This is a genomic window from Brevundimonas sp. (assembly GCF_030704825.1).
Lineage (GTDB): Bacteria > Pseudomonadota > Alphaproteobacteria > Caulobacterales > Caulobacteraceae > Brevundimonas.
Window position 1 is genome coordinate 55,186 of sequence record NZ_JAUYNX010000016.1, and the last position, 205,121, is coordinate 260,306.

The following is a 205,121-nucleotide window of genomic DNA, read 5'->3' on the forward strand; positions in this document are numbered from 1 at the left end:
CCGCCTCTTCCGCATCGAGTCCATGGAAGGACGGTTCCGGGGCCATGTTCACTCCGCTGGCGCCCGGCCGGACGCGGACGGGATGGCTCCAGTCTGGGCGAATCCTCCCGTGGGGCCTTGACGCGGGTCAAGGCGGTCCGGAGCCGGCACCGCCCCCGGGCAGGGTCGCCCGCTCGGGGACGGCGCGGTCAGTCCGGGCCCCGGGCCGCGATCCGGCGAGCGGTCGCATTCCCGAAGAGCAGAAGCGCCAGGCCGCTGCTGATCAGGGCGGTCCCGACCAGGGGGCCCCAGCCCGGAGCCGTGCCGGTGAAGGCCCCGCCGGACAGCGCGATCGCGGCGATCACGGAGGCCAGGGCCGAGGCGAACAGCCACCTCCAGACTCCCGCCGGACGAAGCTTCAGGGCCAGCGCCAGCTGAACGCCGCCGTCCATCACCAGGGTCGAGATCGCCAGAATGGCGACCGCGAGCCCCCCGGTGCGGGGATTGTAGAAGAGATAGATCCCGGAGGCGGTCGCGACCGCGCCGGCGATCAGGACGCCGGCGAGCGGCCTGCCGCCCAGCAGCAGGATCAGCCAGACGGCGAGGAGGGTCACGCCCCCGAACCAGAGGAGCCAGCCCGACGTCCCCCCCACGACGCCGACCGGAACGGCCCCCGCGAAGACGACGGCGCCGACCAGGACGAAGGCCAGGGCGGCCACGAACATGAGCCGGGGTCGGACGCGCAGGTTCTGCACAAGGCCGTCGGACCAGTGCGGCAGGGCGCCTGTCGTCATCGTCGCCTCCCAAGGATCACTCCTCATCGTTCTCCACCGCGATCCCCGCCTTGATGTCGATCAAGGCGGGGATCGCGGCCTCCTGAATTCTGGGCGAGGCGTCGTTCAGGCGCGCCGTCGCAGGAACCGTCCGATGACCGCCCGTCCCACTCCCGCCGCGACCCGAAGGGCCGCGACTCCGGTCAAGAGCTGAAAGAGGACCCTATGGATATCGCTGGACCAGGCCTGATCGTGGTCGCCGACGGACGGCAGGCCCGGTTGTTCGAGGAGCGACGCCGTGGAGGACCGCTGATCGACATCACCGCTCGCCTTGGCGATCTGTCGCTCCATGGGCCCGAGGCTTCCGGCTCCCGAGGCGGCGCCCATGATCGTCTCGGTCCCGCCTCTCACACGGGCGACGGAGCGACGCCGCAGGATCGGCGGGAGGCCGACTTCATCGGCCTCGTGGGCGTCCGGGCGGCGGAGATCATGCGTCGGGGCGGCTATCAGGATCTGGCCATGATCGCCGCGCCGCGCGCGCTCGGCCAGCTGCGGCGGGTGATGGCGCAGGCCGGCGTCGAGGTGGCCCACAGCGAGTCGCATGACCGTGTGTCCGAGAGCCCGGCGTCGCTTCGAACGCGCCTTCGCGAGCTCCGCCGCGGGTCCTGAGACCCCGGCGACGGCCGGTGCAAACCGGCGGACCCCGGCGCCCCGGGGCCGATGTCCGTCATCCGGACGAAGGGCGCGAGACCTCGTCGGCGTGCGCCGCGCCACGATCCCCGTCGATCGTCCTGCGCAGGTCGTGGGGCAGGTGCGAGAGCAGGAGGGGCCGGGTGACGGCCCCGAGCAGCGATCGCGTGACGCCGCCGAACACCTTCTCGACCGTGGGGGAGCGGCTGTAGCCCCCGAGGACAATGAGGTCGGCGGCCCATTCATCCGCCGCCTCGATGATCGTTCCGGCCACGGAGGCGGCGCCCGAATCCAGCGTCTTCACGGCGGCGTCGACGCCCCTGACCCGCAAGCTCGCCGCCAGCTCCGCCGCGGTTTCGGCGGGCGCGGCCTGATCGACGAGGAGGATCGTCGCCCGGGCGTCAGCCGCGATCAGGGGCAGGGCGTCTTCGGCGGCCTGCCGCGCCGCCCGGCTGCCGTTCCACCCGATCAGCACGCGGTTGCCGATACTCCGGGTCCAGTCGGTCGGGACGATGAGCACGGGCCGGGCGCAACGCAGGAGAAGACGATCCGCCGACAGGGCTTCCGACAACCCCGGCAGGCGGGGGTGGCCGACGACGATCAGATCGCCGGCGGTCGCGAATCCGGTGACGTCGGGATCGTCGTCCCAGGCAGGACGGAAATCCGCGGGCGCCCCGTAGGGCTGGACGAGGGCGTCGAACGCCCGGCGCGCGGCGGCGACGAGGGCCTGCTCCTGCTGCGCCTGATGCTCCAGCACCTCATGGATCGCTCCGGCGCCGCGCGCGAAGGTCTCGGGCGGGGACGGGAAGGGGCGATGCAGGCCCCGGAGCCCGATGAGCCGGGCGCCGAGCCGCCGCGCAAGGGCGGCGGCCTGCCGGCCCAGTTGGTCGCTCCGGGACGAGCCGTCCAGACAGACGACGATCCGACGCTCGGGATTCTCCATGGCGACCTCCGATTTCCCGTCAGTCTGCCATCCGGGCGGGCGCCGGACGTTGATCGAGCGCAAGGTGACGCGGCGTCGGTCCGCCGTGTCGCCGCCGGGCGGCCAACCCCATGCTCGCGCCCTCCGTAGCGGTACTTAGTGTCAATCCCCTACGCACCGCTCCCGAATAAACAGCGGACCCCTTGTCGGACTACTCATCGTCATCCGCCTGAAGTTGAGGGATCGAGCCATGTCGCAGCTAACGTCCGCCATTCCCGCCGCCGCCGCCCTCGCTGAAGACTGGGCAGGCGCCGTCCGGCTGGTCTTCCGTCAGGGCGAGGAGATCTACGCCCAGGACGAGGACGCGGACCTGATCTACCGCGTGATGCGCGGGTCCGTCAGGACCACCCATCTGCAGGCGGATGGCCGCCGACAGGTCGGGGATTTCTACTATGAAGGCGACATCATCGGCGTCGAAGTCGGCCAGGCCCATCGCTTCTCGGCGGAGGCGCTGACCGGTTGCGAGGTTCTGGCGCTCCGGCGCGCCGGTTCGGCCGCCTATGAGTCCGGCCGCGTCGAACGCATGATCTGGGCCGCCACCGCCAGCGAACTGCAACGGGCCCAGTCCCACATGCTGCTGCTGGGCCGCGCGACGGCCAGCGAGAAAGTGGCCCGGTTCCTGATGGAAATCGCCAACCGGTTCAGGGGCGAGTTCGTCATCCTGCCGATGAGCCGGCAGGACATGGCGGACTATCTCGGCCTCACCATCGAGACGATCTCGCGCATGCTCGGCCGTCTGCAGGCTGATGGCGTGATCGAATTCTCGGGCTCGCGCAGATACCGGGTGCGTCGCCCCGGCTGTCTGTCGGACCTGGCCGCCGCCTGACCTGTGGCCGACGCGGGCAGCCATGCTAGGCTTCGCTGATGGTCGCGTCACCCGCGACCGGCGCGGAGTGGCCAGTGCAACCTCGATCCGCCGTCCTGCGACTCATGTCCCGTCGCAACGGGTATATCGCCGCGGTCGCCGGGGCGGTCGTCGGTCTCGGCGCCCGGCTGACTCTCAACCCCATATTTGGCGATCGAACCTCCCTCATTCTCTACGTGCCCGTCGTTCTCGTGGCGGCGGGCCTTGGCGGAGGCGGGCCGGCGCTTCTGGCGACGGCGATCTGCCTGGGCATCAGCGCGACCCTTCTGGGAGACAGTCTCTGGACGGACCCGGGCAATATCACCGAAGCGCTGGCCTTCGCCTCGCTGGGCCCGATCATCGCGCTGGTCGGAGAACGCCTCTGGCGCGACAGCCGCGAAGCGGCGACCCGGCAGGTTCACCTGCGATCGATCCTCGAGACCGTGCCCGAGGCGATGATCGTGATCGATGCCGCCGGCAAGATGCAGTCGTTCAGCACCACCGCCGTCCGCCTGTTCGGATGGACGCCCGAGGAGGCGATCGGCCGAAACGTCAAGATCCTCATGCCCGAGCCTGCTCGCTCCGAGCACGATCGCTACCTCGAACGCTACCTCGACACGGGCGAGCGGCGGATCATCGGTATCGGACGCATCGTGGTGGGACAGCGTAAGGACGGTTCGACCTTCCCGATGGAACTGGCCGTCGGCGAGGCCCGGGTCGGGAGTGAACGGTTTTTCACCGGTTTCGTCCGCGACCTGACGGAACGGCGCAACCAGGAGCGCCGGTTTCAGGAACTTCAGTCAGAACTGACGCATGTGTCGCGCCTGACGGCGATGGGCGAGATGGCGTCGTCGCTGGCGCATGAACTGAACCAGCCGCTGTCGGCTATCGCCAGCTATATGAAGGGGTCCGTCACCTTGCTGGACGCCGGCCAGCCGGATTTGCCGAAACTCCGCGCCGCGCTCGACCGCGCCGGGGACCAGGCGCTGCGCGCCGGAGACATCATCAAACATCTGCGTGAATTCGTCGCAAAGGGCGAGACCCAACAGTCCCTCGAGAATCCGGCCAGGCTGATGGAGGAGGCGAGCGCCCTCGCCCTGGTGGGCGTCAAGGACATGGATGTCCGGGTCGATCTCCGGCTTGCCCGAAACCTCGGCGAGGTCGTGGTCGACAAGATCCAGATTCAGCAGGTCGCGCTGAACCTGATCCGCAACGCCATCGACGCGATGGCGGACGCTCCCCGCCGGGATCTCGAAATCACGGTCCGACAGGAGGACGCGAGCACCATACGGGTCAGCGTCGCCGATAGCGGCCCCGGCCTGGACCCCGTGGTGCGGGAGCGATTGTTTCAACCGTTCGTTACGACGAAGGTCCAGGGAATGGGCATCGGTCTTTCGATTTGCCGCACTATCATCGAGGCCCATGGGGGGCGTATATGGGCGGAGGACAACCCCGGCGGAGGGGCGGTCTTCGTCTTCACCTTGCCGCTGGCGGACGGAGAGAGCGCCAATGGCTGAACTGCTTCATGTCATCGACGACGACGCCGGACTGCGCGACGCGCTCGCCTTTCTCCTCGAGGTCAACGGCGTCAACGCGCGGTTCTACGAGTCCGGCGACGCCTTTCTCGCCGCCCTGCCGGTCGAGGAGGGGTGCCTGCTGACGGACGTCCGCATGCCGGGCCTCACCGGGCTTGAGCTCGTCCGTGAGTTGAAGCGCCGCGGTATCGACCTGCCGGTCATCGTCATGACGGGTCACGGGGACATTCCCCTGGCCGTGGAGTCCATGAAGGCCGGGGTGATCGATTTCATCGAGAAACCCTTCGGCGACGACGTCCTGCTCGCCGCGATTCGGGCGGCCTTCGAACGGTTGAAGGGCGATGTCGAGCCTGACGCCGCGCGGCTCGCGGCGGAGGAACGGCTGGCCCAGCTGTCCCCCCGGGAACGCGACGTTCTGGCCGGGGTCGTCGAAGGCAAGCTCAACAAGGTGATCGCCTACGAACTGGAGATCAGTCCGCGCACCGTCGAGATCTACCGCGCCAACCTGATGTCGAAGACGGGTGCGCGAAACGTCGCCGACCTGATGCGGATCGCCCTCGCGGCCGGGCTGTAAATTGTTCTGAATCAAGACGTCATTCCCCGGAAGGGTCAGGCTTGGATGCTGGTCGAAATCCAGCGCGTCAGGTTGGCTTCCCGTGACCCCGTCATCGAACACCCGTCCGGTTCTGCTGATCGTCGATGACGACGCGGAAGTCGTCCGCGCCCTCGCCTTCATGGCGGGAACCCGGGGTTATGAGGTGCGGGGTTGCGCGACCGCGGCCGAAGCGCTGGCCGGACTCGACGGATCGGTTTCCTGCCTCGTTCTCGACCAGCACCTGTCAGACCTCGAGGGCCTCCAGCTTCTGAGGCGAATCCGCGCGTCCGGAATCCGGACCCCGGCGCTGCTGATGACGACCGGCCCTTCCGCGGCGCTGCGGAGTCAGGCGGCTGCGGCCGGCGCGCCCATCGTGGAAAAGCCCCTCCTCGACGAGAGTCTGTTCCAGCAGATCGAAAATCTTCTCGCCGGCGCTTGATCCCGGTCAAGGCGTCGGAGTCCGGGCGGGTTCAAATGGCTCCGAACCGGAGGCCTTCATGTCGAGACAAGCCCGTCCCCGCCTCGCCGCCGCCGCGTTCGGACTCCTCATCCTGGGCGGCTGTGCGACGGCCACGACCTACCACCCGGCGGGCGCCGGGGATTGGGCCGACGGCTATCATGAGACGCGTATCGAGGCCCGGCGGTGGCGCGTCGTGTTTCGCGGCAACGTTCTGACCTCCCGGGAGACCGTCGAAGCCGCGCTCCTTTACCGGTCCGCCGAGCTCACGAGAGCGGAAGGCTATGACTGGTTTCTGGCTGTCAGCCGCGACACGGAGACCCACGCTGATCTGGTGGTTCGCGATGCCCCCGGCGGCTGGGGCCCCGCCTGGTCTCCACGCTGGCGGGTGGTCCACGACGGCGCCTGGAAAGCCTGGGAGCCGGCCCGGCCCGACCGCGCCTTTGCGGTTTCCGAGGTCACCGCCTACGAGGCTGTCGCGGAGATCGTGATGGGGCAGGGCGCCAAACCCGAAGACCCGAGAGCCTACGACGCCGCCTCGGTCATCGACGCCCTTCAGCCCCGTATCATCCGCCCCGGAGCAGACCGATGAACAGATTGATTTCCAGGGTCGCCGTCATCACCGGGGGCGCTGTCGGCCTCGGTCGGGCGACCGCCCTGCGCATGGCCGGGGAAGGCGCCGCCGTGGCCATACTCGACGTGCGCGACGCGGAGGGGACGGCTCTCGCCGACGAGATCACGGGGCAGGGGCTGTCGGCCGCGTACTGGCGCTGCGACGTCGCGAGCGAGACCCAGGTGCAGGCGACGCTGGATGCGGTCGCCAAACGCTTCGGGAAGCTGAACATTCTCGTCAACAACGCCGGCGTCGCAGGGGTCAACAAACCCACCCACGAGGTGACCGAAGCCGAGTGGGACTGGGTCCAGTCGATCAACGTCAAGGGCGTGTTCTTCTGCACCAAACACGCCATTCCCCACCTCAAGGCCGCCGGCGGCGGATCGATCATCAACCTGTCGTCCATCTACGGCCTGGTCGGCGGGCCGGACGTGCCGCCGTATCATGCGTCCAAGGGGGCCGTCCGGCTGATGACGAAGACGGACGCCCTGCTCTATGCGGCCGACCGGATCCGGGTGAATTCGATCCATCCGGGATTCATCTGGACGCCCATGGTCGAGGTCCATCTGGCCGGACAGGGGGATGTCGACGAGGGCCGCAGGGCCGCTGACGCGCTCCACCCGCTCGGCCATATCGGCGATCCCGACGACATCGCCTGGGGCGCCGTCTATCTGGCCTCGGACGAAGCCAAATTCGTCACTGGCGCCGAGCTCGTCATCGACGGCGGCTACACGGCCAGATAGGCCTCAGTCCCGGCGATAGACCTGCACGACGCGGCGGGCCCGGTCCTGAACCTCGGCGCGGCAGCGATCGACCGCGTCCTTGCGCATCCCCTGGCCCACGCTTCCGAAATTGTGATGGCCGATGATCTCCATGCCGGTCATCGCGGCGAAATGCGCATCGAAATGCTTTTGCATCGCCGACCAGGCCCCGCTGCTTTCGACCCAGTCCTGGGGCGCGCCCGACGAGGTGAAGGTGATCATCTTGCGACCGCCGAGCAGGGGCTGGTTGCCGCCCGCGCGGATGGCCGAATAGCCGAAATCCATCCCGAACACGCGCTCGACATAGCCCTTCATCATCGCCGGCGTGGCGTTGAACCAGAGAGGGTAGAAGAAGGCGAAGATATCCGCCCCCGCGATGGCCGCCCGCTCCCGCGCCACGTCCGGCCTCACCGCGGCCCCCAGATGATCGGGCATCTCCTCGGCGCGAAGCCGGGGATCGAACCGAAGACGGTAGAGGTCGCGCAGATCCACCTCGCAGCCGGCGGCGCGCGCGGTGTCGGCGAAGGCGGCGGCCATGGCCAGCGTGAAGCTGCGCTTGCGCGGGTGGGCGGCGATGACGGCGACGCGGGGGGCTGAGGTTTGCATGATCCAAGTATCTGCCTTCCGCCGCGGGGCGGATTGATCTGGCTCAAGCCCGCGCATGATCTGGATCAACGACGGGAGGAGGCGCGCACCTAACGTCGGTCTCCTGCCGAAGGGAAATCGCATGCCCCAGTTGACACATGAAGGCCAGGACGCCGTGCGGGCCATGCATCACCAGATCGGCAACAGCCTGCAGTCGGTCGCCAGCCTGCTGATTCTCGAAAGTCGTTCCGCGCCCCCAGGAGCGGCGACCGTGCTGAGCGAGGCGGGACGCCGGATAGGGACGGTGATGCGTCTGCACCAACGACTGCAGGAGACGGACGGCGACGTCGTCCGGCTCGAGGATCTGCTGGCTGACGTGTGCCGCGACGTCGCCCAACTGGACGCGGTGGACCGTGACGCCGAGGTCCGCGTCGATATCCAGCCGTTTTGGGCCCGGCCGCAAACAGCATCCGCGCTGGCGATGATCACGGCCGAACTCCTTGGCAACGCCCTCGAGCACGGCCTCGCCAAGCGCCCGGGCGTCGTCGAGGTCAGCCTGCGAGACGCGCCGGACGGCGCGCGCCTGACCGTCCGCGACAGCGGGGCCGGAGTCCCGGACGGCGAGCTGAAAGCGGGATTCGGCCTGTCGCTGGCATCGCGCCTGGCGCGCCAGCTCGGCGGGCAGCTGAAACACACCTCCGGCGTCGGAGGCACGCAGTTCGAATTGATCTGCCGGGACGTGTGGCGCGACCAGTCAGGCGTCTGAAGTCCGCTGGCCGGTCGCTCCAACGCCGAAATCGCCGCCCCCCTCGCGAGGGCCGCCGGTCCACAGGGAAGCGCTCACCGCCCGCCGCCGCCCGAAGGTCGGCTGATCGCCGCTTCCAGACTGCGGATCAGGGCCTGTCGTCCGGCGTCGTCGGGCAACTGCTGCAGGACGGTGTTCAACTCGGCCAGGAAGGCGGCGCGGTCATTGTGCCAGTCCGGCCGGGTCGCCTGTCCCGGGGCGAGCCGCGCCCGCCCCCGGCCGATCGGCTCCGCCTTGTCGCGGGTCAGGGCGTAGGTCTGGTCGAGGCCCGCCGTGATCGCGCGATAGCCCAGCCCGGACAGACGGGCGCCGAGCGTGGCGACGGCGGCGGGTTCGCCGTGGTCGAGAAGCACATTGCCCGCGACGGAGCCCCGGGCCTTCAGCCAGTCGACCAGTTCGGTCGCGTCCCCGTGGCCGGAGTAGTTGTCCAGGTTGCGGACACGAGCGCCGACCTGGATGTCCTCGCCCTGGATCCGCACCGCCGTCCTGCCTTCGACCAGCAACCGTCCGAGCGTGCCAGCGGCCTGGAAGCCGGTGATCAGCACCGTGACCTGCTTGCGCCACAGCAGCCGCTTCAGATGGCGCCGGATGCGGCCGGCGTCGCACATGCCGCTGCCCGCCAGGATCACATGCCAGCCGGTCAGCCGCTCCAGCCGGTCGCTCTCCTGCGGTCGCAACAGGTGATGGAGCCTGGTCGCATGACGCAGGGGTTCGAACGGATTTTCGCCGGAGTCCCCATTCCAGCCCCGCCGAAGAAACACCTCCGTCGCCTCGATGGCCAGGGGCGAGTCGAGGAAGATCTCCGCCGCCAGATCCGGCTCGGCGTCCATCACCGCCAGCAGGTCGAGGATCAGCTCCTGGGCCCGGCCGATGGCGAAGGTCGGCATGAGAAGGGGGCCGCCCGCGGCCTTGGCGGCGCGCAGCTCTCCGGCCAGCGCCCGACGCCGCGCGGACAACTCCAGATCGATGCGCTCCCGGTCTCCATAGGTGCTTTCCAGGACGATGTGGTCCACATCCGTCGGGCCCGAAGGCGCGGGCAGGAACGGCTGACGGCCGGAGCCGACGTCGCCCGAGAAGAGAAGGGTCAGCGGGTCTTCGCCACGACCGATCCGGACCTCGATCGAGGCCGCGCCGAGCAGATGGCCGGCCGGCCACCAGACCGCCTCGACGCCATTCACCACATCATGCGGAGCGTTGAATTTCACCGTCTCGAAAAGGCGCAGGGTCGGTTCGACGTCGGAGGTCGTATAGATCGGCTCGACCCGCTTCAGGCCGCGCTGCTCGTTGCGGCGATTGAGATGGCGGACCTCGCTTTCCTGGATGCCGGCGGCGTCGGCCAGCATGACCTCGCACAGGTCGCGGGTGCCTCTCGTGGCGAGAATCGGGCCCCGGAATCCCGCGCGGACAAGCTTCGGCAACAGGCCGGAATGGTCGATGTGGGCATGGGTCAACAGCACCGCGTCGATCTTGCCGGCGTCGAACGGAAACGGCTCGTAGTTGAGCGCCTTGAGCGTCTTCGGGCCCTGAAACATACCGCAATCGACCAGCAGGCGGGCGCCGCCGGTGTCCAGCAGCATGCACGAGCCGGTGACGCACTCGGCGGCGCCGTGGAAGGTCAGATTCACCGTCATCTCGCGGGCCCCCGGAAGATCGGAATGGCGGTTGCGCCCATCTCAGTGGGCCAGCAGCAGGTTGGGGCCGTCCTTGCAGCCGAGGAAGGCGCGCGTGGCTCCGCCGAACACCGCCTCGCGGAGACGGGACCGCCCCCAGGCGCCGGCGATCAGGAGGGTGGCCGCCTTGCCTTTCGCCGCCGCGATCAGTGCGGCGCCCTCATCTCTCCCTTCGACCAGGACGGCCGCGCCCTCTCCGACGCCATGGAGCCGGAGGTAGGCGTTCAGGGCGTCGATGTCGGGGTCGGTCGCGTCCTGATCGAGGCCGGTCACGCACTGCACGATGTGAATCTCGCTGGCCATGGCCAGCAGGGGAAGGGCGGCCTTGACCGCCCGTCCCGCCTGAGGACTGCCGTCCCAGGCGATCGCCGCCGGCCCCGAGAGCGAATCCACGTCATGACGCGCGACCAGCACCGGCGCGCGGTCGGCGAGAAGACATTGGCCGAACACATCGCGCCCGGGGCCGCGATCCAGATGCCCCTGACCGAAGACGACGAGATCGGCCAGCGGAGCCTGGCGGCTCACGGCCAGCGCCGGCCTCAGACCGCGGCCCAGGACCGACATCCGCGGCGCGCCTTCGCCGGGACCGAACACGACATCGGCCTCGTTGGCGGCGGCCCGCGCCGACGCCTCGATCCGGCCCTGAAGTTCGCGCTCCGCGGCGGCCAGCTCCTCGACCGCCTCCGGCGACAGGTGGGCGCCGAGGGTCATGCCCAGGGCGATCATGTCGGCGGCGCTGTCCGGATAGACGGGCAGGACCTCGACTACGCCGTCGTGCTGGCTGGCGAGGCCGCTCGCCAGGCCGAGGGCCTGGCCGTCGCCGTCCCCGCCCGCCGCGATGGCTATGATGTGTTTCAGGCTCATGTCGACCTCCGTTCGGGGGGACACTGCACCGCGCGTTGCGGCCGGCCCTTGATCGACATCAAGCGGCCGGGAGGTCGCCGATCGAGAAGACCTGCGCCTCGCTACGTCCGTCGACGACCCCGACGCTGGACACGATCTCCGGGACGAAATGCATGACGGCCACGGCGTGTCCGCCGGGGCAGTAGACGTGCACGTCCGGATAGCGGGCGGCGACCTGACGGTTCAGCCGTTCGATCATCGAAGGATCGACGACCTCCCTGACCCGACCCGACATGGAGACGCCGACGGCGTCGCCGCGCGGGCTGCTTTCCGAACGGATGGCCACGGCCGCGCGGGGGTCGTGTTCGGCGTTGGCGAATTTCTGGCTCGAGCGGGAGACGATGAAATAGAGATTGAGCCCCTCGTTCAGATAGCCGACCGTCGTCACATGGGGCCAGCCGTCGGGCCGGTTGAGCGCCACGCTCATCAGCCTCTCGCGATCCAGCAGGCCGGCGATGGCCTCGACGGCCCGCCCGTGGATGGGCGCCGGGGCCGGACCGCTCATTGCTCCGCCTCCAGGGTTTCCAGCCAGGCGACGATGTCGTCGATCTCGCTGGCGCGGAATATGTACCCGGGCATCGCGGGGTGGGTGGTCACCAGTCCTTCGGCGAAGGCTTCCTCCAGGCGGTTCATCGGGTAGCGGCGGACAATTTCGCGCAGCGGCGTCGCGTCCGGCAGCGGACTGTCCCCCGTCGAACCGGTCGCATGGCAGCCGGCGCAGGCGGTCGAGGTCAGCAGGCGGCCGCGCTCGATCGCCCCGGCGGAGACGCCGGCGGGCTCCGCGGGCCCCGTCTGCTGGAGACTCCGGACGCCGGGCGAAGAACATCCGCCCGCGACGAGGATACAGGCGACGACGATGGCTCGGACGGTGGCTGACATGGTTTGACCATGCCGGTTCGATCGGCTCCCGGCCTTGATCCGGATCAAGGCGGGCGAGGCGCTTCCGCGGCCTGTTGTGGCCAAGGAGATCGCCCATGACCTACGCCAGCATACTCGTCGCCGTCGAAGATGGAGAGGAAAGCGACAGCCGACTTGAACTCGCCTGCGATCTCGCCATCGCCTTCGATTCCCTGCTCATCGGCCTGTCGGTCGGCTCGATCGCCCCGCCCCTGTACGACCCGCTGGCGGGCGGAGCGATGGTCGGGGAATTGCTGACCCTCTATCGCGACATGGCTGAGGCCGACGTTGAACGGGCGCGCCTTCGCTTCGCGGAGATCGCGGCCGACCGCGCCGTCGAGACCGAATGGCGGGGCGGCGTCGGCTATCCGGCGGAGTTCCTTTCGCGGGCCGCCCGGGCGGCGGACCTGGTGATCGTCGGCGGACGGAACCGGCACGCTCCCGATCACGCGCCGGGCGTCGCGGACGTGCTGATGGGATGCGGTCGTCCGGTGCTGGTGACCCCTCCGACCCGGGTGCGCTCGCCGATCGGAAATCCGGCCCTCGTCGCCTGGAAGGACTGTCGCGAGGCGCGCCACGCGCTCGCCGGCGCCCTTCCCCTTCTCCAGCGCGCCTCCGGCGTCACGCTCTTCAGCGTCCGCGCCGCGGAGGAACAGGAGAGCGCCGACGGCGAGATGGCCGAGGTGGTCCGCTATCTCGCGCGCCATGACATTCACGCCGAGCCCGTCCTCGCTCTCGCCGGCCAGGAGCCCGCCGGCCGCCAGATCCTGGATGAGGCCGTGGCGCGCGAGGCCGGTCTGATCGTCGCCGGCGCCTACGGCCATGCCCGGCTGCGGGAATGGGCCCTCGGAGGCGTGACCCGCAGCCTGATCGCCGACAGCACCGTCTGTCTGGCGCTCGCGCACTGAAGGGGCCCCTGGTGGCCTCCGCTGTGTCCATCGCCGCCAGCGCCGGCGCCGCCCATGCCTGTGGCGTGGAAGGCGCGAGGGAGTCCGTAACGTGACCCGCATCCTCATCCTCGACGGCCACCCCGATCCGGATCCCGCGCGCTATTGTCACGCCCTGGCCGCCAGCTATGCGCAGGGCGCCGCCGGGACCGGGCATGTGATCCACCGCACGAACCTGTCGGATCTCGACTTTCCGGACCTTCGGTCCAGAAGCGACTGGGAGGAGGGCCCGACGCCGGCCGCGATCCTCGCCCTGCAGGATCAGCTGGCCTGGGCCGAGCATATCGTGATCGTCTATCCGCTCTGGCTGGGCGGCATGCCGGCGCGACTGAAGGCCCTGCTCGAACAGGCCTTCCGTCCCGCCTTCGCCTTCGGCGGCAAGGCGGTCTCGCCGGGCGGCGGCAAGCTGAAGGGGCGTTCCGCGCGGATCGTGGTCACGATGGGGATGCCGGCCGCCGCCTACCGGGTCTTCTACTTCGCCCACTCGCTGCGCAGCCTGAAGCGCAACATCCTCGCCCTCGTCGGCATCGGACCGGTCCGGGACACCATCATCGGCGCGGTCGAGACCCGGTCGGACGAGAGCCGCAAGCGGTGTCTGCAGCGCCTGCGCCGGATGGGCGAACAGGCCGCCTGACACCGGCGGCCTGTCAGGTCACGGCGCGACGTCCAGGGTCAGCACCTCGTAGATCACCAGATCTCCGCCCGTGGCCCGCAGGGTGACGACGGCGGCCGCCTCGTCCGGGGGCAGGGGCAGGTCGAGCGACAGGAAGGCGTCCCGCCGTCGGCCATGCCGACCTTCACCCCCAGGGCGCCCGGCGTCCCGGCCAGATCGTGGGCGGCCAGCAGGCCGGCGTGGACCTTGTGCCAGGCGTAGATCGGAACCCAGCCGTCGTTGAGGCCGAAGGGGGTGACCCGGATTTCGCCGCGACGCAGTTGCTCGAAGACCCGCTTGCCGTCGACCGCGCCGGTCTGCCCCCACAGGGTCGCGCCGCCCACATAGCCGTCGCCGTGGGCGGCCTGGATTCGCGTCATCTCAGCGACCGTGTCGGCGAGGCGCCGGCGCAGGAGAGGATCGTCGGTGTTGGCGACCAGAAGCGCGCAACCGCTGAGATAGTGCCCAGGCTGTGGCCCGCGATGCTCTGGGCCTCCCATCCGCCATAGATGTCTCCCCGGGGCGGCAGGTTGGCCGCCTTGTGGAAATTATGCAGCAGGCGATCAGGCGACAGCGAGGCCAGCCAGGCGCGATTGGCGGCCTGGGCGTCGGCGAAAATGGACGGCTTCAGGGTCACGTGGCGCGCCGGAACCGGCTTGACGGATTGGCGCCGGGCGCCGGCGAATGCGGGACGGGCGAAGGCAAGGCCGGCCGCCGCGGTCGCCGTGCTCATCAACCGGCGTCGGGTCATGCGACCCGCCTGGATGGCGTCCATGCTTTCCTCGCGCGGGCCCGCGCCGCCTTGCCGCGACGGTCCCGGCCGGCGCCTTGGCAATGGTATCACCAGTCAAAATGCAATCATCTGTGAGAACAGATATGGCGGACCCCGACGTCTCAGCGCTTCTTGCCCAGCTCGGCGGCGATGTCCTTGACGTTGCGGCCCGCCTTGCGATGGGCGGCGGTCAGCTGCTCGCGGGTCACGCCCCAGCGCTTCATCCAGTGTTCGACGGCCTGGCGCTCGGACAGGTCCAGCCGGTCCTTGTCGATGAAACCGCGCTTGTCCTTCAGGCCCGCCATCGCTCGCTCCTCTCGTCAGCCGCCCCGACACCTAGCGCATAACTTCGTGTTTCGCGCCCCGAACCGGCCTTAAACCCGCGCGCTTTCATGGCAGAAGGGGGGAATCGCCCCTCAAGGCCTATGGACATTCTATGAAAAGAGCCCGGCGCGCCCGCATCGTCGCGACCCTGGGACCCGCCAGCCGGGCCCCCGGCATGGTCAAGGCCCTGGCCCAGGCCGGGGTCGACGTCTTCCGTCTGAACTTCAGCCACGGCTCGCACGACGATCATGCGGCGGCGCTGAAGGCCGTCCGCGGGGCGGAGCTGGCGCTGAAACGGCCGCTGGGCGTGCTGGCCGACCTGCAGGGCCCCAAGCTGCGGCTGGGCCGGTTCGCCGACGTCGAGATCGACGTGAAGCCGGGTCACAAGATGCGGTTCGACCTCGATCCCACGCCCGGCGACGAGACGCGGGTGCAGATGCCGCATCCGGAAATCTTCAGGGCCCTGCGCACCGGCATGCTGCTGCTGCTCGACGACGGGCGCGTGCGGCTGCGGGTCGGCGAGCGGACTGACGAATGGGCGGATGTGACCGTCGAGAGCGGCTCCAAACTGTCCGACCGCAAGGGCGTGGCCGTGCCCGAGGCGGTGGTGCCGGTCTCGGCCCTGACCCCCAAGGACCGCGAGGACCTGGCCTTCGCCCTGCGCATCGGCGTCGACTGGGTGGCGCTGAGCTTCGTCCAGAAGGCCGAGGACATGGCCGAGCTGAAGCAGATCGTGAAGGGCCGCGCCGCCTGCCTCGCCAAGATCGAAAAGCCCCAGGCCCTGCTCGAGCTGGAGAGCATCCTCGACTACTGCGACGGGGTGATGGTCGCGCGCGGCGACCTGGGCGTCGAGCTGGACCCGGAAGAGGTGCCGGTGGCCCAGAAGCAGATCATCCGCGCCGCCCGCCAGCGTGGCGTGCCGGTGATCGTGGCCACCCAGATGCTGGAATCCATGACCTCGGCGCCGGCGCCGACCCGGGCCGAGGCCTCCGACGTGGCCAACGCCGTCTACGAGGGCGCGGACGCCCTGATGCTGTCGGCCGAGACGGCGTCCGGCGACTATCCGCTGGAATCGGTCGGCATCATGAACCGGATCATCGAGCGGGTGGAGCGAGACCCCATCTGGCCCAGCCTGATGGACGCCGAACACGCCGGCATGGACGACATCGACGCCGACGCCCTGGTGGCCGCCGCCCGCAAGGCGGCCGAGGCCCAGTCCACCGCCTGTATCGTGGTCTTCACCACCCTGGGCGGGACGGCGCGGCGGATGGCGCGCGAGCGGCCGCTGCAGCCGATTCTGGCCCTGACTCCCAATCCGGACACCGCCCGGCGGCTGTCGCTGGTGTGGGGGCTTGAAAACCGGCTGGGCCGCGAACCGGCGTCCCTGGAGGACGTCACCGACGACGCGGTCAGCAGCGCCGTGGCCTACGGCCTCGCCGAGCCCGGCCAGCGGGTCCTGATCCTGGCCGGAACCCCCTTCGGCGCGCCGGGGGCTGCGAATCTGCTGAGACTGGCCCATGCTCCGACCAAGGGCGGCAAGGCGCGCGCCTGATCCCCAGGGGTCGGCATGATCAAATACATCGGCTCCAAGCGGGCGTTGCTGGCGCAGATCGCGACCGCGATCCGCGGACAGCTGCCCGGCGGCGGGACCGTATGCGACCTGTTCTCCGGCTCGGCGAGGGTCGGCCACGCCCTCAAGCGCGAGGGGTTCCGGGTCTGGTCGAACGACCACAACGCCTATGCCCATGTGTTGGCGACCGCCTATGTGCAGGCGGATCGGGAGCGGTGGCTGGAGCGGGCCGAAGAGGTGCTCGCCGAACTGCGCGCGGTGACGCCGCAGGCCGGCTGGTTCACCCGGGCCTTCTGCGAGGACGCCCGTTATTTCACGCCCGCGAACGGCGCCGTCATCGACGCCATGCGCGACCGGATCGCCGCCATGGCCCTGGAGCCGGAGCTGGAGGCCATCGCCCTGGTCAGTTTGATGGAAGCCGCCGACCGGGTGGATTCCACGGCCGGCCTGCAGATGGCCTATATGAAACAGTGGGCGGCGCGGGCGCTGAAGCCGCTGGAGCTGCGCATGCCCGACATCCTGCCGGGCGTGGCGGGCGGGCCGTGCCGGGCGACCCGCCGGGACGCGGTCGAACTGGCGCCCGAGGTCGAGGCCGACCTCGTCTACCTGGACCCGCCCTACAACCAGCATTCCTACCTCGGCAACTACCACTGCTGGGAGAGTCTGGTGCTGTGGGACAAGCCCGAGACCTATGGCGTCGCCAACAAGCGGATCGACGTCCGCACCCGCAAGAGCGCCTTCAACAGCCGACCCGGCATCGCCCCGGCGCTGCAGGCGGTGATCGGGGGGCTCAAGGCGCCGAACCTGATCGTCTCGTTCAACGACGAGGGCTATCTGGGCCGCGACCAGCTGGTCGGCATGCTGTCCGGCCGGGGCGAGGTGCAGGTCATCGAGATCGCCCGCCCGCGCTACGTCGGCGCCCGCATCGGCATCCACAATCCGCAAGGTGAGAAGGTCGGGGCCGTGGGCCGTCTGCGGAACGTGGAATATCTGTTCGTGGTCAGCGAGCGGCCGGTCCGCCTCGCCGACGCAGCGTGAGCGCCAGCGTACGGAACGCGACCGACTCTCCGTCCGTTACGGCGCCATGGATACGATGCCCCTCACCCCTTCGCGTCGCCTCTATGCCCGCCAGACCTACGGCCGGGCGGCCGACGCCTTCGATGCGGTGGCCTGGCGCCCGCCTGAGCCGCGCCGGTTCGACTCCCGCGTGGCCAACGATCCGGTGGTCCCGGAGCCCACGCTGAAGGAACTGGCCGCCGACCTGCCCGGCTGGGTGACGGTGGTCGCCGGCGGCGCGGTCGCGGCCCTGATGGGCGCCCTGCTCGGCGGGGCGCTGGCCCTCTAGGTTTCCAGCAACGCCCGGATCGGGGCCCAGCCGCGCCGGTGGGCCGGGCAGGGGCCGAGGGTCCGCAGCGCCGACTGATGCACGGGCGCATTGTACCCCTTGTGCCCGGCGAAGCCGTAGCCGGGGTATTCGGCGTCCAGCTCGACCATCAGCCGGTCCCGCGCCGTCTTGGCCAGGATCGAGGCCGCCGCGATCGACAGCGACAGGCCGTCGCCGCCCACCACCGTCTGGACGTCGCACGGCAGTCTGAAGCGGTAGTTGCCGTCCACCAGCGCCGCGACCGGCTGGACCGACATCGCCTCGACCGCGCGGCACATGGCCAGGCCGGTGGCGTGCAGGATGTTGAGCTCGGCGATCTCCTCGACCGAGGCGAAGCCGACGCCCCAGGCGACGGCCCGGGCCTTGATCTCGATCTCCAGCGCCTCGCGCCGGGCGTGGGTCAGGGCCTTGGAGTCGTCGATGCCCTCCGGCAGATCGTCGGGGTTCAGGATCACCGCCCCGGCCGAGACCGGCCCCGCCCACGGACCACGCCCCGCCTCGTCCACGCCGCACACCGGTCCGCCGCTGGACTGGATCAGCAACAGTTCGAGGCCCAGGGTCGGAAACACGCGCGCGACCTTGGGCCCGGCGTTAAGCTTTGCCTTTGCAGGGGATTTCGACGGAGTCTTCACCGCCCGGCCATCGCACGAACCTGCCGGTGACGGAAGCATTCGACACCGTGATCGTTGACCATGCCCACAGCCTGCATGAAGGCGTAGACGATCACCGGGCCGCAGAAGGTGAAGCCTCGCTTCTTCAGCGCCTTCGCCATGGCCTCGGACTCCGGCGTGGCGACGGGCCGTCCCGCACTGTCGGGCCACTGGTTCTGGATCGGCGCCCTGCCGACGAACGACCATAGCCATTCGGAAAAGTCCTCGCCGCCGTCGCGCATCTCCAGCCAGATCTTCGCGCCCTTGATCGCGCTGTTGATCTTGGCCCGCGAGCGGATGATCCGCGCGTCGCCCAGCAGCCGCCCGATATCGGCCTCGCCGTAGCCGGCGACGATCTCCGGGTCGAAGCCGTCGAAGGCCTCGCGCATCCCCTCGCGCTTCCTCAGGATGGTGATCCAGGCCAGCCCCGCCTGGAAGCCGTCCAGCACCAGCTTCTCCCACAGGGCCCGGGCGTCATACTCGGGCACGCCCCATTCCTCGTCGTGATAGGCGACGTACAGCGGATCGATCCCGCACCAGGCGCAGCGGTGGAGTGAGTCGGCCATGGGGGCAGGGTAGCGGATCGAGGTCGTTCACCCCACCTCCGCGAACGCCCGCACGGGAAACGTCCCGAAGGCCTTCACCTTCGGCGGGGCGGCGGTGAAGCGGAAGCCCTCGTCGGGCAGCAGCTCCAGCCCGCGCATGTGTTCGCAGATCGGTATGCCCGCCCCCAGCAGCCGGGTGTGGACCGGCCGGACCCGGGTGCGGGTGTCGTCGATGTTATGGGAATCGACGCCGACCAGGGCCGCGCCCGCCTCGACCAGGAAGGCGGCGGCGGCCTCGGTCAGGAAGGGGTGGTCCTCGAAATAGGCGTCGGTGCGCCAGTGGCGGGCCCAGCCGGTGTGGACCAGCACGGCCTTGCCGCGCAGGTCGAGGCCGGCGAACCGGTCGGCGTCGACGGCCTGCAGGCCCTGCGCCCGCACCACCAGCCCCGGCAGGCCGGCGACCCGTTCGAGGCCGACCTCGCTCAGATCCTCGCCGTCGGCGTAGCGGTGAAACGGGCTGTCCAGATAGGTGCCGGTGTTGCCGACCATCTCGATCCGCCCGATCTGGAATTCGGTCCCGGGATCGTAGTTCGCCCACGACGCCTCGCGGCTCAGATGGTCGCAGATCAGCGGCGCGGGCAGGCCCTTGTAGGTGATCATGCCCGCTTCGATGGTGTGGCTGAGGTCGATCAGGCGAGGGCGGGTATCGGTCATGCGGGCATCCATCCGGGCCGGCGCACTTCGACCGGCCGGCCGTCGACGGTCAAGGCGCCCTCCAGCCGGTCCAGCCGCAACAGGGCCATGGCTGCGCCGTCGCGGCCGCCAAGCACCTCGCCGGCCCGAAGCTCGCCGTTCAGCACCTCGGCTCCGAAGGCCGGGGCCGGGCCCTCGAAGGCGAGGGGCAGCATGCGGGTCTTGATGCTTCCCCGCCGCTTCATGCGCGAGGTCGTCTCCTGGCCGACGAAACAGCCCTTCTGGAAGTCGATGCCGTTCAGCAGGTCGAAATCGGCTTCGATCGGATACATCCTGTCCGACGGAGCGTCGGCGGCCGGGTCGGGAACGCCGACCGCGAGACGGTGGGCCTGCCAGTCGTCCTCGCCCGCATCGGTCAACGGATCGCCGCCGAGGCGGCGGCCGCCGAGCGCGCGCGCGCGCGGGTCCGCGACGAAGCCCTCGGGCAGATCGCCGCCCCAGGCCGCGAACACCGGGCGTTCGTCCGCCTCGACCGTGACCTGCGCCCGCAGGCGGTACATGGCCAGCCGCTGCATCAGGGCCTCCCGACGGTCGGCGGCGACGTCGAGCGTCACCGCGCCCGCCTCGCCCCACAGGAACAGGTCGAACAGCAGCCGGCCCGGCGGCGACAGCAGGGCGCCGAAGCGCAGGTCGCCGTCGGCCAGGGTCTCGACGTCCTGCGTCAGCAGATTGTGCAGGAACGGGCGGGCGTCGGGCCCCGAGACCCGGACAAGGGCGCGGCTGTCGAGGCGGGCGATTCTCGTCATGCCCCGAAGATAGGGCTTCGCGCCCGCCGATGCATCGGTAGGCGCCGCCTAGATGCAGGAGCCCCAGGTCGGCGTGCCGGGACGCGCCACCAGTTCATCCACGGTCGTCCGCATGGCCTCCGGGTCGGCAGTCAATACCTCCTCCAGTCCCTCCTCCCTGTAGGCGGCGCACATCGACGGATCGCCCAGGCCCGCGAGGTTCTGGCTCTTGAATCCCGCGAGTCCCTCCGTCGTCATGCCATTGGCCAGGGCATAGGCGTCCAGCCGTTCGACCTGGCGACGCAGTTCCGCCTGAAACTCCGGAGCTGTCTCCGGGGTGCAGGTTCGGGCCGCCTCGGCGATCCCGGAATAGAGGGCGATGGCGCACAGGACGCCCTCGCCGGCCGCCTTTTCCCGCGGCGCGGATTGCGGGGCCGCGCTCGCCGCCGGAACCCCCGCCGCCAGAACGACGGCGACGACGGCAGCCCATTTCGATCGCATCATCAGTCTTGTCCCGTTGCCACAGCAACCTAGGCCATGGCGCCGCCTTTGCGAACCTCGGCGGCGCTGACCGAAATCCGAGAATCCGTATACGGTGCATCCATGACGGGACGGTTCCCCATCCTCTACATCGCCGAGGCGGACGCGAGCGACGCCATCCTGTCGTCGGGGGTGCTCGCCTATATGGTCGAGGCCATGCCGCAGGCGAGCTTCACCGTGGTCGGATCGGCGAAGAGCGCGCCCCTGTTCGCCGACACGCCGCGGCTGGACCGGTTGATCGTGCTGGAGCGGGACAGCCGGCTGGACTGGCTCGGCCTGTGGGGCAAGGTGCGCGAGACGCGCTGGGGGCTGGTGGTCGACATGCGCGGCTCGACCCTGTCGGGCAAGCTGAAGCGGCAAAAGCGGGCCGTGCGCGGGGCCTGGGAGGCGGGCGTCCACGCCGTGGAGCAGGCGGCGCGGGTGCTGCAGCTGGAGGAGGTTCCGGCGCCGAAGCTGTTCGTCTCGGAGGCGACCCGGGCCAAGGCGGACGCCCTGATCCCGGCTGAAGAGGTTCCCCTGCTGGCCCTCGGCCCCGGCGCCGGCTGGATGGGCAAGGTCTGGCCGTCCGAGCGCTACGCCAAGGTCGCCGTCGCCCTGGTCGGCGAGGGCGGTCCGCTGGAGGGCGGCCGGGTGATCGTGGTCGGCGACGACAACGCCCGCGAGGCGGCCCACGTCGTCCGCCTGTCGCTGCCGCGCAACCGGGTCACCGAACTGCAGGGGCGGCTGAGCCGGCTGGAGGCGGTCGCGGCCCTGGGACGGTCGGCGCTCTATATCGGGGCCGACACCCTCTGGACCGATCTGGCCGTGGCTTCCGGCGTCCCGGTGGTGGCGGCCTTCGGGCCATCGGACGAGGCCGAGCACGGACCGTGGGGCGGCATCGCGGTGCGGGGGCCGCGCTCGGTCGAGGAGTTCCGCAAGATCGACCCCAATCTGAACCAGGCCATCCAGCACATGAACGACCTGCCGGCCGATCGCGTGCTGAAGGCGGCGCGGACGCTGCTCGACCGGCGCGCGACGGCCTAGAACCTTCGGCCGCGCGGGGCTAAGGGACGGGGCATGACCCAGACATATGACCTGATCGTCCGCGGCGGCGAAGTCGCGAACCACGCGGGGCGCGGCCGCGCCGACGTCGGGGTGATCGACGGCCGCATCGCCTTCGTCGGCGACCTGTCGCGGGCCAGCGCGGGCGAGACGGTCGACGCCGCCGGCCTGACCGTCCTGCCTGGCGTCATCGACACCCAGGTCCATTTCCGCGAGCCGGGGCTGGAGTGGAAGGAAGACCTCGAGAGCGGCAGCCGCGCGGCGGCCCTGGGCGGAGTGACGGCCGTGTTCGAGATGCCGAACACCGAGCCCAACACCACCGACCCGGACACCCTCGCCGACAAGCTGGACCGCGCCCGCGACCGGATGTGGACCGACCACGCCTTCTACATCGGCGGCACCCACGAGAACGCCCGCCACCTCGCCGAGCTGGAGCGCCTGCCGGGATGCTGCGGCGTCAAGGTGTTCATGGGGGCCTCGACCGGCACCCTGCTGGTCGCCGACGACGACGGGGTGCGCGAGGTGCTGCGCCATGTGAAGCGCCGCGCCACCTTCCACTCCGAGGACGAATACCGGCTGGTCGAGCGCCGCCCGCTGGCCCGCCCGGGCGACTGGACCAGCCACCCCGAGGTGCGCGACGCCGAAAGCGCCATCCGCTCCACTCGCCGGCTGGTGGGTCTGGCCCGCGAGGTCGGCGCCCGCATCCATGTGCTGCACGTCTCGACCGCCGAGGAGGTCCGCTTCCTGGCCGACCACAAGGACGTCGCCACCGCCGAGGTGACGCCCCAACACCTGACCCTGGACGGCGACGAGGCCTACGCCCGGCTCAAGGGCTACGCCCAGATGAACCCGCCGATCCGCAACGCCGCCCACATCGCGGGGCTGTGGACCGGGATCGAGCAGGGGGTGTTCGACGTGCTGGGTTCGGACCACGCCCCGCACACGATCGAGGAGAAGGCCCGGCCCTATCCGGCCTCGCCCTCGGGCATGCCGGGGGTGCAGACCCTGGTGCCGGTGATGTTGACCCATGTGGCCCATGGGCGGCTGTCGCTGGACCGGTTCATCGACCTGACCTCGCACGGCGCCAACCGGGTGTTCGGCATCGCCGGCAAGGGCCGGATGGCCGAGGGGTATGACGCGGATCTGACCCTCGTCGACCTGAAGGCGAAGCACGTCATCCGCCACGCCGACATGGCCACCCGCGCCGGCTGGACGCCGTTCGACGGCTTCGAGGCGACCGGCAAGGCCACGGCCACCATCGTGCGCGGTCGGGTGGTGATGAAGGACGGCGAACTGATCGGCGCCGCCCACGGCCGGCCGGTGCGGTTCCAGGAGACCCTGGGGGCGTGAAGACGCAGCGCCTGGGTCTGATCGGCTTCGGCGCCTTCGGCCGGTTGACGGCCCGACACCTGGCTCCGCATTTCGAAATCCTCGCCCACGATCCGGCCGCGACCGACGATCTGGACGGCCTTGTCCGGCTGGCGGACCTGGCGGAGACCGCCGCCTGTCCCGTGGTCGTCCTCGCCGTGCCGGTCGAGGCGCTGGAAGCGACGGTGGCGGCCATCGCGCCCCATGTCGCGCCCGGCGCCCTGGTGCTGGATGTCGGTTCGGTGAAGGTGAAGCCGGCCGGGATCATGGCGGCCGGCCTGCCGCCGTCGGCGCAGATCGTCGGGACCCACCCCCTGTTCGGGCCGCAGAGCGGCAAGGACGGCATCGCCGGCCTGAACATCGCGGTCTGTCCGGTCCGGGGCGGGCCCGCCGCCCGCCGGGTCGCCGCCTTCTGCCGCGCGGCCCTCGGCCTGAAGGTGTTCCTCGTCTCGCCCGAGGATCACGACCGCGAGGCGGCGACGGTGCAGGGCCTGACCCATCTGATCGCCCGCGTCCTGATGGCCATGGAGCCCCTGCCGACGCGCATGACCACCGTCAGCTTCGAGCGGCTGATGCAGGCGGTCGAGCTGGTGCGCCACGATTCCCCGGCGGTGTTCAGGGCCATCGAGCGCGACAATCCCTTCGTCTCCGCCGTGCGCGAGCGCTTCTTCGACCTCGCCGGACAGGCCCGCGCCGACCTGGAGGACTAGCGTCCGCATCTTCGGTATGCTGCTCCTTCCAGCCATGCGGAAACGACCCCGCGCCGGACGGCGGGAGGGACGGGAAGGCGGCGGAGCGCCGGGCCGGAGCCCGGAGACAATTTGACTAACCGTTTCGACTCCAGACCGACGCTCCGCGCGGAGATTGTTCGGAAGCTTGCGTCCGGTGGCGGTCTTATCGCCTTACCGCAGCGCCTCCGGCGGGCGGGCCGTGCTTGCGACACGGTCCCGGACCGGACGAGTATCCCCCTCGCCCCTGACGTCCGACATCCATCGAACCCCGGGCGAACGCCTGCCTTCAGTTGGCAGGCCGGAACCGGGCCCCGCTTCTCCACATCCCGCCGCCAGATCACGCAAGGCCTCTGCGCCTCCCCCGCGACGGAACGGGGCAGAGTCTCGCACGGGTCCCACATGCGGCTACGAAATGACGCTGCTTTTCCGGAAAGACATGGAAAAACAACGGGCGGATCGCGAAAATTGCTGCGTCTGAAAATGAAATTGCAGCAGGCGTTCCGGTTCCTCCGGTCCGAAGGCGCGCGGGAATTCGGCGTCGTTGTCATCGCCCGATAGACCTTCGCTTCGACTGGTAGGGGCCATCCGCGCGCGGTGTTATCGTGGCGACATGTTCATGATCGCGATGATTGCCGCTCTGGCCGCCAGTCAGCCATCCACACAGGATCCGCCAACCCCGGATATTGTCGGCCCGAGGCAGCTTTGCTTCAAATACAGCAGCTTCCTGCTCAATGAGGGCGAGCGGGTGGTCGATGTCCGCATGGGCCTGGAGGGCATGGGCATCGAAGTGGCCGGACCCCGAGGCAGCTACAGCATCCGTGAAAGCGAAATATTCGCACCAGCCAGTCTCGGCCGACGGACGCAAAGGATGGGCGGCACCTCGTACTATCGTCTTCGCGGGCCCTTACGGTACGCAGTGACGGGCCGCACCGACTACTCGCCAGCCAGAGACACTCTGGTGCTCTGGCTGTCCGGGTCCGCGTTCACAGGTCAACCAGACGACGCATCCATCTACACCCGCGTCACCATAGCCGATCCCGCGCCGCTGCATTGCGATCACCGCTACCTGTATGGGTGGGATGTGGCGCTCGACAACGACGAGTGAGAAAGGCCGCCGCCTTCCGCCGGCCGCTCAGATCGAGAAGCTGACGCCGCAGCCGCAGCTGGAGGCCGCGTTCGGATTGCGCACCACGAACTGGGCCCCCGCCAGATCGTCGACGAAGGCGATCTCGGAGCCCTTGAGGAAGGGCAGGGAGACGGCGTCCACCAACGCCGCCTGGCCGTCGGCCTCGATGCGCAGGTCGTCGGCCTCGGCGGCCTCGACCAGCTCGAAGCGGTACTGGAAGCCCGAGCAGCCGCCGCCGTCGACCGCGACGCGCAGCAGGACCGGATGGCCCTCGGCCGCGCCCAGCTGGGCCAGCCGCTTCGCGGCGCTGTCGGACAGAGTCAGGCCGTGACCGCCGGCGGACGGCGATATCTGGAAGGCGGGGGCGGATTGGACGCTGCTCACAGGGGCCTATATGAGGCGCGGGCGGGCGATCGCAAAGCCCCGACCCTGAAAGAGCGGCACACCTTGATCCCCGAGCGCGCACCCTGGGCCGAATATCCCGAGCACAGCCGCGGCCGGCTGACGCCCGAGCCGATCAGCCGCACGCGCAACGCCTACGCCCGCGACCGCGACCGGATCATCCACTGCACCGCCTTCCGGCGCCTGAAGGAGAAGACCCAGGTCTTCGTGGCGCACGAGGGCGACCACTATCGCACCCGCCTGACCCATTCGCTGGAGGTGGCCCAGATCGCCCGGTCGCTGGCCCACGCCCTGCGGCTGGACAGCGACCTGGCCGAGACCGTGGCCCTGGCCCACGACCTGGGCCATCCGCCGTTCGGCCACGCCGGGGAGGACGAGCTGCAGGCGCAGATGCAGCCGTGGGGCGGGTTCGACCACAACGTCCAGACCTTCCGGGTGGTGACCCGGCTGGAGCATCGCTATCCCCAGTTCGAGGGGCTGAACCTGAGCTGGGAGACGGTCGAGGGGGTGGTCAAGCACAACGGCCCGGTCTCGCACCGGCTGGACGAGCCGGCGTGGCGGGCCATCGCCGACTATGCGCCGGGCTGGGACCTGCGGCTGGGCACCTTCGCCTCGCTGGAGGCCCAGGCGGCGGCCATCGCCGACGACATCGCCTACAACAACCACGACGTCGACGACGGAGTGCAGGCCGGGCTGTTCACCCTCGACGACCTGGCGCAGGTGCCGCTGATCGGGCCGGTGCTGCACGGGGTGCGCAAGGACTGGCCAGACATCGACGAGCGGATGATCCGCATCGAGGCCGTCCGGCGCCTGATCGGGACCATGGTCGAGGACGTGCTGGCCGAGACCGAGCGGCGGATCGAGGCCGCGAACATCCGCTCGTCCGAGGACGTCCGAACCGCCGATCGCATGCTGGTGGCGTTCTCGCCGGCCATGCTGGCCGACCTGGGCGTGCTGAGACAGTTCCTGTTCGAGCGGATGTACCGCCACTACCGCGTCAACCGCACCCGCAGCCAGGCGCGGCGCATCCTGGCTGAGATGTTCCAGCTGTTCATGGCTGATCCGGGCACCCTGCCGCCGGAATGGTCGGGCAAGGCCGGGACGACGGACGAGGCCCGCCGGGCCCGGGCTGTGTGCGACTACATCGCCGGCATGACCGACCGCTACGCCATCGAGGAGCACAGGAAGCTGTTCAGCCTCGACCTCGCCCTCGATCTGTGATTCGAAAGCCGGGCTGGGCGGGTTAGGATGAGCGGTCGCGCGCCGATTCGCGCGGACCGACCGGAAGGCGCGGCCATGTCCAACGAAGATCCCTATCGTCCGAACCAGGGCCGCGACCGGGGCGCCTATACGCCGCCGACCGACGACGACCTGCCGTTCAACCGCGGCGGCTACGACCCGCGCCGGGGCGGCGGCGGGGGCGGGGCCAAGGCGCCGCCGATGACGCTGATCATCTCGGGCGTGGTGCTGCTGCTTCTGATCATCGCCGTGGTGGTCTATTACCGCGCCGGCCCCCGCTCCTCCAACGACGCTCCGCCCGCGGTGGGCGCGCCGGTCGGGCAGATGAAGGCCGACGCCCCCGTGGACGCCCAGCCGATCGATCCGGAAGCGGGCATCGACGTCTATTCCGAGGCCGAGGCCCCGACCACCGCCCCGACCTTCACGCCGCCGCCGGAAGCCGTGCAGCCGCGCCCGGCGCCCCGGCCCGTCGAGACGGCCCCGAGGCCCGACCCGGTCGCGCCGACCCGCGGCGGGCCCGCCGTCGTGCCCGCGCCCAAGGCCGAGCCGCGGCCCGCGACCCCGGTCGGCGGAAGCTCCGGCGTGCAGATCGGCGCCTTCTCGACGCCCAGTCTGGCCGACCGCGAATTCGCCGCTGTCACGGCCCGCTATCCCCAGTTCACGGCCGGCGCCGACAAGCGGGTGCAGGAGGTCACCGCCTCCAACGGCTCGACCGTCTATCGCACCACCGTCACCGGCCTGAGCCGCGAACAGGCCACCGGCCTGTGCAACGCCATCAAGGCGGGCGGCGGCGACTGTTTCGTGCGTTGACCCATCGGTGACCTCGGCGGCGATCTACGGCTGTAGCGGCCATCGGCTGACGGAGGCGGAACGCGCCTTCTTCGCCGAGGCGGGGCCGTGGGGCTTCATCCTGTTCCGCCGCAATATCGACAGCCCGGACCAGGTGCGGGCCCTGACCGACGACCTGCGCGACTGCATCGGCGACGCGGAGGCTCCGATCCTGATCGACCAGGAAGGCGGCCGGGTGCAGCGGATGGGACCGCCGCACTGGCCGAAATACCCGCCGGGCGAAGCGTATCTGAAGGCGACGAACGATCCGCTTGCGGCGCGCGAACTGGTGCGGCTGGGCGCGCGGCTGATGGCGCATGACCTGAAGGCCGTGGGGATCACCGTCGACTGCCTGCCCGTGCTCGACGTCCCGGTGCCCGGCGCCCACGACATCATCGGCGACCGGGCCTACGCCCGTGATCCCGCCACGGTGGCGCAGCTGGGCCGGGCGGCGGCGGAAGGCCTGCTGGCGGGAGGCGTCCTGCCGGTGATCAAGCACATGCCGGGCCATGGCCGGGCCTTCGCCGACAGCCACCACGACCTGCCGGTGGTGCATGCCGATCTGGCGACCCTGGACGGCTGGGATTTCGCGCCGTTCAAGGCCCTGTCGGACATGCCGCTGGCCATGACCGCCCATGTGGTGTTCGACGCCATCGATCCGAAACGCCCGGCGACGACCTCGAGGAAGGCGATCCGGCTGATGCGGGATCATCTCGGCTTCGGCGGGCTGATCATGACCGATGACCTGTCGATGAAGGCGCTGTCGGGCTCCCTGGAGGAAAGGGCCGAGGCCTCGCTGGCCGCCGGGTGCGACGTCGTCCTGCACTGCAACGGCGACCTCGACGAGATGCGGCAGGTGGCTGGGGGCGTCGGCAAGCTGAAGGGCAAGGCGGGCAAGCGGGCCGCGGCGGCGCTGGCGCGGATCGTCGGGGAACCGGAGCCGCTGGACGAGCGCGAGGCGCGCGACCGGTTCGCCGCCCTGCTGGCGGGACGGATGGACGCCGCGAAGGGCCCGGACGTCGGGGAAGCGCAGGCTTGATCCCATGACCGACGCCTTCCAGCCCAATCTGGACTTCACCGCCGCCGAACAGGTCGACGCGCGGGAGGCCTTCGTCGTCGATCTGGAGGGCTACGAGGGGCCTCTGCATGTGCTGCTGGCGCTGGCGCGGACGCAGAAGGTCGATCTGCTCAAGCTGTCGATCACCCGGCTGGCGGAACAGTATCTGGCCTTCGTGCACGAGGCGCGGCGGCGGAATTTCTCGCTCGCGGCCGACTATCTCGTGATGGCCTCGTGGCTGGCCTATCTGAAGTCGCGCCTGCTGCTGCCGCGCACCGACAAGGGCAAGGGCGACGAAATGCCCGCCGAGGAGATGGCCGCGGCCCTGGCCTTCCGGCTGCAGAAGCTGGAGGCGATGCGCAAGGCGGTCGAGGCCATCACCGCCCGGCCCCAGCTGAAGCGCGACGTCTTCACCCGCGGCGATCCCGAGGCGACGGTGATCGTGCCGTCCGATCGCGTCGACGCCAGCCTGTACGAACTGATGGCGGCCTATGTGACCCAGCGCCGGCGCGAGGAGCAGCGCCACTACAACCCCGGCCAGCGGGTCGAGGCCTTCGGCCTGGAGGCGGCGCGCGACTGGCTGCGCGATATCCTGCCCCGGCTTGAGGAGTGGACGCCGCTGGAACGGGTGGCCCCGGAACGGCGCGCCGACGACGGCCCGACCCAGGCCAGCTTTACCGCCTCGACCCTGTCGGCCAGTCTGGAGCTGGTCAAGGAGGGAGCGATGGACGTGAAACAGGCCGAGGCCTTCGCCGACCTGTATCTGAAGCGGCGCGGGCGGGGTCAGCCGCTGGAGCTTGTGCCATGATCCAGTTCGCACCCGACCACGGAGAGATCGAGCGCCGCGTCGAGGCCCTGCTGTTCGCCGCGGCGGGCCCGCTGTCGGCGGCCGAGATCGCGCGCCGCCTGCCCGAGGGCGCGGACGTGGGCGGGGCCATCTCGGCCCTGCGCGAGCGCTATCAGGGGCGGGGCGTCGAGCTGGAATGCGTCGCCGACCGCTGGCGCTTCCGCACCGCCCCGGACCTGTCCTTCCTGATGACCGAGGAGCGCGAGGAGCCGCGGCGGCTGTCGAAGGCCGCGCTGGAGACCCTGGCCATCATCGCCTACCATCAGCCCTGCACCCGGGCCGAGATCGAGAGCGTGCGCGGGGTCTCCCTGTCCAAGGGCACCCTGGACCTGCTGCTGGAGATGGGTTTCGTGCGGTTGCGCGGTCGGCGGCGGACGCCGGGGCGGCCGGTGACCTACGGCACCGCCGACCGGTTCCTGGAGCATTTCGGCCTGTCCAACCTGTACGACCTGCCGGGCGTGCAGGAGATGAAGGCGGCCGGCCTGCTGGACCTGTCGATCCCGGTCGGCTTCGAGGTGCCGGATCCGTCGCGGGCCACGGACGGCGACGACGAGCCCCTGCTGCCCGGCGAGGAGGACGCTCCCGAGTTCGCCCGGGATTTCGTGGCCGAGGATTGACTGGTCCTTCTCCCCTTGCGGGAGAAGGTGGCAGCCCGAAGGGCTGAGGATGAGGGGTCGGGCGGTGTCCGACGATTGGCTTCAGGGTCGCGCGAAGTCCACGCGCATCAGTCCGACGCTGGTGTGATCCCTCATCCGACCCGCTGCGCGGGCCACCTTCTCCCGCAAGGGGAGAAGGATCAACTTGCGCCGCCGCACCCGTTTGCTAAGGCGCTTGGATGATCGCTCGCCTTCGCCCCGTACCCTTCGACCTCGGCCCCGTCCATTTCGTGGGCATAGGCGGCATCGGCATGAGCGGCATCGCCGAGATCATGCTCAAGATCGGCTATTCGGTGCAGGGCTCGGACGCGAAGGCCAGCGCCAACACCGAGCGGCTGGAGAAGCTGGGCGCGAAAATCTTCATCGGCCACGACGCGGCCCACGTCGGCGACAGCGTTTCGGCCGTGGTCTATTCGACCGCGGTCAAGGCGGCCAATCCCGAGATGGTCGCCGCCCGCGAACGCCGCATCCCGCTGGTGCGCCGGGCCGAGATGCTGGCCGAGCTGATGCGGCTGCAGTTCTCGATCGCGGTCGGGGGCACCCACGGCAAGACCACGACGACCTCGATGGTGGCGGCGATCCTCGACGCCGGCGGACTGGATCCGACGGTGGTCAACGGCGGCATCATCAACGCCTATGGCACCAACGCCAAGGTCGGCGACGGCGACTGGATCGTGGTCGAGGCCGACGAGAGCGACGGCAGCTTCCTGCGCCTCAAGTCGACCGTGGCCATCGTCACCAACATCGACCCCGAGCACCTCGACCACTACGGCGACTTCGACGGGGTGAGGAAGGCGTTCGTCGACTTCGTCGAGAACATCCCCTTCTACGGCTTCGCCGCCGTCTGTCTGGATCATCCCGAGGTGCAGCGGCTGGTGGCCTCGATCGATAACCGCCGGCTGGTGACCTACGGGGTCAATCCGCAGGCCATGGTCCGGGCCGACAATGTCGAGATGAAGCCCGACGGCTGCCGCTTCGACGTGGTGATCCAGAAGCAGGGCCTCGCCGCCCTCGACGAACCGACCCGGATCGAGGGCCTGCACCTGCCCATGGCCGGCTGGCACAATGTCTCCAACGCCCTGGCCGCCATCGCCGTGGCGCGCGAGCTGGACGTCTCGGACGAGGCCATCAAGGCGGGTCTCGCCGGCTTCGGCGGCGTGCGGCGGCGCTTCACCACCACGGGTGTCGTAGGTGGCGTGCGCATCGTCGATGACTACGGCCACCACCCGGTCGAGATCGCCGCCGTGCTCAAGGCCGCGCGTCAGGTCGCCGAGGGTCGCGTCATCGCCGTGGTCCAGCCGCACCGCTTCACCCGGCTGGAATCCCTGATGGAGGAGTTCTCGACGTGTTTTTCGGACGCCGATGCGGTGTTCGTGGCCGACGTCTACGCCGCCGGCGAGACGCTGATCGAGGGCGTGGACAAGAACGCCCTGGTCGAGGGCATCCGGCGGTTTGGGCACCGGTCGGTGCAGGCCCTGGACAGCGTCGAGGCCCTGCCCGGCGTGATCGCCGCCGAGGCGAAGCCCGGCGATCTGGTGGTGCTGCTGGGGGCCGGGGACATCACCCAGTGGGCCTACGCCCTGCCGGGGCAGCTGGAGGCGCTCGCTTGATCGCCCTGCCGGAAGTGCGCGGAAAGCTGCTGCGCGACGAACCGTTGGGGCCGTTCACCTGGTTTCGGGTCGGCGGTAACGCGGACGTCCTGTTCATTCCGGCCGACGGCGACGATCTGGCCGACTTCCTCAAGGTGCTGGACCCGGCCGTGCCGGTGACGGTGCTGGGCGTGGGCTCCAACGTCATCGTCCGCGACGGCGGCGTCGAGGGCGTGGTCGTGCGGCTGGCTGGACGACCCTTCGCCGGGATCACGACGGAGGGTGATATGATCACCGCCGGCGCGGGCGCGCTGGACTCCCTGGTCGCCCGGGCTTCGGCGAAAGCCGGGCTGGGCGGGCTGGAATTCTACGCCGGCATCCCCGGCACGATCGGCGGCGCGCTGACCATGAACGCCGGCTGCTATGGCGCCGAGACGAAGGACATTCTGGTCTCGGCCCGAGGCCTCACGCGGTCGGGCGAGCGGGTCGACTATGCGCTGGCCGACTTCGGTTACACCTATCGCCACTCCGAGGCGCCGGCCGACATCATCTGGATCGAGGCGACCTTCCGCGGGACGCCCGACGATCCCGAGACCGTGGCGGCGAAGATCGCCGAAATCACTTCGCGCCGCGAACTGACCCAGCCGATCCGCGAGAAAACCGGCGGCTCGACCTTCAAGAACCCGCCCGGCCATTCGTCATGGAAGCTGGTCGACGAGGCCGGCTGGCGCGGCAAGCTGTTCAAGGCCACCGGAGGCGGGGCCATGTTCAGCGAGCTGCATTCCAACTTCATGATCAACCCCGGGGAGGCGACCGCCGCCGACATCGAGGGACTGGGCGACGCCGTGCGGGCCGACGTGCTGGCGAAGACGGGCGTCCAGCTGGACTGGGAGATCAGGCGCATTGGCCGGCCCGGCTGACATCGCCGTCTGCCCGGGCTGCGGCTCGCGCCTGCCGGCCGTCGAGGGGCCGGTCCACGCCTATATGACGTCGTCGCCGGCCTGCTGGGCGGCGTTCAACACGGTGATGGCGCGGGAATATTCGGATCCCGGCCTGATGGCGGTGCACCGGCTCAGCGTCGACGCCTGGGCCGTGCAGCATCCCGGCGACGGCTCGCGCCGGGCGATCCAGTCGGTCGGCCTGCATCTGGCGAGGCTCATGGTCCAGCTCGACCAGGGCCTGGAAGGGGAGGCCGCCAACGCCGCCATGCTGGCCTTCGCCGCCCGCAAGGCGGAGCTGCCCGAACTGCCGCCGCGCCCCGTCTATGCCCTGACCGTGGCGGATGTCGTGGGCGCCGAAGCCCCTGAAGCGCACGCCGCCGCCGTGCGTCGCTGGGCCGAGGCGGTATGGGCCGACTGGTCTGACTGCCACGACTTTATCCGGCGGTGGGCGCATCAAGGTTGAGGCGTTGTTAAGGACATTCGCCGCAACAGATCGGTTGATCCGGAGTCCGTCATGAGCCGCCCCTTTTCCGAGTTGCACGTCGCCGTCCTGATGGGCGGGCTGTCGTCCGAACGGGAGGTGTCCCTGAGCTCGGGAAAGATGTGCGCCGACGCCCTGGAAGGGCAGGTCCGCAAGGTCAGCCGCGTCGACGCCGGGCGCGATCTGGCCCAGGTGCTGGCCGATCTGAAACCCGACGTCGTCTTCAACGCCCTGCACGGCGAATGGGGCGAGGACGGCTGCGTCCAGGGCGTGCTGGAGACGCTGGGCCTTCCCTACACCCACTCCGGCGTCCTGGCCTCGGCCCTGGCCATGGACAAGGAGAAGTCCAAGGCCGTGCTCGCGGCGGCGGGGGTCGTGGTGCCGGGCGGCGGCCTGTTCGACCGGCATGAGGTGGCCCGGAGCCATGTGCTTCCGCCGCCCTATGTGATCAAGCCGAACGCCGAGGGCTCCTCGGTCGGGGTCTATCTGGTTCGCGAGGGCGAGCCGCCGTGCCCGGCGCCGGGCGAGGCCGGCTGGACCTGGGGCGAGCAGGTCATGGTCGAGCCCTTCATCGCCGGCAAGGAGCTGGCCGTCACCGTGCTCGGTGAAAAGTCCGGGCCGCGCGCCCTGACCATCACCGACATCACGCCGGCCAAGGGCTTCTACGACTATGAGGCCAAATACGCGCCGGGCGGCTCCAGCCACGTGCTGCCGGCCGTCCTGCCGCCCCATGTGTTCGAGCGGGCGCTGCGCGAATCGGAGCTGGCGCACACGGCCATGGGCTGCCGCGGCGTGTCGCGATCGGACTTTCGTTATGACGATATTAAGGACGAACTGGTCCTTCTGGAGGTCAATACCCAGCCCGGCATGACGCCGACCTCGCTCAGTCCCGAGCAGGCCGCCCACGTCGGGATGGACTACAAGGCCTTGGTGCGGTGGATGGTGGAGGACGCCTCATGCCCGCGGTAGTTCGCGGCGGTCGGCGACAGGGTTCGAACCAGCCTGCAAAACGCGGCGCGGCTCCCAAATCCGGAGGACGCGGGCGTTCGCCCCGCAACGCCCAGGCCACGCCCGGGAAGATGGCGGCGCTCGGGCGGCTGGACCTGTCTCCCCGCGCAGTGATGATCTCGATCGCGGCCGGCGCCGTCGTGCTGGCCGGGGTGCTGGCCACCGGGGCGCGCGCCGAGCGTATCGGCGCCTCGATCGGCCATGGCGTCGACGGCGTGGCCGCGGGCCTCGGGCTGAAGCTGGAACGGGTCTTCATCGAGGGCGAGAGCCCCGAGGCCACCGCCGCGATCCAGCGGGCGGTGCAACTGGCCGCCGACCAGCCCATGACCTCGATCGATCTGGATGCGGTGCGCGAACGTGTCGAGGCGATCGGCTGGGTGGAGTCCGCCCGGGTGGTGCGCCTGCTGCCCGACACCCTGATCGTCCACGTCATCGAACACGACCGGCTCGCCGTCTGGCAGGCCGGCGGCCGCAATGTGGTGATCGACCGCCACGGCTCGGTCATCGCCGGGGCCGACGCCGGCCGCTATCCGAATCTGCCGCTGGTGGTCGGCAAGGGCGCCGAACAGGCCGCCTCCGAGGTCCTGCCCCTGATCGCCCAGCGCCCGCGGCTGCAAAGCCGGGTCGAGGCGCTGGTGCGGGTCGACGAGCGCCGCTGGGATCTGCGCCTGAAGGACGGCAGCCTGATCCAGCTGCCCGCCTCCAACCAGGAGGCGGCGCTGATCCAGCTGGACGCCCTGGACCAGCGCGAGCGGCTGCTGGAGCTGGGCTTCGCCCGCATCGATCTGAGAACGCCCGAGGAGGTCGCCGTCCGGCCCTCCGCTGGCGAGGCGTAGAGTGAGGATCCCGGCATGAGCGGACGGTCTGTGGACAAGGCTGTGGACGGCGCGGGACGCGCGGCGGGCCGGGCGCCCGTGGTGGCGGCCCTCGACCTGGGCCAGTCCAAGGTCGCCTGTTTCATCATGAAGGCCGACGGCGTGCGCCACGCCGACCGCACGATCCGGGTCGCGGGCGCGGGCCACGTCCAGTCGCGGGGAGTCCGCGGCGGCGGCATCGTCAACATGGACGAGGCGGCCCAGGCCATCGGCCATGCGGTCGAGCGGGCCGAGCGCGCGGCCGGCTGCCCGGTATCCGGCGTGGTCGTCACCACCGCCATCGGCCAGATGGCCAGTCACCGGGTTCAGGCCCGGGTCTCGCTGGGAGCCAATCCGGTCGGCGACGCCGACCTGGCCAGGGCCATCGGCATGGCCCTGGCCCAGATTCGTTTGCCGAACCGGCGGCCGATCCACGTCCTGCCGATCGCCTGGTCGGTCGACGGCGCGCGCGGCGTGCACGATCCGCGCTCGATGAAGGGTCATTCGCTGGGGCTGGACCTGCTGGTCGTGTCCATGGCCGAGAGCGCCTTCAACGGCCTGAGCCATTGCCTCGAACTGGCGCACCTCGACCTTCAGGGCGTGGCGGCGGCGCCGGTGGTGTCGTCGCTGGCGGCGTTGGAAGACGACGAGATGGATCTGGGCTGCGTCTGCATCGACATGGGCGGCGGTTCGACCTCGGCCGCCGTGTGGGGCGGGCGCTCGCTGCTGCATATCGAGAGCCTCAACGTCGGCGGCGATCACGTGACCGCCGACATCGCCCGCGGCCTGTCGACCTCGCGGGCCGGGGCGGAGCGTCTGAAGACCCTGCACGGCTCGGCGATGGCCGACGCCCATGAGGACCGCGAGATGCTGGAGGCCCCGCCGCGCGGCGAGGATGCTTCGGCCGGCCCCATCTTCGTCCAGCGCGCCATGCTCAAGACCGTCATCGCCCCGCGGGTGGAAGAAACCCTCGAATTGCTGCGCGACCGGCTGCGCAGCGCGGGCGTAGGCCTGGAACCCGGGGCCGGTCTGGTGCTGACCGGCGGGGCCAGCCAGCTGAACGGCGTGCGTGAACTGGCGATCCGGGTGTTCGACCGGCCGGTGCGGCTGGGCAAGCCGCAGCGCGCCCCCCACCTGGCCGACGCCGCCTCCGGCCCGGCCTTCTGTTCGGCGGCCGGGGTGTTGCTGCGCGCCGCCTATGGCCCGCGCGAGGCCGTGTCGGCGCGCAAGCTGATGTCCCGCCAGATTTCCGCCGCCGACGCGCCCCGCGTCCATCGCGGCGGGATCGTGGCGCGCGCCGCCGGCTGGCTCCGGGAAAATCTCTGAACCCGACGTCTGGCCGGCGCCAGGCGGAGGCCGCCGCTCGCCGCGGCCGACCCGGCTTGCCCGCCATCCGGCCTGCCGGCGCGGGAACCTGAGGCCCCGGTGACCGGACAAGCAAAAGGGCGGCGGGTTTCCCCGCCGCCCTTTCGCCGTGTGGCGATGTTTCGAGGCCCCTAGAAGGTCCGCGAGACGTTCACGAAGGCGGTCCGGCCGTTCCAGTCGTACTGGCTGGCCAGCGGCGTGTTGCCGATCACCGTCGCACCGCTGCCGATACCCAGGTAGGGAGGGTTCTCGTCGAAGATGTTCTGGATGCCGGCCTGGAAGGTCCACTTGTCGAACCGCTTCCGGATCGAGACGGCGTGGTTCAGATATTCGTCGACACCCCGTTCGACATAGGCCGCCTGGCCCAGGAAGACGGTCGCGCCTCCTTCCTGGCCCGGGGTGGTGTTGAACGGCTGGTTGTCGGCGGGACCGACGTAGTCGATACCATAGAAGACGGTCCAGTCGCCGCGGTCGAAGCGGAACGACAGTTCGCCCACCGTTTCCGGGCTGCCGATCCGGCTGTTCAGGATCGTCGGCGCCGAGGCGGTGAAGACCTGCTGGGTCCAGTCCAGGATATGGCTGACCCGGGCCGCGATCGTCAGGTCCATGAAGGAGAACTCCCTCGTGTAGCGGACGTTCAGGTCCAGACCCTTGTTCGACTGACGCGAGATGTTCACGTAGCTGTCGTTGACCGAGAGGATCTGGTTGTTGCGGGGACCGCCGGTCTTGTCGCGCACGAACAGGGTGCACAGCGGGTCGGTCGGATAGTCGTCCGAGTTGTAGCAGGCCGAGACGATATTGCCGGCGCCGAACTGGGCCACCTGGTTGTCAACGTCGATCTGGAAGTAGTCCAGGGCGATGTTCAGGTCGGCGAAGGTCGGGGTCCAGATCAGGCCGACCGAGACGGCTTCGGCGGTTTCCGGCTCCAGGATGCCGACGCCGCCGCCCGTGGTGATCAGCGCGGACGAACCCGGATCATTGTAGTTGTCCGGCACGCCGTCGGCGGCGCAGTTGTCTCTCAGTCTCTGATTGGTGCTGGTGCCCCAGTTGCGGCAGGGATCGACGTTCGCCTGGCCCAGGAAGCTGGTCTGGTTGGCCAGGAACAGTTCGTACAGCGCCGGGGCGCGGAACGAGGTGCCCTGCGAGGCCCGGATGCGGAACTCGGGGGTGATGCGCCAGTTGAGGCCCACCTTGTAGGTCGAGTTCTCGCCGTAGGAGTCATAGTCCGACAGCCGGCCCGACAGGTTGACCGACAGGGATTCGAACATCGGCACATCCCGCAGCAGCGGCAGCTCCACCTCGGCGAACAGCTCCTTCACCGTGTCCGAACCGCGGGTCCGGCCGGCGGCCGTCTGGCCCCACAGGTTGCCGGCCTGCTGTTGCTCGCCGGGCTGGTCGTCGATCTCTTCCTTGCGCATGTGGAAGCCGAGGGCCGCGCCGACGGGACCGGCGGGCAGGTCGAACAGGTCGCCCGAGATCACGCCTTCCACATACTGGTGGACGTAGGTGGTGCTGCCTTCCTCATAGCCGTTGATGAAGGCGGCTTCTTCCGCCGTCAGCTGGCCGTTCGAAATGAAGGCGTCGGTGAACCAGTTGACCCCGCCGGTGGGGCAGGCCGTGGCCGAGGTCAGGCGCGCCACGTCGCAGTTGGCGGCTTCAGGCGTGCCGGGGACGGCGCTGGCGCCGAAGGGCCGGCCGGCGAACAATGCGTCCAGTCCGGCGGTGGCGGCGACGCGGTCATTGTAGAAGAAGTTGCCGCCGTAGGTGCCGTCCGACTTGCTGTATTGAGCCGCCAGCTCCCAGTCCCAGCCCCGACCGAACAGATCGATGTCGCCGCGCAGACCGACGACGGCGCGGCCGTAGTCAACCTGCTGGCGGCTGAAGGTGTCCACCAGGGCGACGGGCGTGACGTAGTAGCCGCCGTTGAAGGTGTTGGTCATGCCGTTGAACGGCCCGCCGAACGGGTTGTTCGTGTGATACGGCGAGACGGTCGGGAACAGCTGGCGCCAGCTGAACTGTTCCGACTCGCGCCGGTTCAGCAGCAGTTCGCCGAACAGCTCGATGTTCGGCGTCAGGTCGTAGCCGCCGAAGGCCGTGAAGCTGGTGCGGGTGACCGGCGAGATCGCGGTCCGCGAGGCGTAGCGGTCGTTGTACAGCGGATAGACCGAATAGGCCGCGCGGCGCACGGCGGTGGGCGATGCGGTGATCGAGCAGTCGGGCCCGGGGGTCGCGCCGCTGTTGAAGCCGCCGGCGACGTGCTGGAAGCCCGGGGCGTCGCAGCCCGTGAAGCCGCCGCCCTGGACCGCGGCGCTGTTGAAGACGAAGTCGCCGTCGCGGCGGTTGGCCGCCAGCACCGGGCCGATGCTGCCCGCCAACTGGGTGCGCATGATGCTGTTCAGGACGAAGTCGCACTTGTACTCGCCGTCCTCCAGCACGTCGATGCGGTGCATCAGCTGCGGATCCGAATAGACGCGATCCTGCGGGCAGTCGAAGTGCTCGCGGTCGCCGAACAGCAGCTCCGAACGCTCATAGTAGTCGGCGCCGACCGACAGATAGCCGCGGTCGAAGGTGTTGCCGTAGCTGGCGCTGACCTGGACCTCTTCGCCGCCGCCCTCGAGCGGCATGCTGGCGTAGGCGCCGATGAAGCCGCCGTCGAGGTTGGTCTTGGTGATGATGTTGATGACGCCGGCGACGGCGTCCGAACCGTAGATGGACGAGGCGCCGTCCGTCAGGATTTCGGCGCGCTCGATCAGCGAGCTGGGGATGGTGTTCAGGTCAGTGGGGCCGACCGTGCCGCGGACGCCGGCGGGACCGACGCGGCGGCCGTTGATCAGGACCAGGGTCCGCTGGGCGCCGAGGCCGCGCAGCGACACCGTGTTCACGCCCGGGCCGCCGGTGGTGACGAAGCCGGTGAAGAAGTTGTTGATCTGGGTGGCCGTGTTGGCCGCGGTCGAGGACTGCAGGATTTCCGAGGTGTCGGCCAGGCCTTCAAGCGTCGCCTGTTCCGAGGTGATCACCTGGATGGGCTGCGAGCTGGTGAACTCGTTGCGCCGGATCCGCGAACCCGTGACGACGACTTCGTCGATTTCAGCGGCTTCTTCGTCCTCTTGCTGCTGCGTTTGAGCCGGCTGGGTCTGGGCCATGACCATGGTGGGGGCGAACACCGCCAGCCCCGCGATAATGGTAGAGGCCAAAAGAGTCTTTCTATCGAAAGCCATAGGTCGGTTTCCCCCAAAAGAGATGTCTAGAAGCGATGTGAATTCCGGATGCCTCCTCCGGTCGGAGAAAGCGCCATGCTTCGACCGTAACAGGATTGTTGCCGCGGCCAAGCGACTAGAGGCCATATTGTGGCAGTCAGCGCCGCGAACGTAACGTAAACGACACACTTCGGGCCGTTCGCGACCACGATTTGCCCGGCGACTTTTCGTCGCGGCCCCGCAGTCATTGAGGATGTCAGTCCGGGCGACGAAGCGCGTGCGTTCCGCAATTCAGACGATATAGTGGCCGCAACGGGGCCTTTGAGGCGCTGTCGACAAGAACCAGCAGCGACCGTCGTCGTGGGGAGAGTTAAGTCTATGAACCGGATTCTGATCGGGGCGCTGGCCTCGGTGTTGATCGCCCTTGGCGCGCCCGCGGGCTCGGCCGCCGCCCAGACCATGCCGCCGGCGACCGCCTGGGCCCGCGAGCCCGCGATCGCGTCGGTGGATGTCTCGCCGGACGGCCGGCATGTGGTCGCCGTCATCTCGCCGGACGGCCGGCAGCGCGTCGTGGCCATCTGGAGAACGGCCGCGATGGACGAGGCCCCGTTCATCATCGGCTCCGACGACGAACGGTCCGAGGTCGTCGGGGCCCAGTTCATCAAGAACGACCGGATTTTCGTCACCACCCAGCAATTGAGGGATTTCAATCCCTTCTCGGGCCGGCGTGAGCGCAGCTTCCTTCAGCGCACCCAGGTTCTGACGCTGGAAGGCGTCCCGGCGCGGACGTCCCTGTCATTCGACGGCCTCGATGAAACCCAGCAGGCCATCATCGGCGTGGGCGAGCTGATCAGCGACCTGCCCCGGGACCCCCAGAACATCATCGTCAGCGACCCCCTCCGGGGCGACAAATACAGGCTGAACCTCTACACGGGCCGGGCCGAGCGGATCGAGCGGGGCTCCGACCGTTTCAGCGGCGAGCAGGCCGATCTCAACGGCGAGATCCGGGCCAAGTCGGAATTCGATTTCGACAATGGCGCGGCCTTTATCGCCCAGTGGATCAAGCACCCTGACACTGGCGAATGGGCCGAGCATTTCCGCTACTACGCCCGGGACCGGCAGCCCATCTCCATCGTGGGCTTCTCCAACGATCCCAACGTGATCTTCGTCAGCAAGGTCGAGGGACGCGACCGCTCCGCCATCTATGAGTACATGATCCGCGAACGCCAGTTCGGCGAGATCGCCTTCGCCCACCCGCTGTTTGACGCCGGCGGCGTGGTCCGGTCCCGCTCGCCGGAGAATTTCGGCGAGGTCGTCGGCTTCACCTATGACGGCGAGCGTAGTCGAACCTACTTCGCCGATCCGGTGCTGGCGCAGGCCTTCACCGACCTGCGCCGTGCGGCGAACATCACGACGGTGCCCGTCAACTGGGTCGACATCGAATCCGGAGAGCGCAGCCGCTTTTCCGTCGGCGACGGCGCGGACATCTCATTGGTGGCGACCTCGGACGACCGGTCCGAAATCATCATCAGCAAGTCCGGTCCGACGACCCCGACCGAATATTACATCCTGATCGACGGCCGCCTCCGGCTGCTGGGCCGGGCCTATCCCGAGCTGGCCGGCGCCTCCCTGGGCGAGACCACCCTGATCCAGTATCCGGCCCGCGACGGCCTGATGATTCCCGCTTTTCTGACCAAGCCCGATCCGGCGGTCTATGGACCGGGACCGTATCCGACCATCATCACCCCGCACGGCGGTCCCTGGTCGCGCGACAACCTGACCTGGGATGTGACCGGCTGGACGCAGTACTTCGCCACCCGCGGCTTCGCGGTCCTGCAGCCGCAGTTCCGGGGGTCCGAGGGCTGGGGTCAGCGTCTGTGGCGCGCCGGCGACCGCGAGTGGGGCCGCAAGATGCAGGACGACAATGACGACGGTGTTCGTTACCTCATCGCCGAAGGCGTCGCCGATCCCGGCCGGGTGGCCATGCACGGCTATTCCTATGGCGGCTATGCCTCGATGATGGCGGCGGTCCGTCCGAACGGCCTGTATCAATGCGCCGCCGCCGGCGCCGGCCCGGCGACCATCGCCCTGTTCAAGAAGGGGACCTACAACAGCCGCTTCCTGCGCGAGTTCCAGCATCCCACCGCGGATGGCGAGGATCCCCTGCGTCGGGTCAGCGAGGTCTCGATCCCGCTCTATCTCTACACGGGTGACCGCGACACGCGCGTCCTGCCGTCGGAATCCGAGACGATGGCGGCGGCCCTGCGCAACGCCGGCAAGCCGGTCAAGCTGACCATCCTGCCGGATATGGAACACACGATTAACACCTGGAACCCGACGAACTTCGCCAACGTCCTCACCAGTGTCGAGGAGTTCCTGCGCAACGACTGCGGACCCGGCGGCATCTGACCGGCGGGCCTGACCGGACGGGGGCGGCTCGCAAGGGCCGCCCCTTTTTCGTCCGCCGCCGGATTTCTGCAGTCAAGGTTAACGAAATCCGTGGCGCGACGCCCGACTCGCCCTATCCGGTAACACTCCCTTAAGCAGATGGGGTGTTTCCTTAACGCGCTCATAACCAATGCGAATCGGCGGGGTTTTCGTGTTGGAGCGTCAAGGGCAGGGTCGGATAAGGTCGGAATAGAATGTCTCTCTCGCTGGTGCGTCCGCAAGCCACGGACTTGAAGCCCCGGATCGTCGTCTTCGGCGTCGGCGGCGCGGGCGGCAACGCCGTCAACAACATGATCGATGCGGGTCTGGAGGGCGTCGAGTTCGTCGTCGCCAACACCGACGCGCAGCATCTGTCGTTCGCCAAGACCGACCGCCGCGTCCAGCTGGGCGAGACCATCACCCAGGGCCTGGGCGCGGGCGCCCACCCCGAGGTCGGCATGAACGCCGCCGAGGAAAGCGCCGAGGAAATCTACGGGCACCTGGACGGCGCCCATATGGTCTTCATCACCGCCGGCATGGGCGGCGGCACCGGCACCGGGGCGGCCCCCGTCATCGCCAAATGCGCGCGTGATCGCGGCATCCTGACGGTTGGCGTGGTGACCAAGCCCTTCACCTTCGAAGGGCGCCACCGCATGCGTCTGGCCGATGCGGGCATCGCCGAGCTGCAGCGCTATGTCGACACCCTGATCGTCATTCCGAACCAGAACCTGTTCCGCGTCGCCAACGAACGCACCACCTTCGCCGACGCCTTCGGCATGGCCGACCAGGTGCTGCACTCGGGCGTGCGTTCGATCACCGACCTGATGATCCTGCCCGGCCTGATCAACCTCGACTTCGCCGACGTCCGGGCCGTCATGTCCGAAATGGGCAAGGCGATGATGGGCACGGGCGAGGCCTCGGGCGAGGACCGCGCCCTGCAGGCCGCCCAGAACGCCATCGCCAACCCGCTGCTGGACGAGACCTCGCTGAAGGGGGCCAAGGCCGTGCTGGTGAACATCACCGGCGGCATGGACATGACCCTGCTCGAAGTCGACGAAGCCGCCAACGCCATCGCCGGCGAGGTGGACGCCGACGCCAACATCATCTTCGGGGCCGCCTTCGACCCGGCCCTCGACGGCAAGATCCGCGTCTCGGTCGTGGCCACCGGCATGGAAGACCTGGCCGCGGCCCGGACCACGCCGAACGCCGCCTCGACCTTCGATGCGCGCCGTCCGACTCCGGCCCATGCCGCCTCGCGCGCCGAGCCGGTGCGACATGACCCGATCCGCGAGCCGGCTCGCGCCGAAACCCCGCGCCAGCCCGAACCCGCCCCCATCGTTCCGACGTTCCAGCCGAGCCAGCCGGTCTATGGCGCCGCCGCCCGCGCGCCCGAACCGAGGCTCGATCCGCGCCCCGAACCGGTGATCCACGCCGCCGAGGACCGGACCCTGGAGCCGATCGTCGATCCGTGGGTCGAGGAGTATGAATCCTCTCCGCGCGCCCGCACGACGGCCGAGACGACCGCTCCGGTCGCCCAGGGCGACCTGTACATGGACCGCTCGGCCGATCGCGCCGCTCCGCAGCCGGAAACGCGCCGGGAGGAGCCGGCCTATGACGACTACGACGATCGCGATCATCGCAAGTCGGGCTGGAGCCTGTTCGGTCGCGGCAAGCGCCAGCCGGCGCAGCCGACCTATCCGGCTCCCTCGCGCACGACCGAGATGCGATCGACGACCCAGGTCCAGCCCATGCCCGAGCCCGAGCAGGGCCAGGCCGAGGACGATCTGGAAATCCCGTCCTTCCTGAGACGACTGGCCAACTGATCCGGCCGAAAGCCTGATGGACCGCCCCGGAGCCCGCGCTCCGGGGCGGTTTGCGTTTTCGCCCGATTCACCACGACCGAAACAATCCGAAACCCGACTTTCATTTCGCGCTTGCGAGGGGGCGGCTAGACGGTTCGTGGGGCGAAATCCGCACACAGGGGCGGAGCGCAAGAACTGCAGCGAGTATGAGTTTGTCGGTCAGAAACGACCATCGCCAGAAGACGACCGTCGCGCCCGCCATCATCGCGGGCGTGGGCGTGCACACGGGCGACCGGGTGCGTCTGGCCGTGCGTCCGGCCCCGGCCGGCACGGGCATCGTCTTCGTGCGGACGGACATCAAGGACCGCGACAACCGCATTCCGGTTTCGGGCGAGGCCGTCGTCGACGCCCGCCTGAACACCATGATCGAGAACGCCGCCGGCGTGCGTCTGTCGACCATCGAGCACCTGATGGCCGCCTTCGCCGCCCTGGGCGTATCCAACGCCGTGGTCGAGGTCGACGGCCCCGAGCTGCCGATCCTGGACGGCTCGGCCCTGCAATTCGTCCAGCTGCTGGACCGCGCGGGCTTCCGCCGTCAGGAAGCGCCGGTCCGCTATATCGAGATCCTCGAGCCGATCCGGGTGCGGGAAGGCGACAAGACCGCCGCCCTGCTGCCCTGCGACCGCTACGAGATGCGGTTCGAGATCGACTTCGACACGCCGGTGATCGGCAACCAGGTGGTGGACTTCGTCGTCGACGAGGAAACCTTCCGCAACGAGATCATGGCCGCCCGCACCTTCGGCTTCGCCCATGAGGTCGAGGCCCTGCGCCGCGCCGGCCTGGCCCGCGGCGGTTCGCTGGAGAACGCCGTGGTCATCGACGGCGACCAGATCCTCAACCCCGGCGGGCTGCGGATGGAGCGCGAGTTCGTCAAGCACAAGGCGCTGGACGCGATCGGCGACCTGTACGTTCTCGGCGCGCCCCTGCTGGGCCGCTACGAGGGCGTCAAGGCGGGGCACGCCATCAACAACCTGCTGGTCCGCGAACTGCTGGCCAATCCGCAGGCCTGGCGCGAAGTGACGCGCGTACCGGAAATGGCGATGGCGGGCTAAAGGCAACCGCCGAACGCCGGGGAATTCGAATACGGATTCCGCGGGATTTCGAATACCGAATTCGACAATCGGGAGACGACGGCTACGGTTCTCGTCAACCCGGACTGATGGCGCTCATCAGTCGGCCGAAGTCCGGTTCTCCATTCAGATACGCCCGCCGGTTCGAGTAGAACCGCGCCGCGTCGACGCGCGTGTCGTCGCCGGTCCAGGCGGCGTCGGCGACCCCGGCCTGCTCCAGCCGCCACAGGACGAAGGCCGGAAGGTCGAACAGGCGTTTGTCGGCGGTTTCGCCGGGGGCGAAGAAGCGGACGCTGCCGGGGTCGTGGTGGTCGAACCGGTCCTGGAAGTCGGCTCCGACTTCATAGGAGTCCCGGGCGATGCAGGGACCGACGACGGCGACCATCCGGCGGGGCTCGGCGCCGAGGGCCTGCATGGCCGCGACCGTGGAGTGGACGATGCCCTCCAGCGCTCCCTTCCAGCCCGCATGGGCGGCGCCGACGACGCCGGCCTCGGGGTCGGCGAGCAGCACCGGGGCGCAGTCGGCGGTCAGGACCGCGCAGATGACGCCGGGCGTGGCGGTGACCGTCGCATCGCCCTCGGGACGTTCCCCCTTCCAGCCCGCCTCGGCGACGCGGGCGACGGCGGAATGGATCTGATAGCAGGCGGCCAGGTCGTCGGGGACGCCGCCCAGATGGTTCGCCGCGCGGCGCCGGTTCTCGGCCACGGCGGCGGGATCGTCCTGCGAGCCGATGCCGGTGTTCAGGCCCTCATAGAGGCCGGTCGAGACGCCGCCCTGCCGGGTGAAGAAGCCGTGGCGAACGCCGGCGCGGTCGAGGAGGGGGTGGGTGATGGGGGCGAGCGCCATGGTCAGATCTCGAAGCCCGGGACCACCAGCGTCCGCGGAGAGAAGATCGCGCAGGCCTTGAACAGCGTCCCCATCTGGTCGTCGGCGGTCAGCCGGGCCAGCTGGCGGTCGATCACAGACGCGGCGTCCGGCCGTCCCGCCTTCAACCGGTCGGCGCGCGCTTCGATCCCCAGCAGGTTCAGAAATTCGCCCTGTCCCATGGTCCCGGTGACGTCCGCCCCGGCGTGGACGGCGGCCTCGAGCACCGTGGGGAAGTCGGCCCACTGGGTCAGGTCGGTTTCACCGGGGCCGTCCAGCGGATCGACCTTCCGGTGGCGGCGGAGGCCCTGCAGGGTGTCTCCGGGCCCGGGGCGGGCGCGGCCGTAGTCGATCAGCAGGGCGGCCCCGGAGGTGGCCCGGACCAATGTCGCCAGGTCGCGCCCGAACGCGGCCTGCCGCTCCGAGATCTCGACCGTCTGGCCCGGTTCGACGGCGAAGTCCGGGCGCCTGAAACCGCCGGTGATCTTCACCAGGCCGAAGGTCAGGGCGCCGTCGTCGGTCACCCCCACGCGCCGCTCGGCCCAGCCGTCTTCGGTTTTCACGAACTGCCGCGCGGGCAGGCAGTCCAGCACCTCATTGGCGATCAGGATCACCGGGGCGTCGGTCTCGATCCGGTCCAGCGACGCGACCCAGCGGGGATGGATGTCGCTGTCGGACAGCATTCGCGCCTGGGCCTCGCGCAGCGGCGGGCTGGGTTCGATCAGGACCAGGTCCACGGCGGAGAGGAACTCCGGGTCCAGCCGCGCGGCCCTCAGGGCGTCGGCCATCAGGGTTCCGTCGCCGGGCCCGACCTCGACCAGTCGCACCCGTTCGGGCGCGCCCAGACGGCGCCACAGCTCGACCGCCCACAGGCCGACCAGTTCGCCGAACATCTGGCTGATCATCGGCGCGGTGATGAAATCGCCCGACGCGCCGATGGCCGGACGGGTGGCGTAGTAGCCGCCTTCGGGATCGTGCAGGCATCGGGCGACATAGTCGGCGACCGTCATCGGCCCGGTCAGGGCGATCTCGCGGGCGAGGCGGTCCCGCAGGGACATCAGGCGTCGGCGGCGACCGGCGGCCGGCTCCAGGCGCGCCAGATCAACCACGCCCCGATCAGCATCATCGGGACCGACAGGATCATGCCCATGGTCAGGCCCAGCGGCAGCTCGGAGAGTTTCCCGGCGTCCGGCTGACGAACGTTCTCCAGCGAGGCCCGGGCGAGGCCGTAGCCGAACAGGAAGACGCCCGTGACATAGCCGGGCTTGGCCAGAAGCCTGGCCCGGTGCACCGCGAACCAGAGCACGGCGAACAGGACGAGGCCCTCAAGACCGGCCTCGTACAGCTGGCTGGGATGTCGCGGTTCGTTTCCGGCGGGGCAGCTTCCGTACATCTGATAGATGCGGTCGTTGCAGAAGCGGACGGCCCACGGAACGGTCGTCTCGCGGCCCCACAGTTCGCCGTTGATGAAATTGGCCATGCGGCCGAAGAACAGGCCGATCGGCACGGCCGGCGCCACGAGGTCGCCGAGACTGAGCAGGCGCACCTTGTTTCGCCAGGCGAACCAGAGGATCGCCAGCGACACGCCGATCAGGCCGCCGTGGAAGGACATGCCGCCGTCCCACAGCCGGAACAGCGCCAGCCGCTCGCCCCAGTCGGCGCCCGCGAACAGGTTCCCGTACAGGGATGGCTGGTAGAACAGGGCGAAACCGAAACGGCCGCCCAGGATGATGCCGAGCGTGATCCACAGGATCAGATCGTCCAGCTGGACCGTCGAAACCGGCGCCCCGCCGGGCCGCCACAGGGCGTTGTCCTTCGCCAGGCGGGCGGCGTACCACCAGCCGACCACGATGCCGGCCACATAGGCGAGGGCGTACCAGCGGATATCCAGCGGGCCGATGCTGAACAGCACCGGGTCGAACTCGGGGAATTGCACGGGCTCTCCTAAGACGGTTCGTCGCCAGCGGTTTAGCAAGCGTCGCCGCGCGCGTCCCTGAAATTTCCGCAACGGTCGCGGCGCCCAAATCAGGCCACAGGTCGCATCGACAGCAAGGTTTCGTTCACCATATCCGGTGAACCTTCATTAACGACATTCGCTTGGTCGAGTCGGAGAGTTCCCATGCAGACCCGCAATCCCATTCTCGACGAGTTCGCCAGGCTGACGACGGGCGCCATGGGCCTGGCCCAGGCGGCGGGCGAGGAGGCGAAGACGGCGTTCCGGGCCCAGACGGATCGCTTCGTCGCCGAGATGGATCTGGTCCGGCGGGACGAGTTCGACGCCCTCAAGGCCGAGATCGCGGCGCTGCGAGCCGAGCTCATGGCGGCGAAATCGCCTGCCAGGACGGCAAAGAAGCCTGCCACGGGAACGTCCACAGGGCGCGTTCCCCCGCAGGACGCAGCCGGTTGAGCCGAATCTGCGAACCCGCCTACCGTTCCCTGACGGGGCGTGAGTCGCGCCCGGAGAGTGCCTGATGGACGTTGTACGGCCCGAAGAAGTCGATGTTCCCTACGACCCGCTGGATGTCGTGGAGCACGTCCTTGTGGCCGAGAACCTGCCGTTCGACCGGACGGATGAAGGCGATCTGGCCTTCGCCCTGGCCGGGGACTGGAAGGACTATGAGCTGTGGTTCGCCTGGCGGCCCGAGGGCGACTGCCTCCAGCTCTGCTGCGCGCTGGACCTGCAGGCGTCGAAACAGCGCCGCGGCGCGGCCTATGAGCTGGTCGGCCTGATCAATCAGCGCACCTGGATGGGGCATTTCGAGGTCTGGGCCGAGGACGGCGAGATCGTCTTCCGCCATTCGCTGGCCTTGCCGATGGGCGAGCGCCCCACCCTGGCCCAGGCGGCCTCGATGATCGACGCGGCGGTCGAGGCGGCGGATCGCTACTATCCCGCCTTCGACTTCATGATCCGCGGCAACAAGAAGCCGCAGGAGGCGATCGACTCCTGCCTGTTCGAGACCGTCGGCACGGCCTGAGGCCATGAATACAAACGCCAGAGCCGCACCCGTCGCCCTCGTAGGCTGCGGCCGGCTGGGCTCCGCCATCCTCGAGGGCTGGCTGAAGACCGGCGCGGTCGAACCGCGCGACCTGATCGTTTTGACTCCGTCGGAAAAGCCGGCCGCGGAGGCTGCGCGGGCCAGGGGCGCGCGGGTCAATCCGCCGCCGGCCGCCATGGCCGAAGCCCGGACCGTGGTGCTGGCGGTGAAGCCGGCGATGTGGCGAGCGGCCGCCGAACCGCTGAGGGGCAGCCTGAATCCGGACGCCGTGGTGGTCTCGGTGATGGCGGGCGTCTCCGCCGCGGACATCGCCGCGGTCCTGGCCCGACCCGTCGCCCGGGTCATCCCGACTACGGCCGTCGCCCAGGCCGAGGGCGTGGCCGCCCTGTGGTCGGACGACGCCCGCGCCCGCGAGATGGCGCGGGACCTGTTCGCCAGCGTGTCCGATGTGGTGGAACTGGATGGCGAGCGCCTGATGGATGCGGCGACCGCCGTGGCGGGCTCGGCTCCAGCCTTCATCTACGCCTTCGTTGAAGCGATGGCGCGCGCCGGCGAGGCCGAGGGCCTGCCGTCCGGCGCGGCCGAGCGACTGGCGCGGGGAGCCCTGCGCTCGGCCGGGGCCGGCGTCGGGACCGGGGAGACGCTGGAGGCCCTGATCGCCCGCATCGCCTCACCCGGCGGGACGACCCGGGCGGGGCTGGAGGCCATGGCGGCGACCGGCGATCTGGCGCGGGCGGCCGAGGCCGCGGTCAAGGCCGCCGTCGCGCGCGCCAAAGCCCTCAGCGGCTGACGTAGCGTCCGTCGGCGAGGTTGACGGCCAGCCGCCGGTAGGCCCGGTTCGCGTCCTGCCAGGTGCTGGAACCCCATACGTCGGCCAGGCTGGTGGAAAACCAGTCGTAGCTGACCGGCACGGTCCGGCCGTCGGCCATCGTGACCTGACCCTCAATGGCCGCGCCGCCGATCGAAAGGCTGCGAAGACCGTCGAGACCCGGCCGGTCGGCCATCTGCTGGAAGGTCGGGCGATTGGGCCGGAGGTCGGTCAACACCAGGTCGACCCGGGCCCCGTCCAGGGCCCCCTCCCGGGCCAGGGCGCGCTGGACGACCTCGGCCAGCCGATCGGCCTGTTCCCGGACCTCGCGTTCGCCCAGGTCGTCGACCTTGTCCTGGAGATCGCCGCCGAGAGTGACGGTGACGGCCGCCGGCTCGGCCATGGCGGGCGCGGCGGCGACGGCGAGCGCCGCGGCGAGAGGTGCGAAGAAAGCGAGTTTGCGCATGATGTCCTCCAAGGGCCCTGTCGAACGAAAGATGCGCCCTGCGGCCCCGCTTCGCCAGTGGCCATCGTCAAATGTGATCAGCCCGGCAGGCGGATGAGCGCCTTGAGGCCGCCCATGTCGCTGCGCTCCAGGGTGATGTCGCCGCCATGGCCCCGGGCCACGTCGCGGGCGATGGCCAGACCAAGGCCGACGCCCTTGCGGTTCTGGTTGCGCGAGTCGTCGAGGCGGGAGAAGGGCCGAAACGCTTCCTCGTGCATCTCTTCGGGGATGCCCGGCCCATCGTCCTCAATCGTCACTTCCAGGCCGCCGGAGGGCAGGGGGCGGGCGCCCAGCCGGATGTGCTCCCCATGGGCGGCGGCGTTCCCGGCCAGATTGGTGAGGGCCCGCTTGAACGCCAGGGGGCGCAAGGAGGCGGTCAGGTCCGCGGGCGCGCTGACCTCGACCTCGGCGCCGGAACGGCGGGCGTCGGCGGCGGCGGCGGCCAGCAGATCCGCGATCGACACGGCCTGGGCCGCTTCGCCGGCCTCGCCGCGGGCGAAGGCCAGGTATTCGTCGATCATATGCTCCATCTCGTCCAGGTCGCCGCGCATGGCGTCGGCGCGCTTGAACGCCGGCGCCAGCGCCAGCTCGAGCCGCAACCGGGTCAGGGGGGTGCGAAGGTCGTGGCTGACCGAGGCCAGCAGGGCGGTGCGCTGGTCGATATGGCGCTGAATCCGCTCCCGCATGGCCAGGAAGGCGTTGGCGGCGGCGCGAACTTCGCGGGCGCCGTGAGGCTTGAACCGCTCCTGGGTCTCGCCTCGTCCGAAGGCTTCGGCGGCTTCGGCCAGACGTTCGATGGCGCGGACCTGGTTGCGGATGAACAGGATCGCGACGCTCATCAGCAGCACCGTGGCGATAGTCAGCCACAGGACGAAGATGTGGGCCTGGGTCGCCACCGCCCGCTCGCGCGGGGCGATGATGCGCAGCACGCCCTCGGGCTGCTGCACGCGGATGTCGACATAGGCCGGGTACTGGGTCGTCGAGAACCAGAACGGCTGGTCCAGCCTGGTGGCCAGGGCCCGCTCCAGGGTCCGGTCGACGACTCCGATAGGGCCGCGTTCCTGCTCCCGGGGGAGGACGGCGTCCTCCTGCAGGGCGACCGACAGCGACATCGACCGCTGGGCCCGCTCCGAGATGATGGCCAGATTCTCCGGCGTCGGATCGTCCCGCCAGCTCTCGGCCGCCCAGGCGATGTCGCCCGCCAGGCCGTCGGACAGGCGGGCGGTCACCGTCTGCCAGTGCATGTCGAAGAAGGCCCAGGTGACGGCGACCTGCATGACCAGCACCGGCAGGACGATGATCAGCAGCGACCGGCCCCACAGGGAGGTCGGCAGACGCCGCTTCAGGAACCGCGGCCAGAGGCTGGCGGGAAGCAGCCTCATGGCCCGGTCAGTCCGGGGCCAGCATATAGCCGACGCCGCGCACGGTCTGGAGATAGCGCGGGTTCTTGGGGTCCGCCTCCAGCTTGCGGCGCAGGCGGGTGACCTGGACATCGACGGCGCGGCCGGTGATGTCGGCGGTGTCGGGCGACAGGCTCATGCGCTCGACCGCGGAATGGGCGTGGATGGCCAGGGTCTTGAGCAGCTGGGCCTCGGCCTCGGTCAGGCGCTGGGGCTTGCCGTCGCGCATCAGCTCCAGCCGCTCCATGTCGAACACCGCCGGTCCGAGCTTGATCTCGCGCGGCGTCAGCGGCTTGCCGCCGGTGCGGCGCAGGATGGCGTCGACGCGCAGGGCCAGTTCGCGCGGGTCGAAAGGCTTGGACATATAGTCGTCCGCGCCCCGGGACAGGCCCTCGATCCGGTCGTCGGGATCGCCGCGGGCGGTCAGCAGCAGGACGGGCGTCCTGGACGTCTCGGCCTTGGAACGGACCCAGGTGGTCAGGTCGAATCCGCTCTCGCCGGGCATCATCACGTCCAGCACAATCAGGTCGAATTCGATCAACTCCATCAGCCGCCTGGCCGCCGCCGCGTGGGCGGCGCCGGTGACGCGATAGCCCTCGCGGGCGAGGAATTCCTTCAGCAATTCGCGGATGCGGTCGTCGTCGTCGACGACCAGCAGATGCCGGCCGACTCCCGCGCCGGCGATGGGGCCGGAACGGCCATGGGAGCGCACATCGCTCATGCCGACGCGACCGGACGGTGTTTCCAGGCGTTGACCTGAGCGATTCCGGCGGCTCTAACCCGGAGACTGACGCGGGAGACGTTATTCAATGGCCTTCGTTCCTTTCGACGATCGTGACGGCTGGATCTGGATGGACGGCGATTTCGTGCCCTGGAGGGACGCGAAAACGCACGTTTTGACCCATGCCCTTCACTACGGCTCGTCGGTGTTCGAGGGTGAGCGTATGTACGGCGGCGAAATCTTCAAGCTGACCCCGCATAGCGAACGCCTGAAGCGTTCTGCAAACCTGCTGGATTTCGACCTTCCGTACAGCGTGGCCGAGATCGACGCCGCCTGCAAGGCGACCTGCGAGAAGATGGGGCTGGAGGACTGCTACGTTCGCCCGGTCGCCTATCGCGGACCGGAACAGGTCAGCGTTTCGACCCTCAACAACAAGACCCACGTGGCCATCGCCGTGTGGGAGTGGCCCAGCTATTTCGATGCCGCGACGAAGGCGAAGGGTATCCGGATGGAATGGGCCAGATGGCGCCGGCCCGATCCGGCCACGGCTCCGTCGGCGGCCAAGGCGGCGGGCCTGTACATGATCTGCACCATGTCCAAGACCGCGGCCGAGAAGCGCGGCTACGCCGACGCCATGATGCTGGATTGGCGTGGTTATGTCGCCGAGGCCACCGGCGCCAACGTCTTCTTCGTGCAGGACGGGGTTCTGCACACGCCCCCGATCGACGCCATCCTGGACGGCATCACCCGCCAGACCATCATCGAGATGGCGGCCGCCAGAGGCATCGAAGTCGTCGTGCGGCATATCCGGCCCGAGGAGTTGGCGACGTTCAGCGAGTGTTTCGTCACGGGCACCGCGGCCGAGGTGACGCCGGTGAGCGAGATCGGCGAATACCGATTCACCCCCGGCGCCCTCAGCCTCGGCCTGATGGAAGACTACGGCCGGCTGGTGCGGCGGCTCTAGGCCGCCGGCGCGGGTCTGCGCCGGCGCAGGGCCCACCAGACGGCCACGCCGATGACGACGACCGGCAACAGCACCGAACCGGCGGTGATCAGTACGGCCAGCATGCCCATGGAGAGGCCGAAGGCGTCGCCGAGCGCCCGGGCCACGGGCCGCGTCGGGCTGTCGGCGGCCATGACTCCGCCCTGGCGGTAGTCGAGCGTCAGCCGGGCCGACTGGACCCGGTCGTTGAGGGCCCGGAGTTCGATCTGCTGCGCGTCGTACAGCTGTTGCAGCTCGGCCAGCTGGCGTTCGATTTCCAGCCGTTGGGCAAGGGTTCCGCCGGAACGCGCCTGGAGCTGGCGGATGCGATCGGCCAGGGAGGCGGTGGTCTTCGCCCCCGTCGAGGCCTCGTCGATGCCTCGCGTGACGTCCTCGCCCTCGGTGACGGCTTCGTCGAGGCGGCCGCCGGCGTTCTGCGCATCAAGGGCCAGGCCGCTGCGGAAGCGGTTGATCCATTCGGGCTGGCCGCGCAGCTCCAGCCGCCCGCCGGGCTCGCGCGCTGTCCAGTCGGCCTGGGCCGAGATCACCTGGCAATAGCCAGGGCCGGCCGAGACGCAGGCCAATTCGTGCCGGCTCATCATCTCCGCGCCCCGGTCGCGGGGCAGGGACAGGGCGTAACGATAGGCGTAGGCGATCCGCGCCACGGGGGCGAGCGGAGCGGGGCGCGGCGCCAACGCTTCGGTCGGCGCCGGGGCGCCCTGGGCCGTCGTGGTTCCGACATCGGCCGAAGCCTCGGCGGCGGCTTCCTCCGAATATGCCTGGCCGTCCTCAGCCGTCCGCGAACAGCCGGCCAATATGATCAGGCCGGCCGAGGCCAGCATCAGAGCCTTGCGCATCGTCATTACTCCCTGTCCCGTGCCGATCACGGTTTCGTGATGACGCGCGCGGATCGCGACGGATTCAGGGCTGAAGCGCGGCTTTTGCGGACGGATTCACCAGCGCAGGACGAACCGGCCGACGACGGCGCCGAGACCCGCGGCGGCGGCCATGCCCAGGGTGTACCAGGTGGCCACGAAGGCGGCGGTGGCCTCGGGGCAGTGCAGGCCGTAGGCGGTGGCGGCGACCGCTCCGGTCAGCAGGCCGGCGGCGGCGCCCGCCTGCATCGGCCGGGTCGGGGCCAGCCGGCGGGCGGCGAGGAAGACCAGCGGCGCGGTGAAGGCCGAGACCTTCAGGATGTTGAGGGCGCATATCTTCCAGGTGAAGCCCAGCCAGTCGTCCATCCGCGCCCCCGCAGGCAACAGGACCAATTCGAGCCCGGCGACCACGCCTGCGAGGCCGATGATGGCCACAATCATCCAGCCCGCCAGGCCGACCGACGCGCCGGGCCGGCCCAGCCGGGTGACCAGCCAGACCGAGGCGAGGGCGATCGAGCCGGTATAGGCCGCCTTGGCCCAGAAGACCGGGCCGCGCACGACCTCCGCGAGGTCAGGCAGGACGCCCAGCATCGCCACCACCGTGATCATGGCGATCCCGAGCGCCCCGCCGATCAACAGGGGCGAAAGGCGGGCGGGTCCCACCGGCTCGAGACCGGCGGCCAGGACTTCGATCAGCTCGTCAGTCTTCATGGCCGGTCACGCTGGCGGTCAGCGTCTTCATGCTGCGGTGAACGCTCACCTTGGCGGCCCCCTCGGTGAATCCGTTGCGTGCGGCGGCCTCGGCGACGCTGAAGCCGCCGATCCGCACGTCCTCGACCAGGCGGCGCTGGCGCGCGGGCAGAATCGCCAGGACCCGCGACAGGTCGCGGCGCACCACGCCGTCCTCGACGGTGTGTCCGGCCAGCAGGATGGAGGCGTCCTCCAGCGGCACGGTCGCCCGGCGGCCCTGCCGGCGCAGATGGTCGATCAGCTTGTAGCGCGCGATCGCATAGGCCCATGCGGAAAAGGTCAGCCCCCGGTCGAATGTCGCGCGCTTTGCGTGAATGGCGATCATGCATTCCTGCACAAGGTCCTCCGCATCCGCCCGCTCGGTCAGGCGACGGCTGAAATAGGCCGAGAGCGAGCCGCGCACTTCCGAAAGGAGCACGCGCCAGGCGCCCGCGTCGCCGTCAAGGCCGCGCAGCATCAAGGCCTTCAGATGGGCTTCCCTGTCGATCACGCCCCGGTTCATTCGTCATACCGTCCCGGAAGGTTACCCGGCCGGTGAAACATAAATTCCGCGTCCGAGCGTAACCGGTTCGCCCGCCGGCGCGAACTCCCGATGGCAGCCCCCCAAACGGGACGGCGCCCCTCAGGAGACAGAAACCCATGAAAACACAGGCTCTCATCAGCGCCGGCGCCGTGCTGGCGTTCGGCGCGACCGCCGCCATGGCCCAGCCGCAGCAGCCCGACCAGACGCCGGCCGCCGGCGGCGAAAAGGAACGCTGCTATGGCGTGTCGCGCGCCGGTCAGAACGACTGCGCCGCCGGTCCCGGCACCTCTTGCCAGGGCACCTCGACCCGCGACTGGCAGGGCAATGCCTGGAAATACGTCGCCAGGGGCACCTGTGTCGCGATCCAGACTCCGGCGGGCCCCGGCTCGTTGACGCCGATCGCCAACCGCTGATCCCGCGATGAGCGAGCCGACCGCCGGACTGGGCCTGAAGCCCCAGCACTACAGCGAGGCGCTGTCCTGTCCGGCGGTCGGGGCCCAGGCCGGCCTGTGGTTCGAGGTTCACCCCGAGAACTACATGGTCGAAGGCGGGCCGCGGCTGGCGTGGCTCGAGGCTGTTCGCGCCGGGCGCCCCCTGTCGTTGCACGGGGTCGGGCTTTCGCTGGCGGGCGACGAGCGGCCGGACCGGGAGCATCTGTCCCGCTTTCGCGCTCTCATTGACCGCTATCAACCCTTCCTGGTGTCGGAACACCTTGCCTGGTCCCGACGCGGCGGCGTCTACCATCCCGATCTGCTGCCCGTGCCGCGCAGTCGGGAGATGCTCAACCTCGTCTGCGCCCACGTCGATGAGGCGCAGTCGGCGCTGGGGCGGTCGATGCTGATCGAAAACCCGACGGCCTACCTCGATCTCGCGGGTCACGCGTGGGACGAGGTCGAATTCCTGGTGGAGATCGCGCGACGGACCGGGTGCCGCCTGCTGATCGACGTCAACAATGTCTTCGTCGGTTCGGCCAATCTGGGCTTTGACGCCGAGGCCTGGCTGGACGCGGTCCCGTCGGAGCTTGTCGGCGAGGTCCATCTGGCCGGCCACCGGCCCGATCCCGTCCTGGGCGAGACGCTGCTGATCGACAGTCACGACGCTCCGGTCGCCGAGCCGGTGTGGACGCTGTACCGGCGTCTGATCGACCGGATCGGTCCGCGGCCGACCCTGATCGAGCGGGACGGCGAGATTCCGGCGTTCGAATTTCTGTTGGGCGAGCAGGGCCGGGCCGCCGGGCTGCTTGCGTGCATACGAGCGGAGCGCGCGGCATGACCGCGTTTCACGAGGCCTTCGAGGCCGCGCTGTCGGGCGGCGATTTCTCGCTCCTGTGGCCGCACCTGAAGCCGGGCGACCGCACGGCCGGAGCCCTGGCGGTCTATCGGAACACCTCGATGAAGGCGCGGATCGACGCCCTGGCGGCCAACTATCCCACCATCCTGAAGATGGTCGGGCTGGACTGGTTTCAGGGCTGCGCCCGCGCCTTCGTGGCCGATCACCCGGGCGACGATCCGGTTCTGGTCGCCTTCGGCGCCGCCTTTCCGCGATGGCTGGCACGCTTCGAACCGGCCGGGACGATGCCCTACCTCGCGCCATGCGCCCGGCTGGACAGGGCCTGGACCGAGGCGCATGTCGCCGGCGCGGCCCGACGCCTCGATCCGGAGCGCGCGGCGGCGCTTGGTCCCGGTCTCGCCGGCCTGACGGCGTCGCTGCATCCCGCGGCGCGGCTGTTCTGGTTCGACTGGACCGCGCCGTCCCTGTGGTTGGCGCATCGCTACCCGGAGACGGAGCCCGCCGACATGAGCTGGCGACCGGAGCCGGAGGGCCTCCTGATTCATCGTCCGGGCGACGAGGTTCTCGCGCGCCGCCTGAGCCGAGCCGAATGGACCTTCCTGGACGCCTGCCGCAACGGCCGTCCGCTGGGCGCCGCCGCGATGGCCGCCGGCGGAGCGCCCTGCGAGGCCTCGGCCCTGTTCGGCCGCCTGCTCGGACTGGGCGTCCTTACCCACAGCCAGCCGGAGATCGCCCCTTGAGACCCATTGCGACCGAACACCCGGCTCGCCCCCGCGGCCTTCCGGAACCGATCCGCGCCGTTCTGGACGCCGCCCTGCCGCCACCGTTGGTGGCCCTGGCGCTGCGGCTCGGCATCGCCGCGCCGTTCTTCATGTCCGGTCGCGCCAAGGTGGACGGGCTGCTGACCCTGAACGAGACGACCTTCTTCCTGTTCCGGGAGGACTTTCGCCTGCCGCTGCTGCCGCCCGACCTGGTCGCCTATATGGCCACCTATGCGGAACATCTGTTTCCCCTGCTGATCGTGCTGGGGCTCGGCACCCGCGTCTCGGCCCTGGCGCTGCTGACCATGACGCTGGTTATCCAGATATTCGTCGTGCCCACCGGCTGGCCCACCCATCTGCTGTGGCTGGGACCGTTGCTGTATCTGCTGGCGAACGGCCCCGGCCGGTTCAGTCTGGATCGCCTTTTCCGGCTGGATTGAACCCCGGCCCTCCCCGGGGGGGCGGATGCGGCTCCGCGCGGACCCGCTTGCCAGAACGCCCGCCGTGGCGTTCAACCGGCCATGACCGGCGGGGAGTCGGCGGGGAAAGCGTCCATGTTCAGCGTCCTGAACCTTCAGAGCCTGCTGGGTCTGGTCGTCATCGTCGCCGCCTGCTGGGGCCTGTCAGAAAACCGGCGGGCCTTCCCGTGGCGGCTGACGTTGGGGGCGATCGCGGTTCAGGCAGCGCTTGTGCTGGCGCTGTTCGCCATTCCAGGCTCGCAGAACGTGCTGGCGGCGGTCACCGGGGCGGTGGACGGTCTGGCCGTGGCCACCAACCGGGGGACGCAATTCGTGTTCGGCTACCTCGCCGGCGGCGACCAGCCCTATCCCGTGTCCAACCAGCCCGCGCTGTTCACCTTCGCCTTCCAGGTCCTGCCGCTGATTCTGGTGATCTCGGCCCTGTCGGCCCTGCTGTGGCACTGGAAGATCCTGAAGTGGATCACCCACGGCTTCGGCATCGTGTTCCAGCGCACCATGGGGCTGGGCGGGGCCTCGGCCCTGGCGGTGGCGGCCAACATCTTCCTCGGCATGATCGAAAGCCCGATCGTGATCCGCGCCTATCTGGACAAGCTGACCCGTTCGGAGCTGTTCCTGATGATGGTGGTCGGCCTGGCCACGGTCGCCGGCTCGACCATGGTGGCCTATGCGGCGATCCTCGGGCCGGTGATGTCCAATGCGGCCGGCCATGTGCTGGTCGCCTCGATCGTCTCGGCCCCGGCGGGCGTGCTGCTGGCCCGGATCATCATCCCCGAAACCGCGGGCGAAGGCGGCGTCGCCGCCGACTATGAGTCGGCCCTGAAGTACGACAGCGCCATCGACGCCATCGTCAAGGGGACGGCCGACGGGCTGATGGTGGTGCTGAACATCTCGGCGGTGCTGATCGTGTTCGTGGCCCTGGTCGCCCTGGTCAACGTCATGCTGGGCGGATTCTGGCTGTTCGGCGATCACGTCACCGTCGAGCGGCTGCTGGGCTGGCTGTTCATGCCCGTGGCCTGGCTGACCGGGGTGGAGTGGTCCGAGGCGGGCAAGGCCGGCTGGCTGCTGGGGGTCAAGCTGACCCTGACCGAGTTCGTCGCCTTCATCGAACTGGGCAAGGTTCCGGCGGGAGAGATGAGCGAGCGGACGCGGATGCTGATGACCTACGCCCTGTGCGGCTTCGCCAACATCGGCTCGGTCGGCATCACGGTGACGGGGCTCAGCGTGCTGATGCCCGAGCGCCGCGAGGAGGTGCTCGGTCTGGTGTGGAAGGGGCTGTTCGCCGGCTTTCTGGCCACGCTGATGACGGCGGCGGTTGTGGGCGCGATGCCGGCCGCCATATTCCGCTGACGCCGGAGACCTGATCGATGAAACTCTACACTTCCCACCGCGCGCCCAATCCGCGCCGGGTTCGCTGGGTCATGGCCGAGAAGGGCATCGAGGACGTCGAACTGATCGAGATCGACATCCTGACCGGCGAGCACAAGACGGCGGAATACCGGGCGCGCGTCGGCGTGCCTCATGTCCCCGCCCTGGAGCTGGACGACGGCACGACGATCTCGGAGTCGGTGGCCATCGGGCGTTATCTGGAAGCCCTGCATCCCGAACCCAACCTGTTCGGCCGCGACGCGCGCGAACAGGCGGTGATCGAGATGTGGACCCGCCGGTGCGAATTCTACCTGGCCAATCCGATCATGCTCAGCGTGCGCCATTCGCATCCGGCGCTGGCCGCGCTGGAGGCGGTCCAGATGCCCCAGTTGGCCGACTACAACCGGCTGGCGGCCGAGAAATTCATGAAGACGCTGGACCGCCGGCTGGCCGAGCACGAGTTCATCGCCGCCGACCGCTTCACCATCGCCGACATCGTCGCCGTGGTCGGGCTGGATTTCGCCCGGCTGATCAAATACCGCCCGCCCGAGGAATTGACCCATCTGACCCGCTGGCTGGAGGCGGGGCGGGCGCGGCCGGCGGCCAGGGCCGGGGCCTAGGCGACGTCGAATTTGTCCTTGCGGCGCCGGCCCATCAGCAGTCGGGATTCCAGCCGCCCGCGGATGGCGTGATAGTAGGCCCGCAGGAACTCCAGATCGGTCGCGGCTCCGCGGTCATAGCCGATCTTGGCGGCGATGCGGTCGGCCACGGCGCGCACCGTGGGGCGGTCGCCGTTGCGCAGCACCTGTTCCAGCACCTGCAGTTCCTTGACCCCGTAGGCGTCGAGCTGGACCGGGGTGAAGGCGAAATGCGGCTGATGCGCCGCGCCGTCGTCGGCCATGTCGCGCAGCAGCTTCTGTTTCGGCGCGCGCAACACCCAGGTGCCCGCGACCAGGTCGCCGGCCCTCAGCTTGTCGGCGTTGAACAGCGGCAGGAGCACGAAGACAGCGCACCAGATCAGGCCGAGCACGTAGATCCAGCCATCCACATTGCCACCGCCGCCCGCGAGCGGCGCGGCCAGCATGGCCGACAGGGGCAGGAACAGCTCCAGCTCGCGCAGCACGTTTCGGGTGAAGATGGCCTCGAAGCGGAGGCGGCCCCCGTCGCGGGAGGCGACCCGCAGGCCCATGGCGCGCTTGCCCGGCGTCGCGGCCCGGGCCGACATTTCGAAGGCGAGGAAATAGCCGTTGCGGAGCAGGAACAGGCCCAGCAGCCAGATCACGGCGACCATCTCGCCCGAGCCGCGCCCCATGGAGCCCATCACGACCGCCGCCGCTATGGTGAAGGCGATAATGACGGCGAAGATGATCATCAGGTCGATGATCAGGGCGCCGAGCCGTTGGCCCACGCTGGCGATCTCAAGACGCAGGTCGATGCCCTCGGGCGTGACGAGGGTGCGCTGCCGCTTGCGGGCTTCCCTGGTCAGGTCCACGGCGGTCACCGGATCGCCCTCGCCGGCCGGGGCGCGTAGAAATACAGGCCCCAGACCAGGGCCGTGCCGCCGGCTATGGCGTAGCGGAGGAGGTCGCTGGTGATCAGCTGCCGGCCGAAGCCCTCAAGCAGGCCGGCCAGCATGAGCATGACGACCACGCCCATCATCGCGGCCCCGGCGCCGCGGCCCGCGCCCGACATCGCCGCCAGCCGGCTCTGGTCGCCCGGGAAGGCGACGGCCCAGCCGATGCGCAGGCCCGCCGCGCCGGCCAGGACGATGGCGAGCAGTTCGGTGACCCCGTGGATCAGCAGCCAGCCGCCGAATTCGAAGCCCACGCCCTTGGAAATGAAGACGTGCAGCATGGCCCCCAGCATGGCGCCGTTCATCAGCAGGATGACGATGGTCGGCACGCCGAGGGCGAAGCCGAGCGCGAAGGCGGTCAGGGCGACGCTGGCGTTGTTGACGAACAGATAGGTGGAGAAGAAGGAGAGGCCCTCCGATCCACTGCTTTCGTCCGACCCGTAGAGGGTCGCTCTCAACGCCGCCGCCGAGGCGGTCGGATCGCGTTCGCCCGCCAGGGCCGGATTGACGAAGGCGTAGAACCAGTCGGCGTCCGAGGCGATCAGCCCCCAGGCGACGCTGGCGCCCAGCAGGGTGATGGCCAGGGCGATCAGGGTTTCGCGCCACATCGACCGCACGCCCGCCGGCCAGTCACGGGCGAAGAAGGCGGTCAGTTGCTCCTGCGGCGTCGACCGCGCGCCATAGACGAAGAAATAGGCCCGGGCGGCCAGGCTCTCCAGATAGCCGATCAGCGCCTGGTCCAGCGAGGTGGCGCGTGCGACCGACAGGGCGGACAGGGTCGAGCGATACAGCACGGGCATGGCCAGGATTTCGGTATCCGACAGGGCCCCGGCTGAACGCTTCTCGGCCTTGGTGACCAAGGTCTCGAGGCGCTTCCAGTCGGCCTCGCGCTCGCGGCGGAAACGCTGGCTCTTGAGTTGCAGCTCGCTCACAGCAGGTCCCGGCGTTTGAGATCCAGATAGACGTTCAACACGTCCGGCCCGATGCGGTCGGCCCGCGTCTCGACGATATGGGCTCCGAGACGGCGCAGGCGGGCGAGAACCAGATCGCGCTCGCGCAGCAGGGTGGCGGCGACCACGGCGCGAGCTACGGCCTCGGGACTGTCGGGCTGCGCGGTGACCAGGGCTTCCAGCTCCTCGTCGTGCATGACCACGAACAGGACCAGGTGGCGCTTGATCAGCCGGCCGGTGGTCTCGATCATCAGCTCGGCCGAGGTCGAGTCCGCGAACTCCGTGAAGATCACTACCAGCGAACGGCGCTTGAGCCCGGCCGAGAGCGTGGTCAGGCCGAGGGCGTAGTTGGTCTCCTCGGCGCCATAGTCGATGGCCGCGGCCTGATGGACCAGCAGGGGGAAGCCGGCGACGCTGGACAGGGCTCCGGTCGACAGGCGCGGCCGGTCGTCGAAGGCGAAGAGGCCGGCGCGGTCGCCGCTGCGCAGGGCGGCATAGGCCAGGATCAGGGCGCCGTGGATGGCGCGATCGATGCGCGGCGCGCCGCCGATCGGCTCGCTCATCACCCGGCCGCAGTCGAGCGCCATGACGATCTGGTGGTTGCGCTCGGTGCGGAATTCCTTGGCCAGCAGGGTCTGGTGCCGGGCCGACTGCTTCCAGTCGACCGTGCGGCGGTCCATGCCCGAGTGGAATTCGCTGAGGGCGTGGAACTCCGCGCCTTCGCCGAGATCCAGCTGCACCTTGGCCCCGTGCATGGCGTCGCGGCTGAACATCCGCACCGCCTCGTCCTCGATTCGACGGATGTCGGCGCCTATGGGGGTCGTGACGGCCAGCTTCTGGCGCGCCTGGCGCCAGATCAGGCCGAGCGGCCCCCGCCAGCGAACGACGGCCTCGGTGAAGACCGCCTGGCCGCGGCGTTCGGGCTGCAGGTCGAAGATGAAGACGCCGGGCTCCCCGGGGCGGCCCCGCAGGTTCAGCAGGCCGACGCGGGGTTCGGCGTCCAGCGCCGCCTCAAGCGCGCGCGGCGTCCGGCCTTGCTTGCCCAGGGTCACCTCCAGCCGCGCCGTCGCCGGCGCGGCGACGGCCAGATAACCGGGCGCCTCGAATGTGATCCGGGCCGACCGGGGCCAGGGCGCCATCAGGGCGTCGAGCAGCATCAGGGTCGCGATCGTCAGCAGCCAGGCCGGCGCGGCCAGCCACAGGCCGGGCTGAATCAGCCCGGCCACGAGGGCGATCGGCGCCCCGGCCAGCGCCGCCACCACACACCGGCGCGTGGGATAGATCATCGCGGGGCGGGAACCTGGTCGATCAGGGAGCGGATCACCTGTTCGACCCGGCGGCCCTCGATCTCGGCGGCGGGCGACAGCACCACCTTGTGGCGCAGGGCCGGCAGGGCCAGGCCCTTGACGTCGTCGGGGATGACATAGTCGCGGCCGTCCAGCACGGCGCGGGCGCGGGCGGCCACCGCCAGCATGGCCCCGGCGCGCGGCGACGCCCCCGTCTGCAGATCGGCGCTCTCGCGGGTGGCCCGGATCAGGTCGACGACATAGGCGGTGATCTCGGGCGACAGGCGCACGCGCGCCACCATCTCGATGGCGGCGGCGACCGTCGCGGCGTCGGCCACCGGCTGGACGCCGAGGGTGACGGGATCGGGCATGCCGGCGTGGCTTCCGTGGGCGTGGACCACCTTCAGCTCGTCGTCGCGCGAGAGATAGTCGAGCGTCTGTTTGAACAGGAACCGGTCCAGCTGGGCCTCGGGCAGGGGATAGACGCCCTGTTGTTCGATCGGGTTCTGGGTGGCGATGACGGTGAAGCGGTCGCTCAGCACATGGGTGTCGCCGTCGACGGTGACCGACCGCTCCTGCATGGCTTCAAGCAGGGCCGCCTGGGTCTTGGGCGGGGTGCGGTTGATCTCGTCCGCCAGCAAGAGGTCGCAGAACACCGGCCCCCGCGTCAGGGTGAAGGTAGAGGTCTGGAAGTTGAAGATGTTGGACCCCAGGATGTCGCCGGGCATCAGGTCCGGCGTGAACTGGATGCGGCCGAACTGGAGGCTGAGGGTGCGAGCGAAGGTCTGGGCCAGCAGGGTCTTGGCCGTTCCGGGCGGGCCTTCCAGCAGGATGTGGCCGCCGCAGAACAGGGCGGTCAGCATCAGGTCGACGGTCTCCGTCTGGCCGATGACGGCCTTGCCGACCTCGCCACGTATGCGGGCTGCGATGGCCCCGACTTCAGTCACGTCCACGGGTCATCTCCAGCTTCCAGCGTATCAGGGATCGGGCGACGTTCATCAGGTCGCCGGCGTTGCGGGCGCGGTCCGCCTGGGCGGACAGGTCTGCGAAGGTGGTTTCGGCGCCCTGCCTTTTCGCCAGCCGGTCCAGCAGGGCGGTGGTCGCGTCGCGCGACAGCGAGGGCGGCGCGGCGACCGCCCGGGCGGCCTGGGCCCGGATCAGTTCGGCATAGGGCGCGGCCATGCGGTGCTCGCGACGGGCCAGCCGCACCAGGGCGGCGGTGTTGTCGGCCAGCGCCTTCTTGCCCAAGGCGACCGCGCGGCGGCCGTGGCGGTGCGGCTGGAACCGGATCATGGCCTGCCAGCCGACCAGCGCGGCCGCGAACAGCAAACAGAGCGTGAAGCCCAGCAGGGGCGGTTCCAGCAGCAGGCGAAGCACGCTGCGCGGCCGGGTGAAGCCATGCAGCGACAGGTCGAAGGCGACGGCCTGACCCGACGGCCCCAGGGTGTCGAGCAGGGCCAGGGCGGCGCGGGCCTTGGCCGGCTCGTCCATGCCCTGGGTGTTGAGCAGATCGGGATCGGAGAGGACATAGAGCCCGGTGTCGTCGTGGGTCAGCACAAGAGCCCGTCCGGCGCCGTCGAGAATCACGGGGGTCCAGCCCGGGCCGGAGAGGGTGCGCAGGGCCCGCACCGGCGCGCCCGTCGCGATCAGTCGATCGCCGCCGCCGACCAGGCGCGGCGCGGTCACGGCCGTATCTTCGGACAGGACCAGGCCCTGTCGCACGTCCTCGGGCAGGACGGACAGGGCGTTGGCGGCGGACAGGGTGCCCGCCTCCCGCACCCAGCCCTTGCGCGCGATCTCCTGCGTGACCTGCCATTTGGGCAGGACGACCAGCACGGATCCGGCTTCCCAGCGGAGCGTCTCGAAGGCCTCCTCCTCACGCCCCAGCGGCGGGGTCAGGATGAGCAGACCATCGCGGACGCCGCCGCGCAGCGGCCCCCGGCTGAGCAGGACCGGCCGGCCCATCCCCTTGAGCAGCTTGACCAGCCCGCCATAGCCGATGGCCGAGCGGGACAGGGCGTGGCCGCGCCCGTCGTCGCCATTGCTGATCTCGGGCGCATAGGCGCTGAGCGCGCCGAGCGCCGACAGGGAGAAGACCGCGACCAGCACCAGCGCGAGCACCATGCCGGGCCGGAACGGATGCCGGATCTTGTCGGGAGAATCGGACAGCGTCGCGTCGGTCATGCAGCCCAGGCCTGCGGAAAGGCGAACGCCTCATAGGCGGCGCGGCAGGCGGTGAAGGCGGCGCGATCGACAGGACGGCCGCCGAACAGGCTGCTTTCCACCACGCGGGCGATCTTGTCGAAGGCCGGGCGGGCCGCCGCCGGCAGGCGGCTGAGGCCGGCGATGTCGCGCGCGGTCAGGGCGGGGCGCACCGTATTCGGCAGGCGGCCGTCGATGTCGTTGATGCTGCGCAGCAGCAGCAGGTGCACGGCCTCGGCGAACCGCCCTTCGGCGGCCAGGGCGTCGGCGTCGGACAGCAGGGCGAGGGCGGCGGCGGGCGCGGGACGCCAGGCGTCGTCGTGAATGTTCAGCTTGTCCGTCTTCCCGGGCAGGCGGATGCGGATGACCTCGCGGGCGATGAACCACAGTATGGCCACGACGATGGCGGCCAGGCCCAGCCAGAAGACGAGTTTGAACACCGGTCCCATGGCGGACAGGAATTCGATCAGGGGCTGCAGCCAGCCTGGCGGCGGCGGCGGCGGCTCGATCCCCTTCATCTCGAACTGCAGCGCCTTGTCGGCCGCCAGCGCCCGATGCGCGGCGTCGAAACCGGCGCTGGACGCGGCGGTCTGGTCCGCTCCGGCGGTCGGAATGTTCGCCTCGGTACGCCCCATACGCCGCCACGATGCCGACTGGAGGCCGGGAAGTCGATACCGGTGTGGTCAGAATGCGCGCAACCGATGGTTCGGGCGCGCGGAGGAGGCTAAAGCCTGTGGTCGAACGGGCCCTCCACCGCGGGCTCCAGCCGTTCGCCGTGATACAGGCGCACCACCCGTGCGCCGAGCAGGTCGCCCGGCCCCTGGAGGAAGCGCGGCGCGCCGAACCGCTCCAGATTGTCCAGTTGGCGCGACAGGGCGTGGCGATCCTGAAGCACGACCGGTTCGAGGAACAGGCGGATCGCCGCCTCCTTGAGCCAGCCCGGACCGCGGCCTTTCGGCGTGGTGAAACAGGCGAAGGGCATGAGGGTGGTCGCCGTCACCGGGGTGAAGAAGACGGTGACGCACAGGGTCAGTCCCCTGGGCCCCTCCCAGCGCGCCTGGACCAGGGTTGGCGCATACAGGCGGGTGACGCTGCGGTCGCGGGGCGGCTCCAGCAGGCGCGACATCCAGCCGAGGTCCGGCCGGGGCTGTTCGATGATCGACTCGATCCAGTCTGTCCCAACGCGAACCGACAGCCGCACCGGCAGGCGACGGGTGCTGCGGCGGATGATGCCGTCGTGGATGAAGTTGGTATGGAAGGGATCGAGCACATTCTCGAGGGCGTCCAGGGTCCGGCCCCGCCACACGCCCTGCGACCACCAGAAATGGTCGTGATCCGGCGCACCCCACGGGCCCAGATCGGGCAGGTCCGCGCCGGCGCCAGCCAGCCGGACCAGCACCGCCCCGTTCCGCTCCATCACCTCGACCGGCGTGGCGGCGAGCCGGCGTTCGTCCCCGGACGCCAGGGCGCAGCCAGGAACCTCGCGGCAGGCGCCGTCCGGTCCAAACCGCCAGCCATGGTAGGGGCAGCGCAGGCCGCCGTCGTCGATCCGGCCGTCCGAGAGCGGATAGTTGCGGTGCGGACAGCGGTCGATCAGGGCGCCTACGCCCCGCGCGGTCCGGAACAGGACCAGCGGCGTATCGGCCACGGTCCGGGCAAGCGGCTTTTTGCCCAGGTCCCGGGACAGGGCCGCCATCTGCCAACTGCTGCCGAGGCTGGCGGGAAGGGGCGTCAAGTGCGGCTCCAGGCGTTGATGTCGAACGGCCGGCCGTTCCATTCGATGTCGGCGGTCATGGCTTCGGTCAGGGGACGGCCGCTGCGCAAGGCGCGCAACCCGAAGAACGCAGCGTCCGCCATGGCCGCCAGCGCGGGCAGGCCGTCGCCCGGCGCGGCCACGACGTCCAAGCCCTGCCGCCGCTGGTCGCGCCAGGCGGCCATCCGCCGTTGGTTGAGGGCCGCGGGCAGGCCGTCGAGCCAGAGGGCTGGAGCAACGTGGCGCAGGCCGGCGACGGGTTCGGCGACGCCCCGCCCCATCAGGGCCTGACCGAAGGCGGCGCTGCGGCCGAACAAGTGGACGCCGCTGGTCGCCCGCGGATTGCATTCGATCAGCCACGGCTGGCCCGCGGCGTCGACGATGGCGTCGCAGGCGATCTGGCCCGTCCCCGCGAAGGCGGCGAGGGCGTCAGCCATCGGCCGCAGCCTGGCCGCCACCTCGTTCGATGCCGAATGGAAGGCGTAGGCGGCGCCGCCGCCCAGCCGCCAGCCGGACCCATAGGCGCTGAAGGCGAGGACCCGACCCGCATGGCATACTGCGTAGAAGCTGACCTCCTCGCCGAGGATACGGCGCTGGACGAGCCATGGCGCCTCGGGAGATGGCGCGACGGCGGCGACGCCGGCGGGATCCGGAGCGATCAGGGTCCGGGCGCCGAAGCGCGACCAGACCGCCTTGACCACCACATCCTGCGCGGCGTCGGCCAAGGCCGTAAGCGTCGCCCGGTCCGTCACCGTGACGCCGTCGGGCGCGGGCAGCGACAGGCGCCGACACAGATCGATGAACCGGTCCTTGGCGTGAAGGGTCGCCAGCCGATCCGGCGCCGGCGCCAACACCCGGCTGGCGAAGCCGTCGGCCTCGGCCAAGGCTGCGAGGTGAAAAATTTCCTCGCAGGCGGGAATAATCAGGGCCGGATCGAGCCGGGCGGTCAGGTCGCGAATGTCGCGGGCGAAGGCAGCCGGTCGATGCACCGGCGAAGCGTAGCGATGCACCGGGCCGGCGGTGCCCGAGGCGCGCGCGGTCAGGGCCGGGCTGCAATCGGCCAGGTGCGGCTCGAAACCGGCGGCGCGCAGACTGCGGGCCATGTCCAGCGCCGCCGCCGCCCGGGCTCCGGTGATCAGGACGCGCTCAGCCATCGGACCAGCGCACCCGCCGCCGCTTGACGTCCTCCCGTGCGGGCGGTCCGCCGGGGATCACGGGAACGCCCACGCCGTGCCTCGCCAGCAGACCCTCGACCGCGGTCATCGCCTCGGTCGCGCGGTCCGGGTCGGTCTCAAGGACAACGCCTTGCGGCGCGGCCGTCGCCCGCCAGTCGTGCTCCGGGCCGATCGCCGCGCTGACGGTCGCCTCGACCTCGCGCGGGCAGATTGTTGCTTCGGGCCAGCGCCACAGATCCTCCAGCCGGCCCTCGACCGGATGGATCGCGGTCAGCGGCGAGCCGCAGGGGCAGGGTTCGGCCAGGGGCTCCAGCAGATCGGGCAGGCGGACCCGGATCATGGGCTGGGAGTTCCGGCGAAGGTCGGTCACGATCGGCAGGAAGCGGCTGGTTCCCGGCACGGCCTCGCGCTCGACGATCAGCACGTCCTCGTTCAGGTGCAGGGTTCCGAAGCGGCAGGCGGCGCCGAGGAAGCCCTCGGTGGCCTGGTAGACGGGATCGGGCCGGAGGCCGAGCGCTGCGCCGATCCAGCCGCGCTCGGCGTCGCCCATCGGCTCGGCGCCGTAGAACAGGCGGCGCAGCGGCCATGGGCCTTCCGTCCGGCGGGCGAGGTCGGCCAGCACGTGGCCGGGCGCGATCAGGACGTCTGGTCTGAAGTCACGCAGACGGGCGCAGCGGTCGGCGCCATCCGCGTCCAGGCCGACGAACAGAAGACGAATGCGGCCGACCGACGCGACATCGCCGTACAGCCGGTTGTCGGCCCGCAGACACAGGGCGATGCGGGCGGGCCTCAACAGGAGGCCGAAAGGCAGCAGACGCGCGAGGATATGCCCAAGATAACCGGCCCGTTCGGCGGCGCTGGTCACGAACAGGCCGGGGCGACCTGAGGAGCCGGAGGAGAAGCCTGCGGAAACCCCGGCGCGGACCTCGCCCGGGCCGCCGCTTTCGCTGGCCCGCGCCGCCGCCTCGGTTTCCTCGCGACCGAGGCCCAGGGTGTTCCAGTCGGCGAAGGCTTCGCGCAGGATTTGCGGCGTCACGACCGGGAACTGGTCCAGCGGCTGCCCGGCGAGCGCGGCGATGGCCGGCGTCCGGGCGATGACCGGCGCCAGCCGCCGCCACATCCGGGCCTGACGCGCCGCGACATCGCCGGGCGTGCGCAGCCGGGCGGCGGACCAGCGGGCATCCAGCCAGGCCGTCGCGACGGGGGCCCGGTCAATCCCCACGACGGGGCCTCTCGATCTCGACCTCGCCACAGTGGGACGGGGTGATGAGGACATCGGGATTGCGCTGTCCCAGCCGGTGCAGACTGTTCAACGTCCGGCGGTAGGTCGCCGTCTCGCCCAGCAGGGCGGTGGTCAGACACGGCGGAGGCATGTCGTCGCGCACCGCCCCGCTGGACCAGGCCGCGTCGGCGATCAGGAACCGCGTCCGGTCGTCGGTCTGTCGCACCAGCAGGCCCCAATGGCCGGGACAGTGGCCGGGAAGGTTCACCGCCAGCAGGGAGCCGTCCCCCAGCAGGTCCGCGCCGACGTCGAACGGGGCGAGGTCGGGACCGAGGGCGACCCGCGGCCGGTCCTCGAAGAAGATGGCGCGGGCGTCGATGTCGGCGGGCGCGAGGGCGGCCAGAATACCCTGTCGAAGGCGGGCGAACCGGCCCCTGCGCCATACCTGATCCAGTGCGGCGCGGGCGCAGTAGATGCGGGCATTGGGAAAGCGGGCCAGGCCGGCGACATGGTCGCCGTGGAAATGGGAGACCACGACCGCCCGAATGTCCTCCGGCGCCAGGCCGAAGCGCGGCAACTGGTCGGCGACGGCGTCTCCCGGCTCCAGACTCACCGGAGTGGTCCAGCGGTAGAGGCGTTCGGGAAACGGATCGGTAGCGGCGAAGAAGGCGGGATCGTAGCCGGTGTCGAACAGCATCGGCCCCTCGTCCGGATGGACGATCAGGGCCGCCAGCGCCGGAAAGACGGTCGGCGCCAGACCGGCGTCACGACGGGTCATGACGGCCGGATGTGAGCATTCGCCGGCGCGCAGGATGTGGACGCTGCAACGCTTCATGACCCCGCCAGCCGGGGAGCGACCGCCATGGCCGTCTCGACGGCGTCGTACTCGGGAACATAGTCGAGCAGGCGGCGGGCCCGGGTCAGGTCGAAGGTCTGGGACCAGGCCAGGGTGGACAGGGTGTAGGGCGTCAGCACGGGTTCGGGCCGGCCGGGCAGGACCCGGCACAAGGTGTCCGCGCCCACCGACAAGACCTGGCCGAGAACGAGCGGGACGGACAGGGTTCGAACCTCCGTTCCCAGCGCCTGGGCGAGCCTGCCGACCAGACCGGCGACGGGCGTCGATCGCCCGCCCGCGATATTGACCGCCTGTCCGCCGGCCGCCTCCCGGTGGATATCGGCCAGCACGAGGGCGCGGGCGGCGTCGCGCACGTCGGTCATTTCCACCAGGGCCCGCCCCTCCCGGAACAGCGGAAACCGCCCGCGTCGCACCAGCCGCAGGATGCGCGGGAGAAGGACGGCGTCATCGGGACCGACCAGGGCGCGCGGACGGATGGCGACGGTGCGGAATCCCGGCGCGTCCGCGGCGAGCACGAGGGCCTCGGCCTCGCCCTTGGTCCGGGCGTAGGCGTTGAGCGGGCGCGCGGGCCAGGGCGTGTCTTCGGTGATGTCGGTCTGGTCGGCCCAGCGGGCGTAGACCGAGGGCGAGGAGACGAAGACGAAGGCCTCCGCCCTCGCCTTTCGCGCGGCCCGGAGCAGGGCCGCGGTCAGATCGACGTTGGCCCGCTGAAAGGCCAGGTCCGGTCCCCAGGGGCTGGACAGGGCCGCAGCGTGGAAGACGACATCAATATCCTGGCAAACCGCGTCGGGTCCAAGATCGAACAGGTCGCCCGCGACGGCCTCGGCCCCCAGGGCGGCCAGCCGGTCGATCGCCGCCGGGCTCCGGCCGGTCGCGCGGACCGTATAGCCGGCGTCCAGCAGGGCCTGCGTCAGCGCCAGGCCCAGGCCGCCGGTCGCGCCGGTGACCAGCGCCCGGCGGCTCACGTCCGCAGCACCATGGCGGCCGCGCTGACGCCCGCCGCCGTTCCCAGCAGGAGGACGGTCCTGCCAGGAGCGAGCAGTCCGCGAACCCGCGCCTCGGCCAGCACAGTCGGCAGCGAGGCCGCGATCTGGTTGCCGTGGGTGGCGAAGATGTCGATCACCCGGGCCGGATCGCCGCCCATCAGCCGCCGCACATGCTCCAGACCGGGGGCGCTGGCCTGGTGGCCGACGATGACGTCGACCGTCTCGCGGGTCAGGCCCGCCTCGCCCAGCACCCGGTCGATCAGGGCCGGCAGGGCGCGGGCGGCGGCCTTGAAGATGCCGAAGGCGTCCATGTGGAAGCGCGCGCCCTCGGTCAGGGCCTCCAGTCCATGCTCCACCCGGATGCGCGTCCCGCCGCTGCGCAGGGTGGCCAGGTCCTTGCCCTCGCCATAGGTTTCGAAGCCGCGCGCCAGCAGGCCGGGACCGTCAGGGTCCGTTCCGGCCTCGAGGCAGACCGCCGCGGCCCCGTCGCCGAAGATAGCCGCCGAGGCCGGCGTGTCCCAGTCCAGCCCCGCCGAGGCGATGTCGCTGGATACGATCAGGGCGCGGCGGAAGCGGCGGGTCTCAAAGCCCATGGCGGCGACGTCCAGCGCCGTCACGAATGACAGGCAGGTCTGGTTGACGTCGAAGGCCCAGATACCGGACTTGCCGAGGCCCAGGGCCTGCTGGATCAGCACCGAGGCCCCGGGAATGGGCTGTTCCATCACCGCGCAGGCGCCGATCAGAACGTCGAATTCGCCCTCGGCCCAGCCGGCCATCGCCAGGGCCCGGCGCGCGGCCTCGGCGCCCATCATGGAGGTGGTTTCGTCGGGAGCGGCGACGCCGCGGGCGGCGATGCCGAACTGCGTCTCGGTCCAGCCGGCGGGCTGGCCGAACACGGCGTCCAGCGCCTGCGACGGCCGGTGTTCGCGCGGAGCATAGGCCCCCAGGCCGGCCAGGATCATTGGCGTCATGGCATGAGGTTAGTCGCGCCGCGGACCCTCGTCCATGAGGACGCTGGTTCAGTCCTGGTGTTCGACCACATGCCGGCCGCGCACCATGCGGACGAAGGGCAGCGGCCGGGTCGGATGAGAGAGCCGTTCGGACACCTCGCCGAGCACGAAGCGGGTGATGGCCGGGAGATCCAGGGTGCGGGCTTCCGCAAGCGGAAGCCAGGCGATCTCGTCGAGCTCGCCCGAACCGGCGGTCGGTTCCGGATGCAGCAGGGCGCGGGCGTTCGCCATGAAGAAGCGGGCGTCGAAGCGGCGCGTCCGCCCCGGCGGGGTGATGGCGCGCGCGACATAGGACAGGGCGGCGAGGTCGGGCAGGGCGCCGACGGCCCGGAATTCGCGCCAGGAACCGGCGACGGAAGCGACGGGCGCCGGGGCGGCCAGCAGCAGGCCGGTCTCCTCGAAGGTCTCCCGCACGGCGGCCAGGGCCAGGGCGCGGGCGCGGCGGACGGGAACCTCGCGGATCAGACGTGACAGGTCCGCGGCCGCCAGATCATTGGCCGAGGCGGCGTTGAAGTCCGAGCGATCGACCCGTCCGCCGGGAAAGACCCATTTGGCGGCCATGAAGACATGACCCGGAGCGCGGCGGCCCATCAGGACCTCGGCCTCCCCCTTGCGGACGCGGGTCAGGATCAGGGTGGCGGCGTCCTTCGGCGGCTGGCGGCCGCCGACGCGGGGGGCGTCGGTCAGGTCGCGGTCGGAATCGAAGGGGGCGCTCATTTCGGGGCCATAGCACGACCGCGGCTCACCCGGCCCGACGATTCCCGGATCGAGGCGGACGCTTCAGTCGTCGATGCGGGTTCCGGTCAGGATCAGCACGGACAGGTCGCTCGTCGGCGTGTAGTTCCGCCGCCGGATCTCGAACCGGGTCGGGCTGATCTTGCGCACGCCCTCGCCGCAGAAGCTGACCAGATTGCGCGAGGAGCCCTTGTCGACGACCAGGCGGAAGTCGCCGATGGGTTCGGCCCAGTTGGCGCCGGTGGTCAGGATGTAGTCGACCCAGGTCTCGGTGAGATACAGGCCGCGCGACCGCATGCGCCGGGCGCCCGCCTCGAAGGCGTCGTCGGTGCAGTACTGCGTCGCCTGTTCGTTGAGATATTCGCTGTCCGCCATGGCGGGATCGCCGAAGCCGCTGCCGGCCGAGCCGCCGACGGCGGGGGCGTATTTGTGACGCACATCCAGCTCGCGCCCGGCGGGGAAGACCTGGGTCCAGTAGTGGGTGGTCTTCAGCGTCCACAGGGGAGTCAGTTCCGGATGTCGGACGCCGGCGTCGGTCCAGGAGCGGTCCTCGACCAGCCCCATCTCGATCAGCATGTCGATCTGGGGCCGGGGCAGGGCGGCGAGCGCCTGCAGGGTGGCGTCGCCACGGGGCGAGAACGGCACGCCGAGTCCGCGCATCATGTCGGAGTGATCGACGCCGTTCAGCATCGCCTTCTGTTCGACATTGGTCGCCACGCGGCGGCCGTTCACCGTCGTGGTGAAGGGCATCCGCAGGGGATCCTCAAGCGCGACATCGCTTTCGATCCCGCCGTGCAGGTCCGGCATGGGAAAGGCGACCAGGGTGGCGATGTCCCGGTCGGTTCGGTTGAAGAAGCGGTAGTGGACCCGGATTTCCTCCGCCGAGACGTAGAGATCCTCGGACCGCATCTCGATGCCGTCGGTGCGCTGCAGAACCAGACCGCCGGCCCCCATGGAGGCGACGCTGTCATTCGCCGCCGCCGGGGCGGCGAGCATGAAGGCGGCCAGCAAGGCGGCGGTCGTCTTCCTGTTCAGTCTGATCATGACGTCCTCCCGGACTGACGTTAGCCGAACCCTTGGGTCGAAGTCGTGACGAATCCCGACGTCAGCGCCGTTTGCCTTTGCGCACGCCCTTCAGCCCGCCGGACGGTCGCCCGCCCTTGGGCGGTTTGGGCCCGCCGGGACGACCGCCTCCGCGCTTGGGAAAGCCGCCGCCGCCGGGGCCGCGGGCGCGCTGGCCCAGCCGGGGCGCGGGCGCGTTGGGATCGCGCGGCGCCGGGTCGGACAGCATCTCGAAGACCAGGCCGCCGGTGATGGGCGTCGCCTCCTTGAGCCGGACCTCGACGGTCCGGCCCAGGGTCCAGCGCGCGCCGGTGCGCTCGCCGACCAGGGCGTGGGACTTGTCGTCATGGCTGAAGTACTCGGTACCCAGCGAGGACACCGGAACCAGCCCGTCGGCGCCGGTTTCCTCCAGCCGGACGAACAGGCCGAATCGGGTCACGCCGGTGATACGGCCGGGGAAGGTCGCGCCGACCCGCTCCTGCAGGAAGGCGGCCATGTAGCGGTCCATGGCGGCGCGCTCGGCGGCCATGGAGCGGCGCTCGGTCATAGTCACCTGTTCCGCGATGGCGGGCAGTTCGACGACCTCACGCTCGGTCAGGCCGTCCTTGCCCAGGCCCAGGGCGCGGATCAGGCCGCGGTGGACGATCAGGTCGGAATAGCGCCGGATCGGCGAGGTGAAGTGGGCGTAGCGGTCGAGGTTCAGGCCGAAGTGGCCGACGTTCTCGGCCGAATAGATGGCCTGCATCTGGGTGCGCAGGACCACCTCGTTGACGACCTCGGCGTGGTCGCCGCCGCGCGTTTCGTCCAGCAACTTGTTGAACCGCTTGGTCGTGGCGGGTTCGCCTCTGGTCCACGGCTTGCCGATGGTCTGGAGGAAGTCGCCGAGGTTGAACAGCTTCTCCTGGCTGGGCGCGTCGTGGACGCGGTACAGCAGGGGCGTCTTCTTCTGCTCCAGCGTCTCGGCGGCGCAGACATTGGCCTGGATCATCATCTCCTCGATCAGCCGGTGGGCCTCGAGGCTGACGCGCGGCTCGATCGAGATGATCTGGCCCTGGTCGTTCATACGGATGCGGCGTTCCGGGCTTTCGATCGCCAGAGGGCTGCGCTTCAGCCGGCCCTTGAGCATGGTCCGGTAGGCGTTCCACAGCGGGTAGAGGACGGCCTCCATGATCGGGCCGGTCGCGTCATCCGGCTGGCCGTCGACGGCGGCCTGGGCCTGTTCGTAGGACAGCTTGGCCTGCGATCGCATCAGGCCGCGCACGAACTTGTGGCCGGTCTTTTTGCCGTCCTTGTCGAAGACCATGCGCACGGCCAGGCAGGCGCGGTTCTCGCCCTCCCTGAGGCTGCACAGGCCGTTGGACAGGCGTTCGGGCAGCATCGGCTCGACGCGGTCCGGGAAGTAGGTGGAGTTGCCCTTGTCGCGCGCCTCGCGGTCCAGGTGGGTGTTGGGCCGGACGTAGGCGGCGACGTCGGCGATGGCGACCCAGACGACCCAGCCGTCCGGGTTCTTCGGATCGTCGTCCCGCATGGCGTAGACGGCGTCGTCGTGGTCGCGGGCGTCGGCGGGGTCGATGGTGATCAGCGGCAGGTCGCGCAGGTCCTCGCGGCCCTTGAGCGAGGGCAGTTCCTGATCCCCGGCCTCCTTTTCGACGGCCTCGGAGAAGCCCATCGGTACATTGTGGGCGGCGATGGCGATCAGCGAGGCGGCACGGGCGTCGCCCTCGTGGCCGATCTTCTCGAGGATCTTGCCGCGTTTGGGACCGTAGCGCTGGTCGCCCTTTTCGATGGCGGCCAGAACCAGATCGCCGTCGCGCAGGCCCTCGGCCTGGGCGTGGGGGACCAGCAGCACATCCTTCGAGCGGCGGTCGACGGGTTCGACCCGGACCTCCTTGTTGGACTTGCGGATGACGCCCAGCACCTTGTTGGCGCCGGCGTCCAGCTTCTTGATCAGCCGGGCTTCCCAGCCGTCCTCGCCGCGGGCGAACTTGACCAGGACGCGGTCGCCCATGCCAGGCGCGGGGCCGGGCTTGTCGTTGTCGGGGACCAGCAGGGCGCGCGGGGCGTCGGCCGAGGCCTCGACCAGACGGACGTAGAGTTCGCCGTCCACGTCGCGCTCGACCACGTCGGCGACGCCGACGGCGGGCATGGCGCCGACCTCGGCGAAGCCCTTGCGGCCGCGCTTGCCCAGTTTTCCGGCTTCCTCGAGGGCCCGGATCATTTCGCGCAGCGCGCGGCGCTCGCCGCCCTTCAGGCCGAAGTGGCGGGCGATGTCGGTTTTCTCGGCCGATCCGGCTTCGCGGAGGAAGGCGATCAGGGTTTTTTCGTCGGGGAGTCCGGCGACGGGCCGGCGGGGTGATTTGCTCATTTGTATCCTTGATAACGCACGACTGGCCTCTTCGGAGGCGAAATCTTGCGCGGCTTGTGATGGAGGGGGGCTGCGCCTAGCTTCCGGCGCGAACCCTCTGGAGTGTCTGAATGTCTTTGGCTGCCACGCCCGTCCTGTCCGGTCCGACCGGCTCGTTGCTGGACCTGATCGGCAAGACGCCGATGGTGGAGGTGACGAAGATCGACACCGGCCCGTGCCGTCTGTTCCTGAAGCTGGAGGCGCAGAACCCGGGCGGGTCGATCAAGGACCGCATCGCCCTGTCGATGATCGCGGCGGCCGAAGCGGAAGGGTTTCTGAAGCCCGGCGGGACCATCGTCGAGGCGACGGCCGGGAATACGGGGCTGGCGCTTACGCTCGTGGGCCAAGCCAAGGGCTATAAGGTGCTTCTGGTCATCCCGGACAAGATGTCCAAGGAAAAAATCCAGCATTTGAGGGCGATGGGGGCGGATGTTCGCCTGACGCGTTCGGACGTGCCGCACGGGCATCCGGAATATTACACCGACATGGCCGAGCGGCTGGCGCAGCAGATCCCGGGCGGATTCTACGTCAACCAGTTCGCCAACGACGCCAACTCCCTGGCCCATTTCCAGACCACGGGTCCGGAAATCTGGGAGCAGATGGGCGGGGACATCGACGCCTTCGTCGCCGGGATCGGTTCCGGCGGCACCATCACCGGCATCGCCCGCTTCCTGAAGAGCGTGGGATCGAAGGCGCAGATCATCCTCGCCGATCCGGTTGGTTCGACCCTGGCCGGCATCGTCAACGAGGGCGTGCCGGGCCCGGAGGGCAGCTACACGGTCGAGGGCATCGGCCAGAATTTCGTGCCGGACACGGCCGACATGAGCCTGATCGACAAGGCCTATTCGATCCCGGACGCGGAGGCGATCGCGACGGTGCGCGAACTGTTGCTCAAGGAAGGCGTGCTGGCCGGGTCGTCGTCGGGCACCCTGATCGCCGCCGCGCTGCGCTGGTGCCGGGAGCAGACGGAGCCGAAGCGGGTCGTGACCTTCGTCTGCGACACCGGGGCCAAATACCTGTCCAAGGTCTACAATGACGCCTGGCTGGCGGATCAGGGTCTGGGCGACCAGCCGCTGCACGGCGACCTGTCGGACCTGATCTCGCGCAAATACGAGAAGGGCGACGTGGTTGTGGCCGGGCCGGACGACACCCTGGACACCGCCTTCAAGCGGATGCGGGGCGCGGACGTGTCCCAGCTGCCGATCATCCAGGACGGCCGGCTGGTGGGTATTCTGGACGAGAGCGACATCGTCCATGTGATGAATACCGACGAAATCACCCGCCAGGAGCGCTTCAGGAAGCCGGTCGGCACGGTGATGACCCGCGATCTCGACACGGTGCAGGTGTCGGAGCCGCTGGACGCCCTGATTCCGCTATTCGACCGCGACCGCGTGGCCATCGTGCTGGAAGGCGAAAAGTTCGTCGGCCTGATCACGCGCACCGACCTGATCAACCACCTCAGCCTGAACCGCTAAAGCCATGGCCAACCTCAAGAACAGCCAGGGCTTCTCGACCCGCGCCATCCACGCCGGGCAGCGGCCCGACCCGACGACGGGCGCGGTGATGACGCCGATCTACGCCACCTCGACCTATGCCCAGGAAAGCCCGGGCGTGAACAAGGGCTATGAATACGCCCGCGGCAAGAACCCGACGCGCGAGGCCTTCGAGGCCTGTCTGGCCGATCTCGAGGGCGGGACCCACGGCTTCGGCTTCGCCAGCGGCATGGCGGCGACCTCGACGGCGCTGGAGTTGCTGGACGCCGGGTCGCACATCGTCACGGGCGACGACCTGTACGGCGGCTCGTGGCGGCTGTTCGAGCGGGTGCGGCGCCGGTCAATGGGGCTGGATTTCGCCTATGTCGACCTGAGCGACCTGGCGAAGGTCGAGGCGGCGATCACGCCGAAGACGAAGCTGATCTGGGCCGAGACCCCGACCAATCCGCTGATGAAGCTGGCCGACATCGAAGGCCTTTCGAGGATCGCGAAGGCGCATGGCCTGCTGCTGATCGTCGACAACACCTTCGCCACGCCCTGGAGCCAGCAGCCGCTGGCGCTGGGCGCCGACGTGGTCATGCATTCGGCGACCAAATATCTGAACGGCCACTCCGACATTATCGGCGGGGCGCTGGTCACCGCGAACCCCGACCTGGCGAAGGAGATCAAATTCCTCCAGAATTCGGTCGGCGGGGTGATGGGGCCGTTCGACGCCTTCCTGGCCAACCGGGGCCTGAAGACCCTCGGCCTGCGCATGAAGGCGCACAACGAGAACGCCCTGGCCGTGGCGCGCTGGCTCGAAGAGCGGAAGGGGATCGCGAAGGTGATCTATCCGGGTCTGGTCAGCCATCCGCAGCATGAGCTGGCGTCACGCCAGATGAACGGCCGCTACGGCGGCATGGTCACGGTCCTGATCGACGGCGATCTGGAGCGGACCAAACGGGTGCTGGAGCGGGTTCAGGTCTTCACCCTGGCGGAGTCGCTGGGCGGGGTCGAAAGCCTGGTCAACCACCCGGCCATCATGACCCACGCCTCGGTGCCGAAAGAGGTGCGCGAGGCGGGCGGGGTGACGGAAAACCTGATCCGGTTGTCTGTCGGCGTAGAGGAGGTCGAGGACCTGATCGCGGATCTGGATCAGGCGCTGGGCTAGGCGCGCAAGGCGGCTTTCCCGGAAGCGGGAGGCTCGTCATCAGGCGGCCATGCGATGGCGTCGCTCAGGGCGAGCTTGTCCACGGCGCCTCGCGCAGCCGCTACAAAGGCTGAGTGGCTTGAATCCACATCGTGGTAGGCGCCGCCTTCCAATGTGACGACCGCGCCGACCAAAGGGCAGGAAGCAAACGCTGCTGCGGAAAGGCGCTCGCGGACTGCGCCCTCAATCCCCGACCTGTACTCGTCCGGAATCGTATCCGACGAACTTTGGTCCACGAAATCGATGTGATCCCCGTGGGCCCTCGGCGCGAAGGCGATCCTGATACGAGCAAACTCTCCCTTGGGACCAATGATCCGGGAAAGGGTATGGTCGATCGAGACGGCCCGGGTGAGACGCGCGACGGGCGGGGAGAACGAGCGGTCGGTCACACGCCAAACTCCGGTGAAGTCCGGAGACACGATAGCAGACCGAGCTGTGAAAGATCAGGCGGCCTTGGTGTCCGGCAGGGCGGTCTGGTGGCCGCTGGCGGGGACGACCTTCTTCTTGGCCGGGGCGCGGGGCTTCTTGACCACGATCGTCGTCTTGTCGGCGGCGCGGCGGGCGGCCTCGGCGTCGATCAGGGGCACCAGTTCGGCGGCGGTGGCCATCTTGGTCGGGGAGCCGCTTTCCGACAGACGGACCGCATTGAGGCGCAGGGCCTTCAGATCGGCGTCGCTCATGGTCGGGAGCTTTTCGGCCAGCGGGGTCATCGGCATCTCCAGGAGTTGAAAACAGTCGGGCCGGCGCCTGTTCGGCGGCCGGCCCTTCCGTCAGCCGGAGTGATCTCCAGCAGGGTCGTTCGTCGGAACTATTCGGCGGCCTTCAGGCGACCGGCCGATTCCTTGCCCGAACGCGAGTCGCGTTCGACTTCGTAGGAAATCTTCTGGTTTTCGTTCAGCGTGCCCAGATCGGACGTTTCGACGGCCGAGGCGTGGACGAAAACGTCCTTGCCGCCGTCATCGGGGGCGATGAAGCCGTAACCCTTGGTGGAATTGTACCATTTCACAGTGCCGGTAGCCATTTTGAGACCTCCGTTAGGCGTTGACCGCCGGAAGAGGTTCCGGATCGGCCTGTCGGGTCTGAATGGGATCGGCTTTGGACCTCGGTGCGCGATGCAAAGGGGCAGCAGCGTTTCGCAGTGAGATCGACGAGGCCTCAGATGGGCGCTTTGCCGCCCAATAGCAAGCGGCGCCGTTCGGACAGCAAAACGGCGGCGCCGGCTTTCGCCCGCGCCGCCGTCGAAATCACGCGTAGGAGACCGACGCCTGAACTCAGCCTTCGGTCTTCAGCTGACCAGCCGATTCCTTGCCCGAACGCTTGTCGCGCTCGATTTCGTAGGAAACCTTCTGGTTTTCATCCAGGCCGCGCAGGCCGGCCGCTTCGACGGCCGAGATGTGGACGAACACGTCCTTGCCGCCGTCATCGGGCTGGATGAAGCCGTAGCCCTTGGTGGAGTTGAACCATTTCACAGTGCCGGTAGCCATTTGAGACCTCCGTTAGGCGTTGACCTCAGGGAAGAGCCCCTGGAGCCTGTCGGGTCTGAATGGAGCGGCTAGACCTCAGTGCGAAAGCAGAGGGTGGCGTTTCGCAGAGAGCTCGACGGGAGGAGTTGTGGCGCGTCGGCGCGGCGAAATCAAGCCGTGACGCTATTCGGCGGCCTCGCCTTCGGGGTCGGCGACATAGTGTTCCTGGCACAGCTTGCGCAGGGCGGCCGTAAGGGTCGGGCCGTACAGGGAATCCTGGATCCGCTCGAAGCCTTCGGCCTGCAGCGCCTGTTTGATCTCGCCGACGGTGCGGCAGCCTCCGCCGCGCGCCAGTTCATAGGCGCGTTCGAGGGTCGTGGGACGATGGGTGCTCATCTTCCCTAGATAGGAACACGGGCGGGAAAAGCGAGCCCGGTTCGCGGGTTCAGAAGGCGACGCTGATCCCGGCGACCAGGGCGTCGGCGTACTGCTCGCCGGGCACGTTCGCATCGGTTGCGTGATAGCGCAGCTCGGCCTCGAGGTTGCGGGTCAGGGCGTAGGTGAGGCCGGCGTTCCAGCCGGTGTAGTCGACGCTGTTGTCCTGTTCGCGGCGGCCGAGGGAGGCGGAGGCGGACAGCTTGTCGGTGAAGTCCCAGCCGAGGCGGGCCTCGACCCAGGTCCAGGCCTCGGTCGAGCCCGTGCCGTCGGGCGAGTGCTGCAGGCGGAGGCGGCCGCTGGCCGGTCCGATCGAGCGCTTGACGTCGGCGGTGACCTCCCAGGCCCCGTCGTCGTAGCCGGGCGCGGCGTCCACCTGGTATTTGTGGGTGAGGTTGAGGTCGAGGTCGAAGCCGGCGACCTCGGGACGGAGTCCGGCGCCGACGGCCAGCTCCAGCTCGGAGCCGCTGGAGCTCTTGATGGTCTGGAGGCCGGGGCCGGCGTAGAACAGGCCGGAGGCGCTCTCCCATTCGGCCTCGCCCCAGACATAGGCGTCGCCGTCGGACTTGGAGGCGTCCTTGGAGCGGTTGTCGGTGCCCGCGCCAAAGGCGAAGGACCAGCTGCCGGACGGCGGCGCGGGGTCCTGGGCGGCGGCGGGCGCGGCGCAGGCGAGCAGGGCGGTCGCCGCGGCGGCGGCGGCGGTCAGGGTGCGGAGCATTGAGTCGCCTCGGTTGAACGAGGCGGGGTCTTAGAGACGCTTCTTGTCGAATTTGTCACAGGCCTGCGTAAATTCGTCCGTCAGCCGACGGACAAGCTGGGCCGTGGCCGGGACGTCGTGGACCGCGCCCGCGCCCTGGCCGGCCGACCAGACCGTCTTCCACGCCCGCGCCTCCTCGCCCATGTCCAGCTTGTGCTCGGGCAGGGATTTCGGATCGATGCCGTTGGCGATCAGCGACGGCGTCAGGAAATTGGCCGGGATGCCCGAGACGGCGGGGGTGTAGGTGATGTCGGACGCCCCGGCGTCGACGATCATCTGCTTGTACTCGGCCTGGGCCGTCGACTCCGTCGTCGAGATGAAGCGGGTGCCCATATAGGCGAAGTCGGCGCCCATCATCAGGGCCGCGGCCACGTCGCCGCCGGTCGACAGGCAGCCCGACAGGATGATGGTTCCGTCGAAGAAGGACCGCACCTCGTCCACCAGGGCGAAGGGATTGACCACCCCGGCGTGGCCGCCGGCGCCGTTGGCCACCAGGATCAGCCCGTCGACCCCCGCCTGGGCCGCCTTGCGGGCGTGGCGGATGTTGGCGATGTCGTGGAACACCACCCCGCCGTAGCCGTGCACCGCCTCGACCACGTCGCGTACGGCCCCCAGCGAGGTGATGACCAGCGGGACCTTCTCCTCGACGGTCACCATCATGTCGGCCATCAGGCGTGGATTGGTCGGGTGGACGATGTGGTTGACGCCGAAGGCGGCGGCGTCGGGATTCAGCCGCGCCTTGATGTCGTGCAGCCACTCCCGATAGCCCTCGGTGGTGCGCTGGTTCAGCGACGGGAAGGTCCCGATCACCCCGGCGTTGCAGCACTCCACCACCAGATCCGGTCCGGAGACCAGGAACATGGGCGCCGCGATGACCGGCAGCTTCAGACCCTTTTGCAGCGATGCCGGAATGGCCATGCGGAGCTCCCCGAGTTGTCTTTGGCTACGGATAGCGGGGCGCCCCGGGGGAAGGCAAATCGCGACGACGCGGGATCGACGGATTTGTCCCCGCCCGGTTTGTCCCCGTGGCGGGGACAGGTCGGGGACAAGGGGGGACGAAACCGGGACATCGTCCGGCATGGACTCCCGCTTGGACTTCCACATGGGCGGATGACGCCGGGGCCCCGACCGGCTAGATCGCCTGCATGACCACAGACACCTCGGGCCTGCACCAGCTCGGCCAGCACACCGTCCAGCCCACGTCGCCGGAAACGGCCGAGCTGGAACGCGTTCCGAACCCGCACGCGGGGACGCTGTACCTGACCCGCTTCACGGCGCCGGAGTTCACCAGCCTGTGCCCGGTGACGGGCCAGCCGGACTTCGCCCACATCGTCATCGACTATGCGCCGGGCGACTGGCTGGTCGAGAGCAAGAGCCTGAAACTCTACCTGACCGCCTTCCGCAACCACGGCGCCTTCCACGAGGACTGCACTGTGGCCATCGGCAAGAAGATCGCCGATCTGCTGCAGCCGAAATGGCTGCGCATCGGCGGCTACTGGTACCCGCGCGGCGGCATACCGATCGACGTCTTCTGGCAGACGGGGCCGGCGCCCGAGGGGCTGTGGCTGCCCGATCAGGGCGTGCCGACGTATCGCGGGCGGGGATAAGGCGGGGCTGCTTCTGACTCAATGCGAACCTTCAGAGCGTCCGCTTCCCGGCAATATCGACCTAGAACCGAGCGCCTATGATAAACAGTGTAAGGATTACAATCAGACCCAAAAACGCCACACAGAGGATAGGCCAGAGTCCCTCGCCCTCCGCTTCGAAGAAGAACGGGATGCGGATTTTCAGGCGGGGATGATGCGGCGGCGGCTTTGCCATCAGTGGAACTCCAGCCCTTCGCGGCGGCTTCGCTCGATGTTGCGCTCGGCATCTCGACGCACATTGTCGTAGAGCTCCCACGCGGCCGAGCTCCGGGTCATGACCTTCAGGGCCTCCATAGCGCCGTCGCGCATTCGCAGGTCCTGGGGCGTCGGCTCGCCGACGACACCGCCGCGCATGCCAGACACGGCCGAGCTCCACAGGCGCTCGGACGCCAGTTCGTAGGTGTCGCGATCGACGGCGCGGCACCGCTCAAGGAAGCGGATCACGAATGCGCGGTGCGTAAAGATGAAGGTCTGGCTGGCCTCCTTCAGGAGCCCGGAAATCGTTGTCAGTTCGCTCGCCGACGCGCTCTCGATCAGCGGCTCAAAAAACTGAACCACGTCGTCGGCGCTGCCGAGGAAGAAGGCGTCATGAAGGTTCGCGGCGTGGTGCTCGAAATAGAAGTTCTTCTTGTCACAGTGCGCGCGCAGCCATTCCCACACCCGCCGTTGCAGGGCGATGCCCTGACCGCTTTCAGAGAAGCGGAGCGGCACATGCACGTAGGGCCCGTAGTTGATCGGCCGCATGTCAAACGACTGCATTTCAGCCGCGTGTTCGACCCGGTCAAAGAACCACTCGACCAGCAGGAACGGGTGCCGGACGGAAAACTCCGACAGCAGGGTTTCGAGCCAGTGCCCATTCAGTTCGGGCAGGCGTCGCGCCCGTTCAAGGAAGTGCTCGGCATCTTCACGCGTCGAAGCATCGAGGATCGTCTCACGATGGAAGCCCGTCCACAAACGCGCCACCTGTTCGGCCATCGACGCGTCGGTGAACTGCACGAGGCGCGTCAGGTCGAGCAAGGCACGTTCGGACAGCTCACGCCATGAAGACAGGGTGTTGACCGCCCATGAAGCGACCCGCGCATCGGCGGAGGCCAGCCCGATGCTCAGCAGCGCGATGTCCTCGGCTTCCGGGTCGCGGAAATAGCTTAGGGATGCGGCGGCCGCGGCGGCCAGGTCCGTGTCGCCCGACGTCAGGAACTTGCGGATGAGCCCGCGCGCGCCTTGCCGGTCAGCGCGCAGCCAGACCCCGAGCGCATTGCTGACGAAGTCGCGCATCGGCGACTGACGCCGCGTCTGCGCATCTGCGAGCAGCGCTTTCGCCAACGGCAGATTGTCGGCCAACACCTCATTGATGAGAACGAAGGCGCTACTGGCGTCCGCGCGTACGGCGCGAACGTCGAGAAGCGCCCGCTCCATGTGGGCAAGCAACGCTTCGGGGTCCGGGAACGCGGCGCGCAGATCGTCCGTGATGCAGCGCATCCACTTCTTCGTTTCCGTGTCCCACTGGTCAACGTCCTTCAGGCCAATGAAGGTATGGCCCCAGCCATCCATCAGGCCGGCGCGCGTGCGGAACTCGAGGTCCGACGGCAGAGCGGCGAAGATCGCCTTCGCCTCGTCCGCCTCCGCACCCGTTGCGTGCTGGACATGCCAGGACACCCCGCCAGCGATGCCAATGGCGGTCATCGCGTCCAGACCGCCAGCTTCCACCACGGCGCGGACACGCCGAAGCGTGTCGACAAACTCCGCCTTGTACTTCTTCCGCAGCGAGCTCTCGGGCGACGATCCCAGCATTCCATGCGGGGAGCGAAGGGCGTTTGAAAGGAACATGCCCAGGCGATGGCCCCGTTTGCCCTCAGCGGTGGGAAGGCGATCGATCACGTGATCGATCAGCTTCGCCCGCAGCGGACGGACGACATCAAACGACACGAAGAACGGCGTCATGGTGAACTGACGACGGTCTGACGTCGTCGTCATCCCCTCGCCGCTCAGGATCGGCGCGAGAACTTCCAGCGGAGTGTGGGCGCCTTTCCACGCCTCAGGCTGGTCCAGCAGCCCAAGCGCGAAATCGAGAACCTTTTCATTGTAGAGGACCGGCTTCTGCACCTGATAGCCGGCCAGATCGGTAAGGACGCGCAGCGCGTGTTGGGGGTGCGGACCCGTCTCGCGCGGGTCGTCCCGGCCGAGCTCCCACAACAGCGCGCAGGTTTCCTCGACATAGTCATAGGCGAACGCGACGTTGCGCAGGATGGTGGGCAGCGCCTCGATCAGCCGCTTCTCAGCCATCGCCGCGCGCACGAAGTCCAGCGCCTGGCGCGGTTGGAAGATCGCAACCTCCGCAATCGCGTCAAATCGACCGTCATAGGTCGTGTCGATCGAACGAAGCTTCTGCCACATGCCATCCAGCAGGCGGCTGTTGGACGGATCGCCACTCGTCAACCGCCAATCCAGCCGCCCGAGGTTGACCAAGGCGTTGCCCAGCAGCGACGCGGGCACTGCATCCAGAATGGCGTGCGCGAATAGAGAGAGTTTCCCCGACGGCGCGATGCAGCTCTTCTCGATGTAGTAGTCCGCAATCAGGTCCGGCATCAGCCGGTATTCCTGACTGCGCTGATAGATGACGCCCCCTTCGAGCAACATCCGCAGGAAGCGAGAGGCGTCGATGGCCGGGATCGCCGTGACGGTGGCGATGAGGTCGAACAGCTGCAGGTCTTCAATGTGGAACGGTTGAACGACAGACAGGACGTCCACGATGGAGCGAAGCTGACGCTTGTCGCTCTCGGTCCCGATATCCGTCGCCGCGTCCCCAAACTTCGCGAGCACCTGATTGCGCAACGCCTCGGCGTTTTTCGCGAGCTCGAGGCTCAAGCTTTCCTTGGCGATGACCTTGGTCATCATCAGGGCGACGAGCGGCAGATTGCTAGACGCGCGCGCGATGGGCTCTGCCCAGCTTTCGTCGAGGTCGTAGTCCGCCAGCGCGCGGCCTGTCAGAGCCACGGCTTCTGCTTTGGGCAACGCGCCGAGTTCGATCACCGGCGGCGGGTCGACCTTGTAGGCCGAGGTTTCCCGCAGGATGCGAGATAGCGCGTAGGGCCGCGTCGAAATGAGGAGCTTGGCTTGATTGGCCTCGACCGCCACGTAGTCCAACACGGTGGTCAGCGTGTCGCGCGTATGGGCGTCGTCCACGACAAGCAGCTTCGGTCCGCCACCCAGATCGTCGAGGTTCTTGCGGGTCGGCTGGTCGGCCAGCGACAGCACACGAATGCGGGTTGTTCGATGGGCCGTGTGGTAGCGATCGAGAAATTCGCGCAGCAGCCGGGACTTTCCGACGCCGCCCGCCCCGTTGAGGATGACGACGTTGGCCCCGTCTTGCGCAAACTCCTGATCGAGCTTTGCCAGATCGGCTTCGCGCCCCTCGAAATGCGTCGCGAGATCGAAGACCGCGCCTTGGCTTTCGAACGGTTCGAAATACTGTTCGGGCGTGAGCCACGCCCCCGGTTCAGGCTCGCCCAGGAGGGCCTCGCGTTGGCCCCGGAAGAATATGTCGACCAAGCGGATCTGATCGTCCTTCGGCAGATCCCGGATGACGCTGGTCAGGCTTTCCATGTCCCACAGTTCCCAACCCGGGAAGGCGCGGATTGCCTCCACGGCCTGCGGGCTGGCGGTGCGGCTGAGCACAAGCACCTTCTTGGACGCCTTGCCGGTGTAGGCATCGACCGCCGCCTTCACCTTCCCCGGACCAAATTGGTCGTGACGCTTGCACTGATAGGAATGCAGCTCGCCGTCCGGGAACAGCACGGACACGTCTTCGCCGTCCTGCTTGTGGCCGGTCTTGCCGGCGCGGCGCACCTCGGCCTCGGGGTGGCGCGCACGCAATATCCACTCGACGATACGCTCGAATTTTTCCGGATCGAGGCGATCAACCGGGAACGGAACCGCGTAGGTGAGCGGGGTGGCGTTGCCGTACCCCGCTAGTTCGCGCAGCTGCGCCGGGTCCACCAGCAACGCCTTCGCCAGATCATCCAACTGCGCTTCGCGCGGGCGGGACATTCCCGCCTCCCATCGACTGATCGACTGCTGCGTAGTCTTCACACGGCGCGCCAAGTCGGCTTGCGTCGCCATCCCCGCCATCAGGCGGAGCTGCGCTATTCTAATGCCGAGCTTGGAGTGACGAGGCGCATTCATTTCGCACACATATGTGTACGTTGGAAAGAAGTCAATGTCCCGGTTAGTGTGCGGAAAAAGCGCGCGTCCCGAAGCGCGCGCCCAGCAACTTGGCCGCCCTGTGCCGACCGCTGATGGGGCCGGGGCACCAACTCCAGCGGCGTAGCCGGTGTCGACGACCTGCGGGGACCCACCATTCTTCGGCCTTGGCCAAGACGAATGTCCGCTTGCTGGTACGGCTTCAATGTCTGTTGCTGGCGCGGAACGGCCCCTGCACCGAACCTCCTCGCCCGGCGCGTCTCCGACCCGCTAACCTCCGCGCATGACCGATTCCGCCCGCCTGCCGCTCGAAACCCGGGGCCGCCACTGGCTGGGGCGGCTGCAGACCTGGGCCGACCGGGCCGCATGGTCCCGCCACGGCTTCGAATTCCTGATGTTCGGCATCAAGCAGGGCTGGGCCTGTCTGTTCGGGGGGGCGATGCTGGCCCTGCTGCTGGCGACCCATCTGTGGTGGCCGGACGCGGCGCCGGTCAGCCGGTACGACTTCCTCGTGGTCGGGGCGCTGGCCATCCAGGCGGCGATGCTGGCGCTGAAGCTGGAGAGCTGGGAGGAGGCGAGGGTGATCTTCGTCTTCCACGTGGTCGGCACGATCATGGAGCTGTTCAAGACGCAGCACGGCTCGTGGATCTATCCGGAGGACAGCGTGCTGCGGATCGGCATGGTGCCGCTGTTCTCGGGCTTCATGTATGCGGCGGTCGGCAGTTACATCGCCCGCATCCAGCGCATCTTCGACATCCGCTTCCGCCACTATCCGCCGCTGTGGACGACGTGGGTGCTGGCGGCGGCGATCTACGTCAACTTCTTCGCCCATCACTGGCTGCCGGATGTGCGGCTGGGGTTGTTCGCGGCGACGGCGGTTCTGTTCGGGCGGGGCTGGTTCTATTTCACCCCGGACCGAAAGCGGCGCGCGATGCCGTTCCTGCTGGGGTTCTTCCTCGTCGCGACCTTCATCTGGCTGGCCGAGAACATCGCGACCTTCGCCAACGCCTGGGTCTATCCGTCCCAGAGCGACGGCTGGCATCCGGTGTCGGTCGAGAAGCTGGGCAGCTGGTTCCTGCTGATGATGATCAGCGTCGTGCTGGTGTCGCTGGTGCGCCGGCCGGAGGAAGAGCCGGCGCGGGAGGGCTAGGTCGCCGTCTCCTCCGCCAGCGGGAGGGCCAGTTCGAAGACGGCGCCCTCCGCCGACGGGACCAGCTCCAGCGTCGCCTGGCTGGCGGCCAGCAGGGCGCGGGCGATGGACAGGCCCAGACCGGCCCCGCCCTCGCCCCGCCGGGTGGTGAAGAAGGGCTCGAAGACGCGGCCGGCGTCGGCCGGGGCGACGCCGGGGCCGTCGTCCGAGACGGTCAGCACCAGCCGGTCGCCGACGGGCCTCGCCTCGACGGTCACCGCGGCCGCGCCGGCCTGGCGGCTGTTCTCCAGCAGGGTCGACAGAACCATCTCCACCGTCGAGGCGGGGACGGCGACGCGCGGCGCATCCGCCGGCAGGCGGACGGTGATGGCCAGCCGGTCCGAGCGGGCGTCCACCGCCTTCATCACCGGCGGGCGGGGGTCGACCGACAGGCCCGCCTCGGGCCGGGCCATGTCGGCGCGGGCGAGGTCGAGCAGGCGGGTGACCAGGGCCGACAGGCGGCGGCCGTCGGCGGCGATGTTGTTGAGGAAGCGCCGGCGCTGGTCCGGCTCCATGTCGTCGTGGTCCTGCAGCAGTTCGACCGCGCCCTGGATGCCGGCCAGCGGGGTCTTGAACTCGTGGCTGACGGCGGCGGCGAAGTCGCGCAGATAGCGGGAGCGGCGGTCGACGGCCTGGGCCATGCGGCCGAAATCCTCGTAGAGGGCGCGGATCTCGACGGCGGCGGTGGCGGGCGTGGGCGGCAGGGGGCCGCCGCCCGTGGCGACGTCGCGGGCGGCGCGGCTGAGCGCCTCGATGGGGCCGGCGATGCCGCGGGCGACCAGCACGGCGAGAAAGGCGATCAGGCCGAGGGTGCCGACGATGCCGAGGCCGATCTTGATCCGGTCCTGGTAGATGCCGCGGAACAGGGCGCGGGGCGAGCGCGAGGTCAGGATCACGCCCCGGACCTGGCCGTCCACGACCACCGGCCGGGCGTGGTGGATGCGCAGGCCGGAGGCGCGGCTGAGCCACTCCATCGAATAGCGCGGGCGATAGGCGTCGTTGCGGCGCAGGACGGTGCGGGCCTGGCCGGACAGGGCGGCGCGCACCTCGACCAGGTCGCCCAGTCCGCCGCCCCGGCCATGGCCGCGGATCACCACCCCCCGGCGGTCGAGGAAGAGGATGGAGGCCAGGGTCGTGCGGCTGGTGCGCTCCATGACCGGATCGAGCCGGGCCGCGACGGCGACGGCGTCCGGGTCTGGCGGGGCGGTCGGGACGCGCGCCGGCGGCCGGGCCGGCAGGATCGGCGTCGAGCCCAGGTCGATGGTCGCGGCCTCGGGCTGATAATAGCCGGGGGCGAGGCGGGCGGCGGGGTCGAAGGGGAGGACGACCGCTCCCGGCCAGCCGGTTTCGGCCATGGCGGAAAGGGCCGCGGCCTGGGCGATCAGCTCGGCCTCGGTCTGGCGCACCAGGGTGTTCTCGTAGACGCGCAGGAAGATGGCGCTGAGCCCCGGCAGGATGGCGGCGAACATCAGCACCGAGAGCAGGATGGTCCGCAGCCTGAGCGCCGGCCAGTGCGATCGGACGAAGGCCCGGAACCGCGCGATCACACCGCCGCGCCGAGGCAGGGGCCGAGCTGGTAACCGACGCCGGCCCGGGTCTCGATCACGTCCGCCCCGCCGACCGAGGCGAATTTGGCGCGCAGGTTGCGGACGTGGCTGTCGATGGTGCGGTCGGTCATGGCGAAGCCGGGGCCGTGGACGCGGTCGATGATGGCGTCGCGGGTGAAGACCCGGCGCGGGGCGTCGGCCAGCACCCGGACGATGCTGAATTCGGTCACCGTCAGCGGCACCTCGACCTCCTGCCAGCGCGCGCGCCAGCCGTCGGCGTCGAGGCTGAGGCGGCCCCAGGCGAAATGGCCGGCGGTTGGCGGCGGCGGGGTGCGGGCCGCCCGGCGCAGGATGGCTGCGACCCGGGCCACCACCTCGCGCGGGCTGAAGGGTTTGACGACATAGTCGTCGGCCCCCAGCTCCATGCCCAGCACCCGGTCGATCTCGTCGTCGCGCGACGACAGGAACAGGATCGGCAGGTCGCCCCGGGCGCGGATGCGGCGGCAGGTTTCGATCCCGTCCATGCGCGGCATGTTGATGTCCAGCACCACCAGATCGGGCGCGCGCAGGGCGATCTCGGCCAGGGCGGCCTCGCCGTCCGCCGCCTCGCGGGTGGCCAGGCCGGCCTTCTGCAGGGCGAAGGTCAGGAGGTCGCGGATGTGCGGGTCGTCGTCGACCACCAGGACGGTGCATTGCATGATCGCCATGTTCAGCCTCCCGCCGGCGAGGTCAACGGTTCAGGCGCGGGCCAGGCCGCCGGCGGCGGGACCGCGACCACCGGCGCGGGCGGCGGCGGGGGCGGGATCAGGCGACCGTCCAGGCGTCGCGGGCCCGGCTTCGGCGGCGACAGGGGCCGGTCCCGCGTCAGGGCCTCGACCCGGTCGAGACGGCGCTGGTCGCGCCAGGTCCAGCCGCGCCATTCGCCCAGGCCGCGGCGGACATCGGCGAGGACCTCGCGGCGGACGGCGGCCGCGCGGTCGCGCAGGTCGGGGTCGTCGGTGGTCTGCTCCAGCTCGACGAGGGAGACCAGAGCCGGAGCGCCGAGGCCGCGCAGATAGCCGAGGTCCAGCTCGACCCCGCGGCCCCCGACCTCGCGGGCATGGCGCACGTTCCAGGCGGCGGCGACGGCGCCCAGGTCGATCACGCTGACCATGGCCAGGACGGCCAGGACGACGCGGACATTGGCGTCGATCAGCCAGTGGGCCGGGCGGTCGCGCAGCATGCGCCAGCAGATCAGCAGCAGGCCGATCCCGACCAGGATCATCCAGAGCATGGCGGCGATGCGGAAACGGGTCAGGGCGTAGGATTCGATGTAGTCGGCGGTGCGCAGCAGGCTGGAGGCGACCAGCACGAGGTTCTGGCCGACCCAGACCACCACCAGCCCGCGCACCAGCGGGCGCCGGGCCGTGTCCGAGCCCGGCTGCAGGGCGATCAGCACGAACAGCCCGGCCAGCAGGGCGGTGACGATCAGCGGATACGCCCCGCGGTGGGCGTAGTCGGCCAGGCCCATGTCGCCGGGCAAGGGAGCGCCGCTCCACAGGAAGGCGATGTCGAGGCCGTTCTGCAGGGTGAAGACGGCGTTGAAGACGATCAGCGACCAGGTGATGGAGGTGGTCAGGGCGGCCGACGGTCGGGCCGGGCCGCGCGTCGGCAGGGCGATCAGCCCGCGCCGCCAGCGGGGGCGGAGCGCGCCCAGCGTCATGACGGCCACGACGGACCACAGGATGACGCGCGCGACGCTGTCTTCCGGCAGGGCCGGCGCGGCCAGGCCGGCGAGGAAGTCAGAAATCAGCGGATTGGCCGCCGCGAACAGGGCCAGGAAGACCGCGCCGCCGACCACCGGCATGACCAGCAGGCCCAGGACCGCGACCGCGGACGGCCCCGTGCGGCGGCGCTTCAGCCGGGACAGGCGGAACAGGTCGATCGCCGGGCCGGCCAGTCCGACCGCGCCGAGGACCACGAACCGCTGCGCCCAGGCCCAGGCCGGCTCGCCGGCGCGGACCCGGGCCGACAGTACGGCCACGGCCGTCGCCAGGCCGAACAGGATCCAGGCCAGCGGGCCGGGCCGGTCCATCATGATCAGGGCAAGGGCGGCGGCGGCGGCGACGGCGGCGAGGGCGCGCCGCTCGCGCAGCAGTCCGGGGCGCGCCACGATGAGCGCCCCGAGCCAGGCCAGGGCGAACAGACCGACGGTGGAGCCGGGCTCGTGCCAGACGAAGAAGGCGTCGGCCAGGGCCACGAGGGCGGCGGCGAGGCCGGCCTTCAGCCAGAAGGACGAGCGGGACAGTATGGATGGGCGATGCATGCGGGCCTCCCTTGCGGTTCCGCTTGTCGCCGCGCCGCGTCCACCCGGGTTGCGCCCGCCGGGGATTATCGGCGCAGAGGCCGTGCAGGACCGGTGCAGGGGCGGGCGGATGCTTGCCGGGGGGCGGCGAAAACTCCTAGGAGGGAGGGCGGAGCGGAGCGCCCATGACCACCACCACAACCGACGTCGTCATCCTCGGCGGGGGCCACAACGGACTGGTGTGCGCCTTCTATCTGGCGCGGGCCGGGCTGAAGGTGACGGTTCTGGAGCGGCGACATGTGGTCGGCGGGGCGGCGGTGACCGAGGAATTCCATCCCGGCTTCCGCAACTCCACCGCCAGCTACACCGTCAGCCTGCTGAACCCGAAGATCATCGCCGATCTGGAACTGGCGCGGCACGGCCTGCGGGTGGTGGAGCGCAAGGTCTCCAACTTCCTGCCCTTCGAAGACGGGCGGCATTTCCTCGCGGGCGAGGGACGGACGCAGGGGGAACTGGCGAAATTCTCCGCGCGGGATGCGGAGCGGCTGCCCGATTACGAGGCGCGGCTGGAGGTCGTGGCCTCGGTGCTGCGCGACTGGATCCTGAAGGCGCCGCCCAACATGGTCGAGGGCGGCTGGATGGCCATGCTGCCCGAACTGCTCAAGGGCGCGTCCCTGGGCAAGCAGGCGGCGGGGCTGGACGTCGCTGGCCGGCGCGACCTGCTGGACCTGTTCGCCAAGTCGGCCGGCGACTGGCTGGACGGCTGGTTCGAGAGCGACCCGATCAAGGCCCTGTTCGGCTTCGACAGCGTCGTGGGCAACTACGCCAGCCCCTATACGCCGGGCTCGGCCTATGTGCTGCTGCATCACGTCTTCGGCGAGGTGAACGGGCGCAAGGGCGTCTGGGGCCACGCCATGGGCGGCATGGGGGCGATCACCCGCGCCATGGCCGCGGCCTGCGCCGAACAGGGCGTCGATGTCCGGCTGGAGACGCCGGTCGCCGAGGTGCTGACGGAAAAGGGCCGGGCCGTGGGCGCGGTCACCGAGGCCGGGGACGTGGTGCGGGCCCGAGCCGTCGTGTCCAACCTGCATCCGCGCCTGCTGTTCGAGCGGTTCGTGGACGACGCCGTCGTGCCGGCGGACTTCCGCGAGCGGATCGGAAACTACCAGTCCGGTTCGGGCACCTTCCGCATGAATGTGGCCCTGTCGGAGCTGCCGAACTTCACCAGCCTGCCGGGGCAGGGCGACCACCTGACCGCCGGCATCATCATCGCGCCGTCGCTGGGCTACATGGACCGGGCCCACGCCGAGGCGCGGCTGAACGGCTGGTCGTCGAAGCCGATCGTCGAGATGCTGATCCCCTCGACCCTGGACGACAGCCTGGCGCCCCCCGGTCAGCACGTCGCCAGCCTGTTCTGCCAGCATGTCGATCCGACGCTGGCGGACGAGCACCGCGACACGGTGGCCGATCTGATGATCGACACGGTCGACGCCCATGCGCCGGGGTTCAAGGCGTCGGTGGTCGGCCGGCTGGCGCTGGGGCCGCGCGATCTGGAGCGGCGCTTCGGCCTGGTGGGCGGGGACATCTTCCACGGCCGGCTGTCGCTGGACCAGCTATTCAGCGCCCGGCCGGTGCTGGGCCACGCCGATCACCGGATGCCGGTTCCCGGCCTCTATCTGTGCGGATCGGGCGCCCATCCGGGCGGCGGCGTCACCGGCGCCCCGGGACACAATGCGGCGCGGGCGGTGCTGAAGGATCTGGGGCGGTAGGCCTCAGACGTTCTCCACGCCCATGGCCTGCATCAGGGCGTCGCGGACGGCGGCCTCGGTGAAGGGCTTCTGGATGGTGGCCTGGCCGCGCCATTCGTCTGGCAGACCGCCCTCGCCGTAGCCGGTCGAGAAGACGAAGGGCACGCCGCGGTCTTTCAGGGCCTGGGCGATCGGGAAGACCTGGCGACCGGCGACGTTGACGTCCAGCAGGGCGGCGTCGAGCGGCTCGCCGCCCGTGGCCATGGCGAGCCCCTCGTCCACGGTGGACGCGGGGCCGACCGGGGTGCAGCCCATATCCTCGAGGATGGTTTCCAGCAGCATGGCGACGAGCGATTCGTCCTCCACCACCAGGACGCGACGGCCCGACAACGCCTGGCTCATGAAGCTCTCCCCAGATGCAGCGGAATGGAGAATTCCGCGCTGAAACCGCTGTTTGCGTAGTCGAGTTTGACCTCGCCCGCCAGATCGTGGCGCACGTTTCGTTCGATCAGCCGGCTGCCGAACCCCCTGCGCGCCGGCGGGGCCGTGGGCGGACCGTCGATCTCGCGCCAGCTCAGCCGAAGGACGGGACGGGACTGGTCGGCCACCGCCCAGTCCACCAGCACCCGGCCTTCGGGCGCGGAGAGGGCGCCGTATTTGGCGGCGTTGGTCGCCAGCTCATGGAAGATCATGCCCAGCGACAGGGCGGCGGCGGGGCCCAGCGCCACCGGCGGGCCGACCAGACTGACCCGCTGGGGCCCGTGCGCCTCGGTTTCATGCTGCAGTATGTCGCGCAGGTCCGCGCCCTCCCAGTGACTGCGGGTCAGCAGGTCGTGGGTGTGCGACAGGGCCAGCAGCCGCGCCTGGAAGCCCTCGGCGAAGGTGCGCGGGTCGACGTGGGAGCGCGCGGTCTGGATGGCGATCGACTGGACCGTGGCCAGGGTGTTCTTCACCCGGTGGTTCAGCTCGTCGATCATCAGCTTCTGACGCTCGGCGGCGAGGCGGGTGTCGGTGACGTCATGGCCCTGGACGAAGATGCCGACCACGTCCCCCGCCGCATCGCGGATCGGCTGATAGACGAAGTCGAGATACAGGCTCTCCAGGGGCTCGTCGGGACGCCGTTGCAGCAGCACCTGGCTGGCGCGACCCTCGTGCGGCTCCCCCGTCGCATAGACGGCGTCGAGGAATTCGTAATAGCCCTGTCCGACCAGCTCCGGCAGGGCCTCACGCAGCGGCTTGCCGATGAGGTCGCGGTGACCCACCAGCTGGCCATAGGCGGGGTTGTGCATCTGGATGACATGGTCGGGGCCGGAAAGCACACAGACGAAGCCCGGCGCCTGCATGAACATCCCGGTCAGGCGATCGCGCTCGGTCTCGAGGCGCCGGTTGTCTTCCTGGACCTGCTGCGCCCGGCCGAGGACCGCGCCGCCCAGCATGACGTCCATGGCGCTGGCCCGGCCCGGGCGGGCGTGGCTCTCGCGTAAGCGCTGCAGTTCGGTGATGTCGGTGGTGTGCTGCAGCAGAAAGACCACTTCGCCCTCGTCGTCGAGGATGGGGGTGTGGGTGGCGCTCCAGTAGCGGTCCTCCAACACGTCGCGGCCGTCGTCTCCGCGCCGGCGCATCGCGAATTTGACCACGGCGAGGTGATCGCGCTGCCGGGTGTCGCGGGCCTTTTCCAGCGACGCCCGGACGCGCCGGATGTTCTCGACCGCTTCCGCGCCGGAGCCGGAATCGAAGGCGGCGAACAAGGATCGTCCGAGAATGGCGTCGCGGCTGCTGCCGGTCACTTCGAGGTAGGCCTGGTTCACCCCGGCGATGCGCAGATCGGGAGTCAGCAGCACATAGGGATTGGGCGAGGCGTCAAACGCGCTCGCCAGATCGACCCCGAGGCCGCCCGATTTCGCCAGATGCTTCACTGTGGACCCCGCCTGCCGCACAGTAACGCCTCGACGGGCCGCTGGTTCAAGGGCGAACGGAGGTCGTCGCGCGCCGGTCATTTGGCGGGCTCGTCCGCTACGCGCTAGTCTGACCTCATGGTCCTGGCCTCCATGTTTTCCGCGGCGCTGCTGATGACGTCTCCGGCCTCCGATCCACAGACCGGACCCGTCGCCGTCGTCGCCGGCGGATCGCTTGCGGGGCGCTCGGCCGACGGGGTGGCGAGCTTCAAGGGCGTACCCTATGCGCAACCCCCGGTCGGACCCCTGCGCTGGCGGGCGCCGGAGCCGCCCGCGGCCTGGGCCGGGACCCGCGACGCGGGCGAAGTCGGGGCCATCTGCATCCAGCCGCCCGCCAACGGCGACAACGGCGTCGGACCTCTGCCGATGAGCGAGGACTGCCTGACGCTGAACGTCTGGGCGCCGCAGGAGCGGGGCGCCGACCCGCTGCCGATCATGATGTGGATCCATGGCGGCGGGCTGAACAACGGCTCGGGCACGGCGGCCCTGTACGACGGAACGCGCCTGGCGAAACGCGGCGTGGTGGTGGTGACGATCAACTACCGGCTGGGGCGGCTGGGGTTCTTCGACCATCCGGCCCTGGCGGCGGAGCGCGAACCGGGCGAGCCGGCGGCCAACTACGGCCTGATGGACGTGATCGCGGCCCTGGAGTGGGTGCGGGACAATGCGGCGGCGTTCGGCGGCGACGCGGACAATGTGACCATCTTCGGCGAGTCGGCCGGCGGGGCGCTGGTGACGCGGCTGATGATCTCGGAGCCTGCGCGCGGCCTGTTTCACCGGGCGGTGGTGCAGTCGGGCCTGGGTCGGGACGAGGGCACGCCGCCGGACCGGCCGAGGCGGGACGGCGGACCGTCGATGCAGGCGAGGGGCGAGGCGTTCGCGGACACTCAGGGAGCCGCGACGGTCGCGCAATTGCGGGCGATTCCCCCGGAGGCCCTGCTGCGCCCGGCGCCCAATTTCTACGGCGGCGACCTGCTGGTGCGGGACGGGTGCCTCGTCTCCGAAGACGTGGAGGCCGCCTTCGCCGCGGGCCGCGAGGCGTCCGTGCCGCTGATCATCGGCACGAACAGCGCCGAGTTCTGGTGGATGAAGCCGTCCGACCTCAGCCCCTACGGCGCGCTGGACGACGCCATGACGGACACGGACCGCGAGGCCTTTCTCGGGGCCTATGGCGGTCAGGACGGCTACGACCAGTTCGTGCTGAGCGACCTGGTGTTCAACGAGCCGGCGCGGCGTCTGGCGCGGCTGCACGCGCGCAACGGCCATCCGACGTATCTGTACCGGTTCGACGTGGTCTCGGCGGCGATGCCGGAGCCGCACGCGGGGGCGACCCACGCCTCGGAGCGGCAGTATGTGTTCGACAATCTGACGGCCTCGCCCTGGCCGACGGCGGAGATGGACCAGCGGCAGGCGGACGCGATGGCCGGCTACTGGACGACCTTCGCGGCGAGCGGAAATCCGAACGCGCCCGGACGGCCGACCTGGCCGGAGTTCGGAGCGGAACCGGACCGGCTGCTGGAGTTCGCCAACGACGGGCCGGTGGCGAAGGCCGCGCCGTTCGCGGAGCGGCTGGACCTGATCGAGGCCTGGTACGCGCGCGTGCGCTGAGACTCAGTCCGTGTGTTCGACGTCGTCGCCGAGGACGACGGTCCACGGATGTCTGCGCTTTTCCCAGACCGAGAATTCCGGCGGCGGAAAGCCGGGGTCGGCGAAGGCGCCGAGGGGGATGGCGATCAAAGCGGGGAAGGCGCCGCCGGCGTAGTGGACGGTCGAGCCGCAGTCGGGACAGAAGCTGTAGTCGGTGGCGCGGCCGCTGTCGGCGATGCGGGTCCAGACGCGGGCCTCGCCCGTGATCGTGACCCGGTCGGCCGGAAAGCGGGCCTGGGCGGCGAAGGCGCTGCCGGAGCGCCGCTGGCAGGCGAGGCAGTGGCAGACCGAGACGCGGACCGGCTCGCCCTCGCAGCGCGCCCGAAGCGCGCCGCACCGGCAGGCGGCCTCGCGGACGACGGTCACAGCGTATCCAGCACCGCGCCGTGGGTTTTGATCACCTCGGCGTAGAGCAGGCCCGAATCCTTGATGGTCCGCTCCTGGGTCTGGAAATTCACGTGGGTGATGCCGAACCGCTTCGAATAGCCCAGCGACCATTCGAGATTGTCGAGCAGCGACCAGGCCATATAGCCGCGCACGTCGACGCCCTTGCCGATGGCGTCGTGCAGGGCCTTGAGGTGGTTCTTCAGATAGTCGACGCGCATCGGATCGTGGACGCGGCCGTCGATGGCGTGGGGCGGGTCGTACCAGGCCGAGCCGTTCTCGGTGACCATCAGGGGCAGTTTGCCGCCGGTCTGTTCGTGCAGCCAGACCAGGGTGTCGGTCAGGGCGGGGGGATAGACCTCCCAGCCGGTCTCGGTGTGGGCGTGCCGGACCTGTTTCACCGGCCGGGCGCGGATGGGCCAGACGTCGGGCGCATTCTCGGGCACCGAGCGGGTGTACCAGTTCAGCCCCATCCAGTCGGTCGGGGTGGCGATCAGGTCGAAGTCTTCCTGCGGGAACTCGCGGTAAGCCTCGCCGTATACGTCCTTCAGCTCCTCCGGATAGCCGCGGCCCATCAGGGGATCGAGGAACCAGCGGTTCATCTGGGCTTCGGCGCGTCGGCGGGCGGCCTCGTCCTCGGGCCTGTCCGAGGCGGGATATTTCGGCTCGATGTTGAGGACGATGCCGATCTCGCCTTCCCCGACCTGGCGGAAACGCTTCACCGCGGCGCCGTGGGCGCGCAGGACGTTGTGGCCGGCGATCATCGCCTCGAAGGCCGAGCGGTGGCCGGGGGCCAGGGCGCCGTGGAGATAGCCGCCGTCGACGATGACCCACGGTTCGTTGATGGTGCCCCAGGTCTTCACCCGGCCCTTGAACTTCTCGAACAGGACCTGGCCGTAGTCGGCGAACCAGTCGGCGATGTCCGGGTTGAGCCAGCCGCCGCGGTCGTCGAGCGCGGCGGGCAGGTCCCAATGGTAAAGGGTGCAGAGCGGCTCGATGCCCTGCTCGAGCAGGCCGTCGATCAGCCTGTCGTAGAAGTCGAGACCCCTGGCGTTGATGGCCCCGCGGCCCTCGGGCATGACCCGGCTCCAGCTGACCGAGAAACGGTAGGCCTGCAGGTTCAGCCGCTTCATCAGCTGGATGTCTTCGCGCCAGCGGTTGTAGTGGTCGCAGGCCACGTCGCCGGTGTCGCCGTCGTTCATGTTGCCCGGGGTGTGGCTGAACCGGTCCCAGATCGAGGCGCCCGCGCCGTCGGCCATGGACGAGCCCTCGATCTGATAGGCGGCCGTCGCGGCGCCCCACAGAAAACCTTCTGGAAACCGATAACTACCTGTGTTTCCTGAGTTCATTTGTAAGGGCCTCGGCGAGCGGGAACGCAAACTGGAAAGAGGGGCTGGGCGCGGTCGGTACGCGTGTAGCGCCGCGAGCACAACCTTGGTGTGGCCAAACTAGGGCACTTGCGGGGCGCACGGCTAGTGTGTCATGTAATCGGTTACACGGTTTTTCCGGACGGACCCGCGACAAGCGGGCCGGGACTGGAAACGCTCAGGGAGGATGGACTTTGGCGCCGACGGCGATCCGGCAAACCTGCGTTAAGGCGGCGGCGTGAAGGCCGCCACGATTCGCGATGTGGCCGAACGGGCCGAGGTGTCCGTGGCCTCGGTTTCGCGCGTCCTGAACGGCGCCGGTCCGGTCACCGAAGCGACCCGGAACCGGGTCCTCGAGGCCGCCAAGGCGCTGCAGTATGTGCCCCACTCCGGCGCCCGCAGCCTGTCCACCAGCAAGACCCAGACGATCGGCGTGATCCTGCCGGACCTGTACGGCGAATTCTTCTCCGAACTGATCCGCGGCATGGACGTGGCCGCCCGGGCGCTGGGCTATCACCTGATCGTCTCCAGTTCGCACGACGACGCCGAGGAGGCCTCGGCCGCGATCCGTTCAATGCGCGGGCGGGTGGACGGTCTGATCGTGCTCTCGCCCCATCTGGACGCCGCCAACCTGGCGGCCGGCCTGGCGGGGCGGCTGCCGATCCTGCTGATGAACGGCGGCGCCGACGCCGGCCGGCCCTCCATCGTCGTCGACAATCACGGGGGGGCCGTCCAGGCGGTCGAGCATCTGGCGGCGACGGGCCGCCGACGCATCGCCCACATCGCCGGTCCGGCCGGCAACCTCGAGGCCGAGACGCGCCTTGCCGGCTATCTGGAAGCCATGGCCCGGGCCGGCCTGCCGACCACGGTCGTGGACGGCGAGTTCACCCAGTCCTCGGGATACGCGGCCGGGGCCGAGCTGGCGCGGCGCGAGCCGCGTCCCGACGCCGTCTTCGCCGCCAACGACATCATGGCCGTGGGCGCCATGCTGGCGTTGCAGGACGCCGGTCTGCGCGTTCCCGAGGACGTCGCCCTGATCGGCTTCGACGACGTGCCGATCGCGGCCCTGGTCCGGCCCGGCCTGACCACCCTGAGAATCAAGATCGCCGAAACCGGACGGGGCGCGCTCGAGCGCCTCGTCCGCCTCATCAACGCAGCGGGCGAAGCCGTCGCCGACACCGCCTGCGAGGTCGTACGCCCGGAACTGGTCGTGCGTCCGTCAAGTCAAGCGGCGACGTCCGACCCGTCCGTTTCCAGCCAATCCACATCCGGCGACCGCCAGAGCGTCACCGCCGAAACGCCATCTCTGAAGGGGGAGAATTCCTGATGACCCGCAAGTCCGTCCAGTATCTGGGGGCCGCGTCCGCCCTCGCCATGGCCGTGTCGCTGGCCTGCGCCGGCGGGGCTTCGGCCCAGGTCGCCACCTCGACCCTCCGGGGCACGGTCTATGAAGGCCAGGCGGTCGAGACCGGCGGAACCGTCACCGCCACCGAGGTCGCGACCGGCTATGTCAGCCGCGGCCGCATCGGCGCGGACGGCGGCTATGTGATCCCCGGCCTGCGGCCCGGCACCTATCGCATCAATGTCGCCACGGCGGACGGCCAGTCGGTCGAGGACCTGATCACCGTATCCCTCGGCCAGGTGGCCACGCTGGATCTGGACGTGGCCCCCACGGGCGCCGCCGACGCCGGCGCCGCCGAACTGGGCGAGGTGGTCGTCACCGGTCGCCGCATCTTCGAGGTGCGGACTTCCGAAGTCGCCACCAACGTCAGCCAGACCCAGATCAACAACCTGCCGCAGATCAGCCGCAACTTCCTGAACTTCGCGGCGCTGGCGCCCGGCGTGCGGGTGACCGAGGGCGAAACCGAACGGACCATCTCGGCCGGCGGCCAGGGCGCCTCGGCGATCAACGTCTTCATCGACGGCCAGAACCAGAAGTCGACCATTATCGACGGCGGCGTCGGCGGTCAGGACGACAGCCGCGGCAACCCCTTCCCGCAGGTGGCGATCCAGGAGTTCCGGGTCCTGAGCCAGAACTTCAAGGCCGAGTACGAGCAGGCCTCGTCCTCGATCATCACCTCGGTGACCCGCTCGGGCACCAATGAATTCAGCGGCGACGCCTTCATCACCTACCAGGACGCCGGCTGGACCGACGCGGACGCCTTCGGCCGCGAGGTCGGCGTCGAGCGACTCCAGTACGGCGGCTCCATCGGCGGCCCGATCATCGAGGACCGCCTGCACTTCTTCGGCGCCTATGAGCGCAAGGACGAGACCCGCCGCAACACGGTGGTGCTGAACCGCGCCGCCTACGCGCCCCTGTTCGGCGCCGACACCGGCACCTTCGACGCGCCGTTCGAGGAGGATCTGTTCTTCGGCAAGCTGTCGTGGTCGATCGACGACCGCCAGCGCCTGGACATCAGCGCCACCTACCGCACCGAACAGGACATCCGCGACTTCGGCGGGACCAGCGCCTATTCGCGGGCCAACGCGGTCAATGTCGAGACCATCTCGGTGGTGGCGCGGCACCAGTTCCAGGGGGACGGCTTCCTGAACGAGGCCCAACTGGACTTCTATGAATACACGTACAACCCGACGGCGCTGAACTTCACGGACTACGGCCGGTCGTACGTCATCTTCCGCGACAACGACGCCGGAACGCCGGGCTTCCAGTACAATGTGTTCAATCGCGAGGACACGGTGTTCAACACCGGGGGTCAGAGCAACAATCAGAACATTCGCCAGACGAACTGGACGTTCAAGGACGACCTGACCTTCAACGACATCGACTGGAACGGCCTTCACACCCTGAAGATGGGCTTCAAATTCTCGAACCAGAACTATCTGGTCGACAAGCGTTTCGGCCGGAACCCGCAGTTCATCTTCGACGTCGACGGTCGCCCCGAGATCAACGGCAGCATCGATATCCCGGTCCGCGTGGAACTGGGCGCCCTGGTCGCCCCGGCGGACGTAACCAACAACGTCATCGGCCTGTACATCCAGGACGACTGGCAACTCAGCGACCAGCTGGAGGTGAACCTCGGCATCCGCTGGGACTACGAGGACAATGCGGTCAACAACGAATACAGCACGCCGCAGAACATCCGCGACATGCTGGCGGCGATCCAGAACCTGCCGGGCTACGATTTCCCGTCCTACTTCAACCCGGCCGACTACGTCACCAACGGCCGCGACGCCTTCACCGGCGCCTTCCAGCCGCGCATCGGCTTCTCGTACGACGTCTTCGGCGACGAGCGGACGGTGATCTTCGGCGGGGCCGGTCGCTACTATGACCGGATCGGCTTCAACTTCGCCTTCGACGAGCGGTTCAAGCCGACCCAGTTCAACAAGGAGATCTTCTTCTCGCAGGCCGGCGGCATGCGGGGCGGGGTCAACACCGTCGCCTGGAACCCGATCTATCTGACGCCCGCGGGCCTCGACCCGCTGCTGGCCGCGGCGCCGGGCGCCGGCGAGGTGTTCCTGATCAAGAACGACGCCGAGCCGCCGCGCACCGACCAGTTCAACTTCGGCATCCGCCAGAAGTTCGGCGATTTCCAGACGGCCCTGACCCTGGCCTACGGCAAGACCGAGAATCTGTTCGCCTGGTACATCGCCAACGCCGGCTCCGAGACGGCCGACCGCTTCTCGGGTCCCACCCCGACCTCGGTCGGCTTCCCCGAGTTCCGCAACCTGATCTTCTTCTCCAACCACGACGCGGAGCAGACGTTCAAGGCGCTCTATCTGACGATCGACAAGCCCTATAACGCGGACGACGGCTGGGGCATGAGCTTCAGCTACACGCTGTCGGACGCCGAGCGGAACGGCAGCCGCGACACCGGAATCGGCGGCTTCGATTTCGACTACAACACGCCGGGCGTCTCGGTGACCTTCCCGACGGCCCAGGACGAGCGCCACCGCATCGTCGCCACCGGCATCGTCGACCTGCCGCTGGACTTCCGTCTGTCAGGGATACTGACGCTGGGATCGGGCCTGCCCTTCCACCAGTGGGCGTGCCCCTCCGCCGTTCGTCCGAACCCGTCCAATCCGGACGCCTGCTGGAACGGCGGCCGGCCCGAGACGCACAGCTTCATCATCCCCAACGCCTGGGCCTACCGCCAGGTCGATCTGCGGCTGACCAAGGAGTTCGATATCTTCAACGGCCAGTCGGTCGAGTTGATCCTCGACGCGATCAATGTGTTCGGGTTCGAGAACTATTCGAACTTCGAACAGTGCCTGTGCTCCGCCGAGTACGGCGATCCGCGCGGCCAGTTCCTGCCGACCCGCAGCTTCCAGCTGGGCCTGCGCTACCGCTGGTAAGACGCCTCCCAAGCCTGCCGGCCGCCCCCCGATCCTGACGGGGGGCGGCCGATTTTTTTGACGGACCCGCGTTGGAGTACGAGGATGGAGCCCATGGATCGTCGCCGATTTCTGATGGGCTCCACGGTTGTGGGCGCGGCGGCCCTGGGTCTGTCGGCCTGCGGCAGCGTCGGGACGGCGCTGGACCTCGACAGCCTGACGCCGGTCATCGATCCCGAGGTCGACGAACTCCAGAGGCGAACCTTCGACTGGTTCGTCCACGTCACCAACCGGGCCAATGGCCTGACGCCCGACCGCTGGCCCGAGGAGTCCTTCTGCTCGGTGGCCGCCGTCGGCTTCGCCCTGACCTGCTGGCCCCTCGGGGTCGAGCGGGGATGGATGAGCCGCGAGGAGGCGCGCGAGCGCACCCTGACCACCATCCGCTTCTTCCATGACGCGCCACAGGGGCCCCAGGCCACGGGCGTGACAGGCTACAAGGGCTTCTTCTACCACTTCCTCGACATGGAGACGGGCCATCGGTTCGGCCGCACCGAGCTGTCGACCGTCGATACGACCCTGCTGGTCGCGGGCATGCTGTTCGCGGCGCGCTGGTTCGACGGCGACCACGCCGACGAGGCCGAGATCCGGCGGCTGGCCCAGGCGGTCTACGAGCGGATCGAATGGGACTGGGTCGTCGTGCGTCCCAACCGCATCTCGATGGGCTGGCATCCGGAGACCGGCTTCATCGCGGCCGACTGGCACATCTACAACGAGGGCATGCTGGTGCTGCTGCTGGCCATCGGCAGCCCGACCCATCCGGTCCCGGCCGCCGTCTGGGACGAATGGTGCAGCGTCTACGATCAGAGTTGGACCGACCGCTGGGGCCCGGCGCATCTGGCTTTCCCGCCGCTGTTCGGCCACCAGTACAGCCACATGTTCGTGGACTTCCGCGGCATCCGGGATGCCTTCATGCGGGCGAAGGCAGCCGAGATCGGGCCGTTCGACTACTTCCAGAACAGCGTTCGCGTCGTCCAGGCGCAGCGCGGCTACGCCATCGCCAACCCGATGGGTTGGGCCGCCTATTCCGCCGACATCTGGGGCCTGACGGCCTGCGACGGACCGGGCGATTTCAAACAGGTGATCGACGGACGCGAGCGGCAGTTCTTCAGCTATTCCGCGCGCGGCCCGGGCGACCGCGACGACGGCACCATCGCTCCGACGGCCGCCATGGCGTCCATGCCCTTCGCTCCGGCCGAGGTCGTCGCCTGCCTCAAGGCGATGAAGGCCCGTTATGGATCAGCGATCTACACCGAGTTCGGCTTTCTCGATTCCTTCAACCCGACCCTGACGAGCACGGATCAGACCCTGCGTCACGGCCGCATCGTCCCGGGGGTGGGCTGGGTCGACGGCGACTATCTGGGCATCGACCAGGGGCCGATCGTGATCCAGATCGAGAACCACCGTTCCGACGCCGTGTGGAGGCGCATGCGCGGCGAACCGAACCTGACGCGCGGCCTGAAGCGGGCCGGGTTCACCGGCGGCTGGCTGGATCAGGCATGATCGGGACCCGGCCGGATCGACGGGCGACGCTCGGCCTGCTGGCCGGGGCGGCGGCGTCCGGTCTGGCCGGCTGCGGCCGGCGCAACGACGGGACCACCCGCCTGACCTTCTGGGCCATGGGCAATGAGGCGACCAACGTTCCGCAGATCCTGCCCGAGTTCGAGCGGCTGAATCCCGGGATCACGGTCGACGTGCAGGCCCTGCCGTGGACCGCGGCCCATTCCAAGCTGCTGACCGCCTATGCCGGATCGTCGCTGCCGGATCTCAGCCAGGTGGGCAACACCTGGGTGTCGGAGATGGCCGCCATCGGCGCTATCAGCCAGACGCCGGCCTTCGCCGCCGACCTGCTGACCGACCAGTTCCCCGCGGTGCTGGAGACCAATCGCATCGGCGGCCAGGTGATGGGGACGCCCTGGTATGTCGACACGCGGTTGATCTACTACCGCTCCGACCTGCTGGAACGGGCCGGGTTCGACGCCGTGCCCCAGACCTGGGACGGCTGGAAGGCGGCCATGCATGCGGTGAAGCGTATCGCCGGTCCGGGCAGTTTCGCCGTCCTGCTGCCGGTCAACGAGTTCGAACAGCTGCTGACCTTCGGCCTGCAGGGGGACGAGCCGCTGCTGCGCGAGCGCGACACGCGCGGAAACTTCTCCAGCGCCTCCTTCGTCGCCGCCCTGGAATTCTACAAGAGCCTGTTCGACGAGGGCCTGGCCCCGGTGGCGTCCTCGACCCAGATCTCGAACGTCTGGACCGAGTTCGAGCGGGGGTATTTCAGCTTCTATTTCTCCGGCCCGTGGACCATCGGCGATTTCAGGAACCGGCTGAAGCCGACCACGCGCTGGATGACCTCGGGCGTGCCGGGACCGGACGGGCCAGGGGCGTCGGCGCCGGGCGGGTCGTCGCTGGTCGTCTATCGCCATTCGCCGCATCAGGAGGCGGCGTGGAAGCTGGTGCGCTATCTGTCCGATCCGGCGGTGCAGGCGCGCTTCAACGTCATCACCGGCGACCTGCCGGCGCGCGAGAGCGCCTGGGCCGCGCCCGCCGTGGCCGGCGATCCCTACATCGCCGCCTTCAAGGGCCAGCTGGCGCGGGCGAAGGCCGTGCCCAAGGTCCCGGAGTGGGAGCGGATCGTCACCGAGATGCAGATCGTCGCCGAACGGATGGTCCGCGGCGAGTACGCGCCCCGCGCCGCCGCCGCCGAGATCGACCGGCGCGCCGACCGGCTGCTGGAGAAGCGCCGCTGGATGATCGAACAGGGGAGGGCGGAATGACCGCCGTCGACGCCTCCGTCATCGCAACGCCGGCGCGCAAGCCCGGCACGCCCCGATCCCGCGAACGCGCCGCATGGGGCTTCGTCGCCCCGGCCCTGATCGCCATCGCCGTCTTCTTCGTCGTGCCGGTGTTCTCGGCCCTGCTGCTCAGCCTGACCGATTTCGACATCTACGCCCTGGCCGATATCGGCAATGTCCGCTTCGTGGGGCTGCAGAATTATGAGCGACTGCTGGGCAATCCGCTGTTCTGGACGGCGATGAAGAACACGGGCCTGTTCGCCGTGATCGGCGTGCCGCTGTCGATCATCGCCTCGCTGGGCGCCGCGGTGATCCTCAACGCCCGGGTGGTGAAGTGGCGACCGTTGTGGCGGGTGATGTTCTTCGCCCCCTACGTCACGACGCTCGTGGCCACGGCGGTGCTGTGGAACTATCTGCTGCACACCAAATACGGCGTCATCAACTGGGCGATCCAGAGCATCGGCCTGCCGCCCGTCGACTGGCTGGGCCAGCCCTCGACCTCGATCCCCGCCATCCTGATGTTCGTGGTGTGGAAGATATTCGGCTACAACATGCTGATCTTCCTCGCGGTTCTGCAGACCGTGCCGGACGATCTCTACGAGGCCGCGCGCATCGACGGGGCCGGGCCGTGGAAGCAGTTCCGGCATGTGACCCTGCCGGCCATCGCCCCGACCCTGCTGCTGGTGTCGATCATCTCGGTCGCCGGCTTCTTCCAGCTGTTCGCCGAGCCCTATGTGATGACCCAGGGCGGACCGGCGCAGTCGACCGTGACGGTGCTCTACTTCATGTACGAAGAGGGCTTCAAATGGTGGAACCTCGGCTCCGCCAGCGCCGTGGCCTTCGTCCTGTTCCTGTGCATCCTGGCCGTGACCCTGGTGCAGCTGGCGGTGGCGAAGCGGATGGGGGCCTACGAATGAGGGCCCGGACCGTCAGGACGATCCTGCTCAACCTCGCGGTGGCTTTCATCGCGTTGGCGGTGCTGTTCCCCCTGGCCTGGATGGTGTCGGTCAGCTTCATGTCGACCGGCGAGGCGGCGGTCTTTCCGCCGCCCCTGCTGCCGAAGACCTGGACGCTGGATCACTACCGCGACCTGTTCCTGACCCAGGGCATGGGCCGCTATCTCTGGAACAGCTTCGCCCTCGCCTCGCTGGCCACGGGCCTGGCGCTCGCCTTCACCGTCCCGGCCGGCTACGCCTTCGCCAAGCTGAGCTTCAAGGGCCGGGACCGGGTGTTCCAGCTGCTGGTCGCGGCCCTGGTGGTGCCGGCCCAGATCGGCACCCTGCCGCTGTTCCTGATGCTCAAGCAGATGGGGCTGGTGAACACCTACGCCGGGGCGCTGGTGCCGTGGCTGGCCTCGATCTTCGGCCTGTTCCTGGTGCGCCAGTACGCGCTGAGCATCCCCGACGAGATGCTGGAGGCCGCGCGGATCGACGGCGCCTCCGAGGGCCAGATCTTCCGCCGCGTGGTGCTGCCGACGCTGCAGCCGATCATCGTGACCCTGGCCCTGTTCGTCTTCCTCGGCAGCTGGAACGACTTCCTGTGGCCGCTGATCATCCTGACGGACCAGTCGAACTACACCCTGCCCGTGGCGCTGGCGGCCCTGTCGCGCGAGCATGTGCAGGACATCGAGATGATGATGGCCGGCGCCGTGATCACCGTGGCGCCGGTCCTGATCCTCTTCCTCGCCCTGCAGCGCTACTACATCCGCGGCATGCTGGCGGGGAGCGTGAAGGGGTGAGCGGGGTTCGGGCATGCTGAAGAGGCTCATCGCAACGATCGGAGCGGTCGCGACGCTGGCGTTCGCCGGGCCCACGCTGGCCCAGAGCCCCCGCACCCTCGACGCCTTCGAAACCCTCGCCCCATGGACCGCCGACGCCTCGACCGATGTGTCCTCGGCCATCTCCGCCGTCGACGGCCGCGACGGCAAGGCGATGCGGCTGACCTGGGATTTCAACGGCCGGTCGGGCTACGCCTTCGCCGCCCGCGCCATCGATCTGGAGGTTCCCGCCAACTACGAGATCAGCTTCCGGCTGCGTGGCGAGATGCGGCCCAATACGCTGGAGATCAAATTCGTCGACGCCTCGGGCGACAACGTCCACTGGCGACAGATCCGGGGCTTCCAGGCGACGCCGGAATGGACCCGCTACACCGTCAAGGCGCGCCAGATCGTCTGGGCCTGGGGCCCGAACCCGGACCGCACTTTCCGCGGCGCCGAGCGGATCGAGTTCGTGGTCACGGCCGGGGAGGGCGGGGCGGGCTGGATCGAGATCGATCAGCTGGAGCTGCGCGAACTGCCGCCCGAGCCGGGCGTGCCGCCTCGCCCGCTGGCCGCCGCCAGTAGCGAGGACGGGCTGAACGTTGCCGCACAGGCCGTGGACGACGATCCCGGCACGGCGTGGCGCACGGGCGCGGCGGGCGCGCAGAGTCTGACCCTGGACCTCGGCTATGAGCGCGAGTTCGGCGGCGTGACCCTGCGCTGGGCGGACCGGATGGCGGCCTCCCGCTATCGGCTGATGGCGTCTTCGGACCGGCGGGACTGGCGCGAATTGGCGGCGGTGACCGGGGGAAACGGCGGCGTCGACTGGCTGCGCACGCCGGAGGCCTCGGCCCGCTGGCTGAGGCTGGACCTGCTCGAGCCGCTCGGCGAGGCCGGCGCGGTCGGGCAGGCCGGGGCCGGACAGCGGCTGGGCCAGGCGGCGGCCGACGCCTATGCGTTGAACGCCCTCGAGATCGAGCCCCTGTCCTTCGGCGAGACGCCGACGACCTTCATGCGCGCGGTGGCGGACGAGAGCCGGCGCGGCCTGTATCCGCGCGGCTTCCATGGCGAGCAGCCCTACTGGACCCTGGTCGGGGTGGACGGCGGCGGCGAGAGCGGCCTGATGGGCGAGGACGGCGCCATCGAGCTGCGCCGCGGCGGACCGTCGATCGAGCCGTTCGTGATCGACAACGGGCGGGTGACGACTTGGGCGGATGTGGATGTCACCCAGGGGTTGATGGCGGACTCCGACCACCTGCCCATGCCGGATGTGACATGGACGACCGATACCTGGTCGTTGAGGATCGAGACCTTCGCGGATGGTCCGCCCGACAATCCGCGCCTGTTCGGCCGCTACTATCTGACAAACCTGACGGCCGCGCCCCGGACCCTGACGCTGGCCCTGATGGCGCGGCCCTTCCAGGTGAACGGGCCCGTCCAGTTCCTCACCACGCCCGGAGGCGTCGGGCCGATCCAGCAGGTGGACTGGAACGGGGCGGAACTGGTTCTGAACGATGCGCTTCGCATCAGACCCTTGATGCCGCCGGATTTCGTGGCGGCCTCCACCTTCGCTGCGGGCGGAGATCCGCAGGCCCTGCTCGCCAACGCCGACCGGCGCCGATCACCCGGCGAGCGGCTGGTCGAGTCCGACGACGGCCTGGCGGCCGGCGCGCTCATCTACGAGATCGAGCTCTATCCCGGGCAGACGCGTCAGGTGGCGTGGGTGACGGCCATGAGCGGCGCTCTGGCGCCCTTGCCTGACGAACCGTTCGTGGAGGCCTCGCTCGACGCGGTGCAGGCGAAACTCGCCGCCGAATGGCGCGGGAAACTCGACCGCTTCGATCTGACACTGCCGCCGCAGGCCGGGCCGATCGAGGCGGTGATGAAGTCCTCGCTGGCCCACATGCTGATGTCGCGGCAGGGGCCGATCCTGCAGCCGGGCACCCGCAGCTATAACCGCAGCTGGATCCGCGACGGGGCCATGATGGCCGAGGGGCTGAACCGGCTGGGACACGAGAGCCTGTCGGCCGACTATCTGCGCTGGTTCGCGCCCTTGGTCTTCGACAACGGCAAGGTCCCGTGCTGCGCCGACAGCCGCGGGGCTGATCCGGTGCCCGAGAACGACAGCCACGGCGAGTTCGTCTTCCTCGCCGCCGAGACCTATCGCTACACCGGCGACGAGGCCCTGCTGCGCGAGGTCTGGCCGCAGGTACAGGCGGCGATCGGCTATATGGACAGCTTACGCGCCTCGACCCGGACGGCGGAGTTCGAGGCGGCGGACAGGCGCCACCTCTATGGTCTGCTGCCGCCGACAATCAGCCACGAGGGCTATTCCGACCGGCCGGCCTACAGCTACTGGGACGATTTCTGGGGGCTGCTGGGCTATCGCGACGCCGCCTTCATCGCGGATGCGCTGGGCGACGCGGCCGCAGCCGCGCGCATCCGCGCCGCCGAGGCCGAGTTCCGGACCGACATCATGGCCTCGATCGAGGCGACGGTGCGGGTGCACGGCATCGACTGGATCGCCGGGGCCGCTGACCGGGGCGACTTCGACGCCACCTCGACCACCATCGCCCTGTCGCCCGCCGGTCTGATCGACGAACTGCCGCAGGACCTGCTGAAGGGGACGTTCGACAAGTGGTGGGAGAATTTCACGGCGCGGCAGGAGAACCGTCAGCAGTGGAAGGACTACACCCCCTACGAACTGCGCAACGTCGGGGCGATGGTGCGTCTGGGGCGCCGTGAGGAGGCCCTGCGGGCGCTGGACTTCTATTTCGCCGACGTGCGGCCGCGCGCCTGGAACGGATGGGCGGAGGTAGTCGGCCGCGACGAACGCGAGCCGCGCTTCATCGGCGACATGCCCCACGCCTGGATCAGTTCGGACTACATCCGCTCGGCCCTGGATCTGCTGGTCTATGAGCGAGACCGCGACCACGCCCTGGTGCTGGCGGCCGGCGTGCCGACGGCGTGGCTGGAGGACAATGACGAGGGCGTGGGGGTCGCGGGCGTGCGCACCGCATACGGCTCTTTGACTTACCGACTGCGCGAGGACGGCGCCGGCTACCTGCTGACGCTGGACGGGCCGGTCGCGCCGCCCGGCGGCTTCGTCATCCAGTGGCCCGCCGGCGAGACCCCGCCCGCCGCCGTCCGCATCGACGGTCGGGCGGCGACCCTCATCGGCGGCGAGCTGAGGATCCCGGCGGGCGCCCGCCGGGTCGAGATGCGCTGATCCGGCCGGTTCAGGAGGCGGCGGGCGCCGCCGCCGGGGCATTGCAGTAGGCGTAGCCCTCCAGGATGTAGTCGCCCGCTACAGGCGTGTAGCCGGGGTTGTGGATCATCTGCCGCCGCGCCGTGTGGAGATGTTTGCGGTAGCCCGCCGAACCGCACAGCTCCGCCGCGCGCCGGTCCCAGAATTCGAAGGCGGTGCGCGGGTCCTGCGTCCATTGCGGCAGCAGCACCCGGATGGTGTAGCCGCCATCCGGGTTCAGGGTGTCCGTGAAGCCGTAGGGGACCTTGCCCGCCTCATCGATCCGGCCGTAGGCCGCCTGATGCATGCACCCGCCCAGCCACAGGCCGGCGCCTGCGAGGATCGCGACTCCGGCCTTGACCCGTCGGCTCACTGGATGGCGGCCTGGGCCTCGGCGCGCGCCCTGTGGACCTGCGCCACGGCGACCGAGTTGCCGTAGGTGGAGAAGCTCCCGACCTCCGACGGCGACGAGACGTAGGACCCGGCCGTGACGCCCGCCCCCAGACGGCGAACGATCCGGCCGTCCGGCAGGGTTTCGACGATCTCGTCCAGACCGGTCAGGCTGGGGATGGCGGTCCGGTTCATGTCGAGGAGGGCGTAGCGCGCGATGAAGGCATGCGCCTGTTCGACCTCGGCGCGCAGCAGGGCGCCGTTGTCCTTGCTCCACTCGCGGGTCAGGAAGATCGCGATCTCGGCCTTGGTCAGCTGGTCGTCGCGGGCCTGTTCCAGTTCGCGGGTCATGGCCTTGAAGGCGTCCGTGCCTTCGGCCGGCAGGGCGCCGGATTCGTCGCGGGCGCTGTCCTGGATCGAGGCGATCAGGCGCTCGCGCAGCTCCGGGGTCAGCACGGGCACCGGCAGCTGGCGCGAGTACCAGGTGAAGGTGTTACGATAGAGGGGCCCGCTCAGTTCGCTCTTCGGCGGCGCCTCTTCGAAGGTGTAGGGCGTGACGTACGGCACGGCCGGGTTCGTATAGCTGAGGTTGAAGACGACCTGCAGGGTCGTGGCGTCTTCCGAGAGCAGATAGCTGCTGGCGACCTCGACGTTGTCGTTGATCGTGATGGGGGCCGTCCGCCGCTGCACCAGCTTGACCTCGGAAACGGTCACGCCGCCGGCGGGGGCGACGGCGGCCTGCCGCCTGAAATGCTCCACCAGCGAGGCGTTGAGCGCCTCGACCGACACCGCTTCGGCGATCTCGTCGGCGGCCTGGGTCGCGCGGCGCGACGGGCCGGCGTTCATCATGGCGTCGAAAGCCACCGAGACCAGGACGCCGATCAGTCCCTGGGAGGCGCCGGCCGCGGAGCTGTCCTGGGCCAGCCAGGCCTTGCCCACGCCGGTGTTGTTCTCCGACACCGTGACCGGGGTCGGTCCCAGGGTTTCGATGTGGCTCGCGTTCAGCGGCCGGGCGTTCGGGACCTGCGGAACAGACACGCAGGCAGACAGAGACAGCGCGGCGAGCGCGCAGACGACGATACGCATAGGTGGTCCCCCAACCCTGTCTCCCCACGGACAGGCGTCGGCCCAGCTTAATCGCGAGAGCGGCGCGCGTGTCAACGCCGGGATGCGCGCCCTAGTCGTAGGACTGTTGATACCGTCCGTCGTGCGCCAGGTTGCCGAACTTGGTCGTATTGGCGTCGAAACTGAGTTTGATGATGCCGATCGGACCATGGCGTTGTTTGCCGATGACGACCTCGGCCTGGTGCTCCAGACGGTCCATGTCCTCCTGCCATTGCAGGTGTTCGGGCGAGCCTTCGCGCGGCTCGGCGCGGCCGAGGTAGTAGCTTTCGCGATAGACGAACATGACGCAGTCGGCGTCCTGCTCGATCGAGCCGGATTCCCGCAGGTCGGACAGCTGGGGCCGCTTGTCCTCGCGCTGCTCGACCTGACGCGACAGCTGCGACAGGGCGAGGATCGGCACGCTGAGTTCCTTGGCCAGGGCCTTGAGGGCGCCGGTGATCTCGGAGACTTCCTGCACCCGGTTCTTCTGGCTGTTGCTCTCGCCGGTGGTGATCAGCTGCAGATAGTCGACGATGATCAGGTCCAGCCCATGCTCCTGCCGCTTCAGCCGGCGCGCCCGGGCGGCCAGTTTGGAGATCGACAGGCCGCCGGTGGCGTCGATGAACAGCGGACTTTCACCGATCTCGATGGCCGCCTCGCGGATGCGGCCGAAGTCGGCGGCGTCGATCTCGCCCTTGCGCAGCTTGTCGGACGACACGCCCGAGGCGTCGGCCAGGATACGCATCGCCAGCTGTTCGGCGCTCATTTCCAGGCTGTAGAAGGCCACCACCCCGCCGCTGACGGTCTTGCGGCCCTCGGGCGTCGGCTCCCAGCGGTAGTTCCGGGCGACGTTGAAGGCGATGTTGGTCGCCAGCGCCGTCTTGCCCATCGACGGGCGGCCGGCGAGGACCAGCAGGTCGGAGGGGTGCAGGCCGCCCAGCTTGGAGTCCAGATCGTCCAGATGGGTGGCCAGGCCGGCCAGCTTGCCGTCGCGCTGATAGGCCTCGGCCGCCATCTGCACCGCGCCGCTCAGGGCGCTGGAGAAGCTGACGAAGCCGGATGAGGGCTTGCCCGTCTCGGCCAGGGTGTAGAGCCGCTGCTCCGCCTGTTCGATCTGGTCGATGGCGGCGGTTTCGGGCTGCGGCGCCTCGCGCACGATCTCGCCGCCGATGCGGATCAGGTCGCGGCGCAGGGCGAGGTCATAGACGACGCGGGCGTAGTCGGGGGCGTTGGCCGCCGGCGGCGCGCGGTCGACCAGGTCGGCGAGGTAGCGCAGGCCGCCGAATTCCTGGAAGGCCGGATCCAGCTTGAACCGCTCCATCAGGATGGTCGGCTCGGCCAGCATGCCCTGACGGATATGGTCCTCGATCGCCTCATAGAGGCGCTGGTGGAAGGGTTCGTGGAAATGGCCGCCGCGCAACCGGTCCGACAGGCGTTCGAACACGGCGTTGTCGAACATCAGCGAACCCAGAAGCGCCTGTTCGGCCTCCAGATTGTGCGGCATCGACGGGATCGACCCGGAGTCGGCGGGGCCCGGGAAGGCAAGCGGTGCGAAGGCGTTCATGGGGATCATGTCTTACCCATGCGCGCGGGCTACGTCAGTCTCGGTCGCAGGCTTCATGGGGAGCAATTTCGGGCCGCTGTGGACGTTCCCGAAATCCGTAACCGGATCAGTTAACGGCTCAGGCGCCGCATGGATATCGCGAGGCCATCCAGCTGCGGATGCCGTCGGTGACGGTCATGCGCTGCCGGCGAGGCTGGGGAATTCCGTTCAGGAAGTCCAGCATCTGGCGGACATTCAGATTGATTTGCGCGGGGGGACAGGCCGGCGGAGTCCGCCCTGCGGTGCGGGCCGCCTCGATCTCGTCCCCGACCGTACGAAACGCGCGTTCGGCCTCGCCCTTCAGGCGATGCGCGTCGGGGCGCAGCATGGCCGTGGGATTGAGCGGAATCCGGTTCGCACGCGTCACGAAAGCGTCCAGCGTCATGCCCGACTGCGCCGTCGCCGAGCCGGCGGCCAAGGCCAGCGCGAGGCCGGCGATCAGGATGATGCGTGACATGTCTTCCCCTCCGCGAGACACGCAGAATGATCGGGAATTCGTGGCGAAACAACGGTCGTCGGCGCGGACGGCGAAACCGCCCGCGCCGCCGCCGTCACCAGTTCAGACCGACCCGGGCATAGACGAAGCGCCCGTTGAACCCGAACGGCGAATAGAAGGGGAAGCCCAGCACCCCGTTGGCGTTCAGGGCGGCGGGCACGGCGTCGGGATATTCGTCAAAGGCGTTGTCGACGCCCAGCGCCAGGGTGATCCGCTCATTGGGCTGGAAACGGCCCTCGAAGTCGACAACCGTCTTCTCGCCGGTGGAGTAGTCCGTGGCCGCGGTCGAACCCGGTTGAACGACGTCGCCGTAGTAGGTGGCGCGGGCGGTCAGCCCCCATCTGCCAAGGCTCCAGTCGGCGTTGCCCGAGACCTTTGTATCCGGCGTGCCCTGCTGGATGGTCTCGATCCGGCTGCGCGCGAACAGCGGCGGCACCGGGTTGAGCACCGACGACGAGGTCGGGACGCGGGTGACCTCGACGTCATTGAAGTTGGCCGCGACGGTGAAATTGAAGTCGCCGAAGGCCTGGGTGTCCAGGCGATAGCGGCCGACCACGTCCACGCCCTTGGTGGTGGTGTCGACGCCGTTCAGAAAGAAACGCGCCGCCTGGATGCCGAGCGGATCCAGCAGCGAGGCGACCTGGGGGCTGAAGCTGCGGTTGATGTTCTCCGACAGGACGATCTGATCCTCGATATCGATCTGGTAGGCGTCGATGGTGAGGTCGAAATCGCCCAGCCGGATGACGGCCCCGAGGGTGTAGTTGGTCGAGGTTTCGGCATCCAGCGGCTCGGCGCCCAGCACGGCGGCGACGGGGCTGGTGGCAGGGAAGGTCCCGGTCTCCACGACCGCGCCGTTCTGGATCACCGAGGCGGTCGAGGTGAAGTACGACTGCTGCAATGACGGCGCGCGGAACCCGGTCGAGATCGAACCCCGCAGGGCGAAAGCCGGGGTGAAGTCGTAACGGGCCGAGATCTTGCCCGTCGTCGCGGTTCCGAAGTCGGAATAGTCCTCGAAGCGGACGGCGCCCGCGACGGTGAACTGTTGGGTCACCGGCGCCTCGACATCCAGATAGACGCCGACGGCCGTACGGTCCTCGTCCACCTCATTGGACGGCTGGAAGCCGACGAAGCCCTGGGCCCCACCCGCCAGGGCGGTGCTCCCGCCCAGCGGCCCGCGATTGTACGATTCCGGCTGGCCGGCCTGGATTTCATAGGTCTCGCGGCGCGCCTCGAGGCCGACCGCGACATTGAGCGGGGCGTGGAGGCCGATTTCGTACTGGCGGGTCAGATCGGCCCCCAGAACCAGCTGGTCGTAGATCAGCGAGCCGGAGTCGAAGCTGGTCGGGGAGGCCGCGCCATAGGTGGAGTTCAGGGACTCTTCGGTGCGGAAATCGAGGGCGTTGCGGCCGTAGACCAGGTTGAGGTCGGCCTGCCATTCCCCGACTTCGCCGCGCAGGCCGCCCGCGAGGGACAGGTCTTGCGAGTTGACGGCGATCTTCGGCAGGAAGCCGTTGGGGTAGATGGCGACGACGTTGTTGGTGTTGTTGGCCAGACGCGGGAAGGCGGCGCTTTCGCTGTCGCGATCCTGATAGCCGGTCCAGCCATAAGCTTCCCAGCCATTGCCGAGCGGCAGGCCCGCATTGGCGAAGACGGTCCATTGCTCGACCTCCGGATCGCCGAAGCGGGCGGTGACGGCGTTGGGGGTGACACGCGGATCGAGGTCGGAGCGGTTGGTCGGATCGCGCTGCAGATACTCCGCGCTGAGGGTCAGGAAACCGTCCGCGCCGAGGCCGAAGCCCTGCCAGCCAGAGGCGGTCAGCGTGGTCCCGTCCTCCACGTCGCGGCCCTCGGCCCGCGCCGTGTCGACGGTGGTGTAATACCGGCCGGCCGTGAAGGAGGCGCCGCCGCCGCTGGAGGCCTCGCGCAGGCGCAGGTTGACGACCCCGGCGATGGCGTCCGAGCCGTACTGGGCCGAGGCTCCGTCGCGCAGCACCTCGATGCGGTCCAGGGCGCCGGTCGGGATGGCGTTCAGGTCGACGGCGGCCGAGCCGCGACCGACCGAGCCGTTGACGTTGACGAGGGCCGAGGCGTGGCGGCGCGTTCCATTGACCAGAACCAGCGTCTGGTCGGGCGACAGGCCTCGCAAGGTGGCCGGGCGGATGGAGTCCGTCCCGTCGACCACGGAAGGGCGCTGGAAGGTCAGCGAGGGGACGGCCTGGGCCAGGGCGGCGGCGAGCTCGGTCGTGCCGCGGTTCTGAAGGTCATCGGACGTCACGACGTCGACCGGTGAAAGCGTATCCAGCCGCGAGCGGTTGGGCGTACGGGTGCCGGTGACGACGACCTCGTCGATGACGCTGACGTCGTCCCGGGGCGTGGGTTGCGGCGCTGTCTGCGCCGAGGCGGCGCCGGCGAGCAGGGCGGAGGCCGAGACGGCCGCGGAGAGGGCGATGCGGAAGGAGGTTCGGGTCATGTCGGGTTCTCGATGAGACGCAGGTTTCCGCGCGGCGTCGCGCACGGCGATCACCGGTGTCGGATCCTGCGATTGTGAAGGTTCAGGTCCGGCGCGGGGACCGGGGGACGGTCAGCCGGTTACAGCGAACGTCGACATCGCATCGGACCGGTGCAGCGCGCGCGCAGGCCGGCGGCGAGGGCGGTCAGGGGGCAGGGCGTGGAGTCACGCATGGTCGTCTCCCGCTCGGTCGGGAACCGCTTCGGTGGCAGATGAAGGGAGTTCGGGCGTCGCCCGTCCTCTCATCTGCCGCGACCCGGGGAGGGGTCCCGAAGGAGTTGGCACCTTACGGAGGTCCGCAGGTTGCCCCGGCGTCAAAGGGCCTATCCCTCAGCCGGTCTCGATGAGCAGATGCGATATTGCGATGCGGCATAAACGGATCAAGTCCGTGTCGGAAAAAAGTTCGGCGGCGCAGGGCTTCCCCCGCGCCGCCGTGACTTTCAGGCATCAGGCCCTGTTCAGGCTTCCGAACCGAGGCCGTCCTGCTGGCCGGCGCCGCCGGCGACCATGTCCTTGGCCTGTTCGAGGGCGGCTTCGCGATCCTCGTCATAGGCGGCCTTGATCACGTCCTCGCCCTTCGCCTGACGCTCGGCTTCGTCGGCCGAACGGGCGATGTTGATCTTGACGGTGGCCGAGACCTCGGCGTGCAGGCGAACCAGCACTTCGTGGACGCCCAGGGTCTTGATCGGGGTGTTGAGCACGATCTGGCTGCGCTCGACCTTGCCGCCTTCGGCCGTGACGGCCTCGACGATGTCGCGGGCGGCGACCGAACCGTACAGCTGACCCGTCTCGCCGGCTTGCCGGATCATGACATAGGTCTGGCCGTCGATCTTGGCGCCGATCGCGCCGGCGTCGGCCTTGTTCTTCTCGTTGCGGGCCTCGATGGCGGCGCGGTCGAGTTCGAACGCCTTCAGGTTCGCCGACGTGGCCCGACGGGCCTTGTCGCGCGGCAGAAGGAAGTTGCGGGCGAAGCCGTCCTTGACGGAAACGACGTCGCCGATGGCGCCGAGATTATCGACGCGCTCAAGCAGAACGACCTTCATCTTATTTCACCACGTAAGGCAGGAGGGCCAGATAGCGGGCGCGCTTGATGGCCTTGGCCAGTTCGCGTTGCTTGATCTGGGAAACGGCGGTGATGCGCGAAGGGACGATCTTGCCGCGCTCGCTGATGTAGCGTTGCAGCAGTTTGACGTCCTTGTAGTCGATCTTCGGCGCGCCTTCGCCCGAGAACGGGCAGACCTTGCGGCGACGATAGAAGGGACGGCGTCCGGCGGCGCCGGAGCCGGCCGGCGCGCCCGGCGACGGAGCGGTGGTGTCGGTCATGTTCCGGGTTCCTTAAAAGGTGGCTTCGGCGGCGGCGTCGTCGCGGGGCGTGCGCTCACGCTCACGTTCGCGCTCGCGTTCGCGGCGGGCCAGCAGGGGCGACAGTTCCAGGTCGAGTTCCTCGACGCGGACGGTCAGCCAGCGAAGGACGTCCTCGTTGATCGACAGCTGACGCTCGACCTCGGCCATGGCGGCGGGCGGGCAGTCGACGGCGAGCAGCGAATAGTGCGCCTTGCGGTTCTTCTTGACCCGATAGGTCAGGTTGCGCAGACCCCAGTATTCGATCTTGGCGACGGTGCCGCCGCCGGCTTCGATCAAACCCTTGATGGTGTCGTTCAGCGCTTCGGCCTGTTGCGCGCTGATATCCTGGCGCGACATGACCGTGTGCTCGTAAAGAGCCATGCGGTAGTCTCCCTTGGTGGGCGTCGGCGCGAGGGGACCGGGTAAGTCCTCTCCCACGATGGATCCTGAAGCGGCGGCCGGGATGACTTCCCGAACCCTTTGGAGCTCCGCGTCAGGACCGAAGCCCTGGAAAGGCGGCGCGTATAGGGGAAAAGCCGGCGCGCGGCAAGGCGCGGATGCGATCCGCACGGCTCTCGCGGATCAGGCGGCGCGCGCGCCGCTCCTCGGGGGCAGCAGGACGGCCGTCTCGACCCGGTTGCGGCCCTTGCTCTTGGCGCGATACAGCGCCCCGTCCGCTCCGATCAACAGGCCATCGGGCATGGGGATCGTCTGACCCACGGCCGCCGTCGCCGTGGCGGCGCCGAGGCTGGCGGTCAGCACCCCGCGGGCGCTGTCCGCATGGAGTATGCCCAGGGCCTGGATCGCCTCGCGCAGGGCCTCGGCCACCGTGGCCGCGCCCGACGCGGGGGTGTCCGGCAGGATGACGGCCATCTCTTCTCCGCCATAGCGCGCGGCCAGGTCGCCGGGCCGCCGCACGATCTCCTGGATTGCCTTTGCGACGTCGCGCAGACAGGCGTCGCCGGCCGGATGCCCGTAGCGGTCGTTGAACCGCTTGAAATGATCGACATCGAGAAGGATCAGCGACACCTCGCCGTCGTCGCGCACGGCTCGCGCCCACTCCCGCGCCAGGGCTTCATCGAAGGCCCGCCGGTTCGCCAGCCCGGTCAGACCGTCCGTGACCGCTTCACGCTCGAGCCGGTGCTGCAGGGCCTGCCGCTCCGAGACGTCGCGCATCACCAGAATGACCTCGACCAGAGCGCCGGTCACGGGGTCGCGCAGGGCCCGGGAACTGGTCTCGACCCAGGCCATGACTCCATCCGGTTTCAGCGTTCGCAGGATCAGGGGTTTGACATCTTCGCCCTGGACCACCCGTGCGGCTTCGGCGGCGATGACGGGCCGGTCCTCCTCGATGACGATCGAGGATGGTCGTTGGCCGACCATCTCCTCCGGCGGCCGACCCAGCACTGTCGTCGAGGACGGCGAGCAGTAGCGGATGACAAAATCGGGTCCCAGGCGGCACAGGACGTCACGGCTGTTTTCGACGAGCAGCTTCAGGTCGGTTTCGGAGGCGTTGGCGGTACGCGCGCGGCCCCGGAACAGACGGGCGAACATTCGACGGACGTCGGACGGAGCCATGACCGGCCTCCACACACATCCCCGACGCCCGAGCGTGCGCTCGCCTGCTTAAGGGAGGGCTTACGGCTATGGTGAACGGGGGCTGTGGCCGGTGGCCGGGGCGACCTATTCGGGCCGCACCACCATGCAGGTGACGCGGCGTTCGGCCAGGGCGGCGCAGGCGGACCGGGCGGCCTGTTCGGTCATGCCGGTGAACCGGGAACGGTGCCACCCGCTGGCGTTCTGGACGCTGCGCTCGGCGGCGGCGAACTGGGTGCGAAAGCGGCGGTTGACCTCGGTCAGCCAGTCCCGGGCGACCGCCTCGTCGCGAAAGGCTCCGACCTGGACGGACCAGCGCCCGGCGGCCGGTCGCGCGGGTTCGCGCGCAGGCGGCGCGGCCGCTCGCGGCGGCGCCGCCCGCGCCGGTTCGGCGGTTCCGCCGTTGAGGATGGCGGTGACGTCGGCCGGCCGCCCGGCGACGGTCCGTTCCGAGGGCGCGGGGGTCACTCTCGCCGGTGGAGGCGGGCTTGCAGGCAGGGAAGCGTAGGCGACGCCGCCCGAGGCGAGCGGGCTGGGTCCGGGGTCGGTCTCGCCGTCATCCTCTCCGGCGACGGCGGCGTATTCCACGGGCCCGGAGCTGTCGGGACCGATGCCGAAGCCGCGCGCTTCGAAGAAGGTCTGGGCCACCTGTATGGTCTGACCGCTGGCGCGGGCGCGCTCGACCTCGAAGCCGGTATCCATAAGGGCCGCCACATGCTGGTTGCGGCTGGCGGTCGAACGGCCGCCCAGGACGATGGTGATCAGTCGCCGGCCGTCCCGCACCGCCGAGGCCGCCAGATTGTAGCCGGAGGCGTTGGTGTAGCCGGTCTTCATGCCATCGTAGCCCACGCCGCCCCGCAGCAGGCCGTTGGTATTGCGGTACTCGCGGCCCTCGTAGGCCCAGTCGTGCAGGCCGAAATAGCGATAGTACTGCGGATAGTCGCGCATCACGGCCCGGGCCAGGATGGCCAGGTCGCGGGCCGAGGTCAGCTGGCGGGCGTCGGGCAGGCCGTTGGCGTTGACGTAGCGGGTCTGGCTCATGCCCAGCTCCTGGGCCTTCAGCGTCATCCGGGCGGCGAACCGGGCCTCGGATCCTCCGACGTGTTCGGCGATGGCCACCGCCATGTCATTGGCGCTGCGCACGGCGGTGGCGCGCATGGCGTTGTCCAGGGTGATGGTCTGGCCGGCGGCGAGCCCCAGCTTGGACGGCGGCTGGCTGGCCGCCCGGGGCGAGACGGTCAGCACATCGTCCAGCTGGACCTTGCCTTCCGAGAGCGCCTCGAAGGTCAGGTACAGGGTCATGACCTTGGTGATCGAGGCCGGGTAGCGGCGGCTGTCGGCATGGCGCGCGAACAGCACCTCGCCCGACTCGGCGTCGACGACGATGGCGGCGTAACGGGCATTGTCCGATGACTGGGCGACCAGCGGCGCGGTCGTCGGCGTCACCGCCAGGCCGGCGATCAGCAGCAGCGTCAGGAACCCGCGACGGATCAGGGCGGAGATCGGCAAAGACAGGCCTCACAAAGACTTTAGCGCGACGGCGGCCCCACCACGCGACGCTGACGAAAGGCTAACATGCGTCATCGGGGTTTCGTGAGGGTAAACAAGCCGTCAACGGATTTGTGAAGGCGCTCGCCTGTCGGCCGGCTTTCAGGCCCGTATGAACTTATTGTGCACCGCACAAAATGCCTTGACCTTCCTTCGCAGTTGCACCATATGACGGTCCGTCGCGGTGGAATCGCTTGCCGCGGGAAAAATCATAAAAAGCGGCCCAGCCGCGACTGGTTCAGGAGAGATATCATGGCCGACAGCGCCGAAACCGTGAAGAAGACCGTCGAAACCGCCGCCAACACCGTCAAGGCTTCGGCCGAAAAGGCCCAGGCCACGTTCCAGGCCAATGCCGAACAGGCGCAGGCCGTGGGCGCCAAGGCGTTCCGCGAAGCCGCCGACAAGTCCGCCGCCGGCCTTGCCGAGCTGAACGCCCAGGGCAAGCAGAACCTCGAAGCCGTCGTCGCCTCCGCCGCCGCCGCCCAGAAGGGCGTCGAGGCCCTGTCGGCCCAGACCGTGGCCTTCACCAAGAAGTCCTGGGAAGACGGCGTCGCGGCCGCCCAGTCGATGTCGCAGGCCCGTTCGATCCAGGAACTGCTCGAGCTGCAGACGACCTGGGCCAAGTCGGCGACCGAAGCCTATCTGGTCGAAGTCACCAAGGCGACGGACGTCCTGACCGCCTCGGTCAAGAACAGCTTCAAGCCGATCAACGAGCGCGTCACCGCCTCGGTCGAAAAGTTCCAGGCCGCCCGCTAGGGCGACTGGCGCTTCAGTAAGCGTACGAGGGGCCCCGGCGGAAACGCCGGGGCCTTTCTCTGTCCGCGGCCCTATTCCGACGTCGCCGCGTGGTCGATGCTGAGCGCCCGGGTGGCGCGCCACCGACCGTCCTCCAGCGTCCAGACGATCGAGAAGCGAGCGCGGCCAACGAGCGTTTCCGGGCCGTCGCCCTGCCGCTCGTAGAACAGATGCGTGCCTTCCTCGACAGCGCCATAGCCGGGGATCGGAAAGACCCGCAGGGTGTCGGCCACGAGCAGGCGACGCGACCGCCAGGCGTCCGGAGCCTTCTTCGCCTCGCAGCCAGTCGCATAGTCGGCGACGAACGCCTCGCGCCCGGCCATCAGGCCGGCCTTGTCGTGGTAGAATTCGAAATCCGCGGTGACGATGTCGGCCAGCGCGTCGGGCTCGCAGCGGTCGAACATCACCGAGAACAGTTCCGCATCCCGTTCCGCGATCGCGGCGGTCAGGGCGGGGCCGTCGGGCAGGGCGACGGGCGGGGTCTGGATGAGCGCCAGAGCGGCCAGCAACGCGGTGGGAAACATGGAACCTCCTCGACCGTCGAGGGCGACGGCGCGGTGGAACCTGCGGGCACGAACGGCCCATGTCCCGTGAATCTTTGGTCATGGCGGCGCTGTCACGCAAGCTGTGACTTGCCGCCGCTTCAATTCAGGCCATCATTCCCTATCTGATCCATCTTCTCCCCAAACTGGACCACGAATGCCGCCGTCCCGCAGGCCAGGTGAACAGAACGATGGAGGCCTGGGCGCCGCCACCGTCACCGAGACCAAGCCGAAGCTTCAGAAGCCCTCGCTGTACCGGGTGCTGATCCTGAACGACGACTACACGCCAATGGAATTCGTGATCTATGTGCTGGAGCGGTTCTTCCAGAAGGACCGCGAGGCCGCGACTCGCATCATGCTGCATGTGCATCAGCATGGGGTCGGGGTCTGTGGCGTCTTCACCTACGAGGTGGCCGAAACCAAGGTCGCACAGGTGATCGAGACCGCCCGCCGCCACCAGCACCCCCTGCAATGCACGATGGAAAAAGACTGAGAGGATCCGTCCATGCCCTCGTTTTCTCGTCCTCTCGAAGAGACCCTGCACCGCGCGGTGCACTACGCCAACGAGCGCCGGCATGAGTACGCCACGCTCGAGCACCTGCTGCTGGCCCTCATAGACGACCCCGACGCGGCCAATGTGATGACCGCCTGCAACGTCGACCTTGTGAACCTCAAGTCCGCCCTGACCCTGTATGTCGACACCGACCTGGCGGCGCTCGCCACCAGCGACGGCGAGGACGCCAAGCCCACGGCCGGCTTCCAGCGCGTGATCCAGCGCGCCGTGATCCACGTCCAGAGCTCGGGCCGCGAGGAGGTCACCGGCGCCAATGTGCTGGTCGCCATCTTCAGCGAGCGCGAAAGCCACGCCGCCTACTTCCTGCAAGAGCAGGACATGACCCGCTACGACGCGGTCAACTACATCGCCCACGGCATCGCCAAGAAGGCGGGCGGAGGGGAAACCCGTCCGGCCAAGACCGGCGCTTCGCCGGAGGACGCCGACGACGCGGCCGCCGCCAAGACCGGCGGCGAAGCTCTGGAGGCCTATTGCGTCGACCTCAATGAGAAGTCGCGCAACGGCAAGATCGATCCGCTGATCGGCCGCCACGCCGAGGTCGAGCGGGCCATCCAGATTCTGTGCCGCCGGACCAAGAACAATCCGCTGCTGGTCGGCGACCCCGGCGTCGGCAAGACCGCCATCGCCGAGGGTCTGGCCCGCAAGATCGTCAACCACGAGGTCCCGGACGTGCTGGAAGGCGCGACCATCTACAGCCTCGACATGGGCGCGCTGCTGGCCGGCACCCGCTATCGCGGCGACTTCGAGGAGCGGCTGAAACAGGTCGTCAAGGAACTGGAGACGCACGACAACGCCATCCTGTTCATCGACGAGATCCACACGGTCATCGGAGCCGGCGCGACCTCGGGCGGAGCCATGGACGCCTCCAACCTGCTGAAGCCGGCCCTGGCGTCGGGCTCGCTGCGCTGCATGGGCTCCACGACCTACAAGGAGTACCGCCAGCATTTCGAGAAGGACCGGGCCCTGGCCCGCCGCTTCCAGAAGATCGACGTCAACGAGCCGACAGTCGAGGACACGATCAAGATCCTCAAGGGCCTGAAGACCTCCTACGAGGGCCACCACAAGGTCCGCTACACCGACGCGGCCCTGCGCACGGCGGTCGAGCTGTCGGCCCGCTACATGACCGACCGCAAACTGCCCGACAAGGCGATCGACGTGATCGACGAGGCGGGCGCCAGCCAGATGCTGCTGCCCGAGTCGAAGCGGAAGAAGGTCATCGGCCAGAAGGAGGTCGAGGTCGTCATCGCTCGCATGGCCCGCATTCCGGCCAAGTCGGTCTCCAAGTCCGACACCGAAGGCCTGCGCGCGCTGGAGACTGACCTGAACCGGGTCGTGTTCGGCCAGCAATCGGCCATCGAACAGGTCTCCGCGGCCATGAAGCTGGCCCGCGCGGGCCTGCGCGATCCGCAGAAGCCGATCGGCGCCTTCCTGTTCAGCGGCCCCACCGGGGTCGGCAAGACCGAGGTGGCCAAACAGCTGGCCTCGACCCTCGGCATCGAGATGCTGCGCTTCGACATGTCGGAATACATGGAGCGGCACACCGTCAGCCGTCTGATCGGCGCCCCTCCGGGCTACGTCGGCCATGACCAGGGCGGCCTGCTGACCGACGCCGTCGACCAGCACCCGCACGCCGTGGTCCTGCTGGACGAGATCGAGAAGGCCCACCCCGACGTCTACAACATCCTGCTGCAGGTGATGGACAACGGCATGCTGACCGACGCGGTCGGCAAGAAGGTCGATTTCAGGAACACCATCCTGATCATGACCACCAACGCCGGGGCCGCCGACAACGCCCGCGCCTCCATCGGCTTCGGCCGGGGCAAGGTCGAGGGCGAGGACGAAAAGGCCATCCAGCGCCTGTTCGCGCCGGAGTTCCGCAACCGTCTGGACGCCATCGTCGCCTTCAAGGCGCTGGACGCCGGGACGATCAAGTCGGTGGTCACCAAGTTCATCATCCAGCTGGAAGCCCAGCTGGCGGACCGGAACATCACCATCGAACTGACCGACGAGGCGGCCGACTGGCTGGCCAAGAACGGCTTCGACGAACTGTATGGCGCGCGGCCGCTGGCCCGGGTCATCCAGGAGCATATCAAGAAGCCGCTGGCCGACGACATCCTGTTCGGACGGCTGACGCGCGGCGGCCACGTGAAGGTGACCCTGACCGACGGCAAGATCGCCTTCGACATCGCCGGCCCCAACGCCGCCCAGGTCAAGGCGGTCGAGGCCCAGGCGGCGGACTAGGTTCACGGCCCGGGAGGGCGGCTGGATCGGGTCGGGCTCAGGCCGCCTGACGCTCGGCCGGGGCCGCAGCCGCGGTTCCGACCCGTTCGGCCGGCAGGTGGATGGTGAAGATCGATCCCATGCCCGGCGTGCTCATGGCGCGCACGGAGCCGCCCATGGCCTCGATCAGGCCGCGGGCCAGGGTCAGGCCGACCCCGGCCCCCTCCTTGGCCCGCGTGGCGGAATCGTCGGCCTGGACGAATTTGCCGAACAGGTCGGGAAGGCGGGACGGAGCGATGCCGGCGCCGGTGTCGGCGACGCGGAACTCCAGTTCAGATCCGATCGCGCGCGCCTCCAGCTTCACGGAGCCCCGGGAGGTGTGACGCAGGGCGTTGTCGAGCAGGTGCCCCAGGGCCTGACGCAGATAGTCGCCGTCCAGACGCCAGAGACCCTCGATCGAGTCGTCCGCGGCGGCGACCAGTGTCAGCCCGGCGCGTTCGGCCGTCGGCCTGTGCGCGACGGCGAGCGAGTGGATCAGGTCGGCGGCGTCGACGCCGACCGGATCGGGAACCAGCTCGCCCTTTTCCAGCCGGGCGACGGTGAGGATGCGCTCGATGAGGGCCAGCAGGCTCTCGCCCGACTGTTTCAGCACGCCCAGCTGGCTGCGCTGCTTCGCGTCGAGATCCCCCATGGCCAGGATCTCGGCCATGCCCAGTACGCCGTTCAGCGGCGTGCGCAGTTCGTGGCTCATCACGCCCAGGAAGCGGGTCTTGGCGATATTGGCGCCCTCGGCGCGGTCGCGGGCCTCGGTCAGGTCCAGCTCGTTCTCTTCCAGCCGCCGGACGATGCCGCGGACCCGGAGGAAGAGGGCCATGGCGGCGGCGGCCAGCAGCAGGATCAGCCCCCCGACCGCGGGCGCGGCGCCCTTGAGCACCGAAAAGCCGGGCCGGTCCGGCGTCCAGCGCACCTGACCCAGGACCACGTCGCCCGGCCCCTCCAGCACGAGATAGCCCTGATTGTCCCGCGAGGGACCGGCCTCGGTGAGGGTGGGGCTCACGATCGCCAGATCCTTTTCGAGGGCGCCGAGGAACTCCGATACGGGCTTGGCGGAGACGATGACGGGGTCGTTGTCCAGCCGCGGCTGCGTCAGGTCCTCGCGCACCACGGTGCCGAGGCCGACCAGATAGATGTCGGCTCCCGCGCTCACCAGGGCGGTTTGGTTGACGGAGGCGTCGAAGCTCACGCGGGGCCGGTCGTGCTTGGCGGCGGCCTGGCGGCGCACCTCGGCCACCAGCGGGGCGACGGCGTCGATGAAGGCCCGTTCGCTGGCCGGGTCCACCGGTTCGCTGTCGCGGGAGGTCAGGATCAGATCCCCGTGCCGGTCGTAGACCAGGGTCACCGCGTGACCCATGAAGTCGGCGTAGTAGTCGCCGAAATTGATCTGGAGCCATTCCAGGTCCGGTCTGCCGGCCAGACTGATGACCGAGTCGTTCCAGATGGCCGAGGAGTTGATGTTCTCGATCAGGCCCTCGAGCGTTCGGTCCAGGCGAACCTGGGCCAGCTGGCGCTCCTTTTCGGCCTGGACCCGGTCGATGCCGGCGGCGGCGTAGGTCATCAGGCCCGCGGCGCCGGCGATGACGAGCGTCAGGGCGGCCAGGGTGATCGCGACGATCCGCCGGAGGTCCTTGCGTTCGCTGGTGGTGCGCCCTGCCATATCGGGAGTTGGCACGACTTCCATAAAGCGACGGTGAGGGAACGGGGTTATCGGCGCTTAACCCTGTCCGTACACGGAAGTTTGCCCGGTCGCCCCCGATAGTCCGGTCGAACGATCGGGGGCGGGATCCATGAACCATCGAGCAGTCGCGGCGGGTCTGATGGCGCTGGCCGCGTCGGGCGCTCCGGCGCTGGCGCAGGAGGCGGGGCCGTGGTCGGTCGAGGGCCGCGTCGGCGTCGTTTCCGACTATCGCGACAGGGGCTACACCCTGTCCGGCGAGGAGCCGGCGCTGCAGGGCGAGGCGACCCTGTCGCACGCCTCGGGCCTCTATGTCGGGGTCTGGGGCTCGACCATCGAGGAATACGGGATCGGGTCGGACGGCGACGGCGCCGAAGTCGAGGTCACCCTGTACGCCGGCTGGGCCGGCGCCGTGGCCGGCTTCGACGTAGACGCCGGGGTCTGGACCAACGTCTATCCCGACGGCGACGACGTGAACTACGTCGAGTTTCCCCTGCAGGCGGGCCGGACCTTCGGCGACGCGACCTTCAGCGCCGGCGTGGTCTGGGCCCCGTCGCAGACCGGCACGGGGGACGAGGCCAATACCTGGGTGTGGACCCGCGCCGACTACGCCCCCGAGGCCTGGCCAGTCAGTCTGCACGCCGCCCTCGGCCACGAGGACGGCGGCTTCGCCCCGGACGGCAAGACCGACTGGCGACTCGGGGTCGCGGCGCCGCTGGGCGGCTTCACCCTCGGCGTCGACTGGGTGGACAGCGACACCGAGGACAGCGCCGTGGTGGCCTCGGTGTTCCGGGGCTTCTGAGCCCTCCGCCCTGACTATTGGCGGCGACGGCCCAGGCCGCCGAGCAGGATGGCCAGGCCGGCGACGATGCCGGTGGTCAGCAGCGGCTTGCGGCGGGCGAAGTCCAGGCCCTTGCGGGCGTTGTCCTGATACTGGGCCGGGGCCTTCTCGACGAGGCCGTCCAGCCCGTCGATGACGCGGCCGTAGGCGTCCAGCGCCTTGCCCTTGACCTCGTTGATCCGGCCCTCGAGCTGCAGCTTGCCGTCGCCGGTCATCCGGCCGAGGCCGTTCTGGACCTGGCCCTCGAGCTCGGTGGCGGCGCCTTCGATGCGTTGGTCGGTCATGGGGAGGTCCTTGGCTGTGAACAGGGCGGGGAGGCCTGCAGCGAAAGTGCATGTCGGCGCCGGCGGTTCCTGCGGCAAGAGGTCCGGGACGGAAGTTTTCGGCGGCGGCGCAGGAGCGCGATGGATCCACAGGCGGGCGGCGACGGGTCATTTTACCCGGGCGATATTGACGCGTGGTTTTTACCGGGGTAAATCCAGAGATACACCATCCATAGAGTCCGCTCCGTCCAATCCGTTCGCTGCGTCCCGCCGTCAACCCGTCCACTCCGTTTTGCCCGGGTAAATCAGAGGACGCCGTCCGTAGCGTCCACTCCGTCCACTCCGTCCACTTCGGCCGTGGCGTCTTCTCCGCCTCCCGCCTCGCCGGGGGCGATCATGGAGGAGGGCTACGTCAAAATCGGCCGTATGGCCGTCATCCGGGAGCTCCGTCATGTCCGTTCCGTCCGACCTGCCCGTGGTCGCCTTCGTCGGCGCCGAGCGGATCGCCCGCGCGCCCCTGCATCGGGCCCTGCCGGCCATCCACGCGGCGGCGGCGGCGGGGCAGGGGCCGCTGGTGTTCGATCTGGTCGACGGCCGGGTGATCGACCTCGACCTGCGCGGCGACCTGGGGAAGGCGCGGGCCCGACTGGGGCCGGCGCTGGTCCCGCCCCCGGAGAAGCGCGGGCCGGGGCGGCCGAAGCTGGGCGTCACGGCGCGGGAGGTGACCCTGTTGCCGCGTCACTGGGACTGGCTGGCGGCCCAGCCGGGCGGGGCGTCGGTGGCCCTGCGCAAACTGGTCGAGGCGGCGCTGAAGGCGGGAGAGGGGCCGGACCGGGCGCGGCGGGCGAAGGAGAAGGCCTACCGCTTCATGACCGCCATGGCGGGGGATCTGCCGGACTACGAGGAGGCGACGCGGATGCTGTTCGCGGGGGACTGGGCGGCGTTCGACGCGGCGACGGAGGGATGGCCGGAGGGGGTGCGGGAGACGGCGCGGGAGATGGCGGCGGGAGCCTGGCGGAACGGGAACGGGTGATCCTTCTCCCCTTGCGGGAGAAGGTGGCGCCCGAAAGGGCTGGCGCCGGTCTCTCGACAGACACCGGCAGATCGGCGAGCTTACAAGCAATGAGGGAATAGCGGAAACAACCCGAGAGGAAACGACGCATGGAACCATTCTCCACGAGCACCCTCCGGGAGACAGACTGGATTGCACCGTATAACGTTATGCGTTATAGTTCTCCGCGATGATCCGGAGTTTCCGCGATCGCGAGACTGAGAAGGTCTGGGATGGCGGGCGATCGCGTCGCTTGCCGGGGGACATTCAGAACGTCGCCTTGCGGAAGTTGGCGGCTCTGGATGCGGCGGAGCGACTGGACGATCTGCGTCGGCCGCCCGGCAATCAGCTGGAGGCGCTGAAGGATGACCGGAAGGGCCAGCATTCCATCCGGATCAATCAGCAGTGGCGGGTCTGTTTCCGCTGGACCGACGGAGGGTGCGAGGATGTTGAAATCTGCGACTACCACTGACGCCGACTGGCTGAAGAACCCGACGCCGGGCGACGTCCTGCTGGAGGATTTCCTCAAGCCCGTCGGCATGAGCCAGACCGCCCTGGCCAACGCGATCGGCGTGCCGCCGCGCCGGATCAACGAGATCGTGCTGGGCAAGCGGGCGGTGACCGCCGACACGGACCTTCGCCTGACGCGCTACTGGGGCATGAGCCAGGGGTTCTTCCTGCGGCTCCAGATGAGCCATGACCTGCGCGAACAGCGGCGGAAGATCGGTCCGGCGCTGGAGATGATCACGCCGAGGGCGGCTTAGCGCGTATCTCGCGGATGGGGCCGCCCGGGAAGGTCAGGAAGTAGGCGGCCGAAAAACCGGCAAGGTCGATCGCATCGACAGATTCCAGTTCAAGCATTCCACTGGACCGGCTGTGGTCCGCAACGATGAGCAGTCTAATGTCGTCACCAACGGCTGCACGATAGGATGGGAGCCGACTTGATTTCCTCGCAATCGCGGCTTGGGCCTGCGCCACAGCATCTTGTGTTACCCAGCCTACACCATCGTCGACCTGCGACCATCTCGGGTGAAAAGCGACCCGAGCAAAGACTCTTGTCCCCGAAGGCGTTTCCATCCGTAGCAGCGGATCGGCGACCGACCTATCCGCCATCCCGCTTTCCGTCAGCGCTTGGGTGACCTCATGCTGATTGGAGTCGTCGAGATGGCCGAGCACTTGCACGGTTAGGATTGTGTCGGATTGGTCTGACCAAGAGCGGTAGAGGTTGTGCAGACGTTTGGCGTTGAACGCTTCACGTTGTCTCTGCCTGGATTGGCCGCTGGCCGTCAGGTCTTCGAACGCCAGGGTGATCTCCAATCCGAAGGACTCCGCGCCCTCGGTAACCAAGAAATCTGGTTCTTCCCGGTCGTCGCTGAACACCCAATCCTTTAAAAGGAGCCTTGAGGCTTCTTCGGCCCACCTCCGCTCCCACCATTTCTTGGTCTCGGCGGGTGTCACCCCACCTTCACCCGCGTCGCCGCCTCCGGCAGATCTTCCCCGAACGCCCGCTGGTAGAACTCCGCGATCGTCGGCCGTTCCAGCTCGTCGCACTTGTTCAGGAAGGTCAGCCGGAAGGCCAGCCCCACATCCCCCGCGAAGATGATCGCGTTCTGGGCCCAGGTGATCACCGTGCGCGGGCTCATGACCGTCGAGATGTCGCCGTTCATGAAGGCGTTGCGGGTCATGTCGGCGACGCGGACCATGGCGGCGATGCGGCGCTGGCCCTCGGCGTCGGACCATTCGGGGACCTTGGCGGCGACGATCCCGGTCTCCACGTCGTGGTCGAGGTAGTTGAGCGTGGTGACGATGTTCCAGCGGTCCATCTGACCCTGATTGATCTGCTGGGTGCCGTGGTACAGGCCCGAGGTGTCGCCCAGGCCGATGGTGTTGGTGGTCGAGAACAGCCGGAACCATTTGTTCGGGCGGATGACGCGGTTCTGGTCCAGCAGGGTCAGGCGGCCCTGCGCCTCCAGCACGCGCTGGATCACGAACATCACATCGGGACGGCCGGCGTCGTATTCGTCGAACACCAGGGCGATGGGGCGCTGGATGGCCCAGGGCAGCATGCCCTCGCGGAATTCGGTGATCTGTTTGCCGTCCTTGAGGACGATGGCGTGCTTGCCGACCAGATCGATGCGGCTGACGTGGCTGTCGAGGTTCACGCGCACCATCGGCCAGTTCAGCCGGGCGGCGACCTGTTCGATATGGGTCGACTTGCCGGTGCCGTGATAGCCCTGGACCATGACGCGGCGGTCGAAGGCGAAGCCGGCGCAGATGGCCAGGGTCGTCTGGGGGTCGAAGCGGTAGGCGTCGTCGATCTCGGGCACATGGCTGTCGCGCTCGGTGAAGACCGGCACGACCATGTCGCTGTCCACGCCGAAGATCTCGCGCACGGTCGCCTTGCGGTGCGGTTCCAGGGTCAGCAGCGGATCGGGGGAGGCGTCGAGCGGGGAGGTCATGCGCTTCCATAGAAAAGCGCGGGGGCGGGGTCCAGCGCCGGTTGGCCGCACGGTGAAAGAACGCCGCTTTACAGCCGCGGCCGCCCAGCGTAATAACTGACCGGTCAGTTATAAAGAATCGCCATGCTGCCTCCCGGCGAACCGAAATTCCGCCGCCGCCCCGCCGACCGCCCGGCCGAAATCCTCGCCGCCGCGCTGGAGGTGTTCGCCGAGCGCGGCTTCCAGGCCGCAAGGCTGGAGGAGGTGGCCAGGCGCGCCGGCGTGTCGAAGGGCGCGCTGTATCTGTATTTCGAGACCAAGGCCGATCTGTTCCGGGCGGTGGTCACCGACGCCATCTCGCCCAATCTGGAGCGGGTGAAGATGATGGCCGCGGCCCCCGTTCCGTTTGAACAGGCGGTGCGGATGGGCGTCGGCATGCTGGCCCGCACGGTGGTGACCGACCGCCGCATCACCGGCGTGGTCAAGCTGGTCATCGCCGAGAGCCGCAACCATCCCGAATTGGCGACCATCTGGCACGAGACGGTGGTTCAGCCCGGCATCACGTTGATGAGCGGCCTGATCGCGGCGGCGCAGGCGCGGGGCGAGGTGCGGGCGGGCGATCCGCGCCTGTTCGCCTTCGGAATCATGGGGCCGATGATCCTGTCGATGGTCTGGCGCGAGACGTTCGAGCCGGTCGGAGCCCAACCGATCGATGTGGCGAAACTGGCCGACCAGCATCTGGACACGGTCCTGAAGGGGATGATGCCATGACGCGTCCGAAACCGGGGCTGCGGCCCGTGCTGGCGCTGGGCGCGATCGCCGTCATCGGCGCGCTGGTCTGGTGGCTGTTCCTGCGCGGCGGCGAGGCGCGGACCCTGACCGGCTATATCGAGGGCGAGCGGGTCTATCTGGCGGCGCCGGTCTCCGGGTCTGTCGCCGCCCTGTATGTGCGCGAGGGCCAGCGGGTGGCGGCCGGCGGGCGGACCTTCCTGATCGACCCCGGCATCCAGCGGGCCCAGGCCGAGGGCGCCGCGGCGGCCGTCGGCGCGGCCGAGGCGCGGGCCGAGGACCTGAGGAAGGGCCAGCGGGCCGAGGAGCTGTCGGTGTTCGACGCGGAGCTGCAGGCGGCGCTGGCGGCCGAGCGCGTGGCCGAGGCGGACTGGTCCCGCATAGAGCCGCTGGTGCGGCGCGGCATCTATGCGCCGGCGCGGCTGGACCAGGTGCGGGCGGCGCGCGACGCGGCCCGGGCCCAGACGGCGGCGGTGCGGCGGCGGCGCGAGGTGGCGACCCTCGGCGCCCGCGAGGACGCGCTGCGTCAGGCCGAACAGCAGGCGGCCCAGGCGGAGGGCGGACTGAGCGAGGCCAATGCGCGGCTGGGCCAGCTGGCGCCAACGGCCCCCGGCGCGGCGCGGGTGGAGGAGATCTTCTACCGGCCGGGCGAATGGGCGGCGGCCAATGCGCCGATCCTGGCCCTGCTGCCCGACCGCGAGGTCAAGCTGGTCTTCTTCGTGCCCGAGGCGGAGATGGCGCGGTATCGACCGGGCCGGACCGTCAGCTTCCGCTGCGACGGCTGCGCGGCCCCGGGCAGCGCCCGGATCACCTGGGTCAGCGCCCGGCCCGAGTTCACCCCGCCGATCCTGTACAGCAAGGGCAGCCGCGACCGGCTGGTCTATCGCGTCGAGGCCCTGCCGGCGAACGCGGCGACGCTGAACCCGGGCCTGCCGGTGGATGTGGCGCCGCTGGAGGCGGGGGAGTGACCGAGGTCGCCGACCCCGTCATCGACGTGCGCGGGCTGAACAAGTCGTTCGGCGCCCTGCATGCGGTGAAGGATTTCGGCATCACCGTGAACCGGGGCCGCATCTGCGGCTTTCTGGGGCCCAATGGCGCGGGCAAGACCACGACCCTGCGGATGCTGTGCGGCCTGCTGACGCCCGACAGCGGCGAGGGGACGGTGCTGGGCCATGACGTCATGACCCAGTCGCGGCTGATCAAGCAGCGCGTCGGCTATATGACGCAGAAATTCTCGCTCTACGAAGACCTGTCGATCGAGCAGAATCTGACCTTCACGGCGCGGGTGCACGAGTTGGACCGGCGCAAGGCGCGGGTCGAGGCGGCGCTGGAGCGGCTGGGGCTGATCGGGCGGCGGGCGCAGCTGGCGGGCCATCTGTCGGGCGGGTGGAAGCAGCGGCTGGCGCTGGCGGCGGCGACCCTGCATTCGCCGGATCTGCTGCTGCTGGACGAGCCGACGGCGGGGGTGGACCCGGAGGCGCGGCGCACCTTCTGGGACGAGATCCACGCGCTGGCGGGCGAGGGCATGACGGTGCTGGTCTCGACCCACTACATGGACGAGGCCGAGCGCTGTCACGAGATCGCCTATATCGCCGGCGGCCGGACGCTGGCGCGGGGCACGGCGGACGAGGTGATCGAGGCCTCGGGTCTGATCACCTTCCACGCCGAGGGGCCGGGGGCCGACCGGCTGGCGCCCGGGCTGCGCGGCCAGCCGGGGGTGGAGATGGCGGCGCCGTTCGGGACCACCCTGCATGTGTCCGGCCGCGACCGGGCGGCGCTGGAGGCGGCGATCCAGCCGTACCGCAAGGCGCCGCTGGACTGGTCCGAGACGCGGCCGACGCTGGAGGACGTCTTCATCCAGCTGATCCACGACCTCGAGACCGGGAAGGCGAGAGCGGCATGATCTCCCTGACCCGCACCTGGGCCGTGATGGCCAAGGAGTTCGTGCAGCTGACGCGCGACCGGCTGACCTATGCGATGATCCTGCTGATGCCGATCATCCAGCTGCTGCTGTTCGGCTACGCCATCAACGACGATCCGCGCGGCCTGCCGACGGCGGTGCTGGTGCAGGACAACGGCGGCTTCTCGCGCTCGATCCTGACCGCGATGGACAACAGCGGCTATTTCGATCTGGTGCTTCGGGCCCGCAGTCAGGCCGAGCTGGACCGGGCCATGGAGCGGGGCGACATCCAGTTCGCGGTGATCATCCCGGCCGACTTCACCCAACGGGTGGTGCGCGGGGACCGGGCCCAGCTGCTGGTGGAGGCGGACGCCTCGGACCCGTCGGCGACCAGCGGGGCGGTGGCGGCCCTGGCCAGCCTGCCGACCCAGGCCCTGACGCGCGAGCTGACGGGCCCGCTGGCGAACCGGGCGCCGGGGAGCCAGCCGTTCGAGGTGGTCGTGCACCGGCGCTACAATCCCGAGGCCATCACCGCCTACAACATCGTGCCCGGCCTGCTGGGGGTGATCCTGTCGATGACGCTGGTGATGATGACCTCGCTGGGCATGGCCCGCGAGCGCGAGCGCGGCACGATGGAGAGCCTGCTGGCCACGCCGGTGCGCCCGCTGGAGGTGATGATCGGCAAGCTGACGCCCTATGTGGTGGTGGGCCTGTTGCAGGCGACGGTCATCCTGGTGATGGCCCGGCTGCTGTTCCAGGTGCCGATGAGCGGCGGCTGGATCGCCCTGGGGACGGGGCTGATGCTGTTCATCGTCGGCTCGCTGTCGCTGGGCTTCCTGATCTCGACCGTGGCGAAAACGCAGCTGCAGGCGATGCAGATGAGCGTCTTCTACATGCTGCCGTCGATCCTGCTGTCGGGCTTCATGTTCCCGTTCCGGGGCATGCCGGGGTGGGCCCAGGCCATCGGCACGGCGATCCCCGTCACCCATTTCCTGCGGGTGGTGCGGGGATCGCTGCTCAAGGGCGTGGGGCTGGAGAACGCCGGGCCCAGCCTGTTCGCCCTGGCCCTGTTCGTGCTGGCGGTCGGGTCGCTGGCGATGCTGCGCTACAGGACGACGCTGGACTAGGTCGCCGTCAGCTTCACATCCACATTGCCCCGGGTGGCGTTGGAGTAGGGGCAGACCTGATGGGCCTTGCGGATCAGGTCGTCGATGACCGCCTGATCGAGGCCGTGGTCGGTGACGGTCAGCTCGACGTCGAGGTTGAAGCCCTCGCCCCTCGTGTTCTTGCCGAAGCCGATGCCCGCCGCGACCTTGGTGTCCGGCCCGACCGGGGCGCCCGCCTTGCCGCTGACCAGCCGCAGGGCGCCGAGGTAGCAGGCGGCGTAGCCGGTGGCGAACAGCTGTTCGGGATTGGTCCCGGCGCCGCCCTTGCCGCCCATTTCGGTCGGGACGGACAGCAGGACGTCGATCTTGCCGTCGTCGGTGGCGGATCGGCCTTCGTCACGGCCGCCGCCCGAGGCGACAGCGTGGGCGCGGTAGAGGACTTCCATGGGAGGGCTCCTGTATCGGGGGAGCCCCTACCTATGTACGGCGGGCTGTCGATGCGAGGGCGGCGATCCTGTAGAGTGCGCCGCGATGGAGCCATCCCCGCCCGTTCGCCAGCAGCTCGCGCCCCGGCAGCGAATCCCGCGCCACCGCCACCAGGGCGCCTACGCCGCCCTGGTGCTGCGCGGCGGCTATGACGAGGCGGGGGAGACAGGCCGGCGCCGGCTGACGGCGGGCGACGTGGCGGTCCATGAGATGTTCTCCAGCCATCAGAACGCCGTGGCCGGGTGCGGGGCGGTGGTGCTGAATCTGCCGGTGCGGCAGATCTCCGCCGGCTTCGGCCGGATCGCCGATCCCGACGCCGTCGCCCGTCTGGCGGAAACCCGGCCGCTGGAGGCGTCGCGGCTGCTGCGGGCGACCTTCGTCGGCGCGACGGTCGAGATCGGGGACTGGCCGGACCTGCTGGCGCGGGACCTTCTCGCCGGACCGGGGGTGTCGCTGCACGACTGGGCCATGGCCCGCGGCCTCGCCCCGGAGACGCTCTCGCGCGGATTCCGGCGGGCGTTCGGCGTCACGCCCAAGCGCTTCCGCTACGAGGCCCAGGCGCGGCGCGCGTTTCGGGCCGTCACCGAAGGGCAGGGGGCGCTGGTGGAGGCGGCGCTGGAGTCCGGCTTCGCCGACCAGAGCCATATGAGCCGCGCGGTCGCCGACCTGACCGGCGCGCCCCCGGGGCGCTGGCGGCGATGGTCAAGTGGAGACAAGACCGCCGGATAGGATGGCGGCAGGCTGGCGTCATGCTTCGCCGAACCTTGCTGGCCGCTCCCCTGGCCCTCCTCGCCGCGCCCGCCCTGGCGCAAGCCGTCGCCGCCCCGCTGATGCGCACGGTCTGGACCATCGCCAGCTCGGAAGGCGTCGACGCCCTGGCCTTCCTGGGTCCGCTTTCGGGCAAGCCCTTCTACGCCGACCACTATCCGGACGAGCTGGCGGCCTTCAAACCCCGGCTGGGCGAGGAGACGATGGAGGCCCTGATGAGTCTCCATGCCGAGGCCGAAGCCGTCGGCGGCCTGCTCTGGCCCGGGCTGACATTGATCTTCTCCGGCGGGCCGGACGCGACCATCGAAGACTTGCTGGCCGCCCTCGACGCCGCCGAGACGGTGCTGGAGCCGCCGTTCCGGGCCAGCGTCTATTGGGACGTCGCGGACTGGGACCGGTTCATCGCCGGGCGGGACCGCCTCCGCCTCGTCCTCACCGGGCTGCGCGACGCGGGCTTCGCGGCCTTCCGGAACGAGCGCATCGCCGGACCGGCGGAGCGGAAGACGGCTGAATTGACGGCGCTGTTTTCCCGGCTGGACATCATCGCCGAACAGGAGCGGCTGCTGGGCCGCGCGCTGGAGCCCGGGATCCGGGTCGAGCTGTCCTGGTTCTGCCGGCCGCACGGGGTCAAGGTCCAGGGGCAGAGGTTCATCACCCATGTCGCCGCCAGCGACCAGATCATGGTGCTGACCGCGGCCCACGAAATCCTGCATCCGCCGTTCGACATGCAGGGGCCGGTCGCCCGGGCCTGCTACGCGGTGCTGGAGGCGGACCCCCTGTTCAGCCGCATCCTCGCCGAGAAGGATCCCGGGACGGGCTACAATTCGCTCGAGGGCATTCTGAACGAGGACACCTGCCAGGCGCTGGACCAGATCATCCAGGAGCGGCTGGGCCTGGCCTTCCGTCCCCCGGCCGCTCGCTGGAACCGCGCGGACCAGGGCATGCATGTCCTGGCCGCCGGCCTGTACGGGACCCTCATGGCCGAGGGGTACGACCGGACCGGCGGGAATCTGGAAGCCTGGATGCTGGAGGCCGCGACCACCGGCAAGCTGTCGCCCTCCCGGCTGCACGCGGCCGCGGCGCGGGTGCTGGAAAAACCGGTCGACCGGCTGTGGACGACTCCGGCCGCGGCGTGAGCGTCAGGCGAGTCCCGCCTTCTTGAGGGTCTTCCAGGCCTTGATGACCCGTTGCAGCTTGGCCTCGGCGGTGCGGTCGCCGCCGTTGGTGTCGGGATGGAAGCGCTTCAGCATCTCGTGATAGCGCGCCTTGATCCCCGCCTTGCTGGTCCGGGCGTCCAGATCCAGATCGGCCAGGGCGGCCCGTTCCAGCTTGCCGAGGCGCAGGCCGTCCTCGCCGTCGGGGCCGGCCTGTTCCTTCATGCGGCGGCCGAACAGGCCGAAGCTGTCCTGCCAGCTGCCGGCGCCCTTGTTGTTGGCCGTGCCCATCTTCGAGGCGAAGGCGGCGGCCTCGCGGCTGAATTTGCCCGCCTTCATCTCCCAGGTCGGACGGCCGCCGGTCATGGCCTCGTTTTCCTTGGCCGCGCGGACCTCGCCGTCGGTCATGCCGGCGTAGAAATTCCAGCCCTTGTTGTACTCGCCGGCATGGCGCTGGCAGAAGTCGTAGAAGTCGTTCAGCCGCTCGCGCGACTTGGGCGCCCGGGCCGTGGCGGCCTGGCGGCAGTCGGGCCACTGGCAGGGCTTTTCGCCCGGTTTCAGGTGCAGGACGTCGGCCTCCGCCGCCTCCTCTTCGGGGCGGGGCGGCTTGACCCGCATATCCTTGAATCGCGGCTTGTATTGAAAGGCGGATGACATCGACCGAAGTGTAGGGTCGAATTGGTCACCAACAAGGACACAGCCATGCCGGAAGGCCCGATCGCGACGATTATCCGGAAAAAACTGACATCCGGCCTGTCGCCGGAGCGGCTTGAGATCGAGGACGACAGCGCGCGGCACGCCGGCCACCACCACGAGGGCGGCATGGACGGCCGCCCCGGCGGGGAAAGTCATTTCAACCTGACGGTGGTGTCGTCGGCCTTCGAGGGCCAGGGACGGGTGCAGCGCCAGCGGGCGGTCAACGCCCTGCTGCGCGACGAGCTGGCCGGCCCGGTGCACGCCCTGTCGATACAGGCGCTGACTCCCGGCGAAGCCGCCGCCGGACCGGCCTGATGTTCGTCGACGGCTTCATGACAGATCGTCCACGTTCATCTCGTCTTAGAAGGTTCATCCTAGCGTCCCGGTCGGGTAATCGAGGGGCGGGCGCAATGGTGGAATCCGACGGCATCGGCAAGTCCATCAATGGCGAGCCCGGCGCCGGCGAAGCCGCGCAGGCGCTTCGCGCCATCCTGCAAACCCAGTATCTTCGCTATCTGATCATCGCCAGCTGGGCCCTGGGCCTGCTCTCGGTCGTCGGACCGCTGATCGCCCTCGTCTGGTTCGGCGGCACGGTCGCGGCCGGGGCGCTGCGCGGCGCGGTCGAGAAACGCATCAGCGACCGGGTCGGCGCGGGCTGGGGCCTGGTCTTTCCGGCCGTCGCCACCGCGACCACCGCCGCCTGGGCGACCGCCCCCCTGCTGGCCTGGTTTTCGGGCCATCCCTTCGGCCACCCCCTGGCCATGACCCTGCTGGTCGGCGGCTATGTGCTGGTCTTCGCGCAGCTGCGCAGCTCGCCCAAGCAGGCGATGGTGATTTCCTCGCCCTACGGGGCCGCGGCCTCGATCATTCTCGGCTCGTTGTGGGGCACGCCGCTGTTCCTGCCGTTCCTGGCCGTCGTCCCGTTCACGGCGGCCGGGCTGTTCGTGCTGGTCACCATGACCATGCTTCGGGAAGAGCGCATTCGCGCCTTCCAGGAGCACCAGGCCCACCTGATCGAGGAGCTGGAAACGGCCCGGGACAAGGCCAACGCCGCCAATGACGCCAAGTCCAACTTCCTCGGCGTCATCTCGCACGAGCTGCGCACGCCGATGAACGGCGTCCTCGGCGCCGCCCAGCTGCTGGGCGCGACGCGGCTGGAGCCGACCCAGCGCGAATATCTGTCGATCATCCGCAACTCGGGCGACAATCTGCTGAGCCTGCTCAACGACATCCTCGACATGACGAAGATCGAGGCGGGAAAGATGACCTTCGAAATCGTCGACGTGTCGATCGAGGACCTGCACAAGCGGGTGATCGGCCCGTTCCAGGCCCAGGCCGAGGCCAAGGGCCTGACGTTCACGGCGCAGTTCGAGGGCGACATCCCGGCCGTGGTGCGCGGCGATCCGCTTCGGGTCTGCCAGGTCATCCACAACCTGCTGTCGAACGCCGTCAAATTCACCGACCGGGGCGAGGTCGCCTATCTGGTGCGCGGCCAGCGCCTGGAGGACGACCGGGTCCGCTTCGATTTCGCGGTGACCGATTCCGGAGCCGGTATCGCGCCGGACGATCTGGCGCGGCTGTTCCAGCCCTTCACCCAGGTCGACGCCTCGTCGACGCGGCGCTTCGGGGGCACCGGCCTCGGTCTGACGATCTCGCGGCGCATGGCCAACATCATGCAGGGCGACATCAGCGTGACGTCGACCGTGGGCGAGGGTTCGACCTTCACCTTCTCCGTCGAGGCGGACGTGGTCGAATGGGCGCGCCAGGCGGCGGCCGAGCCGATCCATGCCGAGGTCGAGGACGGGCGGGCGCTGAGCGTCCTCGTGGTCGAGGACCACCCGGTCAACCGGATGATCCTGGAAGCCTGGATGGGATCCGCCGGCCATGCCTCGGCCACGGCCGAGAACGGCCAGATCGCGGTCGAGGCGGCGGCGGAACAGTGTTTCGACCTGATCATCATGGACGTGAACATGCCGGTGATGGACGGCCTGACCGCCACGCGCGCCATCCGCGCCGGCGGCGGCCCCAACAGCGACACCCCGATCGTCGTGCTGTCGGCCTCGGCCCGCAGCGAGGATCACGCCGCCGGACTGGACGCCGGGGCCGACGCCTATCTGAACAAGCCGATCGACTTCGCCGCCCTGGCCAAGGTGATGAACCGGGTGAGCGGAGGCCGGACGGCCGTCCGTTCGCTGGTCGACGCCGGCGAGACGGCGGCGGCGGCGGCCTAGAATCCGGCGCCAATAGCGTTCGAAACGCGACCGCCTTCTGAACCTCGGGCGACCAGCGACGTTCAGACCCGGCTCAACCGGCCGGTCCCAGAGTGCAGGCAAGTCGAAATCCTTCGGCCGCACCTGGAGACCTCTGATGAAGAAGTTCCTCACCGCCGCTGTCGCCGCGACGCTCGCCATGAGCTCGCTGGGCGTGGCCTCGGCCGCCGAAGCCCAGTCGCGCGGCCATCACGAGCAACGCCAGGATCGCCGCGACGATCGGGACGACCGCCACGAGGACCGTCGGGACCACCGCAACGATCGGCGCGAGGATCGCAACGATCGCCGCGAATGGCGCCAGGACAATCGCGACGACCGTCGCGAGGCCCGTCAGGAACAGCGCGCCTACGCCCGCTGGCAGCAGTCGCAACGGCGTTACAGCGCGGGCCGCTATCACGCCCCGCGCGGATATCAGACCCGTCAGTGGGCCTATGGCCAGCGGATGCCCTCCTATTACCGCTCGGACCAGTACATCGTGAGCGACTACAGCCGCTACGGCCTGCGCGCCCCGCCCCGCGGCTACCAGTACGTTCGCAGCGGCAATGACGTGATCCTGTCCAACACGAACAACGGCCTGATCGCCGCTGTGATCGCCAGCCTGTTCAACTAGGCTGCGTCCCGACCCGAAATGCGCCCCGCAGGGAAACCCGCGGGGCGTTTTCCGTTTGCCTTCGACAGGGTTAGACGGATGTCGATGCGCGCCTTCGCCGAATTGCTGGACCGCCTGTCCCTGACGGCGTCGCGCAACGCCAAGCTCGTGCTGCTGCGCGACTATCTGCGGGTCACGCCTGATCCGGACCGGGGCTGGGCGCTGGCGGCTCTGACCGGCGACCTGACCTTCGACGCCGCCAAGCCGGCGATGATCCGCAAGGCGGTCGCCGCGCGCGTCGATCCGGTGCTGTTCGGCTGGTCCTATGACTATGTCGGCGACCTGGCCGAGACCGTGGCCCTGATCTGGCCCGGCGATCCCGACCACCGCGCCAACCGTGAGCCGCAGCTGGGCGAACTGGTCGATGCGCTGCAGGCGGCGGGCCGCGGCGAGGTCCAGGGCCTGCTGGAGGGATGGCTGAACGCGCTGGAGCCCAAGGGGCGCTGGGCCCTGCTCAAGCTGATGACCGGCGGGCTGAGGGTCGGCCTGTCGGCGCGGCTGGCCCGGACGGCGGCGGCGATGATGCGGCCGGCCGCGGTCAGCGAACCGCCCGATCCGGAGGGCGGCGAGACGACGACGCCCCTCGCGCGGGTCGACGTGGCCGACATCGAGGAGATCTGGCACGCCCTGGCTCCGCCCTACGCCGACCTGTTCGCCTGGCTGGAAGGTCGGGCCGGGCGGCCGAGCGGCGACGCGCCGGGGCGGTTCCGGCCGGTGATGCTGGCGGTCGCCCTCGACGAGGCGGTGGATTTCGAACGGCTGGACCCGGCCGACTACGTCGCCGAATGGAAATGGGACGGCATCCGGGTGCAGGCGGTGCGGGAGGGCGGGGTCGAGAAGCTGTATTCGCGCACCGGAGACGAGATTTCGGGGGCCTTTCCGGACGTCATGGCGGGGTTGTCATTCGAGGGGGCGGTGGACGGGGAACTGGTGGTCTGGCGGGACGGCGGCGTGGCGCCGTTCGGAGACCTGCAGCAGCGGCTGAACCGCAAGACCGTGGATGCGAGAATGACGGCGGCGTTTCCGGCGGCCATCGTCGCCTATGACCTGCTGGCGGAAGGGGGCGAGGACCTGCGCGCCCTGCCGCTGGGCGAGCGGCGCGCGCGGCTGGAGGGGCTGGTCGCGCGGGCGGGCGCGGGGCGGCTGCATCTGTCGCCGCTGCTCGACCATTCGGGCTGGGACGAACTGGCGCGGCTGCGGGCGGATCCGCCGGTAGGGGCCGCGGCCGAGGGGCTGATGCTGAAACGCCGGGACAGCCCCTATGTCGCCGGACGGCCGAAGGGGCCGTGGTTCAAGTGGAAGCGCGACCCCCACGTTATCGACGCCGTGCTGATGTACGCCCAGCGCGGCCACGGAAAACGGTCCAGCTTCTATTCCGACTACACCTTCGGGGTCTGGACGGAGGCGGGAGCGCTGACGCCGGTCGGCAAGGCCTATTTCGGCTTCACCGACGAGGAGCTGAAGCAGCTCGACAAATTCGTCCGCGACCACACCGTCGAGCGGTTCGGACCGGTGCGGTCGGTCAGGGCGGAACGGGAGTTCGGCCTGGTGCTCGAGATCGCCTTCGAAGGGCTGAACCGTTCGACGCGGCACAAGTCGGGGGTGGCCATGCGGTTTCCGAGGGTCAGCCGCATCCGCTGGGACAAGCCGGCGCGCGAGGCCAATACGCTCGACGACGTCATGGACCTGCTCGACGCCATCGAGGGCGGCGGCGGGAGGATCGCTCAGCCGGTCGCGGGCTGAGCCTTCTCCCGCCAGGCCGGATCGCGATCGCCGGTCAGGCCGCACAGCTGCAGGAAGCCGATCACCGGCGCCGTTCGCGCGGGCGCGGGCCGGTCCAGGAACAGCTGGGCCGGGGCCTCGCCGCGGGCGATCAGCGGCAGGACGATCCAGCGCTCCGGGAACGGGCGCACGTCGATGTCCGGATCAGCCTTCAGATGCGGGCAGTAGCGCAGCGACCGGTCGACGCAGGCCCGGTGCAGGGGCGCGATGGCGCCGGCGTCGATCAGGATGGCGTCGTCCGTGAGATCGGCCGGCAGCCCCGCGCCGCGACCAACCGACCGCAGCCGGCCGGCGGTCGCGGGGTGGGCCACCTGGGTCCAGCGGTCCCCGAGCGGCGTCGGCCGGCCGCACATGGGACACAGCATGTCGCGCACGGACAGCCGCTGCCGCACGGCGTGGTTGTGCGAATAGAGCGGCTTACCCAGGCCGGGACGCTCCGCCTGGACGATGGCCAGGGCCCCGCCGACCGTGGGGCAGGGACGAACGCCGAGCGTCGGCTCTCCCGTCCAGCCGGTCACCCAGGGCACGTCGACCCCGACCTTCAACGACGATGTTCTCATGGCGGGCTCCGCGCCTCGATCCTACGCCGGATATCGTCGCCGTCGGGCGGCGTTTGCCGGCCGGCGGGGGTTCCAAATCGGGACGGAGGCGTTAGACCCGGCCCATGTCCTCCCTCCTCCCCTCCTTCAACCAGGCGCTCGCCGCGGGCGAGAAGGCCGCGGCGGTCGATACCGTCATGGTCGCCAAGCTGACCGACATGGCCGGCGACTTCGCGGTCAATCTGACCATCGCCGTCCTGATCCTGATGGCCACCGTGTTTGCGGCGCGCTGGGTCTCGGGCGTGACGCGCCGGGCGCTGTCGCGGGTCCGGGGCTTCCGTCACGACCAGACGGTGCTCAGCTTCGCCGTGCAGGTGGTGCGGGTCGTCGTCTACATCATCGGCCTGATCGCCGTGCTGCAGCGGCTGGGCGTGCAGACGACCTCGATCATCGCCGTCCTGGGGGCGGCCTCCCTGGCCGTCGGCCTCGCCCTGCAGGGGACGCTGTCGAACGTGGCGGCCGGCGTGCTGCTGCTGGTGCTCAGGCCCTACAAGGTCGGCGACGTCATCGATATCGGCGGGGCCTCGGGCACGGTGCAGCGGCTCGACCTGTTCGTGACCCAGATGTCGAACGCCAACAATCACAAGATCGTGGTGCCCAACGCCAAGGTGCTGGGCGATGTCATCGTCAATCTGACCGGACAGAAGACGCGGCGCATCGAGATCCTGTTCGCCGTCGGCTACAGCGCCAATCTGAAGCAGGCTCGGGCCGTGATCGCGGGCGTGGCCGAGGCGCATGAAAAGGTGCTCGCGGACCCGGAACCCTGGGCCGGCGTGACCAATCTGCTGGACAGCTCGGTCGAGGTGACGCTCCAGGCCTGGGTCCAGGTCGACGACTGGTGGCAGGTCAGGGCCGACCTGACCCAGGGGGTCAAGGAGGCGCTGGACGCCGCCGGGGTCGAAATACCCTTCCCGCATCAGGTCGCCGTGGCCTATGAACCGCCCGCGCCGGGTCCCGACCCGGTCGAGAAGCCGAAACCCGAACCCAAGCCCCAGGCCCCGGCGCCGGCTCCCCGCCGCCGCCGGCTGGGCCAGAAGGCCTGACGCCCATGCGCTACGACTTCGGCTCGGACAACACCGCCGGCATGGCGCCCGCCGCCCTGGACGCCCTGATCGCGGCCAACGACGGCTACGCGCGCGCCTATGGCGCCGACGAGGTCACCGCCCGCGCCGCCGACCTGATCCGCGCCCGGCTGGACGCCGACGCCGAGATCCGCTTCGTCTTCTCCGGCACGGCGGCCAACGCCATCGCCCTGTCCATGCTGGCCTGGCCGCACGAGGCGGTGCTGGCCCACCACGCGGCCCACGTCTGCACCGACGAGACCGGCGCGCCCGGCTTCTTCGGCTCGGGCGTCGGCCTGATCGGCCTGCCGGGCCTGTCGGGCAAGATCGATCCCCGCGCCCTGCAAGCCGTTCTCGACGAGCCCGAGGTCGGCCATCGCCAGCCGCCGGCGGCCCTGAGCCTGACCCAGTCCACCGAATACGGCACGGTCTATACCGAGGAGGAGTTGCGCCATCTGATCGAGCCGGTGAAGCTGAAGGGCCATGGCGTGCACATGGACGGCGCGCGGCTGGCCAATGCGGCGGCGGCGGGCTTCGACCTGACGCAGATCGCCCGGCTGGGCGTGGACGTGCTGGTGTTCGGCGGGGCCAAGGCCGGGGCCAATTGCGCCGAGGCCCTGGTCATGTTCGACAGGTCGCTGGCGCGGCGGATCGACAACCGGCTGAAGCAGGCCGGACAGACGGCGTCCAAGACCCGGTTTCTGGCCGCCCCGATCCTCGGCCTGCTGGAGAGCGGGGACTGGGAGGCCGGCGCGGCCCACGCCAATCTGATGGCGCAGCGGCTGGCGGAGGGGATCGCGACGCGCTCGGCCTTCGCCCTGGCGCATCCGGTCGAGGCCAATGCGGTGTTCGTGCGGATGCCGCCCCAGGCCCATGAGCGGCTGAACGCGGCCGGCTGGGCCTGCTATCGCTTCGATGACGGGTCGGTGCGGTTCGTCTGCTCGTGGGCGACGCGGGAAGACGCCGTCGAGGAACTTTTGCAGGCCATCGCAACGCTTTGAGCGCGCCGTTCATTGAACCGTCGCCATGCTCGCCCTAAATAGAACAAAGCGTGACCATTCTCGCCTCGCGGCGACAGGTCGAGGTTCGGAGGGGTTGTCATGAACGCACCGTCTCGTATCGCCGACCGGACGGCGGACGATCTCGCGGCCTATCGCATGGTCCGGGGCGCCCTGCCTGTGCTGGCGGAGAAGCTGAGCCCGGAGGATCTCGCCGCCCAGTCCATGCCCGACTGCAGTCCGGGGAAATGGCATCTGGCCCACACCAGCTGGTTCTTCGAGGCCCTGATCCTGGGCGAGACGCCCGGCTACCAGCCGGTCGATCCACGCTACCAGACCCTGTTCAACAGCTACTACGAGGCTCTCGGATCCCGCGTGGAGCGTCCGGAGCGCGGCCTGATGACGCGCCCGTCGCTGGACGAGGTGCTGGCCTATCGGCGCGAGATCGATCGCCGGATGACCGTCTGGCTTCGCGAGGGGCCGGCCGACCGGCGCCAGCGCTATCTGTTCACCCTCGGCCTGCATCACGATCAGCAGCATCAGGAGCTGTTCCTGATGGACTTGCTGAACCTGATGGCGCGTTCGCCGCTGGACCCGGCGGCCTATGAGGCCGAACCCCGGGCCCGGGCGGCCCAGCCCGCGCGGGGCGGAACAACCCGGTTCAACGGCGGCCTGGTCGAGGTCGGTCATGGCGGCGCGGACTTCGCGTTCGACAACGAGGGGCCGGCGCATCGCGTCTGGCTCGAACCCTACGCCCTGGCCAACGATCTGGTGACCAACGCCGACTGGATCGCCTTCATCGAGGACGGCGGCTACGCCCGGCCGGAGCTGTGGCTCTCGGACGGCTGGGCGGCTGCGAAGGCCGGGGGCTGGGAAGCGCCCCTGTATTGGCGCCGCGAGAGCGGGGGCGAGGGCTGGACGACGATGACCCTGGCCGGTCGCAAGCCCGTCGACCCGGCCGCGCCGGTGCGTCACGTCAGCCTCTACGAAGCCGACGCCCATGCCCGCTGGGCCGGCAAGCGGCTGCCGACCGAGGCGGAGTGGGAGCATGCGGCGCGATGCCGTCCCGAGGCCTTCTCCAACGCCTTCGGCGAGGTCTGGCAGTGGACCTCCAGCGCCTACGCCCCCTATCCGGGGTTTCGGCCCACCGAGGGCACGGCGTCCGAGTACAACGGCAAGTTCATGGCCAACCAGATGGTGTTGCGGGGCTCCAGCTTCGCGACGCCCGACGGCCATGCCCGGGTCAGCTACCGAAACTTCTTCTATCCACATCAGAGGTGGGCCTTCATGGGGTTGCGACTGGCCGAAGACGCCCCCGTCCCGGTGGTTCGAACCGCCGACGCGGGCGAGACGGCGCGCTTCCGCCGCGATCTGCTCGCCGGCCTGTCCCGCTCTCCCAAGGTCGCCTCGCCGAAATGGTTCTACGACGCCGAGGGCTCGCGTCTGTTCGAGGAGATCACCCGCCTGCCCGAATACTATCCGACCCGGCAGGAAGCCGCCCTGCTGCGGCGGGTGGCGCCGGAATGGGCGCCGCGGTTCGGGCCGGACGCGGTTCTGGTCGAGTTCGGTTCGGGGGCCAGCGACAAGACCCGGATCGTGCTGGACGCGGCGCCGGACCTGGCCGCCTATGTGCCGATCGACATCAGCGCCGATGCGCTGGACGCCGCCGCCCGGCGGATCGCCGAGGCCTACCCGACGCTGGGGATCGCGCCCCTGGTCGGGGATTTTCTGCATCTGGGCGCCCTGCCGTCCGGGATCGGCGCGGGTCGAAAGATCGGCTTCTTCCCCGGCTCGACCATCGGCAACCTGGAGCGCGACGAGGCCATCGCCTTTCTGAAGGCGGCGCGCGGCCTGCTGGGACCGGACGCCCTGTTCATCCTCGGCGTCGATCTGGTGAAGGAGGCCGGAACGCTGATCGCGGCCTACGACGACGCCGCCGGCGTGACCGCGGCCTTCAACCGCAACCTGCTGGTCCGGGCCAACCGCGAACTGGGCGCAGGATTCGACGTCGACGCCTTCGCCCATCGCGCGGTCTGGAACACGGCGGCGTCGCGGATGGAGATGCACCTCGAGGCGACGCGGGACATGACGGTCGAGATCGACGGACGCCCCATCACGTTCAAGCGCGGCGAAACCATCCACACCGAGAGTTCGCGCAAATACGCCGAAGCGTCGGTGCGGGAACTGGCCGAGGCCGCCGGCTGGACCGTGGCCGCGTTCGAGACCGGTCCCGCGCCGTCGGTGGCCCTGGCCTTGCTGGAGGCCTGAACGAAGAAGGGCGGCGACCGGTCCGGTCGCCGCCCTTCTTCTGTTCGCAGCCGGTTTCGCCTAGTCGGCGATGGTCGGCGCCGGCCGGTTGCGGGACCCGTGAGAGGCTTCGCCGCCCTTGCGGCCGGCCTGGGCCGCGAGGCTCCGGTCCTGGGAGAAGCTGCGCTTCTCGCTGGGCACGCTGGCGCCGCCCTTGCGGGCGATCTCGCGCTGGCGTTCCGGGTCCATGGAGGCGAAGCCCCGCTTGGACACGCCGGACGCTCGGGTGGTCTGACCTTGAGCCATCGGGGGTTCCTTTCGTGGCGGCGTTTGATGGTTGCTGACAGAACCCCCCGACTCCCGTCCGGTTCCGGTCGGGCGGTCACACAATTGCGAACGAATCACAGGGACTTGGGAGAGCGATGGTCACTTTCCCTCGTACGGGCGCGCGTCACCTTCCCCGCCGCCGCCGGGGTCCTGTTGCGGTACTTCGTCCGGCGACCCGGCCGGATCGATGTCGGGTCCGGGCGTGTCGGGCGGCAGGATTTCAGGCTTCCCGCCGGGGCTGTCGGGTTCGATATAGGTCATGGCCTTCTCCTTGCTGCGGGAAGAACGCCGCGCCGGACCGCCGTGTTCAATCACGATTGACGGCGGCGGCGATTTCGTCGGAACCGGGTCCGGCGTCGGCGGATTGTGGCAGTTCCTCATCCCCGCCAGGAAGCCTGCCATGAGCGAGACCTACACGGGCCCGACCACGCCCGACGACATCGAGGCCGATCCCGACACCGCCTCGACCGTGCTTGACCGCCAGGCCGACGCCATCCTGCTGGAAGGCCGGACCTTCGGCGCGCGGCCGCTGCGGCAGGCGGTGCGCGAGGACGCGGCGCGGGCCCGGGCGTGGGGACGCGAGCGGACGACGCGGCTGCGCGGCGCCGTGCAGGCCGAACCGGTCAGGGCGTCCCTCTACGCGCTCGGCCTGGGCGTGCTGATCGGCCTGCTGGTCGCCCGCTGAGCCGGAGCGCCTAGGACGGGCCGGTCGCCGGCCGAGCGATCGGCGCGCGCCGCATGGCCTCGTCCGAGACAAAGGGGTTGCCGCGGCGCTCGGCGCCGAAGGTCGAGGTCGGCCCGTGCCCCGGCACGAAGGTGACGTCGTCTCCCAGCGGCCACAGCCGGGTCGTGATGGCGTTCAGCAAGGCGCCGTGGTCGCTGCGGGGGAAGTCGGTGCGGCCGATCGAACCCTTGAAAAGCACATCCCCGACCTGGGCGAAGCGGGCGGCGCGGTTGAAGAAGATCACGTGACCGGGCGTGTGGCCGGGGCAGTGATACACCTCCCAGGTCGTCTCCCCGAGGGTCAGGACATCGCCGTCGGCCAGCCAGCGGGTCGGGGTGAAGCTGCGGGCGCCGGGGATGCCGTACAGCTGGCCCTGGGCCGGGATGCCGTCGATCCAGAACTGGTCGTCGGCATGGGGGCCGATGATCTCGAGCCCGGTCTTCTCCTGCATCTCGGCCGCGCCGCCGGCGTGGTCGAGGTGGCCGTGGGTGATCCAGATGGCGTCGAGCGTCAGCCCCTGTTTGGCCGCCGCGCCCAGCAGGGCGTCGATCGAAGCGCCCGGATCGATGATGGCCGCTTTCAGCGTCTTGCGGCACCAGACGAGGGTGCAGTTCTGCTGCAGCGGCGTGACGGGGAAGACGGCGACGCCGATCGGGGCGGGGGAGGGGCTCATGGCGTCCAGATAGCGCGCCTCCGCCGCCGCCGAAACCGTCCCGTGCCCCGCGTCTCACGTTGACCTTTCGGGCGGTCCTCGACATAAGGGCGGGCTTCAAAGGCGCCGCCTCCAAAGGGCGGCCCTTGTTGCTTTACCCCACAGTGCAGCGCCTGCCCCAAAGGGCGCCGCCCCAGAGCGTCAGAATCCCGACCATGCAAGTCGTCGAAAAGTCCAACGAAGGTCTGAGCCGCGTGATCGCGGTGACCATCCCCGCCGCCGAGCTGAACGCCCGGCTGGACGCCAAGCTGAAGGAGGTCGCGCCCCAGGTGAAGCTGAAGGGCTTCCGGCCCGGCAAGGTCCCGGCCTCGCACGTCAAGAAGACCTTCGGCCGCGACCTGATGGGCGAGATCGTCAATGACGCCCTGAACACCTCGAGCCAGAAGGCCCTGGACGACGCCAAGGTGCGTCCGGCCGCCCCCGCCGAGATGAAGCTGACCTCGGACATGGACAAGGTCATCGCCGGCACGGAAGACCTGGCCTACGAAATGGCCCTGGAGGTCATGCCCGACTTCACCCCGACCGACATCAAGAAGCTGAAGCTGGAACGCCCGACCTATGAGGCGTCGGACGCCGATCTGGACGAGGCCCTGACCGAACTGGCCGGCCAGGCCAAGTCCTATGAGGACAAGAAGGGCAAGGCCGTGAAGGCCGCCGAGGGCGACGAGGTCACCATCGACTTCCTGGGCAAGCTGGACGGCGAGCCCTTCGAGGGCGGCGCCGCCGAGGACGCCCAGCTGGTGATCGGCTCCAACCGCTTCATCCCGGGCTTCGAAGAGCAGCTGAAGGGCGCCAAGGTCGGCGACGAGACGGTCCTGAACGTGACCTTCCCGGCGGACTACCAGGCGGCCCACCTGGCCGGCAAGGCCGTGACCTTCGACGTCAAGGTCAAGGCCATCAAGGCCGAGGCGCCGGCGAAGATCGACGAGGATTTCGCCAAGCGCATCGGCATCGAGTCGCTGGACAAGCTGAAGGAGCTGCTGCGCAACAATCTGAACCAGCAGTATGTCGGCGCCGCCCGCTTCAAGCTGAAGCGCGCACTGCTCGACGCACTGGACAAGGCCCACGACTTCCCGCTGCCGCCCAAGATGGTCGAGGCCGAGTTCGACGGCATCTGGCAACAGGTCCAGGCCGACAAGGAAGCCAGCCGCCTGCCGCCGGAGGACGCCAAGAAGTCCGAGAAGAAGCTCAAGGACGAGTACCGCAAGATCGCCGAGCGGCGCGTGCGCCTGGGTCTGGTGCTGGCCGAGATCGGCCGCGCCAACAACGTCCAGATCACCGACCAGGAACTGAACAACGCCATCATGAACGAGGCCCGCAACTATCCGGGCCAGGAGCGTCAGGTGCTGGACTTCTATCGCCAGAACCCCAACGCCGCCGCCCAGATGCGCGCTCCGATCTATGAGGAGAAGGTCTGCGACCTGATCTTCGACACGGCCAAGGTCGTCGACACCCCGATCAGCAAGGAAGAGCTGCTCAAGGAAGACGAGGAGGGCTGATCCGGCCCGCCCGGATCGCTGGATCCGGTTCGTCCGGCCCCGGTCGTTCACAAAGGAAGGTCCCGCGATGAGCCTCTTCGTCAGCCTGATCTCGGCCGGCCTTCTGGTTCTCCCGGGACAGGCGGCGCAGGACCCGGCGCCGCCGGCTCCGGTTTCCGCCCCGGACCCGCAGGCCGGGGTCCAGGAACCGGCGGTCGAGCTGGGCGCGGTCGAGGTGACGGGCCCGCGTCCGGTGGAGGAGCGGGCCGCCGCCTTCATCGACGAGGTCGCCGCGGCCCCGCGCGGACGGGGCCTGGGCCGCTGGGACCGGGCGATCTGCGTGGGCGCCGCCAATATGAGCGGCCGCTACGCCCGGTTCATGATCGACCGCGTATCGACCGTCGCCCTCGACCTGGGGCTGGAGATCGGCGAGCCGGGATGCCGGCCCAACATCATGATCGCCGCCGCGGCCGACGCCGACGAACTGGCCGTCGCCCTTGTGAGGGACGATCCCAACGGGTTTCGGCCCGCGCTGAACCAGACCGATCTGGGCAGCCGGGCGCTCGCGCTCTTCCAGACCACGGACGCACCGGTTCGCTGGTGGCACGTCAGCCTTCCGGTCAGCGTCGACACCGGCGACGTGGCGATCCGCCTGAATGGCGAGGAGGCTCCCGCGGTGCGGGTGCGCGACGTGTCGCGGCTGCGGGCCAATGTTCGCGATGATCTGGTGCGGGTCGTCATCATCCTCGACACGCCCCGGATCGGCCGGATCTCGTACGGGGCGCTCAGCGACTATGTCGCCCTCGTGGCCCTGGCCCAGATCGACCCTGCGGCGGACACCTCGGACTGGCCCAGCGTCCTCAACCTGTTCACCGCGGCCGAACCGCCCGCCGGCCTGACCGACTGGGACAGGGACTATCTGCAGTCCCTGTACGCCGCTCGCCGCGACCGGGCGCGCCCGACGCAACAGGCGCGCGAGATCGTCAGCGGCATGGTCGACGCCCGGACCCGGGAGCCCGAGCCGGAGACCGAGCCGGAGACCGGGGCGGCGCCGACGCCGTGACGGCGCCTTGCGTCAACGGTTCGGCAACGCGATATCCTGTCCAACAGGCGTGCGGCCGGTGAGTCGCGCCCAGATGCATCCCGAGAAAGCCCCAATGCGCGATCCGATCGAACTGATGAACATGAACCTCGTCCCCATGGTGGTGGAGCAGTCCAGCCGGGGCGAGCGGGCCTTCGACATCTTCTCGCGCCTGCTGCGCGAGCGGATCATCTTCCTGACGGGGCCCTTCGAGGACACGATGGCCTCGCTGATCTGCGCCCAGCTGCTGTTCCTGGAATCGGAGAACCCGAAGAAGGAAATCAGCATGTACATCAACAGCCCCGGCGGCCAGGTCTCCTCGGCGCTCGCGATCTACGACACCATGCAATACATCCGCTCGCCGGTTTCGACGGTGTGCATGGGCATGGCCGCCTCGGCCGGTTCGCTGATCCTGACCGCCGGCGCCGCGGGCCAGCGCGTGGCCCTGCCGAACGCCCGGATCATGGTGCACCAGCCCTCGGGCGGCTTCCGCGGCCAGGCCTCGGACATCGAACTGCACGCGGCCGACATCCGCTACACCAAGCGCCGCCTCAACGAGATCTACGTCCACCACACCGGCCGGACCTATGAGGAGGTCGAGAAGACGCTCGACCGCGACCATTTCATGAGCGCCGAGGAAGCCAAGGCCTGGGGCATCGTCGACCACGTCTACGACCGCCGCGAACAGGCCGAGGGGGACGGCGTCAAGACCGTCTGACCCCGACGCCGCAACAGGTCGGAAAGGGGCGCGCCGCGACCGGCGGGCCCCTTTCTTTTGTGCTATCAGGCCGCCATGCAACATACGCGCGATACGAGCGGGATCGTCGAGGTCGACGGCGAGACCTACGAGTGGGAAATCCGTCGCCAGCCCCAGCCGAAGGCTGGCGGCCAGTGGGACGGGATGGCCCTGAGCCTGCGGCTGAAGGACTTCAAGCGCGAGGCGGTGGTGCAGTTCCCGATGCCGATGCGCCCCAACGGACGGCCCGACCAGGAGAAGCAGCGCATCAATGTCGAGGCGGTGCGCAATGCCGTGGCCTCGGCGATCGAGGCGGGCTGGAACCCCACCTCGCGAGGCAAGGCCGTGGTTTTCGACGTGGACGCCGACGGCCGCTGACGGTCAGGATCAGCCCTTGAACCGCCGGAAGCCGGCCTCTTCCGCGATGGCCAGCATCTCGGTGTCGCCCGTAGTGTCGCCATAGGCGGCGGCCAGTTTCATGTCGTCGCCGAAGGCCGCGCGCAGCCGCCGCACCTTTTCCTCGCCCCGGCAGTTGGGACTGGCGAAGGCGCCGGTGACGCGGTCGTCGCCGTCGAACACCAGCGGCGTGCCCAGCAGGGCCTCGGCGCCCAGTCTCCGCGCGAAGGGCGCCACCGTGGTTTCGGGCGAGGCGGTGACGATGACCCGATACGCGCCCCTGGCGCCCCAGTCCTTCCAGCAGGCGAGGGCGTCGTAGCGCATGAAGCCGGGCCAGACCTGGCCGGCGAAGGCCTCGGCGTCCTCCTCGAGCTGGATCCGGGGCACGCCCTTGAGGAATTCCCGCACCGAGGCGGCCTTGAGCCGTCCGCGGTCGCGATCGCCGGCGTAGGCCGCCAGATCCGGCGCCATACGCGTCAGACCCAGGAACCAGCCGCCGGCGCCGGCCCGCCAGCGCAGGAACTGGGTGAAGCTGTCGCGGATCGTCAGCGTGCCGTCGAAATCAAACGCGACGATGGCCTGATCCTTGCGAGGCGACTGGCGAACCATGGTGGGACTTCCCATGTCAGACATTCGCCGCGATCTCCCTCAACAGTGAACCGTCCGTTTCCCGCCTCGGCCACGCTTGGCCGGGGTTGTGGCGGGCGTCCGTATGGGTGATTGTCAATTTTTGAAGACCTTTGCGCCCAGTGTTCGGGAATCAACGCGAAGGAAGCGCGTTTCGTCTCATATCGGGGCGAACCGCGGGAGTGAGAAGGCTCGATGACCAAAGCCGCCGGCACAGACGCCAAAAGCACGCTCTACTGCTCTTTCTGCGGGAAGAGCCAGCATGAGGTGCGCAAGCTCATCGCCGGACCGACCGTGTTCATCTGCGATGAATGCGTCGAACTGTGCATGGATATCATCCGCGAAGAGCACAAGATCTCGTTCTCCAAGGCCAAGGACGGGGTTCCTTCGCCCAAGGAGATCCGCGAGGTTCTTGACGACTATGTGATCGGCCAGAGCCACGCCAAGAAGGTGCTCTCGGTGGCGGTCCACAACCACTACAAGCGGCTGAACCACGCGACGAAGAACAACGACGTCGAACTGGCCAAGTCCAACATCATGCTGATCGGGCCGACCGGCTCGGGCAAGACCCTGCTGGCCCAGACCCTGGCGCGCATCATCGACGTGCCCTTCACCATGGCCGACGCCACCACCCTGACCGAAGCCGGTTATGTGGGCGAGGACGTCGAGAACATCATCCTGAAGCTGCTGCAGTCGTCCGACTACAACGTCGAACGGGCCCAGCGCGGCATCGTCTACATCGACGAGATCGACAAGATTTCGCGCAAGTCCGACAATCCCTCGATCACCCGCGACGTCTCGGGCGAGGGCGTGCAGCAGGCCCTGCTGAAGATCATGGAAGGCACCGTCGCCTCCGTGCCCCCGCAGGGCGGCCGCAAGCATCCGCAGCAGGAGTTCCTGCAGGTCGACACCGCCAACATCCTGTTCATCGTCGGCGGCGCCTTCGCCGGCCTGGAGAAGGTGATCGCGGCGCGCGGCGACGGGGCCTCTATCGGCTTCGGCGCCAAGGTCAAGGAAATCGACGAGCGCCGCACGGGCGACATCCTCAAGGGGGTCGAGCCGGACGATCTGATGCGTTTTGGCCTGATCCCCGAGTTCATCGGCCGCCTGCCCGTTCTGGCGACGCTGGAGGACCTGGACGAGGAAGCCCTGGTCACCATCCTGACCGAGCCCAAGAACGCCCTGGTCAAACAGTACAAGCGGCTGTTCGAGATGGAAAACGTCGACCTGACGTTCACCGACGACGCCCTGATCGCCGTCGCCAAGAAGGCCATCACCCGCAAGACCGGCGCCCGCGGCCTGCGTTCCATCCTGGAAGGCATACTGCTGGAGACGATGTTCGAACTGCCCACCTTCGAGGGCGTCGAGGAAGTCGTCGTCAACGCCGAGGTGATCGAGGGCAAGGCCCAGCCGCTGCTGATCTATTCCGAAACCAAGTCCAAGAAGGCCGCGCCCGACAGCGCCGCCTGATTCCGGCCGACGACACGGACAAGGGCGGGCCCGCGCGACGGACCCGCCCTTTTCTGTGCGCGGGATGATGCCCGCGCGCCACAACCGTCAAAGGCAGGTTTCCTCAAGGGAGCCGGCCGGGCGGCACGGCCATGCCGATCCAGGCGGACAGGACCGGCCACGCCGTGCAGCTTGACCGGTTGTGGATGGAAAGCCGCCGCCACCAGCCGCGACGCTTGAACCGGGCGCGCGCAGAACCACATACTGATCCGAAGGCCGCCGAACGGCGGGCCGAGTCGAAACGACGGGGCGCGGGCGCTCCGGACGCCGGCGCGGCGGGTCCGAGATCAACGAGGACCCTGTGAGAGTAGGCATCATGTCCGAGACCAAGACCCTGCCCGTCCTGCCGCTGAGAGACATCGTCGTCTTTCCGCACATGGTCGTGCCGCTGTTCGTGGGGCGCGAGAAGTCCGTCAAGGCGCTCGACGAGATCATGAAGGGTGAAAAGCAGATCCTGCTGGCCACCCAGAAGAACAGCGTCGACGACGATCCCCAGGCCGACGCCATCTATCCGATCGGCGTGCTGGCCACGGTGCTGCAACTGCTCAAGCTGCCCGACGGCACCGTCAAGGTGCTGGTCGAGGGCAAGAGCCGCGCCCGCCTGACCAAATTCACCGACCGCGCCGAATATTTCGAGGCCGAGGCGGTCGAGATCGCCGACGAGCCGGGCGAGCCGGCCCAGTCGGAAGCCCTGCTGCGCGCCGTGATCGAGCAGTTCGAAAACTATGTGAAGCTGAACAAGAAGGTGCCGCCCGAGGCCCTCAGCTCCATCCCCCAGATCACCGATCCGTCCAAGCTGGCCGACAGCGTGGCCGCCCATCTGTCGGTCAAGATCACCGACAAGCAGGGCCTGCTGGAGACCATCGCCGTGCCGGCGCGACTGGAGAGGGTCTATGGCCTGATGGAGGGGGAGATCTCCGTCCTCCAGGTCGAGAAGAAGATCCGCTCGCGCGTGAAGCGCCAGATGGAGAAGACCCAGCGCGAATATTATCTGAACGAGCAGATGAAGGCGATCCAGCGCGAGCTGGGCGAGACCGACGACGCCCGCGACGAGATCATGGAGCTGGAGAAGCGCATCCGTAAGACGCGCCTGTCCAAGGAAGCCCGGATCAAGGCCGAGGCCGAGGTCAAGAAGCTGCGCAACATGAGCCCGATGTCGGCGGAATCGACGGTGGTCCGGAACTACCTCGACTGGCTGCTGTCGATCCCGTGGGGCAAGGCCAAGACCAAACCCATCGACCTCGACAAGGCCGAGGCCATCCTCGAGGAGGACCACTACGGCCTCGAGAAGGTCAAGGAACGGATCATCGAATACCTGGCGGTGCAGTCGCGCACCAACAGCCTCAAGGGTCCGATCCTGTGCCTGGTCGGCCCTCCGGGCGTGGGCAAGACTTCGCTGGCCAAGTCGATCGCCAAGGCCACCGGTCGGGAATACATCCGCATGTCGCTGGGCGGCGTACGCGACGAAGCCGAGATCCGCGGCCACCGCCGGACCTATATCGGCTCCATGCCGGGCAAGATCATCCAGTCGATGAAGAAGGTGAAGACCACCAACGCCTTCATCCTGCTGGACGAGATCGACAAGCTGGGCGCCGACTGGCGCGGCGACCCGTCGTCGGCCCTGCTCGAGGTGCTGGATCCGGCGCAGAACAATGCGTTCGGCGACCACTATCTGGAGGTCGACTACGACCTGTCCAACGTCATGTTCGTGACCACGGCCAATACGCTGAACATGCCCCAGCCCCTGATGGACCGGATGGAGATCATCCGGGTCAGCGGCTACACCGAGGACGAGAAGGTCGAGATCGCCAAACGCCACGTCCTGCCCAAGGTGACCGAGGAGAACGGGCTCAAGCCGGCGGAATTCGTCGTGCCTGAGAGCTCGATCCGCGACCTGATCCGCTACTACACCCGCGAGGCCGGGGTGCGCTCGCTGGAACGCGCCCTGGGCGGCCTGGCCCGCAAGGCGGTGCGCGAGATGGCGCGTGAGAAGACGCTGTCGATCACCATCGACGAGGCCAAGCTGGCCGAGTTCGCCGGCGTTCGTAAGTTCCGCTACGGCGAGACGGACGAGGAGGATCAGGTCGGCATCGTCACCGGCCTGGCCTGGACCGAGTTCGGCGGCGAGATCCTGACCATCGAGGCGATCAAGATGCCGGGCCGCGGCCGCATGACCGTGACCGGCAACCTCAAGGAGGTGATGAAGGAATCCATCTCCGCCGCCGCCTCCTATGTCCGGGCGCGGTCGCTGAGCATCGGCGTCAAGCCGCCGGCGTTCGAGAAGACCGACATCCACGTGCACGTGCCGGACGGCGCGACGCCCAAGGACGGTCCCTCGGCCGGGGTGGCGATGACCGTGGCCATGGTCTCGGTCCTGACCGGCATTCCGATCCGCAAGGACATCGCCATGACCGGCGAGATCACCCTGCGCGGCCGGGTCACCGCCATCGGCGGCCTGAAGGAGAAGCTGCTGGCGGCCCTCCGCTCGGGCATCAAGACGGTGCTGATCCCGGAAGAGAACGAGAAGGACCTGGCCGACGTGCCCGACAATGTGAAGTCGGCGCTGGAGATCGTCCCGATCAAGACCGCCGACGAGGCCCTGAAATGGGCCCTGACCGGCACCCTGACCCCGGTGGAATGGGACGAGGCCTCGGACCCGCTGCCGGCCGCCCCGCCGATCCAGGACGTGGGTACGGTGCCCGCGACGCACTGACGGCCTGAAGCCGACAGAAAGACCCCCGCCCGGAGCGATCCGGGCGGGGTTTTTCGTTTGCCCGCGATCAGCTTGCCGCGAAGGCGACCGCTTTGTTGCTGCGGTTGCGGGCTTCCGGCGAAACCCGGTTGAGGATGGCCTGCAGGAAGGCCTTCTCCTCGACCGGCGAGGTGAAGAAACGCCGGGGCAGGAACTGCGGATGGCCTTCCACCAGAAAGATCCAGTAGCGATCCGTATGAACGAGATCGCTGACAGCCGTCCACGGAGCCGTGACGGTCATGCGACCGGTTGAACTGATGAAGGCGTCATCCGTTACAGTAATGCTGCTTAGGAACTTTTCGTTGAGACCGCGCATGGCGAGATTTCTGCGAAAGGTGCCCACCGTGTACCTGCGGCAAGCCGCTGGGCCGGCCCAGAAGCCGAAAGCCATCGCCAGCGGCAAGGCGGGCAGCCACAGCCAGGCTGGCCCATCCACCGCTGACTGCCAAGCACCGAATACAAGGATCGGAACCACCGTCGTCAAGGCTGCCGCAAGGTTCGCGATGATGATGGGTTTGGGGTGACCCGAAAGGCGCGCGCTCGCTCGCCCCGCATATCGGGCAGCCTCGCCCACCTGCATTTCACCCTGAATGTGCATGAGCGCTCCGATCAAGTTCAGCCGCCAGCATGGCGGGCGGGCACGAGCTTGGCCAGAGCGCTCGGGTTTGATCAGAGGCTGTCGACCATCACCAGTTCGGCGTCCGCCTTCGCCGTGATCGTGATCTCCGCCTCGTCCTTGATCGCCGCGCCGTCGCGGGCGTTCAGGGCCACGCCATTGACCTCGACCGCCCCCACGGCCGGGACCAGATAGGCGCGGCGGCCCTCGCCCAGCGAATAACTCAGGCTCTCGCCGGCCTTCAGCGTGGCGCCCAGCACCCGGGCGTCGGCGTTGATGGTCAGGGCGTCATCGGTCGAATCGCCGGAAGCCAGCACCTGGAATTTCCCGGTCCGGTCCGATTTCGGGAAGGGCTTCATGCCCCAGCCGGGCTGGGCGCCGGGCTTGTCGGTCTCGATCCAGATCTGGAACAGGGTGGTGGTCTCGTCCTCGAGGTTGAACTCGGCGTGGCGCACACCGGTGCCGGCGCTCATCACCTGGACGTCGCCGGCGCCGGTGCGGCCGCGGTTGCCCATGGAATCCTCGTGGGTGATGGCCCCGGTGCGGACGTAGGTGATGATCTCCATGTCGGCGTGGGGGTGGGGCGGAAAGCCCGACTGGGCGGCGATCTCGTCGTCGTTCCAGACGCGCAGCCGGCCCCAGCTCATCCGGTTGGGGTCATAGTAGTTGGCGAAGGAGAAATGGTGTTTGGCGTTCAGCCAGCCGTGGTTGGCGCCGCCGAGGGTGTTGAAGGGTCGAATGTCGATCATGGGGATGCTCCCGGGACTCCGAGGGTTATGAACCTCGCTGGCGCGTATATAGTAACAGTTCCGGTGGCTGAAAAGGGGTCATTGTGGATGGCAGGGCCAGCGGGTGTTGGCCACGCGATACATGTAGCCCCAACGAACACCCAGCTGCCGCAACTGCACCTGATCCCCAACCCGACATCCGTGACGTGATGGGAGCTCTACCCGCACCGGATCGCCCTCGACCGCCACGCTTGCCGTACTGACCGACCCTCGGCCTTCAACCTCCAGAAAGCCCATCCCCGTGATCCGTCCTGTGACGTTTCGTGCCGGGAATCGAGGGTCGAGGACGAACCACATCAAGGCCAGAAGTGCAGCGACAGCCAAGGCCCCCAAGGGGATGCCGAGGGAGGAGCCGTGCTCATCAAACCAGAGTGGAACGAGCCTCCAGCCCAAGCGGCGGCGTGGCAGCTTCGACGTCACCCGACCTGCGCCCGGTGCCTCAGCATCGCATCGGCCAGGACGCAGGCCGCCATGGCCTCGACCACCGGCACGCCGCGCAGGGCGACGCAGGGGTCGTGGCGGCCCTTGGTGCGCAAATCCGTCTCCGCACCGTCGCGGGTGACGGTCTGGCGCGGGGTCAGGATGGAGGAGGTGGGCTTGAAGGCCACCCGCGCCGTCACCGGCTGGCCGGTCGAGATGCCGCCCAGCACGCCCCCGGCCTGATTGGACAGAAAGACCGGCCGCCCGTCGTCGCCCATGCGCATCTGGTCGGCGTTCTCCTCGCCCGACAGTTCGGCGGCGCCGAAGCCGGCGCCGATCTCGACGCCCTTGACCGCGTTGATCGACATCATCGCCGCGGCCAGTTCGGCGTCCAGCTTGCCGTAGATGGGCGCGCCCCAGCCGGCGGGGACGCCGGTGACCTCCAGCGCCACGACCGCGCCGATCGACGAGCCGGCCTTGCGGACGCCGTCCAGATAGTCCTCCCACGCCGGCACGACCCCGGCCGAAGCCGCGAACAGGGCGTTGTCGTACACCGCGTCGAAATCCACCGCCTCCGGGGCGATCCGGTGCGGGCCCAGCTGGACCACCCCGGCGCGGATGCGCACGTTCTCGCCCAGCACCTTGCGCGCCACCGCCCCGGCCGCCACGCGCATCGCCGTCTCGCGCGCCGAGGAACGGCCGCCGCCGCGGTGATCGCGCACGCCGTATTTGGCCTGGTAGGTGAAGTCCGCGTGGCCGGGCCGGAAGGCGCGGGCGATCTCGCCATAGTCCCTGGACCGGGCGTCCTCGTTGTCGATCTGGATGGCGATGGGCGCGCCGGTGGTCACCGGTCCGTCCCCGTCGTCGAACACGCCGGACAGGATGCGGGCCGTGTCGCTCTCCTGCCGCTGGGTGACGAAGCGGCTGCCGCCGGGCTTGCGGCGGTCCAGCCACGGCTGCAGGTCGGCCTCGGTCAGCGGGATCAACGGCGGACAGCCGTCGATGACGCAGCCGATCGCCGGCCCGTGGCTCTCGCCCCAGGTGGTCACGCGAAACAGATGGCCGAAGGTGTTGTGGGACATGACCCGTCAGGCTTAGGCCGCCAGCCGGTCCGGCGTCCAGACGCGGGTGAAGCGGACCAGCAGATCCTCAGCCGCCGAGGGGGCGTCCTCCGAAGGCTGCAGCGTCACGAACAGATGGCCCTGCGGCCGCGCGCCGCGCGCGGGAAGGCCCAGTCCCTTGAGCCTGAGCCGCAACGGCTGGTGCCCGGCGACCAGCCAGGCCGAGCGGAGGCCGGCGTGGGTGTCGATCTCCAGCCGTCCGCCGTCCTCGAGCAGGCGAGGGGGGACGGGGCAGGTCATGTAGAGGTCGTCGCCGACCGCGCTCAGCCCGTCCGCGCCGCGAACCAGCACCGGCAGATAGACGTCGCCGCCGCCGCCGCCCGCGTCGCGGAGCCTCAGGTGTTCGCCGCTGCGCAGGCCCCTGGGCAGGCGGATGTTGATGGTGCGGCCGGCCAGTCGAATCGCGACGTGGCCGCCGTTCAGGGCCTCCATCGGCCCGATCGCCACCACCGGCGGGGCGGGCGGAGGCGCCGTCGGCGCGGCGAGCGCCAGCGGGGCGGCCTGCCGCTGGATCAATCGCCAGGCCGCGATCGTCTTGCGGAATCGCGCCTCGCTGCCGCCCGGCGCTTCGGGCCGCGCGGCCTTGATGGCGATGCGGAACGCGGCGGTCAGCGCCTCGCCCTCCGCCGGGCCGGTCAGGCCGAGCAGGGCCCAGGCCTCGCGGGTCGAGACGACTTCGGCGTGCGATCGGGCGTGCATCCTCGCACTAAGGCGCGACATACGGTCAATGCCGGGTTAACCGTGACGCTCTCCCCATCGGCTTCGCCAAGGCCTATCTCAACGCCATGACCACCCCCGTGATTCCGCCCAGCCCCACCCGCGAGGAATATGCGGAGCAGTACGCCGCCGCCCTGGCCGCCAATGGCGACGAGACCATTTTCGACCGCGCCGAGCCGGTCGCCCTGTTCGTGGAATGGCTCGGCGACGCCAGGGCGACGGAACCGAACGACGCCAACGCCATGACCCTGGCCACGGTGGACGCCGAGGGCCTGCCCGACGCGCGGGTGGTCCTGCTCAAGGACGTCGATGCGGGGGGATTCACCTTCTATTCCAACCGCGAGAGCGCCAAGGGTGGCGACCTGGCGGCCCAGCCCCGGGCCGCCCTGCTGTTCCACTGGAAATCCCTGCGGCGCCAGGTGCGGGTGCGCGGGGCGGTCCAGCCAGTGACCCGGGCCGAGGCCGACGCCTATTTCGCCAGCCGGGCGCGCGAGAGCCGCATCGGGGCCTGGGCCTCGGAGCAGTCGCGGCCGCTGGAAAGCCGCGAGGCGCTGGAGGCGGCCGTGATGCGCGAGACGACGCGGTTCGAGGGCGAGGAGGTGCCGCGGCCCGAGCGCTGGACCGGCTGGCGGGTGGTTCCGGACAGCGTCGAATTCTGGCGCGACCGGCCGTTCCGCCTGCACGACCGGCTGCGCTTCGACCGGACAGGCGAGGGCTGGGCGAAGACGCGCCTCTGGCCCTGACCGGTCAGGCCCCGTAGCGGGCCAGGAAGGTTTCGACCGCGTCTTCCACCACCACGGCGAGCGGCCGGCGGACCCGGATTTCGTCCCCCGTGACCAGGGGGACCAGGAAGACGGGGTGTTCCAGCATCCCCATCAGATTCCCCGCCGCCCAGGACGGCCTGGCGATCGGCTTCAGGCCGCCGGACTCCGACTGGGCGACCAGAATGCCGATCAGGGTGGCGCCGAACTCCGCCCGGCCCTTCTCGAAGAAGCGCAGGGCCACGGCCTCGAACCGCGGCCGCTCGGCCATCACCAGACGGAACACCGAGCGGATGAACGGATCGCCCATGAAGCCGGCGTAGGCCTCGGCGAAGCTGGTCAGCTGCTGGCGCGCGTCGCCTTCGATGGTCCGGACGCCGGCCATCTGGTGTGAAAAATCCTCGGCGGCGTCGTCGATGACCGCCGAGAACAGCCCGGCCTTGCCGTCGAACAGGGCGTAGAGGGTGGCGGTCGAGACTCCGGCCTCGCGGGCGATCGGTTCGATCCGGGTCGCGGCGTAGCCCTCGCTGACGAAGGACTTTCGCGCGGCCCGCACGATGGCCTGACGTTTGGGATCGGCGGATCGGGGGCGGACGGCGGTGCCGTGCATGGAATTCCTGGCTCGCGGAGGCCCGCAGGGTGGGGCTTGGATATGGGGAGGGTCAAGAGGCCGTCGAACGCTGTTCGGCGGTCATGTCGCGACCAGCGGCGCCAGCAGCGGATGGGCCAGCACGGGGGCGACCAGCCGGACGACGGCCTGGCGATCCTCGAGCCGCACGGCCGCGGTGGCGTCGGCGACGATGAAGTCGGCGTTCACCCGCGATGGCTCGGTCAGCCGTTCGTGCCCCGGACGCACCGTGGCCAGGTATTGGGCGATCACCGAATCCGCGGTCCTCCCCCGCTCGATCTGATCGCGCAGCAGGCGGCGGATGAAGCGGATGTCGGCGGGCGTGTCGACGAAGACCCGGATGTCGAACAGGTCGACCAGGCCCGGCGTGCAGAGGACATGCGTACCCTCGACCACGACGACGGCGGCGGCCCGGACCGGCTCTCCGCCCCGTTCGCGGCCGTGATGTATGAAGGAATAGATCGGCGCCATGATGTCCCGGCCGGCCTTGAGCTCGGCCAGATCCCGGATCATCAAGACATGGTCCCGCGCCGCCACATCGTCGAAGTCGAAGGTCGCCGGATCGAAATCGGGCAGGCTGGCGGCGTCGCGATAATAGGCGTCCTCGCGCAGCAGCACCGCCGCGCCGTCGGGCAGGGCGGCGACCAGGGCTTCCGCGAGGGTGCTTTTCCCGGACCCGGAGCCCCCGGTGATGGCGATGAGAATTGGCATGGCCCCGCTTCTAGGGCCCCGGGGCCGCCTTCGCCAAGCCGGGCGCCGACTTCGGTTGACCCGGCGTCACGTTGCTTATCGCCGGTCGCGCCGATAGCGTGGCCGTCAAGCGCCCCGATAAAGCAGGCGCAAGTTGAGGGATTGCGATGCTGGGTTTGATGCAGGACTGGCCGCTGACGGTCGACAAGATCCTGGACCATGCGAAGAACTGGCATGGCCACCGCGAGGTGGTCACCCGCTCGGTCGAGGGGCCGATCGTCCGCGCCACCTATGCCGAGATCCACGCCCGGGCCAAACGCGTCTCCAGCGTGCTGAAGGACTGGGACGTCAAGGTCGGCGACCGTATCGCCACCCTGGCCTGGAACAGCGGCCGCCACATGGAGGTCTGGTACGGCATCATGGGGATGGGCGCCGTCTGTCACACCCTGAACCCGCGGCTGTTCCCGGAGCAGCTGGCCTACATCATCAACCACGCCGAGGATAAGATCATCTTCGTCGACCTGACCTTCATTCCCCTGCTGGAGGCCGTGCTGCCGCACTGCCCCTCGGTCGAGCGGGTGGTGGTCCTGACCGACGAACTGACCATGCCGGCGACCGGTCTGCCCGGCGCCGAATGCTACGAGGCGCTGTTGGGTTCGGCCTCGGAAGACGTGGCCTGGGGCGGGTTCGACGAACAGACCGCCTGCGGCCTCTGCTACACCTCGGGCACGACCGGCAATCCCAAGGGGGTGCTGTATTCGCACCGCTCGAACTTCATCCACACCCTGCTGGGCATGCAGTCCACGGTGCTGGGTCCGTCGCCGAAAGAGGTGATCCTGCCGGTGGTGCCGATGTTCCACGCCAACGCCTGGGGCATCGCCTTCGCCGGCCCGGCCTCGGGCGCCAAGCTGGTCATGCCCGGCGCGCGGATGGACGGCGCAGCGATCTACGAGCTGATCGAGAGCGAGGGGGTGACCTTCTCGGCCGCCGTGCCGACCGTCTGGCAGGGCCTGCTGACCCACCTGCGCGAGAACAATCTGCGCATCCCGACGGTGAAGAAGGTGCTGATCGGCGGCTCGGCCGTGCCGGAAAGCCTGATCCGCGCCTTCCAGGAGGAGTTCGGCATCGAGGTGCTGCAGGGCTGGGGCATGACCGAGACCTCGCCAATCGGCACCCTGTCCAACCTGCCGCCCGAGCTGCTGGCCCTGCCGTACGACGAGCAGATGAAGTGGCGGATCAAACAGGGCGTGCCGCCGCTGGGCGTGGAGCTCAAGCTCAAGAACTACGCCGGCCAGGAGATGCCGCACGACGGGCAGACCTACGGCCGGCTGATGATCAAGGGGCCGACCATCGCCGGGGCCTATTTCAAGGGCGAGGGCGGCGACATCCTCGACCACGAGGGCTTCTTCGACACCGGCGACGTCTCGACCATCGACGAACACGGCTTCATGCAGATCACCGACCGCGCCAAGGACGTGATCAAGTCCGGCGGCGAGTGGATCAGCTCGATCGAGATCGAGAACATCGCCGTCGGCCATCCGAAGGTCGAACTGGCGGCCGTCATCGGCGCGGCCCACCCCAAATGGGACGAGCGGCCGGTGCTGATCGTCAAGCTGAAGCCCGGCGAGACCCAGAACAAGCAGGAGCATCTCGACTTCCTGCAGGGCAAGATCGCCAAATGGTGGATGCCCGACGACGTGGTCTTCGTCGACGACATCCCGCTGGGCGCCACCGGCAAGATCGACAAGAAGCTGGTTCGCGAGCGGCTGAAGGACTACCGCCTGCCGACGGCGGGGGGCTGAGGCCGTGGCGCGCCGCACGCCCGGGGCCGGACGGGTCCAGGCGCTGGCGGCCCTGGCGGTCGCCGCGCCGGTGCTGGTGCTGGTCGCGGCCCTGGGGACGCGGGTCGGGGCCTGGCCGGTCGAGATCGGCTACGACCTGCTGACCTTGCGGGCGGGCTGGTATCTGTCCTTCCTCGGCGTGGCGGCGGCCCTGGGCGCGCTGGCCCTGTCCTTCGGCAATTTCCGCAAGCTGGGAGCCCTGGCCGTCCTGGCCGCGCTCGTGGCGGGAGGAACCCTGGGCGGCTTCCTCTGGCAGAAGGCCCGCATCGCCGCCGGCCCGGTGGAGAACGTCAGCACCGATCTCGCCGAGGTGCCCGGCTTCGGCGATCTCGGCGACGAGCGGAGCGGGCGGGGCCCCGGTCCGGCGGTCGGGGCCGAAGCCTGCCCCGGCGCCTTGCCGGTGATGCGGCAGGTCGCGCCGACGGCCGCCATCTACGCCCTGGAACAGGCCGGTTTCACCCTGCGCGGCGCCGGCGTGGCGCGGGCTGACGGCAGCCGCGAGGGCTTCTGGTTCGGCGTCGACCACGACGCCGTCATCCGCATCCGGCCGGGCCGCACCGACATCCGCGTCGCGGCCCGCGATCATCGGCCCCATGGCGGAGAGGCGTGCCGCATGGCGACCGCCATCAGCGAAACCCTGCGCGCCGCCGGCTGACCGTCAGGCCGGGGTCCAGTCGGCGTCGATCGCCGGACCCGGCGTCGCACGCACCCGTCCGGCCCGCTCCAGCGCGATCAGATGGGCCCAGACCGACAGGCTGGCCGCGGGCCAAAGCCGGGAGTCCACCGCGGCGTAGAGTGTCGGGATCATGTCGGCGATGCGGCGGTCGCCCGCCGCCACCCGCGCCAGAACCTGCGCCTCCCGCATCAGCCGGTGGGCGCGGTAGGCCTCGAGGAACGGGCCCGGCTCCAGGATCGGCGCGCCGTGGGTCGGCCAGATCGTGGTGAAGCGCCGCGCGATCACCGCGTCCAGACTGGCCATATAGGCGGCCATGTCGCCGTCGGGCGGGGCCACCACGGTCGTCGACCAGCCCATGACGTGGTCCCCGCTGAACAGGGCGTTCTCCTGTTCCAGCACATAGGCCAGGTGGTTGGAGGCGTGCCCGGGCGTGGCCATGGCCCCGATCGTCCAGCCGTCGCCCCGCAGCCGTTCGCCGCCGGTCAACACGATATCGGGCCGGAAGTCCTCGTCCTCCTCCTCGTCGGGCGTCGCGGAGGCGTGGACCGTTCGCGCCGGGGGCGCCGCCGCCAGCACGGGCGCGCCAACCGCCTCCGCGAACGGACGGGCGAGGGGAGCGTGGTCGCGGTGGGTGTGGGTCACCAGCACATGGCTGACCGTCTGGCCCGCGACCGCCGCCAGCAAGGCCGCCAGATGGGCCTCGTCCAGCGGGCCCGGATCGATCACCGCGACGCCCGCCCCGGCATGGCCGCGTCCGACGACATAGGTCCCGGTGCCGGTGAAGGTGAACGGCCCGGGATTGCGGGCGATCACGCGCCGGATCAGGGGCGAGACCGTATCGGTCCGCCCGTATTCGAACGCCGGCGCGGGGACGAACGGGATCATCGGGCGCGGCCCGGCCCTTGCGTCAACACTTCGTAAACCTTCTGCGGAGTCCCCGAAGTGGCTGTTTCCATCGCCCTGGCTGTCTCAAATCGGCTCCAGCCCATCGCCGCGGCCTTCCTGTGTCTCATGGCGATGCAACTCGCCGTGGCGTCCTGCACGCCGGAACCGGCGCCCTACGCCACGCGCGTCGCCATCCTCCGCTGACCGGTCACAGCGGCAGACCGCCCAGGTCGTAGCCGGCCGCGCCGGCGGCGGCCCGCAGGTCGGCGGCGTCCGCGCCCCTCAGCCGCTCGGCCATGGCCCAGACCGCGGCCGACCGCATTCCGGATCGACAGAACATCACGGTCGGCGCGCCGTCGGCCAGCAGCTCGGCGACGGCGAGAGCCTGCGTCCCGTCCGGCCGGCCGGACACGGGAATCCAGGCGAAGGCCAGGCCGGCCTCCCGGGCGGCCGCCTCCATTTCCGCGGCCGAGGGCTGGCCGGGCTCCTCGGCGTCGGGCCGGTTGCTGATCAGGCGCCGCACCCCCGCCGCCGCCAGGGCCGGCAGGGCGGCGGGTGAAAGCTGGGGCGAGGTCCAGACCGTCGGCGACAGGGACCGCGGAGCCATCCCTACTGTCGCCTTACCCGCACCGCCCGGCTGTCGCCGACGGTCAGCAGGAAGCTGCCCAGCGTGGCCTTGCGCACGCGCACGGGCTGGCCGGCGCGGTTCTCGAACCGGACGCGTTCGGAATCGACCTGGCGCCAGACCCCGCCGTCGGCCAGGCGGAAGATCCAGTGGTTCTCGTTGTTGCGCGAGGCGCTCTGCAGGGTCGTATCGATCGAGTCGATCTCGGTTCCCCCGTCGGGCCCGAACAGGCGCGGCAGGGAGGGCATTTCGAAGCCGAACAGCTGGCGCCGGGTTTCGGCGACCTGGGCCCGGTCGACGACGACGACCTCGCCTCCGCGCTGGGCCGCGTCGAGCGCGCCCGCGGCGGCGTCGTAGCAGGCCAGGCGGGCGGCGCCGTCGGCCACGCCGCGGCAGGCCATCAGCCGCTCCAGGGTCTCGGGGCGCTCCTGGGCGGGCAGGGATTGACCCGACAGGGTCGCCGCCGCGGCCGCCGCCGCCAGTCCGGAAATCAAAGACATGGGTTTCCTCGCAATTCCCGCCGTCGCCCGGCCCGACTTCACTCGGACAAGACGGTCGCGGGGTCAACCAGCCCCTGCAACCGGAGAGGTGACCGTATCGTGGCCTAAATACGACAGTCCTGCTTCGACAGGGTTACTTTCGTGTAATTTGGCTGGCGAACGGTACGCCGGGGCGCATAACGTCGGGCAACTGCGGTCGGGGATTCTGTCCGCGGGGGACGGGAATATTCCATTTAAGGCCGCGGCGGCCCGGTTTCCGGGCTTGCTGAACATCAGGAGACGACCTTTGAGAACCCAGAAAATCCGCAGCCGGCTGCTGACGACGACGATGATCGGCGGTTTCGCCGCCCTCGCGTTCGCCGCGCCCGCCATGGCGCAAGAGACGCCGCAGGAGACCGAACTCGACGAAGTCGTCGTCACCGGCTCGCGCATTCCGCAGTCCAACCTCGTCACCACCAGCCCGGTGACCCAGGTGACCGGTGAGGACATCGACGTCGCGGGCGTGACCCGGGTCGAGGACCTGATCTCGCAACTGCCGCAGGCCTTCGCCGCCCAGAACTCGACCGTCTCGAACGGCGCGTCGGGCACGGCCACGGTGTCGCTGCGCAACCTCGGCTCGTCGCGCACCCTGGTGCTGATCGACGGTCGCCGGATGGGCTACGGTTCGCCGAACGACGACGCGGCCGACCTGAACCAGATTCCGGAACAGCTGGTCGAGCGCGTTGAAGTCCTGACCGGCGGGGCTTCCGCCGTTTACGGTTCGGACGCCATCGCCGGCGTTGTCAACTTCATCATGAAGAAGGACTTCGAAGGCCTGCAGATCGACGCCCAGTACGGCCTCTATCAGCACAACAACGACTATGACGGCGTCGGCAACCTGCGGGCTGAAATCGCTCGCCGCGCCCTGACCAACGCGGCCCAGTTCCAACTGCCCGATGACAACGTCTCTGACGGCGAAAGCCGCTCGGTGAACGTGACCCTGGGCGTGTCCTCGCCCGATGGCCGCGGCAATTTGATGGCCTACGTCGGCTACCGCAACAACAACCCGGTCCTGCAGGCCCACCGCGACTATTCGGCCTGCGCCATCGGCGCGCCGAATGCCGGCTCGGGCCCGACCACCTTCTCGTGCGGCGGATCGGGCACCTCCTTCCCGGGTCGTTTCACCGACTTCGGCGCCAACGGCAGCAGCCTTCCGGGTCCGGATGGAATCACCGGCACGGCGGATGACATCGCCAATCCGCTGCCGTCTTTCAACTACACCATCAACGCAGCGGGTTTCACGCCCTACAACGGCGCGATCAACGACTATAACTATGGCCCGGTGAACTACTATCAGCGTCCTGACGAACGCTACACCATGGGCGCATTCGGTCGCTACGAGCTGAACGACAAGGCTGAAGTCTTCGCCCAACTGATGTTCTCGGACTACAGCTCGGTAGCCCAGATCGCCCCGTCGGGTAACTTCTTCGCAACCGGCACCATCAACTGCGACAACCCCTTGTTGTCGGCCGCCCAGCGCACGGACATCGGCTGCGGCGCGCCCGCCGCCGCCGCGTTCGCGCTTGGCTTTATCAATGATCCGAACCGGGTTCCGCTCTACATCGGCCGCCGGAACGTCGAGGGCGGCGGACGTCAGGACAGCCTGAACTATCAGTCCTATCGCGGCGTCGTCGGTATCCGCGGCGAAATGGCTCCGGGCTGGAACTACGATCTGGCCGCCCAGTTCTCGCGGGTTCGCCTGGCGCGGACCTACCTGAACGACTTCTCGGTCACCCGGCTCGGCCGCGCTCTTGACGTCGTCGACGTCGGCGGCGTCCCGACCTGCCGTTCGGTGGTTGACGGCACTGACACCACCTGCGTCCCCTACGACATCTTCTCGCCGGGCGGCGTCACCCAGGAAGCGATCGACTATCTGCAGATCCCGCTGATGCAGACCGGCCAGACGACCCAACAGGTCATCACCGGCGCCGTCACGGGCGACACGGGCTGGTCCTTCCCGACCGCCGCCCGCACCGTCCAGGTCGCGTTCGGCGTCGAGTATCGCCGCGACGCCCTGTCCTCCACGACCGACAACGCCTTCGCCACCGGCGACGGCGCCGGTCAGGGCGGCCCGACGATCGGCATCACGGGCGACGCGGACGTCTACGAGGCCTTCGGAGAAATCCAGATCCCCCTCGCCGACGATCAGCCGTGGGCCTATTCGGCCTCGGTCGACGCCGCCTACCGTCGTTCGGAGTACGCGAACGTCGGAACCGACACCTACAAGTTCGGCGCCGACTACGCCCCGGTCGAGGACATCCGCTTCCGCGCCAGCTACTCGCGCGCGGTTCGTGCGGCGAACGTGATCGAAATGTTCGCGGCCCAGGGCTTCAACCTGTTTGACGCTGACAACGACCCCTGCGACGACCTGAACGACGACGGCGTGCTGAACAACAGCGTCCCGGCGGCGTGCATCGGCACCGGTTCGCACCAGGTCACCCTGGCGCAGTCCGACAGCGGCGCCCTGAACAGCCCGGCCGGCCAGTACAACTTCCTGGGCGGCGGCAACCCGAACCTGAACCCGGAAGAGTCGGACACCTACACCTACGGCGTGGTGTGGACGCCCGGCTTCCTGCCCGGCTTCAACATCTCGGTCGACTATTTCGACATCAAGGTCGACGGCCTGATCTCGACGATCGGGGCGCTGAACACCTTCGACCTCTGCTACAGCCAGGGTGACGCCGCCGCCTGCGGCCGCATCAACCGTAACCCCGGTGGCCAGCTGTGGGTCGGTTCGGGCTTCGTCGAGGACCTGAACAACAACATCGGCGGCCTGGCCACTTCGGGCTTCGACGTGAACTCCAACTATGCCTTCGACCTCGAAGACATGGGCATGTCGAACATGGGCTCGATGCAGCTGTCCTTCGTGGGCACCTATCTGAGCGAGCTCCTCACGGACACCGGTCTGGGCGGACCCGCCTCGGTCTATGACTGCACGGGCTTCTACGCCAACCAGTGCGGCGTTCCGAACCCGGAATGGCGTCACCGCGCCCGCGCGACCTGGCTCACCCCGTGGGACCTGGACCTGTCGGCCACGTGGCGTCACTACGGCGAATCTGAAATCGCCGTTCTGGCCGCTGACGGCTCGCTCAACAACGGTGGCGCTCGCATCGATCGCTACTTCGACGCCGAGAACTACCTCGACCTGGCGGCCGTGTGGCAGGCGACGGACACCGTCACCCTCCGCGCCGGCGTCAACAACGTTCTGGATAACGATCCGCCGCTGTCCTACAGCGTCGGCACCACCGGCAACGGCAACACCTACCCGCAGCTGTATGATGCGCTGGGCCGTTACTTCTTCTTCGGTGTCACGGCCAACTTCTAGGGCCTGACGTCAAGACCATCTGGGGCGGCGGATCTTCGGGTCCGCCGCCCTTTTCTTTGCAAATTCCGCCGCCTCGGAAAAACCATCTCCGCGTTCGAGCGTTGCGGTTCATCCCCTGAACGTCTCAAGGCGCCTTCATGCTGCTCAGCCTCGTCACCGCCCTCGTCCTCGCCGGCCAGACTCCGCCGCCCCGGGACGTCGGCGCCATGTCCACCGCTCCCGGCGTCGAGACCGGGGAGACCGAGCGCTTCCGCGAGGCGGTGGCCTACGCCAATCCGATGCCGAGGGGCGCGCCCGAGGCCGACTATCCGCTGGTGGCCTGGTGCGAGGCGCTGGTGAACGGCCACGTCGCCCTGGGCGAGACCCTGACCAACCGCGACCCGCTGGATCTGGACATCATCCGTCTGGGCAAGCTCGAGGCCGCCGACTTCCGCGCCGCCCTGAACGCCGCCGAGCCGCGCCAGACCGCCGCCAGCCGCGCCGCGGCCCGCGCCGCCGCCGCCGAGGCCGCCGCCAAATGGACGCCGCTGATCGGACAGGACGAGACGGTGCGCAGCCAGGCCTTCGGCCTGTTCTTCGGCCTGCCCGGCCGCTGCGAACACGCCGCCCGCCGCATTCGCGAGAACATCACCTCGGCTCCGGCCACGCCCGCGGATGTCGGACTGGAATAGGCGCCGGACTACGGCTTCCGGAAGCTCGTCCGCCAGCCGATCAAGGCTCCCTGGCCGTCATTCAGCTCGGCCCGCTCCTCCAGCGTCAACCCGGCCCGCGCCGCCCGCTGGACGAAGACATCCAGGCCCGGGCCGTCCAGCGCGGCCAGGTTCTGACTTTGCTGGCGGTGCCGCCACGCCGCATTGCCGGCCTCGAACACCTCAAGCCGGGCGAGGGCGCTGTTCGGCTCATACGAGGCGATCCGGCGCGACAGGTCATCGAGATAGCCCACCATATAGCGCACCGGCTCGAACGCCGCCGTTGGTTCAAGCCGGGCCGCGGCCTGCCGAACCGCCTCGCGCAGCGCGTCTTCCGGCCCCGAAGCCGTCAAACCCTTGAGATGGGCGGCGAAGGCGCGTCGGGCGTGGCGGATCGCGCCGGACTTTCCCAACACCGCGTCATAGGCCGCGATCTGGCCCGCCGTCTGTCGGGTGATGACGCTGTCGGCATGGTGGATCAGCATCAGCGCCCGTCCGCCCGGCCTCAGCACCCGTCCCAGCTCCAGCAGCGCCGCCCGGGTGTCCGCGTACTCGATCCCGAACTGCGACGAGGCCCCGTCGAACGTTGCCGCCGGAAACGGCAGCTGTTCCAGCGCCACGCCGCCCATAAGCCGGCAATCGGCGGGCAGGCGCGCGGATGCGGCCTCAACCTCGGCATAGTCGACACCAGTGATCGTGAAGGCCTTGCCGCTGGCCGCGGCCACGCCGCTGGCATGGACCGCGACCTGGCCGTTGCCCGTCGCCAGATCCAGCAGAGCGGAGTCGGTCTCGAAGGCGCCGAACCATTCAGTCCAGATCGGCCGGGTGTCAAAGGCGACCGGCCCGGCGGGGGTCTGGACCGTCATGACGTCCGTGCGGCCGCTCCGCCAGTAGTCGCTCCAATGCCACCCACGCCGCTTTTCGGAAGGCGAAGGGCTCATCCCGGCTCCAGTCAGACCACAATCGGAGTTCGCCGATCAATGATCGGCGTTCGCTCCGTTGTTAGATCAACCGGCCCGTCCGGCCAAGCGCCCCTCCAGGAGTCAGGCCGCGTCGCTTCGCGGCGCCGCCGGATCGTAGTTGAGGATCGGCGACAGCCAGCGTTCGGCCGTCGCCACGTCCCAGCCCTTGCGCCGCGCATAGTCGGCGACCTGGTCCGGATCGATCTTGCCGACGCCGAAATAGTGGCTTTCGGCGTGGCCGAAATACAGCCCTGACACGGACGCCGGCGGGGTCATGGCGAAGCTCTCGGTCAGGGCCATGCCGGCGTTGTCCTCGGCCTGAAGCAGCCGGAACAGCGTCGCCTTCTCCGTGTGATCGGGCTGGGCGGGATAGCCGGGCGCCGGGCGAATGCCTTGATATCGCTCGGCGATCAGGTCATCGACCGTCGTTTCCTCGTCCGGCGCATGACCCCAGAGCTCGGTGCGAACCTTCTTGTGCAAGGCCTCGGCGAAGGCCTCGGCCAGGCGGTCGGCCAGGGTCGTGGCCATGATGGCGGAATAGTCGTCGCCCGCTTCCTTGAATCGCCTTGCGATCTCGAGCTCGCCATGACCGGCGGTCACGGCGAAGGCCCCGATATAGTCCCGGCCCCCTTCGGCGACGAAGTCCGACAGAGCCAGATTGGGCTTGCCGTTCGACTTCCTGATCTGCTGCCGCAGGGTGTGAAAGCGGGCGATCTCGTCGGTGCGGCTTTCGTCGGCATAGACGGCGATGTCGTCGCCGACGGCGTTGGCGGGCCAGAAGCCGACCACGCCGCGCGCGGTGAACCATTTCTCGTCGACGATCCGCTTCAGCATCGCCCGGGCGTCCTCGAACAGGTCGCGCGCGGCCTGGCCGACGATCTCGTCCTCGAGGATCAGCGGATAGCGGCCGATCAGCTCCCAGCTGGCGAAGAAGGGCGTCCAGTCGATGTGGTCGGCGAGGTCCTGCAGGTCCCAGGAGTCGAAGGCGCGCACGCCAAGGAACGACGGAGCGCAGGGCAGGGGCGTGGCCGGATCTGGCTTGAAGCGGTTCTCGCGCGCGGCGGGCAGGGACGCCCGCGCCTTGACCTCCTGGCCGCGCGCATACTGCTCGCGGATGCGGACGTATTCGTCGCGGGTCAGGGCCTCGTTCTTCGCCCGCTCGGTCTTCGACAGCAGGCCCGAAACCACGCCGACGGCGCGGCTGGCGTCGATGACATAGGTGGTCGAGCCGGCGCGATAGCCGGGCTCGATCTTGACCGCCGTATGCGTCCGGCTGGTCGTCGCCCCGCCGATGAGCAGGGGAATGTCGAAGCCCCGCCGCTCCATCTCGCGCGCCACGAAAACCATCTCGTCGAGCGACGGCGTGATCAGGCCCGACAGGCCGACGATGTCGACCTTGTGCTCGATGGCGGCGTCGAGAATCCGGTCGGCCGGGACCATGACGCCCAGGTCGATGACCTCGTAGTTATTACACTGCAGGACCACGCCGACGATGTTTTTGCCGATGTCGTGGACGTCGCCCTTGACCGTGGCCATCAGGATGCGGCCCGCCTGCTCGCGCGGCTTGCCGGCCTTCTCGGCCTCCATATAGGGCTCCAGCCAGGCCACGGCCTGTTTCATCACCCGGGCCGACTTGACCACCTGCGGCAGGAACATCTTGCCCGAGCCGAACAGGTCGCCGACCACGTTCATCCCGTCCATCAACGGACCCTCGATGACGTGCAGCGGGCGGTCGAACGACAGCCGCGCCTCCTCGGTGTCGGCGTCGATGTAGTCGGTGATGCCGTTGACCAAGGCGTGTTCGATCCGCTTGCCGACGGGGGCGTCGCGCCATTTCAGATCGACGACCCGGGCCACGCCCTTGTCACCCTTGTAGTTGGGGGCGATGTCGACCAGCCGCTCGGTGTTGGAGACATTGGTCCGCTGCGGCCGGTTCAGGATCACGTCCTCGACCGCCTCGCGCAGGACCGGGTCGAGCGTGTCATAGACCGGCAGGTCGCCGGCGTTGACGATGCCCATGTCCATGCCCGCCTGGATGGCGTGGTACAGGAAGACGCTGTGGATCGCCCGGCGCACCGGCTCATTGCCGCGGAAGCTGAAGCTGACGTTCGACACCCCGCCCGAGACGCGGGCGTAGGGCAGCGCAGCCTTGATCGCCCGCGTCGCCTCGATGAAGTCGACGGCGTAGTTGTCGTGCTCCTCGATCCCCGTCGCCACCGCGAAGATGTTGGGGTCGAAGATGATGTCCTCGGGCGGGAAGCCGACCTCGTCCACCAAGATGCGATAGGCGCGGGTGCAGATCTCGATCTTGCGCGCGGCGGTGTCGGCCTGGCCGACCTCGTCGAAGGCCATGACCACCACGGCGGCCCCGTAACGCAGGCATTTGACCGCCTGCTCGCGGAACTCGGCCTCGCCCGCCTTCATCGAGATCGAATTGACGATCGGCTTGCCCTGGACGCATTTCAGCCCGGCCTCGATCACCTCCCATTTGGAACTGTCGATCATCACCGGCACGCGGGCGATGTCGGGCTCGGCCGCGATCAGATTGAGGAAGGTGACCATGGCCTGCTTCGAATCCAGCAGGCCCTCATCCATGTTGATGTCGATCACCGAGGCCCCGGCCTCGACCTGCTGCCGCGCCACCGACAGGGCGGCGGAATAGTCGCCGTCGATGATCAGCTTCTTGAATTTGGCCGATCCGGTGACGTTGGTCCGCTCGCCGACGTTGATGAAGGTGGGTCTCACTCGAAAACTCCGCTCATCCCCGCGAAAGCGGGGACCCAGTGCTTTCGTGAGGCACGGTGCATGGGATTGATGTCAGGGCGCGCTCGGTGAGACCGATCGCCCAAAGAACTGGGTCCCCGCTTTCGCGGGGATGAGCGGAAATCAAGACACATCACGCCACCAGCTCGAACGGTTCCAGCCCCGACAGCCGCATCGCCACCGGCCGTTCCGGGATCTCCCGCGTCGGCAGTTTCGACACCGCCTCCGCCGTGTGCCGGATGTGTTCCGGGGTCGTGCCGCAGCAGCCGCCGACGATGTTGACCAGGCCCGAGGCCGCCCATTCCTCGATGAAGTGGGCCGTCTGGTGCGGCTCCTCGTCGTACTGGCCCATGGCGTTGGGCAGGCCGGCGTTGGGATAGGCGGCCACCAGGGTGTCGGCCACCCGGCTCAGCTCGGCGATGAAGGGCCGCATCAGATCGGCGCCGAGGGCGCAGTTGAAGCCGATGGCGAAGGGTTTGGCGTGGCGCACGCTGTTCCAGAAGGCCTCGGCCGTCTGGCCCGACAGGGTCCGGCCCGAGCGGTCGGTGATGGTGCCCGAGATCCAGATCGGCAGGGCCTCCATGCCCTCGTCCTCGAGGTCCTTGATGGCCTTGATCGCCGCCTTGCAGTTCAGCGTGTCGGTGATGGTCTCGATCAGATAGAGGTCGACCCCGCCCTCGTTCAGCGCCTTCACCTGATGGCGGTAGGCGTCATAGACCTGGTCGAAGGTCACCAGCCGGGCGCCGGGGTCGTTCACGTCCGACGACATCGACAGCATCTTGTTCAGCGGTCCGATCGAACCGGCGGCGAAGCGCGGCTTGTGCGGCTCCTTCGCGGTCCAGCGGTCGGCCGCGGCGCGCGCCAGTTTCGCGCCTTCCAGATTGATGTCCCACACCGACTGCTCGTCCAGCTTGTAGTCGTCCTGGGCGATGACCGTGGCCGAGAAGGTGTTGGTCTCGGAGATGTCGGCGCCGGCGGCGAAATACTGGTCGTGCAGGCCGGAAATGACGTCCGGGCGGGTGATGCACAGGATGTCGTTGTTGCCCTTCATCTGCCCGTTGTGCCCGGCGAAGCGCTCGCCGCGGAAATCTTCTTCCGACAGTTCGCTGCGCTGGATCATCACGCCCCAGGCCCCGTCGAGGACGAGGATCCGCTCCTTCGCGGCCCGGTGCAGGGCGGCGATGCGTTCGCTGCGGGGAAGGGGGATACTCATACCTTGGCCTTCGTCTCTCGCACGCCCAGCACCCGGCAGATCGCATAGACCAGGTCGGCGCGGTTCAATGTGTAGAAGTGGAAGTCGGCGAAGCCTTCCTCCTGCAGCCGGGCGCAGGTTTCGGCCGCGACCGAGGCGGCGATCAGCTTGCGCGTCTCCGGGTCGTCGTCCAGCCCGTCGAAATGGGCCGCCAGCCAGTCGGGCACGGCCGCGCCGCACGCCGCCGACATCCGCTTGAGCCCGGTGAAATTGGTCACCGGCATGATCCCCGGCGACATCGGAATGGTGATCCCCGCCGCCCGGACCCGGTCGCGGAAGCGCAGGAAGGCGTCGATGTCGAAGAAGAACTGGCTGATGGCGCGCGTCGCCCCGGCGTCGACCTTGGCCTTCAGCACGTCGATGTCATGGGCGGTCGACGGGCTTTCGGGATGGCCTTCGGGATAGCAGCCGACGATGACGTCGAAGCCGCCCCTGGCCGTGATGGCGGCGGTCAGCTCGGTGGCGTTGGCGTAACCGTCCGAACGCGGAACATAGACGCCGCCGATGCCGTTCCCGCCGGGCGGATCGCCGCGCAGGGCCACGATGTGGCGCACGCCGGCGTCGCGATAGCCCTCGATGACCGCGTCCACATCCTCGCGGCTGGCCTCGACGCAGGTCAGGTGGGCGGCGGGGGTCAGGGCCGTTTCGGCCAGGATGCGCTCGACCGTCCGGTGGGTGCGCTCGCGCGTCGAACCGCCGGCGCCGTAGGTGACCGAGACGAACTCGGGCTCCAGCGGGGCCAGACGGGTGACCGCCTTCCACAGATTGGCCTCGGCCTCGTCGGTTTTGGGCGGGAAGAATTCGAACGACACGCGGGGGCGCGACTGGTCCTGTCCGGCGCGGGCGACGGGGCCCAGCGGCGACAGCAACAGGGCGCGGGCCTCGGCCAGACTGCGGGGGGCGATGCTCATGCGACCTTGGCCTTGGTTACGTCGGGCCGCTCGGCGGTCCAGATCGAGACGGTCAGGCCGTCAGTGTCGGGGGGCAGGGTGATCGGGGGGGCGGGTCTCAGGCCCGCGCCGGACAGCCAGCGCTGCATCTCGGGATCGGAGAAACCGAGACGGCGATGCTGATGCTCTGCCCGCAGATGCTCCAGCTGGTGAGGCGCGAAATCGACGATCAGCAGCCGGCCGCCCGGCATGACCAGCCGCGCCGCCTCGGCAACCGCCGCGGCCGGATCGGCCAGGTAGTGCAGAACCTGATGCACCAGCACCAGATCGGCGCTGTGTTCGGGCAGGCGGGTGGCGAAGATGTCGCCGTGGCGCAGTTCCACCTTCTCCAGACCGGCCCGGCTGACATTGGCGCGGGCGATGTTGAGCATGTTGTGGCTGAGATCCAGACCGACCGACATCCTGGCCGCCCGGCCCAGCAGGGTCAGCATCCGGCCCGAGCCGGTGCCCAGGTCCACGACCCGCTCGAAGGGGCCGTCGCCGGCGGCGCGCTGGATCGCCGCCTCGACGGCGGTCTCGCAGACATACAGGGAGCGGATGCGGTCCCACTGGGGCGCGACGCGTTCGAAATAGGCGCTGGCCGCGACCTCGCGGGTGCGTCGCACGTCCTCCAGCCGTCGATGGTCGTCGCCGTTCGCTGTCGCGTCCAGCAGGTCCAGCACGGTGTCGATCAGCCGCCGCGCCCGGGGATCCGACGACAGCCGGTAGAAGACCCGGGCCCCGTCGGGAAACCGCTCGATCAGGCCCGCGTCGGTCATCAGCTTCAGGTGCCGCGACACCCGTGGCTGGCTTTGGTCGAGGATGCCGGACAACTCCATCACCGACAGCTCTTCGCCCGCCAGCAGGGACAGCACCCGCAGGCGGGTCGGCTCGCCCGCGGCGCGGAGGGCCTCGACGGTCTGGTCGGCTGTCAATGACATATCCTTATATAAAGATATCCTTATATGATTTGGCAAGGAAAATTGCTGGCCAGACCGCCGATCGGGGATCACTCTGCCCGGACGCGCTCCTGTTTCGTGAGGCTTCGATGACCTTTCGTCCGATCGTTCCGGCGCTCGCGCTGGCTGTCGTGTCAGCGCTCGCCGCCCCGGCGCCGGCCCAGACGCCGCATCCCGGCGGGGGCATGGGCCTGCCGCGGACCGCGGCCGAGGTCCAGCCGTGGTCGGACCGGCTGTTTACGCGCCTCGACGTCGGTCAGGATGGGGCCGTCACCGGCGATGAGCTGACCGTCCTGACCGGGCCCCAGGCCGCGGCGCGGGGCGGATCGCGCCTGCGCGCCATGGTCGCCCAGTCGGATTCGAGCGGCGACGCCCGGATCAGCCGCGAGGAATTGGCCGCCGGCGCGCTGCGGATGTTCGGTCGCATGGACCGGAACGGCGATGGGCGGCTGGCCGACGACGAACTGCCCCAGCCGCCGTCGCGTCCGGCGCCCGTGCCCATTCCGGCCCCGGACCCCATGCCGACCTTCCCCGACAGCCCGCCCGACGGGGGCTGAGGGCCCGACCGAATCCCGTCGGCTTCAGGCCACGGGCGTCTTCAGAGGCTCGCCCGCGAAGGCGGCCGTCAGATTCTGCATCAGCAGCATCAGCATGCCCTGCACGGCCTCGGTCGTCGCCCCGCCCGTGTGGGGGGTCAGCACGGTGTTTGGCACGGCGGCCCAGCGCGCCGCATCCGTCGGCTCGTCCTCGAACACGTCCAGCGCCGCCTGGCCCAGCCGCCCGTCCTCGAGCGCCGCGATCAGGGCCTCCTCGTCGACCAGCTGGCCCCGCGCGACATTGACCAGAAGACCCTGCGGTCCCAGCGCCTCGATGACTTCGCGCGAGATCAGGCCGATGTTGCTGTCGTCGGCCTTGCAGGCCACCACCAGGATGTCGCTGTCCCGCGCCAGCTCGATCAGGGACGCGGCGCGCGGCCAGGCGGCCTCTTTCTCGCGCGGTCCCCACCATTTGACCGTCATGCGCAACGCCCCGGCCCGCCGCGCCACCGCCTCGCCGATGCCGCCCAGCCCGACGATCCCGACCCGTTGGCCATGCAGCGACGGCGTGATCATCTTCGAATCCGCCGTCCATTCCCCGGCCCGCAGGGCCCGGTCGCCGGCCGCGATCTGCCGCCGCGCGGCGAGGATCAGGCCGATGGCGTGGTCGGCCACGTCCTCGTGGTTCACGCCCGGCGCATGGGTGACGGGCAGGCCGCGCGCCTTGCACCATTCGGTGTCGATGCGGTCATGGCCCGAGGTGAAACAGGCGATCAGCTGCAGTTTCGGCAGCTGTTCGATCAACGCCTTGTCGAGCGGAAACTCCCCGGCCACGACCAGCGCCCGGATCTCCGCCTGCGCCTCCAGCGGCGGCCCCTCCCAGAACCGGTAGACGGTCCACTGACTCTCGAGAAAGGCCGTCAGCGGCGCCAGATGCCGCTGCATGATCAGAAGGGCGGGGCGGTCGGTCATGCCGCGCACCCTAGTCCAGTCGCGCTCAATGAAAAACGGCCTCCGGATCGCTCCGGAGGCCGCATCGGGTTTAGCGCCCGAACTTCTGGAACTTGATCCGGTGCGGGATCAGGCTGTCGACGCCGAGGCGGCGCTTCTTGTCTTCCTCATAGGCTTCGAAGTTGCCCTCGAACCATTCGACGTGGCTGTCGCCCTCGAAGGCGAGGATGTGGGTCGCCAGACGGTCCAGGAACCAGCGGTCGTGGGAGATGACCACGGCGCAGCCGGCGAAGCCTTCCAGCGCCTCCTCGAGGTTCTGCAGCGTCTCGATATCCAGGTCGTTGGTCGGTTCGTCGAGCAGCAGCAGATTGCCGCCGGTGGCCAGGGTCTTGGCCAGGTGGACGCGGTTGCGCTCACCGCCGGACAGCTGGCCGACCTTCTTCTGCTGGTCGCCTCCCTTGAAGTTGAAGCTGCCGACATAGGCGCGGGTGTTGATCTCGCGCTTGCCGACCATCATCACGTCGGTGCCGCCCGAGATGACCTCCCAGATGGTCTTGTTCGGCTCCAGATCGTCGCGACTCTGGTCGACATAGGCCAGCTTGACCGTCTCCCCGACGCGGATCGTGCCGGCGTCGGGCTGCTCCTGGCCGGTGATCAGGCGGAACAGGGTCGACTTGCCGGCGCCGTTGGGCCCGATGACGCCGACGATGCCGTTGGGCGGCAGTTTGAAGGTCAGGTCCTTGAACAGAAGCTTGTCGCCGTACGACTTCTGCAGGCCCTCGGCCTCCAGCACCACATTGCCAAGGCGCGGGCCGGGCGGAATCTGGATCACGGCGTGGGTCTGGGTGCCGCGCAGGCTTTCCTGCTCGTCGACCATCCGCTCGTAGGCGGCCAGACGGGCCTTGGACTTGGCCTGACGGGCTTTGGCGCCCGAACGGACCCACTCCAGTTCGCGGGTGAGGGCGCGCTGGCGGGCTTCGGATTCCGACTGCTCCTGCACCACGCGCTTGGTCTTGGCTTCCAGCCAGCTGGAGTAGTTGCCCTCGTGCGGATGGCCCTTGCCGCGGTCCAGTTCCAGCGTCCACTTGGTGACGAGGTCCAGGAAATAGCGGTCGTGGGTCACCAGGATGACGCAGCCGGGGAAGGCTTCCAGGTGGTGCTGCAGCCAGGCCACCGACTCGGCGTCCAGGTGGTTGGTCGGTTCGTCCAGCAGCAGCATGTCGGGCTTGCTCAGCAGCAGCCGGGCGAGAGCCACGCGGCGCTTCTCGCCGCCGGACAGGTTGGTGACCTCCCAGTCGTCGGGCGGGCAGCGCAGGGCGTCCATGGCCATTTCGATGCGGCTGTCGATGTCCCAGACGTCGCCGGCGTCGATCTTTTCCTGCAGGGCCGTCATCTCGGCCATCAGTTCGTCGGTGTATTCCTCGGCCATCTCCATGGCGATGGCGTTGAAGCGGGTGACCCACTGCTTCTCCTCGCACCAGGCCTCGACGTTCTCGCGGACGTTCAGGCTGTCGTCGAGCTGGGGCTCCTGCTCCAGATAGCCGCGCTTGACGCCGTCGGCGGCGCGCGCCTCGCCGGTGAATTCCGTATCCAGCCCGGCCATGATCTTCAGCAGGGTCGACTTGCCCGAACCGTTGACCCCGACGACGCCGATCTTGGCGTCGTTGTAGAAGCTCAGCCAGATGTTCTCGAAGATCTTCTTGCCGCCGGGGAAGGTCTTGGTGAGACCCTGCATCTGGAAAATATATTGCTGCGCCATGAGGTGCGGTGCGCCCTGTCGTCCGGAGTTTAGGGGAGGTTGGCGCGGGATGTAGCGACCGCCGCGCCGTGAGGCAAATGACTAGCCCCTCGACACGGCGGATTGAAGGCGGCCGGGAGGACGGACTAGGTGCGCCCTTATCCGGTCTTCCCAAATGAAGTCCACCCTGGCATTCCGCCGGATGCGGCGACCGCGAGTGGATCACTTGCAACCCCACCGATTTTGAACACCGGGGGCTTAAGGGGATAGTTCAGCGAGGCTTTGCACTCGATGATGTCTATGACTTGGTTTTCTAGCCTATCCCAAACAACGGCGAGATCAGCTGATTCCGCAGGCACGATCATGTACCGGCCCGCCTCCGTGGATGTTCCTCGGGATTCGGGAGCTGGCATAAGGTGGCTTCGCCAGAATTCCTGCTTTTCCTTGGCTCTTTGCCTGGAGAGATGCCACGTCACACACGGGGATGATCGTAAGCGATTTCCATCGTCGGCCAACGCCATGATGTGTCGTGCTCCTTCGATCAGAAAGCCGGAGCGCGTCATTCCTCGGGCCTCGGCAGCGACATCGACTCGTTTCAGAAACTGAGCCCCGATGGAGATGTTGACCCTCACCGGGGCGTCTTCAACATCAGCATCAACCAGGATGCGACCGACCTCCTTAACGTCCGGATCGCCTTTGATGTCTTCCAGCGCGGTGGGCTCAGGAAATGCCTCTCCGTCCTCGGACATTCCCTGCAGATGCAAAGACAGGGCCTCACGCGCGGAAGCGGGTAGTTCCAGCATCGATTCTGCCCCCGTCACGCAGCCGGGAAGGTCTGGAAAGAAGGCGCTATAGCCCCCATCCTGATCTCCCTCGACGATGGCTACGTAAATCACAGTGGACATTCGAACTCCTAGAAACGCAGTCAGCGGAAAGTAAGGCCGCTCTGCCGCTCAATACTCTTGAGAGTCCCGATCTTCAGGTCTCTCTTGGGGTGCGGGACGGTGACCCGGCCCGGTCTGTTCGGATGCTTGAACTGCGCGTGCGAACCCTTCGTAGAGATCCGCCGCCAGCCAGCCGCTTCCAACACACTGATCACGTCGCCGCTTTTCATGTGTGTACCTATACACACGCATGCAAGGGCTACAAGAGCAATACACACGAATACACACCAGCGGTGCTCGCCCGGTGGTGTCACGGCTGGAAGGCCACGCTCTCAGGCGCCGATGCCGCCGTCGACCAGGATGCTGGTTCCGGTGATGTAGCCGGCGCCCGGACCGGCGAGGAAGGCGACCGCCGAGGCGATGTCCGTCGGCTGGCCAAACCGGCCCAGCGAAATGCCGGCGAGCATGCCGGCGGCGTTGGGGCCGTCGGCGGGGTTCATGTCGGTGTCGGTGGCGCCCGGCTTGACCAGATTGACCGTGATCCCCTGCGGGCCGAGCTCGCGCGAGAGGCCGAGGGTGAAGGCCTGCAGCGCCGACTTGCTGGCCGAATAGACCGTCACGCCGCCGAAGGGCACGCGATCGGCCAGGACGCTGCTGATCGAGATGATCCGGCCGTCCGCGCCGATATGGGGCAGGGCCGCCTTGGTCGTCAGAATGACGCCGCGGATGTTGACGTTCAGCAGGGCGTCGATCTCTTCGAGGGACTGGTCGGCGAACGGGGTCCCGCCCGCGATGCCGGCGTTGTTGACGAGGATGTCGAGGCCGCCCAGCCCGGCGACGGCGCCATCGACCGCCCTGGCCGGTCCGTCGGTGGAGCCGGCGTCCGCCTGGATGGCGACGGCCTTGCGGCCCAGGGCGCGCAGTTCGGCGGCGAGGGCTTCGGCTCGGTCGGCGGACTTCTCATAGGTGATGGCGACGTCGGCGCCGTCGGCGGCCAGCTGGCGCGCGATCGCCGCGCCGATGCCGCGGCTGGCGCCGGTGACGAGGGCGCGTTTGCCGGCGAGGGGAAGGGAGGCGGTCATGGTCGGTTCTCTTTCTGTAATGATCGACACAGAAAGTCAGATGGAAAGCTTGCCTCCCTTCGTCAAGGGATTATGTATCGTTCGCTAGAAAAAGAGGTCCGAAAGACGCCATGGCCGGCCGTCCCCGCAGTTTCGATCGCGACGAAGCCCTGTCCCGCGCCCTCCAGGTGTTCTGGAGCAAGGGTTATGCGGACGCGTCCATGACCGACCTGACCGGGGCGATGGGGATCAATTCGCCCAGCCTCTACGCCGCCTTCGGCAGCAAGGAGAATCTCTTCCGCGAGGCGGTTCGGCTCTACACCGACACCGCGGGCGCCGACCTGTGGGCCTCGATGCGCGAGGCCGCGACGGCGCGGGAGGCGATCGAGGGCCTGCTGCTGGCGACGGCCGAGGCCAACAGCCGGTGCGACCGGCCCAAGGGCTGTCTGCTCGTGCTGTCGGGCGCCCACCCCGACGCCCTGCCGGACGGAGCCTGCGACGAGGTGGCGAAAATCCGGACGGATGCGATGGCGACGATGGAGGCGCGGCTGCGGGAGGGTCAGGCGGCGGGCGAGATCGCCGCGGACGCCGACCCGGCCGCCATCGCCGCCTTCTACACCACGGTCCAGCAGGGCATGACCTTCCGGGCCCGCGAGGGAGCCGCGGCCGACGAGCTGCGCGGCACGGCGCGCGCCGCCATGATGGCCTGGGACGGTCTGGCCGGCGTCAGGCGTCGTTGAAGCTGATCGAGATCCACCCGGCGTCTCCTTGCGGGGCAGGGTCCGCTACTCAGCCCGTGGCGGCCATGGGTTCGTCGCCCGACTCGAGGACGGCCCGCATCGCTTCCAGCAATTCCGTGAGCTGCAGCGGCTTGGCCACGCAGGCGTCCATGCCGGCCTTGAGGTATTCGGCGACCTGGTAGGACATCACATTGGCCGTCAGCGCGATGATCGGCGTGCGCGGACGGCCGGTCTCGATTTCGAGTTCGCGCAGGCGCCGCGTGGCCGTGGGTCCGTCCATCCGCGGCATCTGCACGTCCATCAGGATCAGGTCCCAGACGTCGTGTTCCCACGCCTCGATCGCCTCGACGCCGTCGTCGACCACCCGAAGATCGACGCCCAGCTGGTGCAGCAGGGTCTTGAGCACCAGCTGGTTCACCCGGTTGTCCTCGGCGGCCAGGACGCGCAGGCCCGAGGCGCCGGCGGCGATCTGCCGCGCGCCCTCCGGGGCGGGGGTCGCGGCGGCGACATCCGAAAGCCGCCGCAACGGCAGGCCGACCGTGAACCGGCTGCCCCCGCCCGGCTCGCTGACCACGGACAGGTCGCCGCCCATCAGCGCGACGAGATCGCGGGTGATCGCCAGCCCCAGCCCCGTGCCGCCGTAGCGGCGGGTCGTGGAGGCGTCGACCTGGGTGAATTTGTCGAACAGGGCCGCCAGCCGGTCCTCGGGTATGCCGATGCCGGTGTCGCTGACGCTGATCCGCAGGGCCCCGTCCTGGCGCGAGGCGTCGACCCGCACCTCGCCGCTCTCGGTGAATTTCAGCGCATTGGCGATCAGGTTGTAGAGAATCTGGCGCACCCGGGTCGGATCGCCCCGATAGACGCCTGCGGCGTCCGGCGCGATCGTCAGGGCGAATGACAGGCCCTTCTTGTTGGCGATGGCCGTGAATCCGGAATGGGCCCCCTGCACCAGCCGGCCCAGATCGAAGGCGACTTCCTCCAGTTCCAGCTTGCCCGCCTCGATCTTCGACAGATCCAGAATGTCGTTGAGGATCGCCAACAGGTTCTCGCCGGACTCCCGGATGACCTCCAGCCGGTCCTTCTGCGCGCCGGACAGCCGATCCATGGCCATGGCCTGGACCATGCCGAGCACCCCGTTCAGCGGCGTGCGGATTTCATGGCTCATGGTGGCCAGGAAGTTGGACTTGGCGCTGTTGGCGGCGTCCGCCTCGGCCTTGGCGTCGCGCAGGTCGGCCGCGATCCGCTCCAGTTCGCGCGCCCTCCGCTCGACGGTGGTGACGTCGTGGGCCGTCAGAATCCAGCCGCCGTCGGCCAGCGGCTTGCCTTCGTCGCAGATGAGCCGGCCGCCGAAGGCGGTGCGTTCGACGGTGAAGGGCGTCCGGGTGCGGAAATGCTCCCGCATCGAGGCGGCCGCCTCGCTCGACCAGTCGCCGCCGGCGATCATGGCCTGCATGCAGGCGGCGGACCCGGACCCGGGACGGGTCAGGCCCTGCGGCGTCGACGATCCTTCCCAGAAGCGGCCATTGCTGGCGACGATGCGCAGATCCGGGTCGAGAATCAGGACGCCGGCGCCGATCGCTTCCAGCAGGGGCGGCGGCAGATCGGTGGCGGCGCACCCCGCGGCCGGCGCGTGTTCGGCCGCGCGACGGCGGGACGGGGAGGGGACGTCGCCCGCGCCGTCGCGCTGCAGCAACTGGCGGGCGACGCCGGTCAGCACGCCGCCGCGGTTCACCACGGCCCAGGTCGGCAGGGCGTCGACCACCCCCGACAACCGGCCCTTGGCCGCGAACCGTGCGCGGAAGGCCCCGGCGTCGATCAGATCGTGCGCCTCCAGGACCGCCCGCCCCACCAGGACCACGCCCCCGGTGGCTCCCATGGCCAGGGCGACCTGTCCGGCGAAGTCGCCCATCACGCCGAAGAAGCGGCGCACCGCGTTCACGCACCGGGGATCGGCCCCGGTGCGGGCGTACAGAATCACCTCGAGCGGCGACAGGCCCGGCGCCGGCCCCCCTTCGGCGGTGATCAGGGCGTCGTTCACCTGGGCCAGCCCGGGCCAGGACAGCAGCCGCTCGTACGACACCCGGCCGTAGATCCTGGCCAGTTCGTTGAGAAGGGCGATCTCCGCGGCGTCGGCGGGGGCGAAGGCCAGATGGCCCGCCTCCGTATCGATCGCCCGGCATCCCGACTCGCTGATCTCGACCGCCGAAACCCCCAGTCCGTCATCGCAGCTGACCACCGCGTAGCGGCCGGGCTGCAACCGGCAAGGGCCGCCCGGCGTCGTGGTGATCGCCATGAAATCGTCGGCCGACAGCCATTCGAGCGCCAGCGCCCAGGCCGCCGCATCGTTCACGACCGTGATGTCGGTGAATCCGAACGCCGCCTTCAGCTCCGGGATCGACACCGTCCAGCCTGACTGGGTCACGACGAAGGCGTCGCCCGAGACCGGCGCGGCGACCGAAAGGCCGAGCCGGGCCGGCGGCCCGTCGGCCAGATCAGACAGATAGCGCTCGAACGCCTCCACCGGACCGGCGACGTCGGCGACGGCCAGTTCGAAATAGGCCGACATCACCGGCGCGCCGGACGCGTCGACGTCCAGCAGGGCGAATCTGCACGAGTTCGCGTTGATTTCCGCAAGCAGGCCGTAGGCCAATGACGCCCTCCCAAACAGCGTCTTGTTGCGGGCAGTTGGCCATGACGTGGATAAGGAAGGGTTACCGCTACCATCCGGCGGCCGCGTCGTGCGGTTCAGGCGTAGTTGAAGCTCACCGAGATGCGTTCGCTCTTCGCGGCGTTGGGCGGCACCTCGTGGCGCAGCCAGCTTTCCCACATCAGCACCGTCCCCGCGGCGGGGGCCAGGTAGACGAACGGCCGCTCGGCCTCCGGCGCGTCGGCGTGGACGGCGGGTCGGGCCATCATCATCGGCAGGCGCGGGTCTTCCAGCTTCAGGGCCGACGCGCCGTCGGGGACCTCGACATAGAGCGTGCCGCTCAGGAAGGCGTGGGGATGGATGTGGCCGCTGTGGCCGCCGCCGGGCTTGAGGATGTTGACCCACAGGCTGTCGAGCCGGGGCCGGCGGGCCAGGTCGAAATTCAACGCCTTCGCATAGAGCAGGGCGTGGCGGTCCAGATGCCGCTTCAGCTCGGCGAACTCGGGCAGGCGCTGCGGCAGGTCCGTCAGCGAGCCATAGGAGGTGTAGCCGCGATAGCCGTGCTCCCGGCACCAGGCCCGGCCGGCATGGTCCTCGACCGACAGCATGCGGCAGGCTTCGGCCAGGCCGGCGTTGAAGGCGGCGAAGCCGGGGGAGGCGGCCAGCGTGGCCTCATAGACCTGGGTGACGAACAACGGGCGCAGGGACATGCGGGCTCTCTAGCGCAAGGGGTCGGCGATCAGAAGGGCAGGGCGGCCTCGCCCCTCAGGATCGCCTCCGCCTCCGCCGTATGTTTGGCGCCCGAACGGTCGTGCAGCACCAGAGGCGGCAACATACGTAGCGGCGCCCGGCCGGTTCTGATCGCCTGGACCACCACCCGTTTCGCGGGTTCGTCCGTATACGGATGAACGGCCCGGATGGCGAACGAGCCGGCCTTCTCGCCCAGCAGGGCCAGCAGGTCGGCCAGCCGGTCGGCGCGGTGAATCACCACGATCCGCCCGCCCTCGCGCACGGCCTTCAGCAGGAAGCCGGTCCAGGCCTTCAGCCCGTCGTCGGCCATCCACGCCCCGCGCTTGCCCGGCGAGGGCGCGCGCAGGGCGGCCGGGTCGTCGAAGAAGGGCGGATTGCTCACGGCCCAGTCGAAGGGCTCCACCTCCAGCTCCCGGAACCCCGCCGCCACGTCGCCGGTCAGGATCGTGGCCTGCGCCCCGTTCAGCGCCGCGTTCTCACGCGCCAGCGCCGTCAGCGCCGGATCGCGCTCCAGCCCGGTCAGGACGGCGCCGGGCCGCCGCGCGGCGATCTGCATCAGCACCGCGCCCGCGCCGCAGCCGGCCTCGATCACCCGTTGCCCGGGCGCAGCGGCCACCGCCGCCGCCAGCAGGGCCGCGTCCATGCCCGCGCGATATCCCGTCGCCGGCTGGCGCAGCCGGACGCGACCGCCCAGCAGGGCGTTCTCGACGATCCCGGCGTCGTCGGGCGGAGATGGTGCGACGGTCACGCGGCTTGACCCTTCATGGACCGATCACCATTGTGCGCCGCATCGTCGCCGGGCAAGGCGGCGGCTGGATTTTCGGGCGTGATTCTCCCCCGCGCCGCCGTTTCGATGAGTTTCCCGTTGGACGCTGTCCCTGTCGCCGACCCCCGTTCCAAGGGCAGCGTCGAGCCGCTCGTCCGGCTCGCGTCGCGCGACATGGCGACCGTCGACGCCCTGATCCTCGAGCGGATGCAGTCGCAGGTGCCGGTCATCCCCCTGCTGGCCGAACACCTGGTCTCGGCCGGAGGCAAGCGGCTGCGGCCCCTGCTGACCCTCGCCGCGGCGCGGGCCTCGGGCGCGACCGGCGATATCGCCGCCCCGGTCAAGCTGGCCGCCGCGGTCGAGTTCATCCACACGGCCACCCTGCTGCACGACGACGTGGTCGACAGCTCGGACCTGCGCCGCGGCAAGGTCGCGGCCCATCTGATCTGGGGCGCCCCCTCCAGCGTCCTGGTCGGCGACTTCCTGTTCGCCCGCGCCTTCGAACTGATGGTCGAGACCGGCCGGATGCGGGCCCTGGGCATCCTCGCCCGCGCCTCCAGCGTCATCTCGGAGGGCGAGGTGCTGCAGCTGACCCGCGCCCACGACCTGAACCTGGACCAGGACACCTATCTGCGCATCATCTCGGCCAAGACCGCCGAACTGTTCGCCGCCGCCGCCGAGGCCGGAGCTGTCGGCGCCGACGCCGACGAGGACGCGGTCCAGGCGCTGCGGGCCTATGGCCTGAACCTCGGCCTGGCCTTCCAGCTGGCCGACGACGCCCTCGACTACGGCGGCCAGTCCGAGGTGCTGGGCAAGAACGCCGGCGACGACTTCCGGGAGGGCAAGGTCACCCTGCCCCTGCTGCTGGCCGCCGCCCGCACGCGCGGCCGCGAGGACGCCTTCTGGGACCGCACCATCAACCAGGGCCAGCGCACCGAGGACGACTTCCGCCGCGCCCGCGAACTGGTGGTCGGCACGGGCGCGGTCGGTTCGACGCTCGACCTCGCCTGGGAATACGCCGCCGCCGCCCGGGATTCGCTCGGGCCGCTTCCGCAAGGCGACTGGCGCTCGGCGCTGGAGCAGGTCGCGGACTTCGCGGTCAGCCGGGCGGCCTGACAGCTAGCACCTGATCGCGGCTCCGTGTCTTTCAGCCGCGAAGTCGAGCAACGGCCGGTCGCGGGTCATGAGCCGGTATCTGTTGGCGCGCGCCGTCGCGGCGATGATGCGGTCGGCCGGATCGCGGAGCCTTGGCGCGTTCAGTTCGGTCGCGGCGACTAAAATCGCGGGAGACAGCCCGGCGCAGTCTATTCCCGCCTCCACCAACCCTTCGAACCAATTCAGCGCCGGCATGGCCAGAACGATCCGCTGTTTGGACGCCAGCATGCCGACCTCCCACGCCGTGATCGGCGACACGAGGACGGCGATCCCGGCGGAGAGGGTCGATCGGACTTCGTCCAACGCCGGTGCTTTCATCTCCCCGGCCGCGAGCCAGAGCGCCGCGCAGGTGTCGAGCAAAATGGGACGGTCAGTCACGCTCCGCGTCCCAGACCTCCCCCGTCGGGTCCGTCAGATCCACGCCCGGCATGATCGTGACCGTGCCGCCAAGTCGTTCCCGAATGCGATCCAGGATGAAACGGCCGCGATCCTCTTCGACGGGTTCCTGGCCATGCTGAAACGGCGCGCCCTTTTCCGCGACCCCGACGTCCGAAGCGCTGGACAGCCCGCCGGGTTCAACGCCCAGGATGGCGGCGAGCATCGTCAACCTTCCGGGGCGAGGGCGCGTCTTTCCGGACAGCCACTTTCGGACCGCCTCGACCGTGACGGGTTCACGGAAGCGACGCCCCATCTCGTCGCGGATCCAAAGCGACCGGTCTTGATCCAGCGGCGGGACGCCGGCCTTGTCGCAAGCGTCTCGCAGCCGGGCGGCGAACGCCAGATGGGGGGCCGTCGTCTGCAGTCGCCGGGTCACGGCCTTCGCTTCAACTGTGAACGTCCGTCACCCTATCATAAGCCGGCGATACAATCAAAAGGCGATTTCAGCGCAACCCTGAGCAGAACCGCTGGATGCGCGCGCACGCCTCCTCCAGCACGCTCTCCGAGGTCGCATAGCTGATGCGGAAATAGGGGCTCAGGCCGAAGGCCGAACCCTGCACCACCGCCACGCCCTCGGCGTCCAGAAGGGCGGTCGCGAACGCGTCGTCGCTGTCGATCACGGTCCCGTCCTCCGTCCGCTTGCCGATCAGGCCCTCGATCGACGGATAGACGTAGAAGGCCCCTTCGGGCGTGGCGCAGCGGATGCCCGTCGCCTGGTTCAGCATCGAAACGACCAGGTCGCGCCGCCGCTCGAAATGCTTCGCCCGTTCGGCGATGAAGTCCTGCGGCCCGTTCAGCGCCTCGACCGCCGCCCACTGGCTGACCGACGCGGGGTTGGAGGTGGTCTGGCCCGCCACCTTGCGCATCAGGTCGATCAGCGGCTTCGGCCCGCCGGCGTAGCCGATGCGCCAGCCGGTCATGGCGTAGGCCTTGGACACCCCGTTCACCGTCAGCGTCCGGTCGTAGAGGTCGGGCGCGACCTGGGCGATCGTCCTGTAGTCGAAGTCGCCGTAGATCAGGTGCTCGTACATGTCGTCGGTCATCACCCAGACCTGCGGGTGGCGGCGCAGCACGGCGGCCAGCGCCTCCAGCTCGGCGCCGGTATAGGCTGCGCCCGTGGGGTTCGACGGGCTGTTCAGGATCAGCCACTTGGTCCGCGGCGTGATCGCCGCCTCCAGCACCTCCGGCTTCAGCTTGAAGCCGTCGGCCTCGTGACCGACGACGGTCACCGGCTCGCCGCCGGCCAGCAGCACCATGTCGGGATAGCTGACCCAGTAGGGCGCCGGCACGATCACCTCGTCGCCCGGCGACAGGGTGGCGACCAGGGCGTTGTAGATCACCGTCTTGCCGCCGGGCGCGACGTGGATCTGGTTCACGGCGTAGGTCAGGCCGTTCTCGCGCGCGAACTTGGCCGCCACCGCCGCCTTCAGCTCGGGCACGCCGTCGACGTCGGTGTATTTGGTTTCGCCCCGGCGGATGGCCGCGATGGCGGCCTCCTTGACGTTCTCGGGCGTGTCGAAGTCCGGTTCTCCGGCCCCCAGTCCGATCACGTCGCGCCCCTCGCGCTTCAGCTCGCGGGCGCGGGCGGTGACCGCCAGGGTGGCTGACGGCTTGACGCGGGCGAGGGCGGCGGACTGCAGGCTGGACATGACGACTCCCGGGGACGGAGCGCAATCCTTACGCAGTTGCGAAAGAGCGGGCAAATGCCGGGTCAGGCGGCAGGGAATCTATTCGACGCCCGCCTCGGCCTGACCGGTCCGGGACTGGTGCCCGAGAAAGATTTCCACCTCGGGATGGGCGGCGGCGAAGCGGCGCAGGCGTTCGAAGGAGGTCGCCGCATCGACGCGGGCGCCGGGGGCGACGGGCTGGGGCATGGCCTGTTCCCAGCCCAGCCGGGTATGGGCCGCGTCGCCGACGATCAGCTTCGGACCGTCGGTCGCATTGACCAGATAGGCGGTCGAGCCGGGCGAGTGCCCGGGCACATGGATCGCCCAGATCGAGCCGTCCCCGAAAATGTCCAGAACTCCCGCGAAGCCGTCGTCCGGATCGGCCTGGAAGGCCCACTCCTTCAAGGGGCCGAAGCCCTCCAGAATCGCGTCCGCCGGCGGGCCCAGCAGGCCGTTGAGTCTGTTCTTCTCGGCGGCGTCGCCGGGCCCCAGATGGACGGGCGCGGCGTGATCCAGGTCGATAAGCCCGCCGATATGATCGAAATGCAGATGGGTCAGGAACACCGCGCGAGGCGCCGTCTGCCCCGCCAGCAGCCGTCCCGTCGTCTGGTCGATCCGCACGGCCATGTCCGCCAGCGCGCGCCGCATGATCCCGTTCAGGCGGGGCTCGAGATCGGCGGATACTCCCGCGTCGATCAGATACCGTCCCCGCGTCGGATGATCGACGACATAGGCGTAGATATTGGCCTCCTCGGAACCCGGCGGGACGGCCGACGTGCGGGGGTCGTCACGGTCGATGAACGTGCCCCGGCCCCCGGTCCATGTCGCGAAGCGGACCCGGCGGAAGGTGACCGTACCAGGCCGCGTCAGGCTGGCTTCCAGGCCGGACGTCCGGGAGGGTGTTCCCAGGTTGGAAGCAATCGCCGGGTGATGCGTCGCCGGCGTGGCGCAAGCGGACAGACCGGCGGCGAACGCCAGGATCGCCATGGCGACAAGCCCGCTGCGGCATGAGAGGATCGACGGCATCAGGCGCTCCGTTTGATTTCCGGATCATATCGAAATACATAAAAATATCTCTGTCAATCGCGTGTTCATACAGGTCCGCCCTTGGCCTTGATCCTGCCGTTCCCTCCGCCCGTCATCGAACAGCCCCCGCTGCTGGGCCGCATCCGCCGGCTGAGCCGACCGCTGGAGTGGCTGTTCACGGCCCTCTTCGCTCTCGGCGCGGTCATTCTCGTCGTGGCCGTGGCGGGCGCGCTGGCTTATGGCGGCGACCGGCTGCAGGTCTGGCCCGGCGGTATCCAGATCTATGTCGAAGCCGCCGTCCCGCCGGTCCCGCCCGGCTGGACCACGGTGGGCGCCCTGCCCTGGGTGCAGAAGCTGGCCCTGTCGGTCTCCGCCTGCCTGATGGTCGTCCCGGCGCTCGCCATCCTGTGGCAGCTGCGGCGTCTGTTCCGGCTCTATGGGGAGGGCGTCGTCCTCGAAGCGCGCAACGCGCGTTGCATCGCCGCCATCGCCGTCTGGCTGATCGCCTACGCCGTCGGTCCGACGCTGGGGCATATGGTCGTGGCCGCTTCCGGGTTCGACGACCGCGGCTGGCTCAGGCTGGACAGCCTCCAGGCGCTGGTGCTGGGCCTCGTGCTGGTTGTCGTCGCGCGGGTCATGCGATGGGGCGCCGAGGTCGCCGACGATGCGGCGCGGTTCGTCTGATGCCCATTGTGGTCCGGCTCGACGTCGTGATGGCCCGGCGCAAGGTGCGCTCGAACGTGCTGGCGCGCGCCATCGGCATATCCGAGACCAACCTCAGCCTCCTCAAATCGGGCAAGGTGCGCGGCATGCGGCTGGCGACCCTCGACGCCATCTGCCGCTATCTGGACTGCGCCCCGGCCGATCTCCTCGAATATGTGCCCGAGACCGACCAGGGGACCGTGGCTCAAAGGTCGGGCCGGTACGCGGAGTAGGGCGGATGGACGCCTTCTGGCGTCCGGCCGCTCTCGCGGGCCCCGTCCCGGGGTGCTAATCGCTGGCGGATGCGCCGTCTCCTCGACTTCATCCTCAACATGGAGGCCCGCCGCTGGCGGGCGGTGCTGGCGACGGCGCTGCTGCTCGGCGCGACCCTCGGCCTGCTGGCGATCGGCAAGAGCCAGCTGGGCCTGGCGGCCGAGGAGAACCTCGAGGCCTGGCTGCAGGGCTACGCCGGCAGCCCCTGGGCCTTCGCGGCCACGATCGTCCTGTTCATCGCCGCCGCCTTCATCGGCGCGCCGCAATTCATCCTGATCGCCGCCTGCGTCGTCGCCTTCGGGCCGACGCTGGGATTTCTCTACAGCTGGGCCGCGACCGTGGCCTCGGCGGGCGTGACCTACTGGCTGGGGCGCGGGCCGACGGCGCGGCTGGTCGATCGCTTCGGCGGCCGCACCATGGGCCGGCTCAAGGGCTTCGTCGGCAAGAACGCCTTCTACGCCAGCTTCATGATCCGCAACGTGCCCTCGGCGCCCTTCATCGTCGTCAATATGGCCTTCGGCGCCACGCGCGCGTCCTTCCCCGCCTTCCTCGCCGGCTGCGCCCTCGGCGTCCTGCCCAAGACCGCCCTGGTGGCTTTCTTCGGCGGGGCGGTGGTCGCGGCGGTCAGCGGCGACGGCGTCTGGACCTCGCTGATCCTGGCGGGGGTGGCCGTGGTCTGGCTGGGTCTGATGCTGGGCGTGCGCGAACTGGTCAGGCGGCGCGAGCGGGCGGCGGGTCCGGACTAGATTTCGTGTCCGGCATTCAGTCTCGCGGCCGTCAGGACCGGCCCCCGGGATGTTCCCCTCCCGAACGAACATTCAACCTCCCTTAATCTGCGAAGATCAACTTCAGCGCGAGAACGGGGGGTGTCGCCATCGATACTCAAACGCTGCGGAACGAACACAGTGCGATCCTGCGCCTGGTCAGCCGGCTCGGCGGCCTTTCACATGACGTGAAGCGGCGGGACGACGCCGAACGCGCGCGGGCCCTCATCCTCGACATCGACCACCTGCTGCGGGGTCACCTCGCCCGGGAGGACGCCGATCTCTATCCGGCGATGATGGGCGCCGCGGACCCGCGGACCCGGGCGCTGGGCACGTCCGCCGCCGGCGAGATGGGCGGCCTCCTCGGAGTGTGGACCGACTATCGGGATCACTGGACCGTCGCGACGATCCTGGGCGGAACGCGCCGGTTCGCCGCCGTCACCGGGGGCGTCATAGGGGCCCTGTCGCTGCGGATCGAGATGGAAAACGACGTCCTCTATCCCGCGATGGACCGTCCGGACGGCGGCGCCGCCCGCGACGCGGCCTGACACGGGCGCCGCGCCGCGTCACGTTCTGGTGAGGCGGGCTCAAACGCATGGCCGGCTGGACTTTTCGCGCTCGCTCGTCCGGCGACAGGGCTTGTATTCGCCCGCGCACACGGGCAAACGAGCCGTAAGGTCGGTCAGGCGATAACGATCAGGAGGCGGCGCGTGGGGATGCGCGTTCGCCGGGGCGTCGCCGAAACGGATCGAGACTGACGCACGCCCCTTCCAGGCCCGAACGAACGGTATCCCGAACCCATGTTCTCCAGCATTTTCGGCGCGATCTCCAACGACATCGCCATCGACCTCGGCACCGCCAACACCCTGATCTACATGAAGGGCAAGGGCATCGTGCTGAACGAACCCTCCGTCGTGGCCCTGCGCAACGTCGGCGGCCGGAAGATCGTCCACGCCGTCGGCATAGAGGCCAAGCAGATGCTGGGCCGCACCCCCGGCCACATGGAAGCCATCCGTCCCATGCGCGACGGGGTCATCGCCGACTTCGAGGTCGCCGAGGAGATGATCAAGCACTTCATCCGCAAGGTTCATAACCGCAAGGGCTTCGTGAACCCCAAGGTCATCGTCTGCGTGCCGTCGGGCGCCACCGCCGTCGAGCGCCGCGCCATCAACGATTCCTGCCTCAACGCCTCGGCCCGCCGGGTCGGCCTGATCGACGAGCCGATGGCCGCCGCCATCGGCGCCGGTCTGCCGATCCACGAGCCGACCGGCTCCATGGTCGTCGACATCGGCGGCGGCACCACCGAGGTCGCCGTGCTGTCCCTGTCGGGCATCGTCTATTCGCGTTCGGTCCGCGTCGGCGGCGACAAGATGGACGAGGCGATCATCAGCTACATGCGCCGCAACCATAACCTTCTGATCGGCGAGACCACCGCCGAGCGGATCAAGAAGGACATCGGCACCGCCCGCATCCCGGCCGACGGCGAAGGCCTGTCGATCGACGTCAAGGGCCGCGACCTGATGCAGGGCGTGCCGCGCGAGGTCCGCATCTCGGAACGCCAGGCCGCCGAGGCCCTGGCCGAGCCGGTCACCCAGATCGTCGAGGCCGTGAAGGTCGCCCTGGAGGCCACCCCGCCCGAACTGGCCGCGGACATCGCCGACAAGGGCATCATGCTGACCGGCGGCGGCGCCCTGCTGCGCGGCCTGGACGCCGAGATTCGCGACCACACCGGCCTGCCGGTCTCCGTCGCCGACGATCCGCTGTCCTGCGTGGCGATCGGCTGCGGCCGGGTGCTCGAGCATCCGCGCTGGATGAAGGGCGTGCTCGACTCGGCCCTGTAGGGTTCGGTCGAAACACCGCCTCAAAACCCTGTCATGTGGGCCCGACGCCGGTATCCAAGCGGCATGGATTTTGCGATAGGCTCGTCGGATCGGCCGGGGCGTCCCGCTGATTCCCTTTTCTGAGGAAGGCGCGCCGTGGCGTTTCGCGACGGACCGTTCGAGAACATCAAGGTGCCGCTGGTCTGGACCGCGGCCCTCACGGTCGTGCTCGCCGCGATCGGCTGCGTCCTGCTGCTGATCAGCGACGCCCGCGCCCAGTCGTCGCCCTATCAGCCGGTCCGTTCCGGGGTGGAGGCCGTCGCCGGCCCGGTCGGCGGCGTCTTCGCCGCGCCGGTGCGCTGGTTCGGCCACGCCTCGGACTATGTCGGCGGCTATTTCTTCGCCGTGTCGGAAAACCGCCGGCTCAAGCGCGAACTGGCCGATCTCCAGCCGTGGCGCGACCAGGCCATCGCCCTCAAGAACGTCAACGCCCGCTACGAGGCGATGCTGGGCATCCGGCCCGAGCCGCCCGTGGCCATGCAGACCGCGCGCTCGATCTCCGACTCGCGCGGCCCCTTCTCCAGGGCCCGCCTGATCGACGCCGGCTCGGCCAAGGGCGTCAGGATCGGCAATCCGGTGATCAACGAGCACGGCCTGGTCGGGCGCATCGTCGGGACCTCGCCGGGCGTCAGCCGCATGCTGCTGCTGACCGACGTGGCCAGCCGCACCCCGGTGCTGGTCGATCGCACCGACGCCCGCGCCCTCCTGACCGGCGACGGCAGCGACAATCCGCGGCTGGAGTTCGTGCGCGGGGTGGGCTCGGTCCAGGCCGGCGACCGCATCCTGTCCTCCGGCGACGGCGGCGGCTTCCCGCGCGGCGTGCCGATCGGCGTGGCGGCGAAGGGGATCGACGGGACCTGGCGGGTCAAGCTGTTCAGCGACCGCGGCGCCATCGACTATGTCCGCGTCATGCTGTTGGAGGACTTCGGCCAGCTGATCGGCCCCGACGACCTCGACGCGCCCCCGCTGGCCGCCCTGGGCGCCCTGCCGGAGGCCACCGCGGCCCAGGCGGCGGCCATCGCCGATTCCGCCGCCCGCCGCGACGCCGCCCGGGCCCGCAACGAACAGACGCGGTCCGACGCCGCCGCGGCCGCCGCGGCGACGCCCTCGCCGCCGGCTCCCGAACCCGCCGCTCCTCCGCCGGGAGGGACCGAATGAGACGGCCGGTCGCGGTCCGTGTCGTCGGACCGGTGCAGTGGATCGTCATTCCGGCCCTGGTCACTATCGCCGTCACCATCGTCCTGGCCACGCCGGTCGAACTGTTCGGCCTGAACCTGCCCGAGCCGGTCATCCCCATGGTCCTGGCCTTCGCCTGGCCGCTGATCCGGCCCTCGGTCGTGGCCCCGCTGGTGCTGACCCTGCTGGGCCTGAGCCTGGACATCCTCACCTACGGGCCCCTGGGCTTGTGGGCCCTGGCCCTGCTGGCCATCTATGCGGTGGTGCTGGCCTCGCGCAGCTTCCTGATCGGTCAGGACACGGCGGTGCTGTTCGTCTGGTACGCCGCCTGCTGCGGCCTGGCCTTCCTGGTGGCGTACCTCGTCGTCACCCTGATCGCCCGCAATCCGCCCAGTCTGCTGGCCCTGATCGGCCAGGTCGTGCCCACCCTGCTGCTGTTCCCGTTCGCCGACCGGATGATCGAGCGGTTCGAGGACGGCGACGTGAGGTTCCGATGAGTTCGGAACCGTCGATCTTCTTCTCCGACGTCAACGAGCGGCAGGGCTCCTTCCTGCGCCGGACCTTCGTCCTCGGCGGCCTGACCGCCCTCGGCGGCCTGGCCCTGACCGGCCGCCTGGCCCAGCTGCAGGTCATCCAGGCCGGCCAGTACGCCACCATGGCGTCGAACAACCAGTTCAACTTCCGCCTCGTGCCCCCGCCGCGCGGCCGCATCCTCGATCGCGACGGCGTGGTCATCGCCGGCAACCGGCCCAGTTTCCGGGTTCTCGTCGTGCGCGACGAGACCAAGGACCTGGATCAGACGCTGGATTTGCTGGGCCGCCTGCTGCCCGACACCATGGATCGGCGTCGCTCGATCATCCGCGAGGTCAACGCCGCGCCACGCTTCAGCCCCGTCCCGGTCAAGAGCGACCTGACCTGGGAGGAGTTCGCCAGGGTCAACCTCTACGCCAACGAACTGCCGGGCGTCATGGCTGACATGAACGAGGCGCGTTTCTACCCCTTCGGCGGCGCCTTCGCCCACGTCATCGGCTATGTCGCCAAGCCCAACGACCGCGACATCAAGGCGATCGAGGAGCGCGGCGAGAAGGTCCCGGAAATCCTCTACAACCCCGGCTTCCGCATCGGCCGCCAGGGGGTCGAGAAGTCGTTCGACGCCGACCTGCGCGGCGAGGCCGGGGGCAATCGCGTCGAGGTCGACGCGCGCGGCCGGGTGGTGGCCGAGGATATCGGCGGCTCCAGGCCCGCGGTGCCCGGCAAGGACGTGGTCCTGACCCTGGACGCCGACGTCCAGAACCGCGCGCTCGAGGTCTACGGCGAGGAATCCGGCGGCTGCGTGGTCATGGACGTCCGCAACGGCGACATCCTGTGCATGGTGTCGGCCCCGTCGTTCGACCCCAACATGTTCGTCGGCGGCGTGCCGTCCAGCATCTACAACGCCCTGCGCGACTACGAGCGCAAGCCGCTGCTGGACAAGGCGATCTACGGCACCTTCCCGCCCGGCTCGACCTTCAAGATGACCACCGCCCTGGCCCTGCTCGACGCCGGCGTCGATCCGACCGAGCGGGTCGTCTGCACCGGCGGCTATCGCTACGGCAACCGCACCTTCCGCTGCTGGCGCGCCGGCGGGCATGGCGCCATGGATATGCACAACGCCATCAAGAACTCGTGCGACACCTATTTCTACCACATGTGCAACCGGGCGGGCGTCGACCGGATCGCCCGGGTTGCGAAGGACCTGGGCTTCGGCCGGACCTATGAAATCGGCATCGGGGGCCAGTCGGACGGCACGGTTCCCAGCCAGGCCTGGAAGGCCGACTACGCCCGGCGCACGGGCCAGACCCATCCCGACGCCGGCAAATGGTACCCGGGCGAGACCCTGTCGGTCGCCATCGGCCAGGGCGCGCTGGAGGTCAGCGCCCTGCATCTGGCAGTGATGACGTCGCGCATCGCCAACGGGCGCAAGGCGATCCAGCCGCGGCTGGTCAGATCGGTCGGCGGCGAGGCGCGGGCCGCCGCCGCCGCCGCGCCGGACCTGCCGTTCAGCAAGGCACATCTGGATATCGTTCGCGGCGGCATGGCCGCGGTGGCCAATGACGTGACCGGCACCGCCTATCGCGCCTCCCAGCTCGGTCTCGGCGACATCCAGATGGCGGGCAAGACCGGCACGGCCCAGTCGCGCGACTACGGCTCGGGCTCGCGCGGTCCCCGCGACGCCGTCTGGACCCGCCGCGACCACGCCCTGTTCGTCGCCTTCGCTCCGCACGACGCGCCGCGCTACGCCATCGCCCTGATCATCCAGCATGCGCCGTCGGGCGGCGCCGCCGACGCCGCGCCCAAGGCGCGCGAGATCATGAAGACGGTCCTGCTCAAGGATCCCGACATGCGCGCCCGCATCGAACGCCCCCTGCCGCCGGAGGCCGTCGCCCCGCCCGGCGCCGACGAGGGCGAGGCCGGCGCCGCGCCCGGCGGAGAAGTCACCGGCGCCGCCGCCGCCGCGATCGCGCCGCCCGCGCCGCGTCCGGCTCCGACCGCGACCAGCGGCCCACGCCCCTATCTGTCGGAGCCGCCGCGATGACCGCCTCCGCCCTGACCCGTCCCGGCGAGAGGGACCGTCTGTCGACCAAGATCACCGAGCTGGACTGGCGGCTCGTCGGCCTGCTGTGCGTGGTCGCCATGGTCGGCGCGGCGATGCTCTATTCGATCGCGGGCGGGCAGTGGCAGCCCTGGGCCGTGAAGCATGTGATCCGCTTCGGGGCCTTGCTGGTGGTCATGCTGGCCATGGCGATGGTGCATCCGAAATGGTGGTTCCGCGCCGCCTATCCGCTGTACGGCGTCCTGCTCGTCCTCGTCCTGATGATCGAGTTCACCCCGCTGGGCTATGTCGCGGGCGGGGCCCGCAACTGGCTCAATCTCGGCTTCATCCGCATCCAGCCGGCCGAGTTCATCAAGCTGGGCCTCGTCCTGGCCCTGGCGCGCTGGTACCACAACCACACGGCCCAGGAAGCCCGCTGGTCGTGGAAGCTGCTGATCCCGGCGGCGATGGTCGGCGTCCCCTTCCTGCTCGTGGCCAAACAGCCCGACCTCGGCTCGGCCATGGTCATCGGCCTGACGGGGGCCGCGGTCATGTTCGTGGCCGGCCTCAGCTGGCGCGTCATCGCTGCCGGGGCCGCCGCGGCCGTCGCCGTCATCCCGCCCTTCGTCATGTTCGGCATGCACGAATACCAGCGCAACCGCGTGCTGACCTTCCTCAGCCCCGAGTCCGACCCGTCCGGCACGGGCTACAACATCATCCAGTCCAAGATCGCCCTCGGCTCGGGAGGCGTGCTCGGCAAGGGCTATGGGCTCGGCAGCCAGAGCCAGCTGGAGTTCCTGCCGGAACGGCACACGGACTTCATCTTCTCGACCGTCGCCGAGGAGTTCGGCTTCGTCGGCTCGTTCGCCGTCCTGGCCTGCTATGTCGCCATCATCCTGATCTCCCTGCGCATCGCCTCCCTCGCGCACAGCCATTTCGGCCGCATCGCCGCCGCGGGGATGACAGCCTTCTTCGCCCTGTTCGTGCTCATCAACGGCGCCATGGTGATGGGTCTGGCCCCGGTGGTGGGCGTGCCGATGCCCCTCCTGTCCTACGGGGGGTCGTCGATGATGACCGTGATGTTCGGCTTCGGCCTGGTGCTGTCGACGCGGGTGCACCGCTATGTCGAACTGCCCAAGGGCCACGGGCTGTTCTGATCCGGCGCTCGTGCGTTAGGGTTGGATGATGAGCAAGCCCAGCCCCGCCGCCGCCGCAACGCCGCCCGTCTTCGTGCCCGACTGGGACGACAAGCCGTGTCCGGAGCCGGTTCTGCCGGCCGCGACGCCGGAACGGACCGCCGCCCTGATGGACGGGGTCCGCATGCGCGAAAATCCGGCCGAATGGGCTTTCGTGCGCCTGTCCAAGCTGATCCAGGATTTCGAGCAGGGTCTCGACAAGGACGAGGAGGTCGGGGCCCGCATCGTCGGCCTGCCGGGCGACGGCACCATGTCGATCGACGACGTCGGCTTCTGGGGCCCGGACTTCATCATGTTCCTGGGCAAGAACGCGGACGGCAAGCCGGTGCGGCTGATCCAGCACTATGGCCAGATCAACGTCCTCCTCGACGTCCGCAAACGGCCCGGGGAACGCGAGGCCCGCCGCATCGGCTTCCAGCTCTCGGAACTGGTCCGCAAGACCAATCCGGAATAGGGCGCCGCTTTCCCTCTCCCGTCGGGGGAGGGCTTGAGCGCCGGCCGCCAACTTCTTGGCCTCGCCGGCTGCGCCCCTTCCGCTATCGTCATTCCGGGCGGACCCCGGCGAAAGCCGGGGGGAGACCCGGAACCCGGCGGCGCGCGAGAGCGCGAAGCTGTCGCGGACACGACCGGCAACCAGCGTGCGTGAACAGATCGCCTTCGGCCACGCTGGGTTCCGGGTCTGCGGCTCGCCGCGCTCGCCTTCGCCCGGAATGACGATAGCGACCATGACGCTGCTCCCTTCAATATAGTCGCGTTGAGCAAAAAATATCCTCGCTGATCAACGCCTTCCGCTTTTGAAGCGGGTTTTTCCCATCACCCCCTCCCGTCGGCCTTATCCTTCCGTCCATCCCGTCGCGGGGGAGGGCGTCTGGCGCCAGGGCCATCGCGTGCGGCGGGGTGCGATCGAGCGGGAAACGTCGTCCCGGAATCGTCGCCCGGACCCTTGCGCGGCTCACCCTGCGGCTTGTGGAATAACGGGGGCGTGGGGGCGGCGGACTGCCCGGGGGGTCGAAACCCCGGGGCCCGGGAGGCCTGGAAGCCTTCCGCCCGTCGCAGGCGTATGACGGACAGGGATGAATGCGGCGCAAAGGTCGGGG

General features: G+C 69.2%; 205 protein-coding genes and 1 riboswitch (1 of these 206 running past the window's edge). Of the genes, 100 read left to right on the plus strand and 105 right to left on the minus strand.

The genetic code is table 11. The features are described from left to right. A protein-coding gene (locus tag Q8Q71_RS09065; RefSeq protein ID WP_305759262.1) for a cation-translocating P-type ATPase crosses the window boundary here: on the minus strand, positions 1–46 show its 5' portion. It extends 2,465 nt beyond the left edge of the window; the window shows 46 of its 2,511 coding nt (coding positions 1–46); the start codon lies at positions 44–46; the stop codon falls past the left edge of the window. A 142-nt stretch (positions 47–188) separates the two neighbouring features. Next, positions 189–773, minus strand: coding sequence for a hypothetical protein (locus Q8Q71_RS09070; protein ID WP_305759263.1), 585 nt, complete (start codon positions 771–773; stop codon positions 189–191). Positions 774–977: 204 nt separating this feature from the next. Between Q8Q71_RS09070 and Q8Q71_RS09075 the strand changes: the two genes are divergently transcribed. Beyond that, on the plus strand, positions 978–1,421 hold the full coding sequence (locus Q8Q71_RS09075) for a host attachment protein (RefSeq protein WP_305759264.1): 444 nt from the start codon (positions 978–980) through the stop codon (positions 1,419–1,421). Positions 1,422–1,479: 58 nt separating this feature from the next. Here the strand turns inward: Q8Q71_RS09075 and Q8Q71_RS09080 are convergent, their stop codons facing one another. Continuing rightward, positions 1,480–2,385 (minus strand): universal stress protein, encoded by a 906-nt coding sequence (locus Q8Q71_RS09080; RefSeq protein ID WP_305759265.1) that lies wholly within the window; start codon positions 2,383–2,385, stop codon positions 1,480–1,482. A 229-nt stretch (positions 2,386–2,614) separates the two neighbouring features. Between Q8Q71_RS09080 and Q8Q71_RS09085 the strand changes: the two genes are divergently transcribed. The 6 genes from Q8Q71_RS09085 (at position 2,615) to Q8Q71_RS09110 (ending at position 7,211) form a co-directional block, all read left to right on the plus strand. Beyond that, positions 2,615–3,250, plus strand: a complete 636-nt coding sequence (locus tag Q8Q71_RS09085) for a helix-turn-helix domain-containing protein (protein WP_305759266.1) — start codon at positions 2,615–2,617, stop codon at positions 3,248–3,250. Positions 3,251–3,480: 230 nt separating this feature from the next. Next, entirely contained in the window at positions 3,481–4,785 is a 1,305-nt protein-coding gene (locus Q8Q71_RS09090; protein WP_305759454.1) for a sensor histidine kinase, read from the plus strand. Further along, complete coding sequence (gene fixJ, locus Q8Q71_RS09095) at positions 4,778–5,377, plus strand: response regulator FixJ (protein ID WP_305759267.1); 600 nt, start codon at positions 4,778–4,780, stop codon at positions 5,375–5,377. Before Q8Q71_RS09090 ends, fixJ begins: the two co-directional genes overlap by 8 nt. Positions 5,378–5,459: 82 nt before the next feature. Then, positions 5,460–5,837 (plus strand): response regulator, encoded by a 378-nt coding sequence (locus tag Q8Q71_RS09100; protein ID WP_305759268.1) that lies wholly within the window; start codon positions 5,460–5,462, stop codon positions 5,835–5,837. A 58-nt stretch (positions 5,838–5,895) separates the two neighbouring features. Then, positions 5,896–6,447 carry a hypothetical protein gene (locus Q8Q71_RS09105; RefSeq protein ID WP_305759269.1) on the plus strand — a complete coding sequence of 184 codons (552 nt, stop codon included), beginning with the start codon at positions 5,896–5,898 and terminating at the stop codon, positions 6,445–6,447. Beyond that, positions 6,444–7,211, plus strand: a complete 768-nt coding sequence (locus Q8Q71_RS09110; protein ID WP_305759270.1) for an SDR family NAD(P)-dependent oxidoreductase — start codon at positions 6,444–6,446, stop codon at positions 7,209–7,211. Before Q8Q71_RS09105 ends, Q8Q71_RS09110 begins: the two co-directional genes overlap by 4 nt. A 3-nt stretch (positions 7,212–7,214) precedes the next feature. Here the strand turns inward: Q8Q71_RS09110 and Q8Q71_RS09115 are convergent, their stop codons facing one another. Continuing rightward, positions 7,215–7,835 carry an NAD(P)H-dependent oxidoreductase gene (locus tag Q8Q71_RS09115; protein WP_305759271.1) on the minus strand — a complete coding sequence of 207 codons (621 nt, stop codon included), beginning with the start codon at positions 7,833–7,835 and terminating at the stop codon, positions 7,215–7,217. 55 nt (positions 7,836–7,890) lie between these two features. On the opposite strand from Q8Q71_RS09115, the gene Q8Q71_RS09120 reads away from it, so the two are divergent. Then, complete coding sequence (locus Q8Q71_RS09120; protein WP_305759272.1) at positions 7,891–8,580, plus strand: sensor histidine kinase; 690 nt, start codon at positions 7,891–7,893, stop codon at positions 8,578–8,580. 74 nt (positions 8,581–8,654) lie between these two features. On the opposite strand, the gene Q8Q71_RS09125 is transcribed toward Q8Q71_RS09120, so the two are convergent. The 4 genes from Q8Q71_RS09125 to Q8Q71_RS09140 are packed head-to-tail and all read right to left on the minus strand — an operon-like array spanning position 8,655 to position 12,071. After that, positions 8,655–10,250 carry an MBL fold metallo-hydrolase gene (locus Q8Q71_RS09125; RefSeq protein ID WP_305759273.1) on the minus strand — a complete coding sequence of 532 codons (1,596 nt, stop codon included), beginning with the start codon at positions 10,248–10,250 and terminating at the stop codon, positions 8,655–8,657. Between the two features lie 42 nt (positions 10,251–10,292). Next, on the minus strand, positions 10,293–11,153 hold the full coding sequence (locus Q8Q71_RS09130) for a universal stress protein (protein ID WP_305759274.1): 861 nt from the start codon (positions 11,151–11,153) through the stop codon (positions 10,293–10,295). A 58-nt stretch (positions 11,154–11,211) separates the two neighbouring features. Then, complete coding sequence (locus Q8Q71_RS09135) at positions 11,212–11,697, minus strand: pyridoxamine 5'-phosphate oxidase family protein (protein ID WP_305759275.1); 486 nt, start codon at positions 11,695–11,697, stop codon at positions 11,212–11,214. After that, a complete protein-coding gene (locus tag Q8Q71_RS09140; protein WP_305759276.1) occupies positions 11,694–12,071 on the minus strand; it encodes a cytochrome c in 378 nt (125 codons plus the stop codon). Before Q8Q71_RS09140 ends, Q8Q71_RS09135 begins: the two co-directional genes overlap by 4 nt. Positions 12,072–12,166: 95 nt before the next feature. On the opposite strand from Q8Q71_RS09140, the gene Q8Q71_RS09145 reads away from it, so the two are divergent. After that, positions 12,167–12,997 carry a universal stress protein gene (locus tag Q8Q71_RS09145; protein WP_305759277.1) on the plus strand — a complete coding sequence of 277 codons (831 nt, stop codon included), beginning with the start codon at positions 12,167–12,169 and terminating at the stop codon, positions 12,995–12,997. Positions 12,998–13,088: 91 nt separating this feature from the next. Continuing rightward, positions 13,089–13,670, plus strand: a complete 582-nt coding sequence (locus tag Q8Q71_RS09150) for an NAD(P)H-dependent oxidoreductase (RefSeq protein WP_305759278.1) — start codon at positions 13,089–13,091, stop codon at positions 13,668–13,670. Positions 13,671–13,723: 53 nt separating this feature from the next. On the opposite strand, the gene Q8Q71_RS09155 is transcribed toward Q8Q71_RS09150, so the two are convergent. The 3 genes from Q8Q71_RS09155 to Q8Q71_RS09165 form a co-directional block, all read right to left on the minus strand. Then, complete coding sequence (locus tag Q8Q71_RS09155) at positions 13,724–14,068, minus strand: beta-L-arabinofuranosidase domain-containing protein (protein ID WP_371315945.1); 345 nt, start codon at positions 14,066–14,068, stop codon at positions 13,724–13,726. Then, positions 14,065–14,421: a beta-L-arabinofuranosidase domain-containing protein gene (locus Q8Q71_RS09160; RefSeq protein WP_305759456.1), complete on the minus strand. Its 357-nt coding sequence runs from the start codon at positions 14,419–14,421 to the stop codon at positions 14,065–14,067. The genes Q8Q71_RS09155 and Q8Q71_RS09160 overlap by 4 nt, the downstream gene beginning before the upstream one ends. 161 nt (positions 14,422–14,582) lie before the next feature. Next, positions 14,583–14,765 carry a DUF3606 domain-containing protein gene (locus Q8Q71_RS09165; protein ID WP_055828753.1) on the minus strand — a complete coding sequence of 61 codons (183 nt, stop codon included), beginning with the start codon at positions 14,763–14,765 and terminating at the stop codon, positions 14,583–14,585. A 131-nt stretch (positions 14,766–14,896) separates the two neighbouring features. Here Q8Q71_RS09165 and pyk point away from each other — a divergent pair, with 131 nt between their 5' ends. From pyk to Q8Q71_RS09180, 3 genes are read left to right on the plus strand one after another with little or no spacing between them, the layout of a single operon-like run. Continuing rightward, a complete protein-coding gene (gene pyk / locus Q8Q71_RS09170) occupies positions 14,897–16,336 on the plus strand; it encodes a pyruvate kinase (RefSeq protein WP_305759279.1) in 1,440 nt (479 codons plus the stop codon). A gap of 15 nt (positions 16,337–16,351) precedes the next feature. Beyond that, on the plus strand, positions 16,352–17,392 hold the full coding sequence (locus Q8Q71_RS09175; RefSeq protein WP_305759280.1) for a DNA adenine methylase: 1,041 nt from the start codon (positions 16,352–16,354) through the stop codon (positions 17,390–17,392). A gap of 46 nt (positions 17,393–17,438) precedes the next feature. Further along, complete coding sequence (locus Q8Q71_RS09180) at positions 17,439–17,699, plus strand: hypothetical protein (RefSeq protein WP_305759281.1); 261 nt, start codon at positions 17,439–17,441, stop codon at positions 17,697–17,699. On the opposite strand, the gene Q8Q71_RS09185 is transcribed toward Q8Q71_RS09180, so the two are convergent. The 5 genes from Q8Q71_RS09185 to Q8Q71_RS09205 are packed head-to-tail and all read right to left on the minus strand — an operon-like array spanning position 17,696 to position 20,915. Next, positions 17,696–18,307 carry a ribonuclease HII gene (locus Q8Q71_RS09185; RefSeq protein ID WP_305759282.1) on the minus strand — a complete coding sequence of 204 codons (612 nt, stop codon included), beginning with the start codon at positions 18,305–18,307 and terminating at the stop codon, positions 17,696–17,698. The genes Q8Q71_RS09180 and Q8Q71_RS09185 overlap by 4 nt on opposite strands. A gap of 59 nt (positions 18,308–18,366) precedes the next feature. Then, complete coding sequence (locus Q8Q71_RS09190; protein WP_305759283.1) at positions 18,367–18,954, minus strand: DNA-3-methyladenine glycosylase I; 588 nt, start codon at positions 18,952–18,954, stop codon at positions 18,367–18,369. 27 nt (positions 18,955–18,981) lie between these two features. Beyond that, positions 18,982–19,647, minus strand: coding sequence for a cyclase family protein (locus Q8Q71_RS09195; RefSeq protein ID WP_305759284.1), 666 nt, complete (start codon positions 19,645–19,647; stop codon positions 18,982–18,984). Further along, the gene (locus tag Q8Q71_RS09200) at positions 19,644–20,432 is read right to left on the minus strand and encodes a folate-binding protein YgfZ (RefSeq protein WP_305759285.1); all 789 of its coding nucleotides are present in this window, start codon (positions 20,430–20,432) and stop codon (positions 19,644–19,646) included. Before Q8Q71_RS09200 ends, Q8Q71_RS09195 begins: the two co-directional genes overlap by 4 nt. Positions 20,433–20,480: 48 nt before the next feature. After that, the gene (locus Q8Q71_RS09205; protein WP_305759286.1) at positions 20,481–20,915 is read right to left on the minus strand and encodes a hypothetical protein; all 435 of its coding nucleotides are present in this window, start codon (positions 20,913–20,915) and stop codon (positions 20,481–20,483) included. Between the two features lie 99 nt (positions 20,916–21,014). Here Q8Q71_RS09205 and Q8Q71_RS09210 point away from each other — a divergent pair, with 99 nt between their 5' ends. The 4 genes from Q8Q71_RS09210 to Q8Q71_RS09225 all read left to right on the plus strand — a co-directional run bounded on the left by Q8Q71_RS09210 (position 21,015) and on the right by Q8Q71_RS09225 (position 25,196). Continuing rightward, a complete protein-coding gene (locus tag Q8Q71_RS09210) occupies positions 21,015–21,974 on the plus strand; it encodes a glycosyltransferase family 9 protein (RefSeq protein ID WP_305759287.1) in 960 nt (319 codons plus the stop codon). Between the two features lie 33 nt (positions 21,975–22,007). Beyond that, the gene (locus Q8Q71_RS09215) at positions 22,008–23,342 is read left to right on the plus strand and encodes a dihydroorotase (protein WP_305759288.1); all 1,335 of its coding nucleotides are present in this window, start codon (positions 22,008–22,010) and stop codon (positions 23,340–23,342) included. Next, complete coding sequence (locus Q8Q71_RS09220; protein WP_305759289.1) at positions 23,339–24,070, plus strand: prephenate dehydrogenase; 732 nt, start codon at positions 23,339–23,341, stop codon at positions 24,068–24,070. The genes Q8Q71_RS09215 and Q8Q71_RS09220 overlap by 4 nt, the downstream gene beginning before the upstream one ends. Before the next feature lie 631 nt (positions 24,071–24,701). Further along, the gene (locus Q8Q71_RS09225) at positions 24,702–25,196 is read left to right on the plus strand and encodes a hypothetical protein (RefSeq protein ID WP_305759290.1); all 495 of its coding nucleotides are present in this window, start codon (positions 24,702–24,704) and stop codon (positions 25,194–25,196) included. A 27-nt stretch (positions 25,197–25,223) separates the two neighbouring features. On the opposite strand, the gene erpA is transcribed toward Q8Q71_RS09225, so the two are convergent. After that, positions 25,224–25,601: an iron-sulfur cluster insertion protein ErpA gene (gene erpA / locus Q8Q71_RS09230; RefSeq protein WP_305759291.1), complete on the minus strand. Its 378-nt coding sequence runs from the start codon at positions 25,599–25,601 to the stop codon at positions 25,224–25,226. Positions 25,602–25,664: 63 nt separating this feature from the next. On the opposite strand from erpA, the gene Q8Q71_RS09235 reads away from it, so the two are divergent. From Q8Q71_RS09235 to ftsA, 11 genes are all read left to right on the plus strand, one after another. Beyond that, positions 25,665–26,840: a deoxyguanosinetriphosphate triphosphohydrolase gene (locus Q8Q71_RS09235; protein WP_371315946.1), complete on the plus strand. Its 1,176-nt coding sequence runs from the start codon at positions 25,665–25,667 to the stop codon at positions 26,838–26,840. Between the two features lie 75 nt (positions 26,841–26,915). After that, a complete protein-coding gene (locus Q8Q71_RS09240) occupies positions 26,916–27,668 on the plus strand; it encodes an SPOR domain-containing protein (protein WP_305759292.1) in 753 nt (250 codons plus the stop codon). Between the two features lie 7 nt (positions 27,669–27,675). Continuing rightward, complete coding sequence (gene nagZ / locus Q8Q71_RS09245; RefSeq protein WP_305759293.1) at positions 27,676–28,725, plus strand: beta-N-acetylhexosaminidase; 1,050 nt, start codon at positions 27,676–27,678, stop codon at positions 28,723–28,725. 4 nt (positions 28,726–28,729) lie between these two features. Continuing rightward, complete coding sequence (locus Q8Q71_RS09250) at positions 28,730–29,551, plus strand: ScpA family protein (RefSeq protein ID WP_305759294.1); 822 nt, start codon at positions 28,730–28,732, stop codon at positions 29,549–29,551. Beyond that, the gene (scpB, locus tag Q8Q71_RS09255) at positions 29,548–30,207 is read left to right on the plus strand and encodes an SMC-Scp complex subunit ScpB (RefSeq protein WP_305759295.1); all 660 of its coding nucleotides are present in this window, start codon (positions 29,548–29,550) and stop codon (positions 30,205–30,207) included. The genes Q8Q71_RS09250 and scpB overlap by 4 nt, the downstream gene beginning before the upstream one ends. Before the next feature lie 218 nt (positions 30,208–30,425). Then, a complete protein-coding gene (murC, locus tag Q8Q71_RS09260) occupies positions 30,426–31,856 on the plus strand; it encodes a UDP-N-acetylmuramate--L-alanine ligase (protein ID WP_305759296.1) in 1,431 nt (476 codons plus the stop codon). After that, a complete protein-coding gene (gene murB / locus Q8Q71_RS09265) occupies positions 31,853–32,755 on the plus strand; it encodes a UDP-N-acetylmuramate dehydrogenase (protein WP_305759297.1) in 903 nt (300 codons plus the stop codon). The genes murC and murB overlap by 4 nt, the downstream gene beginning before the upstream one ends. Beyond that, the gene (locus Q8Q71_RS09270) at positions 32,739–33,239 is read left to right on the plus strand and encodes a DUF5946 family protein (protein WP_305759298.1); all 501 of its coding nucleotides are present in this window, start codon (positions 32,739–32,741) and stop codon (positions 33,237–33,239) included. Before murB ends, Q8Q71_RS09270 begins: the two co-directional genes overlap by 17 nt. A gap of 51 nt (positions 33,240–33,290) precedes the next feature. Next, complete coding sequence (locus Q8Q71_RS09275; protein WP_305759299.1) at positions 33,291–34,226, plus strand: D-alanine--D-alanine ligase; 936 nt, start codon at positions 33,291–33,293, stop codon at positions 34,224–34,226. Beyond that, the gene (locus Q8Q71_RS09280) at positions 34,214–35,101 is read left to right on the plus strand and encodes a cell division protein FtsQ/DivIB (RefSeq protein WP_305759300.1); all 888 of its coding nucleotides are present in this window, start codon (positions 34,214–34,216) and stop codon (positions 35,099–35,101) included. Before Q8Q71_RS09275 ends, Q8Q71_RS09280 begins: the two co-directional genes overlap by 13 nt. A gap of 15 nt (positions 35,102–35,116) precedes the next feature. Next, complete coding sequence (gene ftsA / locus Q8Q71_RS09285; protein ID WP_305759301.1) at positions 35,117–36,445, plus strand: cell division protein FtsA; 1,329 nt, start codon at positions 35,117–35,119, stop codon at positions 36,443–36,445. Positions 36,446–36,615: 170 nt separating this feature from the next. Here the strand turns inward: ftsA and Q8Q71_RS09290 are convergent, their stop codons facing one another. Next, positions 36,616–39,678, minus strand: coding sequence for a TonB-dependent siderophore receptor (locus Q8Q71_RS09290; RefSeq protein WP_305759302.1), 3,063 nt, complete (start codon positions 39,676–39,678; stop codon positions 36,616–36,618). 381 nt (positions 39,679–40,059) lie between these two features. Between Q8Q71_RS09290 and Q8Q71_RS09295 the strand changes: the two genes are divergently transcribed. From Q8Q71_RS09295 to lpxC, 3 genes are all read left to right on the plus strand, one after another. Beyond that, positions 40,060–42,090 carry a S9 family peptidase gene (locus Q8Q71_RS09295; protein ID WP_305759303.1) on the plus strand — a complete coding sequence of 677 codons (2,031 nt, stop codon included), beginning with the start codon at positions 40,060–40,062 and terminating at the stop codon, positions 42,088–42,090. Between the two features lie 233 nt (positions 42,091–42,323). Next, positions 42,324–43,931: a cell division protein FtsZ gene (gene ftsZ, locus Q8Q71_RS09300; protein WP_305759304.1), complete on the plus strand. Its 1,608-nt coding sequence runs from the start codon at positions 42,324–42,326 to the stop codon at positions 43,929–43,931. A 191-nt stretch (positions 43,932–44,122) separates the two neighbouring features. Further along, the gene (gene lpxC, locus Q8Q71_RS09305; protein ID WP_371315949.1) at positions 44,123–45,022 is read left to right on the plus strand and encodes a UDP-3-O-acyl-N-acetylglucosamine deacetylase; all 900 of its coding nucleotides are present in this window, start codon (positions 44,123–44,125) and stop codon (positions 45,020–45,022) included. A gap of 94 nt (positions 45,023–45,116) precedes the next feature. Here the strand turns inward: lpxC and pgeF are convergent, their stop codons facing one another. From pgeF to lgt, 3 genes are read right to left on the minus strand one after another with little or no spacing between them, the layout of a single operon-like run. Next, positions 45,117–45,887, minus strand: a complete 771-nt coding sequence (gene pgeF / locus Q8Q71_RS09310) for a peptidoglycan editing factor PgeF (protein WP_305759306.1) — start codon at positions 45,885–45,887, stop codon at positions 45,117–45,119. 2 nt (positions 45,888–45,889) lie between these two features. Next, positions 45,890–46,963, minus strand: coding sequence for a class I SAM-dependent methyltransferase (locus Q8Q71_RS09315; RefSeq protein WP_305759307.1), 1,074 nt, complete (start codon positions 46,961–46,963; stop codon positions 45,890–45,892). Continuing rightward, positions 46,963–47,841 carry a prolipoprotein diacylglyceryl transferase gene (gene lgt / locus Q8Q71_RS09320; RefSeq protein WP_305759308.1) on the minus strand — a complete coding sequence of 293 codons (879 nt, stop codon included), beginning with the start codon at positions 47,839–47,841 and terminating at the stop codon, positions 46,963–46,965. The genes Q8Q71_RS09315 and lgt overlap by 1 nt, the downstream gene beginning before the upstream one ends. Positions 47,842–48,024: 183 nt before the next feature. Between lgt and Q8Q71_RS09325 the strand changes: the two genes are divergently transcribed. The 3 genes from Q8Q71_RS09325 (at position 48,025) to proC (ending at position 49,691) form a co-directional block, all read left to right on the plus strand. Continuing rightward, entirely contained in the window at positions 48,025–48,312 is a 288-nt protein-coding gene (locus Q8Q71_RS09325) for an accessory factor UbiK family protein (protein WP_305759309.1), read from the plus strand. 64 nt (positions 48,313–48,376) lie between these two features. After that, a complete protein-coding gene (locus tag Q8Q71_RS09330; protein ID WP_305759310.1) occupies positions 48,377–48,880 on the plus strand; it encodes a YbjN domain-containing protein in 504 nt (167 codons plus the stop codon). A 4-nt stretch (positions 48,881–48,884) separates the two neighbouring features. After that, on the plus strand, positions 48,885–49,691 hold the full coding sequence (gene proC, locus Q8Q71_RS09335; protein WP_305759311.1) for a pyrroline-5-carboxylate reductase: 807 nt from the start codon (positions 48,885–48,887) through the stop codon (positions 49,689–49,691). Here proC and Q8Q71_RS09340 read toward each other — a convergent pair. From Q8Q71_RS09340 to Q8Q71_RS09350, 3 genes are all read right to left on the minus strand, one after another. Then, complete coding sequence (locus Q8Q71_RS09340) at positions 49,681–50,175, minus strand: hypothetical protein (protein WP_305759312.1); 495 nt, start codon at positions 50,173–50,175, stop codon at positions 49,681–49,683. The genes proC and Q8Q71_RS09340 overlap by 11 nt on opposite strands. 77 nt (positions 50,176–50,252) lie before the next feature. Then, entirely contained in the window at positions 50,253–51,596 is a 1,344-nt protein-coding gene (locus tag Q8Q71_RS09345; RefSeq protein ID WP_305759313.1) for an ATP-binding protein, read from the minus strand. 7 nt (positions 51,597–51,603) lie between these two features. Beyond that, positions 51,604–52,335 (minus strand): response regulator, encoded by a 732-nt coding sequence (locus Q8Q71_RS09350; protein WP_305759314.1) that lies wholly within the window; start codon positions 52,333–52,335, stop codon positions 51,604–51,606. Between the two features lie 88 nt (positions 52,336–52,423). On the opposite strand from Q8Q71_RS09350, the gene Q8Q71_RS09355 reads away from it, so the two are divergent. Beyond that, entirely contained in the window at positions 52,424–53,299 is an 876-nt protein-coding gene (locus tag Q8Q71_RS09355) for a branched-chain amino acid aminotransferase (protein ID WP_305759315.1), read from the plus strand. Here the strand turns inward: Q8Q71_RS09355 and Q8Q71_RS09360 are convergent. The 3 genes from Q8Q71_RS09360 to Q8Q71_RS09370 form a co-directional block, all read right to left on the minus strand. Continuing rightward, positions 53,296–54,174 (minus strand): DUF4349 domain-containing protein, encoded by an 879-nt coding sequence (locus Q8Q71_RS09360; protein ID WP_305759316.1) that lies wholly within the window; start codon positions 54,172–54,174, stop codon positions 53,296–53,298. The genes Q8Q71_RS09355 and Q8Q71_RS09360 overlap by 4 nt on opposite strands. A 96-nt stretch (positions 54,175–54,270) precedes the next feature. Then, positions 54,271–54,903 carry a DUF1109 domain-containing protein gene (locus tag Q8Q71_RS09365; protein WP_305759317.1) on the minus strand — a complete coding sequence of 211 codons (633 nt, stop codon included), beginning with the start codon at positions 54,901–54,903 and terminating at the stop codon, positions 54,271–54,273. Then, the gene (locus tag Q8Q71_RS09370; protein ID WP_305759318.1) at positions 54,893–55,432 is read right to left on the minus strand and encodes a sigma-70 family RNA polymerase sigma factor; all 540 of its coding nucleotides are present in this window, start codon (positions 55,430–55,432) and stop codon (positions 54,893–54,895) included. Before Q8Q71_RS09370 ends, Q8Q71_RS09365 begins: the two co-directional genes overlap by 11 nt. Before the next feature lie 149 nt (positions 55,433–55,581). On the opposite strand from Q8Q71_RS09370, the gene Q8Q71_RS09375 reads away from it, so the two are divergent. The 6 genes from Q8Q71_RS09375 to Q8Q71_RS09400 all read left to right on the plus strand — a co-directional run bounded on the left by Q8Q71_RS09375 (position 55,582) and on the right by Q8Q71_RS09400 (position 59,980). Further along, positions 55,582–55,878 (plus strand): DUF2282 domain-containing protein, encoded by a 297-nt coding sequence (locus Q8Q71_RS09375; RefSeq protein WP_371315947.1) that lies wholly within the window; start codon positions 55,582–55,584, stop codon positions 55,876–55,878. Between the two features lie 7 nt (positions 55,879–55,885). Continuing rightward, positions 55,886–56,737 (plus strand): DUF692 domain-containing protein, encoded by an 852-nt coding sequence (locus Q8Q71_RS09380; RefSeq protein WP_305759319.1) that lies wholly within the window; start codon positions 55,886–55,888, stop codon positions 56,735–56,737. Continuing rightward, positions 56,734–57,495, plus strand: coding sequence for a DNA-binding domain-containing protein (locus tag Q8Q71_RS09385; protein WP_305759320.1), 762 nt, complete (start codon positions 56,734–56,736; stop codon positions 57,493–57,495). Before Q8Q71_RS09380 ends, Q8Q71_RS09385 begins: the two co-directional genes overlap by 4 nt. Continuing rightward, on the plus strand, positions 57,492–57,956 hold the full coding sequence (locus tag Q8Q71_RS09390; RefSeq protein WP_305759321.1) for a DoxX family protein: 465 nt from the start codon (positions 57,492–57,494) through the stop codon (positions 57,954–57,956). Before Q8Q71_RS09385 ends, Q8Q71_RS09390 begins: the two co-directional genes overlap by 4 nt. A gap of 114 nt (positions 57,957–58,070) precedes the next feature. Further along, positions 58,071–59,342 carry a NupC/NupG family nucleoside CNT transporter gene (locus Q8Q71_RS09395; protein WP_305759322.1) on the plus strand — a complete coding sequence of 424 codons (1,272 nt, stop codon included), beginning with the start codon at positions 58,071–58,073 and terminating at the stop codon, positions 59,340–59,342. A gap of 17 nt (positions 59,343–59,359) precedes the next feature. Continuing rightward, on the plus strand, positions 59,360–59,980 hold the full coding sequence (locus tag Q8Q71_RS09400; RefSeq protein ID WP_305759323.1) for a glutathione S-transferase family protein: 621 nt from the start codon (positions 59,360–59,362) through the stop codon (positions 59,978–59,980). On the opposite strand, the gene Q8Q71_RS09405 is transcribed toward Q8Q71_RS09400, so the two are convergent. From Q8Q71_RS09405 to rnr, 15 genes are all read right to left on the minus strand, one after another. Further along, positions 59,977–60,861: an RDD family protein gene (locus tag Q8Q71_RS09405; RefSeq protein WP_305759324.1), complete on the minus strand. Its 885-nt coding sequence runs from the start codon at positions 60,859–60,861 to the stop codon at positions 59,977–59,979. The genes Q8Q71_RS09400 and Q8Q71_RS09405 overlap by 4 nt on opposite strands. Continuing rightward, positions 60,858–61,865: a stage II sporulation protein M gene (locus Q8Q71_RS09410; protein ID WP_305759325.1), complete on the minus strand. Its 1,008-nt coding sequence runs from the start codon at positions 61,863–61,865 to the stop codon at positions 60,858–60,860. The genes Q8Q71_RS09405 and Q8Q71_RS09410 overlap by 4 nt, the downstream gene beginning before the upstream one ends. Then, complete coding sequence (locus Q8Q71_RS09415; protein WP_305759326.1) at positions 61,862–63,169, minus strand: DUF58 domain-containing protein; 1,308 nt, start codon at positions 63,167–63,169, stop codon at positions 61,862–61,864. The genes Q8Q71_RS09410 and Q8Q71_RS09415 overlap by 4 nt, the downstream gene beginning before the upstream one ends. Beyond that, positions 63,166–64,122, minus strand: coding sequence for a MoxR family ATPase (locus Q8Q71_RS09420; protein ID WP_305759327.1), 957 nt, complete (start codon positions 64,120–64,122; stop codon positions 63,166–63,168). Before Q8Q71_RS09420 ends, Q8Q71_RS09415 begins: the two co-directional genes overlap by 4 nt. Beyond that, positions 64,109–65,353, minus strand: a complete 1,245-nt coding sequence (locus Q8Q71_RS09425) for a hypothetical protein (RefSeq protein WP_305759328.1) — start codon at positions 65,351–65,353, stop codon at positions 64,109–64,111. The genes Q8Q71_RS09420 and Q8Q71_RS09425 overlap by 14 nt, the downstream gene beginning before the upstream one ends. Next, positions 65,350–66,006: a DUF4129 domain-containing protein gene (locus Q8Q71_RS09430; RefSeq protein WP_305759329.1), complete on the minus strand. Its 657-nt coding sequence runs from the start codon at positions 66,004–66,006 to the stop codon at positions 65,350–65,352. Before Q8Q71_RS09430 ends, Q8Q71_RS09425 begins: the two co-directional genes overlap by 4 nt. An 89-nt stretch (positions 66,007–66,095) precedes the next feature. Next, entirely contained in the window at positions 66,096–67,106 is a 1,011-nt protein-coding gene (locus tag Q8Q71_RS09435; RefSeq protein WP_305759330.1) for an aromatic ring-hydroxylating dioxygenase subunit alpha, read from the minus strand. Beyond that, positions 67,103–68,278, minus strand: coding sequence for an ATP-dependent carboxylate-amine ligase (locus tag Q8Q71_RS09440; RefSeq protein WP_305759331.1), 1,176 nt, complete (start codon positions 68,276–68,278; stop codon positions 67,103–67,105). The genes Q8Q71_RS09435 and Q8Q71_RS09440 overlap by 4 nt, the downstream gene beginning before the upstream one ends. Continuing rightward, a complete protein-coding gene (locus Q8Q71_RS09445; RefSeq protein WP_305759332.1) occupies positions 68,271–69,521 on the minus strand; it encodes a cell division protein FtsA in 1,251 nt (416 codons plus the stop codon). The genes Q8Q71_RS09440 and Q8Q71_RS09445 overlap by 8 nt, the downstream gene beginning before the upstream one ends. After that, positions 69,511–70,299, minus strand: a complete 789-nt coding sequence (locus Q8Q71_RS09450) for an MBL fold metallo-hydrolase (protein WP_305759333.1) — start codon at positions 70,297–70,299, stop codon at positions 69,511–69,513. The genes Q8Q71_RS09445 and Q8Q71_RS09450 overlap by 11 nt, the downstream gene beginning before the upstream one ends. Before the next feature lie 53 nt (positions 70,300–70,352). Further along, on the minus strand, positions 70,353–71,342 hold the full coding sequence (locus Q8Q71_RS09455) for an NAD(P)-dependent oxidoreductase (RefSeq protein ID WP_305759334.1): 990 nt from the start codon (positions 71,340–71,342) through the stop codon (positions 70,353–70,355). Continuing rightward, complete coding sequence (locus Q8Q71_RS09460; protein WP_305759335.1) at positions 71,339–72,334, minus strand: 3-oxoacyl-[acyl-carrier-protein] synthase III C-terminal domain-containing protein; 996 nt, start codon at positions 72,332–72,334, stop codon at positions 71,339–71,341. Before Q8Q71_RS09460 ends, Q8Q71_RS09455 begins: the two co-directional genes overlap by 4 nt. Positions 72,335–72,382: 48 nt before the next feature. Continuing rightward, positions 72,383–73,090 (minus strand): NUDIX domain-containing protein, encoded by a 708-nt coding sequence (locus Q8Q71_RS09465; protein ID WP_305759336.1) that lies wholly within the window; start codon positions 73,088–73,090, stop codon positions 72,383–72,385. A gap of 63 nt (positions 73,091–73,153) precedes the next feature. Next, positions 73,154–74,152: a DUF4424 domain-containing protein gene (locus tag Q8Q71_RS09470; protein WP_305759337.1), complete on the minus strand. Its 999-nt coding sequence runs from the start codon at positions 74,150–74,152 to the stop codon at positions 73,154–73,156. 61 nt (positions 74,153–74,213) lie between these two features. Further along, on the minus strand, positions 74,214–76,535 hold the full coding sequence (gene rnr, locus Q8Q71_RS09475) for a ribonuclease R (protein WP_305759338.1): 2,322 nt from the start codon (positions 76,533–76,535) through the stop codon (positions 74,214–74,216). 110 nt (positions 76,536–76,645) lie between these two features. Here rnr and Q8Q71_RS09480 point away from each other — a divergent pair, with 110 nt between their 5' ends. Beyond that, positions 76,646–78,049, plus strand: a complete 1,404-nt coding sequence (locus Q8Q71_RS09480) for a cystathionine beta-synthase (RefSeq protein WP_305759339.1) — start codon at positions 76,646–76,648, stop codon at positions 78,047–78,049. Between the two features lie 4 nt (positions 78,050–78,053). Next, a complete protein-coding gene (locus tag Q8Q71_RS09485) occupies positions 78,054–79,217 on the plus strand; it encodes a cystathionine gamma-synthase (RefSeq protein ID WP_305759340.1) in 1,164 nt (387 codons plus the stop codon). Here the strand turns inward: Q8Q71_RS09485 and Q8Q71_RS09490 are convergent. The 7 genes from Q8Q71_RS09490 to Q8Q71_RS09520 all read right to left on the minus strand — a co-directional run bounded on the left by Q8Q71_RS09490 (position 79,214) and on the right by Q8Q71_RS09520 (position 82,829). Continuing rightward, the gene (locus Q8Q71_RS09490; RefSeq protein ID WP_305759341.1) at positions 79,214–79,645 is read right to left on the minus strand and encodes a hypothetical protein; all 432 of its coding nucleotides are present in this window, start codon (positions 79,643–79,645) and stop codon (positions 79,214–79,216) included. The two genes, Q8Q71_RS09485 and Q8Q71_RS09490, sit on opposite strands and share 4 nt — an antisense overlap. 54 nt (positions 79,646–79,699) lie before the next feature. Next, a complete protein-coding gene (locus Q8Q71_RS09495; protein WP_305759342.1) occupies positions 79,700–79,966 on the minus strand; it encodes a hypothetical protein in 267 nt (88 codons plus the stop codon). 98 nt (positions 79,967–80,064) lie between these two features. Next, positions 80,065–80,277, minus strand: a complete 213-nt coding sequence (locus tag Q8Q71_RS09500) for a cold-shock protein (protein ID WP_055828885.1) — start codon at positions 80,275–80,277, stop codon at positions 80,065–80,067. Between the two features lie 250 nt (positions 80,278–80,527). Then, on the minus strand, positions 80,528–80,740 hold the full coding sequence (locus Q8Q71_RS09505; protein WP_305759343.1) for a cold-shock protein: 213 nt from the start codon (positions 80,738–80,740) through the stop codon (positions 80,528–80,530). Positions 80,741–80,902: 162 nt separating this feature from the next. Next, positions 80,903–81,115, minus strand: coding sequence for a hypothetical protein (locus Q8Q71_RS09510; protein ID WP_305759344.1), 213 nt, complete (start codon positions 81,113–81,115; stop codon positions 80,903–80,905). A 49-nt stretch (positions 81,116–81,164) separates the two neighbouring features. After that, the gene (locus Q8Q71_RS09515) at positions 81,165–81,872 is read right to left on the minus strand and encodes a TorF family putative porin (protein WP_305759345.1); all 708 of its coding nucleotides are present in this window, start codon (positions 81,870–81,872) and stop codon (positions 81,165–81,167) included. A 30-nt stretch (positions 81,873–81,902) separates the two neighbouring features. Next, positions 81,903–82,829 carry a nitronate monooxygenase family protein gene (locus Q8Q71_RS09520; RefSeq protein WP_305759346.1) on the minus strand — a complete coding sequence of 309 codons (927 nt, stop codon included), beginning with the start codon at positions 82,827–82,829 and terminating at the stop codon, positions 81,903–81,905. 227 nt (positions 82,830–83,056) lie between these two features. Here Q8Q71_RS09520 and queF point away from each other — a divergent pair, with 227 nt between their 5' ends. Beyond that, positions 83,057–83,518, plus strand: a complete 462-nt coding sequence (gene queF, locus Q8Q71_RS09525; RefSeq protein ID WP_305759347.1) for a preQ(1) synthase — start codon at positions 83,057–83,059, stop codon at positions 83,516–83,518. A 213-nt stretch (positions 83,519–83,731) separates the two neighbouring features. On the opposite strand, the gene Q8Q71_RS09530 is transcribed toward queF, so the two are convergent. Then, positions 83,732–87,739, minus strand: a complete 4,008-nt coding sequence (locus Q8Q71_RS09530; RefSeq protein ID WP_305759348.1) for a helix-turn-helix domain-containing protein — start codon at positions 87,737–87,739, stop codon at positions 83,732–83,734. Between the two features lie 301 nt (positions 87,740–88,040). Here Q8Q71_RS09530 and Q8Q71_RS09535 point away from each other — a divergent pair, with 301 nt between their 5' ends. Continuing rightward, positions 88,041–88,907: a DUF817 domain-containing protein gene (locus Q8Q71_RS09535; RefSeq protein ID WP_305759349.1), complete on the plus strand. Its 867-nt coding sequence runs from the start codon at positions 88,041–88,043 to the stop codon at positions 88,905–88,907. Here the strand turns inward: Q8Q71_RS09535 and Q8Q71_RS09540 are convergent. The 3 genes from Q8Q71_RS09540 to Q8Q71_RS09550 are packed head-to-tail and all read right to left on the minus strand — an operon-like array spanning position 88,904 to position 92,798. Then, on the minus strand, positions 88,904–90,493 hold the full coding sequence (locus tag Q8Q71_RS09540) for a HAMP domain-containing sensor histidine kinase (RefSeq protein WP_305759350.1): 1,590 nt from the start codon (positions 90,491–90,493) through the stop codon (positions 88,904–88,906). The genes Q8Q71_RS09535 and Q8Q71_RS09540 overlap by 4 nt on opposite strands. Next, positions 90,490–91,200, minus strand: a complete 711-nt coding sequence (locus tag Q8Q71_RS09545) for a response regulator transcription factor (RefSeq protein WP_305759351.1) — start codon at positions 91,198–91,200, stop codon at positions 90,490–90,492. The genes Q8Q71_RS09540 and Q8Q71_RS09545 overlap by 4 nt, the downstream gene beginning before the upstream one ends. Positions 91,201–91,202: 2 nt before the next feature. Then, positions 91,203–92,798, minus strand: coding sequence for a DUF4173 domain-containing protein (locus tag Q8Q71_RS09550; protein ID WP_305759352.1), 1,596 nt, complete (start codon positions 92,796–92,798; stop codon positions 91,203–91,205). Positions 92,799–92,962: 164 nt separating this feature from the next. Here Q8Q71_RS09550 and Q8Q71_RS09555 point away from each other — a divergent pair, with 164 nt between their 5' ends. After that, positions 92,963–94,546, plus strand: coding sequence for an NAD(P)/FAD-dependent oxidoreductase (locus tag Q8Q71_RS09555; protein ID WP_305759353.1), 1,584 nt, complete (start codon positions 92,963–92,965; stop codon positions 94,544–94,546). A gap of 3 nt (positions 94,547–94,549) precedes the next feature. On the opposite strand, the gene Q8Q71_RS09560 is transcribed toward Q8Q71_RS09555, so the two are convergent. Further along, a complete protein-coding gene (locus tag Q8Q71_RS09560; RefSeq protein WP_305759354.1) occupies positions 94,550–94,927 on the minus strand; it encodes a response regulator in 378 nt (125 codons plus the stop codon). Further along, the gene (locus Q8Q71_RS09565; RefSeq protein ID WP_305759355.1) at positions 94,924–96,441 is read right to left on the minus strand and encodes a PAS domain-containing protein; all 1,518 of its coding nucleotides are present in this window, start codon (positions 96,439–96,441) and stop codon (positions 94,924–94,926) included. Before Q8Q71_RS09565 ends, Q8Q71_RS09560 begins: the two co-directional genes overlap by 4 nt. Before the next feature lie 117 nt (positions 96,442–96,558). On the opposite strand from Q8Q71_RS09565, the gene Q8Q71_RS09570 reads away from it, so the two are divergent. Beyond that, on the plus strand, positions 96,559–98,088 hold the full coding sequence (locus Q8Q71_RS09570; protein ID WP_305759356.1) for a carboxylesterase/lipase family protein: 1,530 nt from the start codon (positions 96,559–96,561) through the stop codon (positions 98,086–98,088). Between the two features lie 3 nt (positions 98,089–98,091). On the opposite strand, the gene Q8Q71_RS09575 is transcribed toward Q8Q71_RS09570, so the two are convergent. Both Q8Q71_RS09575 and Q8Q71_RS09580 read right to left on the minus strand, forming a co-directional pair. After that, entirely contained in the window at positions 98,092–98,493 is a 402-nt protein-coding gene (locus Q8Q71_RS09575; protein WP_305759357.1) for a GFA family protein, read from the minus strand. After that, positions 98,490–99,860 carry a GH1 family beta-glucosidase gene (locus Q8Q71_RS09580; protein WP_305759358.1) on the minus strand — a complete coding sequence of 457 codons (1,371 nt, stop codon included), beginning with the start codon at positions 99,858–99,860 and terminating at the stop codon, positions 98,490–98,492. The genes Q8Q71_RS09575 and Q8Q71_RS09580 overlap by 4 nt, the downstream gene beginning before the upstream one ends. A gap of 256 nt (positions 99,861–100,116) precedes the next feature. Between Q8Q71_RS09580 and Q8Q71_RS09585 the strand changes: the two genes are divergently transcribed. The 7 genes from Q8Q71_RS09585 (at position 100,117) to Q8Q71_RS09615 (ending at position 112,005) form a co-directional block, all read left to right on the plus strand. Beyond that, positions 100,117–101,205: a LacI family DNA-binding transcriptional regulator gene (locus Q8Q71_RS09585; protein WP_305759359.1), complete on the plus strand. Its 1,089-nt coding sequence runs from the start codon at positions 100,117–100,119 to the stop codon at positions 101,203–101,205. Next, positions 101,205–104,192, plus strand: coding sequence for a TonB-dependent receptor domain-containing protein (locus Q8Q71_RS09590; protein ID WP_305759360.1), 2,988 nt, complete (start codon positions 101,205–101,207; stop codon positions 104,190–104,192). Before Q8Q71_RS09585 ends, Q8Q71_RS09590 begins: the two co-directional genes overlap by 1 nt. 93 nt (positions 104,193–104,285) lie before the next feature. Next, positions 104,286–105,731 (plus strand): glucoamylase family protein, encoded by a 1,446-nt coding sequence (locus tag Q8Q71_RS09595; RefSeq protein WP_305759361.1) that lies wholly within the window; start codon positions 104,286–104,288, stop codon positions 105,729–105,731. After that, complete coding sequence (locus Q8Q71_RS09600) at positions 105,728–107,002, plus strand: sugar ABC transporter substrate-binding protein (RefSeq protein WP_305759362.1); 1,275 nt, start codon at positions 105,728–105,730, stop codon at positions 107,000–107,002. Before Q8Q71_RS09595 ends, Q8Q71_RS09600 begins: the two co-directional genes overlap by 4 nt. Next, complete coding sequence (locus Q8Q71_RS09605; protein ID WP_305759363.1) at positions 106,999–107,937, plus strand: carbohydrate ABC transporter permease; 939 nt, start codon at positions 106,999–107,001, stop codon at positions 107,935–107,937. Before Q8Q71_RS09600 ends, Q8Q71_RS09605 begins: the two co-directional genes overlap by 4 nt. Beyond that, positions 107,934–108,758, plus strand: coding sequence for a carbohydrate ABC transporter permease (locus Q8Q71_RS09610; RefSeq protein ID WP_305759364.1), 825 nt, complete (start codon positions 107,934–107,936; stop codon positions 108,756–108,758). Before Q8Q71_RS09605 ends, Q8Q71_RS09610 begins: the two co-directional genes overlap by 4 nt. A 13-nt stretch (positions 108,759–108,771) precedes the next feature. After that, on the plus strand, positions 108,772–112,005 hold the full coding sequence (locus Q8Q71_RS09615; protein WP_305759365.1) for a discoidin domain-containing protein: 3,234 nt from the start codon (positions 108,772–108,774) through the stop codon (positions 112,003–112,005). 10 nt (positions 112,006–112,015) lie between these two features. Here Q8Q71_RS09615 and Q8Q71_RS09620 read toward each other — a convergent pair whose 3' ends face one another. The 10 genes from Q8Q71_RS09620 to Q8Q71_RS09665 form a co-directional block, all read right to left on the minus strand. Then, positions 112,016–112,396, minus strand: a complete 381-nt coding sequence (locus Q8Q71_RS09620) for a hypothetical protein (protein WP_305759366.1) — start codon at positions 112,394–112,396, stop codon at positions 112,016–112,018. Beyond that, positions 112,393–113,451, minus strand: coding sequence for a hypothetical protein (locus tag Q8Q71_RS09625; RefSeq protein ID WP_305759367.1), 1,059 nt, complete (start codon positions 113,449–113,451; stop codon positions 112,393–112,395). The genes Q8Q71_RS09620 and Q8Q71_RS09625 overlap by 4 nt, the downstream gene beginning before the upstream one ends. 139 nt (positions 113,452–113,590) lie before the next feature. Continuing rightward, positions 113,591–115,081, minus strand: a complete 1,491-nt coding sequence (locus Q8Q71_RS09630; RefSeq protein ID WP_305759368.1) for a replicative DNA helicase — start codon at positions 115,079–115,081, stop codon at positions 113,591–113,593. Between the two features lie 118 nt (positions 115,082–115,199). Continuing rightward, complete coding sequence (locus Q8Q71_RS09635; RefSeq protein ID WP_305759369.1) at positions 115,200–115,577, minus strand: hypothetical protein; 378 nt, start codon at positions 115,575–115,577, stop codon at positions 115,200–115,202. Positions 115,578–115,671: 94 nt separating this feature from the next. Then, entirely contained in the window at positions 115,672–118,086 is a 2,415-nt protein-coding gene (locus tag Q8Q71_RS09640; protein ID WP_305759370.1) for a TonB-dependent siderophore receptor, read from the minus strand. A 278-nt stretch (positions 118,087–118,364) separates the two neighbouring features. Beyond that, positions 118,365–118,475, minus strand: a riboswitch (SAM riboswitch). Between the two features lie 108 nt (positions 118,476–118,583). Then, positions 118,584–119,168 carry a 50S ribosomal protein L9 gene (rplI, locus tag Q8Q71_RS09645; protein WP_305759371.1) on the minus strand — a complete coding sequence of 195 codons (585 nt, stop codon included), beginning with the start codon at positions 119,166–119,168 and terminating at the stop codon, positions 118,584–118,586. Position 119,169: 1 nt separating this feature from the next. Further along, positions 119,170–119,448, minus strand: a complete 279-nt coding sequence (gene rpsR, locus Q8Q71_RS09650) for a 30S ribosomal protein S18 (protein ID WP_292097061.1) — start codon at positions 119,446–119,448, stop codon at positions 119,170–119,172. Positions 119,449–119,460: 12 nt separating this feature from the next. Then, positions 119,461–119,850, minus strand: coding sequence for a 30S ribosomal protein S6 (gene rpsF, locus Q8Q71_RS09655; RefSeq protein WP_056615127.1), 390 nt, complete (start codon positions 119,848–119,850; stop codon positions 119,461–119,463). Positions 119,851–120,051: 201 nt separating this feature from the next. Next, positions 120,052–121,047 carry a diguanylate cyclase gene (locus tag Q8Q71_RS09660; protein WP_305759372.1) on the minus strand — a complete coding sequence of 332 codons (996 nt, stop codon included), beginning with the start codon at positions 121,045–121,047 and terminating at the stop codon, positions 120,052–120,054. Positions 121,048–121,152: 105 nt separating this feature from the next. Continuing rightward, entirely contained in the window at positions 121,153–122,574 is a 1,422-nt protein-coding gene (locus Q8Q71_RS09665) for a D-alanyl-D-alanine carboxypeptidase family protein (protein ID WP_305759373.1), read from the minus strand. Positions 122,575–122,865: 291 nt separating this feature from the next. On the opposite strand from Q8Q71_RS09665, the gene Q8Q71_RS09670 reads away from it, so the two are divergent. After that, positions 122,866–123,369: a phasin family protein gene (locus Q8Q71_RS09670; protein ID WP_305759374.1), complete on the plus strand. Its 504-nt coding sequence runs from the start codon at positions 122,866–122,868 to the stop codon at positions 123,367–123,369. Between the two features lie 71 nt (positions 123,370–123,440). On the opposite strand, the gene Q8Q71_RS09675 is transcribed toward Q8Q71_RS09670, so the two are convergent. Continuing rightward, complete coding sequence (locus Q8Q71_RS09675; RefSeq protein WP_305759375.1) at positions 123,441–123,932, minus strand: nuclear transport factor 2 family protein; 492 nt, start codon at positions 123,930–123,932, stop codon at positions 123,441–123,443. A gap of 175 nt (positions 123,933–124,107) precedes the next feature. Here Q8Q71_RS09675 and clpS point away from each other — a divergent pair, with 175 nt between their 5' ends. Both clpS and clpA read left to right on the plus strand, forming a co-directional pair. After that, complete coding sequence (gene clpS / locus Q8Q71_RS09680; protein WP_305759376.1) at positions 124,108–124,443, plus strand: ATP-dependent Clp protease adapter ClpS; 336 nt, start codon at positions 124,108–124,110, stop codon at positions 124,441–124,443. A gap of 12 nt (positions 124,444–124,455) precedes the next feature. Then, on the plus strand, positions 124,456–126,765 hold the full coding sequence (gene clpA / locus Q8Q71_RS09685; RefSeq protein WP_305759377.1) for an ATP-dependent Clp protease ATP-binding subunit ClpA: 2,310 nt from the start codon (positions 124,456–124,458) through the stop codon (positions 126,763–126,765). Between the two features lie 37 nt (positions 126,766–126,802). On the opposite strand, the gene Q8Q71_RS09690 is transcribed toward clpA, so the two are convergent. Further along, on the minus strand, positions 126,803–128,458 hold the full coding sequence (locus Q8Q71_RS09690) for an ATP-binding protein (protein ID WP_305759378.1): 1,656 nt from the start codon (positions 128,456–128,458) through the stop codon (positions 126,803–126,805). Between the two features lie 130 nt (positions 128,459–128,588). Here Q8Q71_RS09690 and Q8Q71_RS09695 point away from each other — a divergent pair, with 130 nt between their 5' ends. Beyond that, entirely contained in the window at positions 128,589–129,278 is a 690-nt protein-coding gene (locus Q8Q71_RS09695; protein ID WP_305759379.1) for a TorF family putative porin, read from the plus strand. Between the two features lie 14 nt (positions 129,279–129,292). Here Q8Q71_RS09695 and Q8Q71_RS09700 read toward each other — a convergent pair whose 3' ends face one another. Beyond that, a complete protein-coding gene (locus Q8Q71_RS09700) occupies positions 129,293–129,601 on the minus strand; it encodes a CsbD family protein (RefSeq protein ID WP_305759380.1) in 309 nt (102 codons plus the stop codon). Positions 129,602–130,031: 430 nt separating this feature from the next. Here Q8Q71_RS09700 and Q8Q71_RS09705 point away from each other — a divergent pair, with 430 nt between their 5' ends. The 3 genes from Q8Q71_RS09705 to Q8Q71_RS09715 all read left to right on the plus strand — a co-directional run bounded on the left by Q8Q71_RS09705 (position 130,032) and on the right by Q8Q71_RS09715 (position 131,395). Further along, on the plus strand, positions 130,032–130,613 hold the full coding sequence (locus Q8Q71_RS09705) for a DUF2239 family protein (RefSeq protein WP_305759381.1): 582 nt from the start codon (positions 130,032–130,034) through the stop codon (positions 130,611–130,613). Between the two features lie 208 nt (positions 130,614–130,821). Then, entirely contained in the window at positions 130,822–131,103 is a 282-nt protein-coding gene (locus Q8Q71_RS09710; protein ID WP_305759382.1) for a type II toxin-antitoxin system RelE/ParE family toxin, read from the plus strand. Continuing rightward, positions 131,078–131,395, plus strand: a complete 318-nt coding sequence (locus Q8Q71_RS09715) for a HigA family addiction module antitoxin (RefSeq protein ID WP_305759383.1) — start codon at positions 131,078–131,080, stop codon at positions 131,393–131,395. The genes Q8Q71_RS09710 and Q8Q71_RS09715 overlap by 26 nt, the downstream gene beginning before the upstream one ends. Here Q8Q71_RS09715 and Q8Q71_RS09720 read toward each other — a convergent pair. Beyond that, positions 131,376–132,011 carry a hypothetical protein gene (locus tag Q8Q71_RS09720; protein ID WP_305759384.1) on the minus strand — a complete coding sequence of 212 codons (636 nt, stop codon included), beginning with the start codon at positions 132,009–132,011 and terminating at the stop codon, positions 131,376–131,378. The two genes, Q8Q71_RS09715 and Q8Q71_RS09720, sit on opposite strands and share 20 nt — an antisense overlap. Before the next feature lie 74 nt (positions 132,012–132,085). Continuing rightward, positions 132,086–133,090: a cobaltochelatase subunit CobS gene (gene cobS, locus Q8Q71_RS09725; RefSeq protein WP_305759385.1), complete on the minus strand. Its 1,005-nt coding sequence runs from the start codon at positions 133,088–133,090 to the stop codon at positions 132,086–132,088. A 123-nt stretch (positions 133,091–133,213) separates the two neighbouring features. Here cobS and Q8Q71_RS09730 point away from each other — a divergent pair, with 123 nt between their 5' ends. Genes Q8Q71_RS09730 through Q8Q71_RS09745 form a run of 4 tightly spaced genes read left to right on the plus strand, consistent with a single transcriptional unit; the run spans position 133,214 to position 136,885 of the window. Beyond that, positions 133,214–133,840, plus strand: a complete 627-nt coding sequence (locus Q8Q71_RS09730) for a TetR/AcrR family transcriptional regulator (protein WP_305759386.1) — start codon at positions 133,214–133,216, stop codon at positions 133,838–133,840. Then, a complete protein-coding gene (locus Q8Q71_RS09735; protein WP_305759387.1) occupies positions 133,837–134,826 on the plus strand; it encodes an HlyD family secretion protein in 990 nt (329 codons plus the stop codon). Before Q8Q71_RS09730 ends, Q8Q71_RS09735 begins: the two co-directional genes overlap by 4 nt. Then, the gene (locus tag Q8Q71_RS09740; protein ID WP_305759388.1) at positions 134,823–135,761 is read left to right on the plus strand and encodes an ABC transporter ATP-binding protein; all 939 of its coding nucleotides are present in this window, start codon (positions 134,823–134,825) and stop codon (positions 135,759–135,761) included. The genes Q8Q71_RS09735 and Q8Q71_RS09740 overlap by 4 nt, the downstream gene beginning before the upstream one ends. Next, positions 135,758–136,885 carry an ABC transporter permease gene (locus Q8Q71_RS09745; protein ID WP_305759389.1) on the plus strand — a complete coding sequence of 376 codons (1,128 nt, stop codon included), beginning with the start codon at positions 135,758–135,760 and terminating at the stop codon, positions 136,883–136,885. Before Q8Q71_RS09740 ends, Q8Q71_RS09745 begins: the two co-directional genes overlap by 4 nt. On the opposite strand, the gene Q8Q71_RS09750 is transcribed toward Q8Q71_RS09745, so the two are convergent. Continuing rightward, entirely contained in the window at positions 136,882–137,310 is a 429-nt protein-coding gene (locus Q8Q71_RS09750) for an organic hydroperoxide resistance protein (RefSeq protein WP_305759390.1), read from the minus strand. The genes Q8Q71_RS09745 and Q8Q71_RS09750 overlap by 4 nt on opposite strands. Before the next feature lie 85 nt (positions 137,311–137,395). On the opposite strand from Q8Q71_RS09750, the gene Q8Q71_RS09755 reads away from it, so the two are divergent. Continuing rightward, complete coding sequence (locus Q8Q71_RS09755; protein WP_305759391.1) at positions 137,396–138,079, plus strand: AraC family transcriptional regulator; 684 nt, start codon at positions 137,396–137,398, stop codon at positions 138,077–138,079. A 20-nt stretch (positions 138,080–138,099) separates the two neighbouring features. Then, positions 138,100–139,254, plus strand: a complete 1,155-nt coding sequence (locus Q8Q71_RS09760; RefSeq protein ID WP_305759392.1) for a hypothetical protein — start codon at positions 138,100–138,102, stop codon at positions 139,252–139,254. 3 nt (positions 139,255–139,257) lie between these two features. Here Q8Q71_RS09760 and Q8Q71_RS09765 read toward each other — a convergent pair whose 3' ends face one another. Next, positions 139,258–139,929 carry a J domain-containing protein gene (locus Q8Q71_RS09765; RefSeq protein ID WP_305759393.1) on the minus strand — a complete coding sequence of 224 codons (672 nt, stop codon included), beginning with the start codon at positions 139,927–139,929 and terminating at the stop codon, positions 139,258–139,260. 45 nt (positions 139,930–139,974) lie between these two features. On the opposite strand from Q8Q71_RS09765, the gene Q8Q71_RS09770 reads away from it, so the two are divergent. The 4 genes from Q8Q71_RS09770 to Q8Q71_RS09785 all read left to right on the plus strand — a co-directional run bounded on the left by Q8Q71_RS09770 (position 139,975) and on the right by Q8Q71_RS09785 (position 144,630). After that, complete coding sequence (locus Q8Q71_RS09770) at positions 139,975–140,283, plus strand: BolA family transcriptional regulator (RefSeq protein ID WP_305759394.1); 309 nt, start codon at positions 139,975–139,977, stop codon at positions 140,281–140,283. Between the two features lie 95 nt (positions 140,284–140,378). Beyond that, positions 140,379–142,199: an ATP-binding protein gene (locus Q8Q71_RS09775; RefSeq protein ID WP_305759395.1), complete on the plus strand. Its 1,821-nt coding sequence runs from the start codon at positions 140,379–140,381 to the stop codon at positions 142,197–142,199. 136 nt (positions 142,200–142,335) lie between these two features. Further along, positions 142,336–142,848, plus strand: a complete 513-nt coding sequence (locus Q8Q71_RS09780) for an RcnB family protein (RefSeq protein ID WP_305759396.1) — start codon at positions 142,336–142,338, stop codon at positions 142,846–142,848. An 84-nt stretch (positions 142,849–142,932) separates the two neighbouring features. Further along, positions 142,933–144,630 carry a cisplatin damage response ATP-dependent DNA ligase gene (locus tag Q8Q71_RS09785; RefSeq protein ID WP_305759397.1) on the plus strand — a complete coding sequence of 566 codons (1,698 nt, stop codon included), beginning with the start codon at positions 142,933–142,935 and terminating at the stop codon, positions 144,628–144,630. On the opposite strand, the gene Q8Q71_RS09790 is transcribed toward Q8Q71_RS09785, so the two are convergent. Continuing rightward, positions 144,612–145,229, minus strand: a complete 618-nt coding sequence (locus Q8Q71_RS09790; RefSeq protein ID WP_305759398.1) for a hypothetical protein — start codon at positions 145,227–145,229, stop codon at positions 144,612–144,614. The genes Q8Q71_RS09785 and Q8Q71_RS09790 overlap by 19 nt on opposite strands. A 104-nt stretch (positions 145,230–145,333) precedes the next feature. On the opposite strand from Q8Q71_RS09790, the gene Q8Q71_RS09795 reads away from it, so the two are divergent. From Q8Q71_RS09795 to egtB, 3 genes are all read left to right on the plus strand, one after another. Next, complete coding sequence (locus Q8Q71_RS09795; protein ID WP_305759399.1) at positions 145,334–146,311, plus strand: mechanosensitive ion channel family protein; 978 nt, start codon at positions 145,334–145,336, stop codon at positions 146,309–146,311. Between the two features lie 5 nt (positions 146,312–146,316). Continuing rightward, complete coding sequence (locus tag Q8Q71_RS09800; protein ID WP_305759400.1) at positions 146,317–147,330, plus strand: low specificity L-threonine aldolase; 1,014 nt, start codon at positions 146,317–146,319, stop codon at positions 147,328–147,330. Between the two features lie 99 nt (positions 147,331–147,429). Next, on the plus strand, positions 147,430–149,595 hold the full coding sequence (egtB, locus tag Q8Q71_RS09805) for an ergothioneine biosynthesis protein EgtB (RefSeq protein WP_305759401.1): 2,166 nt from the start codon (positions 147,430–147,432) through the stop codon (positions 149,593–149,595). A 60-nt stretch (positions 149,596–149,655) separates the two neighbouring features. Here the strand turns inward: egtB and Q8Q71_RS09810 are convergent, their stop codons facing one another. After that, entirely contained in the window at positions 149,656–149,880 is a 225-nt protein-coding gene (locus tag Q8Q71_RS09810; protein WP_305759402.1) for a general stress protein, read from the minus strand. 120 nt (positions 149,881–150,000) lie between these two features. After that, complete coding sequence (locus tag Q8Q71_RS09815) at positions 150,001–150,303, minus strand: hypothetical protein (protein ID WP_305759403.1); 303 nt, start codon at positions 150,301–150,303, stop codon at positions 150,001–150,003. Between Q8Q71_RS09815 and Q8Q71_RS09820 the strand changes: the two genes are divergently transcribed. After that, positions 150,302–150,586 carry a hypothetical protein gene (locus Q8Q71_RS09820; RefSeq protein WP_305759404.1) on the plus strand — a complete coding sequence of 95 codons (285 nt, stop codon included), beginning with the start codon at positions 150,302–150,304 and terminating at the stop codon, positions 150,584–150,586. The two genes, Q8Q71_RS09815 and Q8Q71_RS09820, sit on opposite strands and share 2 nt — an antisense overlap. A gap of 10 nt (positions 150,587–150,596) precedes the next feature. On the opposite strand, the gene Q8Q71_RS09825 is transcribed toward Q8Q71_RS09820, so the two are convergent. Continuing rightward, positions 150,597–151,298, minus strand: coding sequence for an MBL fold metallo-hydrolase (locus Q8Q71_RS09825; RefSeq protein ID WP_305759405.1), 702 nt, complete (start codon positions 151,296–151,298; stop codon positions 150,597–150,599). 194 nt (positions 151,299–151,492) lie between these two features. Here Q8Q71_RS09825 and tig point away from each other — a divergent pair, with 194 nt between their 5' ends. The 4 genes from tig (at position 151,493) to Q8Q71_RS09845 (ending at position 155,010) form a co-directional block, all read left to right on the plus strand. Then, positions 151,493–152,836 carry a trigger factor gene (gene tig / locus Q8Q71_RS09830; RefSeq protein WP_305759406.1) on the plus strand — a complete coding sequence of 448 codons (1,344 nt, stop codon included), beginning with the start codon at positions 151,493–151,495 and terminating at the stop codon, positions 152,834–152,836. Positions 152,837–152,903: 67 nt separating this feature from the next. Next, positions 152,904–153,878: a hypothetical protein gene (locus tag Q8Q71_RS09835; RefSeq protein ID WP_305759407.1), complete on the plus strand. Its 975-nt coding sequence runs from the start codon at positions 152,904–152,906 to the stop codon at positions 153,876–153,878. A gap of 94 nt (positions 153,879–153,972) precedes the next feature. Further along, positions 153,973–154,614 (plus strand): ATP-dependent Clp protease proteolytic subunit, encoded by a 642-nt coding sequence (locus tag Q8Q71_RS09840; RefSeq protein WP_305759408.1) that lies wholly within the window; start codon positions 153,973–153,975, stop codon positions 154,612–154,614. A 75-nt stretch (positions 154,615–154,689) separates the two neighbouring features. Further along, on the plus strand, positions 154,690–155,010 hold the full coding sequence (locus Q8Q71_RS09845) for a hypothetical protein (protein ID WP_305759409.1): 321 nt from the start codon (positions 154,690–154,692) through the stop codon (positions 155,008–155,010). Positions 155,011–155,019: 9 nt separating this feature from the next. On the opposite strand, the gene Q8Q71_RS09850 is transcribed toward Q8Q71_RS09845, so the two are convergent. Then, positions 155,020–155,661, minus strand: coding sequence for an HAD-IB family hydrolase (locus Q8Q71_RS09850; RefSeq protein WP_305759410.1), 642 nt, complete (start codon positions 155,659–155,661; stop codon positions 155,020–155,022). A gap of 189 nt (positions 155,662–155,850) precedes the next feature. Here Q8Q71_RS09850 and clpX point away from each other — a divergent pair, with 189 nt between their 5' ends. Beyond that, complete coding sequence (gene clpX / locus Q8Q71_RS09855) at positions 155,851–157,125, plus strand: ATP-dependent Clp protease ATP-binding subunit ClpX (protein WP_055832584.1); 1,275 nt, start codon at positions 155,851–155,853, stop codon at positions 157,123–157,125. A gap of 355 nt (positions 157,126–157,480) precedes the next feature. Beyond that, positions 157,481–159,877 (plus strand): endopeptidase La, encoded by a 2,397-nt coding sequence (lon, locus tag Q8Q71_RS09860; protein WP_305759411.1) that lies wholly within the window; start codon positions 157,481–157,483, stop codon positions 159,875–159,877. 67 nt (positions 159,878–159,944) lie between these two features. On the opposite strand, the gene Q8Q71_RS09865 is transcribed toward lon, so the two are convergent. The 4 genes from Q8Q71_RS09865 to Q8Q71_RS09880 all read right to left on the minus strand — a co-directional run bounded on the left by Q8Q71_RS09865 (position 159,945) and on the right by Q8Q71_RS09880 (position 163,560). Then, the gene (locus tag Q8Q71_RS09865) at positions 159,945–160,514 is read right to left on the minus strand and encodes a YcxB family protein (protein WP_305759412.1); all 570 of its coding nucleotides are present in this window, start codon (positions 160,512–160,514) and stop codon (positions 159,945–159,947) included. Between the two features lie 71 nt (positions 160,515–160,585). Next, complete coding sequence (locus Q8Q71_RS09870; protein ID WP_305759413.1) at positions 160,586–161,281, minus strand: pirin family protein; 696 nt, start codon at positions 161,279–161,281, stop codon at positions 160,586–160,588. Positions 161,282–161,736: 455 nt separating this feature from the next. Further along, positions 161,737–162,822, minus strand: a complete 1,086-nt coding sequence (aroC, locus tag Q8Q71_RS09875; protein ID WP_305759414.1) for a chorismate synthase — start codon at positions 162,820–162,822, stop codon at positions 161,737–161,739. 12 nt (positions 162,823–162,834) lie between these two features. Beyond that, positions 162,835–163,560 carry a DnaJ C-terminal domain-containing protein gene (locus tag Q8Q71_RS09880; protein WP_305759415.1) on the minus strand — a complete coding sequence of 242 codons (726 nt, stop codon included), beginning with the start codon at positions 163,558–163,560 and terminating at the stop codon, positions 162,835–162,837. 86 nt (positions 163,561–163,646) lie between these two features. Here Q8Q71_RS09880 and pdxH point away from each other — a divergent pair, with 86 nt between their 5' ends. Further along, positions 163,647–164,321, plus strand: coding sequence for a pyridoxamine 5'-phosphate oxidase (gene pdxH, locus Q8Q71_RS09885; protein ID WP_305759416.1), 675 nt, complete (start codon positions 163,647–163,649; stop codon positions 164,319–164,321). Positions 164,322–164,325: 4 nt separating this feature from the next. Here pdxH and Q8Q71_RS09890 read toward each other — a convergent pair whose 3' ends face one another. Together Q8Q71_RS09890 and udk are read right to left on the minus strand one after the other, a co-directional pair. Beyond that, positions 164,326–164,949, minus strand: coding sequence for a TetR/AcrR family transcriptional regulator (locus tag Q8Q71_RS09890; protein WP_305759417.1), 624 nt, complete (start codon positions 164,947–164,949; stop codon positions 164,326–164,328). 81 nt (positions 164,950–165,030) lie between these two features. Then, on the minus strand, positions 165,031–165,678 hold the full coding sequence (udk, locus tag Q8Q71_RS09895) for a uridine kinase (RefSeq protein ID WP_305759418.1): 648 nt from the start codon (positions 165,676–165,678) through the stop codon (positions 165,031–165,033). Positions 165,679–165,824: 146 nt separating this feature from the next. On the opposite strand from udk, the gene Q8Q71_RS09900 reads away from it, so the two are divergent. Together Q8Q71_RS09900 and Q8Q71_RS09905 are read left to right on the plus strand one after the other, a co-directional pair. Continuing rightward, complete coding sequence (locus Q8Q71_RS09900; RefSeq protein WP_305759419.1) at positions 165,825–167,459, plus strand: long-chain-fatty-acid--CoA ligase; 1,635 nt, start codon at positions 165,825–165,827, stop codon at positions 167,457–167,459. Between the two features lie 4 nt (positions 167,460–167,463). Further along, entirely contained in the window at positions 167,464–168,153 is a 690-nt protein-coding gene (locus tag Q8Q71_RS09905) for a DUF1499 domain-containing protein (RefSeq protein WP_305759420.1), read from the plus strand. A gap of 3 nt (positions 168,154–168,156) precedes the next feature. Here Q8Q71_RS09905 and Q8Q71_RS09910 read toward each other — a convergent pair whose 3' ends face one another. Next, positions 168,157–169,059, minus strand: coding sequence for an MBL fold metallo-hydrolase (locus Q8Q71_RS09910; RefSeq protein ID WP_305759421.1), 903 nt, complete (start codon positions 169,057–169,059; stop codon positions 168,157–168,159). Positions 169,060–169,116: 57 nt separating this feature from the next. On the opposite strand from Q8Q71_RS09910, the gene Q8Q71_RS09915 reads away from it, so the two are divergent. Further along, the gene (locus Q8Q71_RS09915) at positions 169,117–169,263 is read left to right on the plus strand and encodes a hypothetical protein (RefSeq protein WP_284221743.1); all 147 of its coding nucleotides are present in this window, start codon (positions 169,117–169,119) and stop codon (positions 169,261–169,263) included. 4 nt (positions 169,264–169,267) lie between these two features. On the opposite strand, the gene Q8Q71_RS09920 is transcribed toward Q8Q71_RS09915, so the two are convergent. Both Q8Q71_RS09920 and Q8Q71_RS09925 read right to left on the minus strand, forming a co-directional pair. Beyond that, a complete protein-coding gene (locus Q8Q71_RS09920; protein WP_305759422.1) occupies positions 169,268–169,666 on the minus strand; it encodes a TIGR01244 family sulfur transferase in 399 nt (132 codons plus the stop codon). Between the two features lie 2 nt (positions 169,667–169,668). Then, positions 169,669–170,184: a hypothetical protein gene (locus Q8Q71_RS09925; RefSeq protein ID WP_305759423.1), complete on the minus strand. Its 516-nt coding sequence runs from the start codon at positions 170,182–170,184 to the stop codon at positions 169,669–169,671. 286 nt (positions 170,185–170,470) lie between these two features. Between Q8Q71_RS09925 and Q8Q71_RS09930 the strand changes: the two genes are divergently transcribed. Continuing rightward, positions 170,471–173,548 carry a TonB-dependent siderophore receptor gene (locus Q8Q71_RS09930; RefSeq protein ID WP_305759424.1) on the plus strand — a complete coding sequence of 1,026 codons (3,078 nt, stop codon included), beginning with the start codon at positions 170,471–170,473 and terminating at the stop codon, positions 173,546–173,548. 137 nt (positions 173,549–173,685) lie between these two features. Continuing rightward, entirely contained in the window at positions 173,686–174,219 is a 534-nt protein-coding gene (locus Q8Q71_RS09935; RefSeq protein ID WP_305759425.1) for a hypothetical protein, read from the plus strand. A gap of 8 nt (positions 174,220–174,227) precedes the next feature. Here Q8Q71_RS09935 and Q8Q71_RS09940 read toward each other — a convergent pair whose 3' ends face one another. The 5 genes from Q8Q71_RS09940 to Q8Q71_RS09960 all read right to left on the minus strand — a co-directional run bounded on the left by Q8Q71_RS09940 (position 174,228) and on the right by Q8Q71_RS09960 (position 181,084). Beyond that, entirely contained in the window at positions 174,228–175,178 is a 951-nt protein-coding gene (locus Q8Q71_RS09940) for a class I SAM-dependent methyltransferase (RefSeq protein WP_305759426.1), read from the minus strand. A 102-nt stretch (positions 175,179–175,280) separates the two neighbouring features. Continuing rightward, on the minus strand, positions 175,281–177,944 hold the full coding sequence (gene metH, locus Q8Q71_RS09945) for a methionine synthase (protein ID WP_305759427.1): 2,664 nt from the start codon (positions 177,942–177,944) through the stop codon (positions 175,281–175,283). Between the two features lie 151 nt (positions 177,945–178,095). Continuing rightward, positions 178,096–179,175, minus strand: coding sequence for a homocysteine S-methyltransferase family protein (locus Q8Q71_RS09950; RefSeq protein ID WP_305759428.1), 1,080 nt, complete (start codon positions 179,173–179,175; stop codon positions 178,096–178,098). After that, a complete protein-coding gene (gene metF, locus Q8Q71_RS09955; RefSeq protein ID WP_305759429.1) occupies positions 179,172–180,125 on the minus strand; it encodes a methylenetetrahydrofolate reductase [NAD(P)H] in 954 nt (317 codons plus the stop codon). The genes Q8Q71_RS09950 and metF overlap by 4 nt, the downstream gene beginning before the upstream one ends. Further along, positions 180,122–181,084 (minus strand): metalloregulator ArsR/SmtB family transcription factor, encoded by a 963-nt coding sequence (locus Q8Q71_RS09960; protein ID WP_305759430.1) that lies wholly within the window; start codon positions 181,082–181,084, stop codon positions 180,122–180,124. The genes metF and Q8Q71_RS09960 overlap by 4 nt, the downstream gene beginning before the upstream one ends. A 107-nt stretch (positions 181,085–181,191) precedes the next feature. Between Q8Q71_RS09960 and Q8Q71_RS09965 the strand changes: the two genes are divergently transcribed. Next, positions 181,192–181,659: an EF-hand domain-containing protein gene (locus tag Q8Q71_RS09965; protein ID WP_305759431.1), complete on the plus strand. Its 468-nt coding sequence runs from the start codon at positions 181,192–181,194 to the stop codon at positions 181,657–181,659. Positions 181,660–181,683: 24 nt separating this feature from the next. On the opposite strand, the gene Q8Q71_RS09970 is transcribed toward Q8Q71_RS09965, so the two are convergent. From Q8Q71_RS09970 to Q8Q71_RS09990, 5 genes are all read right to left on the minus strand, one after another. Further along, positions 181,684–182,610 carry a 2-hydroxyacid dehydrogenase gene (locus tag Q8Q71_RS09970; protein WP_305759432.1) on the minus strand — a complete coding sequence of 309 codons (927 nt, stop codon included), beginning with the start codon at positions 182,608–182,610 and terminating at the stop codon, positions 181,684–181,686. A 70-nt stretch (positions 182,611–182,680) separates the two neighbouring features. Beyond that, positions 182,681–184,348: an energy-dependent translational throttle protein EttA gene (ettA, locus tag Q8Q71_RS09975; protein WP_305759433.1), complete on the minus strand. Its 1,668-nt coding sequence runs from the start codon at positions 184,346–184,348 to the stop codon at positions 182,681–182,683. A gap of 137 nt (positions 184,349–184,485) precedes the next feature. After that, positions 184,486–185,232: a type II toxin-antitoxin system HicB family antitoxin gene (locus tag Q8Q71_RS09980; protein WP_305759434.1), complete on the minus strand. Its 747-nt coding sequence runs from the start codon at positions 185,230–185,232 to the stop codon at positions 184,486–184,488. 20 nt (positions 185,233–185,252) lie between these two features. Then, positions 185,253–185,441 (minus strand): type II toxin-antitoxin system HicA family toxin, encoded by a 189-nt coding sequence (locus Q8Q71_RS09985; protein ID WP_305759435.1) that lies wholly within the window; start codon positions 185,439–185,441, stop codon positions 185,253–185,255. Positions 185,442–185,543: 102 nt separating this feature from the next. Continuing rightward, positions 185,544–186,293 (minus strand): SDR family oxidoreductase, encoded by a 750-nt coding sequence (locus Q8Q71_RS09990; protein ID WP_305759436.1) that lies wholly within the window; start codon positions 186,291–186,293, stop codon positions 185,544–185,546. A 110-nt stretch (positions 186,294–186,403) separates the two neighbouring features. Between Q8Q71_RS09990 and Q8Q71_RS09995 the strand changes: the two genes are divergently transcribed. Beyond that, the gene (locus Q8Q71_RS09995; protein WP_305759437.1) at positions 186,404–187,012 is read left to right on the plus strand and encodes a TetR/AcrR family transcriptional regulator; all 609 of its coding nucleotides are present in this window, start codon (positions 186,404–186,406) and stop codon (positions 187,010–187,012) included. Between the two features lie 49 nt (positions 187,013–187,061). On the opposite strand, the gene Q8Q71_RS10000 is transcribed toward Q8Q71_RS09995, so the two are convergent. From Q8Q71_RS10000 to Q8Q71_RS10010, 3 genes are all read right to left on the minus strand, one after another. Next, positions 187,062–189,662, minus strand: a complete 2,601-nt coding sequence (locus tag Q8Q71_RS10000; protein WP_305759438.1) for a glucokinase — start codon at positions 189,660–189,662, stop codon at positions 187,062–187,064. 95 nt (positions 189,663–189,757) lie between these two features. Then, positions 189,758–190,369 carry a TIGR02466 family protein gene (locus tag Q8Q71_RS10005; protein ID WP_305759439.1) on the minus strand — a complete coding sequence of 204 codons (612 nt, stop codon included), beginning with the start codon at positions 190,367–190,369 and terminating at the stop codon, positions 189,758–189,760. Positions 190,370–190,398: 29 nt separating this feature from the next. After that, complete coding sequence (locus tag Q8Q71_RS10010) at positions 190,399–191,157, minus strand: tRNA1(Val) (adenine(37)-N6)-methyltransferase (RefSeq protein WP_305759440.1); 759 nt, start codon at positions 191,155–191,157, stop codon at positions 190,399–190,401. A gap of 192 nt (positions 191,158–191,349) precedes the next feature. Here Q8Q71_RS10010 and Q8Q71_RS10015 point away from each other — a divergent pair, with 192 nt between their 5' ends. Beyond that, positions 191,350–192,291, plus strand: coding sequence for a polyprenyl synthetase family protein (locus Q8Q71_RS10015; protein ID WP_371315950.1), 942 nt, complete (start codon positions 191,350–191,352; stop codon positions 192,289–192,291). 3 nt (positions 192,292–192,294) lie between these two features. Here Q8Q71_RS10015 and Q8Q71_RS10020 read toward each other — a convergent pair whose 3' ends face one another. The 4 genes from Q8Q71_RS10020 to Q8Q71_RS10035 all read right to left on the minus strand — a co-directional run bounded on the left by Q8Q71_RS10020 (position 192,295) and on the right by Q8Q71_RS10035 (position 195,461). After that, entirely contained in the window at positions 192,295–192,708 is a 414-nt protein-coding gene (locus Q8Q71_RS10020; RefSeq protein WP_305759441.1) for a type II toxin-antitoxin system VapC family toxin, read from the minus strand. Then, on the minus strand, positions 192,701–192,931 hold the full coding sequence (locus tag Q8Q71_RS10025; protein WP_305759442.1) for a hypothetical protein: 231 nt from the start codon (positions 192,929–192,931) through the stop codon (positions 192,701–192,703). Before Q8Q71_RS10025 ends, Q8Q71_RS10020 begins: the two co-directional genes overlap by 8 nt. Before the next feature lie 280 nt (positions 192,932–193,211). Further along, positions 193,212–194,417 carry a pyridoxal phosphate-dependent aminotransferase gene (locus Q8Q71_RS10030; protein ID WP_305759443.1) on the minus strand — a complete coding sequence of 402 codons (1,206 nt, stop codon included), beginning with the start codon at positions 194,415–194,417 and terminating at the stop codon, positions 193,212–193,214. A gap of 78 nt (positions 194,418–194,495) precedes the next feature. After that, complete coding sequence (locus tag Q8Q71_RS10035; protein WP_305759444.1) at positions 194,496–195,461, minus strand: MBL fold metallo-hydrolase; 966 nt, start codon at positions 195,459–195,461, stop codon at positions 194,496–194,498. An 81-nt stretch (positions 195,462–195,542) separates the two neighbouring features. Here Q8Q71_RS10035 and Q8Q71_RS10040 point away from each other — a divergent pair, with 81 nt between their 5' ends. The 10 genes from Q8Q71_RS10040 to Q8Q71_RS10085 all read left to right on the plus strand — a co-directional run bounded on the left by Q8Q71_RS10040 (position 195,543) and on the right by Q8Q71_RS10085 (position 204,478). Further along, positions 195,543–196,145, plus strand: a complete 603-nt coding sequence (locus Q8Q71_RS10040) for a DUF2975 domain-containing protein (RefSeq protein ID WP_305759445.1) — start codon at positions 195,543–195,545, stop codon at positions 196,143–196,145. After that, complete coding sequence (locus Q8Q71_RS10045; protein WP_305759446.1) at positions 196,145–196,396, plus strand: helix-turn-helix transcriptional regulator; 252 nt, start codon at positions 196,145–196,147, stop codon at positions 196,394–196,396. The genes Q8Q71_RS10040 and Q8Q71_RS10045 overlap by 1 nt, the downstream gene beginning before the upstream one ends. Before the next feature lie 69 nt (positions 196,397–196,465). Further along, positions 196,466–197,182, plus strand: coding sequence for a TVP38/TMEM64 family protein (locus tag Q8Q71_RS10050; protein WP_305759447.1), 717 nt, complete (start codon positions 196,466–196,468; stop codon positions 197,180–197,182). Positions 197,183–197,325: 143 nt separating this feature from the next. Further along, positions 197,326–197,748 (plus strand): hemerythrin domain-containing protein, encoded by a 423-nt coding sequence (locus tag Q8Q71_RS10055; protein WP_305759460.1) that lies wholly within the window; start codon positions 197,326–197,328, stop codon positions 197,746–197,748. 252 nt (positions 197,749–198,000) lie between these two features. After that, positions 198,001–199,041, plus strand: a complete 1,041-nt coding sequence (locus Q8Q71_RS10060; RefSeq protein ID WP_056450471.1) for a rod shape-determining protein — start codon at positions 198,001–198,003, stop codon at positions 199,039–199,041. A gap of 135 nt (positions 199,042–199,176) precedes the next feature. Next, entirely contained in the window at positions 199,177–200,238 is a 1,062-nt protein-coding gene (gene mreC / locus Q8Q71_RS10065; protein WP_305759448.1) for a rod shape-determining protein MreC, read from the plus strand. Then, entirely contained in the window at positions 200,235–200,753 is a 519-nt protein-coding gene (locus Q8Q71_RS10070) for a hypothetical protein (RefSeq protein WP_305759449.1), read from the plus strand. Before mreC ends, Q8Q71_RS10070 begins: the two co-directional genes overlap by 4 nt. Further along, on the plus strand, positions 200,750–202,831 hold the full coding sequence (mrdA, locus tag Q8Q71_RS10075) for a penicillin-binding protein 2 (RefSeq protein ID WP_305759450.1): 2,082 nt from the start codon (positions 200,750–200,752) through the stop codon (positions 202,829–202,831). Before Q8Q71_RS10070 ends, mrdA begins: the two co-directional genes overlap by 4 nt. Further along, the gene (gene rodA, locus Q8Q71_RS10080; RefSeq protein ID WP_305759451.1) at positions 202,828–203,985 is read left to right on the plus strand and encodes a rod shape-determining protein RodA; all 1,158 of its coding nucleotides are present in this window, start codon (positions 202,828–202,830) and stop codon (positions 203,983–203,985) included. Before mrdA ends, rodA begins: the two co-directional genes overlap by 4 nt. Before the next feature lie 28 nt (positions 203,986–204,013). Next, entirely contained in the window at positions 204,014–204,478 is a 465-nt protein-coding gene (locus Q8Q71_RS10085) for a DUF6173 family protein (RefSeq protein WP_305759452.1), read from the plus strand. Positions 204,479–205,121 lie beyond the last annotated feature (643 nt).

What these genes read in the sequence shown, in the direction of transcription:
- Q8Q71_RS09085 (WP_305759266.1), top strand. Translation starts at nt 2,615, where the DNA reads ATGTCGCAGCTAACGTCCGCCATTCCCGCCGCCGCCGCCCTCGCTGAA.
- Q8Q71_RS09180 (WP_305759281.1), top strand. Translation starts at nt 17,439, where the DNA reads ATGGATACGATGCCCCTCACCCCTTCGCGTCGCCTCTATGCCCGCCAG.
- Q8Q71_RS09595 (WP_305759361.1), top strand. Translation starts at nt 104,286, where the DNA reads ATGGATCGTCGCCGATTTCTGATGGGCTCCACGGTTGTGGGCGCGGCG.
- Q8Q71_RS09315 (WP_305759307.1), bottom strand. Translation starts at nt 46,963, where the DNA reads ATGTCCCTGCGGGACCGCCTCGCCCGCGAGATCGCCCTGACCGGGCCG.
- Q8Q71_RS09920 (WP_305759422.1), bottom strand. Translation starts at nt 169,666, where the DNA reads ATGGCTCCGCGGTCCCTGTCGCCGACGGTCTGGACCTCGCCCCAGCTT.
- queF (WP_305759347.1), top strand. Translation starts at nt 83,057, where the DNA reads ATGACCACAGACACCTCGGGCCTGCACCAGCTCGGCCAGCACACCGTC.
- ftsZ (WP_305759304.1), top strand. Translation starts at nt 42,324, where the DNA reads ATGTCTCTCTCGCTGGTGCGTCCGCAAGCCACGGACTTGAAGCCCCGG.
- Q8Q71_RS09460 (WP_305759335.1), bottom strand. Translation starts at nt 72,334, where the DNA reads ATGACGCCAATGATCCTGGCCGGCCTGGGGGCCTATGCTCCGCGCGAA.
- Q8Q71_RS09400 (WP_305759323.1), top strand. Translation starts at nt 59,360, where the DNA reads ATGAAACTCTACACTTCCCACCGCGCGCCCAATCCGCGCCGGGTTCGC.
- Q8Q71_RS09190 (WP_305759283.1), bottom strand. Translation starts at nt 18,954, where the DNA reads ATGGCCGACTCACTCCACCGCTGCGCCTGGTGCGGGATCGATCCGCTG.
- Q8Q71_RS09495 (WP_305759342.1), bottom strand. Translation starts at nt 79,966, where the DNA reads ATGACCCCGCTGGCCGAAAAGCTCCCGACCATGAGCGACGCCGATCTG.
- Q8Q71_RS09825 (WP_305759405.1), bottom strand. Translation starts at nt 151,298, where the DNA reads ATGAGCCCCTCCCCCGCCCCGATCGGCGTCGCCGTCTTCCCCGTCACG.
- Q8Q71_RS09675 (WP_305759375.1), bottom strand. Translation starts at nt 123,932, where the DNA reads ATGTTTCCCACCGCGTTGCTGGCCGCTCTGGCGCTCATCCAGACCCCG.
- Q8Q71_RS09365 (WP_305759317.1), bottom strand. Translation starts at nt 54,903, where the DNA reads ATGAAGACTGACGAGCTGATCGAAGTCCTGGCCGCCGGTCTCGAGCCG.
- Q8Q71_RS09160 (WP_305759456.1), bottom strand. Translation starts at nt 14,421, where the DNA reads ATGAGCACGGCGACCGCGGCGGCCGGCCTTGCCTTCGCCCGTCCCGCA.
- Q8Q71_RS09835 (WP_305759407.1), top strand. Translation starts at nt 152,904, where the DNA reads ATGAGCCTCTTCGTCAGCCTGATCTCGGCCGGCCTTCTGGTTCTCCCG.
- Q8Q71_RS09690 (WP_305759378.1), bottom strand. Translation starts at nt 128,458, where the DNA reads ATGGCAGGGCGCACCACCAGCGAACGCAAGGACCTCCGGCGGATCGTC.
- clpA (WP_305759377.1), top strand. Translation starts at nt 124,456, where the DNA reads ATGCCCTCGTTTTCTCGTCCTCTCGAAGAGACCCTGCACCGCGCGGTG.
- Q8Q71_RS09465 (WP_305759336.1), bottom strand. Translation starts at nt 73,090, where the DNA reads ATGAGCGCCCCCTTCGATTCCGACCGCGACCTGACCGACGCCCCCCGC.
- egtB (WP_305759401.1), top strand. Translation starts at nt 147,430, where the DNA reads ATGAACGCACCGTCTCGTATCGCCGACCGGACGGCGGACGATCTCGCG.
- Q8Q71_RS09275 (WP_305759299.1), top strand. Translation starts at nt 33,291, where the DNA reads ATGAGCCGCCCCTTTTCCGAGTTGCACGTCGCCGTCCTGATGGGCGGG.
- Q8Q71_RS09705 (WP_305759381.1), top strand. Translation starts at nt 130,032, where the DNA reads ATGTCCGTTCCGTCCGACCTGCCCGTGGTCGCCTTCGTCGGCGCCGAG.
- Q8Q71_RS09940 (WP_305759426.1), bottom strand. Translation starts at nt 175,178, where the DNA reads ATGAGCCCTTCGCCTTCCGAAAAGCGGCGTGGGTGGCATTGGAGCGAC.
- metF (WP_305759429.1), bottom strand. Translation starts at nt 180,125, where the DNA reads ATGAGCATCGCCCCCCGCAGTCTGGCCGAGGCCCGCGCCCTGTTGCTG.
- Q8Q71_RS09985 (WP_305759435.1), bottom strand. Translation starts at nt 185,441, where the DNA reads ATGAAAAGCGGCGACGTGATCAGTGTGTTGGAAGCGGCTGGCTGGCGG.
- Q8Q71_RS09145 (WP_305759277.1), top strand. Translation starts at nt 12,167, where the DNA reads ATGACCTACGCCAGCATACTCGTCGCCGTCGAAGATGGAGAGGAAAGC.
- Q8Q71_RS09900 (WP_305759419.1), top strand. Translation starts at nt 165,825, where the DNA reads ATGCTGGGTTTGATGCAGGACTGGCCGCTGACGGTCGACAAGATCCTG.
- Q8Q71_RS09440 (WP_305759331.1), bottom strand. Translation starts at nt 68,278, where the DNA reads ATGGCTGAGCGCGTCCTGATCACCGGAGCCCGGGCGGCGGCGGCGCTG.
- Q8Q71_RS09660 (WP_305759372.1), bottom strand. Translation starts at nt 121,047, where the DNA reads ATGGCTCCGTCCGACGTCCGTCGAATGTTCGCCCGTCTGTTCCGGGGC.
- ettA (WP_305759433.1), bottom strand. Translation starts at nt 184,348, where the DNA reads ATGGCGCAGCAATATATTTTCCAGATGCAGGGTCTCACCAAGACCTTC.
- Q8Q71_RS09165 (WP_055828753.1), bottom strand. Translation starts at nt 14,765, where the DNA reads ATGGCGGGCCTGAAGGACAAGCGCGGTTTCATCGACAAGGACCGGCTG.
- Q8Q71_RS09425 (WP_305759328.1), bottom strand. Translation starts at nt 65,353, where the DNA reads ATGACCGACGCGACGCTGTCCGATTCTCCCGACAAGATCCGGCATCCG.
- aroC (WP_305759414.1), bottom strand. Translation starts at nt 162,822, where the DNA reads ATGTCCCACAACACCTTCGGCCATCTGTTTCGCGTGACCACCTGGGGC.
- Q8Q71_RS09785 (WP_305759397.1), top strand. Translation starts at nt 142,933, where the DNA reads ATGCGCGCCTTCGCCGAATTGCTGGACCGCCTGTCCCTGACGGCGTCG.
- Q8Q71_RS09760 (WP_305759392.1), top strand. Translation starts at nt 138,100, where the DNA reads ATGCTTCGCCGAACCTTGCTGGCCGCTCCCCTGGCCCTCCTCGCCGCG.
- Q8Q71_RS10045 (WP_305759446.1), top strand. Translation starts at nt 196,145, where the DNA reads ATGCCCATTGTGGTCCGGCTCGACGTCGTGATGGCCCGGCGCAAGGTG.
- rpsR (WP_292097061.1), bottom strand. Translation starts at nt 119,448, where the DNA reads ATGACCGACACCACCGCTCCGTCGCCGGGCGCGCCGGCCGGCTCCGGC.
- lon (WP_305759411.1), top strand. Translation starts at nt 157,481, where the DNA reads ATGTCCGAGACCAAGACCCTGCCCGTCCTGCCGCTGAGAGACATCGTC.
- Q8Q71_RS09345 (WP_305759313.1), bottom strand. Translation starts at nt 51,596, where the DNA reads ATGAGGCTGCTTCCCGCCAGCCTCTGGCCGCGGTTCCTGAAGCGGCGT.
- Q8Q71_RS09395 (WP_305759322.1), top strand. Translation starts at nt 58,071, where the DNA reads ATGTTCAGCGTCCTGAACCTTCAGAGCCTGCTGGGTCTGGTCGTCATC.
- Q8Q71_RS10005 (WP_305759439.1), bottom strand. Translation starts at nt 190,369, where the DNA reads ATGTCCCTGCGCCCGTTGTTCGTCACCCAGGTCTATGAGGCCACGCTG.
- rpsF (WP_056615127.1), bottom strand. Translation starts at nt 119,850, where the DNA reads ATGGCTCTTTACGAGCACACGGTCATGTCGCGCCAGGATATCAGCGCG.
- Q8Q71_RS09965 (WP_305759431.1), top strand. Translation starts at nt 181,192, where the DNA reads ATGACCTTTCGTCCGATCGTTCCGGCGCTCGCGCTGGCTGTCGTGTCA.
- Q8Q71_RS09880 (WP_305759415.1), bottom strand. Translation starts at nt 163,560, where the DNA reads ATGCACGCCCGATCGCACGCCGAAGTCGTCTCGACCCGCGAGGCCTGG.
- Q8Q71_RS09755 (WP_305759391.1), top strand. Translation starts at nt 137,396, where the DNA reads ATGGAGCCATCCCCGCCCGTTCGCCAGCAGCTCGCGCCCCGGCAGCGA.
- Q8Q71_RS09155 (WP_371315945.1), bottom strand. Translation starts at nt 14,068, where the DNA reads ATGACGCGAATCCAGGCCGCCCACGGCGACGGCTATGTGGGCGGCGCG.
- Q8Q71_RS09745 (WP_305759389.1), top strand. Translation starts at nt 135,758, where the DNA reads ATGATCTCCCTGACCCGCACCTGGGCCGTGATGGCCAAGGAGTTCGTG.
- Q8Q71_RS09630 (WP_305759368.1), bottom strand. Translation starts at nt 115,081, where the DNA reads ATGAACGCCTTCGCACCGCTTGCCTTCCCGGGCCCCGCCGACTCCGGG.
- Q8Q71_RS09545 (WP_305759351.1), bottom strand. Translation starts at nt 91,200, where the DNA reads ATGGCGATCATGCAATGCACCGTCCTGGTGGTCGACGACGACCCGCAC.
- Q8Q71_RS09225 (WP_305759290.1), top strand. Translation starts at nt 24,702, where the DNA reads ATGTTCATGATCGCGATGATTGCCGCTCTGGCCGCCAGTCAGCCATCC.
- Q8Q71_RS09840 (WP_305759408.1), top strand. Translation starts at nt 153,973, where the DNA reads ATGCGCGATCCGATCGAACTGATGAACATGAACCTCGTCCCCATGGTG.
- Q8Q71_RS09700 (WP_305759380.1), bottom strand. Translation starts at nt 129,601, where the DNA reads ATGACCGACCAACGCATCGAAGGCGCCGCCACCGAGCTCGAGGGCCAG.
- Q8Q71_RS09250 (WP_305759294.1), top strand. Translation starts at nt 28,730, where the DNA reads ATGACCGACGCCTTCCAGCCCAATCTGGACTTCACCGCCGCCGAACAG.
- Q8Q71_RS09870 (WP_305759413.1), bottom strand. Translation starts at nt 161,281, where the DNA reads ATGATCGACATTCGACCCTTCAACACCCTCGGCGGCGCCAACCACGGC.
- Q8Q71_RS09550 (WP_305759352.1), bottom strand. Translation starts at nt 92,798, where the DNA reads ATGCATCGCCCATCCATACTGTCCCGCTCGTCCTTCTGGCTGAAGGCC.
- Q8Q71_RS09635 (WP_305759369.1), bottom strand. Translation starts at nt 115,577, where the DNA reads ATGTCACGCATCATCCTGATCGCCGGCCTCGCGCTGGCCTTGGCCGCC.
- Q8Q71_RS09910 (WP_305759421.1), bottom strand. Translation starts at nt 169,059, where the DNA reads ATGATCCCGTTCGTCCCCGCGCCGGCGTTCGAATACGGGCGGACCGAT.
- ftsA (WP_305759301.1), top strand. Translation starts at nt 35,117, where the DNA reads ATGAGCGGACGGTCTGTGGACAAGGCTGTGGACGGCGCGGGACGCGCG.
- Q8Q71_RS09640 (WP_305759370.1), bottom strand. Translation starts at nt 118,086, where the DNA reads ATGACCCGAACCTCCTTCCGCATCGCCCTCTCCGCGGCCGTCTCGGCC.
- Q8Q71_RS09075 (WP_305759264.1), top strand. Translation starts at nt 978, where the DNA reads ATGGATATCGCTGGACCAGGCCTGATCGTGGTCGCCGACGGACGGCAG.
- Q8Q71_RS09280 (WP_305759300.1), top strand. Translation starts at nt 34,214, where the DNA reads ATGCCCGCGGTAGTTCGCGGCGGTCGGCGACAGGGTTCGAACCAGCCT.
- Q8Q71_RS09865 (WP_305759412.1), bottom strand. Translation starts at nt 160,514, where the DNA reads ATGCACATTCAGGGTGAAATGCAGGTGGGCGAGGCTGCCCGATATGCG.
- pdxH (WP_305759416.1), top strand. Translation starts at nt 163,647, where the DNA reads ATGACCACCCCCGTGATTCCGCCCAGCCCCACCCGCGAGGAATATGCG.
- Q8Q71_RS09845 (WP_305759409.1), top strand. Translation starts at nt 154,690, where the DNA reads ATGCAACATACGCGCGATACGAGCGGGATCGTCGAGGTCGACGGCGAG.
- Q8Q71_RS09570 (WP_305759356.1), top strand. Translation starts at nt 96,559, where the DNA reads ATGGTCCTGGCCTCCATGTTTTCCGCGGCGCTGCTGATGACGTCTCCG.
- Q8Q71_RS09935 (WP_305759425.1), top strand. Translation starts at nt 173,686, where the DNA reads ATGCTGCTCAGCCTCGTCACCGCCCTCGTCCTCGCCGGCCAGACTCCG.
- Q8Q71_RS09530 (WP_305759348.1), bottom strand. Translation starts at nt 87,739, where the DNA reads ATGAATGCGCCTCGTCACTCCAAGCTCGGCATTAGAATAGCGCAGCTC.
- Q8Q71_RS09890 (WP_305759417.1), bottom strand. Translation starts at nt 164,949, where the DNA reads ATGCACGGCACCGCCGTCCGCCCCCGATCCGCCGATCCCAAACGTCAG.
- Q8Q71_RS09340 (WP_305759312.1), bottom strand. Translation starts at nt 50,175, where the DNA reads ATGCGCAAACTCGCTTTCTTCGCACCTCTCGCCGCGGCGCTCGCCGTC.
- Q8Q71_RS09140 (WP_305759276.1), bottom strand. Translation starts at nt 12,071, where the DNA reads ATGTCAGCCACCGTCCGAGCCATCGTCGTCGCCTGTATCCTCGTCGCG.
- Q8Q71_RS09765 (WP_305759393.1), bottom strand. Translation starts at nt 139,929, where the DNA reads ATGTCATCCGCCTTTCAATACAAGCCGCGATTCAAGGATATGCGGGTC.
- Q8Q71_RS09850 (WP_305759410.1), bottom strand. Translation starts at nt 155,661, where the DNA reads ATGTCTGACATGGGAAGTCCCACCATGGTTCGCCAGTCGCCTCGCAAG.
- Q8Q71_RS09695 (WP_305759379.1), top strand. Translation starts at nt 128,589, where the DNA reads ATGAACCATCGAGCAGTCGCGGCGGGTCTGATGGCGCTGGCCGCGTCG.
- Q8Q71_RS09590 (WP_305759360.1), top strand. Translation starts at nt 101,205, where the DNA reads ATGACCCGCAAGTCCGTCCAGTATCTGGGGGCCGCGTCCGCCCTCGCC.
- Q8Q71_RS09995 (WP_305759437.1), top strand. Translation starts at nt 186,404, where the DNA reads ATGGCCGGCCGTCCCCGCAGTTTCGATCGCGACGAAGCCCTGTCCCGC.
- Q8Q71_RS09385 (WP_305759320.1), top strand. Translation starts at nt 56,734, where the DNA reads ATGACCGCGTTTCACGAGGCCTTCGAGGCCGCGCTGTCGGGCGGCGAT.
- Q8Q71_RS09380 (WP_305759319.1), top strand. Translation starts at nt 55,886, where the DNA reads ATGAGCGAGCCGACCGCCGGACTGGGCCTGAAGCCCCAGCACTACAGC.
- Q8Q71_RS10025 (WP_305759442.1), bottom strand. Translation starts at nt 192,931, where the DNA reads ATGCTCGCCGCCATCCTGGGCGTTGAACCCGGCGGGCTGTCCAGCGCT.
- Q8Q71_RS09770 (WP_305759394.1), top strand. Translation starts at nt 139,975, where the DNA reads ATGCCGGAAGGCCCGATCGCGACGATTATCCGGAAAAAACTGACATCC.
- Q8Q71_RS09115 (WP_305759271.1), bottom strand. Translation starts at nt 7,835, where the DNA reads ATGCAAACCTCAGCCCCCCGCGTCGCCGTCATCGCCGCCCACCCGCGC.
- Q8Q71_RS09970 (WP_305759432.1), bottom strand. Translation starts at nt 182,610, where the DNA reads ATGACCGACCGCCCCGCCCTTCTGATCATGCAGCGGCATCTGGCGCCG.
- clpX (WP_055832584.1), top strand. Translation starts at nt 155,851, where the DNA reads ATGACCAAAGCCGCCGGCACAGACGCCAAAAGCACGCTCTACTGCTCT.
- Q8Q71_RS09110 (WP_305759270.1), top strand. Translation starts at nt 6,444, where the DNA reads ATGAACAGATTGATTTCCAGGGTCGCCGTCATCACCGGGGGCGCTGTC.
- Q8Q71_RS09350 (WP_305759314.1), bottom strand. Translation starts at nt 52,335, where the DNA reads ATGAGCGATGTGCGCTCCCATGGCCGTTCCGGCCCCATCGCCGGCGCG.
- Q8Q71_RS09485 (WP_305759340.1), top strand. Translation starts at nt 78,054, where the DNA reads ATGGCCAACCTCAAGAACAGCCAGGGCTTCTCGACCCGCGCCATCCAC.
- Q8Q71_RS09070 (WP_305759263.1), bottom strand. Translation starts at nt 773, where the DNA reads ATGACGACAGGCGCCCTGCCGCACTGGTCCGACGGCCTTGTGCAGAAC.
- Q8Q71_RS09815 (WP_305759403.1), bottom strand. Translation starts at nt 150,303, where the DNA reads ATGGCAGGCTTCCTGGCGGGGATGAGGAACTGCCACAATCCGCCGACG.
- rodA (WP_305759451.1), top strand. Translation starts at nt 202,828, where the DNA reads ATGACCGCCTCCGCCCTGACCCGTCCCGGCGAGAGGGACCGTCTGTCG.
- Q8Q71_RS09750 (WP_305759390.1), bottom strand. Translation starts at nt 137,310, where the DNA reads ATGGAAGTCCTCTACCGCGCCCACGCTGTCGCCTCGGGCGGCGGCCGT.
- Q8Q71_RS09795 (WP_305759399.1), top strand. Translation starts at nt 145,334, where the DNA reads ATGTCCTCCCTCCTCCCCTCCTTCAACCAGGCGCTCGCCGCGGGCGAG.
- Q8Q71_RS09960 (WP_305759430.1), bottom strand. Translation starts at nt 181,084, where the DNA reads ATGTCATTGACAGCCGACCAGACCGTCGAGGCCCTCCGCGCCGCGGGC.
- proC (WP_305759311.1), top strand. Translation starts at nt 48,885, where the DNA reads ATGAATACAAACGCCAGAGCCGCACCCGTCGCCCTCGTAGGCTGCGGC.
- Q8Q71_RS09560 (WP_305759354.1), bottom strand. Translation starts at nt 94,927, where the DNA reads ATGAGCCAGGCGTTGTCGGGCCGTCGCGTCCTGGTGGTGGAGGACGAA.
- Q8Q71_RS09605 (WP_305759363.1), top strand. Translation starts at nt 106,999, where the DNA reads ATGACCGCCGTCGACGCCTCCGTCATCGCAACGCCGGCGCGCAAGCCC.
- Q8Q71_RS09195 (WP_305759284.1), bottom strand. Translation starts at nt 19,647, where the DNA reads ATGACCGATACCCGCCCTCGCCTGATCGACCTCAGCCACACCATCGAA.
- Q8Q71_RS09175 (WP_305759280.1), top strand. Translation starts at nt 16,352, where the DNA reads ATGATCAAATACATCGGCTCCAAGCGGGCGTTGCTGGCGCAGATCGCG.
- Q8Q71_RS09135 (WP_305759275.1), bottom strand. Translation starts at nt 11,697, where the DNA reads ATGAGCGGTCCGGCCCCGGCGCCCATCCACGGGCGGGCCGTCGAGGCC.
- Q8Q71_RS10030 (WP_305759443.1), bottom strand. Translation starts at nt 194,417, where the DNA reads ATGTCCAGCCTGCAGTCCGCCGCCCTCGCCCGCGTCAAGCCGTCAGCC.
- Q8Q71_RS09610 (WP_305759364.1), top strand. Translation starts at nt 107,934, where the DNA reads ATGAGGGCCCGGACCGTCAGGACGATCCTGCTCAACCTCGCGGTGGCT.
- Q8Q71_RS09375 (WP_371315947.1), top strand. Translation starts at nt 55,582, where the DNA reads ATGAAAACACAGGCTCTCATCAGCGCCGGCGCCGTGCTGGCGTTCGGC.
- Q8Q71_RS09780 (WP_305759396.1), top strand. Translation starts at nt 142,336, where the DNA reads ATGAAGAAGTTCCTCACCGCCGCTGTCGCCGCGACGCTCGCCATGAGC.
- udk (WP_305759418.1), bottom strand. Translation starts at nt 165,678, where the DNA reads ATGCCAATTCTCATCGCCATCACCGGGGGCTCCGGGTCCGGGAAAAGC.
- cobS (WP_305759385.1), bottom strand. Translation starts at nt 133,090, where the DNA reads ATGACCTCCCCGCTCGACGCCTCCCCCGATCCGCTGCTGACCCTGGAA.
- Q8Q71_RS09240 (WP_305759292.1), top strand. Translation starts at nt 26,916, where the DNA reads ATGTCCAACGAAGATCCCTATCGTCCGAACCAGGGCCGCGACCGGGGC.
- Q8Q71_RS09555 (WP_305759353.1), top strand. Translation starts at nt 92,963, where the DNA reads ATGACCACCACCACAACCGACGTCGTCATCCTCGGCGGGGGCCACAAC.
- Q8Q71_RS09950 (WP_305759428.1), bottom strand. Translation starts at nt 179,175, where the DNA reads ATGAGTATCCCCCTTCCCCGCAGCGAACGCATCGCCGCCCTGCACCGG.
- Q8Q71_RS10015 (WP_371315950.1), top strand. Translation starts at nt 191,350, where the DNA reads ATGGCGACCGTCGACGCCCTGATCCTCGAGCGGATGCAGTCGCAGGTG.
- Q8Q71_RS09980 (WP_305759434.1), bottom strand. Translation starts at nt 185,232, where the DNA reads ATGTCCACTGTGATTTACGTAGCCATCGTCGAGGGAGATCAGGATGGG.
- Q8Q71_RS09215 (WP_305759288.1), top strand. Translation starts at nt 22,008, where the DNA reads ATGACCCAGACATATGACCTGATCGTCCGCGGCGGCGAAGTCGCGAAC.
- Q8Q71_RS10050 (WP_305759447.1), top strand. Translation starts at nt 196,466, where the DNA reads ATGCGCCGTCTCCTCGACTTCATCCTCAACATGGAGGCCCGCCGCTGG.
- Q8Q71_RS09925 (WP_305759423.1), bottom strand. Translation starts at nt 170,184, where the DNA reads ATGTCTTTGATTTCCGGACTGGCGGCGGCGGCCGCGGCGGCGACCCTG.
- tig (WP_305759406.1), top strand. Translation starts at nt 151,493, where the DNA reads ATGCAAGTCGTCGAAAAGTCCAACGAAGGTCTGAGCCGCGTGATCGCG.
- Q8Q71_RS09105 (WP_305759269.1), top strand. Translation starts at nt 5,896, where the DNA reads ATGTCGAGACAAGCCCGTCCCCGCCTCGCCGCCGCCGCGTTCGGACTC.
- Q8Q71_RS09450 (WP_305759333.1), bottom strand. Translation starts at nt 70,299, where the DNA reads ATGACCCGTCGTGACGCCGGTCTGGCGCCGACCGTCTTTCCGGCGCTG.
- Q8Q71_RS09820 (WP_305759404.1), top strand. Translation starts at nt 150,302, where the DNA reads ATGAGCGAGACCTACACGGGCCCGACCACGCCCGACGACATCGAGGCC.
- Q8Q71_RS09330 (WP_305759310.1), top strand. Translation starts at nt 48,377, where the DNA reads ATGGACGTTGTACGGCCCGAAGAAGTCGATGTTCCCTACGACCCGCTG.
- Q8Q71_RS09580 (WP_305759358.1), bottom strand. Translation starts at nt 99,860, where the DNA reads ATGAACTCAGGAAACACAGGTAGTTATCGGTTTCCAGAAGGTTTTCTG.
- Q8Q71_RS09200 (WP_305759285.1), bottom strand. Translation starts at nt 20,432, where the DNA reads ATGACGAGAATCGCCCGCCTCGACAGCCGCGCCCTTGTCCGGGTCTCG.
- Q8Q71_RS09600 (WP_305759362.1), top strand. Translation starts at nt 105,728, where the DNA reads ATGATCGGGACCCGGCCGGATCGACGGGCGACGCTCGGCCTGCTGGCC.
- Q8Q71_RS09355 (WP_305759315.1), top strand. Translation starts at nt 52,424, where the DNA reads ATGGCCTTCGTTCCTTTCGACGATCGTGACGGCTGGATCTGGATGGAC.
- Q8Q71_RS09515 (WP_305759345.1), bottom strand. Translation starts at nt 81,872, where the DNA reads ATGCTCCGCACCCTGACCGCCGCCGCCGCCGCGGCGACCGCCCTGCTC.
- clpS (WP_305759376.1), top strand. Translation starts at nt 124,108, where the DNA reads ATGCCGCCGTCCCGCAGGCCAGGTGAACAGAACGATGGAGGCCTGGGC.
- Q8Q71_RS09990 (WP_305759436.1), bottom strand. Translation starts at nt 186,293, where the DNA reads ATGACCGCCTCCCTTCCCCTCGCCGGCAAACGCGCCCTCGTCACCGGC.
- Q8Q71_RS09210 (WP_305759287.1), top strand. Translation starts at nt 21,015, where the DNA reads ATGACGGGACGGTTCCCCATCCTCTACATCGCCGAGGCGGACGCGAGC.
- Q8Q71_RS10035 (WP_305759444.1), bottom strand. Translation starts at nt 195,461, where the DNA reads ATGCCGTCGATCCTCTCATGCCGCAGCGGGCTTGTCGCCATGGCGATC.
- Q8Q71_RS09120 (WP_305759272.1), top strand. Translation starts at nt 7,891, where the DNA reads ATGATCTGGATCAACGACGGGAGGAGGCGCGCACCTAACGTCGGTCTC.
- Q8Q71_RS09130 (WP_305759274.1), bottom strand. Translation starts at nt 11,153, where the DNA reads ATGAGCCTGAAACACATCATAGCCATCGCGGCGGGCGGGGACGGCGAC.
- scpB (WP_305759295.1), top strand. Translation starts at nt 29,548, where the DNA reads ATGATCCAGTTCGCACCCGACCACGGAGAGATCGAGCGCCGCGTCGAG.
- Q8Q71_RS09125 (WP_305759273.1), bottom strand. Translation starts at nt 10,250, where the DNA reads ATGACGGTGAATCTGACCTTCCACGGCGCCGCCGAGTGCGTCACCGGC.
- Q8Q71_RS09325 (WP_305759309.1), top strand. Translation starts at nt 48,025, where the DNA reads ATGCAGACCCGCAATCCCATTCTCGACGAGTTCGCCAGGCTGACGACG.
- Q8Q71_RS09800 (WP_305759400.1), top strand. Translation starts at nt 146,317, where the DNA reads ATGCGCTACGACTTCGGCTCGGACAACACCGCCGGCATGGCGCCCGCC.
- Q8Q71_RS09535 (WP_305759349.1), top strand. Translation starts at nt 88,041, where the DNA reads ATGACCGATTCCGCCCGCCTGCCGCTCGAAACCCGGGGCCGCCACTGG.
- Q8Q71_RS09480 (WP_305759339.1), top strand. Translation starts at nt 76,646, where the DNA reads ATGTCTTTGGCTGCCACGCCCGTCCTGTCCGGTCCGACCGGCTCGTTG.
- Q8Q71_RS09520 (WP_305759346.1), bottom strand. Translation starts at nt 82,829, where the DNA reads ATGGCCATTCCGGCATCGCTGCAAAAGGGTCTGAAGCTGCCGGTCATC.
- Q8Q71_RS09790 (WP_305759398.1), bottom strand. Translation starts at nt 145,229, where the DNA reads ATGAGAACATCGTCGTTGAAGGTCGGGGTCGACGTGCCCTGGGTGACC.
- Q8Q71_RS09415 (WP_305759326.1), bottom strand. Translation starts at nt 63,169, where the DNA reads ATGATCTATCCCACGCGCCGGTGTGTGGTGGCGGCGCTGGCCGGGGCG.
- rplI (WP_305759371.1), bottom strand. Translation starts at nt 119,168, where the DNA reads ATGAAGGTCGTTCTGCTTGAGCGCGTCGATAATCTCGGCGCCATCGGC.
- Q8Q71_RS09080 (WP_305759265.1), bottom strand. Translation starts at nt 2,385, where the DNA reads ATGGAGAATCCCGAGCGTCGGATCGTCGTCTGTCTGGACGGCTCGTCC.
- rnr (WP_305759338.1), bottom strand. Translation starts at nt 76,535, where the DNA reads ATGAGCAAATCACCCCGCCGGCCCGTCGCCGGACTCCCCGACGAAAAA.
- Q8Q71_RS09730 (WP_305759386.1), top strand. Translation starts at nt 133,214, where the DNA reads ATGCTGCCTCCCGGCGAACCGAAATTCCGCCGCCGCCCCGCCGACCGC.
- Q8Q71_RS09735 (WP_305759387.1), top strand. Translation starts at nt 133,837, where the DNA reads ATGACGCGTCCGAAACCGGGGCTGCGGCCCGTGCTGGCGCTGGGCGCG.
- pyk (WP_305759279.1), top strand. Translation starts at nt 14,897, where the DNA reads ATGAAAAGAGCCCGGCGCGCCCGCATCGTCGCGACCCTGGGACCCGCC.
- Q8Q71_RS09670 (WP_305759374.1), top strand. Translation starts at nt 122,866, where the DNA reads ATGGCCGACAGCGCCGAAACCGTGAAGAAGACCGTCGAAACCGCCGCC.
- pgeF (WP_305759306.1), bottom strand. Translation starts at nt 45,887, where the DNA reads ATGGCGCTCGCCCCCATCACCCACCCCCTCCTCGACCGCGCCGGCGTT.
- Q8Q71_RS09500 (WP_055828885.1), bottom strand. Translation starts at nt 80,277, where the DNA reads ATGGCTACCGGCACTGTGAAATGGTACAATTCCACCAAGGGTTACGGC.
- Q8Q71_RS09775 (WP_305759395.1), top strand. Translation starts at nt 140,379, where the DNA reads ATGGTGGAATCCGACGGCATCGGCAAGTCCATCAATGGCGAGCCCGGC.
- Q8Q71_RS09710 (WP_305759382.1), top strand. Translation starts at nt 130,822, where the DNA reads ATGATCCGGAGTTTCCGCGATCGCGAGACTGAGAAGGTCTGGGATGGC.
- fixJ (WP_305759267.1), top strand. Translation starts at nt 4,778, where the DNA reads ATGGCTGAACTGCTTCATGTCATCGACGACGACGCCGGACTGCGCGAC.
- Q8Q71_RS09615 (WP_305759365.1), top strand. Translation starts at nt 108,772, where the DNA reads ATGCTGAAGAGGCTCATCGCAACGATCGGAGCGGTCGCGACGCTGGCG.
- Q8Q71_RS09360 (WP_305759316.1), bottom strand. Translation starts at nt 54,174, where the DNA reads ATGCGCAAGGCTCTGATGCTGGCCTCGGCCGGCCTGATCATATTGGCC.
- Q8Q71_RS09810 (WP_305759402.1), bottom strand. Translation starts at nt 149,880, where the DNA reads ATGGCTCAAGGTCAGACCACCCGAGCGTCCGGCGTGTCCAAGCGGGGC.
- Q8Q71_RS09430 (WP_305759329.1), bottom strand. Translation starts at nt 66,006, where the DNA reads ATGGGGCGTACCGAGGCGAACATTCCGACCGCCGGAGCGGACCAGACC.
- murC (WP_305759296.1), top strand. Translation starts at nt 30,426, where the DNA reads ATGATCGCTCGCCTTCGCCCCGTACCCTTCGACCTCGGCCCCGTCCAT.
- Q8Q71_RS10060 (WP_056450471.1), top strand. Translation starts at nt 198,001, where the DNA reads ATGTTCTCCAGCATTTTCGGCGCGATCTCCAACGACATCGCCATCGAC.
- mrdA (WP_305759450.1), top strand. Translation starts at nt 200,750, where the DNA reads ATGAGTTCGGAACCGTCGATCTTCTTCTCCGACGTCAACGAGCGGCAG.
- Q8Q71_RS10085 (WP_305759452.1), top strand. Translation starts at nt 204,014, where the DNA reads ATGAGCAAGCCCAGCCCCGCCGCCGCCGCAACGCCGCCCGTCTTCGTG.
- Q8Q71_RS09295 (WP_305759303.1), top strand. Translation starts at nt 40,060, where the DNA reads ATGAACCGGATTCTGATCGGGGCGCTGGCCTCGGTGTTGATCGCCCTT.
- Q8Q71_RS09510 (WP_305759344.1), bottom strand. Translation starts at nt 81,115, where the DNA reads ATGAGCACCCATCGTCCCACGACCCTCGAACGCGCCTATGAACTGGCG.
- Q8Q71_RS09205 (WP_305759286.1), bottom strand. Translation starts at nt 20,915, where the DNA reads ATGATGCGATCGAAATGGGCTGCCGTCGTCGCCGTCGTTCTGGCGGCG.
- Q8Q71_RS09715 (WP_305759383.1), top strand. Translation starts at nt 131,078, where the DNA reads ATGTTGAAATCTGCGACTACCACTGACGCCGACTGGCTGAAGAACCCG.
- Q8Q71_RS09505 (WP_305759343.1), bottom strand. Translation starts at nt 80,740, where the DNA reads ATGGCTACCGGCACTGTGAAATGGTTCAACTCCACCAAGGGCTACGGC.
- Q8Q71_RS09470 (WP_305759337.1), bottom strand. Translation starts at nt 74,152, where the DNA reads ATGATCAGACTGAACAGGAAGACGACCGCCGCCTTGCTGGCCGCCTTC.
- Q8Q71_RS10070 (WP_305759449.1), top strand. Translation starts at nt 200,235, where the DNA reads ATGAGACGGCCGGTCGCGGTCCGTGTCGTCGGACCGGTGCAGTGGATC.